Origin of the sequence: Streptomyces endocoffeicus (assembly GCF_016741935.1) — a bacterium.
In the GTDB taxonomy this organism is placed as follows: Bacteria; Actinomycetota; Actinomycetes; order Streptomycetales; family Streptomycetaceae; genus Streptomyces; species Streptomyces endocoffeicus.
The window spans coordinates 1-230686 of sequence record NZ_JAERRG010000004.1 but is presented as its reverse complement, the minus strand read 5'-3'; the positions used below and the strand labels follow the sequence as shown (position 1 = coordinate 230686).

At 71.5% G+C, this 230686-nt stretch carries 192 protein-coding genes, 5 tRNA genes, 3 pseudogenes and 2 riboswitches (1 of these 202 cut by a window edge); of the genes and pseudogenes, 141 read left to right on the top strand and 59 right to left on the bottom strand.

What is annotated here, in order from left to right:
- Window positions 1-532: the 5' end (the start) of a DUF6531 domain-containing protein gene (locus JK364_RS13585; RefSeq protein WP_201851061.1), read on the bottom strand. 4691 nt of this gene lie to the left of the window's left edge; the window shows 532 of its 5223 coding nt (coding positions 1-532); it begins with the start codon at window positions 530-532; the stop codon falls past the left edge of the window.
- 163 nt (window positions 533-695) lie between these two features.
- Window positions 696-1418 (bottom strand): DUF4386 domain-containing protein, encoded by a 723-nt coding sequence (locus JK364_RS13580; RefSeq protein WP_230991886.1) that lies wholly within the window; start codon window positions 1416-1418, stop codon window positions 696-698.
- An 88-nt stretch (window positions 1419-1506) separates the two neighbouring features.
- Here JK364_RS13580 and JK364_RS13575 point away from each other — a divergent pair, with 88 nt between their 5' ends.
- Window positions 1507-2055, top strand: coding sequence for a MarR family winged helix-turn-helix transcriptional regulator (locus tag JK364_RS13575; protein WP_201851059.1), 549 nt, complete (start codon window positions 1507-1509; stop codon window positions 2053-2055).
- A 33-nt stretch (window positions 2056-2088) separates the two neighbouring features.
- Here JK364_RS13575 and JK364_RS13570 read toward each other — a convergent pair whose 3' ends face one another.
- Complete coding sequence (locus tag JK364_RS13570) at window positions 2089-2730, bottom strand: TetR/AcrR family transcriptional regulator (RefSeq protein ID WP_201851057.1); 642 nt, start codon at window positions 2728-2730, stop codon at window positions 2089-2091.
- A 141-nt stretch (window positions 2731-2871) separates the two neighbouring features.
- On the opposite strand from JK364_RS13570, the gene mca reads away from it, so the two are divergent.
- A complete protein-coding gene (gene mca / locus JK364_RS13565; RefSeq protein WP_230991937.1) occupies window positions 2872-3777 on the top strand; it encodes a mycothiol conjugate amidase Mca in 906 nt (301 codons plus the stop codon).
- Here the strand turns inward: mca and JK364_RS13560 are convergent.
- Together JK364_RS13560 and JK364_RS13555 are read right to left on the bottom strand one after the other, a co-directional pair.
- Window positions 3734-4591, bottom strand: a complete 858-nt coding sequence (locus tag JK364_RS13560) for an RNA polymerase sigma-70 factor (RefSeq protein ID WP_201851054.1) — start codon at window positions 4589-4591, stop codon at window positions 3734-3736. The two genes, mca and JK364_RS13560, sit on opposite strands and share 44 nt — an antisense overlap.
- Window positions 4588-5145 (bottom strand): carboxymuconolactone decarboxylase family protein, encoded by a 558-nt coding sequence (locus JK364_RS13555; protein ID WP_201851052.1) that lies wholly within the window; start codon window positions 5143-5145, stop codon window positions 4588-4590. The genes JK364_RS13560 and JK364_RS13555 overlap by 4 nt, the downstream gene beginning before the upstream one ends.
- Window positions 5146-5385: 240 nt before the next feature.
- Between JK364_RS13555 and JK364_RS13550 the strand changes: the two genes are divergently transcribed.
- Window positions 5386-7518, top strand: coding sequence for an ATP-binding protein (locus JK364_RS13550; protein ID WP_201851050.1), 2133 nt, complete (start codon window positions 5386-5388; stop codon window positions 7516-7518).
- Here the strand turns inward: JK364_RS13550 and JK364_RS13545 are convergent.
- From JK364_RS13545 to gcvT, 5 genes are all read right to left on the bottom strand, one after another.
- Window positions 7436-9232: a hypothetical protein gene (locus JK364_RS13545; protein ID WP_201851048.1), complete on the bottom strand. Its 1797-nt coding sequence runs from the start codon at window positions 9230-9232 to the stop codon at window positions 7436-7438. The genes JK364_RS13550 and JK364_RS13545 overlap by 83 nt on opposite strands.
- A gap of 15 nt (window positions 9233-9247) precedes the next feature.
- A complete protein-coding gene (locus JK364_RS13540; protein WP_201851046.1) occupies window positions 9248-10630 on the bottom strand; it encodes an L-serine ammonia-lyase in 1383 nt (460 codons plus the stop codon).
- A gap of 170 nt (window positions 10631-10800) precedes the next feature.
- Window positions 10801-12066: a serine hydroxymethyltransferase gene (gene glyA, locus JK364_RS13535; RefSeq protein ID WP_201851045.1), complete on the bottom strand. Its 1266-nt coding sequence runs from the start codon at window positions 12064-12066 to the stop codon at window positions 10801-10803.
- Window positions 12067-12092: 26 nt separating this feature from the next.
- Window positions 12093-12473: a glycine cleavage system protein GcvH gene (gene gcvH / locus JK364_RS13530; RefSeq protein ID WP_201851044.1), complete on the bottom strand. Its 381-nt coding sequence runs from the start codon at window positions 12471-12473 to the stop codon at window positions 12093-12095.
- A 156-nt stretch (window positions 12474-12629) separates the two neighbouring features.
- The gene (gene gcvT / locus JK364_RS13525; protein WP_201851043.1) at window positions 12630-13757 is read right to left on the bottom strand and encodes a glycine cleavage system aminomethyltransferase GcvT; all 1128 of its coding nucleotides are present in this window, start codon (window positions 13755-13757) and stop codon (window positions 12630-12632) included.
- Window positions 13758-13927: 170 nt separating this feature from the next.
- Window positions 13928-14038, bottom strand: a riboswitch (glycine riboswitch).
- 163 nt (window positions 14039-14201) lie between these two features.
- On the opposite strand from gcvT, the gene JK364_RS13520 reads away from it, so the two are divergent.
- From JK364_RS13520 to JK364_RS13470, 11 genes are all read left to right on the top strand, one after another.
- The gene (locus tag JK364_RS13520) at window positions 14202-14906 is read left to right on the top strand and encodes an AAA family ATPase (RefSeq protein WP_372461947.1); all 705 of its coding nucleotides are present in this window, start codon (window positions 14202-14204) and stop codon (window positions 14904-14906) included.
- A gap of 201 nt (window positions 14907-15107) precedes the next feature.
- Complete coding sequence (locus tag JK364_RS13515; RefSeq protein ID WP_201851041.1) at window positions 15108-15929, top strand: enhanced serine sensitivity protein SseB; 822 nt, start codon at window positions 15108-15110, stop codon at window positions 15927-15929.
- A gap of 111 nt (window positions 15930-16040) precedes the next feature.
- Complete coding sequence (locus JK364_RS13510) at window positions 16041-16838, top strand: enhanced serine sensitivity protein SseB C-terminal domain-containing protein (protein ID WP_201851039.1); 798 nt, start codon at window positions 16041-16043, stop codon at window positions 16836-16838.
- Window positions 16839-17292: 454 nt separating this feature from the next.
- Window positions 17293-18297: an ABC transporter permease gene (locus JK364_RS13505; RefSeq protein WP_198278392.1), complete on the top strand. Its 1005-nt coding sequence runs from the start codon at window positions 17293-17295 to the stop codon at window positions 18295-18297.
- 131 nt (window positions 18298-18428) lie between these two features.
- A complete protein-coding gene (locus tag JK364_RS13500; RefSeq protein ID WP_201851037.1) occupies window positions 18429-20186 on the top strand; it encodes an ABC transporter substrate-binding protein in 1758 nt (585 codons plus the stop codon).
- A gap of 159 nt (window positions 20187-20345) precedes the next feature.
- The gene (locus JK364_RS13495) at window positions 20346-21320 is read left to right on the top strand and encodes an ABC transporter permease (RefSeq protein ID WP_230991884.1); all 975 of its coding nucleotides are present in this window, start codon (window positions 20346-20348) and stop codon (window positions 21318-21320) included.
- Window positions 21317-22459, top strand: a complete 1143-nt coding sequence (locus JK364_RS13490) for an ABC transporter ATP-binding protein (RefSeq protein WP_230991883.1) — start codon at window positions 21317-21319, stop codon at window positions 22457-22459. The genes JK364_RS13495 and JK364_RS13490 overlap by 4 nt, the downstream gene beginning before the upstream one ends.
- A 20-nt stretch (window positions 22460-22479) precedes the next feature.
- Complete coding sequence (locus JK364_RS13485; protein ID WP_201851033.1) at window positions 22480-23583, top strand: ABC transporter ATP-binding protein; 1104 nt, start codon at window positions 22480-22482, stop codon at window positions 23581-23583.
- 53 nt (window positions 23584-23636) lie between these two features.
- Window positions 23637-24296, top strand: coding sequence for a trimeric intracellular cation channel family protein (locus tag JK364_RS13480; RefSeq protein WP_201851031.1), 660 nt, complete (start codon window positions 23637-23639; stop codon window positions 24294-24296).
- A gap of 63 nt (window positions 24297-24359) precedes the next feature.
- Complete coding sequence (locus JK364_RS13475) at window positions 24360-24746, top strand: ArsR/SmtB family transcription factor (RefSeq protein ID WP_201851029.1); 387 nt, start codon at window positions 24360-24362, stop codon at window positions 24744-24746.
- Window positions 24743-25636, top strand: a complete 894-nt coding sequence (locus tag JK364_RS13470; RefSeq protein WP_201851027.1) for an SRPBCC family protein — start codon at window positions 24743-24745, stop codon at window positions 25634-25636. Before JK364_RS13475 ends, JK364_RS13470 begins: the two co-directional genes overlap by 4 nt.
- Before the next feature lie 190 nt (window positions 25637-25826).
- Here the strand turns inward: JK364_RS13470 and JK364_RS13465 are convergent, their stop codons facing one another.
- Window positions 25827-26687, bottom strand: a complete 861-nt coding sequence (locus JK364_RS13465) for an alpha/beta fold hydrolase (RefSeq protein ID WP_201851024.1) — start codon at window positions 26685-26687, stop codon at window positions 25827-25829.
- Window positions 26688-26834: 147 nt separating this feature from the next.
- Here JK364_RS13465 and JK364_RS13460 point away from each other — a divergent pair, with 147 nt between their 5' ends.
- Complete coding sequence (locus JK364_RS13460; protein WP_201851023.1) at window positions 26835-28004, top strand: cysteine desulfurase family protein; 1170 nt, start codon at window positions 26835-26837, stop codon at window positions 28002-28004.
- A gap of 207 nt (window positions 28005-28211) precedes the next feature.
- Window positions 28212-29648 carry a hypothetical protein gene (locus tag JK364_RS13455; protein ID WP_230991882.1) on the top strand — a complete coding sequence of 479 codons (1437 nt, stop codon included), beginning with the start codon at window positions 28212-28214 and terminating at the stop codon, window positions 29646-29648.
- A 1-nt stretch (window position 29649) separates the two neighbouring features.
- Here JK364_RS13455 and JK364_RS13450 read toward each other — a convergent pair whose 3' ends face one another.
- The gene (locus JK364_RS13450) at window positions 29650-30333 is read right to left on the bottom strand and encodes an N-acetylmuramoyl-L-alanine amidase (protein ID WP_201851022.1); all 684 of its coding nucleotides are present in this window, start codon (window positions 30331-30333) and stop codon (window positions 29650-29652) included.
- A gap of 257 nt (window positions 30334-30590) precedes the next feature.
- Here JK364_RS13450 and JK364_RS13445 point away from each other — a divergent pair, with 257 nt between their 5' ends.
- From JK364_RS13445 to JK364_RS13435, 3 genes are all read left to right on the top strand, one after another.
- Window positions 30591-31502, top strand: coding sequence for a TIGR03619 family F420-dependent LLM class oxidoreductase (locus tag JK364_RS13445; RefSeq protein ID WP_201851021.1), 912 nt, complete (start codon window positions 30591-30593; stop codon window positions 31500-31502).
- A gap of 70 nt (window positions 31503-31572) precedes the next feature.
- A complete protein-coding gene (mnmA, locus tag JK364_RS13440; RefSeq protein ID WP_201851020.1) occupies window positions 31573-32724 on the top strand; it encodes a tRNA 2-thiouridine(34) synthase MnmA in 1152 nt (383 codons plus the stop codon).
- A gap of 128 nt (window positions 32725-32852) precedes the next feature.
- The gene (locus JK364_RS13435; protein WP_230991880.1) at window positions 32853-34607 is read left to right on the top strand and encodes a glycine/sarcosine N-methyltransferase; all 1755 of its coding nucleotides are present in this window, start codon (window positions 32853-32855) and stop codon (window positions 34605-34607) included.
- A gap of 48 nt (window positions 34608-34655) precedes the next feature.
- Here the strand turns inward: JK364_RS13435 and JK364_RS13430 are convergent, their stop codons facing one another.
- Entirely contained in the window at window positions 34656-35402 is a 747-nt protein-coding gene (locus tag JK364_RS13430) for a Uma2 family endonuclease (protein WP_201851018.1), read from the bottom strand.
- 508 nt (window positions 35403-35910) lie between these two features.
- Here JK364_RS13430 and JK364_RS13425 point away from each other — a divergent pair.
- Entirely contained in the window at window positions 35911-36465 is a 555-nt protein-coding gene (locus tag JK364_RS13425; protein WP_230991879.1) for an SAM-dependent methyltransferase, read from the top strand.
- Window positions 36466-36567: 102 nt separating this feature from the next.
- Here JK364_RS13425 and JK364_RS13420 read toward each other — a convergent pair whose 3' ends face one another.
- Window positions 36568-37551, bottom strand: a complete 984-nt coding sequence (locus JK364_RS13420; RefSeq protein WP_201851016.1) for a helix-turn-helix domain-containing protein — start codon at window positions 37549-37551, stop codon at window positions 36568-36570.
- Window positions 37552-37650: 99 nt separating this feature from the next.
- Between JK364_RS13420 and JK364_RS13415 the strand changes: the two genes are divergently transcribed.
- Together JK364_RS13415 and JK364_RS13410 are read left to right on the top strand one after the other, a co-directional pair.
- A complete protein-coding gene (locus JK364_RS13415; RefSeq protein ID WP_201851014.1) occupies window positions 37651-38868 on the top strand; it encodes a glycosyltransferase in 1218 nt (405 codons plus the stop codon).
- Between the two features lie 386 nt (window positions 38869-39254).
- Window positions 39255-39782: an LOG family protein gene (locus tag JK364_RS13410; RefSeq protein WP_201851012.1), complete on the top strand. Its 528-nt coding sequence runs from the start codon at window positions 39255-39257 to the stop codon at window positions 39780-39782.
- 140 nt (window positions 39783-39922) lie between these two features.
- Here the strand turns inward: JK364_RS13410 and JK364_RS13405 are convergent, their stop codons facing one another.
- Together JK364_RS13405 and JK364_RS13400 are read right to left on the bottom strand one after the other, a co-directional pair.
- Window positions 39923-40120: a DUF397 domain-containing protein gene (locus JK364_RS13405; RefSeq protein WP_201851010.1), complete on the bottom strand. Its 198-nt coding sequence runs from the start codon at window positions 40118-40120 to the stop codon at window positions 39923-39925.
- 12 nt (window positions 40121-40132) lie between these two features.
- Window positions 40133-40987 carry a helix-turn-helix domain-containing protein gene (locus tag JK364_RS13400; RefSeq protein WP_201851008.1) on the bottom strand — a complete coding sequence of 285 codons (855 nt, stop codon included), beginning with the start codon at window positions 40985-40987 and terminating at the stop codon, window positions 40133-40135.
- 223 nt (window positions 40988-41210) lie between these two features.
- Here JK364_RS13400 and JK364_RS13395 point away from each other — a divergent pair, with 223 nt between their 5' ends.
- The 9 genes from JK364_RS13395 to gatB all read left to right on the top strand — a co-directional run bounded on the left by JK364_RS13395 (window position 41211) and on the right by gatB (window position 52159).
- Window positions 41211-41687, top strand: a complete 477-nt coding sequence (locus tag JK364_RS13395; protein ID WP_201851006.1) for an ATP-binding protein — start codon at window positions 41211-41213, stop codon at window positions 41685-41687.
- 175 nt (window positions 41688-41862) lie between these two features.
- Window positions 41863-42552, top strand: coding sequence for an SDR family oxidoreductase (locus JK364_RS13390; RefSeq protein ID WP_044569645.1), 690 nt, complete (start codon window positions 41863-41865; stop codon window positions 42550-42552).
- A 219-nt stretch (window positions 42553-42771) separates the two neighbouring features.
- Entirely contained in the window at window positions 42772-43725 is a 954-nt protein-coding gene (locus JK364_RS13385) for a methionine synthase (RefSeq protein WP_201851449.1), read from the top strand.
- A 15-nt stretch (window positions 43726-43740) separates the two neighbouring features.
- Entirely contained in the window at window positions 43741-46002 is a 2262-nt protein-coding gene (gene ligA / locus JK364_RS13380) for an NAD-dependent DNA ligase LigA (protein ID WP_201851004.1), read from the top strand.
- A 314-nt stretch (window positions 46003-46316) separates the two neighbouring features.
- Entirely contained in the window at window positions 46317-48425 is a 2109-nt protein-coding gene (locus JK364_RS13375) for a putative bifunctional diguanylate cyclase/phosphodiesterase (RefSeq protein ID WP_201851002.1), read from the top strand.
- A 181-nt stretch (window positions 48426-48606) separates the two neighbouring features.
- Window positions 48607-48903, top strand: a complete 297-nt coding sequence (gatC, locus tag JK364_RS13370) for an Asp-tRNA(Asn)/Glu-tRNA(Gln) amidotransferase subunit GatC (protein ID WP_020868242.1) — start codon at window positions 48607-48609, stop codon at window positions 48901-48903.
- Window positions 48904-48908: 5 nt separating this feature from the next.
- Complete coding sequence (gene gatA, locus JK364_RS13365; RefSeq protein WP_201851000.1) at window positions 48909-50402, top strand: Asp-tRNA(Asn)/Glu-tRNA(Gln) amidotransferase subunit GatA; 1494 nt, start codon at window positions 48909-48911, stop codon at window positions 50400-50402.
- Complete coding sequence (locus JK364_RS13360) at window positions 50399-50638, top strand: hypothetical protein (protein WP_201850997.1); 240 nt, start codon at window positions 50399-50401, stop codon at window positions 50636-50638. The genes gatA and JK364_RS13360 overlap by 4 nt, the downstream gene beginning before the upstream one ends.
- 15 nt (window positions 50639-50653) lie before the next feature.
- A complete protein-coding gene (gatB, locus tag JK364_RS13355; RefSeq protein ID WP_201850995.1) occupies window positions 50654-52159 on the top strand; it encodes an Asp-tRNA(Asn)/Glu-tRNA(Gln) amidotransferase subunit GatB in 1506 nt (501 codons plus the stop codon).
- 564 nt (window positions 52160-52723) lie between these two features.
- Here the strand turns inward: gatB and JK364_RS13350 are convergent.
- On the bottom strand, window positions 52724-54214 hold the full coding sequence (locus JK364_RS13350) for a M81 family metallopeptidase (protein ID WP_201850994.1): 1491 nt from the start codon (window positions 54212-54214) through the stop codon (window positions 52724-52726).
- Between the two features lie 128 nt (window positions 54215-54342).
- On the opposite strand from JK364_RS13350, the gene JK364_RS13345 reads away from it, so the two are divergent.
- From JK364_RS13345 to JK364_RS13335, 3 genes are all read left to right on the top strand, one after another.
- A complete protein-coding gene (locus tag JK364_RS13345) occupies window positions 54343-56712 on the top strand; it encodes an MMPL family transporter (protein ID WP_201850992.1) in 2370 nt (789 codons plus the stop codon).
- Window positions 56713-56862: 150 nt separating this feature from the next.
- Window positions 56863-57054 carry a hypothetical protein gene (locus JK364_RS13340; RefSeq protein ID WP_201850990.1) on the top strand — a complete coding sequence of 64 codons (192 nt, stop codon included), beginning with the start codon at window positions 56863-56865 and terminating at the stop codon, window positions 57052-57054.
- Between the two features lie 157 nt (window positions 57055-57211).
- Window positions 57212-60580, top strand: a complete 3369-nt coding sequence (locus JK364_RS13335; RefSeq protein WP_230991877.1) for a helix-turn-helix transcriptional regulator — start codon at window positions 57212-57214, stop codon at window positions 60578-60580.
- A gap of 123 nt (window positions 60581-60703) precedes the next feature.
- On the opposite strand, the gene JK364_RS13330 is transcribed toward JK364_RS13335, so the two are convergent.
- The 3 genes from JK364_RS13330 to JK364_RS13320 all read right to left on the bottom strand — a co-directional run bounded on the left by JK364_RS13330 (window position 60704) and on the right by JK364_RS13320 (window position 63338).
- Entirely contained in the window at window positions 60704-60871 is a 168-nt protein-coding gene (locus JK364_RS13330; protein WP_167396640.1) for a DUF6191 domain-containing protein, read from the bottom strand.
- A gap of 140 nt (window positions 60872-61011) precedes the next feature.
- On the bottom strand, window positions 61012-62205 hold the full coding sequence (locus JK364_RS13325) for a PQQ-dependent sugar dehydrogenase (protein WP_201850986.1): 1194 nt from the start codon (window positions 62203-62205) through the stop codon (window positions 61012-61014).
- Window positions 62206-62339: 134 nt separating this feature from the next.
- The gene (locus JK364_RS13320) at window positions 62340-63338 is read right to left on the bottom strand and encodes an aldo/keto reductase (RefSeq protein ID WP_201850984.1); all 999 of its coding nucleotides are present in this window, start codon (window positions 63336-63338) and stop codon (window positions 62340-62342) included.
- 75 nt (window positions 63339-63413) lie between these two features.
- Here JK364_RS13320 and JK364_RS13315 point away from each other — a divergent pair, with 75 nt between their 5' ends.
- The 8 genes from JK364_RS13315 (at window position 63414) to JK364_RS13280 (ending at window position 75878) form a co-directional block, all read left to right on the top strand.
- Window positions 63414-64412, top strand: a complete 999-nt coding sequence (locus JK364_RS13315; RefSeq protein ID WP_201850982.1) for a 2-hydroxyacid dehydrogenase — start codon at window positions 63414-63416, stop codon at window positions 64410-64412.
- Window positions 64413-64758: 346 nt separating this feature from the next.
- Window positions 64759-67677 carry a putative bifunctional diguanylate cyclase/phosphodiesterase gene (locus tag JK364_RS13310; RefSeq protein ID WP_201850980.1) on the top strand — a complete coding sequence of 973 codons (2919 nt, stop codon included), beginning with the start codon at window positions 64759-64761 and terminating at the stop codon, window positions 67675-67677.
- 228 nt (window positions 67678-67905) lie between these two features.
- Complete coding sequence (locus JK364_RS13305) at window positions 67906-69759, top strand: acetolactate synthase large subunit (protein ID WP_201850979.1); 1854 nt, start codon at window positions 67906-67908, stop codon at window positions 69757-69759.
- 33 nt (window positions 69760-69792) lie between these two features.
- Window positions 69793-70317 carry an acetolactate synthase small subunit gene (ilvN, locus tag JK364_RS13300; RefSeq protein ID WP_201850977.1) on the top strand — a complete coding sequence of 175 codons (525 nt, stop codon included), beginning with the start codon at window positions 69793-69795 and terminating at the stop codon, window positions 70315-70317.
- Window positions 70318-70455: 138 nt separating this feature from the next.
- Window positions 70456-71454, top strand: a complete 999-nt coding sequence (gene ilvC / locus JK364_RS13295; RefSeq protein WP_201850970.1) for a ketol-acid reductoisomerase — start codon at window positions 70456-70458, stop codon at window positions 71452-71454.
- A gap of 272 nt (window positions 71455-71726) precedes the next feature.
- Window positions 71727-73328 (top strand): phosphoglycerate dehydrogenase, encoded by a 1602-nt coding sequence (gene serA / locus JK364_RS13290; RefSeq protein ID WP_201850969.1) that lies wholly within the window; start codon window positions 71727-71729, stop codon window positions 73326-73328.
- A 217-nt stretch (window positions 73329-73545) separates the two neighbouring features.
- A complete protein-coding gene (locus tag JK364_RS13285) occupies window positions 73546-74331 on the top strand; it encodes a TetR/AcrR family transcriptional regulator (RefSeq protein ID WP_307841257.1) in 786 nt (261 codons plus the stop codon).
- 44 nt (window positions 74332-74375) lie between these two features.
- Complete coding sequence (locus JK364_RS13280) at window positions 74376-75878, top strand: MFS transporter (protein ID WP_201850965.1); 1503 nt, start codon at window positions 74376-74378, stop codon at window positions 75876-75878.
- A 79-nt stretch (window positions 75879-75957) separates the two neighbouring features.
- Here the strand turns inward: JK364_RS13280 and JK364_RS13275 are convergent, their stop codons facing one another.
- Complete coding sequence (locus JK364_RS13275; protein WP_201850963.1) at window positions 75958-76542, bottom strand: AhpC/TSA family protein; 585 nt, start codon at window positions 76540-76542, stop codon at window positions 75958-75960.
- Window positions 76543-76613: 71 nt separating this feature from the next.
- Between JK364_RS13275 and JK364_RS13270 the strand changes: the two genes are divergently transcribed.
- Window positions 76614-77228 carry a TetR/AcrR family transcriptional regulator gene (locus JK364_RS13270; protein ID WP_201850962.1) on the top strand — a complete coding sequence of 205 codons (615 nt, stop codon included), beginning with the start codon at window positions 76614-76616 and terminating at the stop codon, window positions 77226-77228.
- Between the two features lie 56 nt (window positions 77229-77284).
- Here the strand turns inward: JK364_RS13270 and JK364_RS13265 are convergent, their stop codons facing one another.
- Together JK364_RS13265 and JK364_RS13260 are read right to left on the bottom strand one after the other, a co-directional pair.
- Entirely contained in the window at window positions 77285-78241 is a 957-nt protein-coding gene (locus tag JK364_RS13265; RefSeq protein ID WP_201850960.1) for a glycoside hydrolase family 6 protein, read from the bottom strand.
- Window positions 78242-78443: 202 nt separating this feature from the next.
- Window positions 78444-80030 carry an MFS transporter gene (locus JK364_RS13260; RefSeq protein ID WP_201850958.1) on the bottom strand — a complete coding sequence of 529 codons (1587 nt, stop codon included), beginning with the start codon at window positions 80028-80030 and terminating at the stop codon, window positions 78444-78446.
- A gap of 122 nt (window positions 80031-80152) precedes the next feature.
- Here JK364_RS13260 and JK364_RS13255 point away from each other — a divergent pair, with 122 nt between their 5' ends.
- Window positions 80153-80785: a TetR/AcrR family transcriptional regulator gene (locus JK364_RS13255; RefSeq protein ID WP_201850956.1), complete on the top strand. Its 633-nt coding sequence runs from the start codon at window positions 80153-80155 to the stop codon at window positions 80783-80785.
- Between the two features lie 9 nt (window positions 80786-80794).
- Here JK364_RS13255 and JK364_RS13250 read toward each other — a convergent pair whose 3' ends face one another.
- A complete protein-coding gene (locus JK364_RS13250; RefSeq protein ID WP_201850954.1) occupies window positions 80795-82069 on the bottom strand; it encodes a PucR family transcriptional regulator in 1275 nt (424 codons plus the stop codon).
- Between the two features lie 164 nt (window positions 82070-82233).
- Between JK364_RS13250 and JK364_RS13245 the strand changes: the two genes are divergently transcribed.
- The 3 genes from JK364_RS13245 (at window position 82234) to JK364_RS56985 (ending at window position 85503) form a co-directional block, all read left to right on the top strand.
- Window positions 82234-83160, top strand: a complete 927-nt coding sequence (locus tag JK364_RS13245; protein ID WP_201850952.1) for a proline dehydrogenase family protein — start codon at window positions 82234-82236, stop codon at window positions 83158-83160.
- A gap of 66 nt (window positions 83161-83226) precedes the next feature.
- Window positions 83227-84858: an L-glutamate gamma-semialdehyde dehydrogenase gene (gene pruA / locus JK364_RS13240; protein WP_201850950.1), complete on the top strand. Its 1632-nt coding sequence runs from the start codon at window positions 83227-83229 to the stop codon at window positions 84856-84858.
- A gap of 522 nt (window positions 84859-85380) precedes the next feature.
- Window positions 85381-85503: a hypothetical protein gene (locus tag JK364_RS56985; protein WP_020868213.1), complete on the top strand. Its 123-nt coding sequence runs from the start codon at window positions 85381-85383 to the stop codon at window positions 85501-85503.
- A gap of 25 nt (window positions 85504-85528) precedes the next feature.
- Here JK364_RS56985 and JK364_RS13235 read toward each other — a convergent pair whose 3' ends face one another.
- On the bottom strand, window positions 85529-87109 hold the full coding sequence (locus JK364_RS13235) for a purple acid phosphatase family protein (protein ID WP_201850948.1): 1581 nt from the start codon (window positions 87107-87109) through the stop codon (window positions 85529-85531).
- A gap of 128 nt (window positions 87110-87237) precedes the next feature.
- Here JK364_RS13235 and JK364_RS13230 point away from each other — a divergent pair, with 128 nt between their 5' ends.
- The 5 genes from JK364_RS13230 (at window position 87238) to JK364_RS13210 (ending at window position 93716) form a co-directional block, all read left to right on the top strand.
- On the top strand, window positions 87238-88281 hold the full coding sequence (locus JK364_RS13230; RefSeq protein WP_201850946.1) for a 3-isopropylmalate dehydrogenase: 1044 nt from the start codon (window positions 87238-87240) through the stop codon (window positions 88279-88281).
- A 204-nt stretch (window positions 88282-88485) separates the two neighbouring features.
- Window positions 88486-89571 carry a branched-chain amino acid aminotransferase gene (locus JK364_RS13225; protein WP_201850944.1) on the top strand — a complete coding sequence of 362 codons (1086 nt, stop codon included), beginning with the start codon at window positions 88486-88488 and terminating at the stop codon, window positions 89569-89571.
- Window positions 89572-89907: 336 nt separating this feature from the next.
- Entirely contained in the window at window positions 89908-91506 is a 1599-nt protein-coding gene (gene cimA, locus JK364_RS13220) for a citramalate synthase (RefSeq protein WP_201850942.1), read from the top strand.
- 330 nt (window positions 91507-91836) lie between these two features.
- A complete protein-coding gene (locus JK364_RS13215) occupies window positions 91837-93420 on the top strand; it encodes an acyl-CoA carboxylase subunit beta (RefSeq protein WP_201850940.1) in 1584 nt (527 codons plus the stop codon).
- 56 nt (window positions 93421-93476) lie between these two features.
- Window positions 93477-93716, top strand: a complete 240-nt coding sequence (locus JK364_RS13210) for an acyl-CoA carboxylase subunit epsilon (protein WP_078956611.1) — start codon at window positions 93477-93479, stop codon at window positions 93714-93716.
- A gap of 149 nt (window positions 93717-93865) precedes the next feature.
- Here the strand turns inward: JK364_RS13210 and JK364_RS13205 are convergent, their stop codons facing one another.
- The 8 genes from JK364_RS13205 to JK364_RS13170 all read right to left on the bottom strand — a co-directional run bounded on the left by JK364_RS13205 (window position 93866) and on the right by JK364_RS13170 (window position 104324).
- Entirely contained in the window at window positions 93866-94444 is a 579-nt protein-coding gene (locus JK364_RS13205; protein ID WP_075200410.1) for a GTP-binding protein, read from the bottom strand.
- Window positions 94425-95087 (bottom strand): DUF742 domain-containing protein, encoded by a 663-nt coding sequence (locus JK364_RS13200; RefSeq protein WP_201850938.1) that lies wholly within the window; start codon window positions 95085-95087, stop codon window positions 94425-94427. The genes JK364_RS13205 and JK364_RS13200 overlap by 20 nt, the downstream gene beginning before the upstream one ends.
- An 82-nt stretch (window positions 95088-95169) precedes the next feature.
- Entirely contained in the window at window positions 95170-95583 is a 414-nt protein-coding gene (locus JK364_RS13195; protein WP_167442334.1) for a roadblock/LC7 domain-containing protein, read from the bottom strand.
- Between the two features lie 10 nt (window positions 95584-95593).
- Entirely contained in the window at window positions 95594-98632 is a 3039-nt protein-coding gene (locus JK364_RS13190) for a sensor histidine kinase (RefSeq protein ID WP_201850936.1), read from the bottom strand.
- Window positions 98633-98967: 335 nt separating this feature from the next.
- Entirely contained in the window at window positions 98968-99552 is a 585-nt protein-coding gene (locus JK364_RS13185; RefSeq protein ID WP_201850934.1) for a GTP-binding protein, read from the bottom strand.
- Window positions 99533-99943, bottom strand: coding sequence for a DUF742 domain-containing protein (locus JK364_RS13180; protein WP_014055140.1), 411 nt, complete (start codon window positions 99941-99943; stop codon window positions 99533-99535). The genes JK364_RS13185 and JK364_RS13180 overlap by 20 nt, the downstream gene beginning before the upstream one ends.
- Window positions 99944-100049: 106 nt before the next feature.
- Complete coding sequence (locus JK364_RS13175) at window positions 100050-100463, bottom strand: roadblock/LC7 domain-containing protein (RefSeq protein WP_167442334.1); 414 nt, start codon at window positions 100461-100463, stop codon at window positions 100050-100052.
- A 9-nt stretch (window positions 100464-100472) separates the two neighbouring features.
- Window positions 100473-104324, bottom strand: coding sequence for a sensor histidine kinase (locus JK364_RS13170; RefSeq protein WP_201850932.1), 3852 nt, complete (start codon window positions 104322-104324; stop codon window positions 100473-100475).
- Window positions 104325-104918: 594 nt separating this feature from the next.
- Here JK364_RS13170 and JK364_RS13165 point away from each other — a divergent pair.
- From JK364_RS13165 to JK364_RS13130, 8 genes are all read left to right on the top strand, one after another.
- A complete protein-coding gene (locus tag JK364_RS13165; protein WP_201851448.1) occupies window positions 104919-105134 on the top strand; it encodes a hypothetical protein in 216 nt (71 codons plus the stop codon).
- Window positions 105135-105252: 118 nt separating this feature from the next.
- Window positions 105253-106044, top strand: a complete 792-nt coding sequence (locus JK364_RS13160; RefSeq protein WP_201850930.1) for a fumarylacetoacetate hydrolase family protein — start codon at window positions 105253-105255, stop codon at window positions 106042-106044.
- On the top strand, window positions 106037-107524 hold the full coding sequence (gene gltX, locus JK364_RS13155; RefSeq protein ID WP_201850928.1) for a glutamate--tRNA ligase: 1488 nt from the start codon (window positions 106037-106039) through the stop codon (window positions 107522-107524). The genes JK364_RS13160 and gltX overlap by 8 nt, the downstream gene beginning before the upstream one ends.
- 167 nt (window positions 107525-107691) lie before the next feature.
- A tRNA-Gln gene (locus JK364_RS13150) sits at window positions 107692-107763 on the top strand.
- A 50-nt stretch (window positions 107764-107813) separates the two neighbouring features.
- A tRNA-Glu gene (locus JK364_RS13145) sits at window positions 107814-107886 on the top strand.
- A 43-nt stretch (window positions 107887-107929) separates the two neighbouring features.
- Window positions 107930-108002 (top strand) — tRNA-Glu (locus JK364_RS13140).
- Between the two features lie 13 nt (window positions 108003-108015).
- Window positions 108016-108087: transfer RNA gene (locus tag JK364_RS13135), tRNA-Gln, on the top strand.
- 22 nt (window positions 108088-108109) lie between these two features.
- A tRNA-Glu gene (locus JK364_RS13130) sits at window positions 108110-108185 on the top strand.
- 64 nt (window positions 108186-108249) lie between these two features.
- Here JK364_RS13130 and JK364_RS13125 read toward each other — a convergent pair.
- Window positions 108250-108891 (bottom strand): MerR family transcriptional regulator, encoded by a 642-nt coding sequence (locus JK364_RS13125; RefSeq protein ID WP_201850926.1) that lies wholly within the window; start codon window positions 108889-108891, stop codon window positions 108250-108252.
- Window positions 108892-108987: 96 nt separating this feature from the next.
- On the opposite strand from JK364_RS13125, the gene JK364_RS13120 reads away from it, so the two are divergent.
- The gene (locus tag JK364_RS13120) at window positions 108988-109479 is read left to right on the top strand and encodes a DUF4188 domain-containing protein (RefSeq protein WP_201850924.1); all 492 of its coding nucleotides are present in this window, start codon (window positions 108988-108990) and stop codon (window positions 109477-109479) included.
- Between the two features lie 21 nt (window positions 109480-109500).
- On the opposite strand, the gene ndgR is transcribed toward JK364_RS13120, so the two are convergent.
- The gene (gene ndgR / locus JK364_RS13115; RefSeq protein ID WP_030834082.1) at window positions 109501-110217 is read right to left on the bottom strand and encodes an IclR family transcriptional regulator NdgR; all 717 of its coding nucleotides are present in this window, start codon (window positions 110215-110217) and stop codon (window positions 109501-109503) included.
- 144 nt (window positions 110218-110361) lie between these two features.
- On the opposite strand from ndgR, the gene leuC reads away from it, so the two are divergent.
- From leuC to JK364_RS13095, 4 genes are all read left to right on the top strand, one after another.
- Window positions 110362-111792: a 3-isopropylmalate dehydratase large subunit gene (gene leuC, locus JK364_RS13110; protein WP_201850922.1), complete on the top strand. Its 1431-nt coding sequence runs from the start codon at window positions 110362-110364 to the stop codon at window positions 111790-111792.
- A gap of 6 nt (window positions 111793-111798) precedes the next feature.
- Complete coding sequence (gene leuD, locus JK364_RS13105; protein WP_201850920.1) at window positions 111799-112392, top strand: 3-isopropylmalate dehydratase small subunit; 594 nt, start codon at window positions 111799-111801, stop codon at window positions 112390-112392.
- A 124-nt stretch (window positions 112393-112516) separates the two neighbouring features.
- Entirely contained in the window at window positions 112517-112762 is a 246-nt protein-coding gene (locus tag JK364_RS13100) for an SCO5555 family protein (protein ID WP_037948543.1), read from the top strand.
- A gap of 125 nt (window positions 112763-112887) precedes the next feature.
- Window positions 112888-113466, top strand: a complete 579-nt coding sequence (locus tag JK364_RS13095) for an HU family DNA-binding protein (RefSeq protein WP_201850918.1) — start codon at window positions 112888-112890, stop codon at window positions 113464-113466.
- A gap of 382 nt (window positions 113467-113848) precedes the next feature.
- Here JK364_RS13095 and cofC read toward each other — a convergent pair.
- Window positions 113849-114463: pseudogene (gene cofC, locus JK364_RS13090) on the bottom strand (2-phospho-L-lactate guanylyltransferase); the annotation flags it as partial.
- Between the two features lie 171 nt (window positions 114464-114634).
- Here cofC and JK364_RS13085 point away from each other — a divergent pair.
- The 3 genes from JK364_RS13085 to JK364_RS13075 are packed head-to-tail and all read left to right on the top strand — an operon-like array spanning window position 114635 to window position 117598.
- On the top strand, window positions 114635-115393 hold the full coding sequence (locus tag JK364_RS13085) for a lysophospholipid acyltransferase family protein (protein WP_307841255.1): 759 nt from the start codon (window positions 114635-114637) through the stop codon (window positions 115391-115393).
- Entirely contained in the window at window positions 115390-116391 is a 1002-nt protein-coding gene (locus JK364_RS13080) for an NAD(P)H-dependent glycerol-3-phosphate dehydrogenase (protein WP_201850912.1), read from the top strand. Before JK364_RS13085 ends, JK364_RS13080 begins: the two co-directional genes overlap by 4 nt.
- 34 nt (window positions 116392-116425) lie before the next feature.
- Window positions 116426-117598: a D-alanine--D-alanine ligase family protein gene (locus JK364_RS13075; protein WP_201850910.1), complete on the top strand. Its 1173-nt coding sequence runs from the start codon at window positions 116426-116428 to the stop codon at window positions 117596-117598.
- A 68-nt stretch (window positions 117599-117666) separates the two neighbouring features.
- On the opposite strand, the gene JK364_RS13070 is transcribed toward JK364_RS13075, so the two are convergent.
- Entirely contained in the window at window positions 117667-118164 is a 498-nt protein-coding gene (locus JK364_RS13070) for a DUF3515 domain-containing protein (RefSeq protein ID WP_307841254.1), read from the bottom strand.
- 20 nt (window positions 118165-118184) lie between these two features.
- Entirely contained in the window at window positions 118185-118418 is a 234-nt protein-coding gene (locus tag JK364_RS13065; RefSeq protein ID WP_037948554.1) for an Lrp/AsnC family transcriptional regulator, read from the bottom strand.
- 136 nt (window positions 118419-118554) lie between these two features.
- On the opposite strand from JK364_RS13065, the gene JK364_RS13060 reads away from it, so the two are divergent.
- Together JK364_RS13060 and thiD are read left to right on the top strand one after the other, a co-directional pair.
- The gene (locus tag JK364_RS13060) at window positions 118555-119526 is read left to right on the top strand and encodes a thiamine-phosphate kinase (RefSeq protein WP_201850908.1); all 972 of its coding nucleotides are present in this window, start codon (window positions 118555-118557) and stop codon (window positions 119524-119526) included.
- A 92-nt stretch (window positions 119527-119618) separates the two neighbouring features.
- Window positions 119619-120458 carry a bifunctional hydroxymethylpyrimidine kinase/phosphomethylpyrimidine kinase gene (thiD, locus tag JK364_RS13055; RefSeq protein ID WP_201850906.1) on the top strand — a complete coding sequence of 280 codons (840 nt, stop codon included), beginning with the start codon at window positions 119619-119621 and terminating at the stop codon, window positions 120456-120458.
- A gap of 303 nt (window positions 120459-120761) precedes the next feature.
- Here the strand turns inward: thiD and rpmB are convergent.
- Window positions 120762-120872: pseudogene (gene rpmB / locus JK364_RS58475) on the bottom strand (50S ribosomal protein L28); the annotation flags it as partial.
- A 216-nt stretch (window positions 120873-121088) separates the two neighbouring features.
- On the opposite strand from rpmB, the gene JK364_RS13045 reads away from it, so the two are divergent.
- From JK364_RS13045 to mutM, 9 genes are all read left to right on the top strand, one after another.
- Window positions 121089-122888, top strand: a complete 1800-nt coding sequence (locus tag JK364_RS13045) for a DAK2 domain-containing protein (RefSeq protein ID WP_230991915.1) — start codon at window positions 121089-121091, stop codon at window positions 122886-122888.
- 152 nt (window positions 122889-123040) lie between these two features.
- Window positions 123041-125188 carry an ATP-dependent DNA helicase RecG gene (recG, locus tag JK364_RS13040; protein WP_230991914.1) on the top strand — a complete coding sequence of 716 codons (2148 nt, stop codon included), beginning with the start codon at window positions 123041-123043 and terminating at the stop codon, window positions 125186-125188.
- Window positions 125189-125315: 127 nt separating this feature from the next.
- The gene (gene rsmD, locus JK364_RS13035; RefSeq protein ID WP_191069095.1) at window positions 125316-125903 is read left to right on the top strand and encodes a 16S rRNA (guanine(966)-N(2))-methyltransferase RsmD; all 588 of its coding nucleotides are present in this window, start codon (window positions 125316-125318) and stop codon (window positions 125901-125903) included.
- Window positions 125900-126409 carry a pantetheine-phosphate adenylyltransferase gene (gene coaD / locus JK364_RS13030; RefSeq protein WP_198277455.1) on the top strand — a complete coding sequence of 170 codons (510 nt, stop codon included), beginning with the start codon at window positions 125900-125902 and terminating at the stop codon, window positions 126407-126409. The genes rsmD and coaD overlap by 4 nt, the downstream gene beginning before the upstream one ends.
- A gap of 107 nt (window positions 126410-126516) precedes the next feature.
- Complete coding sequence (locus JK364_RS13025; protein ID WP_201850900.1) at window positions 126517-127608, top strand: F0F1 ATP synthase subunit B family protein; 1092 nt, start codon at window positions 126517-126519, stop codon at window positions 127606-127608.
- A gap of 266 nt (window positions 127609-127874) precedes the next feature.
- Window positions 127875-128465, top strand: a complete 591-nt coding sequence (locus JK364_RS13020) for a YceD family protein (protein ID WP_201850898.1) — start codon at window positions 127875-127877, stop codon at window positions 128463-128465.
- A 2-nt stretch (window positions 128466-128467) separates the two neighbouring features.
- Window positions 128468-128641, top strand: a complete 174-nt coding sequence (rpmF, locus tag JK364_RS13015; RefSeq protein ID WP_037948573.1) for a 50S ribosomal protein L32 — start codon at window positions 128468-128470, stop codon at window positions 128639-128641.
- Window positions 128642-128660: 19 nt separating this feature from the next.
- Window positions 128661-129497: a ribonuclease III gene (rnc, locus tag JK364_RS13010; RefSeq protein ID WP_201850897.1), complete on the top strand. Its 837-nt coding sequence runs from the start codon at window positions 128661-128663 to the stop codon at window positions 129495-129497.
- 126 nt (window positions 129498-129623) lie between these two features.
- Window positions 129624-130559: a bifunctional DNA-formamidopyrimidine glycosylase/DNA-(apurinic or apyrimidinic site) lyase gene (gene mutM / locus JK364_RS13005; protein ID WP_201850895.1), complete on the top strand. Its 936-nt coding sequence runs from the start codon at window positions 129624-129626 to the stop codon at window positions 130557-130559.
- On the opposite strand, the gene JK364_RS13000 is transcribed toward mutM, so the two are convergent.
- Window positions 130472-130948 carry a winged helix-turn-helix transcriptional regulator gene (locus JK364_RS13000; protein WP_201850893.1) on the bottom strand — a complete coding sequence of 159 codons (477 nt, stop codon included), beginning with the start codon at window positions 130946-130948 and terminating at the stop codon, window positions 130472-130474. The two genes, mutM and JK364_RS13000, sit on opposite strands and share 88 nt — an antisense overlap.
- A gap of 162 nt (window positions 130949-131110) precedes the next feature.
- On the bottom strand, window positions 131111-132058 hold the full coding sequence (locus JK364_RS12995) for a CAP domain-containing protein (RefSeq protein ID WP_201850891.1): 948 nt from the start codon (window positions 132056-132058) through the stop codon (window positions 131111-131113).
- Between the two features lie 191 nt (window positions 132059-132249).
- Between JK364_RS12995 and JK364_RS12990 the strand changes: the two genes are divergently transcribed.
- The 4 genes from JK364_RS12990 to JK364_RS12975 all read left to right on the top strand — a co-directional run bounded on the left by JK364_RS12990 (window position 132250) and on the right by JK364_RS12975 (window position 139513).
- Window positions 132250-132531: an acylphosphatase gene (locus tag JK364_RS12990; protein WP_201850889.1), complete on the top strand. Its 282-nt coding sequence runs from the start codon at window positions 132250-132252 to the stop codon at window positions 132529-132531.
- A gap of 371 nt (window positions 132532-132902) precedes the next feature.
- Entirely contained in the window at window positions 132903-133109 is a 207-nt protein-coding gene (locus JK364_RS12985) for a hypothetical protein (RefSeq protein ID WP_020868169.1), read from the top strand.
- Between the two features lie 239 nt (window positions 133110-133348).
- Window positions 133349-137878 carry an AAA family ATPase gene (locus tag JK364_RS12980; RefSeq protein WP_201850887.1) on the top strand — a complete coding sequence of 1510 codons (4530 nt, stop codon included), beginning with the start codon at window positions 133349-133351 and terminating at the stop codon, window positions 137876-137878.
- A 216-nt stretch (window positions 137879-138094) separates the two neighbouring features.
- Window positions 138095-139513, top strand: coding sequence for a sugar porter family MFS transporter (locus JK364_RS12975; RefSeq protein WP_201850885.1), 1419 nt, complete (start codon window positions 138095-138097; stop codon window positions 139511-139513).
- A gap of 45 nt (window positions 139514-139558) precedes the next feature.
- On the opposite strand, the gene JK364_RS12970 is transcribed toward JK364_RS12975, so the two are convergent.
- A complete protein-coding gene (locus JK364_RS12970; RefSeq protein WP_201850877.1) occupies window positions 139559-140545 on the bottom strand; it encodes an LLM class flavin-dependent oxidoreductase in 987 nt (328 codons plus the stop codon).
- A gap of 217 nt (window positions 140546-140762) precedes the next feature.
- Between JK364_RS12970 and JK364_RS12965 the strand changes: the two genes are divergently transcribed.
- The 5 genes from JK364_RS12965 (at window position 140763) to ftsY (ending at window position 145669) form a co-directional block, all read left to right on the top strand.
- Window positions 140763-141173, top strand: coding sequence for a YqxI family protein (locus tag JK364_RS12965; protein WP_201850875.1), 411 nt, complete (start codon window positions 140763-140765; stop codon window positions 141171-141173).
- 131 nt (window positions 141174-141304) lie between these two features.
- On the top strand, window positions 141305-141616 hold the full coding sequence (locus JK364_RS12960; protein WP_201850872.1) for a hypothetical protein: 312 nt from the start codon (window positions 141305-141307) through the stop codon (window positions 141614-141616).
- Between the two features lies 1 nt (window position 141617).
- The gene (locus JK364_RS12955; RefSeq protein ID WP_230991875.1) at window positions 141618-143750 is read left to right on the top strand and encodes a sensor histidine kinase; all 2133 of its coding nucleotides are present in this window, start codon (window positions 141618-141620) and stop codon (window positions 143748-143750) included.
- 15 nt (window positions 143751-143765) lie between these two features.
- On the top strand, window positions 143766-144416 hold the full coding sequence (locus tag JK364_RS12950; protein WP_201850870.1) for a response regulator: 651 nt from the start codon (window positions 143766-143768) through the stop codon (window positions 144414-144416).
- 35 nt (window positions 144417-144451) lie between these two features.
- Window positions 144452-145669: a signal recognition particle-docking protein FtsY gene (gene ftsY / locus JK364_RS12945; protein ID WP_201850868.1), complete on the top strand. Its 1218-nt coding sequence runs from the start codon at window positions 144452-144454 to the stop codon at window positions 145667-145669.
- Window positions 145670-145780: 111 nt separating this feature from the next.
- On the opposite strand, the gene JK364_RS12940 is transcribed toward ftsY, so the two are convergent.
- Window positions 145781-146452: a bifunctional DNA primase/polymerase gene (locus tag JK364_RS12940; RefSeq protein WP_201850866.1), complete on the bottom strand. Its 672-nt coding sequence runs from the start codon at window positions 146450-146452 to the stop codon at window positions 145781-145783.
- Window positions 146453-146902: 450 nt separating this feature from the next.
- Here JK364_RS12940 and nsdA point away from each other — a divergent pair, with 450 nt between their 5' ends.
- The 5 genes from nsdA (at window position 146903) to ffh (ending at window position 154662) form a co-directional block, all read left to right on the top strand.
- On the top strand, window positions 146903-148417 hold the full coding sequence (gene nsdA, locus JK364_RS12935; protein ID WP_201850864.1) for a transcriptional repressor NsdA: 1515 nt from the start codon (window positions 146903-146905) through the stop codon (window positions 148415-148417).
- A 207-nt stretch (window positions 148418-148624) separates the two neighbouring features.
- Window positions 148625-149917 carry an ammonium transporter gene (locus JK364_RS12930; protein ID WP_201850862.1) on the top strand — a complete coding sequence of 431 codons (1293 nt, stop codon included), beginning with the start codon at window positions 148625-148627 and terminating at the stop codon, window positions 149915-149917.
- A complete protein-coding gene (locus tag JK364_RS12925; protein WP_014055184.1) occupies window positions 149914-150252 on the top strand; it encodes a P-II family nitrogen regulator in 339 nt (112 codons plus the stop codon). Before JK364_RS12930 ends, JK364_RS12925 begins: the two co-directional genes overlap by 4 nt.
- Window positions 150253-150292: 40 nt before the next feature.
- Window positions 150293-152866, top strand: coding sequence for a [protein-PII] uridylyltransferase (locus tag JK364_RS12920; RefSeq protein ID WP_201850861.1), 2574 nt, complete (start codon window positions 150293-150295; stop codon window positions 152864-152866).
- A 248-nt stretch (window positions 152867-153114) separates the two neighbouring features.
- Window positions 153115-154662 (top strand): signal recognition particle protein, encoded by a 1548-nt coding sequence (gene ffh, locus JK364_RS12915; RefSeq protein WP_201850860.1) that lies wholly within the window; start codon window positions 153115-153117, stop codon window positions 154660-154662.
- Window positions 154663-154767: 105 nt separating this feature from the next.
- Here ffh and JK364_RS12910 read toward each other — a convergent pair whose 3' ends face one another.
- Window positions 154768-155643, bottom strand: coding sequence for a methyltransferase domain-containing protein (locus JK364_RS12910; protein ID WP_201850859.1), 876 nt, complete (start codon window positions 155641-155643; stop codon window positions 154768-154770).
- A gap of 347 nt (window positions 155644-155990) precedes the next feature.
- On the opposite strand from JK364_RS12910, the gene proS reads away from it, so the two are divergent.
- The 18 genes from proS to JK364_RS12820 all read left to right on the top strand — a co-directional run bounded on the left by proS (window position 155991) and on the right by JK364_RS12820 (window position 170983).
- A complete protein-coding gene (gene proS / locus JK364_RS12905) occupies window positions 155991-157406 on the top strand; it encodes a proline--tRNA ligase (protein ID WP_201850858.1) in 1416 nt (471 codons plus the stop codon).
- 193 nt (window positions 157407-157599) lie between these two features.
- Window positions 157600-158193, top strand: coding sequence for a hypothetical protein (locus tag JK364_RS12900; RefSeq protein WP_201850856.1), 594 nt, complete (start codon window positions 157600-157602; stop codon window positions 158191-158193).
- Window positions 158194-158348: 155 nt separating this feature from the next.
- Window positions 158349-158792, top strand: a complete 444-nt coding sequence (gene rpsP / locus JK364_RS12895) for a 30S ribosomal protein S16 (RefSeq protein WP_020868150.1) — start codon at window positions 158349-158351, stop codon at window positions 158790-158792.
- 2 nt (window positions 158793-158794) lie between these two features.
- On the top strand, window positions 158795-159034 hold the full coding sequence (locus tag JK364_RS12890; protein WP_020868149.1) for an RNA-binding protein: 240 nt from the start codon (window positions 158795-158797) through the stop codon (window positions 159032-159034).
- Window positions 159035-159115: 81 nt separating this feature from the next.
- The gene (rimM, locus tag JK364_RS12885) at window positions 159116-159784 is read left to right on the top strand and encodes a ribosome maturation factor RimM (protein ID WP_201850854.1); all 669 of its coding nucleotides are present in this window, start codon (window positions 159116-159118) and stop codon (window positions 159782-159784) included.
- A complete protein-coding gene (trmD, locus tag JK364_RS12880; RefSeq protein ID WP_201850852.1) occupies window positions 159781-160659 on the top strand; it encodes a tRNA (guanosine(37)-N1)-methyltransferase TrmD in 879 nt (292 codons plus the stop codon). The genes rimM and trmD overlap by 4 nt, the downstream gene beginning before the upstream one ends.
- 132 nt (window positions 160660-160791) lie before the next feature.
- Entirely contained in the window at window positions 160792-161142 is a 351-nt protein-coding gene (gene rplS / locus JK364_RS12875; protein WP_201850850.1) for a 50S ribosomal protein L19, read from the top strand.
- Between the two features lie 83 nt (window positions 161143-161225).
- On the top strand, window positions 161226-162077 hold the full coding sequence (lepB, locus tag JK364_RS12870; RefSeq protein WP_201850848.1) for a signal peptidase I: 852 nt from the start codon (window positions 161226-161228) through the stop codon (window positions 162075-162077).
- A complete protein-coding gene (gene lepB, locus JK364_RS12865; RefSeq protein ID WP_201850846.1) occupies window positions 162070-163263 on the top strand; it encodes a signal peptidase I in 1194 nt (397 codons plus the stop codon). The genes lepB (JK364_RS12870) and lepB (JK364_RS12865) overlap by 8 nt, the downstream gene beginning before the upstream one ends.
- Before the next feature lie 82 nt (window positions 163264-163345).
- Window positions 163346-164143 (top strand): signal peptidase I, encoded by a 798-nt coding sequence (gene lepB / locus JK364_RS12860; RefSeq protein ID WP_201850844.1) that lies wholly within the window; start codon window positions 163346-163348, stop codon window positions 164141-164143.
- A gap of 96 nt (window positions 164144-164239) precedes the next feature.
- Window positions 164240-165010: a signal peptidase I gene (gene lepB / locus JK364_RS12855; protein WP_201850842.1), complete on the top strand. Its 771-nt coding sequence runs from the start codon at window positions 164240-164242 to the stop codon at window positions 165008-165010.
- Entirely contained in the window at window positions 165003-165533 is a 531-nt protein-coding gene (locus JK364_RS12850; protein WP_201850840.1) for an NUDIX hydrolase, read from the top strand. The genes lepB (JK364_RS12855) and JK364_RS12850 overlap by 8 nt, the downstream gene beginning before the upstream one ends.
- A 39-nt stretch (window positions 165534-165572) precedes the next feature.
- Window positions 165573-165881: a DUF2469 domain-containing protein gene (locus tag JK364_RS12845; RefSeq protein ID WP_009714730.1), complete on the top strand. Its 309-nt coding sequence runs from the start codon at window positions 165573-165575 to the stop codon at window positions 165879-165881.
- A 155-nt stretch (window positions 165882-166036) separates the two neighbouring features.
- Window positions 166037-166396 carry a YraN family protein gene (locus JK364_RS12840; protein ID WP_201850838.1) on the top strand — a complete coding sequence of 120 codons (360 nt, stop codon included), beginning with the start codon at window positions 166037-166039 and terminating at the stop codon, window positions 166394-166396.
- Window positions 166396-168018 carry a YifB family Mg chelatase-like AAA ATPase gene (locus JK364_RS12835; protein ID WP_201850836.1) on the top strand — a complete coding sequence of 541 codons (1623 nt, stop codon included), beginning with the start codon at window positions 166396-166398 and terminating at the stop codon, window positions 168016-168018. The genes JK364_RS12840 and JK364_RS12835 overlap by 1 nt, the downstream gene beginning before the upstream one ends.
- Window positions 168018-169388, top strand: coding sequence for a DNA-processing protein DprA (dprA, locus tag JK364_RS12830; RefSeq protein WP_230991874.1), 1371 nt, complete (start codon window positions 168018-168020; stop codon window positions 169386-169388). Before JK364_RS12835 ends, dprA begins: the two co-directional genes overlap by 1 nt.
- Window positions 169389-169516: 128 nt before the next feature.
- Complete coding sequence (gene whiG / locus JK364_RS12825) at window positions 169517-170350, top strand: RNA polymerase sigma factor WhiG (RefSeq protein WP_020868137.1); 834 nt, start codon at window positions 169517-169519, stop codon at window positions 170348-170350.
- A gap of 75 nt (window positions 170351-170425) precedes the next feature.
- Window positions 170426-170983 carry a TetR/AcrR family transcriptional regulator gene (locus JK364_RS12820; RefSeq protein ID WP_201851443.1) on the top strand — a complete coding sequence of 186 codons (558 nt, stop codon included), beginning with the start codon at window positions 170426-170428 and terminating at the stop codon, window positions 170981-170983.
- A gap of 371 nt (window positions 170984-171354) precedes the next feature.
- Here JK364_RS12820 and JK364_RS12815 read toward each other — a convergent pair.
- A pseudogene (locus tag JK364_RS12815) lies at window positions 171355-171921 on the bottom strand (peptidoglycan DD-metalloendopeptidase family protein); the annotation flags it as partial.
- 314 nt (window positions 171922-172235) lie between these two features.
- Here JK364_RS12815 and rpsB point away from each other — a divergent pair.
- The 9 genes from rpsB (at window position 172236) to JK364_RS12770 (ending at window position 182081) form a co-directional block, all read left to right on the top strand.
- Window positions 172236-173186 carry a 30S ribosomal protein S2 gene (gene rpsB, locus JK364_RS12810; RefSeq protein WP_201850834.1) on the top strand — a complete coding sequence of 317 codons (951 nt, stop codon included), beginning with the start codon at window positions 172236-172238 and terminating at the stop codon, window positions 173184-173186.
- A gap of 110 nt (window positions 173187-173296) precedes the next feature.
- Window positions 173297-174133, top strand: coding sequence for a translation elongation factor Ts (gene tsf, locus JK364_RS12805; RefSeq protein WP_201850833.1), 837 nt, complete (start codon window positions 173297-173299; stop codon window positions 174131-174133).
- Between the two features lie 155 nt (window positions 174134-174288).
- A complete protein-coding gene (gene pyrH, locus JK364_RS12800; RefSeq protein WP_201850831.1) occupies window positions 174289-175071 on the top strand; it encodes a UMP kinase in 783 nt (260 codons plus the stop codon).
- Between the two features lie 104 nt (window positions 175072-175175).
- A complete protein-coding gene (frr, locus tag JK364_RS12795; protein WP_030834259.1) occupies window positions 175176-175733 on the top strand; it encodes a ribosome recycling factor in 558 nt (185 codons plus the stop codon).
- Window positions 175733-176908 carry a phosphatidate cytidylyltransferase gene (locus JK364_RS12790; protein ID WP_201850829.1) on the top strand — a complete coding sequence of 392 codons (1176 nt, stop codon included), beginning with the start codon at window positions 175733-175735 and terminating at the stop codon, window positions 176906-176908. Before frr ends, JK364_RS12790 begins: the two co-directional genes overlap by 1 nt.
- Before the next feature lie 72 nt (window positions 176909-176980).
- On the top strand, window positions 176981-178087 hold the full coding sequence (gene rlmN, locus JK364_RS12785) for a dual-specificity RNA methyltransferase RlmN (protein ID WP_201850827.1): 1107 nt from the start codon (window positions 176981-176983) through the stop codon (window positions 178085-178087).
- A gap of 73 nt (window positions 178088-178160) precedes the next feature.
- Window positions 178161-178265, top strand: a riboswitch (TPP riboswitch).
- A complete protein-coding gene (locus tag JK364_RS12780) occupies window positions 178261-179334 on the top strand; it encodes a thiamine ABC transporter substrate-binding protein (RefSeq protein ID WP_201850825.1) in 1074 nt (357 codons plus the stop codon). Its footprint overlaps the riboswitch before it by 5 nt.
- Window positions 179335-179429: 95 nt before the next feature.
- Entirely contained in the window at window positions 179430-181043 is a 1614-nt protein-coding gene (locus tag JK364_RS12775) for an ABC transporter permease (RefSeq protein WP_201851441.1), read from the top strand.
- Window positions 181044-182081 (top strand): ABC transporter ATP-binding protein, encoded by a 1038-nt coding sequence (locus JK364_RS12770; RefSeq protein ID WP_201850823.1) that lies wholly within the window; start codon window positions 181044-181046, stop codon window positions 182079-182081.
- 64 nt (window positions 182082-182145) lie between these two features.
- On the opposite strand, the gene JK364_RS12765 is transcribed toward JK364_RS12770, so the two are convergent.
- The 5 genes from JK364_RS12765 to JK364_RS12745 all read right to left on the bottom strand — a co-directional run bounded on the left by JK364_RS12765 (window position 182146) and on the right by JK364_RS12745 (window position 188687).
- On the bottom strand, window positions 182146-183243 hold the full coding sequence (locus tag JK364_RS12765) for an LOG family protein (protein WP_201850822.1): 1098 nt from the start codon (window positions 183241-183243) through the stop codon (window positions 182146-182148).
- A gap of 105 nt (window positions 183244-183348) precedes the next feature.
- Window positions 183349-184605, bottom strand: a complete 1257-nt coding sequence (locus tag JK364_RS12760; RefSeq protein WP_201850820.1) for a hypothetical protein — start codon at window positions 184603-184605, stop codon at window positions 183349-183351.
- A complete protein-coding gene (locus JK364_RS12755) occupies window positions 184587-185312 on the bottom strand; it encodes an ABC transporter ATP-binding protein (protein WP_201850818.1) in 726 nt (241 codons plus the stop codon). Before JK364_RS12755 ends, JK364_RS12760 begins: the two co-directional genes overlap by 19 nt.
- A 169-nt stretch (window positions 185313-185481) precedes the next feature.
- Window positions 185482-187158, bottom strand: a complete 1677-nt coding sequence (locus JK364_RS12750; RefSeq protein WP_201850811.1) for a thiamine pyrophosphate-binding protein — start codon at window positions 187156-187158, stop codon at window positions 185482-185484.
- A gap of 53 nt (window positions 187159-187211) precedes the next feature.
- Window positions 187212-188687 (bottom strand): sodium:solute symporter family protein, encoded by a 1476-nt coding sequence (locus tag JK364_RS12745; RefSeq protein ID WP_201850809.1) that lies wholly within the window; start codon window positions 188685-188687, stop codon window positions 187212-187214.
- A 242-nt stretch (window positions 188688-188929) separates the two neighbouring features.
- Here JK364_RS12745 and JK364_RS12740 point away from each other — a divergent pair, with 242 nt between their 5' ends.
- Window positions 188930-190543, top strand: coding sequence for a PucR family transcriptional regulator (locus JK364_RS12740; RefSeq protein WP_201850807.1), 1614 nt, complete (start codon window positions 188930-188932; stop codon window positions 190541-190543).
- A 147-nt stretch (window positions 190544-190690) separates the two neighbouring features.
- Here the strand turns inward: JK364_RS12740 and JK364_RS12735 are convergent, their stop codons facing one another.
- Both JK364_RS12735 and JK364_RS12730 read right to left on the bottom strand, forming a co-directional pair.
- Complete coding sequence (locus tag JK364_RS12735; protein ID WP_201850805.1) at window positions 190691-192052, bottom strand: aspartate aminotransferase family protein; 1362 nt, start codon at window positions 192050-192052, stop codon at window positions 190691-190693.
- 2 nt (window positions 192053-192054) lie between these two features.
- Window positions 192055-192528, bottom strand: a complete 474-nt coding sequence (locus tag JK364_RS12730) for an Lrp/AsnC family transcriptional regulator (protein WP_020868121.1) — start codon at window positions 192526-192528, stop codon at window positions 192055-192057.
- 178 nt (window positions 192529-192706) lie between these two features.
- On the opposite strand from JK364_RS12730, the gene JK364_RS12725 reads away from it, so the two are divergent.
- The gene (locus tag JK364_RS12725) at window positions 192707-194158 is read left to right on the top strand and encodes a gamma-aminobutyraldehyde dehydrogenase (RefSeq protein WP_201850804.1); all 1452 of its coding nucleotides are present in this window, start codon (window positions 192707-192709) and stop codon (window positions 194156-194158) included.
- A 121-nt stretch (window positions 194159-194279) separates the two neighbouring features.
- On the opposite strand, the gene JK364_RS12720 is transcribed toward JK364_RS12725, so the two are convergent.
- Window positions 194280-194987, bottom strand: coding sequence for a glycerophosphodiester phosphodiesterase (locus JK364_RS12720; RefSeq protein WP_201850802.1), 708 nt, complete (start codon window positions 194985-194987; stop codon window positions 194280-194282).
- On the bottom strand, window positions 194984-196006 hold the full coding sequence (locus tag JK364_RS12715) for an adenosine deaminase (RefSeq protein ID WP_201850801.1): 1023 nt from the start codon (window positions 196004-196006) through the stop codon (window positions 194984-194986). Before JK364_RS12715 ends, JK364_RS12720 begins: the two co-directional genes overlap by 4 nt.
- Before the next feature lie 111 nt (window positions 196007-196117).
- On the opposite strand from JK364_RS12715, the gene JK364_RS12710 reads away from it, so the two are divergent.
- On the top strand, window positions 196118-197206 hold the full coding sequence (locus JK364_RS12710) for a DUF4190 domain-containing protein (protein ID WP_201850800.1): 1089 nt from the start codon (window positions 196118-196120) through the stop codon (window positions 197204-197206).
- Here JK364_RS12710 and ybiA read toward each other — a convergent pair.
- A complete protein-coding gene (gene ybiA, locus JK364_RS12705; protein ID WP_201850799.1) occupies window positions 197146-197802 on the bottom strand; it encodes a riboflavin biosynthesis intermediates N-glycosidase in 657 nt (218 codons plus the stop codon). The two genes, JK364_RS12710 and ybiA, sit on opposite strands and share 61 nt — an antisense overlap.
- 115 nt (window positions 197803-197917) lie before the next feature.
- Here ybiA and JK364_RS12700 point away from each other — a divergent pair, with 115 nt between their 5' ends.
- From JK364_RS12700 to JK364_RS12670, 7 genes are all read left to right on the top strand, one after another.
- Window positions 197918-198352: a DUF4190 domain-containing protein gene (locus tag JK364_RS12700; RefSeq protein ID WP_201850798.1), complete on the top strand. Its 435-nt coding sequence runs from the start codon at window positions 197918-197920 to the stop codon at window positions 198350-198352.
- 275 nt (window positions 198353-198627) lie between these two features.
- Window positions 198628-200148, top strand: coding sequence for a gamma-aminobutyraldehyde dehydrogenase (locus tag JK364_RS12695; protein ID WP_201850797.1), 1521 nt, complete (start codon window positions 198628-198630; stop codon window positions 200146-200148).
- A 93-nt stretch (window positions 200149-200241) separates the two neighbouring features.
- Window positions 200242-201489: a polyamine ABC transporter substrate-binding protein gene (locus JK364_RS12690; RefSeq protein ID WP_201850795.1), complete on the top strand. Its 1248-nt coding sequence runs from the start codon at window positions 200242-200244 to the stop codon at window positions 201487-201489.
- Window positions 201490-201510: 21 nt separating this feature from the next.
- Window positions 201511-202662, top strand: coding sequence for an ABC transporter ATP-binding protein (locus JK364_RS12685; RefSeq protein WP_201850793.1), 1152 nt, complete (start codon window positions 201511-201513; stop codon window positions 202660-202662).
- A complete protein-coding gene (locus tag JK364_RS12680; RefSeq protein WP_201850791.1) occupies window positions 202659-203615 on the top strand; it encodes an ABC transporter permease in 957 nt (318 codons plus the stop codon). The genes JK364_RS12685 and JK364_RS12680 overlap by 4 nt, the downstream gene beginning before the upstream one ends.
- Complete coding sequence (locus JK364_RS12675; protein ID WP_201850789.1) at window positions 203612-204409, top strand: ABC transporter permease; 798 nt, start codon at window positions 203612-203614, stop codon at window positions 204407-204409. Before JK364_RS12680 ends, JK364_RS12675 begins: the two co-directional genes overlap by 4 nt.
- Window positions 204410-204414: 5 nt before the next feature.
- Window positions 204415-205863, top strand: a complete 1449-nt coding sequence (locus JK364_RS12670) for an NAD(P)/FAD-dependent oxidoreductase (protein WP_201850787.1) — start codon at window positions 204415-204417, stop codon at window positions 205861-205863.
- A gap of 21 nt (window positions 205864-205884) precedes the next feature.
- On the opposite strand, the gene JK364_RS12665 is transcribed toward JK364_RS12670, so the two are convergent.
- On the bottom strand, window positions 205885-206823 hold the full coding sequence (locus JK364_RS12665; protein ID WP_201850785.1) for a phosphatase PAP2 family protein: 939 nt from the start codon (window positions 206821-206823) through the stop codon (window positions 205885-205887).
- Between the two features lie 102 nt (window positions 206824-206925).
- Window positions 206926-208275, bottom strand: a complete 1350-nt coding sequence (gene gabT / locus JK364_RS12660) for a 4-aminobutyrate--2-oxoglutarate transaminase (protein ID WP_201850783.1) — start codon at window positions 208273-208275, stop codon at window positions 206926-206928.
- Window positions 208276-208842: 567 nt separating this feature from the next.
- Between gabT and JK364_RS12655 the strand changes: the two genes are divergently transcribed.
- The 3 genes from JK364_RS12655 to JK364_RS12645 all read left to right on the top strand — a co-directional run bounded on the left by JK364_RS12655 (window position 208843) and on the right by JK364_RS12645 (window position 214626).
- Window positions 208843-210936 carry a type IV secretory system conjugative DNA transfer family protein gene (locus JK364_RS12655; protein WP_201850782.1) on the top strand — a complete coding sequence of 698 codons (2094 nt, stop codon included), beginning with the start codon at window positions 208843-208845 and terminating at the stop codon, window positions 210934-210936.
- 230 nt (window positions 210937-211166) lie between these two features.
- Window positions 211167-212918, top strand: coding sequence for a PucR family transcriptional regulator (locus JK364_RS12650; RefSeq protein WP_201850781.1), 1752 nt, complete (start codon window positions 211167-211169; stop codon window positions 212916-212918).
- A 247-nt stretch (window positions 212919-213165) separates the two neighbouring features.
- Window positions 213166-214626, top strand: a complete 1461-nt coding sequence (locus JK364_RS12645) for an aldehyde dehydrogenase family protein (protein WP_201850780.1) — start codon at window positions 213166-213168, stop codon at window positions 214624-214626.
- Between the two features lie 86 nt (window positions 214627-214712).
- On the opposite strand, the gene JK364_RS12640 is transcribed toward JK364_RS12645, so the two are convergent.
- Window positions 214713-217727, bottom strand: a complete 3015-nt coding sequence (locus tag JK364_RS12640) for a glycoside hydrolase family 3 C-terminal domain-containing protein (RefSeq protein ID WP_201850779.1) — start codon at window positions 217725-217727, stop codon at window positions 214713-214715.
- 257 nt (window positions 217728-217984) lie between these two features.
- Here JK364_RS12640 and JK364_RS12635 point away from each other — a divergent pair, with 257 nt between their 5' ends.
- The 5 genes from JK364_RS12635 to JK364_RS12615 all read left to right on the top strand — a co-directional run bounded on the left by JK364_RS12635 (window position 217985) and on the right by JK364_RS12615 (window position 224389).
- Complete coding sequence (locus JK364_RS12635; RefSeq protein WP_201850778.1) at window positions 217985-219667, top strand: extracellular solute-binding protein; 1683 nt, start codon at window positions 217985-217987, stop codon at window positions 219665-219667.
- Window positions 219667-220611 (top strand): ABC transporter permease, encoded by a 945-nt coding sequence (locus tag JK364_RS12630; RefSeq protein WP_230991873.1) that lies wholly within the window; start codon window positions 219667-219669, stop codon window positions 220609-220611. The genes JK364_RS12635 and JK364_RS12630 overlap by 1 nt, the downstream gene beginning before the upstream one ends.
- Window positions 220608-221567: a carbohydrate ABC transporter permease gene (locus tag JK364_RS12625; RefSeq protein ID WP_201850777.1), complete on the top strand. Its 960-nt coding sequence runs from the start codon at window positions 220608-220610 to the stop codon at window positions 221565-221567. Before JK364_RS12630 ends, JK364_RS12625 begins: the two co-directional genes overlap by 4 nt.
- A gap of 44 nt (window positions 221568-221611) precedes the next feature.
- Window positions 221612-223624: a beta-galactosidase gene (locus JK364_RS12620; protein WP_201850776.1), complete on the top strand. Its 2013-nt coding sequence runs from the start codon at window positions 221612-221614 to the stop codon at window positions 223622-223624.
- 63 nt (window positions 223625-223687) lie between these two features.
- Window positions 223688-224389: a glycoside hydrolase family 12 protein gene (locus JK364_RS12615; protein WP_201850774.1), complete on the top strand. Its 702-nt coding sequence runs from the start codon at window positions 223688-223690 to the stop codon at window positions 224387-224389.
- Window positions 224390-224453: 64 nt separating this feature from the next.
- Here the strand turns inward: JK364_RS12615 and JK364_RS12610 are convergent, their stop codons facing one another.
- The gene (locus JK364_RS12610; protein ID WP_201850772.1) at window positions 224454-225470 is read right to left on the bottom strand and encodes a LacI family DNA-binding transcriptional regulator; all 1017 of its coding nucleotides are present in this window, start codon (window positions 225468-225470) and stop codon (window positions 224454-224456) included.
- 311 nt (window positions 225471-225781) lie between these two features.
- Here JK364_RS12610 and JK364_RS12605 point away from each other — a divergent pair, with 311 nt between their 5' ends.
- The 3 genes from JK364_RS12605 (at window position 225782) to JK364_RS12595 (ending at window position 230439) form a co-directional block, all read left to right on the top strand.
- Complete coding sequence (locus JK364_RS12605) at window positions 225782-227767, top strand: acyl-CoA dehydrogenase family protein (protein ID WP_201850770.1); 1986 nt, start codon at window positions 225782-225784, stop codon at window positions 227765-227767.
- A gap of 111 nt (window positions 227768-227878) precedes the next feature.
- Entirely contained in the window at window positions 227879-229141 is a 1263-nt protein-coding gene (gene dxr, locus JK364_RS12600) for a 1-deoxy-D-xylulose-5-phosphate reductoisomerase (RefSeq protein ID WP_201850768.1), read from the top strand.
- Complete coding sequence (locus JK364_RS12595; protein ID WP_201850766.1) at window positions 229138-230439, top strand: M50 family metallopeptidase; 1302 nt, start codon at window positions 229138-229140, stop codon at window positions 230437-230439. The genes dxr and JK364_RS12595 overlap by 4 nt, the downstream gene beginning before the upstream one ends.
- Window positions 230440-230686 lie beyond the last annotated feature (247 nt).

Below are 230686 nucleotides of genomic sequence, written 5' to 3'. Positions count from 1 at the left end.
CGTAGGGGAGTACCGGCCCTCCGACCTCGACGGTGCCGGTCGGTGCGGGGAACCAGCTGCCGACGATCTGCCCGGGGCCGGGAACATACGGGTGGTCGATCAGCCCCTCCGCGATCTGCCAGCCGCCCTCATCCAGGGGAACGGCCTTACCGGCGGACTCGGCGTACATCAGAAGCTTTTCCAGCAGACCGAATCCGGCCCCGGCGGCCCCGCCCAGCACCACGAAGTCCGCCAGACCCCACTGCATCCGCCGGCGCAGCGCCCACCCCGCGACCAGGAGCGGCGCGATCTTGATCAGCTCCTCCACCACCGGAGCCGTCGTCCACGACACCTCGTCCATGACGCCCGACAGCGACGTCCCCCTCGCGGTGGCCAACTGCCGTGCCACCACGAGCTCCAGCACCATCGAGAGCACACCGCAGCCGTAAGCGCCCACCCCGAAGGCGAGCAGCACCGTCGGCCACCGCGCCGTCCGCACCGGCCAGGACAGCAACAACAGTTGCAGCACGGCCCATATCGACGTCGCAGCCATCCAGAACGCCACGCCCCGCGCCCCCCCTCAACGTTGCCAGTGATCCGTCACGCTAAGTCGAACAGCGGTCACGTACAAGGGACTTCATGGTCCTGTGGATAACCGGCGTGCGCTCTGTGGGTGTCCTCGGCGTGTCCGCGCGTCCGACGCTCACTGGTGACGCTCACTGATGCCGGGACGGGCGGGTACGGGGCAGCAGGAACGCGGCGATGACCAGCCAGATGAGCCCGCCGAAGCGGACGACCGGCAGCAGGTAGGCGAACGGGTCGGCGATCAGCGAGAGCAGGGAGACCATGCCCGCGGCGGCCAGCGCCAGCCCGGTCCAGGTCAGCGGGCGGGGCAGCAGGCGGGTCATCAGCCCGGTCACCGAGACGCCGGAGACGAGCATCGCGAATGTCACCGAGTAGGCGACACCGCCCGACAGGAACGACAGGTCGGCCAGCGCGCGGGCCAGGGCCGGATCGGCGTCCATGGGCAGACGGCCGCCGGCCCAGCCGAACAGCGCGCTGCCGCTCAGCGCCACGGCCGCCAGCACCCCGCCCACCAGCGTGATCGCCGAGCCCGGTGCGGTGATGCCCAGTGCTCGCAGCCGTCGGTAGAGCACCGCCGCCAGGAGCGCCAGTGGCGTGGCCGAGGCGAGGAGCAGGAGCGAACCCAGCTCGATGGTGGTGCCGTTGTCCCGGGCGTACCGCAGGACCTCCTCGCCGGAGGCGTCGGGGCGTGGGATCGAGCTGTTGACGACGACGTAGCTGATGGTCAGGACGGCGAACGCGAGCACGGGTGCCAGCAGCGGGGGTCCGCCCTGCGGGCGGCGGGTGGGGGTGTGCTCGCCGGGGGCGGTCCGGATGGAAGGGGTGGGGGACGTCCGGGGGGTCGTGCTGGGCATGGCTTCTCCTCCGTTGGTCGGTCGGGCAACCGATACAGAAGAGAATGATTACAAGATGAAACGATTGTCAAGCGAGTATGATGTCCGCATGGGAATGACCAACGAAGGTGAACGGCCACCGGGCCCGCCCCCGCCCCCGACCGGTGCCGCCTTCCTGCTCGCCCAGCTCGGCGCCCACGCCGCCGAGCTGTTCGCCGAACGCCTCGCCGAGCTGGATCTGACCCCGCCGCAGAGCGGCCTGCTCCGGCTGCTGGCCGACTCACCGGGCCGCAGCCAGCGCGAGCTCGCCGACGACCTGGGCATGCCGCCGAGCCGATTCGTCGCCTTCGCCGACGAACTGGAGGAGCGCGGGTTGATCGAGCGCCGCAGGAACCCTGCCGACCGGCGCCTGTACGAGGTCCATCTGACCGACGAGGGCGGGAAGTTGCTGGAAGGGCTGCGGAAGGTGGGCGCGGAGCACGAGTGCCGGCTGACCGATGGCCTATCGGGGCAGGAGCGGGATCAATTGACCGGCCTGCTGCGGCGGTTGGCGGACCGCCAAGGCCTCAGCCCCGGCGTTCACCCCGGCTTCCGCTCGATGCGCACCGAACGCACCGAACGCACCGGCCGCCGGGCAGGCCGCCGGAGCGGACGCTAGCTGAGCCGGTTCGGCCGGGCCCGCGGATCGACGTCAGCGCACCGCGTAGTCGCCCAAGGACGGCTCCAGCAGGTCGAAGACCTGCTCGGCCGATCGGGTTGCCGCGGTGGCGATTTCCTCGGTGGGGTGGCCTGCGCGGGTGAGGGCCTGGACGTGGTGGAACAGGGTGCGGTGGGCGGCGGTGAGGAGGGCGGCCGCGGCTCGGGGGGTGAGGTCGTCGGGGGTGGGGTCGTCGGGGGTGGCCGTGGTTTCGGCGGTGAGGACTTCGGCCAGGGCTTCCTCGCGTTGGTCGTGCAGTTCGCGGAGTCTCGCGGTGAGGGTGGGGCTGTCGGTGAGCATGCGGGCGAACTCCGGGCTGGAGAAGCCGGCGACGGGGTCGTGACGTTCGACCGCGGCCAGGTATGCGCGGCGCAGCGCGGTCAGGGCGGATTCCCCGGTCGGGCGGTCCGCGACGGTCCGGGCCAGGGCGGTGGTGATGGTCTCGTGGTAGTCGAGGGCCAGGTCTTCCTTGCGCGGGAAGTAGTTCGTGACCGTCATCTTGGCCACCTGGGCGGCCGTCGCGATCTCGGCGATGGTCACCGCCTCGAAGCCGCGCTCCATGAAGAGCCGGGTCGCGGTGTCGGAGATCATCTGGCGCGTCTGCCGCTTCTTCAGCTCACGCAGTCCTGCTGTCATGGCCCCATCCTCGCATGGGCGGTTCTAAGATTGTGGTTGACCTAAATTTGGGTTCGGGCTATTTTTCTATCCGTCCGTCACCACGGACCATCCCGATGTCACTACGGACCATCCCGAGGAGTGCGCTTGAACCTGCGGCTGATGAGCGTGCACGCCCACCCCGACGACGAGTCCAGCAAGGGCGCGGCCACGCTGGCCAAGTACGCCGCCGAGGGGGTGGAGGTGCTGGTGGTCACCTGCACCGGAGGGGAGCGTGGCGATGTGCTCAACCCCGCCATGGACCGGCCCGGTGTGCGGGAGAACCTCGCCGCGATCCGGCGGGACGAGATGGCGGAGGCCCGCCGGATCCTGGGGGTCCGGCAGCACTTTCTGGGGTTCGTCGACTCGGGGCTCCCGGGGCCGGGCGAGCCGCTGCCCGAGGGCTGTTTCGCGCTCGCACCGCTGGAGGAGGCGGCCGGGCGCCTGGTGGGGCTGATGCGGAGTTTCCGCCCGCATGTGGTCGTCACGTACGACGAGACCGGCGGCTATCCGCACCCGGATCACATCAGGACCCATGAGGTGACGGCCGCCGCCTTCGACGCGGTGGGGGAGGCCGGCCGCCATCCCGGGGCGGGTGTGCCCTGGCGGCCGTTGAAGCTGTACTACCAGGGCGGTTTGTCGCGGCCCTGGTTCCAGGCCATGCACGATGCCCTGATCGCGCGGGGCATGGACTCGGGCATGGGGGAGGTACTGGCCGAACTGCCCGAGGCGGGGTCCGGGTCCGGGCTGGAGATCACCACGCGGGTGCCGTGCGCGGAGTACTTCGCGACCAGGGACCGGGCGCTGCTCGCGCACGCCACGCAGATCGACCCGAACGCCGGGTTCATGCGTCACGATCGTGACGTTGAGCGGCAGGTCTGGCCCACTGAGGACTACCACCTGGCCCGGTCCCACGTCGTTGTCGACGTCGGCGTCGCGACTCCCGAGGACGACCTGTTCGCCGGGGTGCGGCGCCCCGAGCGGCCTACGGCGGCGGCAGGTGCCGCAGCTTCTCCGGGTTGCGGATGATGCGGATCTCGGTGATGCGCCCGCCCTCGACCTCCGCACAGGCGACCGTGTCCGGGCGGCCCGCGACCGTGAGCAGCAGTCCCGGCCGGCCGTTGACGTCCACCAGGTGCACCTGGGGGTCCTCCATCGGCTGGGCGATGACGGCGGCGAGGAAACGGGCGACCTTGTCCGCGCCCCGCTGCGGGCGGAGGGCGGCCTTCACCTTGCCGCCGCCGTCGCTCCACGCCGTCACATCGGGGGCGAGCAGCTCCATCATGCGGTTCAGATCGCCGCCGAGACACGCCGCCAGGAACTCCTCGGTGACGTGCCGCCGCACCTCCGCCGGGGCGTCGTAACGCGGTCGGCGGGCCCGGACATGGGCCCTGGCCCGGCTGCCCACCTGCCGTACGGCCGCCTCGCCGCGGTCCAGCATTCCGGCGATTTCCCGGAAGGAGAAGCCGAACACCTCCTTGAGCACGAAGACCGCCCGTTCCAGCGGCGACAGACTCTCCAGGACGACGAGCATGGCGAGCGAGACGGACTCGGCCAGCTCCACCTCCTCGCCGATGTCCGGCCGGGTGACCAGCGGCTCGGGCAGCCAGGGCCCGACGTACCGCTCGCGGGTGGCGGCGGCCGAGGTGAGCCGGTTGAGCGCGAGGTTGGTGACCGTACGGGCCAGATAGCCCGCCGGGTTCTGCACCGGCGTGGACACCTGACTGCAGCGCAGCCAGGCGTCCTGCACCACGTCCTCGGCATCGGCGACGGAGCCGAGCATGCGGTAGGCGATGCCGAACAGCATCCGCCGGTGCTCTTCGAAGGTGGTCGTGTCGATCACGCCCGCGACGGTACCTCGCAGGCGTCCGAGAAGCCCTGGCTGGTCAGGCCGAAGGCGCTGTTGACGCGCGAGCGGTAGTTCTCCAGGCCGACCATGGCGGTGAGTTCGACGAACGCCGCCTCACCCAGCCGCTCGATCAGGGCGGCCGCGAGCTCATCGGTCACGCGGGGCTCGGTCTCGGTCATCGCCTCGGCGTAGTCCAGGACGAGCAGCTCAAGATCGGTGAAGGCCTCCTGGTGGTCGCGCCACCGCGGCACCTTGGAGATCTTGTCCATCGGCAGCCCCAGGTTGTCGGCCTCCCAGTGGCCGAAGTCCATGCACCACGAACAGTTGATCCTGGCCGCCGCGGCCATGACCGCGAGGTGCTTGAGGCCCGGGTCGAGGCGGTTCCACTTGGCGGCGCCGCGCTCCTGCCGTACGTAGGTGAGCAGCACCCGCGGATTGTGGCCGACGGCCAGACCGGGGTCGAGCACCTTGCCGTAGGTGCGCCGGGAGTACCAGGCGCCGATGCGGTTGAGCAGGGTGCTGGGCGGGGTGAGCGGGATACGGGCCATGGCGGGTTCTCCATCGTGTCGTACCTGTGGTGGCAATGCTTCCGCAGGTACGACAGGGCGGCCCGCCGGAGTGTGACATCCGCCCGGCCGCTAGGGCCGATTCAGCACTCGATGACGTTCACCGCGCGCGCACCAGGCCGGCCGTGGACGAGGCCGCCGAGGCCGAATGGTTTTCCGGGGCGGGTACCGCGGGGATACAGTCCGGCCAGGGACCGGACCGGGACCAGGGGAGGGGCCGGTGTGATCGAGATCGTCACAGTGGGCGCGCTTACCGCATTCCTCGCGGCGGCGGGGAACGGCGCGGCCGGAGAAGTCGGCAAGCAGGTGCTCCTGTCGACGGGGGCGCTGGTGAGACGGACCCTGGGCCGGGAGACGCCGCTGCCGGCCACCGCGGAGGGGTGGGAGGCCCTGGCGCGCCAGATGCATCCGCGCCTGAGTGAAGACGGCCGACGATCCGGCGAGTGGGCCCTTCTGCTGCGGAGCCTGCCGGACGCGGCGGTGGCGCTGCGCCCCGTGGCGGGACTGCCGCCCGCCACGCGGGACTTCACCGACCGCGAGGCCGTCCTCAAGCGGCTGAAGCGGGAGGCGACCCGCGCCGCGGACGGGCGGCCACGGGTCGCGCTGCTGCACGGCCCGCCCGGCATCGGCACCAGCGCGGTGGCCCTGCACTGGGGCGCCGCCCAGATCGCGCGGTACCCCGACGGGCAGTTCTACGTCGACCTTCGCGACGCCGCCGGAGACCATGGCCCGGAACCGGCCGCCGTCCTGCTGCGCCTGCTGCGGCAGATGGGCGTCGAGCCCGAGCGGATTCCGCCGGCCGAGACGGGACGTGAACAGCTTTATCGGCGGTTGACGGCGGGCCGCAGGGCGTTGGTGGTGATCGACCACGCGTCCTCGGTCGCGCAGGTCCGCAACCTCATTCCGGCCACGCCGGAGGTGCTCTTGCTGGTGGTGGCATCGGGCCCGCCGTTCGCTCTGGAGGCGGAGCGCATCGCCGTCCCTCCGCTGAGCGAGCGGGACGGCTTAAGGATGCTGAGGAAGGTGGCCGGTCCCGAGAGGGTCGCGCGGGCCAAGCCGCGGATGCCCGTCCTGCTGGACACCTGCGCGGGCAACGCCTTCGCCCTGAAGGCGGCGGCGATGCGCCTGCTGACCGACGAACCGCCCTTCCCGGACCCGTCCGATGAGCCCCCGGGGCGCGATCCGGTGCACACCATGACGCAGGACGCGTGTCGCCGTCTCGGGCCCGGGACGGCGCGGCTGTGCCGACTGACCGCGCTGGGCGGCTGGCCCGCGATCGATGCCCGGCTGGCCTCGGACGCCGCCGCCGTCGCCGAGGAGGAGGCCGCCCGGATGCTCGCCGCGGCGGCGGACGCGCAGTTGGTGGAGTCGGTGGGGGACGGACGTTACCGCTTCCGGCCCGAGGTGCGCCGCCATCTGGCCGACGCCGCGGGCCCCGAGCACGGGATCCCGGAGTGCTTCGCGGCGGTGTCACGGGCGCTCGACGGCCTGCTGAATCGAGCGCTGCACGCCGCCCACGCCGCCCTGCCGCAGAGCTGGCGGACCGAGCCCGCACCCGAGCGGGGGACTCCGTACGGTGACGCGGCCGAGGGCATGGCGGCCCTGCTGGCCGAGGCCGGGAACCTGGTGCGGGCGGTCTCCGTGGCGGACGAGTACCAGCACACCGACACGGCGCTGCGAGTGGCCCGCGCGCTGTGGCCACTTCAGCTGAAGGCCGGACACTGGGACGAGGTGCTGCCCGCCCTGCGGATCGCGGCCCGGTGTGCCGACGAGCATCAGCCGCGTTCCCGTATGGCGGGCGCACTGCACTTCCAACTGGGCCACTGCCTGGGCGAGTTGGGACGGTGGGAAGAGGCCGATCACGCGGTGCGCGCGGCCGTCGCCTGCGAGCGCGCCGCGGGCCACTTACGGGGCGAGGCGTCGTCCGTGGAGTTCCTGGGCCTGCTGTGCTTGAACCGATGGCGGTACGAGGCGGCGTACGAGCGGTTCGTCGAGGCGGAGGGCGTCTACCGGCGGATCACCCCCGGCCAGGAGGGCGCGCAGGACCTTCCGCGTGCCCTCGCCTTGATCGGGCGTCACCAGGGACGCGCCCTGCGCGGCCTGGGGCAGCTGGCGCAGTCCCGCCTTCGCCTGGAGACCGCGCGGGACTTCTTCGCGGAGCGGGGAGAGGCGTACAACCAGGCCCGTACCCTCACGGACCTCGCCGAGACGCTGCACGACGCCGGTGAGGACTCCGAAGCCCTGACGAAGATCGCTGAGGCTGAGCGCCTGCTCAGGCCGGAAAGGGCGACTCCGCACCTGGGCTATCTGGCCCGTCTGCGGCTGCGCTGCGAGGCGGCCGAGCAGGCGGAGTAACGGGAGTCACCGTCACCGGGTGTACGCGGTCGGCCGCGTGCACCCGGAGCGTCGTCCCACCCGGCGCCACCGCACCGCCGCCCGCCAGCCACGCGTACAGCGCGGAGGCGTAGGCCGCCGGATCGGCATCCGCTTCCGGGCCCGCCGACAGCCGCAGCACGCCGTGATCCCGGCCACGCACGGCACAGCTGTGCGGGCCGGTCACATAGACGGCGAGCGAGCAGTGCGGATACCGGTGCAGCACCTCGGCGGTCCACTCCTCCGGGTCGCCCATGCGGGGGTCGTCCGGCTGCCCCTCACGGAAGATCACATCAGCCGGCGCCAGGCTGCTGGGGTCCCGGGTGTCCTCATGTACGGCGAGGTGCCTCTCGCCGACCGCGTCGTACGGGTGCCCCGTGGAGCGCTCGATCTCGATATCCGCTCCGCGGACGCGCGTCCGGACATCCAGGGGAGCCGTACGCGGTGGGGGCTCGTACGGCGGCAGCGGCAGCGGCTCCAACAGGGCGGGAGCCGCGGGCTCCGGCAGATCCATCAGCGTGTAGAAGAGCCTCCGCAGCAGTGCCGCCGACGCGCCTGGGGCCGAGCTGGTGAACTCCGCCGCACCGGCCACCGGGCGATGCCGCGCCAGCAGGTCCTCCAGCTGTCCGCGCAGCGGTCCGTACGGGTCGAGCCGAGGGGCTTCCCGGACGAACGTCGCGAGCGGCGCCTCCGGGTCCAGCCGGTCCTGTGTGGCGGACGCGAGCAGTACGGGGATGTCCAACGCCGCGGCGTAGTAGGACACCGCTCCGAAATCCCCCAGGACGACATCCGCCGCCAGCAGGGCCTGTCGCCATGCGTGCACGGGGTCGATCAAGGTCAGTCCGCTGCGGCGGGCCCGGTCCAGCCAGACGCGTATCTGCCCCGGGCCGTGCCCGTACCAGATGTTCGGATGCAGTACGGCCGCCAGCCGGTAGTCGTCAGCCGGCAGCTCGGAGGCGAGCCGGGGGAGCAGGCTCGGCAGGATGTCCTGGTCGCCGCCGGTTCCGAAGAAACCCTCGGGATTCCAGGTGGAGTTCAGTACGACGAGCCGCTGGCCCCGGCGCACGCCCAGGGCGCGGCGGAACCGCTCCCGGTGGGGACGCCCGGCCAGCATGCGGTCGAAGCAGGGGTCGCCGGCGAGTGCGGATACTCCTTCGGCTTCCGGGCACACCCGCCGCAACCGCTCCAGCTGCTCCGGGTGTGAGAGGACGAGGCCGTCCACGAGGGGCTTGCCGTCCGCCAGCAGCCACTCCGGCGACAGGCCGAATGTCGGTTCGTGGTTCGTGGTTCGCGGATCGCGGATCGCGGATCGCGGATCGCGCAATTTCTTAGTGTATCCCACTCCGTGCGACAAGATGGCCAATTTGCCTTTTATGTCCTGGAGTTGGCCGCCGAAGCTCGCGGCGATCGCCAGCGCGACCGGTGTTGCCAATGCCTGCTCCCAGGGCAGCACGGGCAGGCCCAACTCCGCGAACAACTCGCCGATTCCGGCCTGAAACGCGGATGACTCGGTCGAGGTGACCAGGAGTTGTACCCGGAAGTCGTCGTGGAACAGCGGCAGCACGTCCAGCAGCCGGCCGGCGGACGTGACGTTGTGCACCACCAGGAGTACCCGTCGGCTCGTCGCCCGGCTGGCCCAGCGTTCCGAGTCCTCCCCGACCGGCACCCGTATCGCCGGACCATCGGCCGATCCCACTCGCCGTCCCCTTCGTCAGCACTCGATGACGTTCACCGCGAGCCCGCCCCGCGCCGTCTCCTTGTACTTGACCTTCATATCCGCGCCCGTCTGCTTCATCGTCTTGATGACCTTGTCGAGCGAGACATGGTGGCGGCCGTCGCCGCGCAGGGCCATCCTCGCGGCGGTGACCGCCTTGACCGAGGCCATGCCGTTGCGCTCGATGCAGGGGATCTGGACCAGGCCGCCGACGGGGTCGCAGGTGAGGCCGAGGTTGTGCTCCATGCCGATCTCGGCGGCGTTCTCCACCTGCTCCGGGGAGCCGCCGAGGACCTCGGCGAGGCCGCCGGCGGCCATCGAGCAGGCGGAGCCGACCTCGCCCTGGCAGCCGACCTCGGCGCCGGAGATCGAGGCGTTCTCCTTGAAGAGCATGCCGATGGCGCCCGCGGCGAGGAGGAAGCGGATGACGCCGTCCTCGTCGGCGCCCGGGACGAACCGGGTGTAGTAGTGCAGGACGGCGGGGATGATGCCCGCCGCGCCGTTGGTGGGGGCGGTGACCACGCGGCCGCCCGCCGCGTTCTCCTCGTTGACCGCCATGGCGTAGAGGGTGATCCACTCCATGGCACGGGCGCCCGGGTCGCCCTCGGAGCGCAGGGCGCGGGCGGCGGTGGCGGCGCGGCGGCGGACCTTGAGGCCGCCGGGCAGGATGCCCTCCTGGGACATGCCGCGGGCCACGCACGCCTCCATGACCTGCCAGATCTCCAGCAGCCCGGTCCGGATCTCCTGCTCCGTGCGCCACGCCTTCTCGTTCTCCAGCATCAGGGCCGAGATGGACAGGCCCGTCTCCTGGGAGAGCCGCAGCAGCTCGTCGCCGGTGCGGAAGGGGTGGGTGAGGACGGTGTCGTCGAGCTTGATGCGGTCCTCGCCGACCGCGTCCTCGTCCACCACGAAGCCGCCGCCGACCGAGTAGTACGTCTTCTCCAGCAGCGGATGGCCCTCGGCGTCGTACGCGCACAGCGTCATGCCGTTGGCGTGGTACGGCAGCGAGCGGCGGCGGTGCAGGATCAGCTGGGCCGAGTCGTCGAAGTCGATCTCGTGGCCGGGGCCGATCTCGGCGCCGAGCAGCCGCAGCCGCTTGGTGGTGCGGATGCGCTCCACCTCGCCGTCGGCCGTATCGACGTCGACATCGCGCGGGGAATGGCCCTCCAGGCCCAGCAGCACGGCCTTCGGGGTGCCGTGGCCATGACCGGTGGCGCCCAGGGAGCCGAAGAGCTCGGCGCGGACGGACGCGGTGTGGGCCAGCAGGCCCTCGTTCTTCAGCCGGCGGACGAACATCCGCGCGGCCCGCATCGGGCCGACAGTGTGCGAACTGGACGGGCCGATGCCGATCGAGAAGAGGTCGAATACGGAAATGGCCACCGGGGGACTCCTTCGTCGGCACGCCGGGGGAAGCGTGTGCCCGCCGGGGAAGCGTGCGGGCCGTGCATGGGGTGGTGCGGGTGGTGCGTGGGTTGGTGCGGGTGGTGGGTGGCGGGGGCGCGCCAGGGCGGGCGCGCCCCCGGGTCCGCGTTACTCCGGGTTGCTCCGGCTTACTTGGGCAGGTGCGAGTACAGCGGGTGCTTGTCGGCCAGGGCGGTGACCCGTGCCTTCAGCGCCTCCGCGTCGTACGACGGCTTGAGCGTCTCCGCGATCACGTCGGCGACCTCGCGGAAGTCCTCCGCGGTGAAGCCGCGCGTGGCCAGCGCCGGGGTGCCGATCCGCAGACCCGAGGTGACCATCGGGGGCCGCGGGTCGTTCGGGATCGCGTTGCGGTTGACCGTGATGCCGACCTCGTGGAGCCGGTCCTCGGCCTGCCGCCCGTCCAGCTCGGAGTCGCGCAGATCGACCAGGACCAGATGGACGTCGGTGCCGCCGGAGAGGACGGCGACGCCCACCTCTCGGACATCGTCCTGGGTCAGGCGCTCGGCGAGGATCCTGGCGCCCTCCAGCGTGCGCTCCTGGCGCTCCTTGAACGCCGCGCTCGCCGCCACCTTGAAAGACACCGCCTTCGCCGCGACCACATGCTCCAGCGGACCGCCCTGCTGGCCCGGGAAGACCGCCGAGTTGATCTTCTTGGCCAGGTCGGCGGTGGAGAGGATCACGCCACCGCGCGGACCGCCCAGGGTCTTGTGGGTGGTGGTGGTCACCACATGGGCGTGCGGTACGGGCGAGGGGTGCAGCCCGGCCGCCACCAGGCCCGCGAAGTGGGCCATGTCGACCATCAGGTACGCGCCGACCTCGTCCGCGATCCGGCGGAAGGCGGCGAAGTCCAGCTGGCGCGGGTACGCCGACCAGCCCGCGATCACCAGCTTGGGGCGGTGCTCCTTGGCCAGCCGCTCGACCTCGTCCATGTCGACCAGACCGGTCTCGGCGTCCACGTGGTAGGGCACCACGTTGTAGAGCTTGCCGGAGAAGTTGATCTTCATGCCGTGGGTCAGATGGCCGCCGTGCGCCAGGTTCAGCCCCAGGATGGTGTCGCCGGGGGAGAGCAGGGCGAACATCGCGGCCGCGTTGGCCTGGGCGCCCGAGTGCGGCTGGACGTTCGCCGCCTCGGCGCCGAAGAGCTCCTTCACCCGGTCGATGGCGATCTGCTCGACCACGTCGACGTGCTCACAGCCGCCGTAGTAGCGGCGGCCGGGGTAGCCCTCGGCGTACTTGTTGGTCAGGACCGAGCCCTGGGCCTCCATGACCGCCGACGGAGCGAAGTTCTCCGAGGCGATCATCTCCAGGGTGGACTGCTGGCGGTGGAGTTCGGCGTCGACAGCAGCGGCGACGTCCGGGTCGAGCTCGTGCAGGGAGCTGTTCAGAAGCGACATCGAGGGTCCCGATCGAATAAGGAGGGTCAGTTTTCGGCGAAGGCGGTGTACTCGTCGGCGGAGAGCAGGTCCTCCGGCGCGCTCGTCACCCTCACCTTGAACAGCCAGCCGCCCTCGAAGGGGGCGGAATTCACCAGCGCCGGGTCGTTCACCACATCCTCGTTGATCTCGGTGACCTCACCGGAGACCGGCGTGTACAGGTCGCTGACCGACTTGGTGGACTCCAGCTCACCGCAGGTGTCACCGGCGGAGACCGTGGAGCCGACGTCCGGGAGCTGGACATAGACGACATCGCCGAGCGCGTTGGCCGCGAATTCGGTGATGCCGATCGTCGACACGCCGTCCTCGCCGGCGGCCGACAGCCACTCGTGCTCCTTGCTGTACCGCAGCTGCTGGGGGTTGCTCATGGTCCGATTCTCCTGGATACGGGGGAGTGCTTGGGAAACGGGTCTTAGCTGGTGGGATGCGGCGCCGAGGGACACGACGCCCAGGTGCCGGGGGGACGCGATGGGCCGGGGCCCCGCACGTGCGCGGAGAAGCTCAGCGCCTGCGCTCGGAGAAGCTCAGCGCTCGCGCTTGTAGAAGGGGAGCGCCACGACCTCGTACGGCTCCCGGGTACCGCGGATGTCCACGAAGACCCCCTCGGCGCCGGGCCCCGCGTACTCCGGGTCCACGTACGCCATCGCGATCGGCCTGCCCAGCGTCGGGGAGGGCGCGCCCGAGGTGACCCGGCCGATCGGTGAGCCGTCGGCGGCCACCACGGGGTAGCCGGCGCGCGGCACCCGGCGGCCTGAAGCGACCAGGCCGACCAGGGTGCGCGGGGTGACGGTGTCCGCCTGGCGGGACGCGGCCTCCAGGGCCTCGCGGCCGACGAAGCCGCCCGGCTTGTCGAACTTCACCACCCGGCCGAGCCCCGCGTCGAAGGGGGTGGTGTCGGTGGTCAGCTCGTTCCCGTACAGCGGCATGCCCGCCTCGAGACGCAGGGTGTCCCGGCAGGAAAGACCGCAGGGCACCAGGCCCACCGGGGCCCCCGCCTCGGTCAGCGCCTCCCAGACCCGCTCGGCGTCGTCCGGCGCCAGGAACAGCTCGAAGCCGTCCTCGCCCGTGTAGCCGGTGCGGGCGATCATGGCGGGGACGCCCGCGACGGTGCCCGGCAGCCCGGCGTAGTACTTCAGCCCGTCCAGGTCGGCGTCGGTCAGGCGCTTCAGGATCCCCGCGGACTCGGGCCCCTGGACGGCGAGCAGCGCGTAGGCGTCGCGGTCGTCCCTTACGGTCGCCTCGAAACCGCCGGCCCGCTCGGTCAGCGCGTCCAGCACCACCTGGGCGTTGGCGGCGTTGGCCACGACCAGGAACTCCTCGTCCCCGAGGCGGTAGACGATCAGGTCGTCCAGGATGCCGCCCTCGTCGTCGCAGATCATGGTGTAGCGGGCGCGGCCCACGGCGAGCGCGGACAGCCGGCCGACCAGGGCGTGGTCCAGGGCGTCCCCGACCCGAGGACCGATGAGAGAGATCTCACCCATGTGGGAGAGGTCGAAGAGCCCGGCGCGGGTGCGCACCGCGGTGTGCTCGTCGCGCTCGCTGCCGTAGCGCAGCGGCATGTCCCAGCCGGCGAAGTCGGTCATGGTGGCGCCGAGCGCGCGGTGCCGCGCGTCCAGCGCGGTACGGCGTGGGGTGGGCGGGGCGTCGGTCACGATTCAGGCTCCAGGGGTCGGGGTCGCGCCACGGCGAGGACGGACGGCAAGGACGCGTGCGTCCTCCCCATCTGTCATCGGAACCTGAGAGGTTCGCCGTGACGCCCGTAAGGGGCCCGACTTGCACCTTGGGTGGAGCCGCGCCCGCGCGGCCCGCTTTTCAGATCTGCCTCGTCCGCGCGGTATCGGGGCCTGAGAGATTCAAGGGAGGACTTGCTCCTTCGGCGCCCTGGACACCCGGCACGGATGCCGATGGCCAAGGACTCTCCCGCGCGGATTCAAGCGGCCGGTATGGAGTTGCGCGGACATCATCGCATGTATGGCCGAGAAGGGAAGCCCCGATCCGACCGGGTTCCGGCCGCCCGGTCAGGGGCAGCCTTGCCCGACATTACCTTTTCTTGACACTCTGCGGGTACGAGCAGCGTTGACCGACCTGGGAGGACGATCACGGTGCATGGGCAGGGAACGTACGCGACAACACAGAGGCTCCTGCCGGCGCGGCGTGGGCGCACCCCCTCCGGGTCGACGGCCCGCCCCGGTCGAAGAAGCGCGGTGCACGATTTGCGCGCCGGGGTGGAGGGTGGCGGCGCGGACCCGCGTGAGCTGCGCTTTCCGGCAGGGGATGTGCTGGTCGCATCCGGGCTGCCGGGCAGCGGCAAGAGCACGCTGATCAATCGGACGGTGCCGCTCCTGGACGAGACGGGCGCGGTCGTGATCAGGGTGGACTCGCAGAACACCCGTGAGATGTGGGAGCGCCGGCTGCCCGGCTGGCTGCCGTACGCGCTCTACCGCCCGCTGGTCCGGTACGCCCACTACGCCGGGCTGCGCCGGGCGCTGCGCTCGGGCGTGAGTGTCGTGGTGCACGACTGCGGCGCGCTGCCGTGGGTCCGCCGCTGGCTGGCCCGGGACGTGCGGCGCCGGGGCCGCAGCCTCCACATGGTGCTGCTGGACGTGGGCGCCACGGAGGCGCTGGAGGGCCAGTCCGCCCGCGGCCGCGGGGTCTCCGCCTACGCCTTCGGGCGGCATCTGCGCGCGATGCGGCGGCTGATCACCGGGATGGAGGAGGGGCGGCCGCCGCGGGGGTGCGCGTCGGCGGTGCTGCTGGACCGGCCGACCGCGAGCGCGCTGCGCTGCATCTCCTTCGAGTGATCTCGTTCGAGTGATCACGCCCCTCCCTCGAGTGGCCGGCGAGTGGCCGGAAATCGACCATCGACATCACACGGCGTGACGAGGGCGCGTCCGGGCGAGGTGGGGAAGTGCTGTGGAGATCGCCGCCGCCCCCTCCGGTCCCGGGCCGCCCAGCGGTTAGGGTGCTTTGGGCAGGTCGGACGAGATGGCGGTTGGACGAAGATGAGCTTCCCGGAGCAGTACGGAGTGGCCCCGGCGCACGGAGGGTTCCCGGACGGAGGGTTCCCGGACGGCGGGTATGCCGCGCATCCGGCGTTTCCCGGCAATGAGCTCGAAGAGGTGATGGCCGCCTCCGTCGACGTCCCGGGCGCCGGAGCGCGCATCGTCGAGACGCTCTCCCGCAGCCACCTATGGATTCCGCTGCCCAACGGCGGGGGCCCCGGCAGCCCGAGCCTCGATCTGCCCACGATGGAGATCGACGGCGGCGCGTATGTCCCGGTGTTCAGCTCCGAGCAGCAGTTCCTGCTGCTCGTCGGCTCCCATATGTCCTTCACCGTCGCCCCGGCCGTGGAGTTCGCCCGGGGGCTGCCGCCTCAGCTCGGCATCGCGGTGAACCCCGGTGGCGCGGTGGTCGTACCGCTGCCTCCGCCCGCCGTCCGGGAGTTGTGCCGCGCCGGGCGTACCGAGCTCGACGGCCCGGCCAACGGCGGCCGGGTGCGGCTCTTCGAACCGGACTGGCAGGACGAGCCGGTGGACTTCCTGGCCGCCGCCGGGATCGAGTTCGGCAAGGGCAGCGGGGTGCGGACCGCCCGGCGCGCCCTGGCCAGCGTCGAGGGCGACGAGCCGGCGCTCTTCGTCGGTGTGCAGCTCGACGAGCCCGGCCCCGAGGGGCAGGCGCGCGCGGTGGAGGCGCTGGGCCGCGCCCTCGGGTCGGTGCCGGTGCCGTGGAAGGTTCAACTGGTGCTGCTGGACGTGGCGCAGGGCGATCCGGTGGCCGACTGGATGCTGGGACGGGTGCGGCCGTTCTACGACCGTGACCTCTGACTCACCCCTGGGTCCGCTGCCGCGGCCCGTAAGCTGGTTTGATGACCAGGAGGGGTGCGAGCACGCTCCCCGGTGAGGTGTGGGCAAGGCGATGAGAAGGGGCGGACCCAGGTGAGCGCGGGCGCGGATTGGGGGGCGGCGGCCGGCCAGGTTGAGCGAGCGTTGCAGCAGGTCGCTCCCGGCCGGTACGACGCCTACGAGGCGCTGCTGCACGCCATCGGCGAGGGCCAGGTCTGGATGCTGCTGTGGCACGGCGCGCCCGGCTCGCCCGACGCCCAGTACGGGAACATGGACGTGGACGGCCTCGGTTACGCCCCGTGTGTGACCTCCGCGCAGGAACTGGCCGCAAGTGGCTGGAACCGCGCGCATGAGGTGGTCGACGGACGCCTCATCGCCGACTCGCTCTACCGCGACCGCTACGGCCTCTGGCTCAACCCCCACGCCCGCGGTGGCGGAGTGGGCATCCCGTGGCCGGATCTGCGCCGGATCGCGGGCGGTCTGGACCGGCTGCCCGCCGGGCCGCTGCGGCTGTCCGAGCCCGCCATCGACATCCCCCAGTTCTACGCCCTGTTGGGGCAGAACGCGCATCGCACCGCCGCGGTGCGGTCGTTGCGGCGCGTCTGGGTGCAGCCCGCGCTGGGCGCCCCGTACCTGGCGATCGGCCTGGATCTGTACGACACCGGCGCGGCGTCGGTGCAGTCGGTGCGGGTGATGATGGAGCAGTCGATCACCGCCGTGCCGGACGGGCTGCCGGTCTCCACGGTCGCGCTCTCGGACGAGTACGACCCCGTCGCCATGTGGATGCGGGCCAACGCCCGCCCCTTCTTCGACCGTGACGCCTATGGCGCCACGTCCGCCGCGCCGCCGTCGTACGGCTACGGCTACCCGCCACCGCGCCCCGCGTACTGAGCCACCGCGCCCCGCGTACTGAGCCGCCGCGCCCCGCGTACCGAGCCGCCGTGCTCCGCGTACCGAGCCGCCGCGTCCCACGTACTGAGCCACCGCGTTCCGCCGCGCACTGAGCCGCGCACCGATTGACGGGATTGCCCACCCGGCCTTCCGCCCCTATCGGGCCGAACACCCCATTACGGGCGGGAGGTTACTGCTGCGTTCTCGTGTCGCGACCGTCCGTATACCGGAGCGGTACTCCTCACATCACGGTTAGGCATCCATTGTCCAGGAGTACTGGCGGGTGATCACAAACGCGTTGAAGACTCCCGCTCCAAGGGGTGCGGTTCCTGCGTACGACCCCTTCCAGAAAGGTTCCGTACCAGAACGCGACTTTCACCCAGGTTGTGAACAAAGCCGCCACAGCGGCGAGTCGTGGGCCGGTCACCACCGGTCGAGAGGGGTCTCCACCACGATGACGGCACCATTGCACGGCACGAGCACGGACAGCGATCCGGTCGCGACTGCCGATGTAGCGGCGGATGTGGTCAAAGCGTCCGTCGAAGGCAGATCGCTGCGGCAGATCGCCTGGTCACGCCTGAAGCGGGACAAGCTCGCACTGGCGGGTGGCATCGTTGTCGTCTTCCTCGTGCTGGTGGCGATCTTCGCTCCGCTCATCGTGAGTCTGCTCGGGCATCCGCCCAATGAGTTCCACCAGGAGGAGATCGACCCGCTGTTCGGCACCCCGAAGGGATCCCTGGGCGGTATCAGCTCGGACTTCCTCTTCGGCGTGGAGCCGTCCAACGGCCGCGACGTCTTCAGCCGGGTCATCTACGGCGCCCGGATCTCGCTGCTGGTGGCCTTCCTCGCGGCGGTGGTCGCGGTGGTCCTCGGCACCATTTTCGGCATCATCGCCGGGTACTTCGGCGGCTGGGTGGACTCGCTGATCAGCCGGGTGATGGACATGCTGCTGGCCTTCCCGCAGCTGCTCTTCATCATCTCCCTGGTCTCGGTGCTCCCCAACGACCTGCTGGGACTGACCGGCAGCGGGGTGCGCATCGCGATCCTGGTCTCGGTCATCGGCTTCTTCGGCTGGCCGTACGTCGGCCGCATCGTGCGCGGCCAGACGCTGTCGCTGCGCGAGAAGGAGTACATCGAGGCCGCGCGGAGCCTGGGCGCCGGCCGGCGCTACATCCTCTTCCGCGAGCTGCTGCCCAACCTGGTGGCGCCGATCACCGTCTACACGACGCTGATGATCCCCACCAACATCCTCACCGAGGCCGCGCTCAGCTTCCTCGGCGCGGGCGTGAAGCCGCCCACCGCCTCCTGGGGGCAGATGCTCTCCAAGGCGGTCGGCACCTATGAGGACGACCCGATGTTCATGATCATCCCGGGTCTGGCGATCTTCGTCACGGTATTGGCCTTCAACCTCTTCGGCGACGGCGTCCGCGACGCACTGGATCCGAAGGGCACCCGATGACGGCGCGGCACACGGCCGCCCGGTCGTACTCGAACGCAATCAGCAGCCCCTGCCACATCCGGCAGACGGCTTCCCAAGGTATTCCGCGGCGCCATGCCCAGGACCGCTCTAACCCGGAGGTTGCAGCAACTATGAAACGTTCGTCGAGAAGCAGGCGGATCGCCGGAGCGGCGGCTGTCGTCGGCGCTCTCCTGGCCACCGCCGCTTGCGGTGGCGGTTCCGACGAAGAGGGCTCGGGTGCCGGGTTCAACGCCGCGGTGAAGGGTGTCGCAGCCAAGTCCGCCAAGAAGGGCGGCACCCTCAAGTTCGTCAACAAGCAGGAGTTCGACTCCCTCGACCCGCAGCGTCAGTACTACGGGTTCGCCTGGGACTTCTCCCGCTTCTACGCGCGCCAACTGATCTCCTACACGCCGAAGCCGGGCAATGCCGCGAACGAGCTGACCCCGGACCTCGCCACCTCCACCGGCAAGATCACCAACGGTGGTAAGACCTACACCTACACCCTGCGCGACGGGATCACCTGGGAGGATGGCTCCCCGATCACGTCCAAGGACGTCAAGTACGGCATCGAGCGCATCTGGGCCAAGGACGTCGTCTCCGGCGGCCCCGGCTATCTGCGCCAGGTCCTGGACCCCAAGGGCGAGTACAAGGGCCCGTACAAGGACAAGGCCAAGGACAAGCTGGGCCTGAAGGCGATCCAGACGCCGAACGACAAGACCATCGTCTTCAACCTCGCCAAGCCCAACGGTGACTTCGAGCAGATGCTCGCGATGCCGACCGGCTCCCCGGTGAAGGCGGACAAGGACACCGGCGCCAAGTACACCAACCGGCCGTTCTCCTCCGGTCCGTACAAGGTCCAGTCGTACGCCCCGGGCAAGAGCCTGTCGCTGGTCCGCAACCCCAACTGGAAGAAGGCGTCCGACCCGATCCGCCCGGCCCTGCCGGACAAGGTCTCGGTCACCTTCAACTCCAACCTCGAGGCGATCGACCGGCTGCTGATCAAGGGCGACTACGACGTCTTCCTCAGCGCCACGGGTATGACCCCCTCGGGCCGTAACGACGCCCTCAAGCACAACAAGGGCAACGTCGACAACATCGTCACCAGCTTCGTCCGGTACGTCGACTTCACCACCAAGGTCAAGCCGCTCGACAACATCCACTGCCGCAAGGCGGTCATCTACGGCACCGACTACAAGTCGCTCCAGACCACCCGCGGTGGCCCGCAGGCCGGTGGTGACATCGCCACCAACATGCTCCCCAAGAGCGTGAAGGGCGCGGACGACTACGACCCGTACGGCATCGTCAAGCGCGGTGGCAAGGCGGACCTGGCCAAGGCCAAGGACGAGCTCAAGCAGTGCGGCAAGGCGGGTGGCTTCTCCACCAGCATCGTGGCCCGCAGCGACCAGCCCGCCGAGGTCGACGCCGCCGAGGCGCTCCAGGCGTCGCTGAAGAAGGTCGGCATCAGCCTCAACGTGGAGCCGATCCAGGGCAGCACCTCCGCCAGCATCACCGGTTCGCCGGCGGTGATGAAGAAGCGCGGCTACGGCCTGTCCATGACCGGCTGGGGCCCCGACTTCCCGACCGGCCAGGGCTTCTCCCAGCCGCTGATCGACGGCCGCTTCATCGAGCAGACCGGTAACTACAACGTCTCCGAGACCAACAACGCGGAGATCAACAAGTACTTCGACGACGCGCTCAAGGAGACCGACCCCGGCAAGGCCGGCGCGATCTACCAGAAGATGAACCACAAGGTCAGCGACCTGGCCGTGCAGATGCCGTTCATCTACGAGAAGAACATCACCTGGCGCAGCTCGCGGCTGACGAACGCCTTCTCGTCGGCGGCCTACAACGGCCGCTACGACTACTCCCAGCTGGGCGTCGTCAAGTGACGGCCGGTCACCCGATCCGCCGCACACGTTAACCATCGCCGCACCGATAGGCCCGAAGGGCAGGTGATGGCCGCGGGCGGTGGCCCGTGATACCCCTCGACCGGGGTATCACGGGCCACCCCCGGGCCGCGCACAGTGCTTGCTTATCTCATCCGGCGCTTGTTCGCCGTCGTCGTGATGCTGTTGGTCGTCACCCTTACGACCTTCGCCATCTTCTTCGTGATCCCGAAGTGGGCCGGTGCCGATCCCGCGCTGCTGTTCGTCGGCAAGCAGGCCGACCCCGCGGCCATCGAGGGCATCCGCCAGAAGCTCAGCCTCGGTGATCCGGTCCTGGTGCAGTTCTGGCACTTCGTCCAGGGCCTGTTCGCCGGCCGGGACTACGCCAACGGCACGGACGTCACCCACTGCCCGGCGCCCTGCTTCGGCTACTCCTTCCGCACCGAGCAGGCGGTGTGGCCGCAGCTCACCGACGCCATGCCGGTCACCCTCTCGCTCGCCGCGGGCGCCTGTCTGCTGTGGCTGGTGGGCGGTATCACCACCGGTGTCGTCTCCGCGCTGCGCCGGGGCACCCTGTGGGACCGCTCGGCGATGACGGTCGCGCTGGCCGGTGTCTCGCTGCCGATCTACTTCACCGGTCTGCTCTCGCTGGCGATCTTCAGTTACTCGCTGAAGTGGGTCAACGTGGACTACAAGGGGTTCGGCGACGATCCGGCGATGTGGTTCGAGAGCCTGATCCTCCCGTGGATCACGCTCGCCTTCCTCTACGCGGCGATGTACGCCCGGCTCACCCGGGCCACCATGCTGGAGATCATGGGCGAGGACTACATCCGCACCGCCCGCGCCAAGGGTCTGCGGGAGCGGGTGGTCATCGGCCGGCACGCGATGCGCTCGACCTGGACCCCGGTCCTCACCCTGCTCGGCCTCGACCTGGGCGCGCTGCTGGGCGGCGCGGTCCTCACCGAGACCACCTACAACCTGCCCGGCCTCGGGCGGCTCGCGGTGAACGCGATCACCGAGAAGGACCTGCCGGTCATCCTCGGCGTCACCCTGATCGCGGCCGTCTTCATCGTGGTCGCCAACCTCGTCGTGGACCTCCTGTACGCCGTCATCGACCCGCGAGTGAGGCTCGGATGACCGACCTGACCAAGCCCTCCGGACAGCCCGGGAACGGCGATCTGCCGGCCACCGGGACCGCCGCCGTGGGCGAGGTGGCCGCGGCGGGCTCGCCCGCCCCCACCGCCTTCCTCGAGGTGCGCGATCTGCACGTCCACTTCCCGACCGACGACGGTCTGGTGAAGTCCGTGGACGGGCTCAGCTTCCGGCTGGAGAAGGGGAAGACGCTCGGCATCGTCGGCGAGTCCGGCTCCGGCAAGTCCGTCACCTCGCTCGGCATCATGGGGCTGCACACCGCGGGCCAGTACGGCCGCCGCAAGGCGCGGATCTCCGGTGAGATCTGGCTCAACGGCCAGGAACTGCTGGGCGCCGACCCCGACGAGGTGCGCAAGCTGCGCGGCCGCGAGATGTCGATGATCTTCCAGGATCCGCTGTCCGCGCTGCACCCGTACTACACCATCGGCCGCCAGATCATCGAGGCGTACCGGGTGCACCACGAGGTCACCAAGGACGTGGCCCGCAAGCGCGCGATCGAGCTGCTGGACCGCGTCGGCATCCCGCAGCCCGACAAGCGGGTGGACAGCTATCCGCACGAGTTCTCCGGCGGGATGCGCCAGCGCGCCATGATCGCGATGGCGCTGGTCAACAACCCCGAGCTGCTGATCGCCGACGAGCCGACCACCGCCCTGGACGTCACCGTCCAGGCGCAGATCCTCGACCTCATCCGGGATCTGCAGAAGGAGTTCGGCTCCGCGGTCATCATCATCACCCATGACCTGGGCGTGGTCGCCGAGCTCGCCGACGATCTGCTGGTGATGTACGGCGGCCGCTGTGTCGAGCGCGGCCCGGCCGACAAGGTCTTCTACGAGCCCCAGCACCCGTACACCTGGGGGCTGCTGGGCTCGATGCCCCGTATCGACCGCGACCAGACCGAGCGGCTCATCCCGGTCAAGGGCTCCCCGCCCAGCCTCATCAACGTGCCGTCCGGCTGCGCCTTCCACCCGCGCTGCCCGTACGCCGATGTGCCGAAGGACAACATCACCCGCACCGAGCGGCCGGAGCTCACCGAGGCCGGGGGCGGCGGGCACTTCTCCGCGTGCCATATGACGCAGGAGGAGCGCACCCGGATCTGGACCGAAGAGATTGCGCCGAAGCTGTGACCGACACGAAGGATCCGAAGATGACGGTCCCGGAGAAGGCGACGACGTCGCCCGAGCCCCTGCTCAAGGTGTCGGGTCTGGTCAAGCACTTCCCCCTCAAGAAGGGGCTGCTCCAGCGGCAGTCCGGTGCGGTCCAGGCGGTCGACGGGCTCGACTTCGACGTCCGGCCGGGGGAGACCCTGGGCGTGGTGGGCGAGTCGGGCTGCGGCAAGTCCACCATGGGGCGGCTGGTCACCCGGCTGCTCGAACCCACCTCGGGCAAGATCGAGTTCGAGGGCAAGGACATCACGCATCTCAACACCGCCCAGATGCGGCCGATGCGGCGTGACGTCCAGATGATCTTCCAGGACCCGTACTCCTCGCTGAACCCCCGGCACACCGTCGGCGCGATCGTCAGCGCGCCCTTCCGGCTCCAGGGCGTCACCCCCGAGGGCGGGGTCAAGGCGGAGGTCCAGCGGCTGCTGGAGCTGGTCGGGCTCAACCCCGAGCACTACAACCGCTATCCGCACGAGTTCTCCGGCGGTCAGCGGCAGCGCATCGGCATCGCCCGCGCGCTGGCCCTCAAGCCCAAGCTGGTCGTGGCCGACGAGCCGGTCTCGGCGCTGGACGTGTCGATCCAGGCGCAGGTGGTCAACCTGCTGGACGACCTCCAGGACGAGCTGGGCCTGACGTATGTGATCATCGCGCACGACCTGTCGGTCATCCGCCATGTGTCGGACCGGATCGCGGTGATGTACCTGGGGAAGATCGTCGAGCTGGCGGACCGCAAGGACCTCTACGAGCGCCCCATGCACCCGTACACCAAGGCGCTGCTGTCCGCGGTGCCGGTGCCGGACCCCAGGCGGCGCGCCAAGCGCGAGCGGATCCTGCTCAAGGGCGATGTGCCCTCGCCGATCGCCCCGCCGTCCGGCTGCCGCTTCCACACCCGGTGCTGGAAGGCGACCGAGGTGTGCAAGAGCCAGGAGCCGCCGCTGGTGGCGCTGGCCACCGGCCACCAGGTGGCCTGCCACCACCCGGAGTCCGTGTCCGATGTGGAGCTACCGGCGGGTGGCTCCGGCCAGGCGCCGCGGGAGAACCCCGGTGCCGAGTCGGCACAGAAGGTGACGAAGAAGACCGACAGCTGAGACGGGACGGGGCCCGGACGGGGGCCGTGGGCGTCCGCGGATAACAATGGCGGGTGCCCACCGAACTGTTCACCCCGTCCGTCCAGCACGCCCTGGAAGTCGCCGGGATCTTCGTCTTCGCGATATCCGGCGCCCTGCTCGCCGTCCGGAAGAACTTCGATGTCTTCGGCATGGCGGTGCTCGCCGAGGTCACCGCGCTGGGTGGCGGTGTCTTCCGCGACCTGGTGATCGGCGCGGTGCCGCCCATCGCCTTCACCGACCTCGGCTACTTCTTCACCCCGCTCGTGGCCACCGCCCTCGTCTTCTTCCTCCACCCCGAGGTCGAGCGGATCACGGCGTCCGTGGGGGTCTTCGACGCGGCCGGGCTGGGGCTGTTCTGCGTCGAGGGCACGATGAAGGCCCATGACTTCGGGCTCGGCCTCACCTCGTCCGTCACCCTCGGCATGGCCACGGCGGTCGGCGGCGGTGTGCTCCGCGACCTCCTCGCCCATGAGGTGCCCTCACTGCTGCGCTGGGACCGGGACCTGTACGCCGTCCCGGCCATCGTCGGCTCCTCGATAGCGGCCCTGCTGCTCCATTACGACGCCCTTACGGCGGCCACGAGCGCGCTCGCGGCCGCCGTGGCGTTCGTGGTGCGGCTGGCGGCGATGCGGTGCGGCTGGCGGGCGCCGAGGGCGTGGAACCGGCGCAGTACGGCGACGGAGGAGCCCTGAGGCGGGCTCGTTCCGCGCTTTCATTCCCTTGCGGTTATATAGCCGGGACGTTATGTTGAGGTCATGGCCATACCGTTCGATGTGCTCGCGGAGCCGAGCCGACGGCAGATCCTGGACCTCCTGCTGGAGCGGCCCCGCCTGGTCGGTGAGCTGACCGAGCGCCTGGGGCTCACCCAGCCGGGCACCTCCAAGCACCTGCGGGTGCTGCGCGAGGCCGGTCTGGTCCGGGTCCGCCGGGACGCCCAGCGCCGCTGGTACGAGCTCTGCCCGGAGCCGCTCGCCGAGGTGGACGCCTGGCTGGCGCCGTACCGTCGGCTGTGGACCGGCCGTCTCGACGCGCTCGAACGACACCTGGACACGATGCCGGAGCTCCCCGAGGCGACCGGCGCACCCGGGCCACTCGGCACACGCGACGCACCCCCCGACCCACCCGACGGAGAAGCGCCATGAAAGACACCCTCGCCCAGTCCGACGGCGGCCGCTCGGCCCTGCGCCTCGAGCGCCGGCTCGCCCATCCCCCGGAGAAGGTCTGGCGGGCGCTCACCGAGCCCGCCCAGCTCGCCCACTGGTTCCCCTCGGAGGTCCAGGTCGAGCTCGAGGTCGGGGGCAGGATGGGCTTCGTCTTCCCCGGGCGCGAGGGCCCGGACATGGACGGCGTCGTCACCGAGCTCGACCCGCCCCATGTCTTCGCCTTCACCTGGGGCGAGGACGAGCTCCGCTGGGAGCTGCGCCCCGAGGGCGACGGCTCCGTGCTGACCCTCACCCACACCTTCGGCGACCGCTTCGGCGCGGCCAGCTTCGCCTCCGGCTGGCACGCCTGCATCACGGGGCTCGCCGCCCTGCTCGGCGGCGAGGAGGTCGCCCGCGGCGACATGGCCGAACTGCACGAGCAGTACGTCGAGGCGTTCGGGCTCGCCGAGGGCACGGTGGAGACCACCGAGGACGGCGGCTGGCGGCTGCGCTTCGAGCGCCAGCTGGTCCGCCCCGCCGAGACGGCGTGGCGGGCGCTGACCGGCCCGGCCACCGACACCACCGCCGACACCACCGCCGAACCGACGGCCGGGGCGCCGGTCCCCTCGGGCTTCCGCACGGACGCGGTCCCGGCGGGCCCGATCACCGAGGCGCGCCCGCCCCGGGTGCTCACCTACGACTGGCAGCGCGGCGGCCACCCCGCCGGAACGGTCCGCTGGGAACTCACCGAAGGCACCGGCCACGGCGCCCGCCTCATCCTCACCCAAACGGGCCCGGCGGCCGCCGACGCGGAACGCACCGAAGCCCAAAAGGCCTGGCGCCACCACATCGCCCGCTTGGCGGCCGAACTCCTCCGGATGGGCGCCTGAACCGCGAGCCCGCCCGGCGCCAACGCTCAGCCCGCATTCCGGCCCACCTGGCGCTTGGGGACCCAATCCAGCCCCTCCGGCGATTGAGGAGCGGGGGTCCGGGGGCGGAGCCCCCGAAGCGGGGGCTGGGGGCGCAGCCCCCAGTTTCGGGAAGGGGCGGGGTGGGGGAGCAACCGCCGTAGGCGCCCCCTCAGCCCTCGCCGAGGAACCCGCTGAGCGCAACGCCCAACTCCGCGGGCGCATCCTCCTGCACCAGATGCCCCGCCCCCTCGATCAGCCGAAGCCGCGCCCCCGGAATCCGAGCGGCCAGCTCATGCGCATGTGCCACCGGAATCCACGCATCCGCCGTGCCCCAGCACACCAGCACCGGAGGCTCAACCTCCCCATACCGGCCCTCGATCTCATCGATGAACCGCTGATCGTTCTGCGCGATCTGCCGGTAGAACGCGGGCTGTCCCGACTCACCGCACCACGGCTCGACAAGCCGCTCCCACACCGCCGGGTGCAGCCCCGGCCCGCCCGTCGACCCGATGTACTCCCGCACCAGCGCCCGGTGCGGCGCCGGTGGAAGCTGCTCGAAGACCTCGGCGTGACCGCCGAACAGCTGATAGGTGGCGGAGCCGAAGGGCGGAAGGGCCACCGGATCGACCAGCGCCAGCCGCCGGTACCTCGCCCCGTGCAGCAGATGCGCGCGCAGGGCGACGCAGCCGCCGAAGTCATGGGCGACGACGGCCGGCTCCGCCCCCTCCCCGGTCAGCCCCCACTCCTCGAGCAGCTCACCGAAGACCCGGCCCTGGGCGGCCAGCGAGACGTCCTGGCCGGCCCGCTTCTCGGAGGCCCCGTAGCCCGGCATGTCCCAGACGAACACCCGGTACCGGTCGGCCAGCCCGCGGGCGAAGCCTCGCCATACGTACGACGAGAACGGTGTGCCGTGCAGCAGCACGACCGGCGGCGCGTCCGGCGCGCCGAACTCGGCCCAGCGGACCTCGCCGGAGGAGCTGAGGTAGCTGCGGTCCAGTTTCCATTCGGTCTTCCACTCAGTGCCCGTCATGAGTAAAACCGTAGACACTCCTTACCGTCGCTGTCGAGGGGTTACCGCGAGACGATCCGCGGAGGCGGCGCGAAAAGCCCCTGCGCGAACCACACCCCCACGCACCTGGTACGCACCCCCACAACGCCTCGTAGAATCGAGGCCACCATGGTTTACCTCGACCACGCCGCCACCACTCCGATGCTCCCGGAGGCGGTGCAGGCGATGACCGCCCAGCTCGCCGTCACGGGCAACGCCTCCTCGCTGCACGCCGCCGGCCGGCGTGCCCGCCGTACCGTCGAGGAGTCGCGCGAATCCCTTGCCGCCTCGCTGGGCGCCCGCCCGAGCGAGGTCGTCTTCACCGCAGGAGGTACCGAGGCCGACAACCTCGCGGTCAAGGGGCTCTACTGGTCCCGCAGGGACGCCGATCCGGCCCGCGTCCGGCTGCTCGCCAGCCCCGTGGAGCACCACGCCGTGCTCGACGCGGTCGACTGGCTCGCCGAGCACGAGGGCGCGCGGGTCGAATGGCTGCCGGTCGACTCCCTCGGGCGGGTCCACCCCGAGGCGCTGCGCGAGGCGATCGCCCGCGATCCCTCGGATGTCGCCCTCGCCACCGTCATGTGGGCCAACAACGAGATCGGCACCGTCCAGCCGGTCCGTGAACTCGCCGCCACCGCCGCCGAATTCGGCGTTCCGCTGCATGCCGACGCGGTGCAGGCGTTCGGTCAGGTCGAGGTCGACTTCGCCGCCTCGGGGCTGGCCGCGATGACCGTGAGCGGCCACAAGATAGGCGGCCCGTACGGCATCGGCGCGCTGCTGCTCGGCCGTGAGCACACCCCCGTGCCCGTGCTGCACGGCGGCGGCCAGGAGCGCCAGGTGCGCTCCGGGACGCTCGACACCCCGGCCATCGCCGCCTTCGCCGTGGCCGGTGCGCATGCCACCGAGCACCGCGAGGAGTTCGCCCGCGAGATCGGCGCCCTGCGCGACGCGCTGATCACCGCCGTCCGTACCGCCGTGCCCGACGCGGTCCTCGGCGGCGACCCCGACCCGGCGGGCCGGCTCCCCGCCAATGCCCACTTCTCCTTCCCCGGCTGCGAGGGCGATTCGCTGCTTCTGCTGCTGGACGCGCAGGGCATCGAATGCTCGACGGGCTCGGCCTGCACGGCCGGTGTCGCGCAGCCCAGCCATGTGGTCCTGGCCACCGGCAGCGACCCCGAGCTGGCCCGGGGCACCCTGCGCTTCTCGTTCGGCCACACCTCGACCAAGGCCGATGTGGAGGCCGTCGCGGAGGCGATCGGCCCGGCGGTGGAACGGGCGCGCGGGGCGGGGCTCAGCTGACGGCCCCGCCGACGGCCCTCGCCCGGACCGCCTCATCATAACCACGGAATTCGAATTGTTCCGGCGGCCATTTCACATAACCTACGGAACACCGGTCTCCGCTTGAAATGGCGGAGAGCCGTGGGAAAGGATTTGCCCGTCAACGAGACCTGTCATGCGCGGGAAAGCGCACAGGTTTTCTTCACGGGGAAATCCAGGAGTTCATCGATGTCGCAGCCTTCGCTGCCGCCGCACCACCAGCCGTCGCACCAGCCCCCGCAGCCGCGGGGGGTGCGGCGGCCGCCGTCGCGGGGGTGGCGCTCCAAGCCCGCCCTGAAGCTCATCGCGGGCGGGGTCCTCGCGGCCGCCCTGGTGAGCGGCTGCGGGTCCGGGGATGACGACGGCGGGGACGGGGGGTCGTCGTCCAAGGGCGCCCAGGCGAAGACGCTGGGCAAGGTCGCCATGCCGAAGGTCGGCAAGGAGGCCAACACCATGGGCACCTGGGTGACCGACTCGGCCTTTGTGAAGGGCGACGTCAACAAGATCGTCGGCTACTCGCTCGACGGCGCCAAGTCCAAGTGGCAGATTCCGCTCGGCGGACAGCTCTGCTGGGCCTCACCGCATATGACCAAGGACGGTCTGACCGCGATCCTGTTCCGGGACGGCGCGGGCGAGGACGCGCTGTGCACCAAGGTCGGGCTGGTCGACCTGAAGAAGGGCAAGCTGGTCTGGCAGAAGGAGGGGTCGGACAGCGAGGGCAACGCCGGGGTGCAGTTCGACGAGGTCACCATCGGCGGTGGCACCGTGGCCGCGGGCGGCACCGGCGGCGGGGGAGCCTGGTCGCTCGACGGCAAGCCGCTGTGGAAGCCCGCGTACCTCGCGGACTGTGACGACGACGGCTACGCGGGCGGCGAGGACAAGATCGTCGCGATTCGCGGCTGCGACAGCAGCGAGAACTCCAGCGAAAAGCGGCTGGAGGTCCAGACGGTCGATCCCAAGACCCGCGACGTGCTCTCCTCCTACAAGCTGGACGAGAAGGTCGAGTACGCGCATGTGATCTCCACCGCGCCGCTCGTCGTGGCCGTCGACACCGGCGACTCGGACGCCGGAACCGGCACCACGGACATCCTGACCATCGACGACAGCGGCAAGCAGGGCAAGCTGCTCAGCACCATCGACGTCCTGGCCAAGGGGTACCAGCCCAACTGCCCGGCCACGAGCGTGGAGGGCTGCACCGAACTCGCCCTCGACAAGGCGAGCAGCACCCTCTACCTCTCCTCGGAGGTGGACGTGGACCACGGCGGCCCGGGGGACCGGATCTCCGGCCTGAACCTGAAGACCGGTAAGGAGACCGGGAAGACGAAGATGGCGGAGAGCCGGTCGCTGATCCCCGTCCAGACCGATGACGACGGCTCCCTGATCGCCTATCTGGGCTCCATGTACAGCGAGGCCGGCGGGGTCGTGCGCGTCGATCCCAAGACCTTCGCGATGGAGACGCTCCAGACCCACCCGGACGACATGAAGGACGTCGAGTCCGACATGGACACCTACGGGGACTGCACCATGATCTACACCGGCAAGAAGCTCTACATCGGCGACAGCAAGGCGAGCAGGCCCACCAGCGACAGCGCGGCCCGTCCGCTCGCCATCGTCTTCGGAGCCTGAGTCAGGTCCGTCGCTTCGCCGCCGGTGTCACGCGCACCGCTCGCACCAGCCGTATGTAGCGGTCCCAGTCCCAGTGGCGGCCGGGGTCGGTGTGATCGGTGCCCGGCACCTCCACATGGCCGACGATGTGCTCACGGTCCCGGGGGATGTCGTACCGCTCGCAGATCGACGCGGTCAGCCGTGCCGAGGCGCGGTACATCGCGTCCGTGAAGGAGCTCGGCTCGCTCACGAACCCCTCGTGCTCGATGCCGATACTGCGCTCGTTGTACGAGCGGTTGCCCGCGTGGAACGCCACGTCCAGCTCCCGGACCAGCTGCGCGACATGCCCGTCGCGGCGCACCACATAGTGCGCCGCGGCGCGGTGTCCGGGGTCCCGGAAGACCCGCACCGCGTCGGCGAAGCTGCCCTGGACCACATGGATCACCACCCGGTCGATGGTGTAGTCGTCCGGGCGGTCCGCCCGCCGCCAGTTCGCGCCCGAGGCCGCGATCCACTCCGCGCCCGGCTGGTCGACCGCCCCCGCCTCGCGGGGCTTGTCGATCCCGGGCAGCCGCCACCACATCCGGGCCAGCTCGTCCCGCGCGGCATAGGCCCCGACACCCGCCCCGAGACCGGCCGCCGAGCCGCCGATCAGGAGGGTGCGCCTGCTGACGCGGCGTCCACCGCCGGTCGTGGTCTCGCTCACGGAACGCTCAACGCGCGGGGGAGTGCGTCGGGTTCCGGCCGCGGGGATCATGGCGAGAACCCTTCGCTCCGGACGGTGGCCCTCTGGCCGTCCGGGTAGATGAACGTTGAACTGTCTCTGGGGCCCCGCGCCTCCCGTACTTCCCGGTGGCTCTCCGTACCGTGGAGTGCGTCCGCCGGAATGCATCCGCCCCGAATGTGTCCGCCCGGAACGTATCCGCCGGAATGTGTCCATCCGCTCGACGAGGAGCTGACGGTATGCGCATCGGATTCGCCCTTCCCCAGTTCGGTCCGCTCGCCCACCACCCCGAGGCCATCGCGCGGTTCGCGCGCCAGGCCGAGGAGCTCGGCGCGGACAGCCTGTGGGTCGGGGACCGCCTGCTCGCCCCGGTCGACCCGATCGTCGGCTACGCGGGCACCGATGTGATCCCGCCCGAATTCCGCGCCGCGCTGGACCCCTTCGCCGTGCTGGCCACCGCCGCCGCGGCCACCGAGCGGATCGAGCTCGGCACCGATGTCATCAACGCCCCCTGGTATCCGCCCGCGCTGCTCGCCCGCACCCTCACCACCATCGATGTGCTGAGCGCGGGCAGGCTGCTGGTCGGGCTCGGCACCGGCTGGTCGCCCGAGGAGTACGAGGCGGTGGACGTCCCCATGGCCGAGCGCGGCCGGCGCCTCGACGAATGCCTCGACGCCCTGGACGCCTGGTGGACCCGGAACCCGGTCGAGTACCGCGGGGACCACTGGACCGTGCCCGCCTCCCACGTGGACCTCAAACCGGCCTCGCGCCCCCGCCCGCCCGTCTACCTCGCCGCCTTCGCGCCCGCGGCCATGCGCCGGGTGGCCCGGCGCGCCGACGGCTGGCTGCCCATCGCGGTCGTCCCCGCCGCGTCCGGAGCGCCCGACCCCGTCGCCGACCTCGCCGAGCGGCTGCCCGGGGTGCGGGAAGCGGTCGAGCGGGAGGGCCGGGACCCGGCGGCATTCGACGCGATCCTGCGGGTCAACCCGAGCGCCGACGCCTCCGTGGACGACATCGCGACGACCCTGGTCCGGGCCGAGCGGGAGGCGGGCATCCAGCACGCCTTCGTCGATCTGATCTACCTCGGCAAGGACGCCGACCAGGCCCTGGACCTCGTCCAGCGGGTGCTGGAGCGGGCGCGGGCGAGCTGAGCGGGGCGGCGGCCGGCCGCCCCATACCCATTTAGCCGTCGCGCATGCGGCGACTTATGCTGGCCGGGTTATGACTGACTTCCCCGGTGCGCCCACAGGTCCCCGCGACGGCCGTCGGCTGCGCGTCCTCGCCGCCATGTCCGGCGGTGTGGACTCCGCGGTCGCCGCCGCGCGGGCGGCCGAGGCGGGCCACGATGTGACCGGCGTCCATCTCGCGCTCTCCGCCAACCCGCAGTCGTTCCGCACCGGCGCCCGTGGCTGTTGCACCATCGAGGACTCGCGGGACGCCCGGCGGGCCGCCGATGTGATCGGGATCCCCTTCTACGTGTGGGACCTCGCCGAGCGCTTCCGTGAGGACGTGGTCGAGGACTTCATCGCCGAGTACGAGGCGGGCCGCACCCCCAATCCGTGTCTGCGCTGCAACGAGAAGATCAAGTTCGCCGCGCTGCTGGACAAGGCGCTCGCCCTCGGCTTCGACGCCGTCTGCACCGGGCACTACGCCACGGTCGTGGAGCGCGCGGACGGCTCGCGCGAGCTGCACCGGGCCAGCGACATGGCCAAGGACCAGTCCTATGTCCTCGGCGTGCTCGACGAGCGCCAGCTCGCCCACGCGATGTTCCCCCTCGGCGACACCCTGACCACCAAGGACGAGATCCGCGCGGAGGCGGAGCGGCGGGACCTGGCCGTGGCCAAGAAGCCCGACAGCCATGACATCTGCTTCATCGCCGACGGCGACACCCAGGGCTTCCTGGCCCGGCACCTCGGCACGGCCGAGGGCGACATCGTCGACGAGGGCGGGCGCAGGCTGGGCACCCACGAGGGCGCGTACGGCTTCACCATCGGCCAGCGCAAGGGGCTGCGCATCGGCCATCCGGCGCCCGACGGCAAGCCGCGCTATGTCCTGGACATCTCCCCGGTGGACAACACGGTCACGGTCGGCCCCGTCGAGGCCCTGGACGTGACCGCCCTCACCGCCATCAAACCGCGCTGGTGCGGGGCCCCTCCGGTGGGTCCGGGCAGGTACACCGCCCAGTTGCGCGCACATGGCGGGGAAACCGAGGTGATGGCCGAGCGGATCGGGGAAAGCGAGCTGCGGGTGACCTTCACCGAGCCGGTGCGGGGCGTGGCGCCGGGGCAGGCGATCGTGCTCTACGACGGCACCCGGGTGGTCGGCTCCGCGACCATCGCCGCGACCGAGCGGGCCCGGGCGGTCGCCTCGTAGACCCCTGGTCCCCAGGTGGATATCCGCTTTTGGTGAGAAAGAAGCCGAAAGTCAGGATTGGGTGGTTGATCTCCGTTTGGCGCGATCAGTTTTTCTTAAATTAACGTGCGTCCGGTCATTCCGGTGGCATGCGTCACGTGAATCTGGGAATGCGCCCCGCGGACACGGGTGCCGTGGTCCGCTGTCTCAGCACCGGAGGTTCCGTTATTTCTGCGCAACCTGTACAGAAATTTGGCGACAATCCAGTTGATGTCAGGGACACTGATCACTACACAGAGGAGTACGTACCCAGCTTCGTAGAAAAGTGGGACTCGCTGATCGATTGGGACCGGAGGGCGGAGAGCGAGGGTACGTTCTTCATCGACCTGCTGCGCGAGCGCGGCGTCAAGAAGGTCCTGGACGTGGCCACCGGGACCGGCTTCCACTCGGTCCGGCTGCTCGAGGCCGGATTCGAGGCCGTGAGCGCCGACGGCAGTGCCGAGATGCTCGCCCAGGCATTCTCCAACGGGCTCAAGCACGGTGACCACATCCTCCGCGTCGTCCAGGCCGACTGGCGCTGGCTCAACCGCGACGCCCACGGCGAGTACGACGCCATCGTCTGCCTCGGGAACTCCTTCACGCATCTGTTCTCCGAGCGTGACCGGCGCAAGGCGCTCGCGGAGTTCTACGCCATGCTCAAGCATGACGGAATCCTGATCCTGGACCACCGGAACTACGACGCGATCCTTGATCGCGGCTACAGCAGCAAGCATGTGTACTACTACTGCGGAGAAGACGTCGCCGTCGAACCGGAGTACGTGGACGAGGGGCTGGTGCGCATGCGCTACAGCTTCCCCGACGAATCCGTCTACCACCTCAACATGTTTCCGCTGCGCAAGGACTACACGCGCAGGCTGATGGAGGAGGTCGGCTTCCAGCGGATCGAGACCTACGGCGACTTCCAGCACACCTACCGGGCGGAGCGGCCGGACTTCTTCATCCACGTCGCGGAGAAGGAATACCGCACGACGGAGGAGCCGGTCGGCCCGATCGGTTCGGTCACGGCGGACGGGGAGTACTCGGGAGCCGTGGGCACCGCCCGCGACTACTACAACTCCGCGGACGCCGACGCCTTCTACTGGAGCGTCTGGGGCGGCGAGGACATCCACATCGGCATCTACGACCGGCCCGACGAGCCGATCGCCGAGGCCAGCAGGCGCACCGTGGCCCGGATGGCCGGGCAGCTCGACCTGACGGAGTCCTCCGTCGTCCTCGACCTCGGAGCGGGCTTCGGCGGCTCGGCGCGCTATCTGGCCGAGACGTACGGCTGCCGCGTCATGGCGCTCAACCTCAGCGAGGTGGAGAACGAGCGGCATCGCGCGCTGAACGCCGAGCGCGGGCTGACCGAGGCCATCGAGGTGATGGACGGCTCCTTCGAGTCCATCCCGCTGCCGGACGACAGCGTCGACGTCGTCTGGTCCCAGGACGCGTTCCTGCACAGCGGCAACCGCGCCCGCCCCCTGGAGGAGGCCGCCCGCGTACTGCGCCCCGGCGGTCACCTCATCTTCACCGACCCCATGGCGGCCGACGGCTGCCCCGCCGAAACCCTCCGCCCCATCCTGGACCGCATCCATCTGGAGACCATGGGGTCGCCCGAGTTCTACCGCCACGAACTGGCGCGGCTCGGCTTCATCGAGGTCGGCGGCGGCTTCCAGGAGCACCGCGAGCATCTGATCACCCACTACGCCCGGGTGCTGGAGGAAACCCGGCGGCAGGAGGCGGACGGCCTGACGGAGCAGGTCAGCGCCGACTACCTCACCCATATGAAGAAGGGGCTGACCAACTGGGTCGAGGGCGGTAGCAACCGCCATGTGACCTGGGGCATCTTCCACTTCACCCGCTAACCGCCGCCATGCGTCCGGGAGCGGGCCCGCCCCGCTCCCGGACGCCCTTCAGTAGGTGTAGAGCGCCGTGGTGTCGAGCGTCGCGCCGAACGGATCACCGATCGGTACCGGGTCACCGAAGTCGGTCTCCAACGACGCGCGGTAGTGATCACCGCTGGGGAGCGAGTGGAGCAGGCACCTTCCCTTGATGGGGTCGACGATCAGGTAGTACGGGATTCCGGCAATGGCGTACTTCTTGACCTTCTTCTCGGTGTCGTTCTCGGGGTTGGACTCCGAGACGACCTCGCCCACGAGGATGATCTCGTCGGCGGGGAACTGCTTCAGTCGCGTGCCCCGGTGGGAGGGATCGACGACGGAGATGTCCGGCCTGAGCAGCGTCGTACCGTGCCACCCGTCGTAAACGGTGTCGACCTCGGTCATGACGCACCACTTGGACACAAGCTGGGCTCCGATGGTCATGACCATCTGCCCATGAGGGCTGGTAACCACGGTGCTGACGTATACCTCTCCATCGATCATCTCGGCCTTGTAGTCCGGGAATGCCGCGTCGAACTCCTCAAAGCGCCGCATCTGTTCCGTCTGCACTGGGCTCTCCATCTGCGCCGTCATGGTGTGCCCTCCCCTCGTGATCCTGGCTTCTGCCAGGGTAGCTGTGCGTATCCGCCCCCGCACACAGTCAGCGCGGTCGCTCACCGACTCGTCGCTGGTCGGCGGAACCTGCACCGCGGCACGCATACGAGCTGCCCGTTCCGGTTTTCTCGTTGCCCGAAGGGGGTCGTCGGGTATAGGCGTCATGCTTTACCACTCCCTCGTGGTTGGTGTGTGGGTTCACGCTCGGTCATGCGGTAAGCGGCGCGGCGGCCCCCGCCGGGCCCCGGCAGCCACGACGGCGCCCCGGGCGGAAGGCGCGGTCGTAGCCGTCGCGGTTCCGGAGCGGGGCCGGCCACCGGCCGGGCGCCGCGATGCCGACGGTCACCGCGCTGCCCGCGCGCCGAGCGGCTTGTTCCAAGGCACGGCCGACCGGGCCGACATCTTCGTGAGATTGTCGCGGCGAATGTAACCCGCACATTGGCACATTCGCCCCGAAGTCACCCGTTGGGATGAGAAGTTGGGTGATCGGGTGGGAGCCTGCTGCCGGGGTTCTTTGGCAGGCCCCCGCCCCACCGGTGGTCGGACCTTCGGCGCCCGGCTCCTGTCTCTCCGGCATCCGGCGATGAGTCCGTCACGGGCGGCGGCGTACGCTGCGGGCCCTCTCGGGCAACGGCGCCGCTCCGCGCGGCTCGCCGAGGCGCCGCACGACGCGATGCGCACGACGGAGGAGCCGGTCGGCCCGATCGGTTCGGTCACGGCGGACGGGGAGTACTCGGGAGCCGTGGGCACCGCCCGCGACTACTACAACTCCGCGGACGCCGACGCCTTCTACTGGAGCGTCTGGGGCGGCGAGGACATCCACATCGGCATCTACGACCGGCCCGACGAGCCGATCGCCGAGGCCAGCAGGCGCACCGTGGCCCGGATGGCCGGGCAGCTCGACCTGACGGAGTCCTCCGTCGTCCTCGACCTCGGAGCGGGCTTCGGCGGCTCGGCGCGCTATCTGGCCGAGACGTACGGCTGCCGCGTCATGGCGCTCAACCTCAGCGAGGTGGAGAACGAGCGGCATCGCGCGCTGAACGCCGAGCGCGGGCTGACCGAGGCCATCGAGGTGATGGACGGCTCCTTCGAGTCCATCCCGCTGCCGGACGACAGCGTCGACGTCGTCTGGTCCCAGGACGCGTTCCTGCACAGCGGCAACCGCGCCCGCCCCCTGGAGGAGGCCGCCCCCTGGAGGAAACCTGGCGCCAGGAGGCGGACGGCCTGACGGACCAGGTCAGCGCCGACTACCTCACCCATATGAAGAAGGGGCAGAGCAACTGGGTCGAGGGCGGTAGTAACCGCCATGTGACCTGGGGCATCTCCCACTTCACCCGCTGATCCCGCGCCGGGTGTGACCCCGCCGGGTGTTCGCGCTCAGCGGGAGGCCCGCGACCTGGTGGTGCAGGGCGGCGAGTGGTGCCGCGAGGTGCCCCTGGCCGGAGGTCGCGGATGGCGGAGGGGTCTCGCCGGTGATGGCGAGGGCCTGTCGCCAGTAGCGCAGCGAGAACGAACCGGCGCGCGTTCCCCGGCGGAACCGGGCGCGCAGCCGCGCCCGGAACGCCGGTGTGTCGTCATGGCCGCCGATGCGGGCGTAGGCGCGTACGAAGTGGTCGAGCGCTTGGGCGCGCAGGTCCGGGCGGCCGGAGACCAGAGCCTCGCCCGCCAGCCCGTAGGCGTCCAGGAGACCGGCGTAGAACGACGCGACGTCGCCCACCTGGTGGGGCTGGGGTTGGCGGCGCCGGTCCTCGGCGGTGGCCACGGCGTGGAGTTCGGCGTAGGCGAGGACGTTCGCGGTGGTCGGGGCGGCCGGTGGCGCGGGCACCGCCCCGTCGATGACGGCCTGGGCCAGCCGGTGCGGCAGGTCCGCCGGAAGCGCCCAGTGCCAGTACCGCACCAGCCGGTCGTGGGCGTCGTCCGGGCTGCCCACCCCGGCGAGCAGGGCGAGGCGGCGCGGCCGCTCCGGCCCGGGGCAGTCGTCCAGCGCGCGGAACACCTCCCGGCGCCAGGTCGCCTCGCGCAACTGCTCCTGGACCGCGTCCAGTTCGCGGGTGACGAGTTCGGCCAGTGAGCGTTCCCCCGCCATGACCGCGGCGATCGCGGCGATCGGAGTGCCGAGCGCACGCAGGCGCTGGATCTGCCGGAGCCGGGGCAGCGCGTCCGCGGCGTATCTGCGATGGCCGCCCGGGCTGCGCCCGCACTCGGGCAGCAGCCCGATGTCCGAGTAGTAGCGGATGGTCTTCACCGGCAGTCCGGTACGCGTGGCCAACTCGCCGATGCCCACCGTGTTCCCGCCTCGTGTGCCGCCGGTCACAGCCGCTTGAACCTCCACCGCGCAGGAGCCCTTAGCGTCCGTGGCGAACGCCGTCGTCCGAGTATGCGCCGGGCGGCACTCGCCGAGGAGGGTCAGCACATGCGGATTCTGATCGTGGCCGCCGGTTCGCGCGGGGACGTCGCCCCGTACACGGGCCTGGGGCGGCGCCTGCTGGAGGCCGGTCATGAGGTGACCGTGGCCGCGCACCCGCCCTTCGCCGGGCTCCTCGACGGATGCGGCCTGGACCACCGGCCGCTGCCCGGCGATCCACGGGAGTTGATCCGCGCCAGGGCGCGGGCGGCCTCGTGGGAGGAGGCACGGGCGGCGATGGCGGCGTTCCTGGACCGGCTCGCCGACGGGGTGGCGGCGGCGGTGGCGGACGGGGCCGACCTGGTGCTCACCGCGTTCGGCCCGGCGGCGCTCAGCCGGGCGGCCGGTGAGGCGTCGGGCGCCCCCGTCATCGGCACCTTCCTCGCACCGGTCTGTGCCACAAGGGAGTTCCCGCCGGCCGGTGCGACGGGCACCGAGGACCTCGGGCCGGACGGCAATCTGGCGGCGGGGCAGCGGCTGCTGGCGGACGCCGGAGCGCTCCAGGCGGACGCCGTGGCGGGGCTGCGCACCCGGCTCGGGCTGCCGCCCGCCACCTCGCGGACGACGGGAGCGGACCTCCGGCCCGTCTTCCACGGCTTCAGCCCGCTGGTCGTACCGCGTCCGGCGGACTGGCCGTCCGGGGTCGAGGTCGCGGGCTACTGGTGGCCCGCCCGGCCCCGGGACTGGCGGCCCACGGCCGAGCTGGCCGACTTCCTCCAGGCCGGTCCGCCGCCGGTGTTCATCGGGTTCGGCAGCATGGCGCCGGGCGAGGGCGAGCGGCTGGGCGAGCTGGTGACGGCGGCGGTGGCCCGGACGGGGGTACGTGCGGTGGTGCAGGCGGGATGGGCCGGGCTGACGGCGACCGGGGACGACGTCCTGGCGATCGGCGACGTCCCGCACGACTGGCTGTTCCCGCGCACCGCCGCCGTCGTCCACCACGCCGGGGCGGGCACCACGGCGGCCGGACTGCGCGCCGGGGTCCCCGCGGTGCCGGTGCCCGCCATGGCCGACCAGCCGTTCTGGGCAGCGCGCCTCCACCAACTCGGCGTCGCGCCCCGGCCGCTGCCGCTCGACACGCTCACCGCCGAATCCCTCGCCGCGGCGATCACGACCTGCCTGACCGAACCCGCCCCCCGCCGCCGGGCGGCCGAGCTCGCCGGCGCGATCGGCGCGGAGGACGGCGCCGCGGCGGTGCTGACCCACATCGGCGTGGTGGGCAGGGGGTAAGGCCGGGCGCGGCGACAGGGCGTCCAGGGGGCCCGGCGGGTCTTGACGCCTGCGGCGGGCTGCTCCCCGCCCCGCCCCTCCCCGAAACTGGGGCCCTGCCCCAGACCCCGAAACCGGGGCGGGGCTCTGCCCCGAGCCCCGAAACGGGTTCTGCCCCAGACTCCGAAACGGGCCTTGCCCCAGACCCTGGAATCCGGGCTCCGCCCCTTCCCGCCGCATCGGTATGCGGCTGCGCCGCGTGGCAGGGGCTTGGCCCCCGGGCCACGGGGTCCAGGGGCGGAGCCCCTGGTTACGGGAAGGGGTGGGGAGGGGAAAGATCCGCCGCACGGCGCGACCCGTGGCGCGAGGCAGCGAGGGTGTCCGACCCGGCTCGTAAAGTGATGCGCATGAATATCTGCGTCTTCTGCTCCGCCGCCGACCTCGACGACCGTTACACCGCCCCCGCCCGCGAATTCGCCGAGCTGATCGGCAAGGGCGGGCACACGCTGGTCTGGGGCGGGTCCGACGTCGGGCTGATGAAGGTGATGGCGGACGGGGTGCAGGAGCACGGGGGGCGGCTGGTCGGGATCTCGGTGGAGTTCCTCGCCGCCAAGGCCCGGGAGAACGCCGACGAGATGGTGATCGCCAAGGACCTCGCCGAGCGCAAGGCGCAGCTGCTCGCCCGCGCCGACGCCGTCGTGATCATGGTCGGCGGTACCGGGACGCTGGACGAGGCCACCGAGATCCTGGAGCTGAAGAAGCACGGACTGCACATCAAGCCGGTAGTGCTGCTCAACGCGGCGGGGTTCTACGACGGCCTGAAGCAGCAGTTCCAGCGGATGGAGGAGGAGGGGTTCCTGCCCCGGCCGCTGAGCGAGCTGGTCTTCTTCGCGGAGAACGGGGCGGAGGCCATGACGTATCTGGAGTCCGTCTGACGCGGGTACCGCTGGAGGCATGCATCCGCGGCATCGCGCTCACCGCGCGGTGCCCGGGTACTGCCTGCGGGTATCTGGGGGTGCCAGGGATATCCGGTGCGTAGGCCGGTCTGACCGTCGCACACTCCGGCAGCCACGTGTCAGTTCGGCAACCGGTCAAAGTGCCCGCGCTTGACGCCGCAGATGAACGTGCGGAGCGCGACCCTGTCGGTATGGAGAACGGCGCCGGGTTCCAAACTCTCCCGGATGGCTATGCCACTGTCGTCGGCGGCGACCTCTATGCAGTTGTTGCCGCCGCCGCCGCAGAAGGACGACCGCTGCCAGGTGTGCTCGTGCACTGACGGCTCCTCTCACATCTCACGGGCGATGGAGCGGATGAGCTTCTGCGACTCGTCGGCGGGAAGCGCGGACCCCTCCATCAGGTCCAGCAGTGCACGATAGTTGGCGATTGGAGTGGGGGAGTCAACGAAGTGGGGGCCGTACGCCGAGTCCAGTTGAACCGTGTCGAGTTGAGGGACGGCCCCCTCTGCGTAGAGGACGGACTGTCCGGCGCCGTGAAAGCTGCCCGCGCTGAACGGAATGACCAGCAGTGTGATGTTGTCGCGGCTGGCAGAGTCGGCCAGGTACTCAAGCTGCGACCGAGCCACTTCTGGCCCGCCGAACTGCATGCGCAGCGCCGCCTCGTGGATGATGCCAACGTACGGGGTGGGATGCTCTCGGTCGAAGATGCCTTGACGGGCAAGACGGTGCGCGACGCGTAGCTCAATCTCCAGACGCGGCAGTTTGGGGACCACGAGATCGAAGAGTGCCCGTGCATGATCTTCGGTCTGCAACAGTCCCGGAAGGTGCACCGTCTGTGCCGTACGGATGCGTGTGGCGTAGTTCTCGATCTCGGAGATGTCCAGGAACCCGTCCGGTAGCTTTCCCTTGTATTCCTGCCACCAGTGGTCGTTCCGACGGCTTCCTGTCATCGATGCCAACGCACTGACGAGTGCTTCATCGGCGCATCCGTAATTGCAAGCCAGTTGGCGGACCCGTTCTTCGCTCAGTCTCGTCCGCGCCGCCTCCACGTTGGAGATCATTGTCCGGTCGGCGCCGAGCATGGCGGCGGCTTGCTGGATGGAGATCCCTGCCTGTTCGCGCATGCGTCGGAGTTCTGTCGCGAGGCGGCGCTGACCGCAAGTCGGAGCGCTTCTTGGTGACATGGGACCTCTTTCTGTTACGCGGCGTCAGTCTGGCAGGGGTGCCAAGAGGCGGTCTAGTGAGCCAAGCACGGATTCACTCATTCGTGTTTGTCGACTCATAAGTTACTCACGATGCTCTACGTTTGTGAGGCAAGCCACCCGCTTCTCGCTCCAACGAGCGGGTGGCGGCGACCACGAACACACCCTCGTACCGCGATCGAAAACCCCGCACCGGAGGTGCCGCGTGACCCCGTTTCCGCCGCCGCTGCTGTTCACCGAGCCCTGGGAGTACGAACTCCGCTTCCCCCGTGACCCGCGCGGCCCGGGGATCGTCCGGGCTACTCTGCGCGCCGTGCTGACCGCGCACGGCCTGCGTGAACTCATCGAGCGGGCCGCGTTGTTAACGTCCGAGCTGACCACCAACTCCGTCCGCTACTCCGACAACTGGGCCTCCGTGCGCCTGCTCTGGATGCACCCCGTCCTCCGGATCAGCGTCACGGACACCAACCCCGAACTGCCCGAGCCACTGAAGCCGTCGGCGGAGTCGGTGTCGACCGAGTTGGAGAAGGGGCGCGGCCTGTTCATGCTTGACGTCCTCGCCGACCGCTGGGGCGGCTGTGCCATCGGAGAAGAGCCGTTCGGCCTCGGCGGCAAGACGCTGTGGTTCGAGTTGTCCTGCGGCGGGCCGCCGCCGGCACCGGTTCCGGCCCTCGCCGCCTGATCCTCCGGAGCGCCGGACTCCCGCGCCACACCACCCTGGCCCCGTTACAGTGAGCGCCGCGCCCGTTACAGGATGGGAGCGCCCGGCGGGAAGTCCGCGCGGGTTTCTGGCATGGGATCGCGCCAAGCCCGGACCGTCGGCGGGGCGCGTCCGTCGGTGAGGCAAGCTGGGGAGCATGGGAACGCATCTGATCACTGGGGCAGGCTCGGGCATCGGCGCGGCGGTCACCGAGCGGCTGGCCGAGCGCGGCGACGAGCTGTGGCTGCTCGCGCGGGACGCCGGGCGGGCGAAGGAGCTGGCGGAGCGGTTCCCGGGGGTGCGGACGGTCGTCGGCGACCTGGCCGACCCGGACCGGCTGTCCTGGGCGCTGGGCCATCAGACGCTGCCCGACCGGCTGGACTCGCTGCTGCACATCGCCGGAGTGGTCGATCTGGGCGAGGTCGGGGAGCTGACCCCGAAGGCGTGGAACCGCCAGCTCGCCGCCAACCTCGTGGCGCCCGCCGAGCTGACCCGGCTGCTGCTGCCGCAGCTGCGGCTCGCCCAGGGGCATGTCGTCTTCGTCAACTCCGGCGCCGGGCTGCGCGCCAACGCCCAGTGGGCCGCGTACGCCGCCAGCAAGCACGGGCTCAAGGCGCTGGCCGACGCGCTGCGCTGGGAGGAGAGCGGCAACGGCGTCCGGGTGACCACGGTCTACCCGGGGCGCACGGCCACCCCGATGCAGGTGAAGGTGCACCAGCAGGAGGGCAAGGAGTACGACGCGGAGCGCTGGATCGCGCCCGAGACCGTGGCGACGACCATCCTGACCGCGCTCGACCTGCCGCACGACGCCGAGATCACCGACCTCCAGATCCGCCCACGAGGCTGAGCCATCTCGGCGGCGGCGGGGGCTGCGGTTCGGAGGCGCCCCGCAGGGGCGCGAGGAACGGCGCGCTCAGCCACAACGGCGCCGCAGATGACCGATCGCATCTCGGGGCACCCCGGAATCTCGGGCCACCCCAGCGGACCGCTTACCCTTTCGCTGGTGAGCGAGAAGACCACAACCCACCACCCATGGCCCCGCGGAGCGGCAAGCGGCGTCGGATCGATGCCGGGCGGCGACGCGCGGGAGGCCGCGAAGACCGTCACCGGCTCGCTGGAGGCACTGCCGTACCTTCCGGAGCTGCCCGCGCGCGGGCCCGGCGCGGACATGATCGGGCGCACCGCCGGAATGCTGATCGAGCTGTACGCGCATGTCGAGCCCAGCGGCTGGCGGATCAGTGACCGGCCGGGCCGGGACACCCGGCGGGCCCGCTCCTGGCTGGGCGAGGACCTGGACGCGCTGGAGGAGTTCACCCAGGGGCATCGGGGCGCGCTCAAGGTGTCGGCCGTCGGGCCCTGGACCCTGGCCGCCTCCCTCGAACTGCGCGGCGGCGAGGCCGCGCTGAGCGACCCGGGCGCCTGCCGGGACCTCACGGCCTCGCTCGCCGAGGGCGTGCGCGCCCATCTGGCGGAGGTGCGCCGCCGGGTGCCGGGCGCCGAGGTGGTGCTCCAGCTCGACGAGCCGTCGCTGACGTCGGTGCTGCGCGGGAGCGTCCGTACGGCGAGCGGCTACCGCACCCACGGGGCCGTGGACCGGGGCGTGGTCGAGGGCGCGCTGCGGACCCTGGTGGAGGCGGCCGACGGGCCGGTGGTGGTGCACTCGTGCGCGCCGGCCGTGCCGTTCGGGCTGCTGCGGCGCGCGGGCGTCGCGGGGATCTCCTTCGATCTGTCGCTGCTCACGGAGGGTGAGGAGGAAGCGATCGGAGAAGCCGTGGAAGGCGGTACGGCGCTCCTCATCGGCGCGGTACCCGGCACCGACACCCCATTGTCGGACCCTGCCGGTAGCGTCAGGGGTGTCAGGACGCTGTGGCGCAGGCTGGGGCTGGCACCGGCGACTCTCGCGGAGTCGGTGGTGATCACCCCGTCGTGCGGGCTCGCGGGCGCCTCGCCCGGGTACGCCCGCGCCGCGCTGGCCCATTGCGTCCGGGCGGCGAGATCGCTCGCGGACAACCCTGAGTAACGGGAGGACGACACGGTGGCCGGCGAACAGCAGTCGAAGGTCCCCGCCGAGGTGCGGGAGAGGCACGCCAGGCTCGCTGAGCAGATCGAGGAGCACCGCTTCCGGTACTACGTGAAGGACGCGCCGGTCGTCAGTGACGCCGAGTTCGACAAGCTCATGCGCGAGCTGGAGGCGCTGGAGGAGGGGCATCCCACGCTCCGTACGCCGGATTCGCCGACCCAGAAGGTCGCGGGGGCGTACGAGGCTGCTTTTGCCGGCACGGCGTTCTCCGAGGTCGAGCACCGCGAGCGGATGCTCAGCCTGGACAACGCCTTCGACGACGAGGAGCTGGCCGGCTGGGCGGACCGCATCGCCAAGGAGCTGGGCAGCGGCTCGTACCACTTCCTGTGCGAGCTGAAGGTGGACGGCCTCGCGGTCAACCTCACCTATGAGCAGGGGCGGCTGACCCGAGCCGCGACCCGTGGCGACGGCCGCACCGGCGAGGACATCACGCCCAATGTGCGGACGATCGCCAAGATCCCCAACCGGCTGACGGGCGACCGCGTTCCGGCGCTGGTGGAGGTGCGCGGCGAGGTCTTCCTGCCCCGTGAGCGGTTCGAGGAGCTGAACGCCGGGCTGGTGGAGGCGGGCAAGCCGCCCTTCGCCAACCCCCGGAACGCGGCGGCGGGTTCGCTGCGCCAGAAGGACCCGAAGATCACCGCGTCCCGGCCGCTGGACATGGTGGTGCACGGCATCGGGGCGCGCGAGGGCTTCGACATCGACCGGCTTTCGCAGGCGTACGAGCTGCTGCACGAGTGGGGGCTGCCCACCGCCGCCCACTTCTCGGTGGTGGACTCGATCGAGGGCGTGCGCGAGTACATCGCGTACTACGGCGAGAGCGAGCACCGGCACTCGGTGGAGCACGAGATCGACGGCGCGGTCGTCAAGCTGGACGAGATCCCGCTGCAGGGGCGGCTGGGCTCCACCTCGCGGGCGCCGCGCTGGGCGATCGCCTGGAAGTTCCCGCCCGAGGAGGTCAACACCAAGCTGGTGGACATCCGGGTGGGCGTGGGGCGCACGGGGCGGGTGACGCCTTATGCGGTGGTCGAGCCGATCACCGTCGCGGGCTCGGAGGTCGAATTCGCGACGCTGCACAACCAGGATGTGGTCAAGGCCAAAGGCGTGCTGATCGGTGACACCGTGGTGCTGCGCAAAGCGGGCGATGTCATTCCGGAAATCCTGGGCCCGGTCGTCGATCTGCGGGACGGCAGCGAGCGGGAATTCGTGATGCCGGCCACCTGCCCCGAGTGCGATACGCCGCTCCAGCCCGCCAAGGAGGGCGATGTCGATCTGCGGTGTCCCAACAGCCGGTCCTGCCCGGCGCAGCTGCGCGAGCGGATTTTCTATCTCGCCGGGCGGAAATCCCTGGACATCGAGAACCTCGGCTATGTCGCCGCGGCCGCCCTCACCCAGCCACTGGAACCCGCCGAACCGCCGCTGAAGGACGAGGGCGATCTGTTCGACCTGAAGATCGAACAACTGCTGCCCATTCGGTCGTATGTACTGGACCCGGACAGCGGACTGCCCAAGCGTGATCCGGAGACCGGTGAGGAGAAGGTCGTCACCTTCTTCGCCACCCAGAAGGGCGAGGCGAAGAAGAACGCCCTGGCGATGCTGGCCAATATCGAGGCGGCCAAGGAGCGCCCGCTGGCCCGGATCATCACCGGCCTTTCGATCCGTCATGTCGGCCCCGTGGCCGCCACCGCGCTGGCCCGGGAATTCCGTTCGCTGGACCGGATCGCCGAGGCGGACGAGGAGGAGCTGGCGGCCGTGGAGGGCGTCGGGCCCACCATCGCCGCCTCGCTCAAGGAGTGGTTCGCGGTCGACTGGCACCGCGAGATCCTCGAGAAATGGCGGCGCGCCGGGGTCCGGATGGAGGAGGAGGGCGGCGAGGACGAAGGCCCCCGTCCGCTGGCGGGCCTCACCGTCGTCGTCACCGGAACGCTGCAGTCGTACACCCGGGATGGGGCCAAGGAGGCGCTGCAGAGCCGTGGTGCCAAAGTCACCGGATCGGTTTCGAAAAAGACCGATTTCGTGGTAGTCGGCGACAATCCGGGCTCGAAGTACGACAAGGCCATGCAAGTGAAGGTTCCCGTGCTCGACGAGGACGGATTTGGCGTCCTGCTCGAACGGGGTCCCGACGCGGCGAGAGAGGTCGCGTTGACGCCCCCGGAAGAGTCCGGGGAAGAGCCCGGGGAACAGTCCGGGGAAGAGCCCGGGGAAGAGTCCGCGGAGTAGCACGGACGGCCGGTGGAGCGGCGGTTGGAGTAGCCACTGGGTAGCCACTGGAGTAGCCGCTCCACCCATCCGGCGCAGTGCTCCGGCCATCTTGTCCGCTCAATGGGTCCAAACCTGGCCGGATTACGACTGGGAGCACTTCCCGGGTGCAGTCGGCGGGCATCACCCTTACAGCGCATAGCAGAAGGTCATGGATCGTCGGGCGGCATTCGGGGAACCGTCGCCGATCGCTGCCCGTCTTCCCCTTCTGCCGCCTACTGTTGAGGTGTGCGCCCGCCGTGGCGCTGGCACCGCCGGCTGTGAGAGGGACGGGTATGAAACCGACCGAAAGCGCCGCCCCGGCGTCGCGGCTGCGCCGGGCGGTGCTGCCCGCGCTGCCGGCCGCCGCGGTCGCCATGGCGGCTTTCGCACTCGGTATCGGAGTGTTCCGAGTGCTCGACGCGGGCAATGCGCTCTTTCCCGACGGAACCGTGGGCTGGTCGCTCGCCGTGCTCACCGGAATCATCGTCGGCCATCTGGTCGCCCTCGGCCGTGACCGCTGGTGGGGCGGCACCGGCTCCGGGGCCGCGTTAACCCTGGCGGCGCTGCTGCTCTACGGCTGGATTCCGGCCGTGCTGGTCAGCCTCGCCGTGGTCGTCCTGGTCGGCGCCGCCCGCCGGCACCGATGGCGGCAGGCCGCCCTGCACGGCGCGGTCGACATCCTCGGCGTGGGCGCGGCCGCCCTCACCCTCGCCGCCTTCGGCACCACCCCCTCCGTCGAACACCCCTGGCGCACCGACACCTGGCAGGTGTCCGCCATCCCCCAGACGGCCCTGGCCGCCTTCGTCTATCTCGCGGTGACCCGCGCCCTGCTGTGGTGCTTCCTCGCCCCGCCCGGCGCCGGACTGCCCACCGTCGCCCGCACCGCCCTCTTCCGGCAGGCCCTCGTCGGCATCGCGCTCCTCGGCATCGCCCCGCTCATCGTGGTCGTCGCCGGGGACACCCCGCTGCTGCTCCCGCTGTTCGCCGTGCCGCTGATCGCCCTGGACTCCACGCTGTGGATCGCCCGGGTCCGCGCCGAGGAGCAGCTGCGCGACCCGCTCACCGGGCTGCCCAACCGCCAGTGGCTGCTGGAGCGCACCTGGACCGCGCTGGACGAGGCCGAGCGGGCCGGCACCCGGACCGCGCTGGTGCTGCTGGACCTCGACCGCTTCCGTTCGGTCAACGACACCCTGGGCCATCTGGCCGGTGACCGGCTGCTGCTCCAGATCGCCGAGCGGCTGCGGGTCGCCCTGCCGCGCGGGGCGGAGGTGGCCCGGCTCGGCGGCGACGAGTTCGCGGTGCTGCTGCCCACCACCGACTCGCTCACCAGCGCTCAGCGCAGCGCCCGCGTCCTCGTCGGCGACCTCGGCTCCCCGCTCGACCTGGACGGGCTGACGCTGGTACTCGAGGCCAGCGCGGGCGTCGCCGTCTACCCCGACCACGCCCTGGACGCCGAGGGGCTGCTGCGCCGCGCCGATGTCGCGATGTACCAGGCCAAGCGGGACCGCAGCGGAGTCGAGCTGTACGAGGCGCGGCGGGACGGCAACACCCCCGACCGGCTCGGTCTGCTCGGCGATCTGCGGCGCGCCCTGGACGCGGGCGACGTCGAGCTGCACTACCAGCCCAAGGTCGGCTTCGACGGGCATGTGGCGGGCCTGGAGGCCCTGGTGCGCTGGGTGCACCCGGACCGGGGGAGGGTGCCGCCGGACGAGTTCATCTCCATGGCCGAGAGCTCGGGGCTGATGCCCCGGCTGACCGAGTACGTCCTGGAGACGGCCCTGGGCCAGGTCGCGCGGTGGCGCGCCGACGGCCTCGAGGTGCCCGTCGCCGTCAACGTCTCGCCGCGCGATGTCCACACCCCCGGCTTCGCGGGCGCGGTCGCCGGGCGGCTGGCCCGGCACGGGGTCCCGGCGGGCGCCCTGCAGCTGGAGATAACCGAGCACGTCCTGCTGGAGGACCCGCAGCGGGCCGCCGATACCCTGGCCGGGCTCACCGGGCACGGGGTGAAGATGTCGCTCGACGACTTCGGGACGGGGTATTCGTCGCTGGTCCATCTGCGGCGGCTGCCGGTGAGCGAGCTCAAGATCGACCGCTCCTTCGTGGCCCGGCTGGCCGTGGACAACGAGGACGCGGAGATCGTCCGCTGTACGGTCGACCTCGCCCACTCGCTGGGCCTGCTCGTGGTCGCGGAGGGCGTCGAGGACGACGAGACCTGGGAGCGGCTGCGGGATCTGGGCTGCGACGCGGTCCAGGGCTGGCTGGTGGCCGCGGCGATGCCGCCGGACGAGATGACGGCGTGGCTGCGGGCGCGGGGTGAGGGCGGCTGGCACCGCGAGACGGCGGAGCCGTCGAGTAAGGAAGCCACTCCTGCGGACGAGGACGCGGATCAGCCGGTGACGTAGGCGGTTGTGGGCAATCGTTCCGCGGGGCGGAACGGGTGGGCACAACCGGGCCACCGGGCCGCACCCGGCGATGAGACCTCAGGGGGCACACCGCTGGTGCGCCAAAGCCTTTCGCGCGGGGTGCGGCGGGAGCCATAGGATTGGGGCCGAAACACTCCACACACACCCTGAGGATCGCTGCATGCCTGGCATCACGCGCGAGGAGGTCGCCCACCTCGCCCGGCTGGCGCGTCTGGAGCTGAAGGCCGAAGAGCTAGACCACTTCGCCGGACAGCTCGACGACATCATCGGCGCGGTCGCCCGCGTCTCCGAGGTCGCCGACCAAGACGTTCCGCCGACCTCTCACCCGCTGCCGCTGACCAACGTCATGCGCCCGGACGAGGTCCGTCCGTCCCTGACCCCGCAGCAGGCGCTGGCCTGCGCCCCGGCCCAGGAGCAGCAGCGTTTCAAGGTGCCGCAGATCCTGGGGGAGGAGTGACCACCGTGACCGACCTGACCAGGCTCACCGCGGCCGAGATCGCCGCCAGGATCGCCTCCGGCGCGGTCACCGCCGTCGAGGTGACCGAGGCGCACCTGGCCCGTATCGAGGCCGTCGACGAGAAGGTGCACGCCTTCCTGCACGTGGACCGCGAGGGGGCGCTCGCCCAGGCGCGCGCCGTCGACGCGAAGCGGGAGCGCGGCGAGGAGCTGGGCCCGCTGGCCGGTGTTCCGCTCGCGCTCAAGGACATCTTCACCACCAAGGGGATCCCGACCACGGTCGGTTCCAAGATCCTCGACGGGTGGATCCCGCCGTACGACGCGACCGTCACCCAGCGGCTGCGGGACGCGGACGTGATCGTCCTCGGCAAGACCAACATGGACGAGTTCGCCATGGGGTCCTCGACCGAGAACAGCGCCTTCGGCCACACCGGCAACCCCTGGGACCTCACCCGGGTCCCCGGCGGCTCCGGCGGCGGCTCCTCCGCCTCGCTGGCCTCCTTCCAGGCCCCGCTCGCCATCGGCACCGACACCGGCGGCTCGATCCGCCAGCCGGCCGCCGTCACCGGCACGGTCGGGGTCAAGCCGACGTACGGCGGGGTCTCCCGCTACGGCATGGTGGCGTTCTCGTCCTCGCTCGACCAGGGCGGCCCCTGCGCCCGCACCGTGCTGGACGCGGCGCTGCTGCACGAGGTCATCGCCGGACACGACCCGATGGACTCGACCTCCATCGACGAGCCGGTCCCGGCCGTCGTCGAGGCCGCCCGCAACGGAAGCGTGCGGGGCATGCGGATCGGCGTCGTCAAGGAGTTCGCGGGCGAGGGCTACCAGGCCGGCGTCATGCAGCGCTTCAACGAGTCGGTGGAGCTGCTGCGGGAGCTGGGCGCCGAGATCGAGGAGATCTCCTGCCCGTCCTTCGACAAGGCGCTGGCCGCGTACTACCTGATCGCGCCGTCCGAGTGCTCGTCCAACCTGGCCCGCTTCGACGCCATGCGCTACGGCCTGCGGGTGGGCGACGACGGCACCAAGTCCGCCGAGGACGTCACCGCGCTCACCCGTGCGGAGGGCTTCGGCGCGGAGGTCAAGCGCCGGATCATGCTCGGCACCTACGCGCTCAGCTCCGGCTACTACGACGCGTACTACGGCTCCGCGCAGAAGGTCCGCACGCTGATCAAGCGCGACTTCGAGAAGGCGTTCGAGCGGGTCGACGTGCTGATCTCGCCGACCACCCCGACCACCGCCTTCCCGATCGGCGAGCGCGCCGATGACCCGATGGCGATGTATCTGGCCGACCTCTGCACGATTCCCACCAACCTCGCGGGGAACGCGGCCATGTCACTGCCCTGCGGTCTGGCACCGGAGGACGGTCTGCCGGTCGGACTGCAGATCATCGCCCCCGCCATGGCCGACGACCGGCTCTACAAGGTCGGTGCCGCGGTCGAGGCCGTGCTCATCGACAAGTGGGGCCACCCGCTGATCGAGGAGGCACCGTCCCTATGAGTGCGATCAAGAAGGCGAAGGGCTTCAAGAAGTCCAGGCCCGGCACCTACCTGTCCATCGCGACCTCGCTGTTCGGCGCGGTCAGTGTGGCGAAGCAGGTCAAGAAGGCCCGATTCGAGAACGACAGGCTGCAGCTGGCCGACGCGGTGGTCTCGGCCGCCGCCATCGTCACCGGCGTCGCCCTGCTCATCCGCGAGCTCAAGCGCATGGGCGACGACGACGTCCTCGCGGACTGAGAGGTTAGTTTTTCCGTGACCGTCACTGAACTGGTGTCGTACGAGGACGCCCTCGCCACCTATGACCCCGTGATGGGGCTCGAGGTGCACGTCGAGCTCGGCACCAAGACCAAGATGTTCTGCGGGTGCTCCACGGCGCTGGGCGCCGAGCCCAATACGCAGACCTGCCCCACCTGCCTCGGCCTGCCCGGCTCGCTCCCGGTGGTCAACGCCACCGGCGTCGAGTCCGCCATCAAGATCGGACTCGCGCTCAACTGCGAGATCGCCGAATGGTGCCGCTTCGCCCGGAAGAACTACTTCTATCCGGACATGCCGAAGAACTTCCAGACGTCGCAGTACGACGAGCCGATCGCCTTCAACGGCTATCTGGACGTCGACGTCGACGGTGAGGTCTTCCGCGTCGAGATCGAGCGCGCCCATATGGAGGAGGACACCGGCAAGTCCACCCATGTGGGTGGCGCGACCGGCCGCATCCACGGCGCCCAGCACTCCCTCCTGGACTACAACCGGGCCGGGATCCCGCTGATCGAGATCGTCACCAAGCCGATCGTCGGCGCCGGGGAGAAGGCCCCGGAGGTCGCCAAGGCGTATGTGACCGAGCTGCGTGAGCTCATCAAGGCGCTCGGGGTCTCCGAGGCGCGCATGGAGATGGGCCAGATGCGCTGCGATGTGAACCTGTCGCTGCGCCCGCAGGGCGTCGAGAAGTTCGGCACCCGCTCCGAGACCAAGAACGTCAACTCGCTGCGGTCGGTCGAGCGCGCGGTCCGCTTCGAGGTCCAGCGCCATGCCGCGGTGCTGAACGACGGCGGCACGATCATCCAGGAGACCCGCCACTTCCACGAGGAGGACGGCTCCACGACCTCCGGCCGGGTCAAGGAGGAGGCCGAGGACTACCGCTACTTCCCCGAGCCCGATCTGGTGCCGGTCGCCCCGGCCCGGACATGGGTGGAGGAGCTGCGCGGCGGGCTTCCGGAGCTGCCGCGGGTGCGCCGCAACCGGCTGCGCGAGGACTGGGGCCTGTCCCGGCACGAGATGCAGTCGGTGCTCAACGCGGGCGCGATCGACCTGATCACGGCCACGATGGACGAGGGCGCCCCGGCCGACCAGGCCCGTAAGTGGTGGATGGGCGAGCTGGCCCGCCGTGCCAACGAGGACGGCGTGGAGCTCACCGCGCTGCCGATCACCCCGGCGCAGGTCGCCCGGGTGTGCGCGCTGGTCAAGGAGGGTTCGCTCAACGACAAGCTGGCCCGCCAGACCATCGAGGGCGTCCTCGCGGGCGAGGGCGACCCGGACCAGGTCGTCACCGAGCGCGGGCTGAAGGTCGTCTCGGACGAGGGTGCGCTGGGCACCGCCGTGGACGAGGCGATCGCGGCCAACGCGGCCATCGCCGACAAGATCCGCGGCGGCAAGGTCGCGGCGGCGGGTGCGCTGGTCGGCGCGGTCATGAAGGCCACGCGAGGCCAGGCGGACGCGGCGCGGGTGCGCGAGCTGATCCTGGAGAAGCTGGGCGTCGAGGGCTGACCGGCTAGGCGTACGTCCCTGTGTGACGGCGGCGGGTCGCGCGAGAGCGCGTCCCGCCGCCGTCGTATGCGCTCCTACGGGTGCCCGGCGGCTTCGTTCCCCTCCCCTCCCCGCCCCTTCCCGCGGCGTCGATATGCGGCTCCGCCGCGTGGCAGGGGCTTCCGCCCCTGGACCCCGGGGTCTGGGGCGAGGTCCCGCCGTCCAGCCCCTCCAGGGGGCACCTCCCAGCGGTAGCTGGGGGAGATTGAGGAGCGGGGTCTGGGGCGAGGTCCCGCCTTCCAGCCCCTCCGGCGTTTGAGGAGCGGGGTCTGGGGCGGAGCCCCAGTTGTGGGAAGGGGCGGGGAGGGGAACAGCCCGCCGCAGGCGCCAAGGCCCGCCGGACACTCCTGAGCGGCCTCGCCGAAGTCCGGTGCGGTTCGGCCGCGCCCCGAAGGGGCGCGGGGCCGTGTCGATGTGCGGCTCCGCCGCGGCTGTGTCGACATGCGGCTCCGCCGCGTGGGCGCGACCAGCCACGACGCGGCCGCGGATGAACGACCGCACCTCGCACCACTCCCCGCGGAGCGCTCAGAGCAGCAGCGGCTCCAGATGCGGCACCTCGAACCCCTCGTCGTCGAAGGGGTACAGCGGCCGTACGAGGCGCCGGTGGCCCAGGCGCGCCAGATCCTGGTCGACCCCGCCGGGGGTGAGCGCGAGCCGCCAGTCCGCCGCCAGGGCGTACAGCTCGGGCTCCAGATAGCCGATCTTGACGACGACGAGGTCATAGCCGCGCGGGTCCAGCTCGCCGAAGTCGGCCAGGGTGTGGAACGGCTTGCGGCGGCTGACCAGGATCGCCGTGACGCCCCCGCACCGTACCGCCGCGAGATCCCCGCCGACCGGGTCGTCCCGGCGCAGGGCGACCACCTCGCCGGTCAGCTCGCAGGGCGCGGCGTGGTCCGCCGTCCCCCGGCTGATCCCGCCGCCGACGGACAGCCGGACCGTCGCGCCCGGCCCGGCGGCGAAGCACTCCGCGACCGCCGCCGGATCGGTGATCCCGGGGTGCAGGGCGGTGGCGCGGCCGGCGGCCAGGTCCTCGTTGGCCAGCAGCCGCCCGAGCATATAGGCGAGGTCCCCGGCGCCCCCGGCCGTGGGATTGTCGCCGGAGTCGCTGATCAGGAAGGGGCGGGCGGAGGAGGCGACGGCCTCGGCGACGCACTCGTCGGCGCCGCCGGTGGGGCCGACGAAGGCGAAGTCGCGGCGCATCTCCCAGTACTCGCGGGCCAGGGAGCGGGTCTGCTCGACGGCGAGCACGGGGTCGTCGCCGGTCACCACCACGGCCGCCCGGCAGCGCGGCTCGTCGGCCCAGGCGTAGCCCACCCAGATCGCCGCGTCCACGACACCGTCCATCGCCTCCACGGCGGCCAGCCGCCCGTACAGCGACTTGGCGGGCTCCAGCCGGGTGCTGGTGCGCTCCCCGGGCAGCAGCACCGGGATCTGCACCCAGGCCAGATGCGGGCGGCCCCGGCCGGAGGCCAGGCGCTCCACCAGCTTGCGGGCGGCGCGCTCGCGGGTCTCCCAGGCGTCCTCGTGCGGGGCGAGCCGGTGGGCGGTGATCAGATCGAGCCGGCCGGCGAAGCGGCGGGAGACATTGCCGTGGAGGTCCATGGCGGCGGAGATCAGCGCGTCGGGCCCGATCGCCTCCCGTACGGCCTCGGTGAGATCGCCCTCGGCGTCCTCCAGGCCCACCACGCTCATCGCGCCGTGGATGTCGTAGACCAGCCCGTCGAGCGGACCGGCCCGCCGCAGCCGCTCGATCAGCTCGCCCTTGATCCGGTCGTAGGTCCCGCGCTCGACGGGACCGCCGGGGAGCGAGACGGCGTGGAGCAGGGGCACCCACTCGGCGCGCCCGGCCAGCTCGCCGTCCGGCCGGGTCCAGGCGTAGCGGTCCAGCAGCTCGGCGCCGCGGGTGATGCGGAAGTCGCCGTAGGCCGCGCGGTGCGGGCTGAAGGTGCTGGACTCGATGTGCATACCGCCGATGCCGATACGCGGGCGGCGGCCTCCGGACGCGGCAGGATTCATGCTCTCCGACTTCCCCCTCCCGTATGTGGTGAAGCCCACAAAGGGGACAAAGGATCTTTTCTGCCTGGCAGAGTGCCAGGTCACAACCACATCACGGCGCCCCCCGGCGCACGACCCGGAAAGCAGCCATGGCCGCACTCGCCCGCTGGTGTCTCAGGCGCCGCGCCATCGTCATCGTGCTGTGGCTGGCCGCCTTCGCCGGGGTCGCCGCGGCGGCGGCCGTGACGGGTTCGGCGTACTCCAACGACTACGACATCCCGGGCACCGACTCCTCCAAGGTCTCCGCCCTGATGGAGCGGCGGCTGCCGGACCGGGCGGGGGACAGCGACACCGTCGTCTGGCACACCGCGGACGGCGCGGGCACCGTACGCGCACCAGGGGTCGAGCGGCGGATGACGGCGGCGCTGCGGCGGGTGGCGGACCTGCCCGGCGTCGCCTCCGTGACCGGCCCGTACGGCGCCGTCTCGGCGACCGGTCCGTACGGCGCCGGAGACACCGGCCGGTTGGGCGGATCCGGCGGGCTCGGCGAAGCCGGTGACAACAGCCGGATCAGCGCCGACGGGCACACCGCCTACGCCACCATCGTCTTCCGTGAACCCGCCGCCGACCTGGGCGAGGCGGAGGTGCGCCGGGTGCTCGACACGGTGCGCTCCGCCGCCTCCGGGGCCAAGGGCCTTCAGGTCGAGATGGGCGGAGCGGGCGCCGGGCTCACCGAGCGGACCGGGCCCGCCCATCTGAGCGAGGCCATCGGGGTCGCCGTGGCCGCCGTGGTGCTCTTCCTCGCCTTCGGCTCGCTCGCGGCGACGCTGCTGCCGATCGCCACCGCGCTCATCGGCGTCGGCACCGCGTACGCGGCCATCGGGCTGCTCGGCCACGCCATGACGATCGCCGACTTCGCGCCCATGCTCGGCATGCTGATCGGCCTCGGCGTGGGGATCGACTACGCGCTGTTCATCGTCACCCGGCACCGTAAGGGGCTGCGGCGGGGGCTGTCGGTCGAACAGGCCGCCCAGCGCGCGGTGGCCACCTCGGGGCGCGCGGTGGTCTTCGCGGGCGCGACCGTCTGTCTCGCGCTCCTCGGCATGCTCGTCCTGCGGCTGTCCTTCCTCAACGGGGTGGCGGTCGCGGCGGCGCTCACCGTCGCCCTTACGGTCGCCGCCTCGCTCACCCTGCTGCCCGCGCTGCTCGGCCTGATCGGCATGCGGGCCCTGAGCCGGAGAGAGCGCGGACGGCTGGCCGAGCGGGGTCCGGAGGCCGCGGCGTCCCAGGGCCTGTGCGCCCGCTGGGCGCTCTACGTCGAGCGCCGCCCCAAACTCCTCGGGGCGGTCGCGGCCGCCCTCATCGCGGTGCTCGCCCTCCCCACCTTCTCGCTCCACCTGGGCACCTCGGACCAGGGCAACGGCTCCTCGGCCTCGACCACGCGACGGGCCTACGACCTGCTGGCCGAGGGGTTCGGACCAGGTTTCAACGGCCCGTTGACGCTGATAGGCAGCATCGACGGGGCCGACGACCGTATGGCCTTCACCCAACTGCCCGAGACCCTGCGCACCATCCACGGGGTGGCCTCGGTGAGCGCCGCGGACCTGGGCGGAGGCGGCGACACCGGTGTCATCACGGTCGTCCCCACGACGGCACCGCAGTCCCGGGACACCTCCGACCTCGTCGGACGGCTGCGCGCCGAGGTGCTGCCCCGGGCCGAGGAGGGCAGCTCGCTGCGGGTCTACGTGGGCGGGCTGACCGCGGGCTACGACGACTTCGCCGCGGTGATCGTGAGCAAGCTGCCGCTGTTCGTGGGGGTGGTGGTGGCGCTGGGATGTGTGCTGTTGCTGCTCGCGTTCCGCAGCATCGGCATCCCGATCAAGGCGGCGGTCATGAATGTGGCCGCCGTCGCGTCGTCCTTCGGCGTGGTGGTCGCGATCTTCCAATGGGGCTGGGGGAGCGAACTGCTGGGGCTGGGCAGGGCGGGCCCGATCGAGCCCTTCCTGCCGGTGATCATGGTGTCGGTGCTCTTCGGGCTCTCCATGGACTACCAGGTCTTCCTGGTCAGCCGGATGTACGAGGAGTGGCGGCGCACCCGCGACAACCGCACCGCGGTCCGGGTGGGGCTCGCCGAGACCAGCCGGGTCATCAACTCCGCGGCCGTCATCATGATCGCGGTCTTCTCGGCATTCGTGCTCAGCGGCGACCGGATCATCGCGATGTTCGGCATCGGACTGGCGGCCGCGGTCGCCCTGGACGCCTTCGTCCTCCGTACGCTCCTGGTGCCCGCGCTGATGCATCTGCTCGGGGGCGCCAACTGGTGGCTGCCGGGCTGGCTGGAGCGGCTGCTGCCGAGGATCAGCATCGAGGCGGAGGGTGACGGCGAGGGGAGCGCCCAGGGCGATGGCGGGAGTCCGCCGTCCGGACCGGTGGCGGTGACCGTGCCACTGCCGGGGCAGCCCGCGGAGGGTGCGGAGGGCGCGGCGCGGGCCGGTACGGCACGGTCGCCGGTGCCCTAAGGCCCCTCCTCGGGCCTTCTCAGCCGGGTGGGCGGGGCGCCTAAGGCTCTGGCCCAAGCGAAGATCGGGCAGCCTCCCGATGTGCCGGGCCCTCCTGGGCGACGAGAGTGGACGCGTTCCACGAAACCACTCGTCACCAGGGAGAACGCCATGCTGCACCATGAGTTGTACCGGATCCGCGAGGCCGAGCTGCTGCGGGAGGCCGCCACCCACCGGCTGGCCCGGGAGGCGGCGGAGGGGCCCGGCGGCCGGTCGGCCGGGCGGGAGAGGGGAGGGTGGCTGATGCCGGTCCGGCGGTGGCGCGGCGACCGCTCACCACGGTCGTACCGCACGGTGGCCTGACGGCGGCCGGGCCGTGCCGCTGGTCATGGGGGCCGGGGCGGGAGCCGGGGCTGGGAGCGCCAAAGCTGTGGCCGCCGGAGCGGCGGAATCCGGAGCGGTGGAATCCGGGGCGGTGGGGGCCGGAAAAGCCGGTGCCGCGGTGTCGGTGCCCTGTGCGATGCTCGACGACGTGTACACCACGTCCGTCAGCCCGGTGTTCATCGGCCGCGCCCAGGAGTTGGCGACCCTCGAGGACGCGCTCGCCCGCGCCACCGCGGGCGAGCCGCAGGTGCTGCTGGTGGGGGGAGAGGCGGGGGTCGGCAAGACCCGCCTCATCGACGAGTTCCTGGCCTCGGCCGTGGCCGCGGGGGCGGTCGCCGCGGTCGGCGGCTGTGTGGAAATCGGCGCCGACGGGCTGCCGTTCGCGCCCGTGTCCACCGTGCTGCGCTCACTGCGCCGCAAGCTGGGCGCCGAGCTGGACCGGGCCGCCGCCGGGCAGGAGGGCGAACTGGCCCGGCTGCTGCCCGAACTGGGCGAGACCTCCCGCGCGTCCCACGACGGGGACGGCCGGGCCCGGCTGTTCGAGCTCACCATCCGGCTGCTGGAGCGGCTGGCCGCCGAGCGCACCCTTGTCGTCGCCATCGAGGATCTGCACTGGGCCGACCGCTCCACCCGCGAGCTGCTCGGCTATCTCTTCCGCTCGCTGCTCAGCGCCCGGCTGCTGGTCGTGGCCACCTATCGCTCCGACGACATCCACCGCCGCCATCCCCTGCGCCCGTTCCTCGCCGAGGTGGACCGGATGCGCGAGGTGCGGCGCATCGAGCTGTCCCGCTTCACCCGCGGCGAGGTGCACGCCCAGCTGACCGGGATCAACGGGGCCGCGCCGGAGCGCGACCTGGTCGACCGGATCTTCAAGCGCAGCGACGGCAACGCCTTCTTCGTGGAGGAGATCGCCCGCTCCCTCAACGAGGGCTGCGCCACCGGGCTCAGCGAATCGCTGCGCGATCTGCTGCTGGTGCGGGTCGAGGCGCTGCCCGAGGAGGCCCAAGGAGTGGTGCGGATCCTCGCCGAGGGCGGCTCCTCGGTGGAGTACGAACTGCTGCGCGCGGTCGCCCGGCTGGGCGAGGACGAGCTGATCGACGCGCTGCGGGCCGCCGTCGGGGCGAACATCCTGCGCCCCACTGCCGACGACAGCGGCTACCGCTTCCGGCATTCGCTGGTGCGCGAGGCGGTGCGTGACGATCTGCTGCCAGGGGAGCGCTCCCGGCTCAACCGGCGCTTCGCGGAGGCCCTGGAGGCCGAGCCCGCGCTGGTACGGGCCGATGAGCGGGCCGCCCGGCTGGCCAGCTACTGGTACCACGCGCACGACCCCGCCAAGGCCCTGCCCGCCGTGCTCCAGGCGTCCGTCGCGGCACGGCGGCGGTACGCCCACGCGGAGCAGCTGCGGCTGCTGGAGCGGGCCATGGAGCTGTGGGAGGACGCCCCCAAGGAGATACGGCGGGCGCAGCGGCCCATGGACTACGCGGAGGTGTACCCCGCCTGCGGCTGTGAGGACCAGCCGCTGCGCCATCTCGATCTGCTCGCCGAGGTGGTGGTGGCCGCGCACATGTCCGGGCAGCGGGAGCGGGCGCTGGCCGTCAGCAAGCGGGCCCTGCGGACCCTGAGCCGCGGCGGTGACGACCCGCTGCGGGCCGCCTGGTTCTGGACCCAACAGGGCAAACTGCTGGAGGGCCTGGCCCGCGGTGACGGCTGGGAGGAGCTGAGCCGGGCCCAGGAGCTGGTGCGCGGGCTGCCGCCGTCCCCCGTGCACGCCGAGGTCATGGCGCAGGTGGCGGGCTGGACGATGACCCACCGGCCAGGTGCCGAGGGCCTGGCCGCCGCCGAACGGGCGGTGGAGCTGGCCCGGCTGGTCGGCGCCGAGAGCACGGAGCTGAACGCCCGCCTGACGCTGGGCTACTTCACCGGTGACTCCGGCGACATCGAGCGCGGCCTGGCCGAGATGCGCGAGGTCTGCGAGCGGGCCCTGGACCTCGATGACATCAGCGTCCTGGGGCGCTGCTATGTCAATCTCGCCTCGGCGCTGGAGGGGGTCGGCCGGTCGGCCGAGGCGGTGGAGACCGCCGAGGAGGGCGCCCGGATCCTGGACCGGGTCGGCCTGGTGGACTCCCGGGCCTGGGTCTACGGGAATCTGGCCGAGTCGCTGTTCTCCCTGGGCCGCTGGGACGAGGCGGAGGCGGCGGCCCTGAAGACCCGGCGGCTCGCCCTCGGCACCAAGCCGCGCGGCACCGCCGCCAACCGGCTCGCCCAGCTGGCGCTGGCGCGCGGGGAGTGGGACACGGCGGAGCGCGAGCTGGCCGCCGCCCGGGAGCACTACGGCGCCCACAACACCGAACCGCAGTACACCCTCCAGATCGCGGGGCACGCCATCGAACTCGCAGCGGCCCGTGGCCGGATCCTGGAGGTCCGGGCCCTGCTGGACCAGGCCGTGGAGGCCGGTTTCCCGCCCGGGATGCAGCGCTATGCCTGGCGGTTGCTGTACACGGCCGCCGCGGCCGAGTCGGCCGCGCGCGGACTGCCCACGGCCGAGCCGGGCCGGGGCGCGGCGTTGGCCCGCCTCCGGGTGGCGGTGAAGCGGGTGTCGCAGCCCGTGCCGGTGTGGCGGGCCCACGCGGCGATGGTCCAGGCCGAACTGGCGCGCGCCGAGGGCCGGGACCGGCCCGACCTCTGGGCCGAGGCCACGGCAGCCTTCGCCGCGCTGGACCGCCCCCATCCGCTGGCCCGCGCCCGCCACCGCTGGGCGGAAGCGCTGCTCACCCCAGGCCAGGGCGCCCCCGGCGCGGGTGCCTCCGGCCAGGGTGCCCTCGATCAGGGCGCCCCGGGCCAAGGTGCCCTCGGTCAGGGTGTCTCCGGTCAGGGTGCCCCCGGCCGGGGTGCCTCCGGTCAGAGCGCCCCGGGCCAAGGCGCCCTCGGTCAGGGTGCCCCCGGCCGAGGTGCCTCCGGTCAGGGCGCCCCCGGCCAAGGTGTCTTGGGCCAGCGCGCCCCCGGTCAGGGCGCCCACGGCCAGAGCGCCCCGGTCCAGGCCGATCGTGACCACGCCGCCGAACTGCTCGCCCAGGCGCATGCCGTGGCCGACCGGCTGGGCGCCCGTCCGCTGCGCGAGGAGATCGAGCTGCTGGCCCGGCGCGCCCGGCTGCCCCTGGCGTCCGCCGCGACCCGCGCCGCGCTCGACGCGTCCCCGGGCCGCACCCCCGCGCTGCCCCCGGCCCCGGGCTCCCCGGCCCCGGCCGCCGAGCCCACAGAACCCGTCGATCCGGCCGAGGAGCTGGGGCTGACACCACGGGAGCGGGATGTGCTGCGGCTGGTCGCCGACGGGCGCAGCAACCGCCAGATCGCCGAGGAGCTCTTCATCTCCCCCAAGACGGCCAGCGTCCATGTCTCCAACATCCTGGCCAAGCTGGGCGTCTCGGGCCGGGCCGAGGCGGCCGCCGTGGCCCACCGACTGCGCCTGGTGGACGGCCTGGCCGACGGCGCGGCGGCGGCCCGCTGACGCTGTGCGCGGTGCGCACCGGCAGCACACCGGGGCGCGGAAGGACGCCGGGGCGTGGCAGCACACCGGGGCTGACAGGACGCGCGATACGCCGACCGCCCGCAGGGTCAGTCCCGTCCCGAGTCAGTCCCCTTCGCGGGGACGGATCACCACTCGCCCGGAGTCCAGGTCTATAGGGCCCTTCCCCGGGTCGCTGCTGCGCGTCTCGTCGAGCGTGAACTCCAGCCGGTTGCGCTCTTCCTCGGTGTGCTTGCGGCCGGGCGCGAACAGTTCCTCGATGAGGTTGAACATGACGACCCCCGTAGGCGTGCGACTGCTGCCAGTGTAGGCAGACCCGTCACAGAACGGGCACTCCACACCATGTCGGCCGAACTCAACACCACGACCAGCCGATTCGCCCTCCCCTCAATCTCCCCTCAGCGGATCTCCCCTCAGCGGATCTCCAGCCGCAGGATCCGGTCGTCCTCCCGACCCGGCTTACCACGCCCATCCGTATTGCTCGTGGTCAGCCACAGCCCCCCGTCGTCCGCCGCCACCACGCTGCGCAGCCGTCCGTACTTCCCGTCCAGGAACGACTGTGGCTTCGCCACCGCCTCGTCGCCCTTGAGTGGAATGCGCCACAGCCGCTCACCGCGCAGCCCCGCCATCCAGATCGAGCCCTTGGCGAAGGCGATTCCGCTCGGCGAGGCGTCCTTGGGCTTCCACTGCTCGAGCGGATCGGCGAAGCCCTTCTTCCCGGCCTTGCCCTCGGCCTCCGGCCAGCCGTAGTTCTTGCCCGGCTCGATCAGATTGAGCTCGTCCCAGGTGTCCTGGCCGAACTCGGAGGCCCACAGCCGCTTGTCCGCATCCCAGGCCAGGCCCTGCACATTGCGGTGACCCGGGGAGTAGACGACCGACTGGGCGTCCGGATTGCGGGGCGCGGGCTCGCCGTCCGGGGTCATCCGCAGGATCTTGCCGCCGAAGGAGTCCATGTCCTGGGCGAGCCCGCGGTCACCGCTCTCGCCCGTGCCCGCGTAGAGCATCTTGTCCGGGCCGAAGGCGATACGGCCCCCGTTGTGGATCGCGCCCTTGGGGATGCCCTTGAAGATCGTGTCCGGGGCGCCGAGCTGATCGCCGGCGGGGCGCTTGTCGTCGTACACCATCCGGACGATGCGGTTGTCCGAATCGGTGGTGAAGTACGCGTAGACCATATGGTCCGCGCCGAAGTCGGAGGAGACCGCCAGCCCCAGCAGCCCGCCCTCACCGGCGGCGGAGACGCCCGGGACGGACCCCAGCTCGGTCTTCTTCCCCGAGTCCGCCGAGACCTTGAAGATCTTCCCGGTGTCCCGCGAGGAGACCAGCAGATCCCCGCCGGGGAGCGGCGCGAGCCCCCAGGGGGAGTCCAGCTTCGTGGTGAGCGTGCGCTCCACCTTCACCGAGCCCTTCGCGGGCGCCGCGGACTCCGTCGGCGAGGGCGCGCCCGGAGAGGAGCCACCGGCGCCCGGCTTCGCGGGCGCGGACGACCGGCCGTCCGGTCTGGTGATGCTGTCGCCGTCGGACGAGCAGCCCGCCATGAGCACCACGGCGGCAGCGGCGGCGAGAACGGAGGTGACGCGAGGACGTCGCACGGTCGGGTTCCTCTCCATGGGCACGTGTGCCGCGGCACGGCACTGATTCTTATACACCGCGGACCCGCGCCGGGTTCCCATCCCCGAATCGGGCCCGGACCAGGGCCGAACGCCCACCGGCGGCCCGCGCCGGGCGGCCGGGCGCGACGCGCTCAGTCCCACGACCCCCGCGCCGGCGGCAGCTCCGCGATCTCCGCGAGGTCCTCGGGCGAGAGCGGCAGACCGGCCGCCGCGCAGTTCTCCGCCGCCCACCGCTCCCGCTTCGTCCCCGGCACCGGCACCACATGCGGCCCCTGCGCCAGCAGCCAGGCCAGGGCCACCTGCGCCGGGGTCACTCCGTCCCCGTGCCGCTGGGCGACCCGTCGCAGACCGGCCACGATCGGCTGGTTCGCGGCCATCATCTCCGCCGTGAACCGCGGATGCCGGGCCCGCATGTCGTCCGGCTCGAAGCCCTGCCCCGGGGTGAGCGTTCCGCTCAGGAAGCCGTTGCCCAGCGGCATCGCCGCCAGGAAGCCCACTCCGCGCGAGGCACACCACGGCACCAGCGCCTCCAGCGCGTCGGGCGACCACACCGACAGCTCCGCCTGCACACAGCTGACCGGAAAGACCTGCTGGACCCGCTCCAGTTGGCGCACCGTGGCGTCGTGCATCCCGGCGCCCGCCCTCCGCTGTGCCCGCGCGCCCACGGCGCACAGCCCGAGCGCCCGCACCTTCCCGGCCGCGACCAGCTCCGCCATCGCACCCCAGGTCTCCTCTATGGGGACCTCCGGGTCGGCCCGGTGCAGCTGGTAGAGGTCGATCACATCGGTCTGGAGCCGGCGCAGCGAGGCGTCGCAGGCCCGCTTCACATAGCCGGGCCGCCCGTTGGCCACGATGTGCTGGTCGCCCACCAGCAGTCCGCATTTGGTGGACACGAAGGCGTCCGCCCGCCGCTCCTTGAGCACCCGCCCCACCAGCAGCTCATTGGTGAAGGGGCCGTACATGTCGGCGGTGTCCAGCAGGCTCGCCCCCGAGTCGAGCGCGGTGTGCACGGTGCGCACCGAGTGCTCGCCACTGCGCTGCGAAGCGGTGTACGCCCAGCTCATCGGCATGCATCCAAGGCCGATGGCCCCCACTTCAAGCGCCGCCGCGCCGATTCTCCTGCGCTCCACCTGGCCTGACCCCTCCCGTTCCTCGGACCCCAAACTAACCTCTGCCAACGGCCGGTGATCGCATAGCCTCCTGGCATGAGTGCAGATCACAGCGATACGTTCCGCCACCACGATTCGACTCACGGTTCATCCGAAGCGCGTGACCTGGTGTGGCTGCCCATCCCGCCCGAGGAGATGGACGGCCTCCCCGACACCCTCGAATACGCCCACTGGGACGGCGGCGAGGACTTCCCCACCGACCCGGCGCGCTGCGCGTTCTACTGCGTCCCCTACATGAAGCCGCCGCAGGTGTGCACCCGTCCGCTGCCCGACATGACCAACCTGCGGGTGGTGCAGACCCTGACCGCCGGGATAGACCACATCAGGCCCGCGCTGGCCGGTCTCGCGCCCGGGGTGCGGCTGTGCAACGCGCGCGGGGTGCACGACGCGAGCACCGCCGAGCTCGCCCTCACCCTCATCCTGGCCTCGCTGCGTGGTATCCCCGACTTCGTCCGGGGCCAGGACGCCGAGGAGTGGCGCTCCGGGTTCCGTCCCGCGCTCGCCGACAAGTCCGTACTGATCGTCGGCTACGGGGCCATCGGCAGCGCGATCGAGGATCGGCTTGTGCCCTTCGAGTGCGAGCGGGTGGCGCGCGTCGCGCGCTCCCCGCGCACGACCGAGCGCGGCCCGGTGCATCCGATCGACGAATTGCCCCGACTGCTTCCGGAAGCCGATGTGGTGGTGCTGGTGACCCCGCTCACCGAGGCCACCCGCGGTCTGGCCGGGGCGGAATTCCTGTCGCGGATGAAGGACGGGGCGCTGTTGGTGAACGTCTCCCGTGGTGGGGTCGTGGACACCAAGGCCCTGCTCATGGAGTTGGAGTCGGGCCGGCTGCGGGCCGCGCTCGATGTGACCGACCCCGAACCACTGCCCGCCGGGCATCCGCTGTGGCACGCTCCAGGGGTGCTCATCTCCCCGCATGTGGGCGGCCCCACGTCGGCCTTCCTCCCGCGCGCCAAGCGGCTGTTGAGGGATCAGCTGCATCGTTACGCGCGCGGCGAGTCGCTGGCACATCTCGTCGCCACGACGGGGTAGACATGCCTCTGGCACCACATACAGGCACCGATTGACTCCCCTCCGTATATACAACGCCCTAGTCGGTTACGGTCCGTAGATGGCCTATGTCCCTGAGTGACCACTCTGGTGTATCGTCCCGACCGGGGGCTGCGCCACTGACCTGACGGCGTCAGCGATGGACCGGAACTCGAGGGGGGCGACGGGCGATGTATGGCCGATGGACCGACAACCCGACGCAGCTCAGGCGTCGACCGCGACACTTCCGCGCAGCCGCGCGGTTCTCCAACTCGACGAGGCCCGCGGGGATACCGCTTCCGGGGGCCCCGAGGCGTCAGTGGTCCGCCACGCAGTGGATGGCAGTCCAGTGAGCGCCACGGGAGCGGTGCTCGCCCGGCCGTCGGTCTCCGGCGGCGGGGCCGGGCTGTTGCCGCAAGTGGTCCTCGCCCTGGTCTGCGGCGGTTACGCGGCGGGGGCGATCGTCGGCTGGGGATCGTCCCAACTGGCCCTCGTCATGGGTGACTTCGGGCTGAGCGCCGCCGCGTTCGCCGCCGCGGCCTCCTGTCTGTGGCACGGCCGCCGGCATGCCGGGCGGCTGCGCCCGGCATGGCTGCTGTTCGCCGCCTCCTCGGCCATGGCCGGGCTGGGGAACGCCGTCTGGGGCTGGTACGAGGTGGTGCTCGGCCGCCCCGTGCCGACCCCCTCGGTCGCCGACTTCTGCTTCCTGCTCTTCGCGCCGCCCGCCATCGTCGGGATGCTGGTGCTCGCCAAGCGCCCCACGAGCCGGGCCCGGTGGATCTGTCTGGGTCTTGACGCCTGGCTGATCGCCGGATCGCTGGTCACGCTCTCCTGGAGCCTCGCGCTCGCCCACACCGGGGAGTTCGGCGCGGACGGCGCCTCCGTGGCCCGCGGCGCCCTGTCGCTCGCCTATCCGCTGCTGGACATCGTGCTGGTGAGCATGGTGATCGTGCTCCACTTCCGGCGCTCCTCCGGCAACCGCTCCGCGATCAACACCGCGATCGCCGCCTTCGCGCTCACCGTGCTGTGCGACGCGCTGTTCACCTCGCCGCTGCTGCGGGAGCACTACCGCTCCGGGCAGATACTCGACGCCGGGTGGTTCGCCGGTTCCGCGCTGCTGGCGTACGCACCCTGGGTGGCCCGCCGCGAGGCCGCCCAGAACCCGCCGCCGGCGCGCCGCTCCCCGCAGCAGAGCGTGGTCCCCATCGCGGGCTCGCTCGCCGCACTCGCGCCCTATCTCGCCGCAGCCGTCTGCACCTTGGGGGTCCTGTTCAACGTGATGGACGGCCGGCCGATCGACGGGGTGGTGCTCTTCACCGCCTGCGCGGTCGTGCTCGCGCTCGTCGTCCGACAGGCGATCATGCTGATGGACAACATCAGGCTCACCCAGGAACTCGCCCAGAAGGAGAACCACTTCCGCTCCCTGGTGCAGAGCTCAAGCGATGTGATCATGATCGCCGCGCCCACCGGAATCCTGCGCTACGTCAGCCCGGCCGCCTCCGGGGTCTACGGCCGCGACGCGGACGAGATGATCGGCTCCGAGCTGGCCTCCCTCATCCACCCCGAGGACCTCGGCTCCGTGGTCCACGAGGTCCGCCGGTTCCTGGCCGCCGCACCGGGCGAGGAGCCCACCACGCGCATCGAATGCCGCTTCCGCTCCGGCTCCGGCGACTGGCTCAACGTGGAGTCCACGATCAACCGCCACCACGGCGGGCTGATCTTCAACAGCCGCGATGTCACCGAGCGGGTCCGGCTCCAGGCCCAGCTCCAGCACAACGCCGAGCACGACCCGCTCACCGATCTGCCCAACCGCGCCCTGTTCACCCGGCGGGTCGCGCACGCCGTCGCCGGCCGCCGCCGTACGGACGCCGGCACCGCGGTGCTCTTCATCGACCTCGACGGCTTCAAGGCGGTCAACGACACCGTCGGCCACCACGCCGGGGACGAGCTGCTGGTCCAGGCCGCCCGCCGGCTCCAGGAGTCCGTGCGGTCCGGGTCCGGCGACTGCGCGGCCCGGCTCGGGGGCGATGAGTTCGCCGCCCTCATCCTCGGCGACGGCGAGGGGGACGCGGGCACCCGCGAGCAGCGCATCATGGAGATCGCCGACCGGCTGCGGCTCCGGCTCTCCCAGCCCTACCGGGTCGAGGGCGGCACCGAGGTCCGCGTGGCCGCCAGCATCGGCGTCGCCTTCGCCGAGCCCGGCACCAGCCCCGGCGCCCTGATGCGCAACGCCGACCTGGCGATGTACCGCGCCAAGGCCGCGGGCAAGAACCGCGTCGAGCTGTACGCACCACAGATGCAGGCCGAGGTGGCGCGGCGCGCCGAGGTCGCCACCAGACTGCGCGCCGCCCTGCACGACGGGGAGTTCGTGCTGCTGCACCAGCCCGTCGTCGAGCTGGCCGGCGGCCGGATCACCGCGGTCGCGGCGCAGGCCCGCTGGCGCTCGGCCCAGGGCATCCTGTTCACCCCCGCCGAGTTCCTCCGGGTCGCCGACAACGGCCGGGGGAGCGGCGAGGACACCGCCCGCACCGCCGAGCTGTCCCGCTGGATGCTGGAGGCGGCCGTCGAGCAGGCCGCCCAGCGGCGCCGTGACGGCCATCCGGTCCCGGTCTGCGTACGGCTGCCCGCGAGCCGGCTGGTGGACAAGTCGATGCCGCCCAAGGCCGTGGAGACCCTGCTGACCCGCCACGGTCTGCCGTCCGGCGCGCTGATCCTGGAGCTGACCGACAGCGATCCACGGGTGCCGCTGGACGAGCTCGAGCACCGCCTCGGCGCACTGCGCCGCCTGGGGGTGCGGATCGCCCTCGACGGCTTCGGCAGCGGCTATGCCGCGATCAGGGCGCTCCGCAGGCTTCCCATCGATGTGCTGAAACTGGACCCCGGACTGGTCGAGGGAGTGGTCGAGTCCTCACGGCTGCACAAGATCACCGCAGGGCTGCTGAGGATCGCCGGCGATCTCGGGATGCAGTCCATCGCAGAGGGGGTGGAGTTGCCCGAGCAGATTGTCACCCTGCGCGGTATGGGATGCACCCACGCCCAGGGGGCGGCCTTCAGCGGGCCGCTGGACGAGCACCGGCTGCGCCGGGCGCTGCTGCGCGGCGGCTATCCGGTGCCGCGCCCGGAGCCCCCGCTGCTGGTCGGCGGCGCCCTGCCGATCCGGCACGGCGGTCATGGCGGGCACGGCGGCTCCCACGGCCCGCGCCGTACGGAGCCGCACACCCACCCGCCGACCCGCTCAAATACTGAGACGCCCGTCCCACCCACTTGACACCCGATGTGCGCCGGGGGGAGGGTCGGAGCCATGCGCACCCGAATTCTCGTACTTGGACAGCGCGTCGGCTGAGCAGGGCCCATCGAAGCCCTGCGGACCCTCACCGGCGCGCTCCCCTCGCTTGCCCTACGGCACGAGGGGTTTTTTGTTGCACCGGCAGGGCCCGGTGCACCGCCCCGCCCCCTCCCTCCCGCACCGAACCTCATCTTCGAGAAGAGAATGCCGATGACCGAGCAGGCCCCCGGGTCCCATCACCCCCAGCCTCGGCCCCGTAGCGGCGGACCGCAGTCCGCCCCCGTCGAGCACGTCACGGGCGCGCAGTCCCTCATCCGTTCCCTCGAGGAAGTGGGTGCCGACACCGTCTTCGGCATCCCCGGTGGCACGATCCTCCCCGCCTACGACCCGATGATGGACTCCTCGAAGGTCCGGCACGTGCTCGTCCGCCATGAGCAGGGCGCGGGCCACGCCGCCACCGGCTACGCCCAGGCCACCGGCAAGGTCGGCGTCTGCATGGCCACCTCGGGCCCCGGTGCCACCAACCTGGTCACCCCCATCGGCGACGCCCATATGGACTCGGTCCCGATCGTCGCGATCACCGGCCAGGTGGCGTCCAAGGCCATCGGTACGGACGCCTTCCAGGAGGCGGACATCTGCGGCATCACCATGCCGATCACCAAGCACAACTTCCTGGTCACCAAGGCCGAGGACATCCCCCGCACGATCGCCGAGGCGTTCCACATCGCCTCCACCGGCCGCCCCGGCCCGGTCCTGGTCGACATCCCCAAGGACGTGCTCCAGGCGCGGACCACCTTCTCCTGGCCGCCGCAGACCGATCTGCCCGGCTACCACCCGGTCACCAAGCCGCATGCCAAGCAGATCCGCGAGGCCGCCCGCCTGATCACCCAGGCCGAGCGCCCGGTGCTGTACGTCGGCGGCGGTGTGATCAAGGCCCGGGCCACCGCCGAGCTGAAGGTGCTGGCCGAGCTGACCGGCGCCCCGGTCACCACCACCCTGATGGCGCTGGGCTCCTTCCCCGACAGCCACCACCTCCACCTGGGCATGCCGGGCATGCACGGCACCGTCGCCGCCGTGACCGCGCTGCAGAAGGCCGATCTGATCGTGGCGCTCGGCGCCCGCTTCGACGACCGCGTCACCGGCAAGCTGGACTCCTTCGCCCCGTACGCCAAGATCGTTCATGCGGACATCGACCCGGCCGAGATCGGCAAGAACCGCGTCGCCGACGTGCCGATCGTCGGGGACGCCCGCGAGGTCATCGCGGACCTGGTCGTCGCCGTCCAGGCCGAGCAGGACGCGGGCCGCGCCGGTGACTACAGCGGCTGGTGGGAGGACCTGAACCGGTGGCGGGAGACCTACCCGCTCGGCTACGACCAGCCCGCCGACGGCAGCCTCTCCCCGCAGCAGGTCATCCAGCGGATCGGGCAGCTGGCCCCGGAGGGCACGATCTTCGCCGCGGGCGTCGGCCAGCACCAGATGTGGGCCGCCCACTTCATCGACTACGAGGCCCCCGCGACCTGGCTGAACTCCGGCGGCGCCGGGACGATGGGCTACGCCGTCCCGGCCGCCATGGGCGCCAAGGCCGGCGCCGGCGAGGGCCGTACGGTCTGGGCGATCGACGGTGACGGCTGCTTCCAGATGACCAACCAGGAGCTGGTCACCTGCGCGCTGAACAACATCCCGATCAAGGTCGCGATCATCAACAACGGCGCGCTGGGCATGGTCCGCCAGTGGCAGACCCTCTTCTACAACCAGCGCTACTCCAACACGGTCCTGCACTCCGGCCCCGACGCCCCCGCGCAAGCGAGCATGGGCACCCGCGTCCCCGACTTCGTGAAGCTCTCCGAGGCCATGGGCTGCGTCGGACTGCGCTGCGAGGACCCGGCCGACCTCGACGCCGTGATCGAGAAGGCCAACGCGATCAACGACCGCCCGGTGGTCGTGGACTTCATCGTCCATGAGGACGCCATGGTCTGGCCGATGGTCGCGGCCGGCACCTCCAACGACGAGATCCTGGCGGCGCGCGACACCCGCCCGGACTTCGGCGACGGCGCGGACGACTGAGACCAGGACCGAGAGAGAGAAGAGACCGAGCCCATGTCCAAGCACACGCTCTCCGTCCTGGTGGAGAACACCCCCGGCATCCTGGCCCGGATCGCCGCCCTGTTCTCCCGCCGCGGCTTCAATATCGACTCGCTGGCCGTCGGCGTCACCGAGCACCCCGACATCTCCCGGATCACCATCGTGGTCAATGTCGAGGAGCTGCCGCTGGAGCAGGTCACCAAGCAGCTCAACAAGCTGGTCAACGTGTTGAAGATCGTCGAGCTGGAGGACGGCCAGGCGGTCCAGCGGGAGCTCGTCCTGGTCAAGGTCCGCGCCGACAACGAGACCCGCTCCCAGATCGTCGAGATCGTCCAGCTGTTCCGCGCCAAGACCGTGGACGTCTGCCCGGAGGCCGTGACGATCGAGGCCACCGGCAGCAGCGACAAGCTCGAGGCCATGCTCAAGATGCTGGAACCGTACGGCATCAAGGAGCTGGTCCAGTCCGGCACCATCGCCATAGGGCGCGGCGCCCGCTCCATCACCGACCGGAGCCTGCGCGCGCTCGACCGGTCCGCCTGACCCCCGCCCCGCCCGACCAGCGGAGCCACGGTCCGGCGCCACCCGCGCGCCGGACCGTATGGCGAGACCCCGAAACCTTCACCCGCCCGCCCGTCATACGGTGGGAAGCACAACCCCACACGCTAGGAGATTTCCGAAGTGGCCGAGCTGTTCTACGACGACGACGCCGACCTGTCCATCATCCAGGGCCGTAAGGTCGCAATCCTCGGCTACGGCAGCCAGGGCCACGCCCACGCGCTGTCGCTGCGCGACTCGGGCGTCGATGTCCGGGTCGGCCTGCACGAGGGCTCCAAGTCCAAGGCCAAGGCCGAGGAGCAGGGGCTGCGTGTGGTCACCCCGGCCGAGGCGTCCGCCGAGGCCGACGTGATCATGATCCTGGTCCCGGACCCGATCCAGGCCAAGGTCTACGAGGAGTCCGTGAAGGGCAACCTGAAGGACGGCGACGCGCTGTTCTTCGGGCACGGTCTCAACATCCGGTTCGACTTCATCAAGCCCCCGGCCAACGTGGACGTCTGCATGGTCGCCCCCAAGGGCCCGGGCCACCTGGTCCGCCGCCAGTACGAGGAGGGGCGCGGCGTGCCGTGTATCGCGGCCGTCGAGCAGGACGCCACCGGGAACGCCTTCGAGCTGTCCCTGTCCTACGCCAAGGGCATCGGCGGCACCCGCGCCGGCGTCATCAAGACCACCTTCACCGAGGAGACCGAGACCGACCTCTTCGGTGAGCAGGCGGTGCTGTGCGGCGGCACCTCGGCGCTGGTCAAGGCCGGGTTCGAGACCCTGGTCGAGGCCGGCTACCAGCCGGAGATCGCGTACTTCGAGTGCCTCCACGAGCTCAAGCTGATCGTGGACCTCATGTACGAGGGCGGCCTGGAGAAGATGCGCTGGTCGATCTCCGAGACCGCCGAGTGGGGCGACTACGTCTCCGGTCCGCGGATCATCAACGAGTCCACCAAGGCCGAGATGAAGAAGATCCTCGGCGAGATCCAGGACGGCACCTTCGCCAAGAACTGGATGGCGGAGTACAACGCCGGCCTGCCGAAGTACAACGAGCTGAAGAAGGCCGACGAGAACCACCTGCTGGAGACCACGGGCAAGGAGCTGCGCAAGCTCATGAGCTGGGTCGACGAAGAGGCGTAACCGCGCCTGGTGGCGCGGAGGCCGTGCCCCGGGTGCGGCGGGGGTCCACCGGACCCCCGCCGCACCCGGTTCGCGCTTTGTCCATCGCGCACCACCACGTGCGGGTGATCCTGCCGCAACGGCACATGACGAAGGCCCGACCGCCACTACACTCATCAACAGCAAGCGCGTCAGGCTCACAGCGTCGTGCGTCTCCCACGCGGCTGACCCCTTCACCGCCAGCGGCCGTCGGGACGGCCGTCCGCTGAGGACTAGTGAGGACTGAAGACCACGTGAGCACTGCTTCCACTGGTAAGCCCGTCGTACTCATCGCCGAAGAGCTCTCTCCGGCGACCGTCGAGGCCCTGGGCCCGGACTTCGAGATCCGGAGCTGCAACGGGGCGGACCGAGCCCAGCTCCTTCCCGCCATCGCCGATGTGGACGCGATCCTCGTCCGCAGCGCGACCAAGGTCGACGCCGAGGCCATCGCCGCCGCGAAGAAGCTGAAGGTGGTCGCCCGCGCGGGCGTCGGCCTGGACAATGTGGACGTCTCGTCCGCCACCAAGGCCGGCGTCATGGTCGTCAACGCGCCGACGTCCAACATCGTCACCGCCGCCGAGCTCGCCTGTGGTCTGCTGGTGGCCACGGCCCGGAACATCCCGCAGGCCAATGCCGCGCTGAAGAACGGCGAGTGGAAGCGCAGCAAGTACACCGGTGTGGAGCTGAGCGAGAAGACCCTCGGCGTGGTCGGCCTCGGCCGGATCGGCGTCCTGGTGGCCCAGCGGATGTCCGCCTTCGGTATGAAGGTCGTCGCGTACGACCCGTATGTGCAGCCCGCGCGGGCCGCGCAGATGGGTGTGAAGCTGCTCTCGATGGACGAGCTGCTCGAGGTCTCCGACTTCATCACGGTCCACCTCCCCAGGACCCCCGAGACGGTCGGCCTGATCGGTGACGAGGCGCTGCACAAGGTCAAGCCGGAGGTCCGGATCGTGAACGCCGCGCGCGGCGGGATCGTGGACGAGGTGGCGCTGGCCGCCGCCCTCAAGGAGGGCCGGGTGGCCGGGGCCGGGCTGGACGTCTTCTCGCAGGAGCCGTGCACCGAGTCCCCGCTGTTCGAGTTCGACAATGTGGTGGTCACCCCGCATCTGGGCGCCTCCACCGGTGAGGCCCAGGAGAAGGCGGGCATCGCGGTCGCCCGCTCGGTGCGGCTGGCGCTGGCCGGCGAGCTGGTCCCGGACGCGGTGAACGTCCAGGGCGGCGTCATCGCCGAGGACGTACGCCCCGGGCTGCCGCTGGCCGAGAAGCTGGGGCGGATCTTCACCGCGCTGGCGGGCGAGGTCGCGGTCCGCCTCGATGTCGAGGTGTACGGCGAGATCACCCAGCACGACGTCAAGGTGCTGGAGCTGTCGGCGCTCAAGGGCGTCTTCGAGGACATCGTCGACGAGACCGTCTCGTATGTGAACGCACCGCTGTTCGCGCAGGAGCGCGGGGTCGAGGTGCGGCTGACCACCAGCTCGGAGTCGAGCGAGCACCGCAATGTGGTGACCGTGCGCGGCACCCTGTCGGGCGGTGAGGAGGTCTCGATCTCCGGCACGCTGGCCGGTCCCAAGCACCAGCAGAAGATCGTCGCGGTGGGGGATTACGACGTGGATCTGGCGCTCGCCGACCACATGGCCTTCCTCCGCTACACCGACCGCCCGGGTGTGGTCGGCACGCTCGGCCGCATCCTGGGCGAGGCGGGGATCAACATCGCGGGGATGCAGGTCTCGCGGGCCACGGCGGGCGGTGCCGCGCTGGTGGCGCTCACGGTGGACGACACCATTCCGCAGCCCGTGCTCACCGAGATCGCCGAGGAGATCGGCGCCACCTCGGCCCGCTCGGTCAATCTGGTCTGAGCCGCTCAAGGCATCACCCACCTGGGCCCGGTCCCCGCTTCGGCGGGGGCCGGGCCCAGGTCTTTGTGTTTCTGCGGCGGCAAGGCGCGCCGGAGGGGTTCCGAATCTTTTTCATCGCGTGTTGAATAATGGTGTTGGGCTCGCTACGCTCGCAGCTATGTGGAGAGAATTTCTCCACATAGCTGTAGGTATGTGCCGTGCTGTCCAGGAGAGCCCCGTGTCCGCAGACGCTGAGACCGACGCCGACGCCCTTGCCGACGTCCCGTCGCCCCCCATGCGCGCCGACGCGCGGCGCAACCGGGAGCAGATCCTGCGCGCCGCCCGCGAGGTCTTCGCCGATCAGGGGCCGGATGCCCCGCTGGATGAGATAGCCCGGCGCGCCGGGGTCGGCATCGCGACCCTCTACCGGCGGTTTCCGCACCGTGCCGATCTCCACCGAGGGGTCGCCATCGAGGTGCTGACCGCGCTGGTCGAGGCCGCGAGCCGGGCCGCCGCCGAGGAGGGCGACCCCTGTCTCGCGCTGCGCCGCTTTATGCACGCCGCCCTCGATCTCAAGATCGGCTCGGTGATGCCCGCGCTGCTGGGCCGGTTCACCGTGGACGAGATCCTCGACAGCGTTCCCGGCGACGCCGTCGACCTGATCGACGCGATGCTCCTGCGCGCCCAGGCCCAGGGGCTGGTCCGGAGTGATGTCGTCTTCGGCGACATCACGCTGATGGTCATCCGGCTGACCCGGCCGCTGCCCGGCGGCGGCCGGTTCGCCCCCGATGACGCCTTCGCCCATCGCCAACTGGATGTCTACATCGACGGGTTGCGCCCCACCGGCTCCCCGCGCCCCATCACCCCGCTCGGCGGCCCGGCCGTCGACGCGGAGGCGTTCAAGCGCATCCGGGAGCGAGTGATCGGCGACGCCTACGAGGCCTACGAGGCCCACGACGCGCGTGACGCTCGCGACGCGCGTGACGCCCGAGGCGCCCGCGAGACCTACCCCGACCCCGCCTGACCTCCCTCTCCGCTCGCCTTCCGCAAGACCAGAAAGGCATCGTCATGTCCCAGCCCTCACAGGCACCGCCGCAAGCCAACCCCCGCCGCTGGCTCGCCCTCGTCTTCATCGGCCTGGCCCAGCTGATGATCGTCCTCGACATCACCATCGTGAACATCGCCCTGCCGTCGGCCCAGAAGGACCTCGGCATCTCCGACGGCGACCGGCAGTGGGTCATCACCGCCTACACCCTGGCGTTCGGCAGTCTGCTGCTGCTCGGCGGCCGGATCGCGGACTACACCGGCCGTAAGCGCACCTTCCTCATCGGCCTGCTGGGGTTCGCCGGGGCCTCCGCGCTCGGGGGCGCCGCCTCCGGTTTCGAGACGCTGCTCGCGGCCCGCGCCCTGCAGGGCGCCTTCGCCGCGCTGCTCGCCCCCTCGGCGCTGTCGCTGCTCGCGGTGAACTTCACCGAGCCCCGTGAGCGCGCCAAGGCGTTCGGCATCTTCGGCGCGATCGCGGCGGGCGGCGGTGCGATCGGGCTGGTCGTCGGCGGACTGCTGACCGAGTACCTCGATTGGCGCTGGTGCCTGTACGTCAATGTGCCGATCGCCGTCGTCGCCGCCATCAGCTGGTCCGTGCTGCCCACCGACACCCGCGCCGAGGGCCGCGCCCGGTTCGACATCCCCGGGGTGGTGCTGGCGGTGTGCGGGCTGGTGGCCGTGGTCTACGGATGCAGCGAGGCCGAGTCCGAGGGCTGGGACTCCCGGCTGGTGACCGGGCTGCTGATCCTGGGCGCGGTGCTGCTCATCGCCTTCGTCATGGTGGAGCGGAGCGTGGCACGGCCGCTGCTGCCGCCGAGGGTCGTGGGGGACCGCACCCGTGGCAGCGCCTATCTGGCGGTCGGCCTCTCGGTGGTCGGCATGTTCGCGATGTTCCTCTTCCTGACGTACTACATGCAGCTCGTGAAGGGGTACTCGGCCCTGCTCACCGGGGTGGCGTTCCTGCCGATGACCGGGGCGGTGCTGATCGGCGCGGGCGGCGTCGCCTCCCGCCTCATCCCCAAGGTGCCGCCGCGGCTGCTGGTGGCACCCGGTCTGCTGATCGCGGCCACCGGTGTCGCCCTGCTGGTGCCCCTGGACGTCGACAGCTCGTACGCGGCGGGGGTGCTGCCCGCCGAACTCCTGGTCGGCTTCGGCATGGGCCTGGTGATGGCGCCCTCGATGAACTACGCGACCCACGGTGTGGGGGCGGGGGACGCGGGCGTCGCCTCCGCCACCGTCAACACCGCTCAGCAGATCGGCGGTTCGATCGGCACGGCGATGCTCAACACCATCGCCACCAGCGCGACCTCCGACTACATGGCCTCGCACGCCCGGCAGATGACACCGCAGACCGCCAAGGCCACCGCCAAGGCCGGTCTGGTCGAGGGCTTCTCGCACGCCTTCGTCGTCTCGTCCTCGATCCTCGTAGGCGCCGCGGTGGTCGTGGCCCTGCTGATGAACACCCCACGCCCGGTACGCGAACCGGGCGCCAAAGGCGCCGCGCCGCTGCCCGCGCACATGGGCTGACCTCGCCCCGCGCCCCGGAGGCCCTTCGCTCCACCGCCGGAGCGGAGGGCCTCCGGCCGCGGTGGGTCAGGGGGGTGGGTCAGGGAGTGGGGTCGGGGCGCGGCGCGCGGGCGGCCAGCTCCAGCAGCTCATCCACCGACCACTGGTCATAGGCGTGCTCGCCGTGCTTGGCGGCGATGACACGGCCGTCCCCGCCGATGCCGTCCCCGAGGATCAGGAAGTCCGCGGGCAGTCCGAGTCGGCCCCCGGGCTGGCTGGGCTCGGGGAGCCTCTCCCGGCCGCGGAGGACCGCCCACGCGCCGGTGACCAGCGCCCACCCGATCGGCCCCCAGGCGCGCGGGCTGAGCAGGGCCCTGCGCGCCTGCTCCACCCCGAACTCCCGGTACAGCCGCTTCCGGGGGTCCGCGATGACGGCGAACGGCAGGTCGTCCGTGTGCTTCCGCAGTTCCTCGGCGGGGGAGTGGAAGACCACCACCTCCCGGATTCCGGTCGCCTCGATCTCCTGGTGGCGCCGCACGATCGACCGCAGATGGAGATTGCAGACGGGGCATCCGGCGAAGCGCCGGAACTGGAGGTGGATCAGCCGGCCGGAGTCGGGCACGGCGACGGCCGGTCCGGTCACCGGGGTGAGGGTACGGGCGGAGACGACGGAACCGGGCTCCATGGGAGCCCCCTTTCGTAAGCGTACGGCATACGCCTACCAGCGTAGGCGTATGCCGTACGCTGTCAACCGCCATGCCACGACCCCGCTCCCTCACCCCCGATCAACTGGCCTCGGCCGCCCTCGCCGTCCTCGACCGCGAGGGGCTCGCCGGGCTCTCGATGCGCGCGGTCGCCAAGGAACTCGGGATGAGCACGATGGGGCTCTACCGCTATGTGGACGACCGCGAGGAGCTCGAAGGGCTGGTGGTCGAGCGCGTCCTCGGCGCCGTCGACACCACGCCGCCCGACCCCGGAGCTCCATGGGACGAACGGCTCCGGACCATGGTCGGCCGGCTGCGCGACACGGTCGGCGCCCACCCCGCGGTCCTCCCGCTGACCCTCACCCACCGGCACCGTTCCCCCAGCTCACTGCGGTGGGCGGAGACGGCGCTCGCGATCCTCACCGAGGCGGGCCTGGACGGGGAACGCCGGGTCCTCGCGCTGCGCGCCCTGCTCGGCTATGTGATCGGGGCGATCCAGCTCGAACACCTGGGACCGCTGTCCGGCGCGGGCACGGTCACGATCTCCGAGCTGCCGTCCGACGAGTTCCCGTACATGGCCGACACGGCACGACAGGCGCGGAGCGTGGGGGTGGAGCGGGAGTTCTTCGGCGGGCTGGAGGTGTTCCTGCGCGGGCTGGGCGCCTAGCCGGGTCGCGTCAACGCCGGGGCCGCCGCTCACCTGTGACCCGTGGCCGTGTCCGCTCAGCCCGCCAGCTCGTACGCGTAGTCCGGTGCGAAGGTGCCCGCCGGGCCCGCGCAGCCGTCGACTTCGCCCGGGGGCTTGACCCAGAGGTAGGCGTCGATGGCCGGGTCGCCGGTGTTCGCCGTGGGGTTTTCGCCGACCTTGCGGCCGTGGGGATCGCACCAGGCGTTGTCGGGGGCGGGGCCGTTGCCGTTGCGGCTGGTGTCGATGACGGCGGTGAGCCCGGAGGAGGTGCCGAGCTGGGTGAGCACGCTCTTGGCGAAGGCCACCTCGTCGGCGGTGCGGCGGAAGTTGGAGACATTGCTGTAGATGCCGTCGCCGCTGGTCAGCACCCCGGCCGAGCGGAGCCGTGAGGCCTGGACGGCGGCGCTGTTCCAGGCGGAGTGCCCGGCGTCGAAGTACACCCGGGCGTTGGGGTTCGCGCTGTGGATGGCGGTGGCGGCGCGGGCGAGTGAGGCGTAGCGGCCGCTCAGCTCGGTGGGCGAGAGGCAGCTGATGAGCGCGATCGAGTCGGGTTCGAGGATGATGACGGCGGGCCCGCTGCCCAGCCCGGCGGCGAAGCCGCGCACCCATGTGTCGTAGCTCGCGAGGTCGGGCGCGCCGCCCGCGGAGGCCCCGCCGCAGTCGCGGTTGGGGATCTGATACGCCACCAGGACCGGGGTCTGGCCCTTGGCGGAGGCGGCGGAGGTGACCTTGCGGACGTCCTCGGTGACGGTGGCGGGGGAGTACCGGGAGAACCACACGGCCTGGGGCTGACTGGCGATCCGCGAGGCGATGCGCTGCTGTCGGGAGTCGCCCGGATTGGCGGCGACCCACTTGTTGACGAGCGAGTCCGGGTTGTTGAAGAACCGGGTGTCGCCGGGCAGTTCGCCCGCGACGGCCTGCGGTGTGTAGGCCGCGCCGATCAGGAAGGCGGCGGCGAGCCCGGCTGCCGCTAACGCTCTGGTGATGCGCACGGTGCGTCACTCCTCTCGCGTGGGGTGGCTGCTCAGACCTCTGGCCGCCGTATCCGGCCGCCGTCCTCTGGTTGCCGCCGGGCGGGGAATGGTTGCCGTCGTGTTCGAGGAAATGCGTACGTGTGCCGTCAACTCGCCTCGTCCGTAACGCCTGTTGGGGACCCCGCCGCAGTGGGGTCCCCAACAGGCGTTACGCCACGGCTCAGCGACTCGGCACCGCCTCGTCTACGCCGGCCGAGGGTGCGCCCTCGGCCGCCGGCCCGGCGTCCTCCGCCCCGGCCCGGCGCAGTGTCACCAGGGCCAGGATCGCGCCCGCCACCAGGACCATCGCCCCGGCCCCGCACGCGATCCGCATCCCGTGGGTGAACGCCTCGCGCGCCGCGTCCAGCAGGTGTTCACCGGCTCGTCCCTTCAGCGAACCCGCCACCGCGGCGGCCGCGCCCAGCGTCTCGCGTACCTGGTCGAGTGCGTCGGCGGGCAGTCCGGCGCCCAGCGAGTCCTTGACATCGCTCCGGTAGACGGCGGTGCCGACGCTGCCGAGCACCGCCATGCCCATCGCCCCGCCGAACTCCTGGCCCGTCTCCAGCAGCGCGGCCGCCGAACCCGCCCGCTTCGGCGGGACGGTGCCGATCGCCAGGTCGGTGACCAGCGACATCACCGCGACGATCCCGCTGGCCAGGACGGCGGCGCCGATCAGTACGGTCCACAGCGCGTCCGTACCGGCCAGGGCCAGAATTCCGTAGCCGATGGCCGCGGTCGCGAAGCCCGCGCCGATCACATACGCCCGGTTGGCGCCGCGCTGGACCGCCGCGGCCGCCACCGGCCCGGCGATGCCGACGCAGACGGACGGGGCCAGGCTCCACAGCGCCGCCTCCAACGCGCCCTTGCCGAGCACCGACTGCAGATACTGGGTGGTGAAGTAGGCCGAGCCCATCATGGCGAAGGTGGCCAGCGCGTTGAGCGCGATCGACGGGCCGAAGCCGCGGTGGTGGAACAGCTCCGGGCTGATCATCGCGTCGCGCCGGGTGCGTTGGCGCCGTACGAAGACGGCGCCGATGGCGAGACCGGCCACGATGGACAGCACCGGGACCAGGCCGACGCCGTTGTCGGCGGCGATCTTCTTCAGTCCGTAGATCACCGGGAGCACGGCGGCCATCGACAGCGGCACGCTCGGCAGGTCGAACGGGCCGGGCGCGGGGTCCTTGAACTCCGGCACCAGGAGCGGCACCAGTGCCAGCAGCAGCACCATCGCCGGGACGTTGATCAGGAAGACCGAGCCCCACCAGAAGTGCTCGATCATCACCCCGCTCAGCACCGAGCCCAGCGCGATACCGCCCGCCATGGCCGACGACCAGATCGCGATCGCCTTGGTCCGCTGCCTCTCGTCCAGGAAGAGGTTGCGGACCAGCGCCATCGTCGAGGGCATGAGCGTGGCGCCGCCGATTCCGAGCACCGCCCGTGCGGCGATGAGCATCTCGGCGCTCCGCGCGTACGCCGCCGCGACGGACGCGGCGCCGAAGGCCGCGGCCCCGAACAGCAGCAGCTTCCGCCGTCCGAAGCGGTCGCCCAGCGCTCCCATGGTGATGAGCAGCCCGGCGAGGGCGAAGGCGTAGATGTCGAAGATCCACAGCTGCTGGGTGGAACTGGGGTGCAGTTCCCGGCTGATGGCCGGCACCGCGAAGTACAGCACCGACACATCCATGGAGACCAGGAGGAGCGGAAGCATCAGGACCACGAAGGCGGTCCATTCCCTGCGTCCGGCGCGCGGGCCGGTGGAAGTCGAGGTCATGACGGCGACTATACGAGCGTCTTAAACAAGCGTCTAGTACGTCTGTGTAAAACGATCGTGTGAGACATTCGTCTAGTACATCCGTCTAGGACGGTCGTATGGGATCGGGATACCCTGGCGCCATGGGACATCGAGAGGATCTGCTGGCCGGGGCCAAGCGCTGTCTTGAGGAGAAGGGGTGGTCCCGTACGACGGCGCGGGACATCGTGGCCGCCTCGGGCGCCAACCTGGCCTCCATCGGCTACCACTACGGCTCGAAGGACGCCCTGATGCGGGAGGCGCTCTTCGCCTCCATGGGCGACTGGGCCGATGACGTCCAGCGGTCCCTCGAGGCGGACGCCCCGGCGGGCGAGGGCCCGGACACCGGGCTGCGGGAGCGGTTCGAGGCCCGGTGGACCCGGGTGCTCGAGCTGTTCGACAAGCACCAGGCGGTGTGGCGCTCCCAGTTGGAGGCCATCCTCCAGGTCCAGAATGATCCCGAGCTGCGCGCCGCCTTCGGCCGGGCCCAACCGGAGGGGCGCCAGGGGCTGGTGGGGCTGATCCACGGCATCGACGAACGCGATGTGGACGAGGAGACCTCCCGGGTCATGGGCTCGTTCTATATGACGCTCGTGAGCGGGATGGTCGTCCAGATGGCCATCGACCCCGACCTCATGCCCAGCGCCCATGACCTCGTCGAGGCGATGCGCCGGATCGTCGGCGACGCCCCCGCGGCCCCGGACGCCTCCGCGGCCCCGGACGCCCCCACCCGCTGACCCGCGGGCTCAGCGCCCCGGCGGGCCGAGACGCGCGGCCTTCAGCGTCATATGGAGCAGCAGCCGGTCCTCGCCCGCGTCCAGGTCGAGACCGGTCAGCTGCCGCACCCGCGAGAGCCGGTAGTACAGCGTCTGCCGGTGGATGCCCAGCCGCTGGGCGGTGCGCCCGGCCTGGCCAGCACAGTCGAGGAAGGTCTCGGCGGTGCGGGCGAGTTCGGCGTGCGCGGGCTCCAGCAGCGGTCGTACGGCGGCGTCGGGCGGCAGCGCGGGCAGGGCGGCCAGCAGTCGGTACGGGCCGATGGCGGACCACTCCGCGACCGGGCCCAGATGGGTGTCGGCGTGCGCCGCCCGCGCGGCGGCCAGCGCCTCCTGCCAGGCGGCGGGCAGGTCCTCCAGCCCGCGCCGGGGAGCGCTGACCCCGGCGGCGGCCCTGGGCGCCGGTCCCCCGGGGCCCCTGCCGCCCGCCGTGGCCCGGGGCGAGCGCAGCAGCTGCTCGGCCGTCGCACGGGCCGGGTCCAGGGCGGAGGCCGCGCGCAGCCGGACCAGCGCCGCCAGCCCCGCCCCGGGCGCCCCGGACACCCCGGGCGCCCCGGCCGCCGCGTCCCCCAGCAGCGCGCACGCGGCCACGATGCCCGGCAGATGGGGGAGGCCCGGGTGGTCCGCGTCCTCGCCGGTCCCCGGCGTCCACGGCACCACCGCCACCAGCGCCAGCGGCCCGTCCGCCGCTCCGCGCAGCGCGGCCCGCAGCCCGGAGCGGGCGGCGTCCCGCCCGGCCGGCGGCCCGGTCAGCGCGTCCCGCAGCAGCTCACCGAGCTCCTCCCCGGCCCGCGCCTCGGCCGCCAGCAGCGCCCCGATCCGGTCCGCGGTCTCCATCGCGCGGACCAGCCGGGGGTCCCGCGCGCCCGCCGGGCCGCCGAGCTCCAGATCGGCGAGATGGCCGTCGTCCAGCAGCCAGACATAGCCGTGCACCACCCCGCGGTGCCGGACGGGCAGACAGATGCGGCCCATGAAGACCCCGGCCGCCGGGTCGGGCGGGATCCGCAGCGGCGCCTGCGCCCGGGCGATCCCGAACGCCTCGAACCAGGCCCGCACCGCCGCCGTCGAGCGGCGCTGGAGGATCGAGCGGGTGCGCACCGGGTCCAGCGCGGGCTCCTCTGTGCCATCGCTGTCCTCGCTCTCCTGGGCGCCGAAGGCGATCAGTGCGAAGTCGCGGTTCTCCAGGGTCGCGGGTGCCCGGAGCACCGCCGTGATCTCGTCCACCAGCTGCTGGTAGTCGTCGCGCATGGGTCCCGCCTCTTCCCGCTTTCGCCCTCCACATTCTCATACAGATGTCTGAGATCCCGGCCACGGATGCGTGACAGCTGTCGATGGTCCGGAATCCGCGCCATCCTTAAGTTTCACGGTGAGTTGCCGTTGCCGTTCATCGGCCGTCATCGTGGAGGTGCCCCGTGCTGGGACCCGTGCTGCTCGCCGCTTCGCGCAGTGCCGCCATCCGCCGTATCGTCTCGGCCGCGCCGGTCACCCGCCCCATGGTGGACCGCTTCGTCGCCGGGGAACGGCTGGCCGAGTCCCTGGGGGCGGTGCGCTCGCTGACCGCCCGCGGCCTGGACGTCACCCTGGACCATCTGGGCGAGGACGTGACCGACCGGTCCGAGGCGCTGCGCAGCCGGGACGCCTATCTGGCGCTGACCGAGGCGCTGGCCACCGAGGGGCTTGCCGGGCACGCGGAGATGTCCGTGAAACTCTCCGCCTTCGGCCAGGCGCTGCCCGGGGGCCACGATCTGGCGCTGGCCAATGTGACCCCGGTCGTGGAGGCCGCCGCCGCGGCGGGCACGACGGTCACCCTCGACATGGAGGACCACACCACGGTGGACTCCACCCTCGCCATCCTCGGCGAGCTGCGCACCCGCTTCCCGCAGACCGGCGCGGTCCTCCAGTCCTATCTCTTCCGGACCGAGGACGACTGCCGGGCGCTGGCCGGGGAAGGCTCCCGGGTGCGGCTGGTGAAAGGCGCGTACGACGAGCCGGCGAGCGTCGCCTTCCAGGACAAGCGCGAGGTGGACCGCTCGTACGTGCGCTGTCTGAAGATCCTGATGGCCGGTGAGGGCTATCCCATGATCGGCTCGCACGATCCGCGCATGGTCGCCATCGCCCAGGACCTGGCGCACCGCCTCGGGCGCAAGCTGGACGAGTACGAGTTCCAGATGCTGTACGGGATCCGCGTGGCCGAGCAGGACCGGCTGGTGGCGGAAGGTCACCGTATGCGGGTTTACGTCCCGTATGGCACAGACTGGTATGGGTACTTCATGCGCCGCCTCGCGGAGCGTCCCGCCAACCTCACATTCTTCCTGCGCTCGCTGGTCGGCCGCCGCTGACCGCTCTCGGGACCGCAGACCTCGAAACCCCCGACGCCCCCGACGATCGAAGGAGACAAGGCCATCATGGACGCCGTCACCCAGGTCCCCGTGCCGGTGAACGAGCCGGTGCACACCTACGCCCCCGGCACCCCGGAGCGCGCCCGCCTCGAGACCAAGCTCAAGGAGCTCGGCGAGAACCCCATCGACCTGCCGATGACCATCGGCGGCCAGAAGCGGATGGGAGCGGGGGAGCGCTTCGACGTCGTCCAGCCGCACAAGCACTCCGCCCGCCTGGGCACCTACGGCAACGCCACCCAGCGGGACGCGCAGGACGCGATCGACGCCGCCCTGGCCGCGGCCCCGGCGTGGCGCGCGCTCAGCTTCGACGACCGCGCCGCGGTCATCCTCAAGGCCGCCGATCTGCTCTCCGGCCCCTGGCGGGAGACGCTCGCCGCGTCCACCATGCTGGGCCAGTCGAAGACCGCGCAGCAGGCGGAGATCGACACCCCCTGTGAGCTGATCGACTTCTGGCGGTTCAACGTCCACTTCGCCCGCCAGATCCTGGCCGAGCAGCCGGTGACCAACTCGCCCGGGGTCTGGAACCGCACCGACCACCGGCCGCTGGAGGGGTTCGTCTACGCGATCACCCCCTTCAACTTCACCGCCATCGCGGGCAACCTCCCGACCGCCCCCGCCCTGATGGGCAATGTGGTGGTCTGGAAGCCGTCCCCGACCCAGACGCACGCCGCCGTGCTGCTGATGGAGGTGCTGGAGGAGGCCGGGCTGCCCAAGGGCGTGATCAACCTGGTCACGGGCGACGGCAAGGAGGTCTCCGAGGTGGCGCTGGCCCACCCGGACCTCGCGGGCATCCACTTCACCGGTTCGACCCGCACCTTCCAGTACCTGTGGAAGACGGTCGGCAACAACATCGAGAACTACAAGACCTATCCGCGGCTGGTCGGCGAGACCGGCGGCAAGGACTTCATCGTCGCCCACCCCTCCGCCGACCCGGCGGTGCTGAAGACGGCGATGACCCGCGGCGCCTTCGAGTTCCAGGGCCAGAAGTGCTCCGCGGCCTCCCGCGCCTATGTGCCGCGCTCCCTGTGGGAGAACGGCCTCAGGGAGGAGTTCGCCACCGAGGTCAACGGGCTGACCATGGGCGATGTGGCCGACCTCGACAACTTCATGGGCGCGGTCATCGACGAGCGCGCCTTCGCCAAGAACAAGGCGGCGATCGACCGGGCGAAGTCCGACCCGACGGTCGAGGTCGTCGCGGGCGGCTCCTACGACGACAGCGAGGGCTGGTTCGTCCGCCCGACGGTGCTGGTCTCCACCGACCCGGAGAACGAGATCTTCAAGGACGAGTACTTCGGCCCGATCCTCGGGGTGCACGTCTACGAGGACGAGGAGTACGACGCGATGCTCCAGCAGATGGAGTCGGCCGCCCCGTACGGGCTGACCGGCGCCGTCATCGCCCAGGACCGCGCGGCGGCGGCCGCCGCCGGTGAGGCGCTGCGCTTCGCGGCCGGCAACTTCTACATCAACGACAAACCGACCGGTGCCGTCGTCGGCCAGCAGCCCTTCGGCGGCGGCCGCGCGTCCGGCACCAATGACAAGGCGGGTGCCAAGCAGAACCTGATGCGCTGGACCTCCACCCGGTCCATCAAGGAGACCCTGGTCCCGCCGACCGACTACCGCTACCCGCATATGGGCTGACCCTCGAGCCCGGCGACCCGCGCCCCCGGACCGCGCTGAAGTGGTCCGGGGGCGCGGTGCTGTCCGGGGGCGCGTCGGGGGAAATCTGTGGACGCCCGATACGCGGCGGTGCTAGCGTCAAGCAGTCAAGTAGGCACTATTTACCGCAGTTTACGTGGGTAACCAGGCGCGGGATCGCCCACGGACTTGCGATCGACCGCCGTTGGTCGAGGTCGGACGGGGGTCGGCCTCGATCATCGGCGTGACTCCGAGATGATCACCCTGGGTCAGTGGCCGATATCGCGCTGTTCGCGTCTCAGATATTAGGACGTCCGACTAATTGTGCAGACACTGACGCTCGGCTGCCTTATTTTTGTGGAAGCCGAACGTCTCGCTGCATCCAGCGATGGCGGCCGAGGCCGGTGCATATCGCGCAGGTGACCCCTGCCGCACCCAGGCCCCCGCCTCTTCCGGCAGCCACCTTCTCGGGGAGCTTTCCTTCCTCCCGGGCGTTCACCGGGGTTCAGCAGAGGAGATGTGATCATGGCCGAGACGACTGTCCGCAGGATCCGCCGCAAGACCGACAACACCGACCGCAAGAAGGCGGCCGCCGCGCTCCAGCGCGCCCTCGACCGCCGGGACAACGGCGGCGCGACCGGTCACTGACGCCGGGCCCGGGTGAGACCTCGCATCACTGACGCCGGGGCCGGGTGACCTCGAAGCGGTCGACCCGCTCGCCCGACTCCGCCAGGGCCGTGACCGTGAGCCTGGGGCGGGGGCCCGGCTCCACCTCCACCGCGAGGAACGAGAAGCCGGTGTAGCGGACCCGGGACCAGTCGGCGCTGTCCCGGTTCTTCTCGCCGTCCTTGGTCCAGTGGTAGGTCTTCACCTCGTCGAGGTCCTTGACGTGCCCCTCGTAGCTGTCGGGCACCGGGAACTCGTAGAGCTTCGCGCCCGCTCCGCCCGCCGTCACATAGACGATCCCGTCGCGCACCGCGTCGGCGCTTCCCTCCACCGGGACCCGGCGGGCGACCTTGCCGCCCCGGAGGGCGTCGGTCCGCTCGTAGACGTGGTTGTGGCCGTTGATGACCAGGTCCACCTGGTGCCTGTCGAACAGCGGCACCCATGCGTCGCGCACCCCGCCGTCCGAGGCGTGGGCGCTGGTGGTGGAGTAGGCGCAGTGGTGGAAGAAGACCACCAGGAAGTCGATGCCGGGCCGCTTGCGCAGCTGCCCCAGCTCCCGGTCCAGCCAGCGGGTCTGCGCCCCGTCCGTGTACCCCTTGTTGGCCGGCATCTCGTACGACACGTCATTGGCGTCCAGGGCGACCACGCCCACGTTCCCGTAGACGAACGAGTAGACCCCGGGCGCCTTGCGCGGGTCCGGGCCGTTCCCGGGCAGCGACCAGCGGGCCAGCTGGCCGCCGTAGCCGTCGGGGGAGTACCACGCCTCCATGTCGTGGTTGCCGGTGGTCACCATCCACGGCACGCTCGCCGCGACCGAGTCGGTCTGGGCGAGGAAGGAGTCCCAGACCCGGGCGTCGTAGAGGTCGGTCTTCTTTCCGTGGCCGGTGGTGTCCGCGTAGCACAGATCTCCGGCATGCAGATGGAACGACGGGTTCTGGCCGAGGATCAACTGGTCGTTGGCGAGCGCGTCATAGCTCACCCCCTGGTCCCCGAAGGCGGTGAAGACGAACTTCCCGGGCCGGTCCGGCGCGGTGCGGAAGGTGCCCACGGACGCGAAGTGACGCGGCTCGGCCGGATCGCGGTCCGCGTGCCCGACGCCGTAGTAGTAGGTGACCCCGGGGCGCAGGCCGTCCACGGCGGCGTGCAGATAGAACTGGTCGACCGCGGGCAGCTGGTCGCTCAGCGACGGGGTGCGCAGATGGCGCACCTCGGCCTCGACCTTGCGGGTGAGCTCCAACGGGCTGGTGCCGATCCGCACATACGGCTTGCGCACCGCGAACGGCACCTGCCAGGAGATCCGCATCTGGGTCCGCGGATCGGCGCCGAAGGCCAGATGGCGGCCGAAGGGGGCGACCAGCGCGCCGTCCACCGTGGCGGCCCCCGGCTTCGGGCCCGCGGCCGGCGCCGGCTTGGTGTCGGCGGCGCACGCCGCGCCCAGCAGCCCCGTGCCCGCGACCGCCCCCGCCGTGGCGGCGCCCCCGCGCAGCACCCGGCGGCGGGAGAGCCGGGCCCGCAGATACTCGTGCTGCTCCGCCATGGTCATCCGCTGGGCGAGCCGCTCCGGTACGCCGAACCGTGGTGTGTCCATGGACCGGAATGTCCCCCGAGCGGTCAACAGCGCGCCATACAGGGGGTGAACGAGTGATTGCCGCTGGGCGGCCGTCCGAATGGTGGAACGTCTATGTCAATCCATGGGACGAGCGGTAGGGTCCCGGTATGTCTCGCAGCATTCGCCTCGCAGTGATCCCCGGTGACGGTATCGGCCAGGAAGTCGTGGCCCAGGGCCTTAAGGTCCTCTCCGCCGCCCTTCCGCAGGACGTGAAGCTGGAGACCCGGAGTTATGACCTCGGCGCCCAGCGCTGGCACGCCACCGGCGACACCCTGCCGGACGCGGAGCTGGAGTCGCTGAAGGACCACGACGCGATCCTGCTCGGTGCCATCGGCGACCCCTCGGTGCCCTCGGGCGTGCTCGAGCGCGGGCTGCTGCTCAAGCTGCGCTTCGCCTTCGACCACTACGTCAACCTGCGTCCGTCGAAGCTCTTCCCGAACACCGCGAGCCCGCTGGCCGGCCGCCCCGACATCGACTTCGTGGTCGTCCGCGAGGGCACCGAGGGCCCGTACGTGGGCAACGGCGGCTCGATGCGCACCGGCACCCCGGACGAGGTCGCTACCGAGGTCAGCCTGAACACCGCCCACGGGGTCGAGCGCGTGGTCCGGGACGCCTACGAGCGCGCAGCCGCCCGGCCGCGCAAGAAGCTGACCCTCGTGCACAAGAACAACGTCCTGGTGCACGCCGGCCACCTGTGGAAGAACATCTTCGACCGGGTCGGCCAGGAGTACCCCGAGGTCACCACCGACTATCTGCACGTCGACGCCGCGACGATCTTCTTCGTCACCCAGCCGGAGCGGTTCGACGTGATCGTCACCGACAACCTTTTCGGTGACATCCTCACCGACCTCGCCGCCGCCGTCACCGGCGGCATCGGACTCGCCGCGAGTGGCAACATCAACCCCTCCGGCGCCTTCCCGTCGATGTTCGAGCCGGTCCACGGCTCCGCGCCGGACATCGCGGGCACCGGCAAGGCCGACCCGACGGCGACCGTCCTGTCGGTGGCCCTGCTGCTGTCGCACCTCGGCTACGGGGACGAGGCGGCCCGTATCGAGACCGCCGTCGCTTCGGACCTCGCCGAGCGGGACGCGGCCGCGCCGCGCACCACCGACGAGATCGGCGACGCGCTCGCCGCCCGAGTATCCGGCTGACCCCAGCCTGTGCCGGTGCGCGGCTGGGTGCGACCATCGACCTTGGGCCGCGCGTTGCACAACGCTCACTTCCCCCGGCCTCACCTAGGAGATAATCCCCGGTGAGGCCGCTGTGTGAAGAAGAGCTTGGACGTCCTAGTACCGCTTGCGGGCAGGATGGTGTGAGCGCGGTCCGCCACAATCGAAGGTGAAGGACTACCTGCCATGACGACGTCCACGATCGAGCTCAAGCCCTCCTCCCACCCCCTTCCCGCCGCCGAGCGGGAGAAGATTCTGGCCAACCCCGGATTCGGCCGCCACTTCACCGATCACATGGTGACGGTCAAGTGGACGGAGGGCCGTGGCTGGCACGAGGCCGAGCTCGTGCCGTACGCCCCGCTCTCGCTCGACCCGGCGAACATGACGCTGCACTACGCGCAGACGATCTTCGAGGGGCTCAAGGCGTACCGCCGGCCCGACGGCACCGTGGCCACGTTCCGCCCCGACCAGAACGCCGAGCGGTTCCAGACGTCCGCGCGCCGCATGGGCATGCCGGAGCTCCCCGTCGAGATCTTCATCGCGGCGTGTGACGCGCTGGTCACCCAGGACAAGGCGTGGGTGCCGGGCCACGGGGAGCAGTCCCTGTACCTGCGGCCCTTCATGTTCGCCACCGAGGTCGGGCTCGGTGTCCGGCCCGCGAACGAATTCCTCTTCGTGGTGATCGCCTCCCCGGCCGGGGCCTACTTCCCCGGCGGTGTGCAGCCGGTCTCGGTCTGGCTCTCGGAGGAGTACGTCCGCGCGGCGCCCGGCGGCACCGGCGCGGCCAAGACGGGCGGCAACTACGCGGCCTCCCTCGTCGCCCAGGCGCAGGCCGCCGAGCAGGGCTGTGACCAGGTGGTCTGGCTGGACGCGATCGAGCGCCGCTGGATCGAGGAGATGGGCGGGATGAACCTGTACTTCGTGTACGGGAACCGCATCGTGACCCCCGAGCTGTCCGGTTCGCTGCTGCCGGGGATCACCCGCGCCTCGCTGCTGGAGATCGCCGCCGACCTCGGCTACGAGGTCACCGAGGGCCGGATCTCCGTCGACGACTGGCGCGAGGGCAACGCCGACGGGACCCTCACCGAGGTCTTCGCCTGCGGTACGGCGGCCGTGATCACCCCGGTCGGCTCGGTCAAGTCCGCCCGGGCGAACTGGACGGTGGCCGACGGCGAGCCGGGCGAGGTGACGATGCGGCTGCGCAAGGCGCTGCTGGACATCCAGACCGGTGCCGCCCCGGACCCGCATGGCTGGATGCACCCCCTGGGCTGAACCCCCTGGGCCGACCTGCGGGCGTCACCTCGTTGACACCGGAGGTTCGCATCCTGAGACGGATGGGAGCGCGGGGGCGGAATGTGCCAGACTGCCTCCGTGCTCTCGTTCGTCATGATTATTGGCAGCAGGCGCGCCGGTCCGCAGTGACCGCCCGTACGACCCGGTACAGGCGGCCACCGTGCCCCAGACCCGCGCGCAGACCTCTCGCACCCGCGAGGGGTCTTTTCGTTTTCCGGACCATCCCGCCGGAGGCGAAGCGTGAGGGATCATAGGAGGGCGCGGAACCGGATATTCCGGTAGACCGAGATCCATCCGACAGGAGCCAGACCAACCATGAAGGATCTGCCCGACGACGGCTTCCATGTCTTCGACACCACCCTGCGCGACGGAGCGCAGCGCGAGGGCATCAACCTCACGGTCGCGGACAAGCTGACCATCGCCCGTCACCTGGACGATTTCGGCGTGGGCTTCATCGAGGGCGGCTGGCCCGGCGCCAACCCGCGCGACACGGAGTTCTTCGCCCGGGCCCGCGCCGAGATCGACTTCAAACACGCCCAGCTGGTGGCGTTCGGCGCCACCCGCAAGGCGGGGGTGCGCGCCGAGGACGACGCCCAGGTCAAGGCGCTGCTGGAGTCCGGGGCACCGGTGATCACCCTGGTGGCGAAGTCCCACGACCGCCATGTGGAGCTGGCCCTGCGGACCACGCTCGAGGAGAACCTCGCGATGGTCCGGGAGACCGTCGCCTATCTGCGGTCCCAGGGCCGCCGGGTCTTCCTTGACTGCGAGCACTTCTTCGACGGCTACCGGGCCAACGCCGGCTACGCCAAGCAGGTCGTCTCCGCCGCCCACGAGGCGGGCGCCGAGGTGGTGATCCTCTGCGACACCAACGGCGGCATGCTCCCCGGCCAGATCGACGCGGTGGTCCGCACCGTGCTGGCCGACACCGGGGCGCGGCTGGGCATCCACGCCCAGGACGACACCGGCTGCGCGGTCGCCAACACCCTCGCCGCCGTGGACGCGGGCGCCACCCACGTCCAGTGCACGGCCAACGGCTACGGCGAGCGGGTGGGCAACGCCAACCTCTTCCCGGTCGTCGCGGCCCTGGAGCTCAAGTACGGCCGCCGGGTGCTGCCGGAGGGCGCCCTGGAGGAGATGACCCGGATCTCGCACGCGATCGCCGAGGTCGTCAATCTGACACCCTCCACTCACCAGCCCTATGTGGGTGTTTCCGCCTTCGCCCACAAGGCCGGACTGCACGCCTCCGCGATCAAGGTCGACCCGGACCTGTACCAGCACATCGACCCCGAGCGGGTCGGCAACACCATGCGGATGCTCGTCTCCGACATGGCCGGACGGGCGTCGATCGAGCTCAAGGGCAGGGAACTGGGCATCGACCTCGGCGGCGACCGGGCGCTGGTGGGCCGGATCGTGCAGCGGGTCAAGGAGCGGGAGCTCGAGGGCTACACCTACGAGGCCGCCGACGCCTCCTTCGAGCTGCTGCTGCGCCAGGAGGTCGAGGGCCGTCCCCGCCGCTTCTTCCGCGTCGAGTCCTGGCGGGCGATCGTCGAGGACCGCCCGGACGGCACCCACGCCAACGAGGCCACCGTGAAGCTGTGGGCCAAGGGCGAGCGCATCGTCGCCACGGCGGAGGGCAACGGCCCGGTCAACGCGCTGGACCGGGCGCTGCGGGTGGGTCTTGAGCGGATCTACCCGCAGCTGGCGACGATGGAGCTGGTGGACTACAAGGTCCGCATCCTGGAAGGCAAGCACGGCACCGAGTCCACGACCCGGGTGCTGGTCTCCACCGCGGACGGCCAGGGGGAGTGGTCGACCGTGGGCGTCGGGGAGAACGTGATCGCCGCGTCCTGGCAGGCGCTGGACGACGCCTACGCCTACGGGCTGCTGCGGGCCGGAGTGGACCCGCAGGAGTGACACCGGCCGATAGTGCGGATATGCGGATGGTGCGGCTCCGGCGGCCGCCGGAGTAGGGTGCGGGGAGCGGAGCGCGGCCGACGTGCTCCGTTGCCCGATCCGGCCGCACGGCCGCTCCGGCGGACGGCGCCCATCCGGGTGGTCGCGTCCGCCCCCCGCACCGTCACGGCCTGGAGGTTTGTGGGGTGCCGACAGGGCCGATAGTCCTTTAGGACACCAGGTAGTGGGAAAGCCGCTGTCCAGTTCTGTTCCGCCTGCCCACCAAAACGCCCCTGACGTTGTAGGGAATTGACATGCGTTTCCGGGGGTCCGGGAACGTACCGTCAATGCATGACCAATCTCGAAGGTGCGCCTGCTGAGGCGAGTGACGTTCGCGGGCGCGTCGCCGAGCTGCACGCGATTCGCGAGCAGGCTCGGCGCGGCCCGAGCGAGCGGGCGACCGAGGCTCAGAAGGCCAAGGGGAAGCTGACGGCTCGCGAGCGGATCGATCTGCTGCTTGACGAGGGGTCCTTCAACGAAGTGGAGCCGCTGCGGCGGCATCGTGCGACCGGGTTCGGGCTCGAGGCCAAGAAGCCTTACACCGACGGTGTCGTCACCGGCTGGGGGACCGTCCACGGACGGACGGTGTTCGTCTACGCACACGACTTCAGGATCTTCGGCGGGGCGCTGGGGGAGGCCCACGCCACCAAGATCCACAAGATCATGGACATGGCCATCTCGGCCGGGGCGCCGCTGGTGTCCCTCAACGACGGCGCCGGTGCCCGTATCCAGGAGGGCGTCTCGGCGCTCGCCGGTTACGGCGGCATCTTCCAGCGGAACACCAAGGCGTCCGGTGTCATCCCCCAGATCAGCGTGATGCTCGGCCCGTGCGCGGGCGGCGCGGCGTACTCCCCGGCGCTGACGGACTTCGTCTTCATGGTCCGGGAGACCTCGCAGATGTTCATCACCGGACCCGATGTGGTCCAGGCGGTGACGGGCGAGAAGGTCAGCCAGAACGGACTGGGCGGCGCCGATGTGCACGCCGAGACCTCGGGTGTGTGCCACTTCGCCTACGACGACGAGGAGACCTGCCTCGAGGAGGTCCGCTACCTCCTGTCGCTGCTGCCGCAGAACAACCGCGAGAACCCGCCGACCGTCGAGTCCGACGACCCGGCCTCCCGGCGCGGCGACTCGCTGCTGGACCTCGTCCCGGCCGACGGCAACCGGCCGTACGACATGCGCAAGGTCATCGAGGAGATCGTCGACGACGGCGAGTACCTCGAGGTCCACGAGCGCTGGGCGACCAACATCATCTGCGCGCTGACCCGGCTCGACGGCCAGGTGGTCGGCATCATCGCCAACCAGCCGCAGTCGCTGGCCGGGGTGCTGGACATCGAGGCGTCGGAGAAGTCCGCGCGCTTCATCCAGATGTGCGACGCCTTCAACATCCCGCTGATCACCTTCCTCGATGTGCCCGGCTTCCTGCCCGGTGTGGACCAGGAGCACGGCGGGATCATCCGGCACGGCGCCAAGATGCTGTACGCGTACTGCAACGCCACCGTGCCGCGGATCTCCGTCATCCTGCGCAAGGCGTACGGCGGCGCCTACATCGTGATGGACTCCCAGTCCATCGGGGCCGACCTGACCTACGCCTGGCCGACCAACGAGATCGCGGTGATGGGTGCCGAGGGCGCCGCCAACGTGATCTTCCGCCGTCAGATCGCCGGGGCCGACGACCCCGAGGCCATGCGCGCCCGCATGGTCAAGGAGTACAAGTCCGAGCTGATGCACCCGTACTACGCGGCCGAGCGGGGGCTGGTCGACGATGTGATCGACCCGTCCGAAACCCGTGAGGTCCTCATCCGGTCCCTGGCGATGCTGCGCGACAAGCACGCCGACCTGCCGTCCCGCAAGCACGGCAACCCGCCGCAGTAACCCCGCACGTTCATGACCTCGCGCGGGACCCGCGCGACAAGGGAGACGAGAAAACCGTGAGCACACCCAGCGATATCGCCGATCCCGCCGCCGCGGCGGCGGCCACCCTGGTCCGGGTCGAGAAGGGTCACGCCGACGCCGAGGAGCTGGCCGCGGTCACCGCGGTGCTGCTCGCCCGCGCGGCCGCCGGCACTCACCGGGCCGCCGGCTCCACCCGCCCGAGCCGCAGCGCCGCCCGCTGGCGCCGTCTGGAGCGCCGCCCGGCGTTCAGCGCGCCGCACAGCTGGCAGGGCTGAGCGCCCACCGGCGCCGCCGTGCCCGGACGGCCGCACACCGCCCGGACACCTGAGCGGGCCCGCTGAACCTGGCAAGGCCCGCTGAAACGCACAAATCCCCTGTTCTCCTTCGGAGAGCAGGGGATTTTGGCTTCCGCCGTCGGCCTCGGCTAGCGCAGCCGGGCCATCAGGGCGTGCTCGACCAGGGTGATCAGCGCGCTCTTGGCCTCGCTGCGGTGGCGGGCGTCGGTGGTGATGATCGGCGCGTCGGGGCCGATCTGCAGGGCCTCGCGGACCTCTTCGGGGTTGTAGGGCTGGTGCCCGTCGAAGCCGTTGAGGGCGATGACGAACGGCAGCCCGGAGTTCTCGAAGTAGTCGACCGCCGGGAAGCAGTCGGCGAGGCGGCGGGTGTCCACCAGGACGACCGCGCCGATGGCACCGCGGACCAGGTCGTCCCACATGAACCAGAACCGGTCCTGGCCGGGCGTGCCGAACAGATACAGGATCAGGTCCTGGTCCAGCGTGATGCGGCCGAAGTCCATGGCCACCGTGGTGGTGGTCTTGTCCGGCGCGTGGGTGAGATCGTCGATCCCCGCCGAGGCGGAGGTCATCACGGCTTCGGTGCGCAGCGGGTTGATCTCCGAGACCGCGCCGACGAACGTGGTCTTGCCCACGCCGAAGCCGCCCGCCACCACGATTTTCGCGGAGGTGGTGGAGCGGGCTGCACCGCTAGAGCTTGCGAAGTCCACTGAGCACCCTTTCGAGCAGTGTCACGTCAGGCTGACCGCCGGCGGTCTCGTCGCCGCCGGGCTGATGGATCGCGACGAGCCCCGCCTCGGCCAGGTCGGCTACGAGGATGCGGGCTACGCCGAGAGGAATGGTGAGCAGTGCGGAGATCTCGGCGACCGACTTGATCTCGCGGCACAGGTGGCAGATCCGCTGGTGCTCGGGCAGTTGGCCCTGGAGCTGAGCGGGGTCGGCCGTGGTGTGTACCAGCGCCTCGATGGCGAGCTGGTACCGGGGCCGGGTCCGGCCCCCAGTCATGGCGTACGGGCGCACCAGAGGGTTATGAGTACCGCCCGCGGGGGAGGAAGGTTCCGGGGCGGGGCGCTGAGGCGGCTGTACGGGCTCGATACGGGGCGCGGGCGGCGCGTCGTACCAGGACCCCTCCGACGGCCCGGGAGGCGCGTAGGAGGGCGTGTACGGCTGTTGCTGGTGCCGCTGCGGCTCCCGTCGCGGGGGCTGCTGCTCCCGCTGGGGCTCCGGCTGCTGTGGAGAGCGGGCCTGGCGGCTGGGTGTGGAGGGGAAGTTGTAGCGCTTCACTGGGCCCTCTCCGCGCTGCTCGGACGGCTGCCCGTGGGCGTACGGATATCCGCTAGGGGGCGTTGCCACGTGTCCTCCTCCAACTCGCCTGTCTTGCCGGTCGCGCCACCGCACCCTATGGCGCGGTGGCGCGAAACGCACTCCATGTTTGCTAGTTGAGAAGACTGCCCTGCAATTCCGCGCGGAGATCCGGGGTGAGGACGTTGCCCGCGCGATCGACCAGCAGGGCCATCTCGTAGCCGACGAGGCCGATGTCGCAGTCGGGGTGTGCGAGCACGGCGAGGGAGGATCCGTCGGAGATCGACATGATGAAGAGGAAGCCTCGTTCCATTTCGACGACGGTCTGGTTGACCACGCCGCCTTCGAAGATGCGGGAGGCTCCGGAGGTGAGCGAGGTCAGGCCGGAGGCCACCGCCGCCAGTTGATCGGCTCGGTCACGGGGGAAGCCTTCGGACATCGCCAGAAGGAGTCCGTCGGCGGAGACCACCACCGTGTGGGACACCCCGGGGGTGTTGTCCACGAAGTTGGTGATCAACCAGTTCAGGTTCTGCGCCGCCTGGCTCATCGGGCTCACACTAACGCTCCTGATCGTAGGTGCTGCCGGGGCCGAAGCCCTGTTGGTCATGCTGGTCACGCCCGGAGGTCCCGGATCCCGCGTTGCGCCCCCGCTGGACGCCGCGGCGCAGATTGCTCAGCCTGCCGCGGACGTCCTCCGGGGCGCGGGAGACCTGGGGGCCGCTCTGTCCGGTCGGCTCCGCGGCGCCCTCGACCAGATTGGCCTTGGGCACCCGGCGGGGCAGGCCGGACGATGTGACCCCGCCGGCCTTCGGCTCGCGCAGCCGCTCGGCACGGTGCCAGCGCTGGTCGTTCTCCGACTGCCACGGGACACCGTCCTCCTGCTGCTGGGGAGCCTGATAGGGCCGCTCCGGCGCCACGGGCGCCGTCGGGTCCCCGATCATCCCCTGCGCCCCTGTCTCCTCGGACGGCTGCCACTGCTTGTCACGACGCGGAAGCCCGGCGTCGGTCATCGAGTGGATTCCGCTCGGGGAAGGGCCCGGACGGTGGAACTCTACGCGGTCCCGAGAAACTTCGGGAGCGCTGGGTCCTGATTCCGCTTCGGTCCCGAACTGCGACGCGTAGGGCATCTCGAAAGATCCGGAATCGCCCCACTCTCCCTGCTGAGAGGGTGAGTTGTAGCCGATGTACGGCTGCTGTTCGGATTCCGTTTGAGTTGTGTAATCCGCTTCCGGTTGCGTAAAGGCGGAATTCTGGTAACCGGACTGCGCCAACGGGTCGGAAGCGGCCTGGTCATGCCGCGGATCCTGCTCGGGCGGGGTGGCCCCCATTCCGCTGTACTGGCCCAGGAACTGGTTCTGCCCCTGGTCCCGCTCGTAGGCGGAGTCGTCGAAGCCCAGCTCGGCGGCGGTGCGCGAGGACAGCTCGGCCACGTCCTCGTAGACGGGCGCGGGCTGCGGCTCGGGGACGATCCGGGAGACCGTGAAGTCGTCCTGGGGCAGCTCCTCGCCGCCACCGCCGTGAGTGATCGCCTCGGGCAGCATCACCAGCGAGGTGGTGCCCGCCAGCTCCCCGGAGGGGCGCAGCTGGACCCGGATGCCGTGCCGGTCGGCGAGGCGGCCGACCACGAACAGGCCCATCCGCTGGGACACCGAGGCGTCCACCGTCGGCGGATTGGCCAGCTTGTGGTTGATGTCGGCGAAGTCCTCGGCGGTCAGGCCGATGCCCTTGTCGTGGATCTCCACCACCACCCGGCCGTCGGGCAGCCGGGTCGAGGTGACCCGCACCTTGGTGTGCGGGGAGGAGAAGGTGGTGGCGTTCTCCAGCAGCTCGGCCAGGAGGTGCACCAGGTCGGTCACCGCGGTGCCGTGGATCTCGCTCTCGGAGATCCCGGCCAGCTCGATCCGCTCGTAGGACTCCACCTCCGAGGAGGCGGCCCGCAACACGTCGATCAGCGGCACCGGCTGGTTCCAGCGCCGGCCGGGCTCCTCGCCCGCGAGGATCAGGAGGTTCTCGCCGTTGCGCCGCATACGGGTGGCCAGGTGGTCCAGCCGGAAGAGGTGCTCCAGCTGGTCCGGATCGGCCTCCCGGTTCTCCAGTTCGGAGATCAGGGTCAGCTGCCGCTCGATCAGTCCCTGGTTGCGACTGGAAAGGTTGGTGAAGATCGCGTTGACGCCGCCGCGGAGCATCGCCTGCTCGGCCGCGAGCCGGATCGCCTCGCGGTGCACCTGGTCGAAGGCGCGGGCCACCTCGCCGATCTCGTCCCGGGTGTTGATCGGTATCGAGCTGACCCGGGTGTCCACCCGTCCGGGGTCGGTGCGGGAGAGCTGGCCGACCACCGCCGGCAGCCGGTTCTCGGCGACGTCGAAGGCGGCGTTGCGCAGTTGCCGCATCGAATGGCTCATCGAGCGGGCCATCCGGGCGGCCACGAAGAAGGCGGCGAGGAGCGCCAGCACCACGATCGCGCCGTTCACGATCGCATCGCGCCGGGCGTCCGAGGAGATCTGCGCCGCCTCGTCCACGGCCTTGTTCACCAGGGTCTGCTCGACGTCCCGGTAGGCGTTGAACTTGATCGTGGAGGCGTTGAACCAGGCGTCCGGGGTGATCCCCTGGGCGGCCAGCGCGGAGGGACTGGCACCGCTGCCCATGGCCTTGAGCATCGTGTCCATGCCGGGCGGTGCCACGAACTTCTTCCCGCCCGCCTCGGCCTTCCGTTTCGCCTCGGCGATTTGCGTCTGCGCACGCTTCTCCGCCGCCGTGAGGGTGTCCTCGAGCCGGGTCACGTCCTGCGGGGTACCGGCGGCCTCGAACTCCCCGAGCGCGATGCCCTCGAGGTAGACGTACGAGGTGAAGGCGGTGAGCTGGGTCTTGCGGTCGGTCGCGGACGGGCCGGGCTTCACCAGCAGATGGGTGCCGATGGAGCGCTGCAGCGACTCCGCGCCCTTGGCCAGGGATACCGCGTAGACGGTACGGCCGTATGACGTGATATTGCCGGTGCCCAGGCCCAGTTCATTGGCGAACTCGGTCAGCCCGTGCTCGACGGTGACATAGCCCTCTTCGGTCTTCACCCCGCCGAGGCGGTCGGTGTAGGCGTTCCGGCGCAGGGCGGCCAGCTGCGGTTCGCTGGCTCTGAACGCTTTGAGGCGGCGTTTCAAGGGGGGCGTCTGCGGCATGTCGGCGACGGCCTTGTCGAAATCCTTCTTCGCCGCGTCGCTGGCGGCCCGGGCCTTGGACACCGTGGCCTCGTTGGTGCCGCTGAGCAACGGTCCCGCGGTCAGGTCGCGCTCGTTGACCAGGGCGTGGGCGTAGGTGGTGGCGGCCCGGACGACCTGGGCGGTGCGCTCGGCGTCCCGCGCCTCGTTCCAGGTGGAGACCGATGAGGCGACCTGGAAGCCACCGAAGACCAGGGCGACGAGCACGGGGATGAGCAGGATCGCGTACAGCCGGCCGCGCACCCGCCAGTTCCGAGGGGAGATCCGGCCACCACTGGGTGCGGGTGGCTCCACTGCCTCGGCGGGCGACGCCGCTGTGCCTGTACGCGGCGGCGGGGTGAAGTTCCCTCGCGCCTCTTGCGCGGGGTCCGGCTTGCTTCGCCTCACTCGACCAACAACCTCTCGGCATCGGCACCTGATTCGTGCCGTTCCCAGCTGAGCCCTGACTGCCCAGTTCAGCGAATTCCAGCACGCCGCACTGGTGCTTTCCAAACAGTGCGCAAAGCGCTCAGTGCGTTGTCTGGACCAGAGAAAAAAGGGGCGTTACGGCTAAGACATGTCGAATAACGAACTATTTGAGTGCGCACCGGAGCCGCGCGATCGCGCTCCGTGTCGAGAGCCGGTGCATATCTCTGTCGAAACGTTATGAAGGACGAGCGGGCCGTGTCGTTCGACACAGCCCGCCGTACCTCGGAATTCCGACAACTTCCGGCCGGCGGCCCCTACTTGAGTCGGGCCATCAGCGCATGCTCGACCAGCGTGATGAGCGCGCTCTTCGCCTCGCTGCGATGGCGCGCGTCGGTGGTGATGATGGGAGTGTCCGGGCCGATCTGCAGGGCCTCGCGGACCTCTTCGGGGTTGTAGGGCTGCTGGCCTTCGAAGCCGTTGAGGGCGATGACGAAGGGCAGTCCGGAGTTCTCGAAGTAGTCGACGGCGGGGAAGCAGTCGGCCAGCCGGCGGGTGTCCACCAGGACCACGGCCCCGATCGCGCCGCGCACCAGGTCGTCCCACATGAACCAGAAGCGGTCCTGACCGGGCGTGCCGAACAGGTAAAGGATCAGGTCGTCGTCGAGCGTGATGCGGCCGAAGTCCATCGCCACGGTCGTCGTGGTCTTGTCCTGGACGTGACTCAGATCGTCGATCCCCGCCGAGGCCGAGGTCATCACGGCTTCGGTGCGCAGCGGGTTGATCTCCGAGACCGCGCCGACGAACGTGGTCTTGCCCACGCCGAAGCCGCCCGCCACCACGATCTTCGCCGAGGTGGTCGCGCGGGAGGGGGGAGCGCCGCTAGAGCTTGCGAAGTCCACTGAGCACCCTTTCGAGCAGTGTCACATCCGGAGTGCCGCCCGCTTCCGAACCGCCCCCGGGCTGGTGGATCGCCACCATGCCGGCCTCCGCCAGGTCCGCCACCAGGATGCGTGCCACACCAAGGGGGATGTTCAGCAGCGCCGAGACCTCGGCGACCGACTTGACCTCCTGGCACAGGTGGCAGATCCGCTGGTGCTCGGGAAGGAGCCCCTGCAGATGCACGGGGTCGGCCGTCGTGCTGACCAGCGCCTCGATGGCGAGCTGGTAGCGGGGCCGGGTCCGGCCACCGGTCATGGCATAGGGGCGCACCAATGGCTGGTCGCCTTCACCCCCGTACGGCGATTGGTGATGGCCGCCGTACGGGCCGGGCGAGGCGGGGGGCGGGGTCATGGATCCTCCGGTCGGACAACAAGGTGACGGTGGTGCCGTCGGTCGGTGCCGGTGGGGGGCCGCCCGGCGGTATGGCCGGGCGGGCGGGCGTCGGATGGTCGTTGGATCAGTTCAACAGGCTGCCCTGGAGCTCGGCACGCAGGTCCGGGGTGAGGACGTTGCCCGCGCGATCGACCAGCAGGGCCATCTCGTAGCCGACGAGGCCGATGTCGCAGTCGGGGTGTGCGAGCACGGCGAGGGAGGATCCGTCGGAGATCGACATGATGAAGAGGAAGCCTCGTTCCATTTCGACGACGGTCTGGTTGACCACGCCGCCTTCGAAGATGCGGGAGGCTCCGGAGGTGAGCGAGGTCAGGCCGGAGGCCACCGCCGCCAGTTGATCGGCTCGGTCACGGGGGAAGCCTTCGGACATCGCCAGAAGGAGTCCGTCGGCGGAGACCACCACCGTGTGGGACACCCCGGGGGTGTTGTCCACGAAGTTGGTGATCAACCAGTTCAGATTCTGCGCCGCCTGGCTCATCGGGCTCAACTAACGCTCCTGCTGGTAAGTCGGGCCAATGCCGCGATCATGGTTGTCGTCGAGTCCGGTACCGGCCCGGCGACCCTGCTGGATCCCACGGCGGAGGTTGGTCAGCCTTCCGCGTACATCATCGGGCGCGCGAGACACCTGCGGCCCAGTCCGTTCGGGCTGCTGCGGCTGCTGGTGTGCGGCGCCTTCCACGAGATTTGCGCGCGGCACCCGCCGTGGCAACCCGGACGACGTGATACCGCCCGCCGCGGGTTCGCGGATCTGCTCGGCGCGGCGCCAGCGCTCGTCGTTGTGGGGCGACGTACGCCAGTGGGAACCCGTGCTCCGGCCATTGAGACCGGCGCCGCCCGGGCCCGCCGCGGCGCCCGATCCGGCGAAGTCCCCCGGGCCCTGGGACGCCGGCTGCGGCTCGCGGGGCGAGGGGGGCGGTACGGCAGAGGCGGGCCGGCCGGGGGTGGGCTCGGGCGCGGAGGGCGCGGACGGGAACGACCGGCCCCCGTCCCGCGGGCCCGAGTTGCCGGGGTCCACGACCTGGTGCTGCCAGGTCGACTCGATGGTGTCGAAGATCGGGGTACGGCCGTCGCCGGGACCGGCGGCGGGCGGCAGCGGGTCGTTCGTGCGCCGGTCGGACTCGCCCTGGGACTCCGGGGGCAGCGCGTACCCGCCGGTGCCGCTCATGTCCGGGCGGGGGAATTCGCCGGTGTCGCCGGGGCCGCCCATGTTCGGGCGGGGGAACTCACCGGTGTCGCCGGGGCCGCCCATGTTCGGACGCGGGAACTCGCCCGTGTCACCCGGGCCGCGGCCGCCGCGCGGGGCGGCGTCCTCGAACCGGGGCTGGGCGTACTCACCGGTGTCGCCGGGGCCCTGGCCGAGGTCCGGACGGGCGAACTCTCCGGTGTCGCCCGGACCGCGGCCGTAGTCGGGGCGGTTGAACTGGCCGGTGTCGGACAGCCCCTGCCCGGCCTGCGGCCCGTTGGGCGCGCGGCGCGGCTCGAACATGCTGGGGCCGTCGGTCAGCTGCGGCAGCTCGCCGGTGTCGCCGGGGCCGCGGTTGCCGAACGGATCGCGCCGCTCCGACGGACCGCCGAGCTCCGGACGGGCGAACTGGCCGGTGGACTCGTACTCCTCGTGCCCGCGCGGGGTGTCCCCGGCGTCGCGCGGCGCGCCCGGCCAGTCGTCCTCGCCGGACGCGCGGCGCGCGCCCCAGCTGGTGCCGGGCTGCGTGGGGGCCGGAAGCTCGGGCGCGGGGCCGCGGGTGGGCAGCTGCGGGCGGCCGCCCTGGTCGCCCCCGTCGGCGCGGGCCGGGGCACCGGTCGGCGGGGCGACGGTCGGGTTCTCGCTGCGGGTCGGCAGCGGGGGACGACCGGAGGGGGCGCCGGGGCCGCCCTGCTGACCGCCGGGACCGGAGGGGGCGTTGGTCCGGGGTCCGGGAGGCCGTCCGCCCTCGAAGAAGTTGGTGCCGCCGGACGGGGCGCCGCCCGAGGGGCCCGCACCCGCGCCGACCGGCCGGGTCGGCAGTCCGCTGCCGCCGCCGTTGCCCGGCAGCGCGGCGCGTGAACCGGAGCCCGGGACCTGGCGCCGCGAGGGCGCCGAGCCGAGCAGTCCCGCGCCGCCGCCCTGGGCACCGCCGTTGCCGGCGCCCGGTCCGCCCTGGCCCGCCTGGCCGCCGGCGGCCTGCGGGGCCGGCTTCCGACCGCCCTGGGCGACATCGACCGGCAGCATGACCAGCGCCGTCGTACCGCCCGAGTCGGACGGCCGGAGCTGGATGCGGATGCCGTGGCGCAGCGAGAGGCGGCCGACCACGAACAGGCCCATGCGCCGGGAGACCGACACATCGACGGTGGGCGGGGAGGCCAGCCGCTCGTTGATCGCCGCCAGGTCCTCGGGCGAGAGCCCGATACCGGTGTCGTGGATCTCGACCAGCACCCGCCCGTCGGGCAGCGCGTGACCGGTGACCTTGACCTTGGTCTGCGGCGAGGAGAAGGAGGTGGCGTTCTCCAGCAGCTCGGCGAGCAGGTGGACGAGGTCGTTGACGACCCGGCCGGCGACCTCGGTCGCGGGGACCGAGCTGAGCTCGATGCGCTCGTACTGCTCCACCTCGGAGGCGGCCGCGCGGAGCACGTCCACCAGCGGCACCGGGCGGGTCCACCGGCGGCCCGGCTCCTCGCCCGCGAGGACCAGGAGGTTCTCGCCGTTACGGCGCATACGGGTGGCGAGGTGGTCCAGCTTGAACAGCGAGGAGAGCTGGTCCGGGTCGGCCTCGCGGCTCTCCAGCTCGGAGATGAGCGAGAGCTGGCGCTGGATGAGGCCCTGGCTGCGGCGCGAGAGGTTGGTGAACATCGCGTTGACGTTGCCCCGCAGCAGCGCCTGCTCGGCGGCGAGCCGGACCGCCTCGCGGTGCACGTCGTCGAAGGCCGTGGCCACTTTTCCGATCTCGTCCCGGCTGTGCACGCCGACGGACTCGACGGAGGTGTCCACATCCTGCGGGTCGGACTCGGAGAGCTGCTTGACCAGTTCGGGCAGCCGCTTCTGGGAGACCTCCTGCGCGGTGTCCTGGAGGCGGCGCAGCGAGCGGACCATGGAGCGGGCGACGACGAAGGCGCCGACCAGGGAGACGCCGAGGACCAGCAGGATCAGCGCACCGTTGATGATCGCGTCCTGCTGGGCGGAGTCGCGGAGCTCACGGGCCTTCTGCTGCATCTCGCTGAGCAGCGTCTGCTCGATCTTGCCCATCTCTTCGATCTTGATACTGTCCTGGTCGTACCAGTCAAGATCGGTCCGCTTCTCCGCCTTGAGCCCCTCGGGGTCGCGCACCGCGCGGTCGGCGTACATGGTCGCCGCCTTGATGTCCGGGCGGCTGTCCAGCGGTTCGAGCAGGTCCTCGGAGTTGCCCTGGCGGATCTGCTTGAAGCGGCCGAGCGCCTCGTTCTCCTTGTCCACCGCGGTCCTGGCGAAGCGGCGGTCGTTGGCGGAGAAGTCGGCGCCCTTGGGGTCGGCGAGAGCGGCGCTGATGAGCGCGCGCTGGATGGAGGCGTACTCCTTCGCGGAGGAGAAGGTGGCGAGCGCGCGGGTGTTGTTGATCATCGCGCGGTTGCTGGTCGCCTGCGCCATGTCCTGGGAGAGCGACAGCAACGAGTTGATCAGCTCGTTGTAGTTCTGGACCGTCAGCGAGTAGTACTGGCTGTTGTCGTAGGCCGTGTCCCGGACCTCGTTGATCTTGCCGAGCTGACGGTCGATGTTGACGAGCGTGGACTGCACACCGGCCAGCGACTGGTCACCGGGGTCGATCTGGTGGGTGGCCTCGCGGAACGCCGCGATCGAGCGGTTGGTGTCCTCGCGGGTGGAGACGACCCGGTCGTCCTTGTCGTTGCCCTTGCCCGCCAGCGGACCGGCCGACTTGTCGCGCTCCTCCTGGAGCGCGCTGGCCAGCTGGGTGGCCTGCTGCGTCATCTCGGTGAGCAGCTTCATCTGGTCCAGCTGCTGGATGTTGTCCAGCGAGCCCTCGATGCGCAGCGCCCCCAGCGTGGTCGCGGCGACCACCGGGAGCGCGAGCAGGGAGACCAGTCGGGTGCTGATGCGCCAGTTGCGCAGGGCCATGCGACTGCCGGGCCCGGTGGGGCCGGAGGGCTTCGCCTTGACCGGCGGCTCCGTGGCATCTCCGCCGCCACCACCGCCGCTGGGCGCACTGATCCGGGTAGCGCTCTGCGCACCGGCGTCGGGGCTCTGATCGCCCAGCGTCCTGCCGTTGCTCACCTGGGCGCGCTGGGGCGTGGCGCCGCGGTCGGCCGCGCCGCGCGGCTCCGGGTCCGCCGAAGCTTCCCCTCGGCCCTGGCGGGCCTGGGGAGCCCCCATACCATCCCTCTTGAAACGTCCCTGCACTAGCGTCGCAACCTCTGGACCAGGCGCCCCACCGGCTTGAGCGGCGGAGCGGTGTCGAGTCGTGGGGGACCGCGATCCCCCCTGTCGGTCGTGAGTGACCGGCGCGCATCCTTTCGTGTCGAGAAGAGGCGCCCCCGCCGCTCGGCGCCTCTGATCGTTGCGCCCCCGTGCGCGCCGGTGATTCCCGCGGCGGTCCCGGGAATTCCAGCACAGTGCCGGATGCTGCAACAAGGGCAATGGATAAGGCTGTGATGCGCGTGACGCTCAGTGCGGACTTTATTACGGGACGTAGAAAGCCATGTCGGCGATAGCGGACTTTCGGGTACGAATCGAATCGCGCGACCTGGTGTCCGGCTAGCGATGATCAAGAGCGGAACGTCAGGTTCAGGTAGGCGATGTCCGTTTAGCGCGATTAGGTAACTGTCTTCTATGTCGCATTTGCCTGATCGTTCGTGAGCAATATCACATGCTGGCGGCGACTTTTCCTGCGAATCCATGGGCAAGGCCGCCTCTAGCCTGACGCTTTACACGGCCGGAACGAACGACAAGAGCGAGGCGTACACCCCAGTGAAGACGACGATGATGTTCCACTCCATAGCCAACCCGCGGCGCACCACCCTGGCCCATGTCAAGGACGTCCAAGAGCTCAAGGACGCCAAGGACATCGCCGAGGAGGTCGAGGACACCGGCGCGCCCGAGGAGCGGCCGGAGCACCGCGTCGATCTGCCCAACCGGACCGCGAACCCCAAGCGCACCGTGCTGACCGAGACCCCGGGCAACTGACCCCCGGGGCCGTGGTGGGCGCCACCACCCCGGCAGGCGGGACGGCGGCGCGCGGGACGCGGAGCGATAGCCTGGGGCGTCAGTCTCCAGCGAGTTCAGTCAGGAGCCAGGGCTTCCCGTGCGCATCGCCAGATTCTCCATCGACGGCAACGTCGCCTTCGGCGTGGTGGAGGGCGAACCGTCCGATCCGGACGGCCCCGTCATCGACATCATCAAGGGTCACCCCTTCGCCGAATTCGAGCGCTCGGGCCAGAAGGTCCCCCTGAGCAAGGTCCGGCTGCTGCCGCCCGTCCTGCCGAACAAGGTCGTCGGAATCGGGCGCAACTACGCCGAGCACGCGGCGGAGCTGGGCAACGAGGTCCCCGACGTCCCGGTCGTCTTCTTCAAGCCGTCCACCTCCGTGGTCGGCCCCGGCGACCCCGTCGCGTACCCCTCCTTCTCCTCCGAGGTGCACTACGAGGCCGAGCTGGCCGTGGTCATCGGACGGATGTGCCGTGAGGTTCCGCGCGACCGCGTCCAGGACGTCATCCTCGGCTACACCTGCGGCAACGACATCACGGCCCGGGACGCCCAGCGGCGCGAGAAGCAGTGGGCGCGGGCCAAGGGCTTCGATGCCTCCTGCCCGCTGGGCCCCTGGGTGGAGACCGATATCGACCTGACGCGCGCCGGCGACCTCGGCATCATGTGCACCGTCAACGGTGAGCAGCGTCAGCTCGGCCGTACGAGCGAGATGGTGCGCCCGATCGAGGACCTGATCGTGCACATCACCGAGGCGATGACGCTGCTCCCCGGCGACGTCGTGCTCACCGGCACCCCGGCGGGCGTCGGCCCGCTCTCCGTCGGCGACGAGGTCGCCGTCACCATCGAAGGCATCGGCACTCTCACCAACAAGGTGATCAAGCGTGGCTAGCGCATCCTCCTCCGCCCCCGTGCGGGTTCGTTTCTGTCCCTCGCCGACCGGCAACCCCCATGTCGGCCTGGTCCGCACGGCCCTGTTCAACTGGGCCTACGCCCGTCACCACGGCGGCACCCTGGTGTTCCGCATCGAGGACACCGACGCCGCGCGCGACTCCGAGGAGTCCTACACCCAGCTGCTGGACGCCATGCGCTGGCTGGGCTTCGACTGGGACGAGGGCCCCGAGGCCGGCGGTCCGCACGCGCCCTACCGTCAGTCGCAGCGGATGGACCTCTACCGCGAGGTCGCGGAGAAGCTGCTGGAGGCGGGCCGCGCCTACCGCTGCTACTGCACCGCCGAGGAGCTGGAGGAGCGCCGCGAGGCGGCCCGCAAGGCCGGCCGGCCCTCCGGCTACGACGGGAAGTGCCGCACCCTGACCGCCGAGCAGATCGCCGGGTACGAGGCCGAGGGGCGCGCCTCGATCGTGCGCTTCCGGATGCCGGACGAGCCGATCACCTTCACCGACCTGGTGCGCGGTGAGCTGACCTTCGCCCCTGAGAACGTCACGGACTACGGGATCGTGCGGGCCAACGGCGCACCCCTCTACACGCTGGTCAACCCCGTCGACGACGCGCTGATGGAGATCACGCACGTACTGCGCGGCGAGGACCTGCTCTCCTCCACTCCGCGGCAGATCGCGCTCTACCGCGCGCTCGCCGAGATCGGTGTGGGCGGCGGCACGGTGCCCGCCTTCGGCCACCTCCCGTATGTCATGGGCGAGGGCAACAAGAAGCTCTCCAAGCGCGATCCGCAGGCCTCGCTGAACCTCTACCGGGAGCGCGGCTTCCTCCCCGAGGGGTTGCTCAACTACCTCTCCCTGCTGGGCTGGTCGCTCTCCGCCGACCGGGACGTCTTCTCGCTGGAGGAGATGGTCGAGGCGTTCGACATCTCGGCGGTGAACGCCAACCCGGCGCGCTTCGACCTCAAGAAGGCCGAGGCGATCAACGCGGACCACATCCGGCTGCTGGATGTGAAGGCGTTCATCGAGGCGTGCGAGCCCTGGCTGAAGGCCCCGCACGCGCCGTGGGCCCCGGAGGCCTTCGACGCGGCCGCCTTCGAGGCGCTGGCCCCGCTGGCCCAGACCCGGCTGACGGTCCTGTCCGACATCACGGCGAACGTGGACTTCCTCTTCCTCGACCAGCCGGTGGCGGACGAGGCGTCCTGGGCCAAGGCGATGAAGCCGGGCGCGGACGCGCTCCTGGCCTCGGTCCGCACCCGGCTCGCCGAGGCGGACTGGGACGCCGAGACCCTGAAGGCCGCGGTCCTCGCGGCAGGTGAGGAGCACGGCCTGAAGCTGGGCAAGGCCCAGGCGCCACTGCGCGTCGCGGTCACCGGGCGCACGGTCGGGCTGCCGCTGTTCGAGTCCCTGGAGGTCCTGGGCCGTGAGCGCACGCTGGCCCGGGTCGACGCGGCGCTGGCGAAGCTGGCCGGGTAGGTGCGTGAGGCGCCGCTCGCGCCCGTGAGGCGGCGCCACTCGCGGTGATACCCGTTTTGGTGGGCCGTCCACCATCGGGTAATGTTCTTCCTGCGCCGGACGGGCCGCCGAGAGGTCGGACCGGAGGCGCAAACCAAACAAAACCCCTTACGGGGGTGGCGTTTTGGTGGGGTATGGTGTAATTGGCAGCACGAGTGATTCTGGTTCACTTAGTCTAGGTTCGAGTCCTGGTACCCCAGCAAGAGATCTCCCGGATGTCCGGTGGGTCTCTTGATCAAAGCAGGACCAAGCCCCCGTTGTGTAGCGGCCTAGCACGCTGCCCTCTCAAGGCAGTAGCGCCGGTTCGAATCCGGTCGGGGGTACGGATCTCTTCGCGAGTCTCTTCGCGAGATGGAGATCGCTAGGGCCCCCGTTGTGTAGCGGCCTAGCACGCCGCCCTCTCAAGGCGGTAGCGCCGGTTCGAATCCGGTCGGGGGTACTGGTCTATACCATGGGCTATGGTGTAATTGGCAGCACGAGTGATTCTGGTTCATTTAGTCTAGGTTCGAGTCCTGGTAGCCCAGCGCAGCACCTGTGCTGATTCAGGCCCCCGTTGTGTAGCGGCCTAGCACGCCGCCCTCTCAAGGCGGTAGCGCCGGTTCGAATCCGGTCGGGGGTACCAGCGAAAAGCCCTCCGCGTCAGCGGGGGGCTTTTTCGTGTCCAGGTCGTTTCCCCCGGCCCCTGATCACTCCTCGAAGCGACGGCCGGATTCCTCGGTTTGTGCGAGCCGCCGCAGGCTGAGCAGCACCGGTTCATAGAGCACCGTCAGGGCCACCACCGCCTCGACCCGCTCCGGCGGGGTGTCGTAGGTCTCCACCAGGTCCAGGTCGGCGACGGCCAGTTCGCCCGCCAGCCGGGCGTGCACCAGCAGATGCTCGGTGTCATGGGGGTACCCCAGGCGGTCCAGGGAGGCCACGGCCGCCACCAGCATCCGGTAGGCGGGGGAGGTGTCGCCCAGCTCCTGGCCGTAGGACCAGCCCATCCGCCCCAGCACGGTGTCCACCTGCGCACGGGCGCGCGCCGCGTGCGGATCGTCCTCGTCGGGCTCGGGGCCGTGCGGCAGTGCCCAGATCGCGGCTCCCATCCGGGTGTTCTGGCTGAGCGACTCGTCCTCGGCGGCCGCCAGCACCTCGCGTGCCGTGGCCACCGGCATCCGGCCGACCTGGATCAGCGAGCGCACCAGCCGCAGTCTGCGCAGATGCTCCTCGCCGTACTCGGCCTGGGTGGCGGTGATCCGCTCTCCCGGCGGCAGCAGCCGCTCGCGCAGGTAGTACTTGATCGTCGCGGTGGGCACTCCGCTGCGCTCGCTGAGCTCCGCCAGTCGCATCCCTGTTGCACCTTCCGTTGGAGAGTGGCACTATCTAAGAACTGGATAGCGCCGCTATCCAAGTCTATCCCGTACGTGGGGAACGAGGGGATCACCATGGGTACCGAGCTGCTGGCCGGCCGTATGACCGCCGAGGCCGAGGGGGAGGTCACCGTCTTCCTGATCGGTATGCGCATCAACCGCTTCCGTGCGCTGCGGAGCTGGCTGCCGGTCTTCCGGGCGATGCCACGGATGCTCCGCGAGCTGTCGCGGGACGGGGAGAGCGGGATGCTGGGCTATCAGGTGCTGTTCGGCGCGCCGCGGGTGCTGTACGTGGTCCAGTACTGGGACTCGCACGAGCGGCTGCTGGAGTACTCGGTGGCCCAGGACAAGGAGCACCGTCCCGCCTGGGCGGCGTTCAACCGCAGGCTGCGGGAGGGCAAGGGCAAGGTCGGCTTCTGGCACGAGACCTATGTCGTACCGGCCGGGGCGCACGAGGCGGTCTACATCAACATGCCGGCGTTCGGTCTGGGTCAGGCCTCCGGAGTCGTCCCGGTCGGCCGCCGCGGGGACCGTGCGGCCGACCGGCTGAGCTTGAACAAGGCGTAGCAGGGCGCCGTAAGGCGCTCATCAGTTGCCCCGGCGGAGGGCGTCCGTCAGGCGGGCCGCCGCGTCGATGACCGCCTGGGCGTGCATGCGGCCCGGGTGGCGGGTCAGCCGCTCGATCGGTCCGGAGACCGAGACGGCGGCGACCACGCGGTTGGACGGGCCGCGTACGGGTGCGGAGACGGACGCCACGCCGGGCTCCCGCTCGCCGATCGACTGGGCCCAGCCCCGCCGCCGTACGCCCGACAGGGCCGTGGCGGTGAAGCGGGCCCCCTGGAGTCCGCGGTGCAGCCGCTCGGGCTCTTCCCAGGCCATCAGCACCTGGGCGGCCGAGCCGGCCTTCATGGGGAGTGTGGAGCCGACCGGCACGGTGTCCCGCAGTCCGGACAGCCGCTCGGCCGCGGCGACACAGATGCGCATGTCTCCCTGGCGCCGGTAGAGCTGCGCGCTCTCGCCGGTCACGTCCCGGAGATGGGTGAGTACGGGCCCGGCCGTGGCGAGCAGCCGGTCCTCGCCCGCGGCCGCCGCCAGCTCGGCCAGGCGGGGGCCCAGAATGAAGCGCCCCTGCATGTCACGTGCCACCATCCGGTGGTGCTCGAGTGCCACCGCCAGCCGGTGCGCCGTCGGGCGGGCGAGGCCGGTCGCCCCGACCAGCCCGGCGAGGGTGGCCGGACCGGACTCAAGGGCGCTCAGAACCAGAGCCGCCTTGTCGAGAACGCCGACACCGCTAGTGTTGTCCATGGGACGATACTCGCGTCTCACACTGTGAAACGCAAGTTCAATTTCCCGGGATACCCCCCACCCTGTAAATGGCGGGCCCGCGGACCAGGGCACGCTCTCGACTCGAGTTTTGGGCCGGCACTGGCGCCGGTCGGAGGGAATGCGATGGGACGGACACTCGCGGAGAAGGTCTGGGACGACCATGTCGTCCGGCGCGCCGAAGGCGAGCCTGACCTGCTCTTCATCGATCTGCATCTGCTGCACGAGGTGACCAGCCCGCAGGCGTTCGACGGCCTGCGCAAGGCCGGCCGCACGGTCCGTCGTACCGATCTCACCCTCGCGACCGAGGACCACAACACCCCCACCCTCGACATCGACAAGCCGATCGCGGACCCCGTCTCCCGCGCCCAGTTGGAGACGCTGCGCAAGAACTGCGCGGAGTTCGGTGTCCGGCTGCACCCGCTCGGCGATGTCGAGCAGGGCGTCGTCCACGTGGTGGGACCGCAGCTGGGACTGACCCAGCCGGGGACGACCGTGGTCTGCGGTGACAGCCACACCTCGACCCACGGCGCCTTCGGCGCGCTCGCGTTCGGCATCGGCACCAGCCAGGTCGAGCATGTGCTGGCCACCCAGACGCTGCCGCTCGCGCCGTTCAAGACCATGGCGATCACCGTCGAGGGTGAGCTGCCCGAGAGCGTCACCGCCAAGGACCTGATCCTGGCGATCATCGCGAAGATCGGCACCGGCGGCGGCCAGGGCTATGTGATCGAGTACCGCGGCTCCGCCATCGAGAAGCTCTCGATGGAGGCCCGGATGACCGTGTGCAACATGTCCATCGAGGCGGGCGCCCGCGCGGGCATGATCGCCCCGGACGAGACGACCTTCGCCTATCTGGAGGGCCGCCCGCACGCCCCCCAGGGCGCCGACTGGGACGCCGCCGTCGCGTACTGGCGCACCCTGCGCGGCGACGACGACGCCGCCTTCGACCGTGAGGTCGTCATCGACGCCTCCGAACTCGCCCCGTTCGTCACCTGGGGCACCAACCCCGGCCAGGGCGCGCCGCTGTCGGAGTCGGTACCGGACCCGGCCTCCTTCGAGGACGCCAGCGAGAGCTACGCCGCCGAGAAGGCCCTGGAGTACATGGGTCTGACGGCCGGTCAGCCGCTGCGCGACATCAAGGTGGACACGGTCTTCGTCGGCTCCTGCACCAACGGGCGGATCGAGGACCTGCGCTCCGCCGCCTCGGTGCTGTCCGGCCGTGCGGTGGCCGACGGCGTACGGATGTTGGTGGTCCCCGGCTCGGTGCGGGTCGCCCTCCAGGCCGTCGAGGAGGGGCTGGACAAGGTGTTCACCGCCGCGGGGGCCGAATGGCGGCACGCGGGCTGCTCGATGTGCCTGGGCATGAACCCCGACCAGCTCGCCCCCGGGGAGCGGTCGGCGTCCACGTCCAACCGCAACTTCGAGGGCCGGCAGGGCAAGGGAGGCCGGACCCACCTGGTCTCGCCGCAGGTCGCCGCCGCCACCGCGGTGCTGGGCCATCTGGCCTCGCCCGCCGACCTGTCCGACGCCGCCGTATCGACTCCCGTGGGGGCCTGAGCAGTCATGGAAGCATTCACCACGCACACCGGCCGGGCCGTCCCGCTGCGCCGCAGCAACGTGGACACGGACCAGATCATCCCGGCGCACTGGCTCAAGAAGGTCACCCGCGACGGCTTCGAGGACGGCCTCTTCGAGGCGTGGCGCAAGGACCCGGAGTTCGTGCTCAACAAGGCCGAGCACAAGGGTGGAACGGTTCTGGTGGCCGGTCCCGACTTCGGCACCGGCTCCTCGCGCGAGCACGCGGTGTGGGCGCTGCAGAACTACGGCTTCAAGGCCGTCATCTCCCCCCGCTTCGCCGACATCTTCCGGGGCAACTCGCTCAAGAACGGGCTGCTGACCGTCGTCCTGCCGCAGGAGACCGTGGACCGGCTGTGGAAGCTGGTCGAGGCGGACCCCACCGCGGAGGTCACCGTGGACCTCGTCGAGCGCCAGGTCCGGGCCGAGGGCATCACGGCTGATTTTGAGCTTGACGAGAATGCCCGGTGGCGACTCCTGGAGGGCCTGGACGACATCAGTCTCACCCTCAGGGAGGAGGACTCGATCGCCTCGTACGAGGCGCGTCGCCCCTCCTACAAGCCCAGCACCGTGGAGGTCTGACCCCCCGGTTCTCCCTGTGCAGAGCGGGTTTGGCAAGATGCGCCGCCGGTCCTCGGACCGGCGGCGCATCGGCATGTTGAGGCCCCGTGAAGCGACAACTCGCCTCAGATGGCACAATCAGTGCATGGAACGCGACGGCCAACTCGAGCTCTACGGCATCGTCGCCGACCGGCTCAAGGAAGCGCACGCAAAGGTGCGCGCACTGCAAGTCCCGGAGGGCGTACGGATGGCGCTGTCCCGGAAGCTGCTGGTCATGACCTCAGCGGCGAAACACGATCTCGCAGACGCGGCAACGCGTCTGGAGCGGTTCATGAACGACCTCGACGAGGGGCGTTTCCCCGAAGATCCCGACACCGACGGAAGTCCGTGACGATCGAGTGCGTTGCGGCACAAGGGTGATTAGCCCGTTTCGTGTTTGATTTGCGGTATATATCTGCCTAACGTGCGAAAAGGCTTGAACACATTGATTCTGGCAATGCCTCCGAAGGGGAAGACGTGAACAAGGCGCAGCTCGTAGAAGCGATTGCCGACAAGGTCGGCGGCCGTCAGCAGGCCGCCGATGCCGTAGACGCCGTCCTGGACGCCATCGTCCGGGCGGTCGTCACCGGGGAGCGAGTTTCGGTCACTGGATTCGGTTCGTTCGAGAAGGTGGAGCGGCCCGCCCGGTACGCCCGTAACCCGCAGACCGGGGAGCGCGTGCGGGTCAAGAAGACCTCGGTGCCCCGCTTCCGCCCCGGTCAGGGCTTCAAGGATCTGGTGAGCGGCTCCAAGAAGCTCCCGCGCGGCGGCGAGGTCGCCGTGAAGAAGGCCCCCAAGGGCAGCCTCCAGGTGGCGGCGAAGAAGGCCGCGGCCAAGAAGGCGACCGCCAAGAAGGCTCCTGCGAAGAAGGCACCCGCCGCGAAGAAGGCCGCCGCCGCCAAGAAGGCGCCGGCCAAGGCGGCGGCGAAGAAGACCACCGCCAAGAAGGCCGCGGCCAAGAAGGCACCCGCCAAGGCCGCGGCGAAGAAGGCCCCGGCGCGCAAGACGAGCGCCCGCAAGACCACCGCGAAGAAGACCACCGCCAGGAAGCGCTAGCCGGCGGCGCTCAGGCGCCCCACCGCATCCGCGCCGGGCCGGGCTCCCCGAGGGAGCCCGGCCCGCGGTGTTTGTCGGCGCCCGGTGTCGCAGGGGTTCGCGCCCAGAACCTCCGTGGCGCTCGGAATCTCCGTGGCGCTCGGATTTCTCCGCCGGGCGCGGAGCCGCGCGGCGCTCAGAAGGTCTGCAGCGTGACGAAGACGACCCGGCGCTGCTCGCCCTCGCCCGCCACCTCGATCCGCACCCGCTGCCCCGGGCGCAGCATCCGCAGCCCCCCGGCGTCGAAGGCCGCGGTGTCGAACGGCAGCGGGGTGCCGTCGTCCAGCAGCACGCTGCCGGCGCGGGTCTCGGGGTCGTACGTATAGGCGGTTCCCTGCATGTCCGCCAGCCTAGCCCTGGTGTGGGAGCCCACGCCCAGGGCCACCGCCGCGCGCAGATCCCCGGCCGTGTCCACGTCGCGCCGTACCGAGTCCACCCCCGCCAGCTCGATCTCCCGCGCCCCCGACGCCCGGTGCCGGTCCCGTGACGGGCCCCCGAAGGCGGGCGCCAGCTCGGCGCCGGGCGCCGCCGAGAGCAGTGTGGTGCCCACCCCCGCGGCGTCTGCCAGGAAGGCGCGTGAGAAGTCGGCGGCGGCCTCGAGCACCAGGTCGAGCTCCACCGTCCGCAGCGCCGGGAGATCGGCGTTGAGCGCCGCCACGGCGGCCCCGGGGCGCTCCTCGCGGACCGCGCGGGCGCCGTGCGCCAGCGCCGCGTTCAGTCCGAGCCCCGGGGAGTCGGGCAGGATCCGGGCGCCGAGGGCCGACAGCTCACGTCCGGCGAGCGGGTCGTCGGTGACGACGGTCACCTCCCGCACCCACCGGCTCGCCAGCGCCGCGCCCACCGTGTCCTGGGCGAACGCGAGGGCGAGCGAGGCACGCGGACCGTCCCCCGCGGCGTCGGAGAGCCTGGTCTTGGCCCGTGCCAGGGGCTTCAGCGGCACCACGAGGGTCCAGGTCACAGGGGCTCCGTTTCTTCCCACGGGCCTCATTCTGACCTGCTGCCCGGCTCGCCGGAGACGTGCGGGGTTACGGTGTTCTCGACAGACGGGGTGCCTGGAGCGACACTTGTGCGGCTGCCGGGGACGACAGCAAGCCAGCAGGTCAGCAGGGTCCAAGAGAGGATGTTCCGAGTGTCCGGCCGCAGAATCGGCTTCTGGTACCGCATGGCAGCGGTCTTGTGCAAACCCCCGCTGGTGGTTCTGTTCAAGCGGGACTGGCACGGAATGGAGCACATTCCCGCCGACGGTGGATTTATCACCGCGATCAACCACAACTCGTATCTCGACCCGCTCTCCTACGCGCACTTCCAGTACAACACCGGAAGGGTGCCGCGCTTCCTCGCCAAGGCCGCCCTCTTCCGAGGCGGCTTCGTGGGCACCATGCTCCGCGGCACCGGCCAGATCCCCGTCTACCGCGAGTCCACCGACGCCGCCAACGCCTTCCGGTCCGCCGTGGACGCCATCAACAAGGGGGAGTGCGTGGCCTTCTACCCCGAGGGCACCCTCACCCGCGACCCGGACATGTGGCCCATGCGCGGGAAGACCGGCGCCGCGCGGGTCGCGCTGCTCACCAAGGCGCCGGTCATCCCCGTCGCCCAGTGGGGCGCCAACGAGGCCGTGCCGCCCTACGCCAAGGAGAAGCGGGTCCGCCTCTTCCCCCGTAAGACGCTCAAGGTGCACGCCGGCCCGCCGGTGGACCTGTCCGAGTTCTACGGCCAGGAGCCCACCGCGGAGGTCCTCAGGGCGGCCACCGACACCATCATGGACGCCGTCACCGAGCTCCTCTCCGAGGTTCGCGGCGAACCGGCGCCCGTTCAGAGGCACGACCGGCCCACCCGGTCCGGCACCGACGGCCCGCCGCTCCCGCTGGCCGATGAGGAGAGCAAGTGACGCGCTGCGCCGTCTTCGGCACCGGCTCCTGGGGCACCGCCTTCGCGATGGTGCTCGCCGACGCGGGGTGCGAGGTGACGCTGTGGGGGCGCCGGCCCGGGGTCGTCGAGGCCATCAACACCGGCCACGGCAATCCCGACTACTTCCCCGGGGTGCGGCTCCCCGACGGCGTGCGGGCCACCACCGACCCGGCCGAGGCCGCGGCCGGCGCGGAGTTCACCGTCTTCTCCGTGCCCTCCCAGACGCTGCGCGGCAACCTCTCCGAGTGGGCCCCGCTGCTCGCCGCCGACACCGTGCTGGTCTCCCTGATGAAGGGCGTCGAACTCGGCACGGCCAAGCGGATGAGCGAGGTCGTCCAGGAGGTCGCCAAGGCGCCCGCGGAGCGCGTCGCGGTGCTCACCGGGCCCAACCTCGCCAAGGAGATCGCCGCCCGGCAGCCCGCCGCCTCCGTGGTGGCCTGCCCCGACGAGAGCGTGGCCCGCCGCCTCCAGACCGCCTGCCACACCGCGTACTTCCGCCCGTACACCAACACCGACGTGGTCGGCTGCGAGCTGGGCGGCGCGGTGAAGAACGTCATCGCGCTGGCCGTGGGCATCGCCGACGGCATGGGGCTCGGCGACAACACCAAGGCGTCGCTCATCACCCGCGGCCTCGCCGAAACGACCCGGCTGGGCCTGGCGATGGGCGCCGACGCGCACACCTTCGCGGGCCTGGCGGGCATGGGCGACCTCGTCGCCACCTGCTCCTCCCCGCTCTCCCGCAACCACACCTTCGGCACCAACCTGGGCCGCGGGATGACACTGGAGGAGACCATCGCGGTCACCAAGCAGACCGCGGAGGGTGTCAAGTCGTGCGAGTCGGTGCTGGATCTCGCCCGCCGCCATGACGTCGACATGCCCATCACCGAGACCGTCGTCGAGATCGTGCACGACGGCAAACAGCCCCTTGTCGCACTCAAAGAGCTGATGTCCCGCAGCGCCAAGGCCGAGCGGCACTGACGCCACGCGGACCGCAAGGTAACCTCAACGCGATATGAGCAGCCAGACCCCTTCCCCACGCCCTGTCCCGGCTTCCTCCGGAGGCGAGCGGCGGAAGCCGCGCGTCGCCGTCGTCTTCGGCGGCCGCAGCTCCGAGCACGCCATCTCGGTGGTCACCGCCGGTGCCGTGCTGCGCGCCATCGACCGCGAGAAGTACGACGTGCTGCCGATCGGCATCACCACGGACGGCCGTTGGGCGCTGACCGCCGACGAGCCCGAGCGGATGGCCATCGCCAACCGCGAGCTGCCCAGCGTCGAACGGCTCGCCGAGTCCAGCGAGGGCTCGGTCGTCCTCCCGGTCGACCCGGGGAACCGCGAGGTCGTCTACAGCGAGCCGGGGGCGGTGCCCAAGGCACTGGGCGACGTCGACGTCGTCTTCCCCATGCTGCACGGCCCGTACGGCGAGGACGGCACCCTCCAGGGGCTGCTGGAGCTCTCCGGGGTGCCGTACGTGGGCGCCGGGGTGCTCGCCTCCGCCGTGGGCATGGACAAGGAGTACATGAAGCGGGTGTTCGTCTCCTTCGGGCTGCCCGTCGGCCCGTACGAGGTGATCCGCCCCCGGGCCTGGGAGCGGGAACCCGCCGCCGCCCGCCAGAGGATCGTGGAGTTCGCCGAGGAGCACGGCTGGCCGCTCTTCGTGAAGCCCGCGCGCGCCGGCTCGTCCTTCGGCATCAGCAAGGTCGAGGGCCCGGATGACCTGGACGCGGCCGTCGAGGAGGCCAGGCGCCACGATCCGAAGGTCATCGTGGAGGCGCTGCTGCGCGGCCGCGAGATCGAGTGCGGGGTGCTGGAGTACGAGGACGGGCCGCGCGCCAGCGTGCCCGCCGAGATCCCGCCGGTCTCCTCCCACGCCTTCTACGACTTCGAGGCGAAGTACATCGACGCGGCGGACGGCATCGTGCCCGCGCCGCTCACCGAGGAGCAGACCCGCCGGGTCCAGGAGCTCGCGGTGGCCGCCTTCGAGGCGGCGTCCTGCGAGGGGCTGGTCCGGGCCGACTTCTTCCTGCTGGACAGCGGCGAGTTCGTGATCAACGAGATCAACACCATGCCCGGCTTCACCCCGATCTCGATGTACCCGCGCATGTGGCAGGAGAGCGGCGTGAGCTACCCCGAGCTGGTGGACCGGCTGCTGGAGGCCGCGCTGCGCCGCGCGACGGGGCTGCGCTAGCCGGACGGCCGTACCAGTCGCACGGGGCCGTGCTAGCCGGACGGCCGTGCCAGTCGCACGGGGCGGTGCTAGGCCACGCCCTTCGGGACCGTCTTCTCGACGGCGCGGGCGAGATCCACCAGGGGGTTGATCTCGGGGGAGTACTTCTTGGGCACGGTCACCTCGACATAGGCCCGGCGCAGTACGGTGGTGAAGCGGTAGCCGTCGTCGCGCTTCTCCGGGAGCCACTCGACGCCGTCCACCTCGGCCGAATCGGTCTTGGAGCCCATCGCCTCCGGCCGGGGGACCCCGCAGCGCAGCTGCACGGCGGGGTCTCCCCACACGGCCGTGTAGTCCGAGGCGGGCTCGGCGGTGCCCCGCTTCAGCCCGTTCACGGCATCGGGCAGTTCCTTGTGCAGCGCCCGGCATATCGCGGCCGCCTGTGGGGCCGGTGTGGGAACCGCGAGAGCCTCGGTGTCGTCGGAATCCCCGGTGGAGGAGCAACCGGCTACCGGCACCAGGGCCAGGGCCACCGCGGCGGACAGCGGGACGAGCCGTCGGGCGAGACTACGGTGTGCGGAATTCACCGGCCGATCATACGGGGGAGCTAGAGATGAACGACCGGGCAGGTCAGGGTACGGGTGATCCCTTCCACCTGCTGGACTTTCGCGACCACCATGCGGCCGAGCTCATCGACCGTGTCGGCCTGGGCCCGCACGATCACGTCGTAGGGGCCCGTCACGTCCTCCGCCTGTATCACCCCGGGGAGCTTGGCGATGACGTCGGCCACGGTCGAGGCCCTGCCGACCTCGGTCTGGATCAGGATGTACGCCTGTACCACGGAACCTCCAGGGCGGCTACGAGGATCATGTGGGGAGAAGGGACGCCACGGTACCGCGTCGCCATGCGGCGCGGGGAGACCCGCGCGGGGAGCGCGGCGCGGCGGAAAGTGGTCACGAGCACGAAGGGGCGATGGGATGAAGGGCACCGTGGGCGAGTTGGGGGAGTTCGGGCTCATCAGAGAGCTCACCTCCCGGCTCACCACCACCCCGGCGGTGAGGTTGGGGCCCGGTGACGATGCCGCGGTCGTGGCCGCGCCCGACCGGAGGGTCGTGGCCAGTACGGACATCCTGCTGGAAGGCAGGCACTTCCGCCGGGACTGGTCCACCGCCTATGACGTCGGCCGTAAGGCCGCGGCCCAGAACCTGGCCGACATCGCGGCCATGGGCGCCGTGCCGACGGCCCTGCTGCTCGGCCTGGTGGTCCCCGCCGATCTGCCGGTGACCTGGCCGGCCGAGCTGATGGACGGCATCCGGGACGAATGCCAGGTCGCGGGCGCGGCCGTGGTGGGCGGTGACGTCGTGCGCGGGGACACCATCACCGTCGCCATCACCGCGCTGGGCGATCTGCGCAACCACGAGCCGGTCACCCGATCCGGTGCCCAGCCCGGCGACGTTGTCGCCGTCACCGGCTGGCTGGGCTGGTCGGCGGCCGGACACGCGGTGCTCTCGCGCGGCTTCCGCTCGCCGCGGGCCTTCGTCGAGGCGCACCGGCGGCCGGAGCCGCCGTACCACGCCGGTCCCGCCGCCGCCGGGCTGGGCGCCACCGCGATGACCGATGTGAGCGACGGGCTGGTGGCCGACCTCGGGCATATCGCGGAGGCCAGCAAGGTCCGCATCGATCTGCGCTCGGCGGACATCGACATCCCCTCGCAGATGTCGGACATCGGGCAGGCGGTGGGCGTCGATCCGCTCCAGTGGGTGCTCAGCGGGGGAGAGGACCACGCGATCGTGGCCACCTTCCCGCCCGACGCCAAGCTGCCGGCCCGCTGGAAGGTGATCGGCGAGGTGCTCAACCCCTCGGCGCTGCCTCAGGTGACGGTGGACGGAGCCCCGTGGGCACACGGGGGCTGGGACCACTTCGGCGGCGACGGTAAGAACGCCGAGTGACGGTGACGCGTGAACGTGAGGGGGCCGGGCGACCGTAAGGGCGGCCTGGGGGACGTCCGGGGGTGCCGGGGGCGCCGAGTAGATTCGGTGCCATGGCTCTACCTCCCCGCGTCCCCCGTCCCGCCCATGACGGCTCGGCGCCCGTGCGCGTCCTCACCGTCGCCGGATCGGACTCCGGCGGCGGTGCGGGCATCCAGGCCGACCTGAAGACCATGCTGGCCCTGGGCGCCCACGGCATGAGCGTGATCACAGCGGTGACGGCGCAGAACTCCCTGGGCGTCCAGGGCGCCTGGGAACTGCCCGCCGAGGCCGTACGGGCCCAGTTCCGCAGCGTGGCCGACGACATCGGCGTCCAGGCGGTCAAGACCGGCATGCTGGCGACCGCCGAACTGGTCGAGACCGTCGCCGCGCTGCTCGCGGACCTCACCGCGCCGGTGGTCGTCGATCCGGTCGGCGTCTCCAAGCACGGTGACCCGCTGCTGGCCGCCGAGGCGCTCGACGCCGTCCGCACGAAGCTGCTGCCGACCGCGACCGTCGCCACGCCCAACCTGGACGAGGTGGCCCAGCTCACCGGCGTCCGCGTGGAGTCGGAGGACGACCAGCGGCGGGCGGCCGGGGCGGTGCTCGGCCACGGCCCGCGGTGGGCGCTGATCAAGGGTGGCCATCTGCCCGGCGGCGACGCGGTGGATCTGCTCACCGACGGCACCGAGGAGCACTGGCTGCGGGCGCCGCGCCACGACAACCGCCATACGCACGGCACGGGGTGCACCCTGGCCGCGGCCATCGCCACGTATCTGGCGGGCGGATACGAGGTCCCCGAGGCCGTCACGGCGGCCAAGGACTACGTCACGGGCGCCATCGCGGCGGGCTTCCCCCTGGGCACGGGCATCGGCCCGGTCGACCACGGGTGGCTGCGGGAGGGGACTGGCTGAGGGGTGCTTGGTTCTTCCGGCGAGTGAGCCGAAGGGGCGCGTCGCTGTCGTAAGGGAGTCGCGCGCAGGGAGCGAGGAACGAGCGACCGAGCACGTCGACCGTCGACAGCGACTTTTGCGCCCCGGAGGCGAACCGAGCCCCAAAACAAGGGGCCGGTCCACACCAATGGTGGACCGGCCTGGGCGTACCGGTTCCCGCTTGCGCGGGGAGGCCATGCGACTAGACGACTAGCGCGAAACCTTGCCGGCCTTGATGCACGAGGTGCAGACGTTGAGCCGCTTCGGGGTACGACCGACCACAGCGCGCACCGTCTGGATGTTGGGGTTCCAACGACGGCGGGTGCGGCGGTGCGAGTGCGAGATGTTGTTGCCGAAGCCCGGCCCCTTGCCGCAGACGTCGCAGTTGGCAGCCACGGGTTACTCCAAAGACGGGTCGCCCTCGCTTCCCGCGAGGAGACAGGACACTGAACGGATGCCCCGGACGTTGCCTGGATCGTGGAGGATCGGCGGCGCCTGGGGGGAATGGCCCGATTCGCATCGGGCAACCGGAGCAGCATACAACGGCCACTCCCGTACAACGAAACTATCATGGCTGCCCCGGCACCCGCCGAGGGCGGCGGCTACCCTGCGATGACGCGATGCCCACCCCGCCCCAGCAGCCTCCGAGGAGGACCTTTCGTGCCGCACACGCTCGATGCCGATGCGGTACGGACCTGGTGCGGGCTCGCCCTCGACGCGCTGGGCCGGGCCCGTGCGGACATCGACGCGATCAACGTCTATCCGGTCGCGGACGGGGACACCGGCACCAATCTGTATCTGACCGTCGAGTCCGCCGCCCGGGCCGTCGACGCCGCCTTCGACGGCCACGCGACCTCGGCCGCGGTGTCCCGCCCCACCCTCGCCGATGTGGTGCGCGCCATGGCCCATGGCGCGCTGATCGGCGCGCGGGGCAACTCCGGCACGATCCTGGCGCAGCTGCTGCGCGGTATGGCGGACGTCCTGGCCGACGGCACGCCGGACGGGAACCCGGGCGCGGGCGAGGCGGACGGGCTGCGGCGGGCGCTGCGGCGCGCGGTCGACCTCGCCTACCTGGCCGTCGCGCACCCCGTCGAAGGCACCGTCCTTACGGTCGCCGTGGCCGCCGCGGAGAGCGCGGAGGGCGCCACGGGCGGCGTCGCCACGGTGGCCCGCGCCGCGTACGAGGGCGCCCGTGCGGCGCTCCAGGCCACCCCCGGCCAGCTCGACGTCCTCGCCCGTGCGGGGGTGGTCGACGCGGGCGGCTACGGCCTGGTGACGGTCCTGGGCGGGCTCGCCCAGGCCCTGTCGGGCGAGGCCCCCGCGGCGCTCGCACCGGCCCGCCCCGGCCATGACGCCCTCGCAGCCGCCGGGACGGGCGGGCAGGACCTGGCGGGCTGCTCCACCGACGGGGCCCCGGACGGCGGGCCCGCCTTCGAGGTGATCTATCTCCTGGAGGCCGACGACTCGGCCGTGACCGCCCTGAGGGAGCGGCTGGACGCCCTCGGTGACTCCCTGGTGGTCGTCGGCGGTGACGGCCTGTGGAATGTCCACGTCCATGTGGACGACGCGGGGGCGGCCGTGGAGGCGGGCATCCAGGCCGGGCGCCCGTACCGCATCCGGATCAGCCACTTCGACGGCGCCGCCGTCGGTAAGGCGGGCTCGGACGGTCCGGACCGGCCGGGCCAGGCCATCGTCCTGCCGGATCAGTCCGGCGCCCAGGGCCCCACGGGCGGCCCGCGCACCGAGCGCGCGCCCCGTGCCGTGGTCGCCGTCGTCCCCGGTGACGGGCTGGCCGCGCTGTGCGCCGAGGCGGGCGCGACCGCGGTCGCCACCCGCCCCGGGGAGCCGCCCGCCAGTGGTGAGCTGGTGGACGCGGTCCGCCGGGCCCACGCCCGGGAGGTCGTGCTGCTGCCGAACGACACCGAGCTGCACCACATGGCGGCCGCGGCCGCGGCCCAGGCCCGCGCCGAGGGCGTACGGGCCGCGGTGATCCCCACCCGCTCCGCCGTCCAGGGCATCGCCGCGCTCGCCGTCCATGAACCCGGCCGCAGTTTCGACGAGGACGTGGTCGCCATGACCTCGGCCGCGGGCGCCACCCGGTACGCGGAACTGGCCGTCGCCGAGCGCCAGTCCTGGACCATGGCCGGGGTGTGCCAGGCCGGGGACGTCCTGGGCATGATCGACGGCGATGTGGCGGTGATCGGCTCGGAGCTGGCCGCGACCGCCGAGACGGTGCTGGACCGGATGCTGGCGTCGGGCGGTGAGATGGTCACGCTGGTACTCGGCGCGGACCTTCCGGACGAGGTCGCCGAGCGGCTGGAGCGGCATGTGCGGGAGGGGCACTTCGCCGTCGACACGGTCGTCTACCGCGGCGGTCAGCCCACCGCGCCGCTGATCATAGGCATCGAATGAGCCCGGCCGCGCGGAGCGGCCCCCGCTGAACCACCCCGGTGGAATCACCCCGCTCGTCATCCCCGATTGTCACCCCCGTGGTGTGCAATGGACGGGTGCCCGTGCTGGATGAACCCCTGAAGAAGGTCCTGGGCGGCAACACCGCGAAGGTGATGGCCGACCATCTCGACCTGCACACCGTCGGCGACCTGCTGCACCACTACCCGCGGCGGTACGCGGAGCGCGGTGAGCTGACCCGGCTGTCCGACCTGCCCCTGGAGGAGCATGTGACCGTGGTGGCGCAGGTCGCCGACGCCCGGGTGCACACGTTCAACGGCGGCCGGGGCCGGCGGCTGGAGGTCACCATCACCGACGGCAGCGGCCGTCTCCAGCTGGTCTTCTTCGGCAAGGGCGTCCACAAGCCGCGTACGGAGCTCCAGCCCGGCACCCGCGCGATGTTCGCCGGGAAGGTCTCGGTCTTCAACCGCAAGCGGCAGCTGGCCCACCCCGAGTTCAAGGCGCTGGGCGCGGGGAGCGGCACGGAGGCCGTGGAGGCGTTCGCCAATCAGCTGCTGCCGCTGTACCCGGCGTGCAAGCAGATGGAGTCCTGGCAGATCCAGCAGGCCGTCGACACCGTGCTCGGCCCGGCCGGCCATGAGGAGTCCGCGCTGGCCGGGCTGATCGACCCGCTGCCCGAGAGCCTGCGCGAGGGCCGTGGGCTGGCCACGCTCCCCGAGGCGCTGCGCAAGATCCACCGGCCGGGCACCAAGGCCGATATCGCCACCGCCCGGGACCGGCTGAAGTGGGACGAGGCATTCGTCCTTCAGGTGGCGCTCGCCCGGCGGCGGCGGGCCGACGCCCAGCTGCCCGCGGCGCCCCGCAAGCCCGCCCCGGACGGGCTGCTGACCGCCTTCGACGCCCGGCTGCCGTTCACCCTCACCGAGGGCCAGCGCCAGGTCAGCGAGGAGATCTTCGCCGACCTCGCCACCGACCACCCCATGCACCGGCTGCTCCAGGGCGAGGTCGGCTCGGGCAAGACCATGGTCGCGCTGCGCGCGATGCTCGGCGTCGTGGACGCCGGGGGACAGGCGGCGATGCTCGCGCCCACCGAGGTGCTCGCCCAGCAGCACCACCGCTCCATCACCGAGATGATGGGCGAGCTGGCCGAGGGAGGTCTGCTCGGCGGGGCCGAGCGGGGCACCAAGGTGGTGCTGCTCACCGGCTCCATGGGCGCCGCGGCCCGCCGTCAGGCGCTGCTGGACCTGGTCACCGGCGAGGCCGGGATCGTGATCGGCACCCATGCCCTGATCGAGGACAAGGTCCAGTTCCACGATCTGGGGCTGGTGGTCGTGGACGAGCAGCACCGCTTCGGGGTCGAGCAGCGCGACGCCCTGCGCTCCAAGGGCAAGCAGCCCCCGCATCTGCTGGTGATGACGGCCACCCCGATCCCGCGCACCGTGGCCATGACCGTCTTCGGCGACCTGGAGACCTCCGTCCTGGACCAGCTGCCCTCGGGCCGTTCCCCGATCGCCTCCCATGTGGTGCCCGCGAAGGACAAGCCCCACTTCCTGGCCCGCGCCTGGGAGCGGGTGCGCGAGGAGGTGGCCGCCGGCCACCAGGGCTATGTGGTGTGCCCGCGGATCGGGGACGAGGAGGACGAGTCCAAGGCGGCGAAGGAGAAGAGCCCCGAGGACGAGGCCGAGAAGCGCCCGCCGCTGGCCGTCGTCGACATCGCCGAGCAGCTCGTGAAGGGCCCGCTGAGTGATCTGCGGGTGGAGGTGCTGCACGGGCGGATGCAGCCCGAGGCCAAGGACGAGGTGATGCGCCGCTTCGCCGCGGGCGAGGTGGACGTCCTGGTCGCCACGACCGTCATCGAGGTCGGTGTGAACGTCCCCAACGCCACCGCCATGGTGATCATGGACGCCGACCGGTTCGGCGTCTCCCAGCTGCACCAGCTGCGCGGCCGTGTCGGCCGGGGCTCGGCCGCCGGGCTGTGTCTGCTGGTGACCGACATGCCCGAGGGCAGCCCCGCCCGGTCGCGGCTGGGCGCGGTCGCGGCCACGCTCGACGGCTTCGAGCTGTCCCGGATCGACCTCGAGCAGCGCCGGGAGGGCGATGTGCTCGGCCAGGCCCAGTCCGGGGTCCGCTCCTCGCTGCGGGTGCTCGCCGTCATCGACGACGAGGAGGTCATCGCGGCGGCCCGGGAGGAGGCGGCCGCGATCGTCGCCGCCGACCCGGAGCTGGCCGGATACCCGCAGTTGCGCACCGCGCTGGACGCCCTGCTGGACAAGGAGCGCGCGGAGTTCCTCGACAAGGGCTGAGCCCCGCGAAAGGAGCGCACCCGGCCACCGCCGGTCCCCGTACGCCATATCGTGGAGGTGCGGCGGCCCCGCCCGGACGGGCACCCGGCGCCGCTGCCCCGACCACCGCGAAGGACGGCCCCCACCCATGACCCGCGTGATCGCCGGAGCGGCCGGCGGCCGCCGCCTGGCCGTGCCGCCGGGAAACGGCACCCGACCCACCTCGGACCGGGCGCGCGAGGGCCTGTTCTCCACCTGGGAGTCGCTGCTCGGCTCGCTGGACGGGGCCCGCGTCCTGGACCTGTACGGCGGCTCGGGCGCGGTCGGCCTGGAGGCGCTGTCCCGCGGCGCCGCCCACACGCTGCTGGTCGAGTCCGACCCGCGGGCGGCCCGCACGATCCGCCAGAACGTCCGCACCCTCGGTCTGCCCGGCGCGGAGCTGCGCACCGGCAAGGCCGAACAGACCATCACCGGACAGGCCCCCGACACCGGCCCGTACGACGTCGTTTTCCTGGATCCGCCCTACGCGGTCACCGACGGCCAACTCCGGGAGATACTCCTCACACTCCTGGGGAAGGGCTGGCTCGCGCCCGGTGCGCTGGCCACCGTTGAGCGGAGCACACGAGGTGGGGAGTTCGTGTGGCCTGCCGGATTCGAGGGGCTCAGGGCCCGTCGCTACGGCGAGGGCACGCTTTGGTACGGTCGCGCCGCCTCGACGTGCGAGAACGCGTCATGACCGGACCCGAGAGCGAGGAACTCCCGTTGCGCCGCGCAGTCTGTCCGGGGTCGTTCGACCCCGTCACCAATGGACACCTCGACATCATCGCCCGTGCCTCCAAGCTCTATGACGTCGTGCACGTCGCCGTGATGATCAACAAGTCGAAGCAGGGCCTGTTCACGGTGGACGAGCGGATCGATCTCCTCCGCCAGACCACGGAGGAGTACGGAAACGTCAAGGTGGAGGCGTTCCACGGCCTCCTGGTGGACTTCTGCAAGCAGCGGGACATCCCCGCGATCGTCAAGGGTCTGCGGGCCGTCAGCGACTTCGACTACGAGTTGCAGATGGCCCAGATGAACAACGGCCTCTCCGGAGTGGAGACGCTGTTCGTGCCCACCAACCCCACCTACAGCTTCCTCTCCTCCAGCCTGGTCAAGGAGGTCGCGGCCTGGGGCGGCGACGTGTCCCACCTGGTGCCCCCGTTGGTCCTGGAGGCGCTCGCCGAGCGGCTCGGCCGGAAGTAGCGGCTGACGGGGCGTCAGCGGCTGTCCGGGAGGCGCCCGCTGGCCGTACAGTCGTGCCGTTCGTGTCCCGTACCCATCCGCATCCAGACAGTCTGCGAGCACCCACAGTGGACGTGCAGAAGAAGCTCGACGAGATCGTCGGTACCGTCGGCGGCGCCCGGTCCATGCCCATGTCGGCCTCGTGCGTGATCAACCGCGCCGAGCTGCTCGCCATGCTCGAAGAGGTGCGCGCGGCACTCCCGGACTCCCTGGCCCACGCCCAGGAGCTGATCGGCGGCCGGGACCAGATGGTGGCGGAGGCCCGCGAGGAGGCCGGGCGGATCATCGAGTCCGCGCATGCCCAGGGCGCCTCGCTGATCTCGGACACGGAGATGGTGCGGAAGTCCCAGGAGGAGGCCGACCGGATCCTCACCGAGGCCCGCCGGGAGGCCGAGGAGATCCGCGTCGAGGCCGACGACTACGTGGACAGCAAGCTGGCCAACTTCGAGGTCGTGCTCACCAAGACCATCGGCTCGGTCGACCGCGGCCGGGAGAAGCTGCTCGGCCGCGCCCCCGGCGCCGAGGACGGCCTCGGGCAGCCCGACGAGGGTCCGGAGCGCAGCGCCGACCCTGCCACCCTGCGGCACCGCGCGGACGAGTACGTGGACACCAAGCTGGGGGCCGTCTCGGCGGTCCTCGCCAAGACCCTGGAGGCGGTCGGCCGGGGCCGCCAGAAGCTGCTGGGGGCCCGGCCCGCCGATGAGCTCGGCGCCCATATGGCGGCCCAGGACGAGGCCGGCATGGCTCTGCGGACCACCGACGACGACTATCTGGCGGACCTGGCCCAGTCCCAGGCGGACCTCGTCCAGCCCGTCGCCTTGCCCGACCAGGCGGCCGCCGACGCCGCGTACTACGCCGCCACCGCGAGCTATCAGCAGCAGGACGCGTACGGCTACCAGCAGGCGTACGTACAGCAGGACCCGTACGCCGCGCAGGGCGGCTATCAGCAGGACGCCTATGGCTGGCAGCAGCAGGCCCAGGCCCAGGGCTACGATCCGAACGCGGCCTATGTGCCCCAGCAGCCCCAGCAGCAGCCTCAGCAGCTGCCCCAGCACCATCAGCATCAGCAGCAGCCGGGTGCCGCGCTCGACGAGACCAGCCTGTTCGACACGAGCATGATCGACCTCGATCAGCTCCGCCAGTACGAGCAGGGACGCTGAGCGCTCTGCGGGAAGTGCCGCGATGCGTCGTCGGCCGACTGCGGCGCCGTCGTGGCTGGTCGCGCAGTTCCCCGCGCCCCTTCGGGCGCGAGAGTCCCTTCCCCACCGGGCGGATTGGGTCTACGGCGGCCCGTCCAGTATCCTGGCTCTTCGGTCGCGCGTACGTCCGCGATCTCGGCTGCCCGTTTCGTAGTGGATCGGGTGGCCCGCCGCAGCGTAGAAAGCAGGAAGCCCTGAACGCCCGCCTCGACCACCGTGCCCCTCTCGTGTTCGACACGCGCGAGCTGGGCCGTCGTCCTGGTGCGCTCAAAAGGGTCTCCCGCTCCGTGGTGGCGCCCAAGGGCCTCGGTATCGAGGTCATCGGGGTGCGGGAGGGCACGACGATCGAGCTGGACCTCCGCCTGGAGTCGGTCATGGAAGGGGTGCTTGTCACAGGCACCGCCCGTGCGCCGCTCACGGGGGAGTGCGTAAGGTGTCTGGAGTCGCTGGAGCGAGAGCTCGAAGTGGACTTCCAGGAGATGTACTCCTACCCCGACGCCGACGACCGGAGCCGCGAAGCGGATACCGGCGACGACGCCGAGGAGGAGGACATGCTCTTCCTCGAGGCCGACCTGTTCGACCTCGAGCCCGTGCTGCGTGACGCGGTGGTGCTCGCACTGCCGCTGCAGCCGGTGTGCCGGGACGACTGCCCGGGTCTGTGCGCCGATTGCGGCGCCCGGCTCGCGGACGACCCCGGCCACCACCACGAGTCCGCCGACATCCGTTGGGCGGCACTGCAGGGACTCGCCGAGACCATGAGGGACGGCGAGAAGGAAAACGCACCCCGCGAGCGCGGGGATGACTCACAGGAGAAGTAGCCGTGGCTGTTCCGAAGCGGAAGATGTCGCGCAGCAACACGCGCCACCGCCGGTCGCAGTGGAAGGCTGCGGTCCCCAACCTGGTGGCGTGCGAGCGCTGCCACGAGCCGAAGCAGCAGCACATCGCGTGCCCGAGCTGCGGCACCTACAACCGCCGCCAGGTCCTCGAGGTCTGATCGGCGGGTGACAGGCTCTATGTCAGACGCCACCACGCCCCCGCGCAAGCGCGGTGAAGCGGCCCAGGCGGACACGGCCTCGTCTCACACGATCCTGGAAGGGCGGCTCGGGTACCAGCTCGAGTCCGCCCTTCTGGTGCGTGCGCTGACCCATCGCTCCTTCGCGTACGAGAACGGCGGGCTGCCCACCAACGAGCGGCTGGAATTCCTCGGGGATTCGGTGCTCGGCCTGGTGGTCACCGACACGCTGTACCGCATCCACCCCGACCTGCCCGAGGGCCAGCTGGCCAAGCTGCGGGCCGCGGTGGTGAACTCGCGCGCGCTCGCGGAAGTGGGTCGCGGCCTCGACCTCGGTGCTTTCATCCGGCTCGGCCGGGGTGAAGAGGGCACCGGTGGCAGGGACAAGGCTTCCATCCTCGCCGACACTCTTGAAGCGGTGATCGGCGCGGTCTATCTCGACCGGGGGCTCGACGCCGCCGCGGAGCTGGTCCACCGGCTCTTCGACCCGCTGATCGAGAAGTCCTCGAACCTCGGCGCCGGCCTGGACTGGAAGACCAGCCTCCAGGAGCTGACCGCCACCGAGGGCCTCGGAGTTCCGGAGTACCTGGTCTCCGAGACCGGTCCCGACCACGAGAAGACCTTCACGGCTGCTGCCCGCGTCGGTGGTGTCGCGTACGGCACCGGCACCGGCCGCAGCAAGAAGGAAGCCGAGCAGCAGGCGGCCGAGGCCGCCTGGCGCGCCATCCGCGCGGCTGCCGACGAGGCCCAGGCGAAGGCCAAGGCGGCCGACGCCGGAACCGCGGGCACGGCGGCGGACGGCGGAGCCGCCGCCGACACGGCCTCCCCGGCACGCTGATCGGCCTTCCCCGACCCGCACCGTCCATCACGTCCGTAACGCCCCTCACCGCCCCCGCGGCGGACGGCCCGCCCGGGCCGTTCCGCCCGGGGGCGGTGAGGGCTCGAAGGCTTGAGGAGGCCCCCGTTGCCCGAGCTGCCCGAGGTCGAGGTGGTCCGCCGCGGACTGGAGCGCTGGGTCAGCGGCCGTACGGTCGCCGAGGTCCAGGTGCTGCACCCCCGCGCGGTCCGCCGCCACCTCGGCGGCGCGGAGGACTTCGCGGCCCGCCTCAGGGGCCGCCGCGCCGGGACCGTCCGCCGCCGCGGCAAGTATCTGTGGCTGCCGTTCGACGACGACGCGGCCGCCGAGTCCGTCCTGGCCCATCTCGGGATGAGCGGGCAGCTGCTGGTCCAGCCGGCCGAGGCTCCCGACGAGAAGCATCTGCGCATCCGGGTCCGCTTCGCCGACGACGCGGGCACCGAGCTGCGCTTCGTCGACCAGCGCACCTTCGGCGGGCTCTCGCTGCACGACACCGTCCCCGGCGACCTGGAGGGGCTGCCGGACGTCATCGCGCACATCGCCCGCGACCCGCTGGACCCCGCCTTCGACGAGGCCGCCTTCCACACCGCGCTGCGCCGCCGCCGCACCACGATCAAGCGCGCGCTGCTGGACCAGTCGCTGATCAGCGGTGTCGGCAACATCTATGCCGACGAGGCGCTGTGGCGCGCCCGGCTGCACTACGACCGGCCCACGGCCACCCTCACCCGGCCGCGCGCCGCCGAACTCCTCGACCATGTGCGCGAGGTGATGACCGCCGCGCTGGCCGTCGGCGGCACCAGCTTCGACAGCCTCTATGTGAACGTGAACGGCGAGTCGGGGTATTTCGAGCGCTCCCTGGACGCCTACGGCCGGGAGGACGAGCCCTGCCGCCGCTGCGGCACCGCGATGCGCCGCCGCCCGTGGATGAACCGCTCCAGCTACTTCTGCCCGCGCTGTCAGCGCCCGCCGCGCCCGGCCACCACGGGCCGTCCGGCGTCCCGCGCGGCCGCCGCCTCGCCGCTCCCGACGCGCGTGGTGTCGTAGCGCTCCTGGGCCGTGAGCACCTCGGGCATCCGGTCCTCGACCAGATGGATCAGGGCCAGCAGCCGCTCGGCGACCGCGCTGCCCAGCGGGGTCAGCCGGTAGTCCACCCGGGGCGGGTTGGTCGGCTGCGCCTCTCGGTGCACCAGACCGTCGCGCTCCAGCGCGTGCAGCGTCTGGGACAGCATCTTCTCGCTGACGCCGTCGACCCGCCGCCGCAGCTCGTTGAAGCGGAAGGTGCTGTCGTGGAGCGCGCCCAGGATGAGGCCGCCCCATTTGCCGGTGACATGCTCCAGCGTGCCGCGTGAGGGGCAGGCGCGGGCGAACACGTCGAAGGCCAGGTTCTCCGCGTCCACCGTGGTGGACGCCCCGCCAGTGCGTTCACTGTCCATACCCACACCATACGCGCACTCAGCGCTGACTCCAGGGTCGCGCTTTCGGCTGGTGAGTGTGCTGCTCGTAGGGGCATGTGAAAGCCCGGGGCGCTTTCGTACGCCCCGGGCTTTCACACATGGCCGGATGCGGAGCCCCGTACGGGGCTTCCGCTCAGCGGCTCAGTAGCCGAAGTCCTGGGTCCACCAGGGGCCGCCGTCGCCGAAGTGCGCACCGACGCCCAGTCGCTTGAACGAGCAGTTGAGGATGTTGGCGCGGTGACCGGAGCTGTTCATCCAGGAGTCCATCACGGACTGTGCGTCCGACTGGCCGCGGGCGATGTTCTCCCCGCCCAGGTCCAGGATGCCCGCGCCCTCGGCGCGCTCCCAGGGGCTGTCGCCGTCCGGGTTGATGTGGTCGAAGAACTGGCGCAGGGACATGTCCTCGCTGAAGTCCTCGGCCAGCTGGGCGAGTTTGGAGTCGGCCGTCACGGGGTCGCAGCCGACCTTCTTGCGCTCTTTGTTGACGAGGGTGAGGACTTCGGCCTCCGAGGCGGTCTCGGGGCCGGCCGACTCCGCCGGGGGTTCGGGCGCGGTCGGCTCCGTCGAAGGCTTCTGTGACGGCTTGCCGTGCCCGCCGCCGTTCGCGCCGCCCTTGCCGTTGCTGTTGTCGCTTCCCTTGCCCTTGCCGTTTCCGCCGGGCCGGTCGTTCCCGGCGGGCTGGGAGGGCGCCGGCTGCTCCGGCGGGGTGGTGGAGGGCGTCTGAGAGGGCGTGGAGGGGGTCTTGGAGGGAGTTGTGGAGGGTGCGTGAGGCCGGTCGTCACCACGGCTGGGCGGCACCGTGCTGCGATCGGTGGGGGCCGCGGACTGCGAGCCCTGTGTCTCCAGGCCGGTGTCCGAGGGACCACCGCCCGCCTGGACCTGTCCGGCGGAGTCATTGCCCCCGCCCAGTTCGTAGCCGTTCGGACCGAGTCCGGAGGCCATCGCCACGGCGCCGACCGCGACAGCGGCGGACACGCCCAACAGTCCGGTCCGGACCGGAGCGAGGGGGCTCCGGTGCGGTCCCCGGTGGCGGCCTGCGGCGGCCACCTGCGCCGGGGTACCGGGGGCAGATCGTCGATGGCGGCCCATCTCCTGCCTTCCTTGTGTGCTCGGCGTCAAAAGTCGCTCGAAATGTGTCACTCGTGTGCGCGAGCCATGTATCACTCGTGTGGGTGAGTCCTGTTGAGCCGGGACTGTACGCCATTCGGGCCCCAACGCGCCTGCCCACTGGGCAATTCGATGGTTTAGCGGCTGCTCGGACGGGGGGTTAGCGTGCGCATATGAACGAAAGAGTCCGCCTCACCGTGTGGGTCCGCGGCCGGGTCCAGGGCGTCGGCTTCCGCTGGTACACCCGGGCCAACGCGTTGCGCATCGGGGGCCTCGTCGGCTTTGCGTCCAACCTCGCCGACGGGCGGGTGCAGGTGGTGGCGGAGGGCCCGCGTGCGGAATGCGAACAGCTGCTCGAATGGCTCCGGGATGGCGACACGCCCGGGAAAGTCGAGGGAATCACCGAGATCTGGGACACACCGCGCGGCGGCTACGACGCCTTCGAGATCCGTTGATCAACTCACCGGAGCACCCTCCGCGGCCCCCCTCTGACCACGCCTTCCCTGCGCACGGTGAGCAGAAATCGGCTGATGGTTGCCAACGGGGCCGCGCCGTGGAAGGCTGCGGAGTCACGAAAGATCCCCGACCGCGATGGGTCATCTGGAGAGGGGCGGGAGCGTCCGCCGCCAGTGTGCTCTCGGCCCCTGCGGGCCCGTCGGCGTGTGATCGTGTTGACCCTCAAACCAATTGGTGAGACGCTGGAAGCCCCGCGCACCTTAACTGTTTGCCGCGCAGCACGGTAGTAATTCGGCAGGCAGCGCGGGTGCAAATTCCCTCACGACCCACACCGCTTCGGTCGGTCACTCAGTGTGGAGGACCATCCATCATGGCAAAGGCGCTTCTCGGTTACGTCGGCGGTTCCGACCCCCGAGTCCTCGCCGAGATGCGACGGCTTCAGCAGCGCGTCCAGGACCTTGAATCCGAGATCGTCCGGATTCAGGCCGAGAACGACGCGCTGTCCGCCGCCGCTCGTCACGGCGACTCGCTGCTCGAAAGCTTCGACGTATCCCAGGCGGAGCCTGCGCTCGCCTGACCCAGCCCCAGGGCCGGTCGGGCTGCATCGTCAGCCGCTTGAGAATCTTCAAGGGACGCTTCGGCGTCCCTTCGTCGTATCCCCAGTGTGCTTCCGAGCCACCCTTACCGACTGATGTGCCCCTCTCTTCCAGCGGTGAAACCGATCATTGCTGAAACGGAGAAATAGCCGGGACGGGTGCGCCGCGCCACCGTCACGGGACGGTGCCGGAGGAAGTGCGGCGGGTAGAGTCCAAAGGCGTGCATCTCAAGAGCCTGACCCTGCGAGGGTTCAAATCCTTCGCCTCCGCCACGACGCTCCGGTTCGAACCGGGCATCACCTGCGTCGTCGGCCCCAATGGCTCGGGCAAGTCCAATGTCGTGGACGCCCTTTCCTGGGTCATGGGCGAACAGGGTGCCAAATCCCTGCGCGGCGGCAAGATGGAGGACGTCATCTTCGCCGGGACCACCGGCCGTCCCCCGCTCGGCCGCGCCGAGGTCTCGCTCACCATCGACAACGCCGATGGCGCGCTGCCCATCGACTACGCCGAAGTCACCATCACGCGCATCATGTTCCGCAACGGCGGCAGCGAATACCAGCTCAACGGGGACACCTGCCGACTGCTGGACATCCAGGAACTGCTCTCCGACTCCGGCATCGGCCGTGAGATGCACGTCATCGTCGGGCAGGGCCAGCTCGACGGGGTGCTGCACGCCGACCCGACCGGCCGCCGCGCCTTCATCGAGGAGGCCGCGGGCGTCCTCAAGCACCGCAAGCGCAAGGAGAAGGCGCTGCGGAAGCTGGACGCGATGCAGGCCAACCTCGCCCGCGTCCAGGACCTCACCGACGAGCTGCGCCGCCAGCTCAAGCCGCTCGGCCGGCAGGCCGCGGTGGCCCGGCGGGCCGCCGTCATCCAGGCCGATCTGCGCGACGCCCGGCTGCGGCTGCTCGCCGACGACCTGGTGATCCTGCGCGAGGCGCTGCGCGCCGAGGTCGCCGACGAGGCCGAGCTCAAGCGGCGCAAGGAGGCCGCCGAGACCGAGCTGCGCACCGCGCAGCAGCGCGAGGCGGCGCTGGAGGAGCAGGTGCGGCGGCTCGCGCCCCGGCTCCGGGACGCCCAGCAGACCTGGTACGAGCTCTCGCAGCTCGCCGAGCGGGTGCGCGGCACGATCAGCCTGGCGGACGCCCGGGTCAAGAGCGCCACCTCCGCCCCCGGAGAGGAGCGGCGCGGCCGCGACCCCGAGGACATGGAGCGCGAGGCGGCCCGCATCCGGGAGCAGGAGGCCGAGCTGGAGGCCGCCCTGGAGGCGGCGAGCCGGGCGCTGGACGACACCGTGGAGCACCGGGCCGAGCTCGAGCGGAGCCTGGCCGAGGAGGAGCGCCGGCTCAAGGACGTGGCCCGCGCCATCGCCGACCGCCGCGAAGGGCTCGCCCGGCTCCAGGGCCAGGTGAACGCCGCCCGCGGCCGGGCCGGTTCGGCCCGCGCCGAGATCGAGCGGCTGGCCGCGTCCCGCGACGAGGCACAGACCCGAGCGGTCGCCGCACAGGAGGAGTACGAGCAGCTCAAGGCGGAGGTCGACGGACTCGACGCGGATGACGCGGAATTGGCGGAGCGCCACGAGGCCGCGAAGCGCGAGCTCGCCGAGGCGGAGGCCGCGCTGAGCGCGGCCCGCGAGGCGGCGACGGCCGCCGAACGCGAGCGCGCCGCGACCTCCGCCCGGCATGACGCCCTCGCCCTCGGCTTGCGCCGTAAGGACGGTACGGGCGCCCTTATGGCCGCCGCCGACCGCCTCGGCGGACTCCTGGGCCCCGCCGCCGAACTCCTCACCGTGACCCCGGGCTTCGAGGTCCCGGTCGCCACGGCCCTGGGCGCCGCCGCCGACGCGATCGCCGTCAGCGGCCCCCACGCGGCAGCCGAGGCGATCCGCCTCCTGCGCGCCGACGACGCCGGCCGCGCCGCCCTGCTGCTGACGACGCCGGACGCGGATGGGGAGGAGCCCTCGTCGGCCAACCTCGCGGAGCCCTCGTCGGCCGTCCTCGCGGAGCCCTCGTCCACCGCCCTGGCGGAGTCCCCGTCCGCCGCCTCGGACCCAGGCAGCTCCGGCGCGCCCGCGCCGGGCGGCGCCCACGTGCCGGGCACGCGCGCCGAGGGGGCCGCGCCGAGCGGGCCGGGCCAGGGGGCCGTGCCGCGATCGGCGGCCACCCCGGCGGCGTCCGGCGCCTTCGTTCCCCCGTTCGAGCCGGGCGCGGCGCCGGACGCGGACGCCGAAACGCCCACGGCCGGGGCCGGTTTCCCGGCTGCCGCGCCCACGCCGGAGGGCTCCCCCGAGACGGCTGACGGCGCCGCCGCCGTGCCGGGCACGCGGTCCCCGGACGGTCCGGTGACCGGGTCCTCCGGCTCCGATGAGGGCTCTTGGCCGGGTGGCGCGCCGGAGCCCGGCGGTCCGGGCGCGCCGCAGGCAGCCGCCGATGGTGCGGGGGTGTCTCCCGACGTGGCGGGCGGCGCCGCCGCCGTGCCCGGCACGCGGGTGCCGGGTGCCGATCCCGGGCGCCGGGATGACCCCACGGCCGTGCCCGGTTCACCGGCTGCCGCGCCGGACGGCTGGGTGGGCGACTCCACCGAGACGGCTGACAGCGCTGCCGCCGTGCCGGGCACGCGGGTGCCGGGTGCCGACTCCGCGCGCCGGGACGATACGGACGCCGCGCGCCGGGGCGATACGGGTGCCGCGAGCGCGTCCGCAGGGCCCGGCGCCGACCGGCCCGTGGTGCCCGGTACGCGGCCGGAGGCGTCCGGGGACGAGGGCAGTGATGTTCGTACGGCGTCCGACGGCGCCCCAAGCGCTTCGGCGCCCGGTGCCGCGGTCGTTGCCGCTGCTGGGTCGTCCATGTCGGGCGTCTCCGCGCGGGTGCCGCAGCCCGCCGGGGGAGAGGCGGCCGTACCAGGGACAGCGCCCGGGGACGAGCGGAGCGGTAAGGCGGCCGTCGAAGTGTTGCCGCGGGTGGCGGATCTGGTGGCCGGGCCGGTCGCGCTGCTGCCCGCCGTAAGGCGGTTGCTCGACGGGATGGTGGTGGTCGAGAGCCTGGAGGAGGCCGAGGAACTCCTCACGCGGCGGCCGGAGTTGACGGCCGTGACCGCCGAGGGCGATCTGCTCGGGGCGCACTTCGCACAGGGCGGGTCCGCCGGGGCGCCCACGCTGCTGGAGGTGCAGGCGTCCGTCGACGAGGCCGCGGCGGAGCTCGAGCGGCTCGCCGTACGGTGCGAGCAGCTGGCCGGGGCGCAGCGCGCGGCGCAGGAGCGGCGGGCCGAGTGCCTGGCGCTCGTGGAGGAGCTCGCGGGCCGCCGGAGCGCGGCGGACCGGGAGAAGTCGCGGGTCGCGCAGTCGCTGGGCCGGTTGGCCGGGCAGGCGCGCGGGGCGGCCGGGGAGGCCGAGCGGAGCACCGCGGCGGTCGCCAGGGCCGAGGAGGCGTTGGAGCGGGCGACCGGGGAGGCCGAGGAGCTCGCCGAGCGGCTGGCCGTGGCGGAGGAGGAGCCGGGCGAGGAGGAGCCCGACACCTCCGTACGCGACCGGCTGGCGGCCGACGGCGCCAACGCCCGGCAGACCGAGATGGAGGCGCGGCTCCAGGTCCGTACGCATGAGGAGCGCGTCAAGGGGCTCGCGGGGCGGGCCGACGCGCTCGACCGGGGCGCGCGCGCCGAGCGCGAGGCCCGGGCGCGCGCCGAGGAACGGCGCGCCCGGCTGCGCCATGAGGCCGAGGTGGCCTCGGCCGTGGCGTCCGGCGCCCGCCAGTTGCTGGCGCATGTCGAGGTGTCGCTGGTACGGGCCGGGCAGGAGCGGGACGCGGCGGAGCGCGCCAAGGCCGAGCGCGAGCGGGAGCTGGACGCCGCCCGCGGCCAGGGGCGTGATCTCAAGAGCGAGCTGGACAAGCTGACCGACTCGGTGCACCGCGGCGAGGTGCTGGGCGCCGAGAAGCGGATGCGGATCGAGCAGCTGGAGACCAAGGCGCTGGAGGAGCTGGGCGTCGAACCGGCCGGGCTGATCGCCGAATACGGCCCCGACCAGCTCGTCCCGCCGTCCCCGCCCGCCGAGGGCGAGGTGCTGCCGGAGGATCCGGAGCATCCGCGCAACCAGCCGGTGCGGTACGTCAGAGCGCAGCAGGAGAAGCGGCTGAAGGCCGCGGAGCGCGCGTACCAGCAGCTCGGCAAGGTCAATCCGCTGGCGCTCGAGGAGTTCGCGGCGCTGGAGGAGCGGCATCAGTTCCTGAGCGAGCAGTTGGAGGACCTCAAGAAGACCCGGGCGGATCTCCTCCAGGTGGTCAAGGAGGTCGATGAGCGGGTCGAGCAGGTCTTCACGGAGGCGTACCGGGACACCGCGCGCGAGTTCGAGGGCGTCTTCTCGCGGCTGTTCCCGGGCGGGGAGGGGCGGCTGGTGCTGACCGACCCCGAGAACATGCTGACCACGGGCGTGGACGTGGAGGCCCGGCCGCCGGGCAAGAAGGTCAAGCGGCTGTCGCTGCTCTCGGGCGGTGAGCGCTCGCTGACCGCCGTGGCCCTGCTGGTGTCGATCTTCAAGGCGCGGCCGAGCCCGTTCTATGTGATGGACGAGGTCGAGGCGGCGCTCGACGACACCAATCTGCAGCGGCTGATCCGGATCATGCAGGAGCTCCAGGAGGCTTCCCAGCTGATCGTGATCACCCACCAGAAGCGGACGATGGAGGTCGCCGACGCGCTGTACGGCGTCTCCATGCAGGGTGACGGCGTCTCGAAGGTCATCAGCCAGCGCTTGCGGTGACCGATTCAATACTTGAAGTCAAGACTTGCTCCCGCGTGGCGGCGTGCTGGAGCGATTTCTTCGTCACACCCTATTGACTTCGAAACTTGAAGGAATAGTCTCTGCAACGTTGCTTTTACCTTCAAGTGGTGGTCGACGCCTCAGGAGCCTCCGCTGGAAGGGTCAGCCGTCCCCCCACGTCCGGCGCCGTTGCCGGGCGGGCGTCAGGAGTTCACGTTGTCCACCACCGTGCAGGCAGAGGGAGCCGAGGGCCGCAAGGCCCAGCCGGACCACCTCGGCCATGTCATCTTCATCACCGCAGCCGCCGCGATGGGCGGCTTTCTCTTCGGCTACGACAGCTCGGTGATCAACGGAGCGGTCGAAGCCATCCGCGGCAAGTACGACATCGGCTCCGCGGCCCTCGCCCAGGTCGTGGCCATCGCCCTGATCGGCTCGGCCATCGGCGCCGCCACCGCGGGCCGGATAGCCGACCGGATCGGCCGGATCCGTGTCATGCAGATCGCCGCCGCCCTCTTCACGATCAGCGCGGTCGGCTCGGCGCTGCCCTTCTCGCTGTGGGACCTGGCCTTCTGGCGGGTGCTCGGCGGCGTCGGCATCGGCATGGCCTCGGTGATCGGCCCGGCCTACATCGCCGAGGTCGCCCCGCCCGCCTACCGCGGCCGGCTCGCCTCCTTCCAGCAGGCCGCGATCGTCGTCGGCATCGCCATCTCCCAGCTCGTCAACTGGGGCATCCTCAACATGGCCGACGGCGACCAGCGCGGGCAGATCGCCGGCCTGGAGGCATGGCAGTGGATGCTCGGCGTCATGGTCGTCCCCGCCGTCCTCTACGGGCTGCTGTCCTTCGCCATCCCCGAGTCGCCCCGCTTCCTGATCTCCGTCGGCCGCACCGCCCAGGCCAAGCAGGTCCTGGCGGAGGTCGAGGGCAAGACCGTGGACCTCGATGTGCGGGTCGCCGAGATCGACCGGGCCATGCGCGGTGAGGAGAAGTCGACCTTCAAGGACCTCCTCGGCGGCCGGTTCGGTCTGCTGCCCATCGTCTGGATCGGCGTCGGGCTCTCGGTCTTCCAGCAGCTCGTCGGCATCAACGTGGCGTTCTACTACTCCTCGACGCTGTGGCAGTCCGTCGGCGTCGACCCGAGCAGCTCGTTCTTCTACTCCTTCACCACGTCGATCATCAACATCCTCGGCACCGTGATCGCGATGATCTTCGTCGACCGGGTCGGCCGCAAGCCGCTCGCGCTCATCGGCTCCGTGGGCATGGCCGTCTCCCTGTCCCTGGTGGCCTGGGCCTTCTCGGCGCACCTGGTGGACGGCAAGCTGCCGCACGCGGAGGGTGTCCTGGCGCTGATCGCGGCCCACTCCTTCGTGCTCTTCTTCGCCCTCTCGTGGGGTGTGGTGGTCTGGGTCCTGCTCGGCGAGATGTTCCCGAACAAGATCCGCGCCGCCGCCCTCGGTGTCGCCGCCTCCGCCCAGTGGATCGCCAACTGGGCCATCACCGCCAGCTTCCCGAGCCTGTCGGACTGGAACCTGTCGGGTACGTACATCATGTACACGGCCTTCGCCCTGCTCTCGATCCCGTTCATCCTCAAGTGGGTGCCGGAGACCAAGGGCAAGGCGTTGGAGGAGATGGGCTGAATCCCCCCCGCCGCCCACTCCTCGCACAAGGAGAACTGCCCCGCCTCAGTCCTTGAGGCGGGGCAGCACTCGTTCCGCCAACAGCCGCAGGGACCGCCAGCCCTCCTCGACCGGCATCCCGCCGCACAGCGGATGGAGCACCAGACTCGCCATCTCGCCGCCCTCCTCCGCCAGTGCCACGCACTCCTCCGGCGTGACGATGCGGTAGACGCCCTCACGGCGCAGCGCCGCCACGTCCTCGGCCCGTGAACGCACCGCCGAGCGCACCGTGCCCTGCTGCCAGGAGGCATACCTGCGCGCCTCGTACAGCAGATGGGTGCCGTACTCCTCCCAGGCCCGGTCCGGGTCCTCGGACAGATGCAGCAGCGGGGTGGCCGCCGGGGGCATCAGACACCAGCCCTCGGTGCCGTACTCCTCCCGTCGCGCGTGGTAGTACGCCTCCAGTTCCGGCAGATGCGCGCTCGGGAAGAACGGCAGGCCGAGGCGGGCCGCGCGGCGGGCCGCCGCCTGGGAACTGCCGCCGATCAGCAGCGGCGGATGCGGCCGGGTGTACGGGCGCGGGGTGATCCGGACGGTGCGGCCCCGGTGCTCGAAGGGTTCGCCCGTCCAGGCCGCGAGCAGCGTCTCCAGCGCCTCGTCCTGCAGCGCGCCGCGCCGTTTCCAGTCCGTGCCCAGGGCCGCGTACTCCTCCGGCCGGTAGCCGATCCCCGCCACCGTGATCAGCCGCCCGCCACTGGCCAGATCCAGCACGGCGAGGTCCTCGGCGAGCCGCAGCGGGTCGTACAGCGGCGCGATCAGCGCCGATACGGTGACGGTGATCCGGCGGGTGGCGCCCAGCAGCGTGCCCGCGAAGGCCAGCGGGGCGGGCAGCCAGTTGTCGGGGGACCCGTGGTGCTCCTCGGTCTGGAGGGTGGAGACACCCCGCTCATCGGCGAAGGCCGCCATCTCCAGCGCGGCGCGGTACCGCTCGGACAGGCCGCGCGGGGTCGCGTCGGGATCGACGAGGTTGAGGCGTACGACCGTGACGGGCATGCGGATGCCCTCCTTCGTCATGGGACTTCGTCATGGGACGCGGCAGCCGGACCGTAGCTGACGGACCGTCAAATAACCACCGTCATGGCCCGTTCGGCCCACCGCACGGGCACGGCCGGGGCGGATGACTCATGTGCCTGGGACGCGGGGCGGCCGATGGTGAGGGTCGGCCCGCCCCATGGGCCACAGCCCGCACACACCAACTGAGGAGGGGCGCGTGACGATCAGCACGGGGGAATCGCTCATCACCGCGGCCGACATCGACGATCTCATCACCCGGGTCCGGCAGACCGCCGGCGACCCCGGGCCCCTGGAAACCGCCAAGGCTCTGCTCTTCTCCGGCGGTACCACCCGCACCGGCCCCGGCCCCGAGGCGGCGCGGCTCATCCGGCAGCGGCTGCTGGTGACCGCCCTCCGCCACGGGGGCGCGCTGCTGGCCAGGCTGCTCAGCCGGCTCAGCCCCCGCGAGACCGCCATGGTGCGCCGCTACGCCCACCGGCTCGCGAACTTCCTCGACACGCTGGAGGTCTGGGCGGCGCGGCCCATCATGCTCGCCCTGATGCGCTTCGGACTGCCTTACGGAGAGGCGGAGACGATCGCGGTGGCCGTACTACTGCTCGTGGGGTGAGCACCGGAGACCGGTGCCGCCGATGGAAACGGGGGTGCTAGGAGGTCACCGGTTCGGGTGGGCCGGGGCATCCGCGCACTTCACGGCCGCGGTGGCGGGTAGTGCTCGGGCGAGACACAAGGAGAACGACCATGCGCCCTACCCGAATCCGCACGGCGATCGCCCTCGGCCTGAGCGCCGGGGCCGTCATGTGGACCGCGGCCTCCTCCCCCGCCACCGCCTCCTCCCATGCCGTCACGTCCGCCGACACCGACTGGTGGGAGGCGGGGCACTACGACACCACCGCGGCCTGCAAGCGCGCGGGCAAGGCCGGTGTCGAACGGCACAAGTGGGCCGAGTACAAGTGCCGCCCCGGCCGCAACGACAACTACGTCACGCTGTGGGCCAGAGGCGGCGGCTCCGGCGCCGCGAGTGCCCGGACCACCGGGCCGGCCGCCGGTTGAGATGCGACAGGCCGCACTGCCGAAGGACCGTGCCGTGTGCGCCGCGGGCGGGGTATCGGCGCTGATCGTGGTGGTCCTGGCCGGATGGGTGGCCGGGCTGCTGCGGGTCAACGACGAGTGGCTCGCGCTCGCCTACCCCGACCCCCGGGGCGCCACCGTGCTGACCAGGGTCGCCGTGGGCGTCCCGGTGCTGGGCGTCGGCGTGCTGCTGCTCGCCGAGCGCTCGGCCCGGCGCTACGGCGGCGTCCTGCTGGTGGCCGGCGGCCTGTGGCTGCTGCCCTCGGCCGCCGCCGGACTGCTGGGCCTGGCCGACCTGGGCACCACGGGCGCCGTGCTGTCCCTGCTGCTCGCCGCCGCCAAGATGGCCTGCCGCCCGCTGACCGTACTGCTGCTGCCGCTGTGGCTGTTCCCCCGGGGCGGGCGCCGGCGGTGGCAGTGGTGGGTGATCAGCCTGGGCGCGTCCGGCTACTGGCTGGGGTACGCGGGGCTGTGGCTGATCAGCGAGCCCCGGGTGGGCTCCGTGGCCAACCCGGCGTTCTCCACCGCGAGCGGCCAGTGGGCCTTCGACCACCTCGACGCCTACGCCGAGGCCGAACCCTGGGTGCTGCGCAGCGTCGCCGCGGCCGTGACCGCCGCCCTGTGCTGCCGCGCCGCCCTCTCGCGCGGCGCCGAGCGGCGCGACTGGGCGCTGCTGGCCGCCGCCTACCCCGCCTGCGTCTCGCTCCTGCTGTCCCAGTGGGGCGAGGGCGTGCCCACGATCGTGGCCCGTACGGTCGGCAGCGCCGTATGGGCCGCCGCGATCTGCCTTGGCGTCGCCCGCACCGGCATATGGCGGCTGGACCGCTCCACCAGCCACCGCCTCGCCCGCGCCTTCGTGCTCACCTCGCTGGCCGCCGTGGTGGTGTGCGCGGTCGTCGCCGTCCAGGCCGGGCTCCCCTCCGTACGCAGCGGGGCCACCACCATCACCGCCGGCTGCGCCCTGGTGCTGGGCTGGGGGCTGCGGCCCAGCGCCCGCAAGCTCACCCTCTGCGTCGAGCGCGCCTTCTACGGGCCCCGGGCCCGCCCGCACGAGGCCGTGAGCGCCCTCGCCGTACGGCTCCAACAGGCCCCGCACCCCGGCGAGGTGCCCCAGCAGATCTGCCGCAGCGCCGTGGAGGACCTCGGCGTCTCGGGCGCCGCCGTCAGCGTCGACACCCGCGCCGGGCCCCGGCGGCTGGCCTCCGCGGGGGCCCCGCTGACCGGCGCGGTCCAGACGTTCCTGCTGCGTCACCACGGCCGCACCGTCGGCCGGTTGGAGGTCTCCCGCGACGGCTCCGGCACCCCGGCCGAACGCGACAGCGGACTGCTCTCCCTCCTCGCCGACCAGGCCGCCCCCGCGCTCGCCGCGCTGCGCCTGGCCGAGGAGGCCCAGGCCGCCCGCGAGCGCTTGGTGCTCGCCCGCGAACAGGAGCGCCGCCGGCTGCGCCGGGAGATCCACGACGGACTCGGCCCCCAACTGGCCGCCGTAAGGCTGCGTCTGGACATCGCCCAGACCTCCTGCCCGCCCGGCCACCCCGCCACCCCGCAGCTGTGCGAGGCCGCCGAGACGCTCGCCGAGGCCCTGGTCGAGGTGCGGCGGATCACCGCGGGCCTGGCCCCGGCCGCGCTGGCAGAGCGCGGGCTGGCCGGTGCGGTCCGCGATCTGGCGCACCGGCTGGGCGTGGACGGCCTGCGGGTCGGCGTGGCCAGCCTCCCCGCCGCGCTGCCCCCGCTGTCGCCCGGCGTGGAGACGGCCGCGTACCGGATCGCGGCGGAGTCGCTGACCAACGCCGTACGGCACGCCCGGGCACGCCAGGTGAGCGTCGAGCTGACCGCGGGCCCGGACACCCTCGAGGTCAAGGTCACCGACGACGGCAGCGGCCTGCGCGAGACCGCGGTGCCCGGCGTCGGCCTCGCCTCGGTCACCGAACGGGCCGAGGAGATCGGCGGCTCCTGCTCGGTGACCGGATCGGCGACCGGCACGGTGGTCCACGCGGTACTGCCCCTCGCGGGCCCGGGCGAACACGGCAACCCGGAGGAGCACCGGAAGCCCACGGGCCACGAGGCCTGCCGGGCCCTGCTCAAGACCAGTAGATCGATGAGCCGGGCGCCGTAAGGCTAAGGAGGGACTGTGGCTCAGTGGAGGGTGTTGCTGGTGGACGATCACCCCCTCTTCCGGGAGGGTCTGGCCGCCGCTGTCAATCTCGATGACGCGTTCACCGTCGTCGGCCAGGCGGCCTGCGCGGACGGGGCGATGGCCGAGGCCGTGCGCACCGGCCCGGATCTGGTGATGATGGATCTCGCGCTGCCGGGCCGGTCCGGGCTGGAGGCGACCCGGCGGATCCTGTGCGATCACCCCGAGATCCGGGTGCTGGTCATGACGATGTCGGAGGACGACGACAGTCTGCTGGCCGCCCTGCGCGCCGGGGCCCGTGGCTATCTCCTCAAGGGCGCGGGCCGGGACGAGATCCTGCGGGCCCTGCACACCGTGGCGCGCGGCGGCGCGGTCTTCAGCCCGCGGATGGCCGAGCGGCTCGGGGTGCTGGTCGGCGCCTCGGGCTCGGCGTCCGCGAAGGAGGCGTTCCCGACGCTGACCGCCCGGGAGCTGGAGGTGCTGGATCTGCTCGCGGCCGGGCTCGGCTATCGCCAGATCGCCCAGCGGCTGGTGGTGACGGACAAGACGGTGCGCAATCACGTCGGATCGATCTTCGCCAAGCTTCAGGTGCGGGACCGTGCCCAGGCGATTGTGCGCGCCCGGCAGGCCGGGCTGGGAGGCGAATGACTCGCTCCCCCTCGTGGCTGATACTGGGGGGCGTTATGGAATACCTCATCCTTGCCGTAGTCATCGCTGTGGTCGCGGTCGCCGCGATCAGCGGGCTCGTGATCAGCGGCCGCAAGAAGAAGCGGCTGCCCCCGCCCCCGCCGAGCAGCCCCACCGTCACCGCGCCGCCCGCCGAGCCGCACGTCGGCGAGGAGGCCGAAACCCCGCGTGAGGAACCACGCAGAACCATCGAGGAGGTGGATCTTCCGGGCGCCGAGGCCCAGGCCGCGACGGCGGAGGCGCCCGCGCCCGAGGTCCCGCCGATCGAGGTGCCGGAGCCTTCGGCCGGCCGACTGGTCCGGCTGCGCGCCCGGCTGTCCCGCTCCCAGAACACTCTGGGCAAGGGGCTGCTGACGCTGCTGTCCCGGGAGCACCTCGACGACGAGACCTGGGAGGAGGTCGAGGACACGCTGCTGACCGCGGACGTCGGTGTGGCGCCGACGCAGGAGCTGGTCGAGCGGTTGCGGGAGCGTGTGAAGGTGCTCGGCACCCGTACGCCCGACGAGCTGCGCGGTCTGCTGCGCGAGGAGCTGCTGCACCTCATCGGCACCGACGCCGACCGTTCGGTGCACACCGAGAGCGGTGTGGGCGCGAACGGTGGGGAGAAGCCGGGCGTCGTCATGGTCGTCGGCGTCAATGGCACCGGTAAGACGACCACGACCGGCAAGCTGGCCCGGGTGCTCGTGGCCGACGGCAAGTCGGTGGTGCTCGGCGCGGCCGACACCTTCCGCGCGGCCGCCGCCGATCAGCTGCAGACCTGGGGCGAGCGGGTCGGTGCCCGTACGGTCCGGGGCCCGGAGGCCGGCGATCCGGCGTCGGTCGCCTTCGACGCGGTGAAGGAGGGCATCGCCGAGAGCGCGGATGTCGTCCTGATCGACACCGCCGGGCGGCTGCACACCAAGACCGGTCTGATGGACGAGCTGGGCAAGGTCAAGCGGGTCGTGGAGAAGCACGGCGCGGTGGACGAGGTGCTGCTGGTCCTGGACGCCACGACCGGGCAGAACGGCTTGGTGCAGGCGCGGGTGTTCGCGGAGGTGGTGGACATCACCGGCATCGTGCTGACCAAGCTGGACGGCACCGCCAAGGGCGGCATCGTGGTGGCGGTCCAGCGTGAGCTGAACGTTCCGGTCAAGCTGGTGGGCCTGGGCGAGGGCGCGGACGATCTCGCGCCGTTCGAGCCGGAGGCGTTCGTCGACGCGCTGATCGGCGGCTGAGGCCGGTGATGGGGGGATTACCCGTATCGCGCCGGACGGGCCGGGGGTGAACTCCCGGCCCGTCCGGCGTTCGCACGCGAGGGGCGAGTGCACGCGAGGGGCGAGCCGCCTTCAGCCCCCGGCCCGATGACTCAAATAGGCCAGGGTCCCCAGGACCAGCCGGGCGTGCGGCGGGCGGCCCGCGGTGTCGAGGGTCGGCGGGCGCAGCCAGCGGACCGGTCCGAGGCCGCCGAGGTCCGAGGGCGGGGCGGTGATGTGGTCGCCCGCGCCCAGGCAGCGCAGATCGAGACCGGCGTCGTCCCACCCCATGCGGTACAGCAGCTCGGGGAGTTCGGCGGCGGCGCCGGGGGCGACGAAGAACTGGGCGCGCCCGTGCGGGGTGGCGGCCACCGGGCCGAGGGGCAGGCCCATCCGCTCCAGCCGGACCAGCGCGTGTCCGCCCGCGTACTCCGAGACCTCCAGGACGTCGAACGAGCGGCCCGCGGGCAGCAGTACGGCCGCCCCGGGGACCCGCTCCCACGCGGCCGCGGCGGCGTCCAGCGTGGCGCCCGCCGGGACGCCGGGGGCGAAGGCGAGCGGATGCGCCCCGGGGGAGGGACAGCCCCGGTCACCGCATGAACATTCGTTTCTGCCGCCCCCCGAGCCCCGTGCCGCCCGCGCGCCCGGCACCACGTCCCAGCCCCACAGACCGGTGTACTCCGCCACCGTCGTGGACTCGGACGTACGGCCGCGGCGCCGTGAGCCGGACCGCATGTCCCGGATGCCGCCGATCGTGAAGCCCATGCCCCCTCCAACGGGTCCCGCTCTCGATGGTTACGAGCCGGAGCGTCACGATGACGCTCCGTCGCCGATGAGGTGCGGCGGTGTGCGCTCCGATGTGACGGAGGTGGTGAGACGCGACCCGCGCGCCCCCACGTGCACCCCTTCACCTGTTCCCGTCGCCTCGGTGTCAAGTGAATCGTGGGAAACGGCAACCGGGTTCATTCGAAGGGGTGGCGAATGGTGGCGTTTTCGGGAACCGCCTCGCCGGAGGCGTGATCGTAGGATTACTTTCAGTGCACAGTCCCTGGAAATGGCGCTCGCTCGAATGCGAGCTGACGACGGGCGGAGTACGGATCGGTACATGCCACTGGCATGAGGCGGTTCCCCGTCCGGACGGTTGATGCGCCGCATCCCGGGGACAACTGACCGTGACAGAAGGCATTCTGGTGGCGGTTCGGGAAGATTCGTGGGATGGGGGCGTTCCGGGTGGGCGACGGCGGCGGCGGTGCTGGGAAGCGCCCCAATGCGCAATTGGGGTCGTGGTTCGTGCGCAGCGGCTGGTCGAAGGGGGAGCTGGCGCGCCAAGTCAACCGCAGAGCGCGGCAGTTAGGTGCCCACCACATCAGCACGGACACCTCGCGGGTGCGCCGCTGGCTGGACGGCGAGCAGCCCCGCGAGCCGATTCCGCAGATCCTCTCCGAGCTGTTCTCCGAGCGCTTCGGCTGTGTGGTCGGCATCGAGGACCTCGGGCTGCGTGCCGTCCACCGGTCACCGTCCGTGTCCGGGGTGGACCTTCCCTGGGCCGGGCCCGAAACCGTCGCGCTGATCGGTGAGTTCTCCCGCAGCGATCTGATGCTGGCCCGCCGCGGCTTCCTCGGCACCTCGCTCTCGCTGTCCGCGGGCCCCGCCCTCATCGAGCCCATGCAGCGCTGGCTGGTGCCCTCGACGGGCGGACAGCCCGGCGGCGCCCGGGCGGCCGACGGCGGTCGCGCGCGCCGGGTCTCCCGGCTCTCCGTGCCCGAGCTGGAGCTGCTGGAGTCCACCATCGTGATGTTCCGCGCCTGGGACGCCCAGTGCGGGGGCGGGCTGCGCCGCAAGGCGGTGGTCGGCCAGTTGCACGAGGTCACCGACCTGCTCCAGGAGCCGCATCCGGACGCGGTCTCCCGGCGGCTGTTCAAGGTCGCGGGCGAGCTCGCCCAGCTGGCCGGGTGGATGAGCTACGACATCGGGCTCCAGCCCACCGCGCAGAAGTACTTCGTGCTCGCCCTCCACGCCGCCAAGGAGTCCGGCGACCGCCCCCTCGGTTCGTATGTCCTCTCCAGCATGAGCCGCCAGATGATCCACGTCGGGCGGCCCGACGACGCGCTGGAGCTGATCCACCTCGCGCAGTACGGCAGCCGGGAGAACGCCACGCCGCGCACCCAGGCCATGCTGTATGCGATGGAGGCCCGCGCCTACGCCAATATGGGCCAGCCCAGCAAGTGCCACCGGGCCGTGAAGATGGCCGAGGACACCTTCGCCGAATCCGCCGGGGGCGACGGCGACCCGGACTGGATCCGCTTCTTCTCCGAGGCGGAGCTCAACGCGGAGAACGCCCACTCCTACCGCGATCTCGCCTATGTGGCCGGTCGCAGCCCCACCTACGCCAAGATGGCCGACCCGGTGATGCGCAAGGCCGTGCAGCTCTTCGGCCAGGAGACCGAGAACCAGTCCGGCCCCCAGCGTTCGTATGCGCTCAACCTGATCGGCATGGCCACCGTCCACCTCCTCCAGAAGGAGCCCGAGCAGGCCGCCGCGGTCACCCGCGAGGCGCTGCCGCTCGCCAAGCGGGTGCGCTCGGAGCGGGTCAACAACCGGCTGCGCAAGACCGTGGACACGGCGCTGCGCCAGTTCGGCGACGTGCCGGAGGTCACCGATCTCAGTGAGCGGCTGGCCACCCTGATGCCCGACAACCCCGAGACGACGGGTCCCGGCCAGGCCGTCTGAGCGGCCCCGGCGATGATCGCGACACCGTAACGGACGGCTCCGGCCCGCCCACCGCGGTTCACCGCCACGTAACACTCCCGCGTCCTTCGTCACTGCGGTGAAACATCGGGCGGCATCGGCTGAAACGGCGCTGCGCCAACCTCGAGGCGCATACCGGCCCACCGATGTCCTGCCCGCACGGGCCGTCGCTTCGAGGAGACGTCCACATTGAATGGCGCAAATACAGCGTTCGTCTTGATCAGCGCCGCGCTCGTGATGCTGATGACCCCCGGCCTGTCCTTCTTCTACGGCGGCATGGTGCGGGTGAAGAGCGCCCTGAACATGCTGATGATGTCCTTCATCTCGCTCGGCGTCGTCTCGCTGCTGTGGGTGCTGTTCGGCTACTCGCTCACCTTCGGCGATGACGTCGGCGGCGGGCTGCTGGGCAATCTCGACCACATCGGCTTCAAGGGCATCGAGCCGACCTCGCTGTGGGGCGAGAAGCCGGACGCGATCCCGGTCCTGGCCTTCGCGCTCTTCCAGCTGATGTTCGCGGTGATCACCCCCGCGCTGATCAGCGGAGCCGTCGCCGACCGCGTCAAGTTCGGCGCCTGGACGCTCTTCATCACCCTGTGGTCCACGGTCGTCTACTTCCCGGTCGCGCACTGGGTCTGGCAGGCCGACGGCTGGCTGTTCAAGAGGGAGGTCATCGACTTCGCGGGCGGCACGGCGGTGCACATCAACGCGGGCGCCGCGGGCCTCGCCGTGGCCCTGGTGCTCGGCAAGCGCATCGGCTTCAAGAAGGACCCGATGCGCCCGCACAACCTGCCGCTGGTGATGCTCGGCTCCGGTCTGCTGTGGTTCGGCTGGTTCGGCTTCAACGCCGGTTCCGCCCTCGCCGCCAACGGGACCGCCGCCAACATGGCCTTCAACACCCAGATCGCCACCGGCGTCGCCATGCTCGGCTGGCTCGCCTACGAGCGCATCCGGCACGGCGCGTTCACCACCCTGGGCGCCGCCTCCGGCGCGGTCGCGGGCCTGGTCGCCATCACCCCCTCCGGCGCGGCGGTCAACGCCTGGGGCGCCATCGTGATCGGCCTGGTGGCCGGTGTCGTCTGCTCCTGGGCCGTCAGCCTCAAGTACAAGCTGGGCTACGACGACTCGCTCGACGTGGTCGGAGTGCACCTGATCGGCGGTCTCATCGGCACCCTCCTGGTCGGCGTCCTCGCCACCGACGGCGTCGGCGGCATGACCCAGTTGGGCAAGCAGGCCCTCGGCGCCTTCACGGTGCTGTTCTACTCCTTCGCCGTCTCCTGGATCCTGGCCAAGCTCATCCACGTCACCATCGGCTTCCGGGCCAGTGAGGACGACGAGCTCGGCGGCGTCGACCAGGCGTTCCACGCCGAGACCGCCTACGACTTCAGCGCGGTCGGCGGGTCCCCCCGTAGTACGGTGCCCGCCGCGGGCCAGGCCGGCGCGTCCGCGCCGCAGAAGCCGCACAACAAGAAGGTGGACGCGTGAAGCTCATCACCGCAGTAGTGAAGCCGCACCGGCTCGACGAGATCAAGGAAGCGCTGCAGGCGTTCGGCGTCCAGGGTCTGACCGTCACCGAGGCCAGCGGCTACGGCCGTCAGCGCGGCCACACCGAGGTCTACCGGGGCGCGGAGTACACCGTCGACCTGGTGCCCAAGGTGCGCATAGAGGTGCTGGTCGAGGACGAGGACGCCGACGACCTCGTCGACGTCGTGGTCAAGGCCGCCCGCACCGGAAAGATCGGGGACGGCAAGGTCTGGAGCGTCCCCGTCGAGACCGCGGTCCGCGTCCGCACCGGGGAGCGCGGCCCGGACGCCCTCTGACCCCTCCGGACCACCAGTGGCACGCGGACAGGGAGCCGAGTTGACGGACAGCCTCGAGACCACGACCCACACCACCGACTCGGGGCCCGGCGGCTACGCGGCGGCGCGGCTGCGACTCCTCCAGGAGGAGTCGCGGTCCGGGCCACCGCGCCGCACCGCCCTGGCCGAACTCACCGACCAGTGGCTGGCCGCCCTGCTCACCGGTGGTGCGGAGACCGCCGGGATCGCCCGGGGCGTCGCCCTGGTGGCCGTCGGCGGCTACGGACGCGGCGAACTCTCCCCGCGCAGCGACCTCGATGTACTGCTGCTGCACGACGGCTCCGCGGACCGTTCGGCCCTCGCCGCGCTCGCCGACCACATCTGGTATCCCGTCTGGGACATGGGCCTCGCCCTCGACCACTCCGTGCGCACCCCCGACGAGGCCCGCGGGACCGCCGCCGAGGATCTGAAGGTCCAGCTCGGCCTGCTCGACGCCCGCCACATCGCGGGTGACGCCGCGCTCACCGCCGATCTGCGCACCACCGTCCTCGGCGACTGGCGCGCCCAGGCCCCGCGGCGGCTGCCCGAGCTCCACGCGCTGTGCCAGGAGCGCGCCGAACGCCACGGAGAGCTGCAGTTCCTCCTCGAACCCGATCTGAAGGAGGCCCGCGGCGGGCTCCGCGACGCCACCGCGCTGCGCGCCATCGCCGCCTCCTGGCTCGCCGACGCCCCCCGCGAGGGCCTCGACGACGCGCGGCGGCGGCTGCTGGACGCCCGTGACGCGCTCCACCTGTCGACCGGCCGCGCCACCGAGCGCCTCGCCCTCCAGGAGCAGGACCAGGTCGCGGGCGCCCTCGGGCTGCTGGACGCCGACGCCCTGCTGCGCCAGATCTACGAATCCGCCCGGATCATCTCCTACGCCTCCGATGTCACCTGGCGCGAGGTCGAACGGGTGCTGCGCGCCCGCTCGGCCGCCCGGCCGCGGTTGCGTGCCCTCCTGGGCGGCCGCGGCGGGCGTGGAAGCGCCGGAAGCGGCGCGGACGCGGGGGAGCGCAGTCCGCTCGCCGAGGGCGTGGTGGAGCAGGACGGCGAGGTGGTGCTGGCCCGCGCCGCGCGCCCCGACCGCGACCCCGTGCTCCCCCTGCGGGCCGCCGCGGCCGCCGCCCAGGCCGGACTGCCGCTGTCCCTGCACGCCGTACGGCGGCTGACCGCCGCCGCCCGGCCGCTGCCCGTGCCGTGGCCGCCCGAGGCCAGGGAGCAGCTGATCACACTGCTGGGCGCGGGCGAGTCCACCGTCGGAGTGTGGGAGGCCCTCGAGGCCGAGGGGCTGATCACCCGGCTGCTGCCGGACTGGGAGCGGGTGCGCTGCCGACCGCAGCGCAACCCCGTCCACCGCTGGACCGTGGACCGGCACCTGGTCGAGACCGCGGTCCGGGCCAGCGCCCTCAGCCGCCGGGTCGGCCGCCCCGATCTGCTGCTGGTCGCCGCGCTGCTGCACGACATCGGCAAGGGCTGGCCCGGCGACCACTCGGTGGCCGGGGAGACCATCGCCCGCGATGTCGCCGCCCGCATCGGCTTCGACCGCGCGGACGTCGCGGTCCTCGCCACCCTCGTACGCCACCATCTGCTGCTCGTCGAGACCGCCACCCGCCGCGACCTGGACGACCCGGCCACGGTGCGCTCGGTCGCCGAGGCCGTCGGCAGCGCCACCACCCTGGAACTGCTGCACGCCCTCACCGAGGCCGACGCCCTCGCCACCGGCCCCGCGGCCTGGAGCGCCTGGCGCGGCTCCCTCGTCGCCGACCTGGTCAAACGGGTCTCGGCGGTGCTCGCGGGCGAACCGGCGGACGACCTGTCCACCCCGCAGCACACCACGGCCGAACAGGAACGCCTCGCGGTCGAGGCATGGCGCACCGGCGGCCCGGTGCTGGCCCTGCACGCACGCTCCGAGGCGCTGCCGCCCGGCGAAACGGGCCTCCTTACGGACGTCACCGAAGGGCCGCCGGAGGAGGGGCCTACCGGCCCCGAGCCGATCGGCGTGGAACTCCTCATCGCCGTCCCCGACCAGCCCGGCGTCCTCGCCACGGCGGCCGGCGTCCTGGCCCTGCACCGCCTTACGGTGCGCGCGGCGGACCTGCGCGCCGTCGAACTGCCGTCCGAGCTGGACGCGGCGGGCGCGGCGGGCGGGGTGCTGCTGCTGAGCTGGCGGGTGGCGGCCGAGTACGGCTCGCTGCCCCAGGCCGCCCGGCTCCGGAACGACCTGCTCCGCGCCCTGGACGGCTCGCTCGACATCGTCGCCCGCCTGGCCGAGCGCGAGGCCGCCTACCGCAAGTACCCCCGCCGCCGCGGGGTGCACGCCCCACCACCCCGGGTCACAGTCGCCCCCGGCAGCTCCCAGCTCGCCACCGTGATCGAGGTCCGCGCCCAGGACGCCCCCGGCCTGCTGCACCGCATCGGCCGCGCCCTGGAACACGCCGGCGTCGCGGTCCGCAGCGCCCACGTCTCCACCCTCGGCGCCAACGCGGTGGACGCGTTCTATGTCACAGACGACTCCGGCGCCCCCCTGAAACCCATGCACGCGGCCGAGGTGGCCCAGCAAGTCGAGCGCGCGCTGACCAGCCCACCCGGCGCTTGAGGGCATGATTGAGCTCCTCCGGGGTGTGAGGAGCGGCATCCCAGCCCCTCCGGTGTTCGGGGAGCATCTCAGCCCCTCCGGCGTTTGAGGAGCGGGGTCCGGGGCGGAGCCCCGGCGGGGGAACGGGGGCGGAGCCCCCGGAACCAGGATCGCGCCGCAAACCCGGGGGCAGACCGTTCGCGCAATGGGCGGATACCCTTGGAGGCCGACCACCGACCCGACATCCGACCGAAGGATTCGCGACCACCGTGTTCGATACCCTCTCCGATCGCCTCGCAGCGACTTTCAAGAACCTCCGGGGCAAGGGACGCCTCAGCGAGGCGGACATCGACGCCACGGCACGCGAGATCCGGATCGCCCTGCTCGAAGCCGACGTGGCGCTGCCCGTCGTCCGGGCGTTCATCAAGCAGATCAAGGAGCGCAGCCTCGGCGCGGAGGTCTCCCAGGCGCTCAACCCCGCCCAGCAGGTCATCAAGATCGTCAATGAGGAGCTCGTCGGCATCCTCGGCGGCGAGGCCCGGCGCCTCCGCTTCGCCAAGCAGCCGCCGACCGTGATCATGCTCGCGGGTCTGCAGGGCGCCGGTAAGACCACGCTCGCCGGAAAGCTCGGCCGCTGGCTGAACGGTCAGGGCCACACCCCGCTGCTCGTCGCCTGTGACCTCCAGCGCCCCAACGCGGTCAACCAGCTCTCGGTGGTCGCGGAGCGGGCCGGTGTGGCCGTCTTCGCCCCCGAGCCGGGCAACGGCGTCGGCGACCCGGTGAAGGTGGCGCAGGACTCGATCGAGTTCGCCCGTACCAAGCAGCACGACGTCGTGATCGTCGACACCGCGGGCCGCCTCGGCATCGACGAGGAGCTGATGCGGCAGGCGGCCGACATCCGCGACGCGGTCCGCCCGGACGAGGTCCTCTTCGTCGTCGACGCGATGATCGGCCAGGACGCGGTGAACACCGCGGAGGCGTTCCGCGACGGCGTCGGCTTCGACGGTGTGGTGCTCTCCAAGCTGGACGGCGACGCGCGCGGCGGTGCCGCGCTGTCCATCGCGCATGTCACCGGCCGCCAGATCATGTTCGCCTCCAACGGCGAGAAGCTGGACGACTTCGACGCGTTCCACCCGGACCGTATGGCGTCCCGCATCCTCGGCATGGGCGACATGCTCAGCCTGATCGAGAAGGCCGAGCAGACCTTCAGCCAGCAAGAGGCCGAGAAGATGGCGGCCAAGCTGGCGAAGGGCCCCAAGGAGTTCACGCTCGACGACTTCCTGGCGCAGATGGAGCAGGTCCGCAAGATGGGCTCCATCTCCAAGCTGCTCGGCATGCTGCCGGGCATGGGCCAGATGAAGGACCAGATCAACAACCTGGACGAGCGGGATGTGGACCGCACCGCGGCCATCATCAAGTCGATGACCCCTGGCGAGCGCCAGGACCCGACGATCATCAACGGCTCGCGCCGCGCCCGTATCGCGCGCGGTTCCGGCGTCGAGGTGAGCGCGGTCAAGAACCTGGTGGAGCGGTTCTTCGACGCACGCAAGATGATGTCGAAGATGGCCCAGGGCGGCATGCCGGGGATGCCCGGGATGCCGGGCATGCCAGGCATGGGCGGCGCCAACAAGCGCAAGGGCAAGCAGCAGAAGAAGGCCAAGGGCAAGCAGCGCTCGGGCAACCCCATGAAGCGCAAGGCCGACGAGCAGGCCGCCGCGGCACGCCGCGAGCAGGGCGGCGCGTTCGGGCTGCCCAACGGCGACCAGGGCGGTCAGGACTTCGAACTCCCCGACGAGTTCAAGAAGTTCATGGGCTGAGCCGCCCCGGCTCCCGAGCCGCCCCGGCTCCCGAGCCGCCCCCGTACGAGCGAACCGTAAGGCCCCTGCGCACACCGCGTCAGGGGCCTTACGCGATGGCCCGGTTCAGACGCGGCAGATCAGATAGCGGAAGACGTTCGGCATCCACACTGTGCCGTCCGCCCGCTGATGCGGGTGCAGCGCCTCGGTGATCTCCTTACGGACCTGGGTCGGATCCGTGGCCCGCTCCGCCGCGTCGAACAGCCCCGTCGACAGCAGCCCGCGCACCGCGCTGTCCATGTCGGCGTACCCGAACGGGCAGGCCACCCGGCCAGAGCCGTCCGGCCGCAGACCCGCCCGCGCGGCCAGCTCCTCCAGGTCGTCCCGGCCGCAGAGCCGCCAGCGCGCGGGGGAACACATGGGGTCGGCGAGCCGGGCGCCCACCCGCAGCACCCCGGAGGTGGCGCAGCGCTCCGGCGGACCCCATCCGGCGAGCACCACGGCCCCGCCGCGCTCTGTGCGGGCCGCGGCGGCCGCGAGCGTGGACGCGGCGGCGGACACCGTCGCACCGGGGCTTCCCGCGCCCAGGGCGGACAGCGGCTCGAAGGCGGTCACCACCGTGAACGCCGCGTCCGCCGCGGCCTCCCGCACGCAGGGGCTCTCCGGGCCGCCGAGACCCAGCCGGGCGGGCCGCGCCCGGTCGCCCGGCGTGCCCGCGGCGGTCAGCCGATCCCGCGCGAGGTCCAGGCGCCGCTCGTCCGTGTCCACCCCGCAGACCGCGGCGCCGCGCGCGGCCGCGATGAGGAGGGCGAGCCCGGAGCCGCAGCCCAGGCCCAGCAGACGCGTTCCGGCGCCGACGTCCAGCCGTTCGTACACGGCCTCGTACAGCGGGACCAGCATCCGCTCCTGGATCTCCGCCCAGTCGCGGGTGCGGGCGTGCGCGTCCGTCGTCCACGACGAGGCGGGGCGCGGGCGGTGCCGCCGTACGAGCGTAGATGTCATCGAAAGGGCCCCAATCAGCGAAGAGCAGTGCCGTCGTCAGATTCGGTGTCACATCCCCCGTTGTGCGTTTCCCCCGTTGTGCGTTGTGACGTCCCACCCCCAAATGCCAGGGAACTCCGCATCCGTCCCCGCGTCCAGAGGTTTCACGGCCGTGCTTGCGTGCCCCCTTTGTGCGCCCCCGCACACCTGTGCGTACGCCTCGCTCCCCGAACCGCCCCCCTGACCTCCGCCGGGCCACCGGACGGCCGCAGGGGTGGCGCGGGCGTGGCGCGGGCGGTGGCCGGCAGTGATCGGCTCGTTTTATTCCGATTCACGGTTCGGTACCCCCGGGCCGTACGATCGGCGCCATGGCTAAGGCTCCCGTGCTCACCCCCCAGGCGGAGGACTTCCCCCGCTGGTACCAGGACGTGATCAACAAGGCCGAACTGGCCGACAACGGGCCGGTGCGCGGCACGATGGTGATCCGACCGTACGGGTACGGGCTGTGGGAGCGGATGCAGCAGGACATGGACGCTCGCATCAAGGCGGTCGGCGTCCAGAACGCGTACTTCCCGCTCTTCATCCCGCAGTCGTATCTGGCCAAGGAGGCCGATCACGTCGAGGGGTTCGCGCCGGAGCTCGCGGTCGTCACCCATGGCGGCGGTAAGGAGCTCGAGGAGCCGGTCGTCGTCCGGCCCACCTCCGAGACGATCGTCAACGAGTACTTCTCCAAGTGGGTGCAGAGCTACCGCGATCTGCCGCTGCTGATCAACCAGTGGGCCAATGTGGTGCGCTGGGAGCTGCGGCCGCGGCTGTTCCTGCGGACGACCGAGTTCCTGTGGCAGGAGGGCCACACCGCGCACGCGTCGTACGAGGACGCCCGGGCCTTCGCCGCCCGGATCCACCGCGAGGTCTACGCCCGGTTCATGGAAGACGTCCTGGCGATGGACGTGGTCCTGGGCCGCAAGACCGCCCGGGAGCGGTTCGCCGGCGCCCTCAACACCCTCACCCTCGAAGGGATGATGGGTGACGGCAAGGCGCTCCAGCTGGGCACCAGCCATGAGCTCGGCCAGAACTTCGCCCGGGCCTTCCACACCAGCTATCTGTCCAAGGACGGCGAGCAGGAACTGGTCTGGCAGACCTCCTGGGGCAGCACGACCCGGATGGTCGGCGCGCTGGTGATGATGCACGGTGACGACAACGGTCTGCGGATCCCGCCGAGGCTGGCCCCGATCCAGGTCGTGGTGCTGGCGATCAAGGGCGATGACGCGGTGCTCGCCAAGGTCCGCGAGATCGGCGAGCTGCTCACCGCGGCGGGCGTGCGGGTCCACGTCGACGACCGTACGGACACCCCCTTCGGCCGACGCGCGGTCGACTGGGAGCTCAAGGGCGTGCCGGTCCGGGTCGAGGTCGGCCCGCGCGACCTGGAGGGCGGCACCGCGATGGTGGTCAGGCGGATCCCCGGCGGCAAGGAGCCGGTGCGCGCCGAGCTGCTGCCGGAGCTGCTGCCCAAGGTCCTGGAGGAGGACCAGGCGCTGCTGCTGCGACAGGCCCGTGAGCGCCGTAAGGCGCGCACCACGGACGTGACGACCTTGGGGGAGGCCGCCGAGGCCGCGGCCGCGGGCGGCTGGGCCCGCATCCGGTGGGCGGACCTGGGGCCGGAGGGCGAGGCGGCGCTCGCCGAGCGGTCCGTGTCCGTGCGCTGTCTGGTCACCGAGGACGGGGCGGTGCCGGACGCCGACGACGCCCCCGGTAACGTCGCGTTCGTCGCGAGAGCCTACTGACGTCGCCCGAACTGACGTCGCGAGGGCCTACTGAACCGGTACGTACCGGCTTGGTGCGCGGTGCGTGGCTCATCCATACATTTACGCACCCGCCCCTCGTCGTCGTACATCACCGTGAACTGACTGGTACGTGCAAATTATTTGGGATGCCCCGGAATCGGAACACCGGACCGGTCCCGCTCGTTAGCACGACGTGAGCACGACACCACCTGTTCTCGCCGCAGAGCTGGCGCAGGCGTGGGCCGATATTCAACGGCACCACCCCGAGCTGCCAGATCTCGCCGCGCCCGAATCGCTGATCGGAGAATCGTCGTCCGCATGTGGCGCCGAGCTCTCCTTCGAACGGCTGCTGCATGAGGCAGTGCATGGGATCGCCGCTGCCCGCGGTGTCCGTGACACCTCACGCGCCGGCCGCTACCACAACCGCCGGTTCCTGGCGATCGCCGAGGAGCTGGGGCTCGACCACCCCGAGGAGCCGCATCCCAGCAGCGGCTTCTCGCTGGTCACCCTCAGCCCCGAGGCGAGAAAGCGGTACCGGACGACGATCGAACGCCTCCAGCGCGCGCTCAAGGCGCACACCGTGGCGACCACCGCCGAGACCTCCCGCACCTTCCGCGGGCCCGCCGCGCGCCACGGCTCGTCCGGTGGCGGGGTCCGGGTCAAGGCGGTGTGCGACTGCGGGCGCAATGTCCGCGTCGTCCCATCGGTGCTGGCCCAGGCGCCGATCATGTGCGGTGGATGCGGGAAGCCGTTCCGCATTCCGGAGCCGGTGGCCGCGGTCGGCTGACCTGTCACGGTGTGGCACAATGGTTCGCTGTACTCGACAGTCGACCAGGACCCCTCTCTCCTCCGGCTGACGCGTCCATCGGGCACTCGGGTACCGCAACCCCACGCGGCACGTCGCAGTGCTCAACCACGTCAAGACCAGGAGACACCACTTCCGTGGCAGTCAAGATCAAGCTGAAGCGTCTGGGCAAGATCCGGTCGCCCCACTACCGCATCGTCATCGCCGACTCCCGCACCCGCCGTGACGGCCGGGCGATCGAGGAGATCGGTCTGTACCACCCGGTGCAGAACCCGTCGCGCATCGAGGTGGACTCGGAGCGTGTGCAGCACTGGCTGAAGGTCGGCGCGCAGCCGACCGAGCCGGTGCTGGCCATCCTGAAGGTCACCGGCGACTGGCAGAAGTTCAAGGGTCTGCCCGCCCCGGCTCCGATGAAGGTCGCCGAGCCGAAGGCCGACAAGCGCGCGCTGTTCGAGGCGGCCGCCAAGGACGCCGGTGACGAGCCGAAGGGTGAGGCGATCACTCCGAAGGCGAAGAAGGCCGACAAGAAGTCGGACGAGGCGGCCGGGTCCGCCGAGTCCACCGCGTCGACTGAGGCCTGAGGATGCTCGAGGAGGCCCTCGAGCACCTGGTGAAGGGCATCGTCGACAACCCCGACGAGGTGCAGGTGGCCTCGCGCAACCTGCGGCGCGGGCGGGTGCTGGAGGTCCGGGTGCACCCCGATGACCTCGGCAAGGTGATCGGCCGTAACGGCCGCACCGCACGCGCCCTGCGCACCGTCGTGGGCGCCATCGGCGGCCGTGGGATCCGCGTCGACCTCGTCGACGTCGATCAGGTCCGCTGAGGCGATCAAGAAGAGCACCGGCACGGGCCGGGGAGGGCTTTGGGCCGTCCCCGGCCCGTGTGTGTGAAGGGACATCGCATCGTGCAGTTGGTTGTCGCCCGGATCGGCCGTGCCCATGGCATCAAGGGCGAGGTCACCGTCGAGGTGCGGACGGACGAGCCGGAGCTGCGGCTCGGCCCGGGCGCCGTGCTGGCCACCGAGCCCGCCTCGGCCGGGCCGCTGACCATCGAGTCCGGCCGGGTGCACAGCGGTCGGCTGCTGCTGCGCTTCGAGGGCGTACGCGACCGCACCGCCGCGGAGGCGCTGCGCAACATCCTGCTGATCGCGGAGGTCGATCCGGAGGAACTCCCCGAGGATCCCGAGGAGTTCTACGACCATCAGCTGATCGACCTCGATGTGGTCACCATGGACGGCACGGAGGTCGGACGGATCTCCGAGATCTCCCATCTGCCGTACCAGGACCTGCTGGTCGTGAAGCGCCCCGACGGGAGTGAGGCGATGATCCCGTTCGTCTCCGAGGTCGTGCCGGAGATCGATCTGGAGGCGCAGCGCGCCGTGATCGACCCGCCGCCGGGCCTGCTCGACGAGGCCGAGGCGGAGATCGCGGGCAGCCGTAAGGACGAGATCGCGGGCAGCCGTAAGGACGAGACCGCGGGCAACGGTAAGGGCGCGGTCGCGGACAGCGGTGAGACCGCGGGCGACGACGGTAAGGGCGACACCGCGGGCCGCCGTGAGGATGAGCCGTCATGAGGCTCGATGTCGTCACGATCTTCCCCGAGTACCTGGAGCCGCTGAACGTCTCGCTGGTCGGCAAGGCCCGCGCCCGCGGCCGGCTCGACGTGCGGGTCCACGATCTGCGCGCCTGGACGCACGACCGGCACAACACGGTCGACGACACCCCGTACGGCGGCGGCCCCGGCATGGTGATGAAGCCCGAGCCCTGGGGCGAGGCGCTTGATTCGATCATGGCGTCGGGCGAGGCCGAGGGGCTGGTCAAGCCCACGCTGATCGTGCCGACCCCGAGCGGCCGCGCGTTCACCCAGGCCCTCGCCGTCGAGCTCGCCGAGCGCCCCTGGCTGGTCTTCGCGCCCGCCCGCTACGAGGGCATCGACCGCCGGGTGATCGAGGAGTACGGCGAGCGGCTGGAGGTCCACGAGGTCTCGATCGGCGACTACGTCCTGGCCGGCGGCGAGGCCGCGGTGCTGGTGATCACCGAGGCGGTGGCCCGGCTGCTGCCGGGCGTGCTGGGCAATGCCGAGTCGCACCGCGACGACTCCTTCGCCCCCGGCACGATGGCCGACCTCCTGGAGGGGCCCGTCTACACCAAGCCCCCGGAGTGGCGCGGCCGCGCCATCCCGGAGGTGCTGATCAGCGGCCACCACGGCAGGGTCGCCCGCTGGCGCCGGGACGAGGCGTTCCGCCGCACCAGCGAGAACCGCCCCGATCTGATCGAGCGCTGCGACCCGGCGACGCTCGACAAGCACGACCGCGCGCTCCTGGCCGAGCTGGGCTGGGAGGAGCTGCCCGGGACCGGCGGGGCGACTGGTGGGGCGACCGGCGGGGCGACCGGTGGGGCGACCGGTGGGGCCCGATTTGGGCGGCCGGACCGGGCCGTGGAAGAATAGGCCGCTGCCGTACGTCCGGGTGTGCGCCCCTGCCACAGGGGGACCGACGCCCACCCGATGAGGGCGGCACTCCGAATCATCATCCGAAATGCCGCTGATGACCTGTGGCATCAGCGAGGAAAGCAGACGATCATGTCCCACCTGCTCGACACCGTCGACTCCGCGTCGCTGCGCAGCGACATCCCGACCTTCCGCCCCGGCGACACGGTCAACGTCCACGTCCGCGTCATCGAGGGCAACCGCTCCCGTGTCCAGCAGTTCAAGGGCGTCGTCATCCGCCGCCAGGGCTCCGGTGTCCGCGAGACCTTCACCGTCCGCAAGGTGAGCTTTAGCGTCGGCGTGGAGCGCACCTTCCCGGTGCACACTCCGATCGTCGAGAAGATCGAGGTCGTCACCCGCGGTGATGTGCGCCGGGCGAAGCTGTACTACCTGCGCGACCTCCGCGGCAAGGCCGCCAAGATCAAGGAGAAGCGCGACAGCTGAGCTCGCGGCTGAATCGCGACGATTTTGCGCGACTACTGAGCTACCGCCGGATCATCGGGCCGGGCCGGATAGGCTCTGGCCCGATGAACACCGAAGGACAGCTCGCGGAGCGCGACCGCTCCTCGGGCTCCGAAAAGGAGCGCGAGGAGCGGTCGCGCTCTTCGCATGCCTCCGCGCGGGCCGGGGAGCCCCCGTCCGCCGGGCGGCTGCCGCGCGGGCCGGCCTGGGGCCGGCTGACCGGCGGCGGGCGGTGGCGGCGGGCGGCGCTGCTCGCGACCGCCTGTGCCGCCTTCGTGCTGCTGGTGAGCGGCTTTGTGCTGCAGCCGTTCCTGATCCCCAGCGGTTCCATGGAGAGCACCCTCCGCCCCGGGGACCGGGTGCTTGTGAACAAGCTCGCCTACCGTTTCGGGGACGATCCGCGCCGCGGCGACGTTGTCGTGTTCGACGGAGCCGGTTCCTTCGGCGAGGAGGAGCCGTCCGGGAATCCGGTGACGGGTCTGCTGCGCAAGGCGGCCGCGGCGGTCGGGCTGGCCGAACCGGCCGAGTCCGACTACGTCAAGCGCGTGGTGGGCATCGGTGGTGACCGGGTCACCTGCTGCGACGAGCGGGGGAGGATCGAGGTGAACGGTCAGCCGGTGGACGAGGACTATCTGCACCCCGGGGACAGCCCCTCGCGGGTGCGCTTCGACATCGTCGTGCCCGAAGGACGGCTGTGGGTGATGGGCGACCACCGCGACGCCTCCCGGGACTCGCGCGACTATCTGGGCGCCCCGGGCGGGGGCACGGTCCCCGTCGACAAGGTGATCGGCCGCGCCGAATGGATCGGCTGGCCGTTCGGCCGCTGGTCCGGCGTACCCCGGACGGACGCCTTCACGAGCGTGCCCGCGGCGCCCGGCCGCATACCGTCCGCTGCCGCCGGTGGTGCCCATGGGTAAGCGTGGGCGTCCTCGTGCCAGGGCGCACCAGGCCGCTCCGCCCGCCGGCGTCGACCTGGGCACTCCCCGTCCGCCGGGCGAGCGCCGGGTGGGCGGCCGCGCGGAGCGGCGCAAGATCCAGCGCCGCATCAAGCGCAGGCGGCGCCGTTCGGCCGTCAAGGAGATACCGATCCTGGTGGGCGTGGCGCTGGTGATCGCGCTCGTCCTGAAGACCTTCCTGGTGCAGGCGTTCGTCATTCCGTCCGGCTCGATGGAGCAGACCATCCGGATCGGCGACCGGGTGCTGGTGGACAAGTTCACCCCGTGGTTCGGCTCGAAGCCGGAGCGCGGTGATGTGGTGGTGTTCAAGGACCCCGGGGGGTGGCTGGACGACGAGCGGAAGCCGCCCAAGGACGACCCGCCGGTCATCAAGCAGGGCAAGGAGTTCCTGACCTTCATCGGGCTGCTGCCGTCCTCCGACGAGCAGGACCTGATCAAGCGGGTGGTCGCGGTGGGCGGCGACACGGTGGAGTGCTGTGATACGAACGGTAAGGTCACCGTCAACGGGACGCCGCTGAACGAACCGTATCTGCATCCGGGCAATCCGCCGTCGCAGAAGCAGTTCAAGGTGACGGTCCCTCAGGGGCGGATGTTCGTGATGGGTGATCACCGATCCAACTCGGCGGACTCCCGGGTCCATCTGGACGAGCCGTACCAGGGCACGGTGCCGGACAACATGGTGGTCGGCCGCGCCGTGGTGATCGCTTGGCCGTTCGGGCACATGCGGCGGCTCGAGGAACCGGGCACCTACGCCTCGGTGAAGGACGCGCCGAGTGGGGCGACACAGGCCGAGGGCTCGGCACATAGGCTGTCCCCCATGGATCAGCAAGGAATGGTCCAGCTCCCGACCCCTGCGGAACTCCCGCTCGTTATGGGAGTGGTGATCCTGCGCCGTTCGTGGGGCAGGCGGCAGTCAGTCGTGAGGAGTGGATGTGGGGGATTTGGCGGTCGGCGCACGATCCGGTCACGAAGAGCCCGAGAGGCAGCCCGGGACGGGGGCGGAGCACCTCACGGACGGGGCGGACGAGGCGCCCGAAGCCGGTGCACCCACGAACGGGGCGGCTGCCGCGGCCAGGGCGTCGGAACCGCACGGAGCCGATGGCGGGCCGGAACCCTCCGATCCCCAGGACGGTCCCGGCGCGGCTGATCCGTCCGATCCCGGGGACGGGGCGTCGAAGCCGGGCCCCGGGACGCCCGGCGGACCCGGGAGGCTCGGCAGGCCCAAGAAGGTGCGCTCCTTCTGGAAGGAGCTGCCGATCCTGGTCGTCATCGCGCTGGCTCTGGCGCTGCTGATCAAAACCTTCCTGGTGCAGGCGTTCTCGATCCCGTCCGACTCGATGCAGGACACCCTGCAGCGGGGCGACCGGGTGCTGGTGGACAAGCTCACCCCGTGGTTCGGCTCCGAGCCGGAGCGCGGCGAGGTGGTCGTCTTCCACGACCCGGGCGGCTGGCTCGGCGAGTCGCAGACCAAGAGCTCCGGCCCGGTCGCCGAGGGCATCCAGAAGGCGCTCAGCTTCATCGGGCTGATGCCGTCGGCTGAGGAGAAGGACCTGATCAAGCGGGTCATCGCGGTTGGCGGGGACACCGTCTCCTGCAAGCGCGGCGGCAAGGTGATGGTCAACGGCAAGCCGCTGGACGAGCCGTACATCTTCCCCGGGAACACCCCCTGCGACGAGAAGCCGTTCGGCCCGATCAAGGTGCCCGACGGCCGGATCTGGGTGATGGGCGACCACCGACAGGACTCGCTGGACTCCCGCTACCACCAGAACCTGAACGACGGCACGGTCTCGGTGGACGATGTCGTAGGGCGCGCGATCGTCATCGCCTGGCCGATCAACCGCTGGACGACCCTGTCGGTGCCGAGCACCTTCGACCAGCCGGGTCTGAGCGCGGCCGCCGCGGTGGCCCCCTCGGCCCTGGGGTTCGCGGGTGCGCTGCCGATCGTGCTGTGGCGCCGCCGCCGACTGATCGCCAAGGTCCGTACGGAGGCCGAGAACCGGCCGGAGCGGTTGACCGCCGACTGCTGACGGGGCCCGTACCGCCGGGTAAGGTGCGGTTCCGTGTGCCCCGGGGCACACGGAACCTGATCTTCTACGTCTGTTGCGTACGGCGGGAGCACTGGAATGAGCGGAGCCCAAGGGGTGGGGGGCGGCAAGCCGCGGCGCACGCCCGGCAGCGTGCTGTCCGGGCTGGCGGTGGCCGTCGGCTGTGTGCTGTTCCTCGGCGGCTTCGTCTGGGGCGCGCTGCTCTACAAGCCGTACACGGTCCCCACCGACTCCATGACGCCGACGATCGGCAAGGGCGCCCGGGTGCTGGCGGAGCGGGTCGACGGCGGCGATGTGCGCCGCGGCGATGTGGTGGTCTTCCGCGACCAGGTGTGGGGCGACCTGCCGATGGTGAAGCGGGTCATCGGGGTCGGCGGCGACCGGATCGAGTGCTGTGACAAGCAGGGCCGGCTGCGGGTGAACGGCAAGGTCCTCGAGGAACCGTATCTGCGCTCGGGGGAGCAGGCGTCCGCCTCGGTCTTCTCCACCACCGTGCCCAAGAACCGGCTGTTCCTGATGGGCGACCATCGCAGCGACTCCCTGGACTCGCGGGTGCACCTCACCGACGAGGCGGGCGGCGCCGTGGAGCGCGGCGCGGTGGACGCCCGGGTGGACGCCACCGCCTGGCCACTGGGGTCCTGGGGGACCGTGGGGCGGCCCGATGCCTTCAAGGCGCTGCCGGGCGGGATCTCGCAGCCGGGGCCGCTGGGGCCGATCCTGATCGCGGTCATCGTGGGCGCGGTGCTGATCCTGGCGGGCGCGGCCCATGGGCCGATCGCCCGGCGCAGGGCGGGCGGCGGCGCACGGCGGGACCAGGCGGCGAAGGGGAAGGTGACCGCCAGTGGCTGAGGGGCCCGGCGGAGCCGGGCGGACCGGCACGGACGAGCGGCGGCTGCGGAAGGTCGCCCGGGTGGTGCTGCTGGACCCGCAGGACCGGATCCTGCTGCTGCACGGCTTCGAGCCGGACGATCCCTCGTCCACCTGGTGGTTCACCCCGGGTGGCGGCCTGGAGGGCGAGGAGAGCCGCGAGGAGGCCGCGCTGCGGGAGCTCGCGGAGGAGACCGGGATCACCGATGTGCGGCTCGGCCCGCTGCTGTGGCGGCGGATCTGCTCCTTCCCGTTCGCCGGGCGGCGCTGGGACCAGGACGAGTGGTACTACCTGTGTCGTACCCAACAGACCCCGGCGCGGGCCGGCGGCGGACTGACGGAGCTGGAGCGGCGGAGCGTGGCCGGTCTGCGCTGGTGGACGGCGGATGAGCTGGCCACGGCCACCGAGCCGGTGTACCCGACACGGCTGGCGGAGCTGTTGCGTACGCTGCTCGTCGAGGGACCCCCGAGTGCACCGGTGATCCTGGAGACTGAGCGCGTCTGACGCACAATGGGGGGACGCACGGCTGAAGGGGAACATGCCATGAGCGCCGAGGACCTCGAAAAGTACGAGACCGAGATGGAGCTGAAGCTCTACCGGGAGTACCGCGATGTCGTCGGTCTGTTCAAATATGTGATCGAGACCGAGCGCCGCTTCTACCTCACCAACGACTACGAGATGCAGGTGCACTCGGTCCAGGGTGAGGTCTTCTTCGAGGTGTCGATGGCCGACGCCTGGGTCTGGGACATGTATCGCCCGGCCCGTTTTGTGAAGCAGGTGCGGGTTCTCACGTTCAAGGACGTGAATATCGAGGAGCTGAACAAGAGCGACCTCGATCTGCCGGGCGGCTGACTGCACCTTCCGGGCGGCTGACCACACCTTCGGGTGGCTGACTCAACCTTCCGGGTGGCTGAGTTTTCCACAGCCGGACGGCTGTCCACAGGAATGCTCCAAGATCCCTGAGCGGGGCGCGGGGGAGTCACAGTCGGTGCCGGAGGTGGTGCCGAATGAACGCCCGAGGAGCGCTGGGCCGCTACGGCGAGGATGTGGCGGTCCGCACATTGGCGGAAGCCGGGATGACCGTCCTGGAGCGCAATTGGCGATGCCGGGACGGCGAGATCGACATCGTCGCGCTCGACGCCGGAGCGCTGGTGGTGTGCGAGGTCAAGACGCGCCGCGAGGGTGGTTACGAGCATCCGATGGCGGCCGTCGGACCGGACAAGACCGAGCGGCTGCGGTGGCTGGCGGAGCGCTGGCTCGAGCGGCACGGCGGCCCGCCGCCGGGCGGGGTGCGGATCGATGTGGTGGGGGTGGTGCTGCCCCGCCGGGGCGCGCCCGTGGTCGAGCATGTGCGAGGGGTGGCCTGATGGGGTTCGCCCGCACCTGCTCGGTGGCGCTGGTCGGGGTCGAGGGCGTGGTGGTGGAGGTCCAGGCCGATCTGGAGCCGGGAGTGGCCGCCTTCACCCTCGTCGGGCTGCCCGACAAGAGCCTGGTGGAGAGCCGGGACCGGGTCCGCGCGGCCGTGGTCAATTCCGGCGGTGAATGGCCGCAGAAGAAGCTCACGGTCGGGCTCAGCCCGGCATCCGTCCCCAAGGGCGGCAGCGGTTTCGACCTGGCCGTGGCCTGTGCGGTGCTCGGCGCGGCCGAGCGCGTGGACCCACGTGAGATCGCCGATCTGATGATGATCGGGGAGCTGGGGCTGGACGGCCGGGTGCGGCCGGTCCGCGGGGTGCTGCCCGCCGTGCTCGCCGCCTCCGAGGCGGGCTACCGCCAGGTCGTGGTCCCCGAGCAGACGGCGGCGGAGGCGGCCCTGGTGCCGGGCGTCTCGGTGCTGGGCGTGCGGAGCCTGCGCCAGCTGATCGCGGTGCTGACGGACGAGCCGGTGCCCGAGGAGGAGGAGCCCCAGGAACTGGGCCGCCCCGATCCGATGCTGGCGGGGCTCACCGTGCCCGGCGCCGGTATGGGCACCGGTGTCGCCGCGGTGCCCGGGGCCGGCGCGGGGCGGCCCGATCTGGCCGAGGTAGCGGGGCAGCGGGCCGCGCGCACCGCTCTGGAGGTCGCGGCCGCGGGCGGGCACCACCTCTTCCTGAACGGCCCTCCGGGCGCCGGGAAGACCATGCTGGCCGAGCGGCTGCCCGGACTGCTGCCGCCGCTCACCCAGCAGGAGGCCCTGGAGGTCACCGCGGTCCACTCGGTCGCCGGGGTCCTCCCGCCGGGGCAGCCCCTGGTGGAGACCCCGCCGTACTGCGCCCCGCATCACTCGGCGACCATGGCCGCGCTCGTCGGCGGGGGCAACGGCCTGCCCCGACCCGGCGCGGTCTCGCTCGCCCACCGCGGACTGCTCTTCCTGGACGAAGCTCCCGAGTTCAGCGGGAAGGCGCTGGACGCCCTGCGGCAGCCCCTGGAGTCGGGGCATGTGGTGGTCGCCCGGTCCGCCGGGATGATGCGGATGCCGGCGCGCTTCCTGCTGATTCTGGCGGCCAACCCCTGCCCTTGCGGGCGCCACGGTCTGGTGGGCGACGTCTGCGAGTGCTCGCCCGCCACGGTCCGCCGCTATCAGGCACGGCTGTCCGGACCGCTGCTGGACCGGGTGGACCTGCGGGTCCGCGTCGAGGCGGTGAGCCGGACCGAGCTCACGGGGGCGCGTGCCGGGGCGGAGAGCAGCGCGTCCGTCGCGGCCCGGGTCCGGGAGGCCCGGGAGCGGTCCGCCGCCCGGCTCCACGGCACCCCCTGGCGGCTGAACAGTGAGGTGCCGGGCCATGAGCTGCGCACCCGCTGGCAGCCGTCCCCCGGTGCGCTGCGCGAGGCCGAGCGCGATATGGAGCGCGGGCTGCTCACCGCCCGGGGCCTCGACCGGGTGCTGAGGGTCGCCTGGACCGTCGCCGACCTGGCCGGGCACGACCGGCCCATGGCACCGGACATCGCCCAGGCGCTGCAGCTGCGCACCGGGATCAACCGCGGGGTGCCGGTCGCGGCGGGGGAGTGCTGATGTCGGTTCCTCCGGCGGGTCGCGGCGGCGCCGTTCCCGCGCTGTTCTCCGAGCCCGGGCAGGGGCAGCGCGGCTGGGACGAGGGACAGGGGCTGGCCGAGCGGCCGGGCGCCTGCGACGAAGGGCAGGGGCTCCCCGAGCGGCCTGTGACCCCGGACGAGGGGCAGGAGCTCGCTGAGCGGCGGGGCGTTCCGGACGAGGAGCGGCTGGCGCGGGCGGCGCTCACCCGGCTCGTGGAGCCCGGGGACGAGACCGTGGGGCGCTGGCTGCGCCGTATGGGGCCGATGGCGCTGTGGCGGGCGCTCACCGGGAAGGGCAAGCCCCCGCCCGGGGCCACCGGGGAGCGGCTGGCCGGATGTGCCCTCCGGGCGGCCGGGGTGGACCCGGTCGGCGACCTCGCGCTGATCGCCCGGTGTGGCGGACGGTTCATCTGCCCCGGGGATCTGGACTGGCCCGGTCAGCTCGACGATCTCGGTGACGCTCGCCCGGTCGGGTTATGGGTGCGCGGCCGGGCCGACTTGCGGATGTGGGCGCTGCGCTCGGTCGCCGTGGTGGGCGCGCGGGCCTGCAGCGACTACGGCGCGCATGTCGCGGCGTCCCTCGGCACAGGGCTTGCCGAGCGGGGCTGGGTGGTCGTCTCCGGGGCGGCCCACGGCGTGGACGGCGCGGCTCACCGAGGGGCGCTCGCCGCGGGCGGGGCCACCATCGCGGTGCTCGCCTCCGGTGTGGACGTCCCCTATCCGCGAGCGCACGCCGAGTTGATCGAGCGCATCGCGGAACAGGGCCTGGTGCTGGCCGAGTTGCCACCCGGAGCGCATCCGACGCGCCCCAGATTCGTGCTCCGCAACCGGGTCATCGCCGCCCTCACCCGCGGCACGGTCGTGGTCGAGGCCCAGTATCGCAGCGGATCGCTGGTCACCGCGCGCCGGGCACAACAGCTCGGGCGATCCACCATGGGGGTGCCCGGACCGGTGACCAGCGGGCTCTCGACCGGGGTGCATGAACTGCTGCGTGGCGAGGCCGTTCTGGTCACCGACGCCGCCGAAGTGGCCGAACTCATCGGCGGCATCGGAGACCTTGCCCCGGAGCGGCGTGGGCCGCTGGTCGAGCGGGACCTGCTCGATCCCGTGACGGCACGGGTGCTGGAAGCGTTGTCGGCACGGGGCGGCAACCACCTGCGGGATGTGGCCCGGGAATCCGGGACCGGCTGCGACGAGGCCCTGGGCCGGCTCCACGAACTGCTCGCCCTGGGCTTTGTCGAACGTCATGGCGATCGATGGGAGTTGGTCCCGCCCGTGCGCCGGACCGACGGTGCACGGCGAGGCGATCCCCCGAATCGGGGCAATCGGGTGAAAGGGTTGAGGCGATGACCGTATCCGCACACCGCCGAGCCGACGCCCTTCGCATACCGCGACGCCTTAGTCACGCTACGCTCACAAGTTTCCGGCGGAAGCGTACGTCCTCACCCATGTCATGGCAGAACGGCTCAAGGCGACGAATGCCCCAGCACATCTCCGGGTCTGACAGCGCGGCGCCGCCCGCGGCCCGCGGCGCGGTGCACCCTGCCGCGCCCTCATCGCTCGACGAGCTGTGGCGGTCGTACAAGACCACGGGCGACGGCCGGCTGCGGGAGCAGCTGATCCTGCACTACTCACCGCTGGTGAAATATGTGGCCGGCCGGGTCAGCGTCGGGCTGCCCTCCAATGTCGAGCAGGCGGACTTCGTCTCGTCCGGGGTCTTCGGACTCATCGACGCCATCGAGAAGTTCGACCCTGAGCGCGCGATCAAGTTCGAGACCTACGCGATCACCCGGATCCGCGGCGCGATGATCGATGAGCTGCGGGCGTTGGACTGGATCCCGCGGTCGGTCCGGCAGAAGGCCCGGGCCGTGGAGCGGGCGTACGCCACCCTGGAGGCCCAGCTGCGCCGCACCCCCTCGGAGGCCGAGGTGGCCACCGAGATGAGCATCAGCCTCGAGGAACTGCACGGCGTCTTCAGCCAGTTGTCGCTCGCCAATGTGGTCGCCCTGGAGGAACTGCTGCATGTCGGTGGCGAGGGCGGTGACCGGCTCAGCCTCATGGACACCCTCGAGGACACCGCCGCGGACAACCCCGTCGAGGTGGCCGAGGACCGGGAGCTGCGCCGACTGCTCGCCCGGGCGATCAACACCCTCCCGGAGCGGGAGAAGACCGTGGTCACGCTCTACTACTACGAAGGCCTCACGCTCGCCGAGATCGGCCAGGTGCTCGGCGTCACCGAGAGCCGGGTCAGCCAGATCCACACCAAGTCGGTGCTCCAGCTGCGGGCGAAACTCGCCGATGTCGGGCGCTGAATCGTCCCTCCGGCATCGCCCTCGGGGCGGCCTCTTCCGTAGAGTGGCCGGGTGCCCAGGATTCGAGCGGCCTCAGTGGCCGAGCACCGGACGATGCAGCGCGCGGCCCTGCTGGAGGCCGCCCGCACCCTGCTGTCCGAGGGCGGCACGGAGGCGCTGACCTTCCCCGCCCTCGCCGAGCGCACGGGACTCGCACGGTCCTCCGTCTATGAGTACTTCCGCTCCCGCGCCGCCGTGGTCGAGGAGCTGTGCGCCGTGGACTTCCCGGTCTGGGCCGCCGAGGTCGAGACCGCGATGGAGCGGGCAGAGGGGGCCGAGGCGAAGATCGAGGCGTATGTCCGCCGTCAGCTCGCGCTCGTCGGCGACCGTCGGCACCGCGCGGTGGTGGCGATCTCCGCCGGTGAGCTGGACGCGGGCGCCCGGGAGAAGATCCGGGCCGCCCACGGCGGGCTGATCGCCATGGTGGTCGAGGCCCTCGCGACCCTCGGGCATGAGCAGCCCCGGCTCTCGGCCGTGCTCCTCCAGGGTGTCGTGGACGCCGCGGTCCGGCGCATCGAGCTCGGCGCGGCCGAGGACCCCGAGCGGATCACCGAGGCGGCCGTCGCCATGGCCCTGCGCGGCGTCCGGGGCTGACCCCCGGTCCTTTCACTGCCCTCGTGGGCGCGCACGGGGCGCGACCCGGACGGCCGGGCGGCCGGGCGGCCACCTGGATCGACCCGGGCGACCTGGACTGACCCTGGCGACCCGGGTGACCTGGACTGACCCGGGCGACCCAGCCGGATCCGGGCCCAGAGGGATGCCGCCACCAGTGCCGCGGCCGTCGGCAGCCGGGTGTCCCCGGCGGGGGAGGCGAGCGCGGAGAGCGTGGGCGCGTCGCGCACCCCGAATACCGGGAGCAGACGGGACGGCCCGCCCCGCAGCATCGACGGCGGCAGCAGCGACAGGGGATCGAGATAGCGGTCCGCGCGCCGCAGCCCCCAGTGCAGACAGCCTGACCGGCAGTGGAAGGGGCCCGGCGCCACCACGCCGACCACCTGCCCGGCGGTCACCCGCTCCCCCTTGGCCACCGTGGCGCGCACCGGTTCGTAGGTGGTGCGCAGGGGAGGGGAGCCGGTCCCGGACACCTCGATCACCAGCACACCACGGCCCGCGACCGGGCCCGCGAAGCTCACCCGCCCCGGGCCCGCCGCCCGGACCCGCTCGCCCGGACGCGCCGCGAGGTCGACCCCGCGGTGCCCCGCCACCCACGGCGCCGGAGGCGGCCGCCAGCCCCGCAGCACGGCAGGCCGCACCGCGCCCGGCGCACCGTCGACCGGCCACGACCGTCCCCCACCCGGCCTCGACTGTCCTCCGCCCGGCCACGACCGTCCCTCGCCCGGCTTCGGCTGTCCCCCGCCCGCCCTTGTCCCCGGCTCCGGCGCCGCGCGCGAAGCAGGCGCGGCGCGCGGATCCGCCGCCGCGGCCCGTGCCGCCGAAAGAGGTAACACCGGAAGAGAGGCCGTCGGCACCGACAGCACCGGCAACACAAGAATCACCAGGGCAAGAGCCCACCCCACCACAAGCCTTCGCATGCCCCCCACGATGGCCGGGCGACCCGAAACGGGTGGATCATGGACGGAATCGGGGGACTACTCACGGGTTGTGGATAACGCCGTCACCCCGCACCGTACCCGTCCCGTACACTTCTTATGGCGATCCGGGTCACCGGATCGACTTCGCACGCCCCGCCACCGGTGCTCCGATCGCGCATCGGTCAGCTCGGTGGCCGCGCCCCTCGGTCCTCGGACGACCCCCGAAAGGGCCCCGTCCGTGGCAGGCGCGCCGGGACGTCAGGAGCGGCGGCCGCCCGGCCGCCGTGGAACCGAGTACCTCAAGGAGTACGGCCATGGCCGTCGTCACGATGCGGGAGCTGCTGGAGAGCGGCGTCCACTTCGGGCACCAGACCCGCCGCTGGAACCCGAAGATGAAGCGCTTCATCTTCACCGAGCGCAACGGCATCTACATCATCGACCTGCTCCAGTCGCTGTCGTACATCGACCGCGCCTACGAGTTCGTCAAGGAGACCGTCGCCCACGGCGGCTCCATCATGTTCGTCGGCACCAAGAAGCAGGCGCAGGAGGCCATCGCCGAGCAGGCGACCCGCGTCGGCATGCCGTACGTCAACCAGCGCTGGCTGGGCGGCATGCTCACCAACTTCTCGACCGTCTACAAGCGCCTGCAGCGCCTGAAGGAGCTCGAGCAGATCGACTTCGAGGATGTGGCCGCCTCCGGCCTCACCAAGAAGGAGCTCCTGGTCCTCTCTCGCGAGAAGGCCAAGCTGGAGAAGACCCTCGGCGGTATCCGCGAGATGCAGAAGGTGCCGAGCGCCGTCTGGATCGTGGACACCAAGAAGGAGCACATCGCCGTCGGTGAGGCGCGCAAGCTCCGGATCCCGGTCGTCGCGATCCTCGACACCAACTGCGACCCGGACGAGGTCGACTACAAGATCCCGGGCAACGACGACGCGATCCGCTCCGTCACCCTGCTCACCCGGGTGATCGCCGACGCCGTCGCCGAGGGCCTCATCGCCCGTTCCGGTGTCGCCACCGGTGATGAGAAGGCCGACAAGGCCGCGGGCGAGCCGCTCGCCGAGTGGGAGCGCGACCTGCTCGAGGGCGAGAAGAAGGCCGACGACGCCGAGGCCAAGCCGGCCGAGGACGCCGCGGACAAGCCCGCCGAGGACGCCGCCGCGCCCGCCGAGGCGGCCGCGGACAAGCCTGCCGAGGACGCCAAGCCTGCCGAGGACGCCAAGCCCGCCGAGGACGTCACGCCCGCCGCGGGCACCGAGCAGGGCTGACCACTCAGACGTCACTCAGACGGTGTATGACGGCGGGGGACGGTGCCAGTGGCGCCGCCCCCGCCGTTCACCCGTAGAGCTTTCGACTTTCGAGAAGAGATTTACAGATCATGGCGAACTTCACCGCCGCTGACGTCAAGAAGCTCCGTGAGCTGACCGGCGCCGGCATGATGGACTGCAAGAAGGCGCTGGACGAGGCCGAGGGCATCGTCGACAAGGCCGTCGAGATCCTGCGCGTCAAGGGCCAGAAGGGCGTGGCCAAGCGGGAGGGCCGCAGCGCCGAGAACGGTGCCGTCGTCTCCCTCATCGCGGACGACAAGTCCTCCGGCGTGCTGGTCGAGCTGAAGTGCGAGACCGACTTCGTGGCCAAGGGCGACAAGTTCGTGGTCGTCGCCGACGCCATCGCCGCCCACGTCGCCAAGACCTCCCCGGCCGACCTGGAGGCCCTGCTGGCCTCCGAGATCGAGGCGGGCAAGACCGTTCAGGCGTTCGTCGACGAGGCCAACGCGACCCTCGGCGAGAAGATCGTCCTGGACCGCTTCGCGCAGTTCTCCGGTGGCTTCGTCGCGGCGTACATGCACCGCACCAGCCCGGACCTGCCGCCGCAGGTCGGCGTCCTGGTCGAGCTGGACAAGGAAGACGCCACGGTCGCCAAGGACGTCGCGCAGCACATCGCCGCCTTCGCCCCGAAGTTCCTCACCCGCGACGAGATCCCGGCCGAGACGGTCGAGAACGAGCGCCGGGTCGCCGAGGCCACCGCCCGCGAGGAGGGCAAGCCCGAGGGCGCCCTGCCGAAGATCGTCGAGGGTCGCGTCACCGGCTTCTTCAAGGAGAACGTGCTGGTGGACCAGCCGTTCGCCAAGGACAACAAGAAGTCCGTCCAGAAGATCCTGGACGAGGCCGGTGTCTCGCTCAAGCACTTCGCCCGTTTCCGCGTCGGCGTCTGAGCCGAGCAGCGAATGACCGGCGACCCCGATAGGGTCGTAGGCAGCCAACCGTCGACCGGTCGGCCGCAGATGTGACGAGGAGGCCATTGCCGCAGAGGTCGTAACAGGACCCGTCCGGCAGTGGCCTTCTTCGTATGTGCACGAGGAGATCTCCAATGAATCACGGCGCGGACGCCAAACAGGCCGCCGATGACAAGAAGGCGCACGGCGCGGCCCCACACGGTCGCTTCATGCTGAAGCTGTCCGGCGAGGCGTTCGCCGGAGGCGGGGGACTCGGTGTCGATCCCGATGTCGTGCACGCCATCGCCCGCGAGGTCGCTGCCGTGGTCAGGGACGGTGCCGAGATCGCCATCGTCATCGGCGGCGGTAACTTCTTCCGCGGTGCGGAGCTGCAGCAGCGCGGTATGGACCGGGCCCGCTCGGACTACATGGGCATGCTCGGAACCGTCATGAACTGTCTCGCCCTCCAGGACTTCCTGGAAAAGGAGGGCATCGACTCCCGCGTCCAGACCGCCATCACCATGGGCCAGGTCGCGGAGCCGTACATTCCGCTGCGTGCGGTGCGCCATCTCGAGAAGGGGCGTGTGGTCATCTTCGGCGCGGGTATGGGTATGCCGTACTTCTCCACGGACACCACCGCGGCCCAGCGAGCGCTGGAGATCGACGCGCAGGCCCTGCTGATGGGCAAGAACGGCGTGGACGGGGTCTATGACTCCGACCCCGCCCGCAACCCCGACGCGGTGAAGTTCGACGCCCTGGAGTACGGCGAGGTGATCACCCGGGACCTCAAGGTCGCCGACGCCACCGCGATCACCCTCTGCCGGGACAACAAGTTGCCCATCCTCGTCTTCGAGCTCCTGGCCGAAGGAAATATCGCGCGTGCGGTGAAGGGTGAGAAGATCGGCACGCTGGTGAGCGACCAGGGCTCCCGGGCCTGACGGCTCGAACGGGGGATGGACAACGGCCTGCCGGTCGGACACCGTGCAGGAGAAGACGCACGCAGGGGCGAGGCTCTGCTTACTGATAACACCAGGAGCAAGTGGTGATCGAAGAGATCCTCCTCGAGGCCGAGGAGAAGATGGAGAAAGCCGTTGTGGTCGCCAAGGAGGACTTCGCCGCGATCCGCACCGGGCGTGCGCACCCGGCGATGTTCAACAAGATCGTGGCGGACTACTACGGTGCGCTGACGCCGATCAATCAGCTGGCGTCGTTCTCGGTGCCGGAGCCGCGGATGGCCGTGGTCACGCCGTTCGACAAGACCGCGCTCCGCAACATCGAGCAGGCGATCCGGGACTCCGACCTGGGCGTCAACCCGAGCAATGACGGCAACATCATCCGTGTGGTGTTCCCCGAGCTCACCGAGCAGCGCCGTAAGGAGTTCATCAAGGTCGCCAAGGGCAAGGGCGAGGACGCGAAGATCTCGATCCGCAGCGTCCGCCGCAAGGCCAAGGAGTCCATCGACAAGCTGATCAAGGACGGCGAGGTCGGCGAGGACGAGGGGCGCCGCGCGGAGAAGGAGCTCGACGACACCACGGCGAAGTATGTCGCGCAGGTGGATGAGCTGCTCAAGCACAAGGAAGCCGAGCTGCTCGAGGTCTGATGAACGACTCTTCCTGGGGGGCCCCACCAAGCGCCGGACTCCGGGGACCGGGCGGTCAGGGCACCTCCCCCGGCTATGGCTGGGAGGTGCCCACTTCTTCGGCGGGTCCCGCGCACGAGGTGGGTGAGGCGGCGCAGACTCGCCCCATGCCCACCGTGCCCCACGCAGGCGGCGACTCCGGCGAGGCCGCCGACCGTGACCGGGGGGCCGCTCGGCTGAGCGGCCCCCTCTTCCGCGACGAGCGGGAGCCGCAGCCCGGCCCCCGGCAGCCCGCCGGGCGCCGGCCGACGCCCCCCGACCCCGCGCCCGACCCGGCCTCCGCCGACGGCGCGCGCGGCGCCGGAGCCGGGCAGGGCAAGAAGAGCGCGGGCCGGAATCTGCGCGCCGCGATAGGGGTGGGCATCGGCCTCGGTGTGATCATCTTGGCCTCGCTCTTCATCTACAAGCCCGTGTTCGTCGGCGTGGTGGCGGTCGCGGTGGTGGTCGGGCTCTGGGAGCTGACCTCGCGGCTGACCGAGCGCAAGGACATCCGGGTCCCCCTGGTGCCGCTCGCCGTCGGCGGGGTCGCCATGGTCGTCGCCGGCTATGTGCGCGGCGCCCAGGGCGCGGTGGTGGCGGTCGCCCTTACGGCGCTCGCGGTGCTGGTCTGGCGGATGACCGAGCCGCCCGACAACTACCTCAGGGATGTCACGGCGGGCGTCTTCGCCGCCTTCTACGTGCCGTTTCTGGCCACTTTCGTGGCGCTCATGCTCGACACCGACGACGGCCCGTGGCGGGTCCTGACCTTCCTGCTGCTGACCGTGGTCAGCGACACGGGTGCGTACGCGGTGGGCTGGCGCTTCGGCAAGCATCCGCTGGCCCCCCGCATCAGCCCCGGCAAGACCCGCGAGGGGCTGCTGGGCGCGGTGGCCTTCGCGATGGTCGCGGGCGCCCTGTGCATGCAGTACCTCATCGACGACGGCGTCTGGTGGCAGGGCCTGCTGCTCGGCCTCGCCGCCGCGGTCAGCGCGACCCTCGGCGACCTCGGCGAGTCCATGATCAAGCGCGATCTCGGCATCAAGGACATGGGCAAGCTGCTGCCCGGCCATGGCGGGATCATGGACCGGCTCGACTCGCTGCTGCCCACCGCCCCGGTGGTGTGGCTGCTGCTGGTGATCTTCGTGGGCGGCGGCTGACCACGCCCGCCCACGGGCCCCGCGCCACTCCCGGCGCGGGGCCCTTCGTACGTCTGCAACACTGGGAAAATCATGCCTAAGCCCGGAGAACTCACCTTCGTCGCGCCGCGTGGGGCCAAGAAGCCCCCGCGGCATCTTGCCGACCTCACGCCCGCCGAGCGCCGGGAGGCCGTCGCCGCCCTCGGGGAGAAGCCCTTCCGGGCAGGTCAGGTGTCGCGTCACTACTTCGTGCGCTATGCCGACGACCCCGCTCAATGGACCGACATTCCGGCCGCCGCGCGCGAGAAGCTGGCCGCCGGGCTGCTGCCGGATCTGATGAGCGTGGTGCGGCACATCAGCTGTGACGACGACACCACGCGCAAGACGCTGTGGCGGCTGTTCGACGGCACGCTCGTGGAGTCCGTTCTGATGCGTTACCCGGACCGGGTCACCATGTGCATCAGCTCACAGGCGGGCTGCGGGATGAACTGCCCGTTCTGCGCCACCGGGCAGGCGGGACTGGACCGCAATCTGTCCACCGCCGAGATCGTGCACCAGATCGTCGACGGGATGCGGGCCCTCCGGGACGGGGAGATCCCCGGCGGCCCGGCCCGGCTGTCCAACATCGTCTTCATGGGCATGGGCGAACCGCTGGCCAACTACAACCGTGTCGTCGGCGCCATCCGTCGGCTCACCGACCCCGAGCCCGACGGCCTGGGCCTCTCGCAGCGCGGTATCACCGTCTCCACCGTCGGCCTCGTCCCGGCGATGCTGCGGTTCGCCGACGAGGGCTTCAAGTGCCGCCTCGCGGTGTCGCTGCACGCGCCCGACGACGAGCTGCGCGACACCCTCGTGCCGGTCAACACCCGCTGGAAGGTGCGCGAGGTCCTGGACGCCGCGTGGGAGTACGCGGAGAAGTCCGGCCGCCGGATCTCCATCGAGTACGCGCTGATCAAGGACATCAACGACCAGGCATGGCGCGCCGATCTGCTCGGCCGGCTACTCAAGAGCCACCGGGTGCATGTGAACCTCATCCCGCTCAACCCGACGCCCGGCTCCAAGTGGACGGCGTCCCGGCCCGAGGACGAGAAGGCGTTCGTGGCGGCCCTGGAGGCCCATGGGGTGCCCGTGACCGTCCGGGACACCCGGGGCCAGGAGATCGACGGGGCCTGCGGCCAGCTGGCGGCTTCGGAGCGCTGAGCACCGGCTGATACGGTGCCTGGGCATCGTTGCATCATGTGATCGTCATAGAAGTGCACATCCGTACAAGTGAACATTCCGACAGGGGAGCGCTCAGAGCGCTGAGAGTGCGGCACGGCCGCAGACCCTCGGACCTGATCCGGGTCATACCGGCGTAGGGAGTCAGCATCACCATGAACAGCCAGCTTCGGCGTGCCATCTCGGCCGCCCTCCTCGGCTCACTGGCCCTGAGCGCGCTCGTCGGCTGCGGCGAGGACGCCAAGAGCGGCTCGGAATCCAAGACGGTCACCCTGGTCACGCATGACTCGTTCGCGGCCTCCAAGGCGGTCCTCAAGGAGTTCACCAAGGAGACCGGCTACAAGGTGCGCGTGCAGGCCGGGGGCGACGCCGGAGCCGCCGTCAACCAGGCGATCCTGTCCAAGGGCCACCCCCAGGGCGATGTGTTCTTCGGCGTCGACAACACCCTCCTCTCCCGCGCGCTCGACAACGACCTGTTCACCCCCTACCCGGCGAAGGGGCTCGACAAGGTCCCGGCGGCCCTTCAGCTCGACCGGGCCGAGCACCGCGTCACCCCCGTCGACTTCGGCGACATCTGCGTCAACTACGACCGGAAGTACTTCTCCGACAAGAAGCTGACGCCGCCCCGGACGCTGGACGATCTGACCAAGCCCGCCTACAAGAACCTCCTCGTCACCGAGAACGCCGCCACCTCGTCCCCCGGTCTCGGCTTCCTCCTCGCCACGGCCGCGAAGTACGGCGACGACGGCTGGAAGGGCTACTGGAAGAAGCTGCGGGCCAATGGCGTCGAGGTCGTCGACGGCTGGGAGCAGGCGTATTACGACCGGTTCTCCGGCTCGGCCGGCGGCGGCAAGGGCGACCGGCCGCTCGTCGTCTCCTACGCCTCCAGCCCGCCCGCCGAGGTGGCCGACGCCAAGAGCAAGCCCGCGAAGGCCCCCACCGGGGTCGCGACGGGCACCTGCTTCCGGCAGGTGGAGTTCGCCGGACTGCTGAACGGCGCGGGCAACACCAAGGGCGGCAAGGCGCTGCTGGACTTCCTGCTGAGCAAGCGGTTCCAGGAGGACGTCCCGCTGAACATGTACGTCAACCCGGCGCGCGAGGACGCCAAGCTGCCGGAGCTGTTCACCCGATACGGGGTCAGGATCGCCGACTCGGCCACCCTGGCTCCGCAGAAGATCGCCAAGAACCGTGAGCCGTGGGTCAAGACATGGTCCTCGCTGGTCCTGTAGAGCCCCGCGAGAACCGTAAGAAGGCCGACGGCCACCGTAAGGCCGATAGGGGCGAGGGCGGAGGCCGTCGCGCGATCGCCCTCCGGATCGCCCTGATGGCGGTGCCGCTCGCCTTCTTCGCGGTCTTCTTCGCCTATCCCGTGGCCGCCATCGTCACCCGGGGACTGCGCGCCGACGGGCGGTGGCGGTTCGGCCGGATCGCCGAGGTGGTGACCGATCCGGCGACGCTGGACGTCCTGTGGTTCACCTGCTGGCAGGCGGTCGCGTCGACCGCCCTCACGCTCGCGGTGGCGCTGCCCGGCGCCTATGTCTTCGCCCGCTTCGACTTTCCCGGCAAGGGGCTGCTGCGGGCCGTGGTGACCGTGCCGTTCGTCCTGCCGACCGTGGTCGCCGGATCGGCCTTCCTGGCACTGCTCGGCCGGGGCGGGCTGCTGGACGAGCTGTGGGGGGTGCGGCTGGACACCTCCGTCTGGGCGATCCTCCTGGCCCATGTCTTCTTCAACTACGCGGTCGTCGTCAGGACCGTGGGCGGGCTGTGGGCCCAGCTCGACCCGCGCCAGGAGGAGGCCGCGCGGGTGCTCGGCGCGAGCCGGCTGTCGGCCTGGCGCCGGGTGACGCTGCCCGCGCTGGCCCCCGCCGTGGCCGCGGCAGCGCTGATGGTGTTCCTGTTCACCTTCACTTCCTTCGGCGTGATCCAGATCCTGGGTGGCCCCCGCTACGCCACCCTGGAGGTGGCGATCTACCGCGAGACCGCGCAGCTGCTCGACCTCCCCACGGCCGCGGTGCTGACCCTCGTCCAGTTCGCCGCTGTCGCGGCCGTATTGGCCCTGCACGCGTGGACCGTAAGGCGCCGGGAGAGCGCCCTGCGGCTCGTCGACCCGGGCCGCACCGCGCGCCGCCCGAGGGGCCCGGCCCAGTGGGCGCTGCTGTGGGGCGTGCTGGCGGTGGTCGCGCTGCTGATCGTGACGCCGCTCGCGGTGCTGGTGGAGCGCTCGCTGAACGGACCGGACGGCTACGGATTCACCTACTACGAGGCGCTGCGGTCGGCCGCCGACAGCGGGGGCACCTTCTTCGTGGCTCCCATGGAGGCCGTCGGGAACTCCCTGTGGTACGCGGCGGTCGCCACCGTCTTCGCCCTCGTCGTGGGCGGTCTCGCCGCCGCGGCGCTCACCCGTAAGGCGGGCATGCTGGTACGGGGCTTCGACGCGCTGCTGATGCTGCCGCTGGGCACCTCGGCCGTCACCGTGGGGTTCGGGTTCCTGATCGCCCTGGACGAGCCCCCGCTGGATCTGCGCGCCTCCTGGATCCTGGTGCCGCTCGCCCAGGCCCTGGTGGGCGTGCCCTTCGTCGTACGGACCATGCTGCCGGTGCTGCGGGCGGTGGACCACCGGCTCCGGGAGGCGGCGGCCGTGCTCGGGGCGTCCCCGTGGCGGGTCTGGCGGGAGGTGGACCTGCCGCTGGTCGGGCGGGCCGTGGCGGTCGCGGCGGGTTTCGCGTTCGCCGTCTCCCTGGGCGAGTTCGGGGCGACCGTCTTCATCGCGCGCCCCGACCATCCGACCCTCCCGGTGGCCATCGCCCGCTTCCTGGGCCGGGCCGGTCAGCTCACCTACGGGCAGGCGATGGCCCTGAGCACGATCCTGATGCTGGTCTGCGCCGGATCGCTGCTGGCGCTCGAGCGCATCCGCACCGACCGTTCCGGAGAGTTCTGAATGACCCTGCTGCGACTGGACGAGGTGACCGTAAGGTTCGGCCGGCGCGACGCGCTGGACGCCGTGGACCTGGAGGTCGCCGAGCACGAGACGGTCTGTGTGCTGGGGCCGAGCGGAAGCGGTAAGTCCACCATGCTGCGTGTGGTGGCCGGGCTGCAGCGCCCCGACGCCGGCCGGGTGTGGCTCGCCGGACGCGACCAGAGCGGGGTGCCCACGCACCGGCGCGGCGTGGGGCTGATGTTCCAGGACCACCAGCTGTTCCCGCAGCGGGACGTGGGCGGCAACGTCGCCTTCGGGCTGCGGATGCGCAAGGTGGGCCGTGCGGAGGTGGACCGCCGGGTCGCCGAACTGCTGGAGCTCGTGGGACTGCCGGGCGCCCAGCGCCGCCCCGTCGACTCGCTCTCCGGCGGTGAGCAGCAGCGGGTGGCGCTCGCCCGCGCGCTGGCCCCGCGGCCCAAGCTGCTGATGCTGGACGAGCCGCTGGGCCAGCTCGACCGGGGGCTGCGGGAGCGTCTGGTGGTGGAGCTGCGCGAGCTCTTCGAACGGCTGGGCACCACCGTCCTCGCGGTCACCCACGACCAGGGGGAGGCGTTCGCGCTCGCGGACCGGGTGGTGGTGATGGAGAACGGCCGGATCGCCCAGACCGGCACCCCGCTGGAGGTGTGGCAGCGGCCCGCCACCGAGTTCGTCGCCCGCTTCCTCGGCTTCGACAATGTGGTCGAGGCGATCGTGCACGGTGAGGTCGCCGACACCGTATGGGGCAAGCTGCCCGTGCCGCCCGGCTCCCGGCCGGGCCCCGGCAGGCTGCTGGTCCGCCCTGCCGGGGTACGGCTGACGGACCCGGAGGAGGGGCTGGCGTGCACTGTGGTGGCGCGCACCTTCCGCGGCGACCATGTGACGCTCATCCTGCGGCTGTCGGACCCGGCCGCGCCGCATCTTGAGGCGTCCTGCGGCCTGCGGGACGCCCCGGAGGCGGGGGCCCGGGCCGGGGCGGTCATCGACCCGGCCGACGTGGTGCTCCTGGACCCCGAGCCCTGACGCCAGGGCCCCTTGCCTCCGCTGGAACGCCTCCCCCGGTACCCGGCGCTTCCTTGACGCCGGTTCAGCCCAGCATCGACAGCAGCGCCTCGGGCGCCTCGTCCACCGAGTCCACCAGAGCGATACGGGCCTTCATGGACCGTCCCTCCGCGAGCGCTTCGAGCAGTGGCCAGGCCGGCAGCCGCCGGGTCCAGTGATCCCGGTCCACCAGCACCATCGGGGTCGGCTCACCGCGCGACTCGTAGTAGTTCGGCGTCGCGTTGTCGAAGATCTCCTGGACGGTCCCGGCGGCGCCGGGCAGGAAGACCACGCCCGCGGTCGAGCGCGCCAGCAGTCCGTCCTCGCGGGTGGCGTTGGCGAAGTACTTGGCGATGTGCGAGGCGAACGCGTTCGGCGGCTCATGGCCGTAGAACCAGGTGGGGATGCCGACCGAGGCCCCGCCGTCCGGCCAGCGCTCGCGCACCGTGAAGGCGGCCTCGGCCCAGGCCCCGATGGACGGACGGAAGGAGGGTGTCCTGCCGAGCAGTTCGAGTGCCTCGTCCAGCGCCGCGTCCTCGTGCGGGGCCGCGTAGGCGCCGAGGTTCGCGGCCTCCATCGCGCCCGGTCCGCCGCCCGTCGCGACCGTGAGACCGGTCCGCGCCAGGGCCCGGCCGAGCCGTGCGGCGCCCGCGAATCCGTCGGAGCCGCGTGCCAGCGCGTGGCCGCCCATGACGCCCACCACCCGCGTCCCGACGAGGAATTCGTCGAGCGCGTCGGAGACCGCGTCGTCGTGGATGGAGCGCAGCATCGAGGCGAAGATGTCGCCGTCGGTCTTGGTCCGCTGGAACCAGGCGTAGCCGAGCGCGTCCGGCGTCCGCGCGTAACCGTGTTCGGTGAGGCCTTCGAAGAGCTCCGCGGGGGAGTAGAGGGTGCCGCGGTACGGATCGAACGGCAGATCCGGCACCGGCGGGAACACCAGCGCGCCCCCGGCCCGGACCTTCGCCGCCGCCTCGGTCTCCATCGGGCAGCCGAGGAAGACGGACTCGCTGGTGTCGGTGGAGAGGAGCGCGGCCGTACGGCCTGTCAGGTCCACGGACTGGACCCGGAACCCGGCCAGGGTGCCGCGGGCGACGACCTGGTCGAACTCCTCGATGGACTCTATTTCCCGGTCTGGTTCCTGCACGCCGACATGCTAATCACACCGGAGGTGGGGGGCTGTGGATTAGGGCAATCGTGACCGGGCCGCTTCGCCGCACAATCCAGGCATGAACACCGACACCCGGGATTTTCAGCGGTGGAACGGCATCGCCGTGAGATGCGCCACCATCCACACCAGCGGCACCAGGAGCGCCAGCAGGGCCGTCGCGCGCAGCGCGGCCGCCCCGCGGAGCAGCCTGGCCGGGGCGCCGAGGCGGACCAGGGCGGCCGTCGTGCGCTCGCGCGCGCTCCTCGCTTCCACGACCGCGGTCAGGGTCGTGGCAGCGGCGCACAGCGTGACCAGGGCCGCGCCCAGACCGGTGAGCGGGCCGAAGGCATGGGCGCCGGACGGCCCGGAGGCCCTTCCGTACAGTTCGAGGACGGTGAATCCGGCGGTGGCCAGGGCGCACAGCGCGCCGATCGGACGTCCGATCAGCCCGGCCTCCTGCTGGAGCATGCGCCCGGCCAGCAGCCGCAGCACGCCAGGCCGCCCGACGGCCAGCAGCCTGCCGCACAGATGGGTGAGGCCGGGCCCGGCCAGCACCAGCCCGAGCGCCGCCAGAGCCCAGCCGCCCACCACACCGGGCGGGTTGCCGCCGAGCCGGCCCGGCACGGCGAGCAGGGCGTCGGGGAGCGGGGGTGCGTTACCGCTCGCGTACGCCTGCAGGGCGAGTCCGGCCGCGGTCAGGGCGATGCCCCAGGGAAGTCCGGAGGTGGCCTGGTGGGGCCGGGGCGCGACCGGCCCCGTCACAACGGTGGGCCGGGCCGGGACCGCCGGGCGGCGGGCGCCCCGTGGTCCGCGGACCGGCTGGTGGACCGCCCTCGGCTGCCGGGGCCACAGCCCGGCCGCGCACGCCGCGCCCACCACCACGGGGACGACGGCGAGCAGCGTGACCGTACCGGCCAAGGGCAGCGGCCGGCCGCCGCCGAGCTGCCGGCCGGCCGCCCCGCTTCCGGCCCAGTCCAGCCAGGAGTCGCCGAGATCGCCGCGCAGATGCAGGAAGACCAGCAGCGCCAGCACACCGCCGAGCGCACAGGCGGCCGCCATCGAGACCGCCGCGAGCAGCGCCGCACGGGCCGGGCCGACTCCGGCCGCCGCGAAACCGGGGCCGGGGCCGGTGCTGGGGTCGGCGCGGCCCACGACGATGCCCAGCTGGACGGTCGCGGCCAGCGGTACGAGGCACCACAGCAGCCGCCCCACCGCTCCCTGCGAGTCGTCCGGATGGGCCGAGGCGAACCCGAGGGCGCTCAGCAGCAGAAAGCTCGCGCCCGCCGCCGCGACGGTGACGAGGGACCGCCGCAGCAGCACGGACGGGCGGGCGCCGCGGGCTAGGCGGAGGCTGAGCACGCGGCCCTGCCTTCCGCCTCGGAGGGGTCCGAGCCCACCCGGCGCCCGTCGAGCAGGGCGACGGTGTGGTCGGCGAGGGTGGCCACCTCCTGGTCGTGCGTCGCGAGGACCACGGTGATGCCGTGGGAGCGGGCCGCCGAGGTGAGGGTGCGCAGCACCTGGGCGCGGTCGGCCCGGTGCAGCGGGGCGGTGGGCTCGTCGGCGAAGAGCACGCTGGGCCCGGCGGCCAGCGCGCGGGCGAGCGCGACCCGCTGGCGCTGCGACTGCAGCAGTGCGGCGGGCCGTGCCCGGGCGCACTCGCCGATGTCGAGCCGGTCCAGCCACTCGCACGCGGCGCTCTTCGCGGCGCGCCGCCCGGTGCCGCGCAGCATCAGGGCGAGCGCGGCGTTCTCCCAGGCGGTGAGCTCGGGGACGAGCTGGGGTTCGGTGCCGATCCAGCCGAAGTGCTCGCGCCGCAGCCGTTCGAGGCCGAGCGGAGGGAGGGAGTGCACGGGGACGCCCTTGAACCACACCTCCCCGCTGTCCGGGACGAGTTGGCCCGCCAGACAGGCGAGGAGGGTGGTCTTGCCACAGCCGCGCGGGCCGGTGACGGCGACGATCTCACCCTTCCGGGCGCCGAGGGAGGCCCCGATGAGGGCGGGCGAGCCGCCGTAGGCGTACGACACGGTGCGTGCCGCGAGCATCTCGTCGTCCGGCGGAGCCACCATCCCGAGCACCTCGCCTTACCTGCGACCGTCTCATTCCCCCGGTTGGGTGAACGAGCGCGGAGCCAATGGGTCACTGGCACGGTAAGGACTCGGGTGGGGGCCCGCGTCCAGGCTCGGCGCGGGTGGCGCCCATTTCCTCCGATCAGCCCTGATCGGGGTCGGGCTCCGATCAGCGCTGATCGGGACCGGGGTCGCCGTCGGGGCCGCTGTCGGCGAGCCGGTCGAGGTGGGTGGGCGCGAACATCCGCAGCAGCGCGGGCAGTACCACGACCGACGGCCCGGGGGCCGCGAGGGCGCCGGCGAGGTCCGCGCGCAGCCGCTCGGGTGTGGTACGGACCGCCGGGACGCCGAACGACTCGGCCAGCGCGACGAAGTCCGGGCGGGACAGTTCGGTGGCGGTCGCCTCGCCGAACGTGTCCGTCATGTACTCGCGCAGGATGCCGTAGCCGCCGTCGTCCACGATCAGCCAGGTGATGGGGAGTTGATACTGATGGGCGGTCGCGAGTTCGGCGATCGAGTACATGGCGCCGCCGTCGCCCGACACGGCCAGCACCGGTCGCCCGCGGTCCGCGGCGGCGGCCCCGAGGGCGGCCGGGAAGCCGTAGCCGAGGCCGCCCGCGCCCTGCGCCGAGTGCAGGGCGCCCGCTCGCGGATCGAAGGCGGACCAGGCCCAGTAGGCGAGGATCGTCATGTCCCAGAAGCTGGGGGAGTCATCGGGGAGCGCGTCCCGCACCGCGTCCAGCACCCGCCGCTCCAGCTCCAGGCCCTGCGCGTCGATCCGCTCCCGCACCCGGGTGAGCAGCCCGGCCGCGGCCTTGGCCGCCGTGCCCGGCGGGCGGGGCGTGACGGCCTCGGCGAGGGCGGCCAGCGCCTCGCGGGCGTCGGCGTGGATGCCGAGCGCCGGATGGTTGGACTCCAGCTTGCCGAGGTCTGCCTCGATCTGTACGAGACGGCCTCGCGGGCGGAACGTGTGGTAGTTGGAGGAGAGTTCACCGAGTCCGGAGCCGACGACCAGCAGGACGTCGGCGTCCTCCAGGAACTCGGTGGTGTGCGCGTCCTCCAGCCAGGACTGGAGCGAGAGCGGGTGATCCCATGGAAACGCGCCCTTGCCGCCGAAGGTCGTGGCCACGGGTGCGTCCAGCGCCTCGGCCAGCGCCCGCAGCTCCTGCCGCGCCCCGGCGCGCACCACCCCGCCCCCGGCCAGGATCACCGGACGCTCGGCGGCGTTCAGCAGCCTCGTGGCCTCCGCCGTCAGCTCGGGCCGGGGCGGCAGCGGCCGGGGCTCGGCCCGCAGGGAGGTCACCGGCGGCACGGAGACCGGTGCGAGCAGCACGTCCTGCGGGATCTCCAGCCACACCGGCCCGGCGGGGGCCTCCAGCGCGGACGCCCAGGCGGCGGCGACCGCGGAGGGGATCTGGGAGGCGGTGCGGACCGTGTGGACGGACTTCACGACGTCGCGGAACGACGCCTTCTGGTCGACGAGTTCATGGAGGTAGCCCTTGCGCCCGCCGCCGAGCCCCGCCGTCGGCACCTGGCTGCCGATGGCGAGGACGGGTGCGGACGCCGCCGCCGACTCCTGCAGCGCGGCGAGCGTCATGAGCGCCCCCGGCCCGGTGGACACCAGCAGCGGCGCGACCGTGCCGGTGACACGCGCGAAGGCGTCGGCGGCGAATCCGGCGTTGTTCTCCACCCGCAGCCCCACATAGGTGAGCCCGGACCGCCGCAGCGCGTCGAACGCCCCGAGAGCGTGCTGTCCGGGAAGCCCGAACACGGTGCTCGCCCCGAGCGCGGTGAGGGACTCCACGACGAGATCGCCGCCGTGACGCGCGCGCTGTGCGGTGGGCATGGGTTGGTGCCTTTCTGACGATGTGTATCGAAGAGAGCGAGCGTGATGCCGTGTCAGGCGCCCGCGGTGGCCGGACTGGTGGTCTCCGAGGCGGGGGCGGCGGGCTCACCGGCCAGCCGTTGCCGCCAGACGTCGAGGATCGCCGCGTCCGTCGGCTTGGTGGCGAGGCTGACCGCCACATACGCCACCAGCGAGGCCAGCAGCCCGAAGTAGATGGGCTCGTTGGCGAGGATGCCCTTCCACCCCATCAGCGCGATGACCGTAAGGCCACCGACACCGACCGAGGCCAGTGCGCCCGCGCCCGTGCCGCGCTTCCACAGCAGCCCGCCCAGGATCGGCATCAGCAACCCGCCGACCAGCATGTTGTAGGCGACGGTCAGCGCCTCGACGACATTGTTGAGCGCCACGGATATGCCGATCACGGCGACGCCCATGATGAGGATGAAGACGCGGTTGCCGCCGATCTCGTCATGGGAGGCGCCGGCCGTACGGAGCGTACGGCCGCGCAGCCGGGCCCAGATGTCGTTGTTGGCCACCGTCGCGCAGGCGATCAGCGCGCCCGAGGAGGTGGACATCACCGCGGACAGCGCGGCGGCCAGCACCAGCCCCTTCACGCCCACCGGGAGCGCGTCCTTGACGATGGTCGCGAACGCGTCGTCCGGGGCGCCCAGCTTGGGGTACAGCACCCTGGCCGCCGTGCCGATGATCGCGCCCGCGACCGCGTAGGCCAGGCAGTACGTACCGGCCGCGGTGCCGCCGAGGCGGGCGACCCGGTCATCGCGGGCGGTGAAGACCCGCTGCCAGATGTCCTGGCCGATCAGCATGCCGAAGGAGTAGATCAGCACATAGGTGAAGATGGTCTGGCCGCCGATGCCCATGGGGGAGAAGTAGCCGTGGGGGAGTTCGGCCTTCATCGCGTCGAAGCCGCCCGCCTTCACCACCGCGATCGGCAGCAGCAGGAGCAGCACGCCCACCGTCTTGACCACGAACTGCACCATGTCGGTGAGGGTGATCGACCACATGCCGCCGAGCGTCGAGTAACAGACCACGATCGCCCCGCCGAGCACGATGGCGACGACCCGGTCCAGCCCGAAGATCACATCGAAGATGGTGGCGTAGGCGATGGTCGAGGTGACCGCCAGCATCAGGGTGTAGCCCCACATCACGATGCCCGAGATCAGCCCGGAGGTGCCGCCGTAGCGCAGGTCCAGCATCTGGCTGACCGTGTAGACCTTGAGCCGGGCGATGCGCGCCGAGAAGAAGACCGACAGCGCCAGCAGCCCGAGGCCGATGGCGATGACCATCCAGGCGCCGGAGAGCCCGTACTGATAGCCGAGGCCGACGCCGCCGATGGTGGACGCGCCGCCGAGCACGATCGCGGCCATCGTCCCGGAGTACATCAGCGGCCCCAGCCGCCGCCCCGCGACCAGGAAGTCGCTGGTGGAACTGGTGCGGCGCATCCCCCACCAGCCGAGCGCGAGCATGCCCGCGAGATAGACGACGATCACGGTGTAGTCGACAGCGGTCATGGCGGTGCTCCTCGGTCCGGCGGGGGTCGGCTGGCGGTCGGGAGGCCGGGGCGTCGGGCGGGCGGAGACGCACGGGATCGGGGAGGTCCTGGCGGTCCGCGGGGATCGAGCCCCGGGGGAGTGTGGGGAATGTGGGGAGTGACGGAGACCCTAGGTGTCGCCGAAGCGTCCGGGAAGTGTACGTTTCCTCCACTCCCGATCCCCGGGATGTACGAACCATCCCCTCACGAGGTCCCGCCGTGATGAACGACCGCGTCCCCCCGACGGCCCCCGTCCCGCTCTCCACCCTCCTTCGCCACCCCGCGCTGGGCTTGCGGCAGGTCGCGGGCGGGCACGAGACGGACACCCCCGTGTACTTCGTCCACACCAGCGAGATGGAGGACCCCGTCCCGTATCTGCTCGGCGGGGAGCTGCTGCTCAGCGCTGGGGTGCACTGCCCGGAAGCGGCGGGCGCGGGCACCTACTGGGACCGCTATGTGGCCCGTACGGTCCAGGCGGGCGCGGCGGCGCTCGGCTTCGGTATCGCGCCGGTGCACGACACGGTGCCCCGCGCGCTGGCCGAGGCGTGCGACCGGCACGGGCTGCCGTTGGTGGAGGTGCCCCGGCAGACGACCTTCACGGCCGTGGCGAGCGCCGTATGGGACGCGATGGCCGAGCGCCGCCACCATGAGCTGCGGAGCCTCACCGAGGCACAGCAGTCACTGGCTACGGCCGCGGCGCGCCCGCACCCCGTACCGGCCGTGCTGCGCCAGCTCGGCCAGCACCTCGGGGCCTGGACGGTGCTCTACGGGCCGACCGGCCCGGACGCCCCGGACGGCGCGGAACTGGCGGCCGCCGGGCCGCGGCCGCCGCGCGAGGCCCGTAAGGCCCTCGGCGCGCTCGCGGCGCGGCTGCGCTCGGGCCCGTCCTCGGCGGCGGGCAGGGCGACCGGCGCGGCCGGTGAGGAGCTGCTGCTGACCGCGTACGGGCTGGGCGGCCCGGCGGGGCCGGAGGACCGGCTCGCGCTCGGCGTCTGCGCCCCCCGGCGGGACGGGGCGGACGGGGCGATCGTGGGGGTGGCCGTGGTGCTGCTGTCGCTGCTGACGGCCCGTCGGGTGGTCGGGGCCGAGGCGGAGCGCACATCGGCGCTGGTGCGGCTGATGCTCGGCGCCGAACCGGCGCGGGTGTCGGGGCTGCTGAGTCCCTCGCCGGGACAGCCGGCGGCGCCGGGGCAGCCAGGACAGCCGGGGCAGCCGGGGACGCCGGGGCAGCCCGGACAGCCGGGGACGTCCCCCGAGCCCTCGGAGGACGGCGGGCTGTGGACCGTGGTGCACGGGCGGCGGCGCGGCCGTGGCCGGGATGACGGGCTGCTGGCCACGGCGGCGCTCGCGGCCGGGCTCGGAACGCCGCTGGTCGACCTCGACGGGGACGCGCTGAGCGCCCTCGTCCCGGGCGAGGGGGAGGTACGGGCGCAGCCCGGCTGGACCCTCGGCGTCGGGGCGCCCGTACCGGCCGCTGACCTGACGCGCGGCGGCGCCGACGCCGCCCGTGCGCTGCGGCGGGCGGTCGCCGAACGGGTACCGCTGGTGCGGGACGGCCCGGCCCGCGCCGGCGGGTTCGGCTCGCTGGTGGACCCGGCCGAGGCGGGGGCGCACGGCCGGGCCCTGCTCGCGCCGATCGAGGGCGCCCCCGCGCTGCTGGAGACGCTGCGGGTCTGGCTGTCGCTGCACGGCAGCTGGGACCGTACGGCGGTGGCGCTGGAGGTCCACCGCAATACGGTCCGTCAGCGGATCGCCCGCGCCGGGGCCCTGCTGGATGTGGACCTGGGCGACGCGGACGTCCGTATGGAGCTGTGGTTCGCCCTCAAGTGGGCGTAACACACGTGGCCTTGAGCTGCCGAGGCAGCCGAGCGTGACACACGTGGCCTTGAGCTGCCGGGGCAGCCGGGCGTGACGCACGTGGCCTTCAGCTGCCGAGGCAGCCGGGCGTGACGACACACGTGGCCTTGAGCTGCCGGGGCAGCCTCAGAGCTTGGTCCACGCCTCCGTCAGCACCGTCCGCAGCACCTGCTCGATCTCGTCGAACACCGCCTGGTCGGCGATCAGTGGCGGGGCCAGCTGGACGACCGGGTCGCCGCGGTCGTCGGCCCGGCAGTACAGGCCGTTCTCGAACAGCGCCTTGGAGAGGAAGCCGTAGAGGATCCGCTCGGTCTCCTCCTCGTCGAAGGACTCCTTGGTGGCCTTGTCCTTCACCAGCTCGATGCCGTAGAAGAAACCATTCCCCCGGACATCGCCGACGATCGGCAGATCGTGCAGCCGCTCCAGCGTGGAGCGGAACGCGGTCTCGTTGTCCAGCACATGCTGGTTGAGTCCCTCGCGCTCGAAGATGTCGAAGTTGGCCAGGGCCACCGCGGCCGAGACCGGATGGCCGCCGAAGGTGTAGCCGTGCAGGAAGGTGTTGTCGCCCTCGTAGAAGGGCTCGGCGAGCCGGTCGGAGACGATGCACGCGCCGATCGGGGAGTAGCCGGAGGTCATCCCCTTGGCGCAGGTGATCATGTCCGGGACGTAGCCGAACTTGTCGCAGGCGAACATCGTGCCCACCCGCCCGAAGGCGCAGATGACCTCGTCCGAGACGAGCAGCACGTCATGGCGGTCGCAGATCTCGCGGACCCGCTGGAAGTACCCGGGCGGCGGCGGGAAGCAGCCGCCCGCGTTCTGCACCGGCTCCAGGAAGACCGCGGCCACGGTATCCGCGCCCTCGAAGAGGATCTGCTGCTCGATCTGGTCGGCGGCCCAGCGGCCGAACGCCTCGGGGTCGTCACCGAAGATCGGGGCGCGGTAGATATTGGTGTTCGGGACCTTGTGGGCGCCGGGGACCAGCGGTTCGAAGGGGGCCTTGAGCCCCGGCAGACCGGTGATCGACAGGGCGCCCTGCGGGGTGCCGTGGTAGGCCACCGCCCGGGATATGACCTTGTACTTGGTGGGCTTGCCGGTCAGTTTGAAGTACTGCTTGGCCAGCTTCCACGCGGTCTCGACGGCCTCGCCGCCGCCGGTGGTGAAGAAGACCTTGTTCAGGTCGCCGGGCGCGTAGCCCGCGATCCGCTCGGCGAGCTCGACGGCCTTGGGGTGGGCGTAGCTCCACACCGGGAAGAAGGCGAGCTCCTGGGCCTGCTTGTAGGCCGTCTCCGCGAGCTCGATCCGGCCGTGGCCCGCGTTGACCACGAACAGGCCGGCCAGGCCGTCGATGTACCGCTTGCCCTTGTCGTCGTAGATGTACGTGCCCTCACCGCGCACGATCGTCGGCACGGGGGAGTTCTCGTACGACGACATGCGGGTGAAGTGCATCCACAGGTGGTCGTACGCCGTCTTGGAGAGGTCGGCGCTCATTGCTATCTCGTTCCCCAGGTATAGGTCTGCTTCCGGAGCTTGAGGTAGACGAAGCTCTCGGTGGAGCGCACACCGGGCAGCGTGCGGATCCGCTTGTTGATCATTTCGAGGAGGTGATCGTCGTCCTCGCAGACGATTTCGATCAGGAGATCGAAGGAGCCCGCGGTGACGACCACGTACTCGACCTCGTCCATGGCGGTCAGCGCGTCCGCGACCGGGTCGAGATCGCCCTCGACGTTGATGCCGACCATCGCCTGCCGCCGGAACCCCACGGTGAGAGGATCGGTGACGGCGACGATTTGCATCACGCCCTGGTCGAGCAGCTTCTGTACACGCTGCCGTACGGCGGCCTCGGAGAGCCCGACGGCCTTTCCGATGGCGGCGTACGGCCGGCGACCGTCCTCCTGGAGCTGCTCGATGATCGCCAGGGACACGGAGTCGAGGGTCGGCGTGCCGTTCTTGTCAGGTGTGGCCACGACCCTCACTGTGCACGAGCCTCGCCCGTGTCGCAACCCTCCTGCGATGAAATTCGTCGTTCAGGGACCCAGAAAACACTGATTCCGTCGTTCTGGTGTGGCGGGTATGTTGAAAACGCAGCACCGGCGACTACTGTGGGTGTCTCACCCATCGGACAGCTGACAGGAGGGGTGGCACGTGACCACCGAACTGCGTCGTCTGCGCAATTACATCGACGGTGAGTTCCGGGACGCCGCGGACGGGCGGACCACGGAGGTGGTCAACCCGGCCACGGGCGAGCCCTACGCCACCGCGCCGCTGTCGGGCGCCGCGGACGTGGACGCGGCGATGGCCGCCGCCGAGGCCGCCTTCCCGGCCTGGCGCGACCTGGTGCCCGGCGAGCGGCAGAAGGCCCTGCTCAAGATCGCCGACGCCTTCGAGGCGCGGGCGGAGGAACTGATCGCCACCGAGTCCGAGAACACCGGCAAGCCGATCGGTCTCACGCGGGATGAGGAGATCCCGCCGATGATCGACCAGATCCGCTTCTTCGCGGGCGCGGCCCGGATGCTGGAGGGCCGCTCGGCCGGTGAGTACATGGAGGGGCTCACCTCGATCATCCGGCGCGAGCCGGTCGGGGTGTGCGCCCAGGTCGCACCGTGGAACTACCCGATGATGATGGCCGTATGGAAGTTCGCCCCGGCGCTGGCGGCGGGCAATACGGTCGTCATCAAGCCCTCGGACACCACGCCCGCCTCCACCGTGCTGTTCGCCGAGATCATCGGCGGGGTGCTGGCGGAACTGGGCCATCCGCAGGGCGTCTTCAACGTGATCTGCGGCGACCGCGAGACCGGCCGGCTGATGGTCGAGCACTCCGTGCCCGCCATGGCGTCCATCACCGGTTCGGTGCGGGCCGGCAAGCAGGTCGCCGAGAGCGCCTCGAAGGACATCAAGCGGGTGCACCTGGAGCTCGGCGGCAAGGCCCCCGTCGTGGTCTTCGAGGACACCGACATCCCCAAGGCGGTCGAGGACATCTCGGTCGCGGGCTTCTTCAACGCGGGCCAGGACTGCACGGCCGCCACCCGGGTGCTGGTCCATGAGTCGATCCACGACGAGTTCGTGAGCGCGCTCGCCAAGGCCGCCGCCGAGACCAAGACCGGTGCGCCGGACGACGAGGACGTGCTGTACGGCCCGTTGAACAACGCCAACCAGCTGGCCCAGGTCACCGGCTTCATCGACCGGCTCCCCGCGCACGCCAAGGTCGAGGCGGGTGGCCACCGGGTCGGCGAGAAGGGCTTCTTCTACGCGCCCACCGTGGTCTCCGGGCTCAAGCAGGACGACGAGATCATCCAGAACGAGGTCTTCGGCCCGGTCATCACCGTGCAGACCTTCTCGGACGAGGAGCAGGCCGTCTCCTACGCCAACGGCGTGGAGTACGCGCTGGCCTCGTCGGTGTGGACCAAGGACCACGCCCGCGCGATGCGGATGTCCAAGGCCCTCGACTTCGGCTGCGTCTGGATCAACACCCACATCCCGCTGGTGGCCGAGATGCCGCACGGCGGCTTCAAGAAGTCCGGCTACGGCAAGGACCTGTCCGCGTACGGCTTCGAGGACTACACCCGCATCAAGCACGTCATGACGTCGCTGGGCTGATGCGGGGCTGACGCGGGGCCGACTCCCGCGCGGGGCGGGCCGATGTCCGCCCCGGGCGGGGTGGTTCTCGTGCGGCGCGGGCCGATTCCCGCGCCCGGCTTGTCACTCGGTCATGGCGGGGTCATCTGTCATGACCGAGGGGGGACATCCGGACCAGGGCCGCCAGGGCGGCGACGCGGTTGGTGGTGATCGCGTCGACGCCCGCCCGCAGCAGCCGGGACATCGACCGGCGGGTGTCGGCGGTCCAGGCGGAGACCAGCAGCCCGTCGGCGTGATGGCGGGCGACCAGCTCGCGGGAGACCAGTCCGAAGCGGTAGTTGAGCCACCGCGGGCGCAGCGCGGCCAGCAGCGCCGGACGCGGCGGGGCCAGCGTGGTCCAGGTCAGCGCGATCTCGGCGTCCGGGTCCGCGCGGCGCACGGCGTGCAGGGCCGCCAGGGCGCCGCAGTAGTACACCCGGTCGGCCGCCCCGCTCTCCCGCACCTCGGCGACGGCGGCGGGCGCGGCCGACGCGTCCGGCAGGTCGATCAGCAGCCGGGTGGAGCCGGTGCGGGCGAGGGCCTCGCGCAGGGTCGGCACGCCCCCGCCGGTCAGCTGCCGCACCTCGTCGGCGGTCAGCCCGGACAGCGGCCGGTCCTCGCCCCACAGCCGCCTCAGCGTGGCGTCGTGGAGCAGCACCGGCACACCGTCCCGGGTCAGCCGTACGTCGATCTCGACCGCGCCCGCCCCCGCGCGCACCGCGGAGCGGAGCGAGGGCAGGGTGTTCTCACGGCACACATAGGGGTCGCCGCGGTGGCCGACCGGGACGCATTCCGCCCCCGCCGGTCTCATCGGCCCGCGACCACCGTGTAGGCGTCGATCTCCGCCGAGAGCCGCGCCTTGCCCTCGGCGTCCAGGAAGGACGCCTCGACCGCGTTCTTGGCGAGGGCCGCGACGCCCGCCGCGTCCAGATCCAGCAGCTGGGCCGCGACCTGGTACTCGGTGTTGAGGTCGGTGCCGAACATCGGCGGGTCGTCGCTGTTGATCGTGACCAGCACCCCGGCGTCGACCATCTGCTTCAGGGGGTGCTCGGCGAGCGTGGCGACGGCGCGGGTGGCGATGTTGGAGGTCGGGCAGACCTCCAGCGGAATGCGGTGCTCCGCGAGATGGGCGAGCAGCTTCGGGTCCTGGGCGGCGCTGGTGCCATGGCCGATGCGCTCCGCCCGCAATTCGATCAGGGCGTCCCAGATCGTCTGCGGCCCGGTGGTCTCGCCCGCGTGCGGCACGCTGCGCAGCCCGGCGGCGATGGCCCGGTCGAAGTACGGCTTGAACTGGGGGCGCGGCACCCCTATCTCCGGACCGCCGAGACCGAAGCCGACCAGCCCCTCGGGGTTCAGCTCACAGGCGATCCGGGTGGTCTCCTCGGCGGCCTCGAGACCGGCCTCGCCGGGGATGTCGAAGCACCAGCGCAGCACCGTGCCGAAATCCGACTCGGCGGCCTTACGGGCGTCCTCGATCGCCTCGACGAAGGCGGTGTCCGGGATGCCGCGCCGGGTCGAGCTGTACGGCGTGACGGTCAGCTCGGCGTAGCGGATGTTCTGCCGGGCCATGTCGCGGGCGATCTCGTAGGTCAGCAGCCGGACGTCCTCGGCGTCGCGGATCAGGTCCACCACGGAGAGATAGATCTCGATGAAGTGCGCGAAGTCCCGGAAGACGAAGTACTCGGCGAGGGCCTCGGGATCGGTGGGCACCTTGGAGTCGGGGTGACGGGCGGCCAGTTCGGCCACGATGCGCGGCGAGGCGGATCCCACGTGGTGCACATGGAGCTCCGCCTTGGGCAGCCCGGCGATGAAGGTGGTCAGATCGGTCAACAAAACCTCCGGGAGACGCCCGCCGGCGGCGGGTTCCGGTCATCGTATTGTGTGGCGCCGACGGCCTCGCCACAGGCCGTAGCATGGGCGGACGTCTTTGTGGGGAGCTCCATGGCCGACCAGCACGACCCGTCCGAGCCGCAGGATGAGCGGCGGCCATCCGGACTGCCGAGGCAGCCCGAGCCGCTCGACCGCGACCCCTGGGCTCCGCCGGCGCGGCGGGTCGCGATGGACAAGGCCGCTGGGGAGACGGGCGCGGCGGACAACGCGGTGGGCGTGGGCGTGGTGGACAACGCGGACGACACGGGTGTGGCGGACAACGCGGTGGGCGTGGGCGAGCAGAACATACCCGCTCCCCGGCCCCCGGCGCCCCCCGCTCCCCGGCCCAGGGTGGCCGAGCAGCCTACCCTCACCTCCCAACCCGCCATGCCGGGCCCGACGCCCCCGCCCCCGCCTCCTCCGCCGCCCCCGCCGAGCGCCACGCGGCCACGGGGCCCGGTGACCCCGCCGGGCGCGGTGCCCCCACCGCCGCTCGCGCCGACCGGCCCGGGTACGCCCAGCGCCTACCCGGCCGGACCGTACGGCCCCGCGGGCTACGCGCCGACCGGATACGGCCAGAGCGGGTACGCCCAGCCGAACGGATACGCCCAGCCCGGGTACGCCCAGCCCGGCTACGGGCAGCAGGCGCCGTACGAGCAGTCCCCGTACGGCGGGGCGCAGGGCCAGGGGCATCCTGGCTACGCCTACCCGGGCACGGGTTACCCCGGCACCGCTCACCCCGGCACGGTTTACCCCGACTCCGGCTACCCCGGCGCCGCCTACCCCGGAGGGGCGTACGGCCAGGGCTGGCCGGGCGGGACGTATGTGCCGAACAACGGCCACGGCACGGCCGCCCTGGTGCTCGGCATCATCGGCCTGGTGCTCTTCGCGAGCATCGTGCTCGGCATCGTCCTCGGTGTGCTCGCGATCATCTTCGGGGTGCTCGGCCGCTCCAGGGCGGCGAGCGGCGAGGCGACCAACGGCGGCTCCGCGCTGGCCGGGGTGATCCTCGGGGTGATCGCCGTGGTGGCGAGCATCGTCATGATCTTCGTCTACATAGCCGCCGAGGACGACGATTCGGGCAGCGATGACGACCCGGGCTATGCCAGGGTCTCGGCCCCGGCGGTGCTCCCGCCGCCGCTCGCCGATATCAGCCGCTGACGCGCCTCCATCAGCGCGAACCCCAGCAGATTGAGCCCCCGCCAGCGGGCCGGGTCCGCCGCCCGCTCGTCGTCCGCCGCCAGCCCGATGCCCCACACCCGGTCCACCGGACTGGCCTCCACCAATACTCGCGACCCGGTGCCCAGCAGATAGTCGCGCAGCTCGGGGTGGTGACCGAACTTGTGCACACTGCCCTCCACCACGAGCCCGAGGCGATGGCGCCGCCAGGTCTCCTCGTCGAAGCCGCGCACCGCGCGGCCCGCGTCCTTGGCCTGCTTGGGGTGGGAGGCGCCGAGCGCCAGGCGCTCGGCCTCCGCGTCACCGAACAGTCGCGCCTTGCCCGCCATCATCCAGTGCTCTGCCGTCGCGTAGCCGACCCCGTCCACGGTGAACGGCGACGGCCACCACTGGCTGAAGCACCCCGAACCCACGCTTCCGTCCGGCCTGGGCCGATGCCCCCAGAACCACACGTACTTCAGGCGCTCACCGCGCGCCGCCCGCTCGACCAGCTCCTCGACCGACCGAGGGCCCCCGTCCGCCGAAACCGGGGGGCTCCCCTCCGCCGAAACCGAATCCCCCACCCCGTTCGTCTTCATGCCCAGGATTCTCGCACCCGCCACCGACAGCCCCGCCGACCTGCGCACTTGAGCTGTCCAGGCATGAGTCCTGCCCATAACATTGCCGGACGTTAACCAGGAGGGGAGACCGACGATGTCCAGCAACACACCCGGCCCACAGCAGGGACCGTACGACCCACAGGCCAATCCCTACGCCGCGCCCCCGCCGCCGGCGCAGCCCCCGGCCCAGCAGCCGCAGTACCCCGGGGCCGGCTACCCCGCCGCGCCGCCCATCTACCCGGGGGCGGCCGGGATGCCGATGCAGCTGAGCAATGGCATGGGCACGGCCGCGCTGGTCTGCGGCATCGTCGGTCTGGTCTGCGGGATCACCTACTTCCTGTGGGTCTTCGCGGTCATCCTCGGCATCCTGGCGATCATCTTCGGCGCCGTCGGCAAGGGGAAGGTCAGCCGCGGCGAGGCGAACAACGGGGGCTCGGCCACCGCCGGTCTGGTCTGCGGCATCATCGGCATGGTCCTCCCGGCGATCTACCTCGCCGCGCTGGACGCCGCCGTCGACTCCGTCTTCTAGACGGCGTTCGGTCCGGGGCCCCGCCGGACCCCGGACCGCGGTCCCCACCGGCGCCCCAGCCGGCCGTCCGGGCCGGCTGCTCAAACCGTCGTCCGGACCGGCGTTCGGCTCGGAAACGGTGATGCCGGACCCACTCCGATCACTGAATCCGTCGCGAAACCAAAAAGCAACAACGGAATCCCTTGTTGAAGCGCTGCTCCTCTGTCAGGATCGGCCATCAATTCCGGTTGTAGCTACGCCGTGCCCCTATGGGCGGATCGGCGGAGGAGAGCGCGATGGATCAGCGGTTCGACGTGACGGAGCGATTCGCCGACGGTGCCCAGTACATCGCGGGCCGTCTGGGCGAGGGCGGCTCCGAGGGCACACACGCGGTCGTCGACCCGGCCACCGGCGAGCAGGTGTTCAGCTACCGGCTCGCCGGTGCGGCCGATGTCGACGCCGCCGTGGCCGCCGCCGAGGCCGCCTTCCCCGAGTGGGCGGGCGCCACCCCCGGCGAGCGGTCCGACGCGATGCACCGCTTCGCCGCGGCGCTCACCGAGCGGGCGGACGACCTCGCCCACGCCGAGTCGCTGCAGTGCGGGAAGCCCATCAAGCTCAGCACCGAGTTCGATGTGCCCGGCTCCATCGACAACACCGCCTTCTTCGCGGGCGCCGCCCGCCACCTGGAGGGCAAGGCCGCCGGCGAGTACAGCGGCGACCACACCTCGTACATCCGCCGTGAGCCCATTGGTGTCATCGGTTCCATCGCCCCCTGGAACTACCCCCTCCAGATGGCGGCGTGGAAGGTCCTCCCGGCCATCGCCGCGGGCAACACCATCGTGCTGAAGCCCGCCGAGCTGACGCCCCTGACCTCGCTGATGTTCGCCCAGGCGGCCACGGAGGCGGGCCTCCCGGACGGCGTCGTCAACGTGGTGAGCGGCACCGGCCGCGAGGCGGGCGAGCGCCTGGTCTCCCACCCCGGCGTGGCGATGACCTCCTTCACCGGCTCCACGGCGGTCGGCAAGCGGGTCGCGGAGCTCGCCACGGCCACCGTCAAGCGGATCCATCTCGAACTCGGCGGTAAGGCGCCCTTCGTCGTCTTCGACGACGCGGACCTGGCGGCCGCCGCGCACGGCGCCGTCGCGGGCGCGCTGATCAACACCGGCCAGGACTGCACCGCGGCCACCCGGGCGTATGTGCAGCGCCCGCTCTACGACGCGTTCGTCGCCGCCGTCGCCGATCTCATGGCGACCGTAAGGCTGGGCGATCCCTTCGATCCGCACACCGACCTCGGCCCGCTGATCTCCCATGCCCAGCGCGACCGCGTGGCGGGCTTCGTGGAGCGGGCCCGCGGCTACGCCACCGTCGTCACCGGCGGCGAGGCCCCGGGCGGCGACCTCGCCAAGGGCGCCTACTACCGGCCCACCCTCATCACCGGGGCGCCCCAGGACAGCGCGATCGTCCAGTCCGAGATCTTCGGCCCAGTCCTGGTCGTCCTCCCCTTCGACAGCGACGACGAGGGCATCGCGCTCGCCAACGACACCCCTTACGGTCTCGCCGCCTCCGCCTGGAGCCGCGATGTCTACCGTACGGGCCGCGCGTCCCGCGAGATCCGGGCCGGCTGCGTCTGGATCAACGACCACATCCCGATCATCAGCGAGATGCCGCACGGCGGGGTGCGGGCATCAGGCTTCGGCAAGGACATGTCTGCGTACTCCTTCGAGGAGTACACGCAGGTCAAGCATGTGATGTTCGACAACACCGCGGTGGTCCGCAAGGACTGGCACCGCACGGTCTTCGGGGACCGGCAGACCTGACCGACAGACCTGACCGTCAGACCTGAATGTGCGGCCACCTCCGCGTGGCCTCGGCCGGCCGCCACCGGCCGACACCCTCGAAAGGCACAGCTTATGGAAGCACGGCACGGGCCCGAGAGCCTGTCCCCACCGCAGATCGCCGCGATGCGGCGGTCCATGACCAGCGGCCGTATGGCGCTCACCCGCCGCTCCCTGCTGCGTGCGGGAGGCGCCGGGGCGGTCGCCGTCGGCGGGCTCGGGGCGCTCGGCGGCTGCGGTATCCCGCCCGCGGGGCGCACGGAGGCGGACAACGCCTCCGACGACCACTCGGCCGAGGAGAAGCGGCTCGCCTTCTCCAACTGGACCGAGTACATGGACACCGGCAAGGGCGGCCGCCATCCGACCCTGGACGCGTTCCAGCGCCGTACCGGCATCAAGGTCAAGTACACCGAGGACATCAACGACAACGTCGAGTTCTTCGGCAAGATCAAGCCGCAGCTCGCGGCGGGCCAGGACACCGGCCGCGACCTCATCTGCGTCACCGACTGGCTGGCCGCCCGGATGATCCGGCTGGGCTGGATCCAGCCGCTGGACCCGGCCCAACTGCCCCATGCCTACACCAACCTGGCGAAACCTTTTCGCACTCCGGACTGGGACCCGGGCCGCGCCCACTCCTACCCGTGGACCGGCATCCCCGCCGTCATCGCGTACAACAAGAAGGCCACCGGCGGCCGTAAGGTCACCTCGGTCTCGCAGCTGCTGGACGACCCCAAGCTCAAGGGCCGGGTCGGGCTGCTGACCGAGATGCGCGACACCGTCGGGCTGACCCTCCTGGACATGGGCAAGAACCCGGAGACGGTCACCGCCGACGACTACGACGCCGCGATCGCCCGCCTCCAGAAGGCGTCCGACCGGGGCCAGGTCCGCCGCTTCACCGGCAACGACTACACCGGCGACCTCACCAAGGGCGACATCGCCGCCTGTATGGCCTGGGCCGGGGATCTGATCCAGCTCCAGTCGGACAACCCCGAGATCGAGTTCGCCATCCCCGACGCCGGCTATATGACGGCCACGGACAACCTCCTGGTCCCCAGCAAGGCGCGCCACAAGAGGAACGCCGAACGGCTCATCGACTACTTCTACGAGCCCAAGGTCGCCGCGAAGATCGCCGCCTACATCAACTACGTCTGCCCGGTCGACGGGGTGCGCGAGGAGCTCGCGAAGATCGACAAGGCGCTGGCGGACAATCCGCTGATCCTCCCGGACGAGGAGATGGCCGCCAAGTCCCACTCCTTCCGCTCGCTCTCCAGCAAGGAAGAGGCGGCCTTCGAGGACAAGTTCGCCAAGCTCACCGGCGCCTGACAAGCGAGGAAGCGCACCCCCATGACCCAGCCCACCTCCGGCGGCGACGTCCGTCTCACCGGGATCAGCAAGACCTACGGGTCCTTCACCGCCGTCCACCCGCTCGATCTGCACATACCCGCCGGCTCCTTCTTCGCCCTGCTCGGCGCCTCCGGCTGCGGCAAGACCACCACCCTGCGCATGATCGCGGGCCTGGAGGACCCCACCACCGGGACCGTCCAACTGGCCGGTGAGGACATCACCGTCCTCCCGCCCCACAAGCGGCCCGTCAACACGGTCTTCCAGAGCTACGCCCTCTTCCCGCACCTCGACATCTTCGAGAACGTCGCCTTCGGACTGCGCCGGCGCGGCGTCAAATCGGTGAAGAAGCAGGTCGAGGAGATGCTGGAGCTGGTCCAGCTCGGTGACTTCGCGCGCCGCAAACCGCAGCAGCTCTCCGGCGGCCAGCAGCAGCGCGTCGCCGTCGCCCGCGCCCTGATCAACCACCCCAGGGTGCTGCTGCTCGACGAGCCGCTGGGCGCGCTCGACCTCAAGCTGCGCCGCCAGATGCAGCTGGAGCTCAAGCGCATCCAGACCGAGGTCGGCATCACCTTCATCCATGTCACCCACGACCAGGAGGAGGCCATGACCATGGCCGACACGGTCGCGGTGATGAACGGCGGCCGGGTCGAGCAGCTCGGCGCCCCCGCCGAGCTCTACGAGAACCCCGGCACCACCTTCGTCGCCAACTTCCTCGGCACCTCCAACCTCATCGAGGCCGAGATCACCGACAAGAGCGGCGGCGACCTCGTCCTCTCCGCCGCCGGCGGCAAGCTCGCCCTGCCCGCCGACCGCTGTGGCGCGCCCGTCCGCACGGGTGGGAAACTGCTGGTGGGGGTGCGTCCCGAGAAGATCACCCTGGCCCATGCCGAGGACGCCGGGAGCGTCCCCGAGGGGCGCAACCGGATCACCGGGCGGATCGTCGACTCCAGCTTCATCGGCGTCTCCACCCAGTACCTCATCACCACCCCGGACTGCCCCGAGATCACCGTCTACGAGCAGAACATCGAGCGCGACGCCCGGCTCGTCCCCGGCGCCGAGGTCGTACTGCACTGGAACCCCGCCCACACCTTCGGCCTCGACGCGGCCCAGGACATCGACGCCGGTACGGAGCTGGACGAGGAGGCCCCATGAGCATTACGGCCACTCCCGACGCCGCGCCGGACGACGGGCCCGCGCCGGACGCCGGGCCGGTGCGGAAGCCACCCCTCCGCAAGCCCGCCGTCCGCAAGCGGCTGGTGCCCTACTGGCTGCTGCTCCCCGGCATCCTCTGGCTGCTGATCTTCTTCGCCGCGCCGCTGATCTACCAGGCGTCGACCTCCGTCCAGACCGGCTCCCTCGAAGCGGGCTTCAAGGTCACCTGGCACTTCCAGACCTACTGGGACGCGCTCACCGAGTACTACCCGCACTTCCTGCGGTCGGTGCTCTACGCCGCCACCGCCACCGCGCTGTGTCTGCTGCTCGGCTATCCGCTCGCGTACCTCATCGCCTTCCGGGCGGGCCGCTGGCGCAATCTGGTGATGATCCTGGTCATCGCGCCGTTCTTCACCAGCTTCCTGATCCGCACCCTCGCCTGGAAGACGATCCTGGCCGACAGCGGCCCGGTGGTGGGCGCGCTCAACTCGCTGCACATCCTGGACGTCACCAGCTATCTGGGGATCACCGAGGGGCAGCGGGTGCTGGCCACCCCGCTCGCGGTGGTCTGCGGGCTGACGTACAACTTCCTGCCCTTCATGATCCTTCCGCTCTACACCTCCCTGGAGCGCATCGACCCCCGGCTCCACGAGGCCGCCGGGGACCTGTACGCCCGCCCCATCACCATCTTCCGGAAGGTGACCTTCCCGCTGTCGATGCCGGGCGTCGTCGCGGGCACGCTGCTCACCTTCATCCCCGCCGCGGGCGACTACATCAACGCCGAACTGCTGGGCTCCACCGACCAGAAGATGATCGGCAACGTCATCCAGTCGCAGTTCCTGCGGGTGCTGGACTATCCGACGGCGGCGGCGCTGTCCTTCATCCTCATGGCGGCCATCCTCACGATGGTCACCGTCTACATCCGCAAGTCCGGGACGGAGGACCTGGTGTGACGGCCCTGACGCGCTGGATACGGCGGAACCTGGTGATCATCGCGGGGCTCGGCACCCTCGCGTATCTGATCCTGCCCAACGTCGTCGTCCTGGTCTTCTCCTTCAACAAGCCCAACGGCCGGTTCAACTACGAATGGCAGCGGTTCTCCACCGACGCCTGGACCGATCCGTGCGGCGTCGCCGACCTGTGCGGCTCGCTCTCGCTCAGCCTGAAGATCGCGGTATGGGCGACGATCGGCGCGACCGTCCTCGGCACGATGATCTCCTTCGCACTGGCCCGCTACCGCTTCCGGGCCCGCCCCGCGGTCAACAGCCTGATCTTCCTGCCGATGGCGATGCCCGAGGTCGTGATGGCCGCCTCGCTGGCCACCCTCTTCCTCAACATGGGCGTGGACTTCGGCTTCTGGACGATCCTCATCGCCCACATCATGTTCTGCCTGAGCTTCGTGGTGACGGCCGTCAAGGCGCGGGTGATGTCCATGGACCCCCGGCTGGAGCAGGCCGCCCAGGACCTCTACGCCTCCCCGGCGCAGACCTTCCTGCGGGTCACCCTGCCGATCGCCGCGCCGGGTATCGCCGCGGGCGCGCTGCTGTCCTTCGCCCTCTCCTTCGACGACTTCATCATCACCAACTTCAACGCAGGCTCGACCGTGACCTTCCCCATGTTCGTCTGGGGATCCGCACAGCGCGGCACACCCGTGCAGATCAATGTGATCGGAACAGCGATGTTCGCCGTCGCGGTGCTGTGCGTTCTCGTCGGCCAACTGGCCGGCACCCGCCGCAAGAGGAGCTGAAAAACATGGCTACGGACGCCATGACCCGCTCGTCCGGGGACGACGACGTCCCCACCCCGTCCGCACTCACGGCACTGGCCGGTACCGCGTACCGGCCGTACTGGCTGGACGACCCCGGCAGGCCCGGTCCCCGCCCCGCCCTCGTCGGGGAGGAGCAGTGCGATCTGCTCGTCGTCGGCGGCGGCTACAGCGGACTGTGGACCGCCCTGATCGCCAAGGAGCGCGACCCCGGCCGCGAGGTGGTCCTGGTCGAGGGCCAGGAGATCGGCTGGGCCGCCTCCGGGCGCAACGGCGGCTTCTGCGCCGCCTCCCTCACCCACGGGCTCGGCAACGGCGCCGCCCGCTGGCCCGATGAGCTGGCCGAACTCGAGCGGCTCGGCCACCACAACCTCGACGCCATCGAGTCCGCCGTCGAGCGCTACGGCATCGACTGCGACTTCGAGCGCACCGGCGAGATCGATGTGGCCACCGAGCCGTACCAGGTGGCGGAGTTGCGCGAGGCCACCCAGCTGGCGGCCGAACTCGGCGTCGGCGAGCAGGAGTTCCTCGACCGCGACGCGGTGCGCGCCGAGGTCGACTCGCCCACCTTCCTGGCCGGGCTGTGGGACCGCCGCGGCGTCGCCATGCTGCACCCCGCCAAGCTCGCCTGGGGCCTGGCGCGGGCCTGCGCCGAGCTGGGCGTACGGATCTACGAACACACCCCGGCCGAACGGCTGGCGAGCGACGGGGCGGGGATGGCCGTCCGCACCCCGTACGGCCGGGTCCGCGCCCGCCAGGTGGCGCTCGCCACCAACGCCTTCCCCGCGCTGGTGCGCCGCCTCCGCCCGTACATCGCCCCGGTCTACGATCACGCGCTGATGACCGAGCCGCTTAACCAGGAGCAGCTCGACGCGATCGGCTGGCGGGGCAGGCAGGGACTCAGCGACACCGCCAACCACTTCCACTACTTCCGGCTCACCGCCGACCGGCGCATCCTGTGGGGTGGCTACGACATCGTCTACCGCTACGGCGGCCGGGTGCGCGCCGAATACGACCACCACCCCGCCACCTACCGCACCCTCGCCCAGCACTTCTTCCGCTGCTTCCCGCAGCTGGAGGGCGTGCGCTTCAGCCACGCGTGGGGCGGCGCCATCGACACCTGCTCGCGCTTCTCCGCGTTCTTCGGCAGCGCGCACGGGGGGAGGGTGGCGTACGCGCTCGGCTATACGGGCCTGGGCGTCGGGGCGACCCGGTTCGGCGCCGAGGTGATGCTCGATCTGCTCGCCGGTGAGCGCACCGAGCGCACCCGCCTGGAGATGGTCCGCAGCAAGCCTTTGCCCTTCCCGCCGGAGCCGGTGCGGTGGGCGGGGATCGGCATCACCCAGTGGTCCATGACCCGGGCCGACGAGAACGGTGGGCGCCGCAATCTGTGGCTGAAGGCGATGGACAAGGTGGGGCTGGGGTTCGACAGCTGAGGGCGGAGCCCCGCGCCGTGGTCACCCCGGGTCGCTCGGCGCGGCCCGGGGTGACCACGGTTTCCCCGGGCCGGGACCGGACCCCCGGCCGCTGTGGCTCAATCGGCCGACCCTGAGCACCGTCCACAGCAGCAGGCCGGACAGACACCAGCTTGCGACGGTGTCCAGCGGCCAGTGGTAGCCGCGCCGGACCAGCCCGGCGGCCACGGCGAGGTTGAGCACGGCGAAGGCCACCAGGAGGGGCCGCCGGAGCCGCGGGCACAGCAGAGGGTGGAGCAGCAGCGCCGCCGCGCCGTAGGCGACGGCGGCCGTCGCGGCATGGCCGGAGGGGAAGAATCCGGTCTCGTCCGCCAGCGGGCCGGGCGGGCCGGGACGGTCGATCAGTGCCTTGAACGGAACCACCAGCGCCGGAACCGCCGCCATCGCCACCGCGGCGGCCAGCGGCGGCAGCCACCAGCGCGGCGCTTCCGCGCGCCGGGCGCACCATGCCGCCCAGCCGAGGGCGACGGCCAGGACGGGGACCGCCACCGCCGTATTGCCGAGGTCGGCGAGGAACTCGGCGACGGGGGAGGGGAGCGCCGAGCCGGCGATCGCGCGGCCGAGCCGTTCGTCGTAGGTGCGCAGGGGGCCGTGGGCGGCGATCTGCCAGGTGCACAGCGCGAGCAGCGCGATCAGTGCGAGGGGCGTGAGGAGCGCGAGGGGCGTGAGAAAGGGCGCCCGTGGCGCGGAAGGGGAGTGAACAGTCGGCGGCCCCGGAACAGGGGGGGTGGTTCCGGGGCCGCCGTGGCGATCGGTGTGCCGCGCGCCCCGGGGGGTTTGGGGCGGGCGGCCGTCCGATCGGTGAGGAGATCCGGAGCCGGAGGCTCCAGTGGTGTGCGCGAGGGCACAGCCGGGTCGGGGCTGGGGAAGCACCGGCCAGGCATCGCCCGCAGTCCCCTGCGAGCGGGGTGTTTCTCTCATCTGCAATGACCGTACGGCAGCGAAGCCCCGCCGGACAGACCGATCACCCACCTGTCATCGGCCCCGCACATCTTCTTCACGCCACCCATGGATCACTCACGGTCACAGCTCGGCGAAGGCGCTCTCGAGGACGTCGAGACCCTCGTTCAGAAGGTCCTCGCCGATCACCAGCGGCGGCAGGAAACGCAGCACATTGCCGTAGGTTCCGCAGGTCAGCACCAGCAGGCCGGCCGAGTGGCACGCCTTGGCGACGGCGGCGGTGACCTCGGGGTCGGGGTCCTTGGTGCCGGCCTTCACGAGTTCGATGGCGATCATGGCGCCGCGGCCGCGGAGGTCGCCGATGATGTCGTACTTCTCCCGCATCGCGGCGAGGCGGCCCTTCATGACCTCCTCGATGCGCTTGGCCCTGGCGTTGAGGTCCAGCTCGCGCATCGTCTCGATCGCGCCGAGCGCCGCCGCGCACGCCACCGGGTTTCCGCCGTAGGTGCCGCCGAGACCGCCGGAGTGCGCCGCGTCCATGATCTCCGCGCGGCCGGTGACGGCGGCCAGCGGCAGACCGCCCGCGATGCCCTTGGCGGTGGTGATCAGGTCCGGGACGATGCCCTCGTCCTCACAGGCGAACCACTGGCCGGTGCGGCAGAAGCCGGACTGGATCTCGTCCGCGACGAAGACGATGCCGTGGGACTTGGCGAACTCCGCGATCCTGGGCAGGAAGCCCTTGGCGGGCTCGATGAAGCCGCCCTCGCCGAGGATCGGCTCGATGATGATCGCGGCCACGTTCTCCGCCCCGATCTGCTTGCTGATCATGTCGATGGCCTGGGCCGCGGCCTCCTCGGCGCAGTTCTCCGGACCGGTCAGCCAGCGGTAGGGGTAGGCGAGCGGAACGCGGTACACCTCGGGCGCGAAGGGGCCGAAGCCGTGCTTGTACGGCATGTTCTTGGCGGTGAGCGCCATGGTGAGGTTGGTCCGGCCGTGGTAGCCGTGGTCGAAGACGACGACCGCCTGGCGCTTGGTGTACGAACGGGCGATCTTCACCGCGTTCTCCACCGCCTCGGCGCCCGAGTTGAACAGCGCCGACTTCTTGGCGTGGTCGCCGGGCGTGAGCCGGGCCAGCTCCTCGCAGACCTCCACATAGCCCTCGTACGGCGTGACCATGAAACAGGTGTGCGTGAAGTCCGCCAGCTGCGCGGACGCCCGGCGCACGACGGCCTCCGCGGAGGAGCCGACGGAGGTCACGGCGATACCGGAACCGAAGTCGATCAGCGAGTTGCCGTCCACGTCCTCGATCACACCGCCGCCCGCGCGCACGGTGAAGACCGGCAGCACACTCCCCACCCCACTGGCGACCGCCGCGTTCTTACGGGCGAGCAGCTCCCGCGACTTCGGGCCGGGAATGGCGGTGACGACGCGACGCTCCTGGGGGAGGGCCGGGCCTCCGGACAGTTCGGTCATGACGGGCTCCAGGGGAAAGAACAGGGGTTTTAGTCGCAGGCTATGGGCGTGGCGAGGGATGAGGCATGTTCCGTTCGGGAGCACTGCGCGTGTTTCCTTGTCCGCGGCGGCCATAGCCCGACGGCAGCCTTACGGATCGCGTGAGTGAGACGGGCCCGCCCGGGTCGCTGAACTCCCCGCGCGGGAACACTAGATTGAGCGATGGCGCGAAAGCCGAGGAACAGCCGGTCAGGGGGCAAGGGGCAGCACATGGACACCGAGGGCACGTTCGACCCACGCAGCACACGCCACAACCCGCCCCCACCCCCACCCCCGCAATCCCCGCCTTCGGCAGCCTCAGGAGTCCGGCCGCAGCCGCCGCGCGCGCCGGAGTACCCGCCTGCGTCGGCGGAGGAGCCCGCCACGCCCCGGTCTGCGGCAGACGGGTCCTCCTCACAGGGTTCGGGCGGACCGTGGCACCCGAACGGCACGGACACCCCTCCTCCGGAGACCGCCCCGTCACAAGCCGCCTGGCCGCCCGTCGATGCTCCCGGATCGGCATCGAGGAACCCGGTCGCCCCGCCGCCCATGCCGCCGACCGCGCCCCCGGCGTCCCCCGGCGTCCCTCCGGCGCCGGCCCCTGGCGTCCCCCCTGTCTCCGGGCCCGCCGCCCGCCCGTCCTTCGTCACCTGGCTGCGCGCCCCGCGGTCCGAGGCGGCGCCGGGGGTGTGGACGTACGAGCACAAGCCGAAGGCGCCGGAGGAGCCGGACCGGATTCCAGGGCGGCGGCTGCTCAGCGGGGCCTTGGTCGCTCTCCTCTGCGGCTGGCTGGTCTGGTCGCTGCTCTGGAACGGATACCTGGGCGGCTACTGGCTGTGGCCCATGTATCTGCTGACCCCGGACTCGTGGTACGAGCGCGGAGGCAACACACAGGCGGGCTGGTGGTCCCAGCGCATCTACATCGGCATTGTTCTCGCCGTCCTCGCCGTGATCTTCGGGCGCGTCGGCCACTGGCCCGAGGTCTGGCGTCGTTATGTCGCGCCCCTCTTCCGGCGGGCCTGGGATGAGCCCGCTCCTGAGGCGGTGGCCGCGGGGCGGCCGGAGGGGGATCCGGTGGAGTGGCCGCAGTTGCGGGCCGCGGGGGGGCACAGTGCGGCTGATCGGTTGGCGGCGGACGCGCGGGCGGGGGCGATGAATGACGTCGACCACGCCCGGATCGACCGCGCCTGGCAGTCCGTGCGCGCGGGGAGGAATTCGCTCGCCTCGTTCACCGACACCGTGCTGCGCCACGGCGCCGCCTCCTACGGCCATCCGTCCGGGGCGCGGGATCTGCCGGCCCGGACCGCGCGGCATGATCTCCTCGCCCATCAGGTCCGCCTCGGCACCGCCGCCGAGGATTCCCGCAATCCTTACCAGCACCGCGGCGTCGGTCTTGCCCTTGATCCCGAGGTGCTCGGCACCTCGCTGCTGGCCGTCGGGCCGCCCGGTTCGGGGAAGACGGGGCGGGTGGTGCGGCCCGTCGTGGAGTCGCTGTGTCTGCAGGCGCTCGCCGGGCAGGTCGCCGTCGTGGCGGTCGGGGCGGCGGGGGCCGGGCTCGGGGCGGATGAGGCGTTCGACGTCGTCGTGAAGATCGGCCGGCCCGACTCCGGCTACGACCTCGACCTCTACGGCGGCACCACCGACCCCGACGAGGCCGCGGGCATCCTCGCCGAGGCCCTGATCGGCGACATGGCCGCCTCGCTGCCGGGCGGGGACAGCCGGCGCGCCGCCACCGCGCTGGCCCAGCTGCTCGGCCCCTACCGTGCCGCCCACGGCCGCTTCCCCTCCGTCCCGGATCTGCGGGAGCTGCTGGACGGTTCCAAGACGGCCGTCAACGCGCTGCGTGAGGCGCTGGACGAGGCGGGGGAGCGGGCGCAGGCCCGCGAGCTGGAGGCGCGGGTCCGGCAGTCGGGCGCGCCCGGGGACGTGGGCGCGCTGCTCGCGGACCGGATCGCGCTGCTGGACCGGCCCGCGTTCGCCGATTTCTTCGACACCACGGGCGACCGCCGCCCGTTCTCCCTCCGCGCCCTCGAACACCCCCTCCGGGTCCGTATCGACCTGCCCGAGCGGGGCCACGCGGAGGCGTCGCGGATGCTCGCGCGGCTGGTTCTGGCGCAGTTCACCGAGTGCGCCGTGGGCCGCGCCGACCGTTCGCTGTTCGCCTGCCTGGTCCTCGATGACGCCTCGCACACCGTCACGCCCGAGGCCCTGCGCGGTATCCAGCGGCTCCGTTCCGCCCACGCGGGCGCCGTGCTCACCCTCCGCACCCTCGACGACGTGCCCGAGTCGCTGCGCAGCGCGCTGCTCGGCGCGGTCGGCTGCCGGATGGCCTGTGCCGGGGTGACGACCTGGGACGGGGCGCGGTTCGCCGAGGTGTGGGGGACGGAGTGGGTCGAGACCCGGGACGTCACCGACCGGCAGATCATCGCCGAGGAGCCGCTGACCAAGGTGCTGCACTTCATCCGTAAGGTCGCCACCGGCAAGGCGGTGACCACCCAGTCGGTGACCGTACGGACGGTGGAGCGCGAGCGCTGGTCCGCCTCGGAGCTGGCCCATGCGGTTCCCCCGGGGCATGCGGTGCTGTCGGTGACCTCCGTAAGGGGCGAGGGCGGGCCGCCGGTGCTGGTGGATCTGCGCGGGTGATCGGCCGCCGTTCCGGCCGGTCCTCAGTCATCGGTTGCTCGGCCCGGGTGGCCCCGGTAGCCCCCGCTCAAGGCGGGCCGGGGCAACCGGAACCGCAGCCTCACGGCCATACCCATGGCGAAATCAGGCCGTCAATTCCGCGTTTTCCTCCATTGAGGCAGAATCGGCAGTAGCCGTTCATACGGGGCGGTGAAGTCGTCGCAAGCCGTCGCATTCGCTTCGAAGGTGCCATGCCTCCCACGCTCGCCTCACTCGTCCGCCACCCCGGTCTCAAGCTGTCCGTCCTCGCGGGCGAGGACCGGCTGGAGACGCCCGTGCGCTGGGCGCATGTCAGCGAGCTGGCCGACCCCGTGCCCTATATGGACGGCGGCGAGCTGCTCCTGATCACCGCGATGCAGATCGAGGCCGATGACCCGGAGGAGATGAGCCGCTATGTGCGGCGGCTGGTGGGCGCGGGCGTGGTCGGGCTCGGCTTCGCGCTCGGCGTCAACTACGCCGAGGTGCCGCCCGCGCTCGCCACGGCGGCCAAGGAGGAGGGGCTGCCGCTGCTCGGCGTGCCTCGCCGTACCCCCTTCATCGCGATCAGCAAGGCCGTCTCCGCGGCGATAGCCGCCGACCAGTACCGGGCCGTGACGGCCGGGTTCGAGGCGCAGCGCGAGCTGACCCGTGCCGCCATCGGCGCCGAGGGGCCCACCGCGCTGCTCGGCCGGCTCGCCGCCCACGTCGACGGCTGGGCCGCGCTCTACGACGTCTCCGGCGCCGTGGTCGCCGCCGCACCGGACTGGGCCGCCCGCCGCGCCGCCCGGCTCACCGCCGACGTCGAGCGGCTGCGCTCCCGTCCCGGCCCGGCGAGCATCGTGGTCGGCGGGGGCTGCGGGCCGGCCGGGGCCACGGGCGCGGAACCGGCCGAGGACACGGCCGTCGCCGACCGGGTCGAGCTCCAGTCGCTGGGCACGGGGCGCCGTATGCGTGGTGTGCTCGCCGTCGGTACGGCCGCGCCGCTGGGCACCGCCGAGCGCTACGCCGTGCACTCCGCGGTCGCGCTGCTGACCCTGACCACCGAGCGTTCCCGCGCCCTCCAGGAGGCCGAGCAGCGGCTCGGCGCCGCCGTGCTGCGGATGCTGCTCGCGGGTGAGCCCGACCACGCGCGGGCGGTCGCCGGGCGGCTGTACGGCGGGCTGCTCGACGCGCCGTTCCGGATGCTGGTCGCCGAGGTGCCGTCCGGTGCTACGGCCCAGCAGACCCATCTGGCGCCCTCGGCCGCGGACGACGCCCCCGCGGAACGCCCCACGGAAACCACCACCACGGCCGCGGGTGAAGCCGAGGCGGCCGACCCCCTCGGCACCCTCATCGACACCATGGAGGCGGCCGCGGCCCGTATCGGCGAGTCGGTGCTGGTCGTGCCCGACGGCGAGCGGCTCATCGTGCTGGCCCCCGACGGCGGGGCGGCGGTCGCGGCGTGCGCCGAGCACGCCCGGGCCGTCGAGGCCCGCCGGGGTACGAAGGCCCGCCCCCGCGACCGCGCCGCGGTCGCCGCGCCCCGCGGCGACGAACTCGTCATCGGGCTGTCCGCCCCCGCGGGCCCCATCGCCGCCGCGGCCGCCTACCGCCAGGCGGAGCAGGCGCTGTCGGTGGCGCGCCGCCGCGGCCGGATGCTGGTCGAGCACGAGCAGGTCGCGGCGGGTTCCGTACTGCCCCTGCTCGCCGACGACGCCGTCCGGGCGTTCGCCGACGGCATGCTGCGCGCCCTGCACGAGCACGACGCCACCGGCCGGGGCGATCTGGTCGCCTCGCTGCGCGCCTGGCTCTCCCGGCACGGCCAGTGGGACGCGGCCGCCGCCGACCTCGGCGTCCACCGGCACACCCTGCGCTACCGGATGCGCCGCGTCGAGGAGATCCTGGGCCGCTCCCTGGACGATCCGGACGTCCGCATGGAGCTGTGGCTGGCCCTCAAGGCCACGGCCCCGGGCACCTCGGCCTGAAGCGCCCGCCGCCGCCCCCGAGCCGCCGCCCCGGGCCGCCGCTTCCCGATCGCGGTCACCGCTTCCCGTCCACCGACCACAACCTCATCCACCGACCACAACCCCCTCCTCCCGATCCCTCCCCATTCCGGCACGCCATTGCGTAGCGCCCGCGCGTCCGACTGCTACGCCTCGGACAAACGCCGAGCAGGCGGGGCGCGCCTACGGTGGGAGGAGAGACACCACTTCAGAAGGGTCGGGATCCGCTGTGCCAGACACACACGAAGCTGTCACCCACGCGTTCTGGCTCGCCGGCCGTAAGGCGACGGGCGAGAGCACGCTCGAGGTCACCTCGCCCTGGGACGGCCGCCGCGTCGGCGTGGTGAGCGTTCCCACCGATGCGCAGATCGAGGAGGCCGTCGCCGCGGCCGACGCGGTGCGTGAGGAGTTCGCCGCGACCCCCGCGCACGTCCGGGCCGCCGCGCTGGACCATGTGTCGCGCCGTCTCGCCGAGCGCGGCGAGGAGATCGCCCGGCTGATCTCGGACGAGAACGGCAAGCCGATCAAGTGGGCGCGCGGCGAGGTGGGCCGCGCCGTGTCCGTCTTCCGGCTCGCGTCCGAGGAGGCCCGCCGGTTCAACAGCGGGGACGCCCAGCGGCTGGACACCGACGCCGGTGGCACCGGGCGGCTCGCGCTGACCCGCCGCTTCCCGCGCGGCACCGTCCTCGGCATCGCGCCGTTCAACTTCCCGCTGAACCTCAGCGCCCACAAGGTCGCCCCGGCGATCGCCGTCGGCACGCCGATCATCCTCAAGCCGGCGCCCGCGACCCCGCTGTCCGCGCTGATCCTCGGCGAGCTGCTGGCCGAGACCGAGCTCCCGGCGGGCTCCTGGAGCGTCCTTACGGTGCCCAACGACCGGATGCCCGCGCTGGTCCAGGACGAGCGGCTGCCGGTCATCTCCTTCACCGGTTCGGAGAAGGTCGGCTACGCGATCAAGGAGTCGGTGCCGCTCAAGCACTGCACCCTGGAACTCGGTGGCAACGGTGCCGCGGTCGTCCTGTCGGACTACGCCGCCGAGGCCGACCTCGACTGGGCGGCCACCCGCATCGGCACCTTCTCCAACTACCAGGGCGGACAGTCCTGCATCTCCGTGCAGCGGGTGATCGCGGACGCGTCCGTCTACGAGGAGCTCGTGCCGAAGATCGTCGCGGCCGTCGAGGCGCAGGCCACCGGCGACCCGACCGAGGACGCCACCGATGTCGGCCCGCTGATCAGCGAGGACGCCGCCAAGCGCGTCGAGTCCTGGGTCGACGAGGCCGTCCGGGCCGGTGCGAAGCTGCTCACCGGCGGCAAGCGCGAGGGCTCGAGCTACGCCCCGACCGTGCTCGCGGACGTCCCCGCGGACGTCACCCTCTCCTGCGAGGAGATCTTCGGACCGGTGCTCACCCTGCACAAGGTGGCGGACGAGGACGAGGCGTTCGCGGCCGTCAACGACTCCAAGTACGGCCTGCAGGCGGGCGTCTTCACCCGCGAGGTGCGGACCGCCTTCCGCGCCCACCGCGCGCTGGAGGTCGGCGGCGTGATCATCGGCGATGTGCCCTCGTACCGCGCTGACCAGATGCCCTACGGCGGCGCCAAGCGGTCCGGCGTCGGCCGCGAGGGCGTGCGGTACGCGATGGAGGACTACACCTACGAGCGGGTCATGGTCCTCACCGGCCTCGACCTCTGATCCACCCACCGCCGGGCCCCGCCGCGCGGTGGGGCCCGGCGTATGCGGAACGCATGGGGTTGACCCGTCCCGGCCACTCCGGACCCTCAACCGGAGAAGCCGAGACGGGCCAGTCTCAGACCGCCGCCGCGCAGCGTGATGTGCAGGTCCTGCACGCCGGTCGGCGGCGTGGGCAGGGCGGCGCGGACCGTGGTGTAGACGTAGCGGCCGCCGGTGGGCGGGACGGCGGCGGTGACCAGGGTGGTGCCGTCGGCGAGGTGCGCCTCGACCATCGCGCCGTCCCCCGCAACCGTCCCGCCAACCCTCGCGCCGTCCCCCGCGACTGTCCCGTCAACCGTCGTGCCGTCCCCCGCAACCGTTCCGCCAACCGTCACTCCGTCCCCCGCCTCGGCGGAGTCGTACGCGGCCTCGACCGTCATCGACATCGCCCCCGCGCCGAAGTCGCAGCCGCGGAAGAGCAGCCGGCCGACCGCGCCGTCACGGCAGGCCACCGCGTCCCCGCGGACCTTGGCGCGGTCCACCAGCACGATCCCGTCCGCCGCGTCGTAGTCCGCGGCCTCCAGACCGCGCCGCAGCACCGGGCGCGGTGCGGGCGGCGGGCCCTCGACGGTCACGGTGGCGGTGGCGCGGAGGTCCGCGCTGGACGCGCCCGCGTGGATCTCGTACGTCCCCGGGTCGACGGTCCAGCGGCCGTGCGCCACGTCCCAGAAGCCCAGCGCGTCCTCGACCGGCACGGTGAAGAACAGCCGCGCCCGCTCGCCCCGGCGCAGCCGCACCCTGCGGTGGGCGATGAGCCGCCGGTGCGGCAGCGGGACCCGTGACCCCGGCGCGCTCGCGTAGATCTGCACGACCTCCTCGCCGTCGCACGGACCGGAGTTGGTGACCTCGCACTCCACGGTCAGCCCCGCCTCCCGCCGCACGGACAGCTCGCCGTAGCCGAAGGCGGTGTACGACAGGCCGTGCCCGAAGGGGAAGAGCGGGGCGCCGTCGAAGTACAGATAGGTGGCGCGCGAGGCGATGATGTCGTAGTCGAGCGGATCGGGCAGCTCGTGGTCGGAGGCGTACCAGGTCTGCGGCAGCCGCCCCGCCGGTGAGACGTCCCCGAACAGCACCCGGGCCAGCGCCGGGCCCGCCGCCTGGCCGCCGTGGGCCGTCCACAGCAGCGCGGGCAGCGCGTCGGCCGCCTCCGCGACCGCGTACGGATAGCTCGAGGTCAGCACCAGCGCGGTCCGCGGATTGGCGGCGTGGGCCGCGCGCCACAGCCGCCGCTGCCGGTCGGGCAGGGCGAGGGTGGTGCGGTCCTCGGTCTCCCGGCCGCCGATGTGCGGGTCGTTGCCCGCCACGACCACCACGGCGTCCGCCCGCGCGGCGGCGCGGGCCACCGCGTCCTCGCCGCACTCGACGACCACCAGCCGGAAGACGGTCCCGGTCCCCTCCTCGCCGCCGCCGCGTTCGGCAACCTTCAGCGCGCCCGCGGCGACACAGACGTAGCCACCCGTCCCCAGGTGCCTGAGGAGGTGTCCGTCGGGGTGCGCTTCGAGCGTGAACGTCTCCTGGACCACCCAGCCGCCGGGCTGCTCCGCCGCCGCGCGGACGAAGCCGTCCTCGGCCACGGTCAGCCAGCGGCCGGAGGGCGCGCGCAGGGTGAGCACCCCGCCGCCCCAGTCGGCCAGGTACAGATCGGTGGGGGTGTCGCCGATGGTCAGCGGCGGCAGATCGGTACGGCCCGCCGTATGCGCGGGGTTGAGCGAGCCCGCCGCCTCCGCGGGACCCTCGTCCTCGGCCGCCGCGTCCGGCACCCGCACCCAGCCGGCCGCCGTGCGCAGCCGTACGGTGTCCAGGCCGTCCGCGAACACCACCCGGTCCGCGCCGAGCCGCTCGGCCAGCGCCTCGCGCGGCGAACCGCGGCGGATCAGACTGCCGCTGTACCAGTCCAGCTTGCACTCGTCGGCGAGCGGACCGACGACCGCGAGGGTGCGGACGGCGCTCTCGGAGAGGGGCAGCAGACCGTCGTTGGTGAGCAGGACGACGGCCTGTTCGGCGGCCTCCAGGGCGAGCGCGCGATGGGCCGGGGTGTCGAAGGCACCGTCGGATGCCTCTGGTTGCCCGCCGGGCCCGTCGAACTCGCCCAGCGCACACCGCATCCCCAGCAGCCGCCGCACCGCCGTGTCGACCGTGGACACGTCGATCAGCCCGCGTGCCAGCGCGCCCCGGACCCGCGCGATCGTCTTCGACGCGTCCTGGTCGTGGTCGGTGAAGCTGTCCACACCCGCGCGCAGGGCCGCGGCGACGGCCTCCTCATGGGTGTCGAAGTAGTGCTCGGAGTCGACCAGATTGGACGGCGCGCCCGCGTCGGAGCAGACCACCAGCTCCTGGTCGGTCCAGGTGCGCAGGTGCTCGCGCAGATACGGGGAGACGTGGTTGGGCCGCCCGTTGACCAGGTTGTACGCGGGCATCACCCCGGCCACCGCACCCGCCCGCACCGCCCCGCGGAAGGCCGCCAGATCGTATTCGTGGAGCACCCGCGGCCGCACCGAGGAGGAGGTGGTGTCCCGGTCGGTCTCGTTGTTGTGGGCCAGCCAGTGCTTGAGGACCGGCGCGGTGCGCCAACGGTCCGGGTGATCGCCGCGCAGCCCGCGGGTGTAGGCCGTGGCCAGGGCCGAGGTGAGGTACGGATCCTCGGCGTACCCCTCCTCGTTGCGGCCCCAGCGCGGATCGCGCAGCAGGTTCACCGTCGGCGACCACACATTGAGGCCCACCCTCGGATCGCGTGCGCGCATGGCCCGTGCCTCGCGGCCGACCGCCTCGCCGACGCGCCGCACCAGCTCCGGGTTCCAGGTCGCGCCGAGCCCCACGGCCTGGGGGAAGACGGTCGCCGGGCCCATCCAGGCGACGCCGTGCAGCGCCTCCTGCCCGGTGCGGAAGGGCGCGAGGCCGAGCCGCTCCACTCCGGGTGCGTACTGGTGGAGCATCGCGATCCGCTCATCCGGTGTGAGCCGGGCCAGCAGATCCTCGACGCGGGTACGCACCGGCAGCCGTGGATCGCGGAAGGGCGGATCGCGAAAGGGCGGACGCGTGATCAGATCACCGTCATCGCTCACGGATACGGCCCCTCTTCTCCGGTTCCCGATGTCGAATCGACGTCGATTCGAAGCGCTTCGATGCTGGGTGCACCATGCCCGCCCTGTCAAGGCTCCACGGAAGCGCGACCCACCGGCACCTTGCGCCACCACTCTTGCGCGGCCCCACCCCCCGTCTTAATCTCAGCGCATATCGAAGCGCTTCGACCAATCTTCGATCAATCTCGGCCAATTCGACCATCAGTCGTACGGCGGGCACGCCACGAAGGGTTGACGCAATGCCGAACTCCCAGGCTTCGGCCTCCACTTCCCCTCCCAGCCGGAGAACCTTCCTGGCCTCCACGGCGGTTGCCGCGGCGGCTGTCGCGGGAGGGGTTCCGCTGCTCACCGGCTGCTCCACCGAGGAGGGCTCCGGCAAGGGCGGCACCACCTCGGGCAAGGAGCTGAAGAACCTGCTGCCGACCTATGTGGCCTCGAAGGTGGCGGCCCCGGACATCCCCAGCGTCAACGGCTCCAGCCCCGGCTACACCAAGGCCCCGCCCGCCGCCGAACTGGTCGCCTCCGTGAAGGGCAAGCCCGGCCACGGCGGCGGCTACACGATGTTCGAACCCCTCTGGGGCACCCCGCCGCCCAAGAACAACGCCTACTACAAGGCGGTCAACGACGCGCTCGGCGCCACGGTCAAGCTCCAGCCGCAGGACGGCAACACCTACGGCGAGAAGCTCGGCGCCGTCCTCGCCTCCGGAGACATCGCCGATATCGTGATGATTCCGCTCTGGGAGATGGGCGGGCGAATCCATGGCGCGGTCAGCGCCAAATTCGCCGATCTGGGCCCGTATCTCTCCGGTGACCAGGTCAAGAAATATCCGAACCTCGCCGCCATTCCCACCGCCGCCTGGCAGATGTCCGTCTTCGGCGGCAAGCTCCGCGGGCTGCCGATGCCCTCCCGTCCGCTGACAAGCGTCATTCCGTACTACCGCGAGGACATCTTCTCCAAGGAGGGCTATCACGTCCCCAGGAGCCCGGCGGAATTCCTCGCCCTGGCCAAGGAGATCACCCGGCCCAAGAGCAAGGTATGGGCCTGCGACGACATGTGGTGGTCGGCGCAGCGGTTCTTCGGCTGCCCCGGGGAGAAGCCGTACTACTGGACCGAGAAGAACGGCAAGCTGGTCCACAAGGTCGAGACCGAGAACTACCTCGAGGCCCTCGAATGGTGCCGCAAGCTCTTCGCCGGGGGCTATGTCCACCCCGACGCGGTCGCGGGCAAGGCCAATGACGCGCTGACCCGCTTCACCTCCGGGCAGACCCTCCTCTACAACGACGGCGACGCCAAGTGGTACGGCGCCACCTTCGAACAGGCCGGTCCCAACCCCGAATTCAAGATTCAAGGAATGGACTGGTTCGGCCCCGACGGCGGTGACCCGGTCATCTATCTCGACCCGCCCGCCCAGATCTGGTCCTTCCTCAACAAGAACCTCTCCAAGGATCAGATCGAGGAAATCCTCGCCCTCGCGAACTTCATCGCCGCGCCCTTCGGCACCAAGGAGCAGCGCCTCATCGACTACGGCGTCGAAGGCGTGCACCACGACATGAAGAAGGGCGTACCGGTCAAGAACGCCACAGGAGTCCGTGACGTCCAGGACACCTACCGCTTCATCGTCTCCCCGCAGGCGAGCGTCGCCTATCCGGACTTCCCGCGGATGGTCGAGGACTACTGCGGCTGGATGCGGCGGATGTGCGAGTTCGCCAGGAAACCGCTCTTCTACGGAATGCAGATCCAGGAGCCCAATCGGTACGCCTCGCTCTACACGCCGTTCGAGGACCTCGCCAAGGACGTCACCCGCGGCCGTAAGTCGATCAAGGACGCCCAGCGGGCCATCAGCGACTGGCGCAGCGGCGGCGGCGACCGGCTCCGCGACTGGTATGCGGGGCTCCTCGACGAGAACGGCGGCGGCGCCTGATGGCCCAGCGGGGCCCCGGCACCCCGACCGCCCGCACCGGCTGGTGGCACCGGCTGCGCCGCGACCGCACCCTGCTGCTGATGGTCGCCCCCGCCGTCGGCCTGCTCCTGCTCTTCACGTACGTCCCGCTGCTCTGGACCACGGTCGCCTTCAAGGACTACGACCCGTTCACGTCGGGGCTGTGGACCAGCCCCTGGGTCGGCCTCGACAACTTCACCCTCCTCTTCGAGGACAGCCGCTTCTGGGACGCCTTCGCCAACACCCTCTCCATCACCTTCATCCAGCTGGTGCTGTTCTTCCCGGTGCCCATCGCGCTGGCGCTGCTGCTCAACAGCGTGCTCAGCGACAAGGTCCGCGGCCTGGTGCAGTCGATCCTGTACCTGCCGCACTTCTTCTCCTGGGTGCTGGTGATCACGATCTTCCAGCAGATGCTCGGCGGCGCCGGACTGCTCGCCCAGCAGCTGCGCGCCCACGGCCACGAGGGCTTCGACCTGATGACCGACCCGGGCGTCTTCAAATTCCTGATCACCGCCCAGCTGGTGTGGAAGGACGCGGGCTGGGGCGTGATCGTCTTCCTGGCCGCGCTCTCCGCCGTCAACCAGGACCTCTACGAGGCCGCGGCCGTGGACGGCGCGAACCGCCGGCGCCGGATGTGGCACGTCACGCTGCCCGCGCTGCGCCCCGTGGTCGCCCTGCTGCTGGTGCTGCGCGTCGGCGACTCGCTGACCGTCGGCTTCGAGCAGATCCTGCTCCAGCGCGACGCGGTGGGGCCCGGCGCCTCGGAGGTCTTCGACACCTATGTGTGGTGGGTCGGCATCGCCAACACCGACTACGGGATCGCCGCCGCGGGCGGTCTGATCAAGGGCGCCTTCAGCCTGGTGCTGGTGCTGATCGCCAACAAAGTCGCCCATATGCTCGGCGAGCAGGGGGTTTACCGGAAATGACCGTGACCGAGCGGACCGCGGCCCCGACCGGGCCCGCTGCCCCGCCCCCGCCCCCGCGTCGGCGGCGCGACGAGCGGCGCCCGGTGTGGGAGGAGGAGCCCGGCAGGGTCGGCCAGGGGCTCAAGGGGGCCACCCTGGCCGGGGTGTGTCTGGCGATCCTCGGCCCGCTGTGGGTGGTGATCGTCACCAGCCTCTCCGACCAGAGGACCATCACCGACGCCGGGGGACTGGTGATCGTCCCCAGGACGATCACCTTCCGGGCCTACACCGAGCTGCTGAGCGGCGGCACGGTGACCCGGGCCACGCTCGTCAGCCTCGCGCTCACCGCCGTGGGCACCGTGATCAGCACCGTCGTCTCGGTCCTGTGCGCCTACGGCCTGTCCCGCCCGGGGTCCTTCCTGCACCGGCCGATCCTGCTGGTGCTGCTGGTCACCATGTTCTTCAACGCCGGTCTCATCCCCACGTATCTGCTGGTCACCGGCGTCGGCCTGGAGGGCAGCTACTGGTCGATGATCCTGCCCGGGGCCGTCTCGGTCTTCAATGTCCTGGTGCTGCGGGCGTTCTTCCAGAACATCGCGCCCGAGCTGATCGACAGCGCCCGGATCGACGGCGCGGGGGACTGGCGGATCCTGTTCCGCATCGTGCTGCCGCTGTCGAAGGCCGTGATCGCCGTGGTCTCGCTCTTCTACGCGGTCGGCTACTGGAGCCAGTGGTTCAACGCCATGCTCTACCTCAACGATCAGGACAAGTGGCCGCTGCAGATGATCCTGCGCCAGCTGGTGATCAAGCAGCAGGCGCCCCAGGGCATGTCCCAGATGATCTCCACCCAGCAGATCCCCGGACTGGCCGTGCAGATGGCCGTCATGGTGCTCGCCCTGATCCCGGTCGCGGTGCTCTACCCCTTCGTCCAGAAGCACTTCACCAAGGGCATGCTCACCGGCGCCGTCAAGGGCTGACGCCGGTCGCCCCCGTACCCAGCCGACCCGAGACGGGAGCCGGTATGCCCGACCTGAACGACGCCACCCGCGGCCGCGTCCTCTACGGCGGCGACTACAACCCCGAGCAGTGGCCCGAGAGCGTCTGGCACGACGACATCCGGCTGATGCGCCGGGCGGGCGTCACCACCGTCACCGTCGGCGTCTTCTCCTGGGCCCGGCTCGAACCCCGCCCCGGCGCACGGGACTTCGACTGGCTGGACCGGGTCCTGGACCTGCTCCACGAGGGCGGGATCGAGGTGTGCCTGGCCTCCCCGACCGCCTCCCCGCCGCCCTGGATGGGCTCCCGCCATCCCGAGACCCTGCCGCGCGACGAGAACGGCGCGGTCGTCTGGTACGGCGCACGGAACCAGTTCTGCGCCTCGTCCCCCGTCTACCGCGACCACGCCCTGCGCATCACCGAGGACCTGGCGGACCGCTACGGCGGCCATCCGGCCCTGCGGATGTGGCACGTCGGCAACGAGTACGGCACCCACTGCTGGTGCGACGAGACCGCCCGGCACTTCCGCCGCTGGCTGCGCACGCGGTACGGCGATCTGGACGCCCTCAACGAGGCGTGGGGGACGGCCTTCTGGAGCCAGCGCTACGACTCCTGGGAGGAGGTCATCCCGCCGCGCCGCGCCCAGTACCTGATCAACCCCGGTCAGGCGCTGGACTTCCGCCGCTTCACCAGCGACGCCCTGCTGGAGTGCTTCACCGCCGAACGCGACGCACTGGCCGCCCGCACTCCGCACATCCCCGTGACCACCAACTTCATGCCGCTGTTCATCGGCCAGGACGGCTGGGCGTGGGCGGCGGAGGAGGACGTGGTCTCGGTCGACCTCTACCCCGACCCCAAGGACCCGCACGCGGCCGCCTACGGCGCGCTGGTCCAGGACCTGACCCGCTCCCAGGCGGGCGGCCCCTGGGTCCTCATGGAGCAGGCCGCGGGGCCGGTCAACTGGCGCGGCGTCAACCACCCCAAGCCGCACGGGCTGATGCGGCTGTGGTCCCTCCAGGCCGTCGCGCGCGGCGCCGACGCGGTCTGCTTCTTCCAGTGGCGGCAGTCCCGGCAGGGCGGCGAGAAGTTCCACTCCGGGATGGTCCCGCACGCCGGTGAGCACAGCCACACCTTCGCCCGGGTGCGCGAACTCGGCGCCGAGCTGCGCGAACTGGCCCCGGTCGTGGGCACGGACGTCCCCGCGCGGGCCGCGATACTGCACGACTGGCACTCCTGGTGGGCCACCGTCCAGGACGGCCGCCCCTCCTCCCTGGTCTCCTACGAGCGACTGCTGCGCGCCTGGCACCAGGCCCTGTGGGAGCGGAACCTCACCACCGACTTCGCCCATCCGCACGCCGACCTCACCGACTACGCCCTCGTCGCCGTCCCCCAGCTGTATCTGCTCACCGACGAGGCGCTGGACAACCTCGCGGCGTACGTACGCGGCGGCGGGACCCTCGTCTGCGGCTTCTTCACCGGAGTCGCCGACGAGGACGACCGGGTGCGCCCCGGCGGGGTGGACCGCCGCCTCCGCGGGCTCCTGGGCATCCGTACGGTCCACGAGTGGTGGCCGCTGGACGAGGACGAGACGCTCACCGCCGAGGGCGCCTGGCTGGGCGCGTTCCACGACACCCTCTGGTCCGAGGACCTGGAGCCGTCCACCGCCGAACCGGTCGCCCGGATCAAGGGCGGTGAACTCGACGGCCGCCCCGCCGTCACCCGCAACCCCTACGGCACCGGCACCGCCTGGTACGTCTCCACCCTCCCCGAACCCGCCGCCCTGCGTGCCCTGCTCGGCCGCGCCGCCGAGGAGGCGGGGCTGGCACCCGCGCTGCCCGGCCTCCCCGAGGGCGTCGAGGCGGTGCGGCGCGGCCCGTATCTCTTCCTGCTCAACCACGGCCGCACCCCGGCGGTCGTCCCCCTCCCGTCCGCTCCGTCCGCGCGGACGGATCTGCTCACCGGGCGCGCGCACCACACCAGCGTCCGGCTGGACCGCTTCGCGGTCGTGGTCCTGGCTCCGCCCGAATCCCTTACCTGAAGCTCGGCCCGAATCCCGCACCTGAAGCTCAGCCCGAATCCCTCATCCGAAAGGGAAGGTCCCGTGCAACGAGCCGCTCGAACACTCTTCCTGACCCCGCTGATCGCGTTACTCGCGCTGATCGGCTTCGCCGCCGCTCCCGCCCAGGCCGCCACCTGGTCCTCCTCGGACCAGTGGGGCACCTGGTCCAACGGCGGCTACACCCTCTACAACAACATCTGGGGCTCCGGCGCCGGAGCCCAGACCATCTGGGCCAACTCTTACAGCGACTGGGGAGTGTGGGCCAACCACCCGAACACCGGCGGCATCAAGTCCTACCCCAACGCCAAGAAGGTCGTCGGCAGGAAGATCAGCGCCATCTCCACGCTGACCAGCACCTACAACGTCACCGTGCCGTCCTCGGGCGCGTACAACACCTCGTACGACATCTGGGACTCCAACTACGACTACGAGATCATGCTGTGGGTCAACAAGACCGGCCCGGTCGGCCCGCTCGGCACCGCCCAGGGCAATGTCACCCTCGGCGGCCACACCTGGAGCGTCTACAAGGGCAGCAACGGGGCCAATGAGGTCTTCTCGTTCATCCGCACCGCGAACTCCACCTCCGGCTCCGTGGACATCAAGCCCATCGTGAACTGGATCAAGAACACCAAGGGCTGGTTCGGCGATGTGACCATCGGCGACGTCCAGTTCGGCTATGAGATCACCTCCTCGGCCGGCGGTCTGGACTTCCGCACCAACAGCTTCGGAGTGAGCGCGAGCTGACCCCCGCGTACCGCCGCCGCCCGGCCACCCGGCGGCGGTACGCCATCGGCCCGGCGAGATCGCGTCAGGACGTGCCGGGCGCCGGGCCCGAGCTGGCCCGTACGGTCAGCTCCGGGGCGAGCAGGGTCACCTGCTCCTCGGGGGCGCCGCCCGCCAGCTTCGCCACCGCCAGTTCCACGGCGCGCCGTCCCATCTCCTGCGCGGGGATGGCCACCGAGGTGAGCCGCACCGACGCCTGGGTGGCCACCTGCTCGGGGCATATGGCGACCACCGAGACGTCCTCGGGCACCGCGCGCCCCTGCCGGCGCAACAGGCTGAGCAGCGGATCGATGGCCGCCTCGTTCTGCACCACGAAGCCGGTGGTGCCGGGCCGCTCGTCGAAGATCCGGGAGAGGGTGCCGTCCATGGACTCGTAGCTGCCCTCGCACGGCCGGTGCAGCAGCCGCACCCCCAGCCCGGCGGCGCGGCGGCGCAGCCCCTCCAGGGTCCGCTCGGCGAAGCCGGTGTGGCGCTCATAGACGGCCGGGGCCTCGCCCACGACGGCGATCTCCCGGTGGCCGAGGTCCGCCAGATGCTCGGCGCACAGCGCACCGGTGGCGGTGAAGTCCAGATCGACGCAGGTCAGGCCGACGGTGTCGGCGGGCAGCCCGATCAGCACGGTGGGCTGGCGGGCGGCGTGCAGCAGCGGCAGCCGCTCGTCCTCCAGCTCCACATCCATCACGATCATGGCGTCGGCGAGCCCGCTGCCGGTCACCCGGCGCACCGCCGTCGGGCCCTCCTCGCCGGTGAGCAGCAGGACGTCATAGCCGTGGGAGCGGGCGGTGGTGGCGACCGCGATGGCGATCTCCATCATCACCGGCACATACATGTCCGTCCGCAGTGGCACCATGAGCGCCAGGATGTTGGAGCGGCTGCTGGCCAGGGCGCGGGCTCCGGCGTTGGGGTGGTAGCCGAGCTCCTTGATGCTGTGCTCGACGCGCTCGCGGGTGGGAGCGGAGATGGACCGCTTGCCGCTGAGGACGTAGCTCACCGTGCTGGCGGAGACTCCGGCGTGGCGGGCGACCTCGGCGAGGGTGACCATGCGGGGGACTCCATCCGGGGGATCGTCAGTGAAGCGCTTCGACGCATGGCCGAGACTCTTCCATCTGGTCATGCGGATTGACCCTAAACCCGCAGCACAAGGGCTGTCCAGAGGCCATCGAAGCGTTATCGAAGCGCTTCAACTCGACATTTATCTCCCTCGGTACCCCCGCCGGGTCCGCCGCCGCGGAGATCCTTCCCGAACCCCCGGATCCCGGCCTCCTCCCGCTTTGCCGTCCCGTCGGACCGGAGGCACACTGGCAGCGGTACGTGCCGGTAATGTCACGAGATCGTCGCGGCAAGGGAGCACCGATGACCGCATCCTCCGTCAGGCCGGTGTCCGAGCGTGAAGCGCGCCAGGTCGCCGAGGCCGCACGCGAACAGCTATGGCACAAGCCCAGCTTCGCCAAGGAGCTCTTCCTCGGCCGCTTCCGACTCGATCTGATCCATCCCCACCCCGCCCCCGCCCCGGACGACGTCCGCCGAGGTGAGACCTTCCTCGCCAAGCTCCAGGAGTTCTGCGAGACGCGGGTCGACGCCGCCCGTATCGAGCGCGAGGCGCAGATCCCCGACGAGACCATCAAGGGGCTCAAGGAGCTCGGCGCGCTCGGGATGAAGATCGACACCAAGTACGGAGGGCTCGGCCTCACCCAGGTCTACTACAACAAGGCCCTCGCCCTGGCCGGCTCCGTCAGCCCGGCGATCGGCGCCCTGCTCTCCGCCCACCAGTCCATCGGCGTACCGCAGCCGCTGAAGCTCTTCGGCACCCAGGAGCAGAAGGACCGCTTCCTGCCGCGCTGCGCCCGCACCGACATCTCGGCCTTCCTGCTCACCGAGCCGGACGTGGGCTCCGACCCGGCCCGCCTCGCCACCACCGCCGTGCCCGACGGCGACGACTACCTGCTGGACGGCGTCAAGCTGTGGACCACCAACGGCGTGGTCGCCGATCTGCTGGTGGTGATGGCCCGGGTGCCGCGCTCCGAGGGCCGCAAGGGCGGCATCACCGCCTTCGTCGTCGAGACCGCCGCCGAGGGCGTCACCGTGGAGAACCGCAACGCCTTCATGGGGCTGCGCGGTCTGGAGAACGGCGTCACCCGCCTCCACCGGGTCCGCGTCCCCGCCGCCAACCGGATCGGCCCCGAGGGCGCCGGCCTCAAGATCGCGCTGACCACGCTCAACACCGGACGGCTGTCGCTGCCCGCGATGTGCGCGGGCGCCGGGAAGTGGTGTCTGAAAATCGCCCGCGAATGGTCCGCCGCCCGTGAGCAGTGGGGCAAGCCCATCGCCGAGCACGAGGCCGTCGGCGCCAAGATCTCCTTCATCGCGGCGACCACCTTCGCCCTGGAGGCCGTCATCGACCTCGCCTCCCAGATGGCCGACGAGGACCGCAACGACATCCGCATCGAGGCGGCGCTCGCCAAGCTCTACGGCAGCGAGATGGCCTGGCTGATGGCCGACGAACTGGTCCAGATCCGCGGCGGCCGGGGCTATGAGACCGCGGCCTCGCTGGCCGCCCGCGGGGAGCGGGCCGTCCCCGCCGAGCAGATGCTCCGCGATCTGCGCATCAACCGGATCTTCGAGGGCTCGACCGAGATCATGCATCTCCTCATCGCCCGCGAGGCCGTGGACGCCCATCTGTCGGTGGCGGGCGACCTCATCGACCCCGACAAGTCCCTCCAGGACAAGGGCAAGGCGGCCGCCAAGGCCGGTGGCTTCTACGCCCGCTGGCTGCCCGGCCTGCTCACCGGCCCCGGCCAACTGCCCCGCGCCTACCCGGAGTTCCGCCCGCCCGTCGCCCACCGCCACCCTCAACGGAAGCGCTCCGCGCAGCCCCTTGTCTCCGGCCACCCGGACCTCTCCCCGCATCTGCGCTATGTGGAGCGCTCGGCGCGCAAGCTGGCCCGCTCCACGTTCTACGCCATGTCCCGCTGGCAGGGCCGGATGGAGACCAAGCAGGGCTTCCTCAGCCGGATCGTCGATATCGGCGCGGAGCTGTTCGCGATGAGCGCGGCCTGCGTACGGGCCGAGATGCTGCGCTCCCGCGGCGACCACGGCGTCGCCGCCTACCAGTTGGCCGACGCGTTCTGCCGGCAGGCCAGGATCCGCGCCGAGGAGCTCTTCGGACGGCTGTGGACCAACACCGACGAACTCGACCGCAAGGTGGTCTCCGGGGTGCTCTCCGGCACGTACGAGTGGCTCGAGCACGGCGTGATCGACCCCAGCGGCGACGGCCCCTGGATCGCCGACGCCACCCCCGGCCCGACCGCCAGGCGGAACGTCCACCGGCCCATCCACTGAGGAGCCGCCGAGAGGCCGCCGGAGCACGTGCCGACGGGCCCCCGGGATCCGCGATCACCGGATCCCGGGGCTTGTCACCGAGCCGTCATCCCTTGCCCCCACAATGGGGGGATGACGGATTCCCTGGCTGACCCGCATCTGCGCGTTCCGGCGGCCACCGCCGCGGCGAGCGTGCGCGACATCGTGATCCTGGGCTCCACAGGTTCGATCGGCACCCAGGCCATCGACGTGGTGCTGCGCAATCCCGGCCGCTTCCGCGTGACCGGCCTGTCCGCCGCCGGGGGCCGGGCCGGGCTCCTCGCCGAGCAGGCCCACCGGCTGCGGGTGGACAGGGTCGCGGTCGCCCGGCCGGAGGCGGTGGCCGAGGTGCGCCAGGCGCTGAGCGCGCTCTACGGCGCCGGTGAGCCGCTCCCCGAGATCCTGGCGGGGCCCGACGCGGCCACCGAGCTCGCCCGCTCCCAGTGCCACACCGTGCTCAACGGCATCACCGGCTCCATCGGCCTGGCACCCACCCTGGCCGCCCTGGAGGCGGGCCGGGTGCTGGCGCTGGCCAACAAGGAATCGCTCATCGTCGGCGGCCCCCTGGTCAAGGCCGTGGCCAAACCCGGGCAGATCGTCCCCGTCGACTCCGAGCACTCCGCGCTCTTCCAGGCGCTGCTCGGCGGCGCCCGCGAGGAGGTCCGCAAGCTGGTGGTCACCGCCTCCGGCGGTCCGTTCCGCGGCCGGACCAAGCGGGAGCTGGCCTCGGTCACCCCGGAGCAGGCGCTGGCCCACCCCACCTGGGACATGGGCCCGGTGGTCACGATCAACTCCGCGACCCTCGTCAACAAGGGCCTGGAGGTCATCGAGGCCCACCTGCTCTACGACATTCCCTTCGAGCGGATTGAGGTGGTGGTCCACCCTCAGTCGTATATCCACTCGATGGTTGAATTCACCGATGGCTCGACGCTCGCCCAGGCGAGCCCGCCCGATATGCGGATGCCCATCGCGCTCGGCCTCGGCTGGCCCGAGCGGGTGCCGGACGCCGCGCCCGGCTGCGACTGGACCAAGGCCCACACCTGGGAGTTCTTCCCCCTGGACACCGAGGCGTTCCCCTCCGTCGGCCTCGCCCGCCACGTCGGCGACCTCGGCGGCACCGCCCCGGCCGTCTTCAACGCGGCGAACGAGGAGTGCGTGGACGCCTTCCTTGACGGAAAGCTGCCGTTCAACGGAATCGTCGATACGGTCGCGGAGGTGGTGTCCGAGCACGGCACCCCGGCCGAGGGAACCCGGCTCACCGTCGCGGACGTCCTCGAGGCCGAGACATGGGCCCGCGCCCGCGCAACGGAACTGGCCGCCAGAGCGGCGAAGGCGACCCCGGAGGCTCGCGCATGACGACACTGATGACGGTCCTCGGCATAGTGGTGTTCGCCGTCGGCCTGCTGATCTCCATCGCCTGGCATGAGCTCGGCCACCTCTCCACGGCCAAGCTCTTCGGCATCCGGGTGCCCCAGTACATGGTCGGCTTCGGGCCGACCATCTTCTCCCGGAAGAAGGGCGAGACCGAGTACGGCGTCAAGGCGGTTCCGTTCGGCGGCTATATCCGCATGATCGGGATGTTCCCGCCGGGCGACGACGGAAAGATCGCCGCGCGCTCCACCTCACCGTGGCGCGGCATGATCGAGGACGCCCGGTCGGCCGCCTTCGAGGAGCTCCAGCCCGGTGACGACAAGCGCCTGTTCTACACGCGCAAGCCGTGGAAGCGCGTGATCGTCATGTTCGCCGGGCCCTTCATGAACCTGATCCTCGCGGTGGTGATCTTCCTCGGGGTGATGATGAGCTTCGGCGTCAACACCCAGACCACCAATGTGGGCACGGTCTCCCAGTGCGTGGTCGCGGCCTCGGCCTCCACCGACAAGTGCCCCAAGGGCGCCAAGGACTCCCCGGCCAAGGCCGCCGGTCTGCAGCCCCGGGACAAGATCGTCGCCTTCAACGGCCGCCCCACCCCGGACTGGGGCGCCCTCCAGCAGGACATCCGCGAGACCACCGGCCCCGCCACGATCACCGTCGAGCGGGACGGCGTCCGCAAGACCCTGCACGCCAACCTCATAGAGAACCAGGTCGCCAAGTCCGACGGGAACGGCGGCTATGTCGAGGGCCAGTTCGTCACCGCCGGCTTCCTCGGCTTCACCCCGGCCAACGGAGTGGTCCAGCAGTCCTTCGGGCAGTCCGTGGACCGTATGGGCAACATGGTCGAGGACGGCATCGACTCGATGATCGCCCTGCCCTCCAAGGTCCCGGACCTGTGGAACGCGGCCTTCGGGGACGGCGAGCGCAAGGCGGACTCCCCGATGGGCGTCGTGGGCGCGGCCCGGGTCGGCGGCGAGGTCGCCAGCCTCGACATCCCGCCCTCTCAGCGGATCGCGACCATGCTCTTCCTGGTGGCCGGGTTCAACCTCTCGCTGTTCCTGTTCAACATGCTGCCGCTGCTGCCGCTGGACGGCGGTCACATCGCGGGCGCGCTGTGGGAGTCCATCCGGCGCCACACCGCCCGGCTGGTCCGGCGGCCCGACCCCGGACCGTTCGATGTGGCGAAGATGATGCCGGTCGCCTATGTGATCGCCGGAGTTTTCATCTGCTTCACGCTGCTCGTCCTGGTGGCGGACGTCGTGAACCCCGTGAAAATCTCCTGATGACGCGAGATGTCCTGAAGTTCACCTTTGGGTGGACTTCAGGAGCGCGGTGTGCTGAGGCCATGGCCGGTGCCGTAATCTCGGAGATCGGAGTCCGCTGATCTCCTGCCACGCACACACCTTGGGGTTACGAACCAGATGACTGCGATTTCGCTAGGAATGCCGTCCGTACCGGCCAAGCTCGCCGAGCGCAGGGTCAGCCGGAAGATCCAGGTCGGATCGGTCGCCGTGGGCGGCGACGCGCCGA

Bases quoted from the DNA above. Each gene is read 5' to 3' on its own strand.
- rlmN (WP_201850827.1), top strand. From the start codon at position 176,981: ATGCCTAAGCCCGGAGAACTCACCTTCGTCGCGCCGCGTGGGGCCAAG.
- JK364_RS12960 (WP_201850872.1), top strand. From the start codon at position 141,305: ATGCGCCCTACCCGAATCCGCACGGCGATCGCCCTCGGCCTGAGCGCC.
- whiG (WP_020868137.1), top strand. From the start codon at position 169,517: ATGCCCCAGCACATCTCCGGGTCTGACAGCGCGGCGCCGCCCGCGGCC.
- JK364_RS13275 (WP_201850963.1), bottom strand. From the start codon at position 76,542: ATGGAGCCCGGTTCCGTCGTCTCCGCCCGTACCCTCACCCCGGTGACC.
- gabT (WP_201850783.1), bottom strand. From the start codon at position 208,275: ATGACCGAACTGTCCGGAGGCCCGGCCCTCCCCCAGGAGCGTCGCGTC.
- JK364_RS13120 (WP_201850924.1), top strand. From the start codon at position 108,988: ATGGGTACCGAGCTGCTGGCCGGCCGTATGACCGCCGAGGCCGAGGGG.
- JK364_RS13485 (WP_201851033.1), top strand. From the start codon at position 22,480: ATGACGGTCCCGGAGAAGGCGACGACGTCGCCCGAGCCCCTGCTCAAG.
- JK364_RS13325 (WP_201850986.1), bottom strand. From the start codon at position 62,205: ATGGAGAGGAACCCGACCGTGCGACGTCCTCGCGTCACCTCCGTTCTC.
- gcvH (WP_201851044.1), bottom strand. From the start codon at position 12,473: ATGAGCAACCCCCAGCAGCTGCGGTACAGCAAGGAGCACGAGTGGCTG.
- JK364_RS13100 (WP_037948543.1), top strand. From the start codon at position 112,517: ATGGAACGCGACGGCCAACTCGAGCTCTACGGCATCGTCGCCGACCGG.
- JK364_RS12990 (WP_201850889.1), top strand. From the start codon at position 132,250: ATGAACGAAAGAGTCCGCCTCACCGTGTGGGTCCGCGGCCGGGTCCAG.
- JK364_RS12770 (WP_201850823.1), top strand. From the start codon at position 181,044: ATGACCCTGCTGCGACTGGACGAGGTGACCGTAAGGTTCGGCCGGCGC.
- JK364_RS13555 (WP_201851052.1), bottom strand. From the start codon at position 5,145: ATGGCCCGTATCCCGCTCACCCCGCCCAGCACCCTGCTCAACCGCATC.
- proS (WP_201850858.1), top strand. From the start codon at position 155,991: ATGGCTAAGGCTCCCGTGCTCACCCCCCAGGCGGAGGACTTCCCCCGC.
- JK364_RS13195 (WP_167442334.1), bottom strand. From the start codon at position 95,583: ATGAGCCAGGCGGCGCAGAACCTGAACTGGTTGATCACCAACTTCGTG.
- JK364_RS12745 (WP_201850809.1), bottom strand. From the start codon at position 188,687: ATGACCGCTGTCGACTACACCGTGATCGTCGTCTATCTCGCGGGCATG.
- JK364_RS12910 (WP_201850859.1), bottom strand. From the start codon at position 155,643: ATGACATCTACGCTCGTACGGCGGCACCGCCCGCGCCCCGCCTCGTCG.
- JK364_RS12750 (WP_201850811.1), bottom strand. From the start codon at position 187,158: ATGCCCACCGCACAGCGCGCGCGTCACGGCGGCGATCTCGTCGTGGAG.
- pyrH (WP_201850831.1), top strand. From the start codon at position 174,289: ATGAATCACGGCGCGGACGCCAAACAGGCCGCCGATGACAAGAAGGCG.
- JK364_RS13580 (WP_230991886.1), bottom strand. From the start codon at position 1,418: ATGCCCAGCACGACCCCCCGGACGTCCCCCACCCCTTCCATCCGGACC.
- JK364_RS12720 (WP_201850802.1), bottom strand. From the start codon at position 194,987: ATGAGACCGGCGGGGGCGGAATGCGTCCCGGTCGGCCACCGCGGCGAC.
- JK364_RS12985 (WP_020868169.1), top strand. From the start codon at position 132,903: ATGGCAAAGGCGCTTCTCGGTTACGTCGGCGGTTCCGACCCCCGAGTC.
- JK364_RS13445 (WP_201851021.1), top strand. From the start codon at position 30,591: ATGCGCATCGGATTCGCCCTTCCCCAGTTCGGTCCGCTCGCCCACCAC.
- glyA (WP_201851045.1), bottom strand. From the start codon at position 12,066: ATGTCGCTTCTGAACAGCTCCCTGCACGAGCTCGACCCGGACGTCGCC.
- JK364_RS13390 (WP_044569645.1), top strand. From the start codon at position 41,863: ATGGGAACGCATCTGATCACTGGGGCAGGCTCGGGCATCGGCGCGGCG.
- JK364_RS12755 (WP_201850818.1), bottom strand. From the start codon at position 185,312: ATGGTGGCTCCGCCGGACGACGAGATGCTCGCGGCACGCACCGTGTCG.
- rplS (WP_201850850.1), top strand. From the start codon at position 160,792: ATGTCCCACCTGCTCGACACCGTCGACTCCGCGTCGCTGCGCAGCGAC.
- JK364_RS13460 (WP_201851023.1), top strand. From the start codon at position 26,835: ATGGTTTACCTCGACCACGCCGCCACCACTCCGATGCTCCCGGAGGCG.
- JK364_RS13570 (WP_201851057.1), bottom strand. From the start codon at position 2,730: ATGACAGCAGGACTGCGTGAGCTGAAGAAGCGGCAGACGCGCCAGATG.
- leuC (WP_201850922.1), top strand. From the start codon at position 110,362: ATGGGACGGACACTCGCGGAGAAGGTCTGGGACGACCATGTCGTCCGG.
- JK364_RS13435 (WP_230991880.1), top strand. From the start codon at position 32,853: ATGCGTCACGTGAATCTGGGAATGCGCCCCGCGGACACGGGTGCCGTG.
- ilvN (WP_201850977.1), top strand. From the start codon at position 69,793: ATGTCCAAGCACACGCTCTCCGTCCTGGTGGAGAACACCCCCGGCATC.
- JK364_RS12735 (WP_201850805.1), bottom strand. From the start codon at position 192,052: ATGAGCGCCGACCTCTCCAAGACGGCGTACGACCACCTGTGGATGCAC.
- JK364_RS13475 (WP_201851029.1), top strand. From the start codon at position 24,360: ATGGCCATACCGTTCGATGTGCTCGCGGAGCCGAGCCGACGGCAGATC.
- JK364_RS13400 (WP_201851008.1), bottom strand. From the start codon at position 40,987: ATGTCACCAAGAAGCGCTCCGACTTGCGGTCAGCGCCGCCTCGCGACA.
- JK364_RS12845 (WP_009714730.1), top strand. From the start codon at position 165,573: ATGAGCGCCGAGGACCTCGAAAAGTACGAGACCGAGATGGAGCTGAAG.
- dprA (WP_230991874.1), top strand. From the start codon at position 168,018: ATGTCGGTTCCTCCGGCGGGTCGCGGCGGCGCCGTTCCCGCGCTGTTC.
- JK364_RS13515 (WP_201851041.1), top strand. From the start codon at position 15,108: ATGAGCTTCCCGGAGCAGTACGGAGTGGCCCCGGCGCACGGAGGGTTC.
- JK364_RS12610 (WP_201850772.1), bottom strand. From the start codon at position 225,470: ATGGTCACCCTCGCCGAGGTCGCCCGCCACGCCGGAGTCTCCGCCAGC.
- JK364_RS13045 (WP_230991915.1), top strand. From the start codon at position 121,089: ATGACGCGATGCCCACCCCGCCCCAGCAGCCTCCGAGGAGGACCTTTC.
- JK364_RS12620 (WP_201850776.1), top strand. From the start codon at position 221,612: ATGCCCGACCTGAACGACGCCACCCGCGGCCGCGTCCTCTACGGCGGC.
- rnc (WP_201850897.1), top strand. From the start codon at position 128,661: ATGTCAGACGCCACCACGCCCCCGCGCAAGCGCGGTGAAGCGGCCCAG.
- cimA (WP_201850942.1), top strand. From the start codon at position 89,908: ATGAAGGATCTGCCCGACGACGGCTTCCATGTCTTCGACACCACCCTG.
- JK364_RS13410 (WP_201851012.1), top strand. From the start codon at position 39,255: ATGAATATCTGCGTCTTCTGCTCCGCCGCCGACCTCGACGACCGTTAC.
- JK364_RS13415 (WP_201851014.1), top strand. From the start codon at position 37,651: ATGCGGATTCTGATCGTGGCCGCCGGTTCGCGCGGGGACGTCGCCCCG.
- JK364_RS12710 (WP_201850800.1), top strand. From the start codon at position 196,118: ATGGCCGACCAGCACGACCCGTCCGAGCCGCAGGATGAGCGGCGGCCA.
- JK364_RS12635 (WP_201850778.1), top strand. From the start codon at position 217,985: ATGCCGAACTCCCAGGCTTCGGCCTCCACTTCCCCTCCCAGCCGGAGA.
- dxr (WP_201850768.1), top strand. From the start codon at position 227,879: ATGACGGATTCCCTGGCTGACCCGCATCTGCGCGTTCCGGCGGCCACC.
- trmD (WP_201850852.1), top strand. From the start codon at position 159,781: ATGAGGCTCGATGTCGTCACGATCTTCCCCGAGTACCTGGAGCCGCTG.
- gatC (WP_020868242.1), top strand. From the start codon at position 48,607: ATGCCTGGCATCACGCGCGAGGAGGTCGCCCACCTCGCCCGGCTGGCG.
- JK364_RS12670 (WP_201850787.1), top strand. From the start codon at position 204,415: ATGGCTACGGACGCCATGACCCGCTCGTCCGGGGACGACGACGTCCCC.
- JK364_RS12665 (WP_201850785.1), bottom strand. From the start codon at position 206,823: ATGAGAGAAACACCCCGCTCGCAGGGGACTGCGGGCGATGCCTGGCCG.
- JK364_RS13280 (WP_201850965.1), top strand. From the start codon at position 74,376: ATGTCCCAGCCCTCACAGGCACCGCCGCAAGCCAACCCCCGCCGCTGG.
- JK364_RS12695 (WP_201850797.1), top strand. From the start codon at position 198,628: ATGGATCAGCGGTTCGACGTGACGGAGCGATTCGCCGACGGTGCCCAG.
- JK364_RS13215 (WP_201850940.1), top strand. From the start codon at position 91,837: ATGACCAATCTCGAAGGTGCGCCTGCTGAGGCGAGTGACGTTCGCGGG.
- JK364_RS13455 (WP_230991882.1), top strand. From the start codon at position 28,212: ATGTCGCAGCCTTCGCTGCCGCCGCACCACCAGCCGTCGCACCAGCCC.
- JK364_RS13075 (WP_201850910.1), top strand. From the start codon at position 116,426: ATGAGCAGCCAGACCCCTTCCCCACGCCCTGTCCCGGCTTCCTCCGGA.
- coaD (WP_198277455.1), top strand. From the start codon at position 125,900: ATGACCGGACCCGAGAGCGAGGAACTCCCGTTGCGCCGCGCAGTCTGT.
- JK364_RS13305 (WP_201850979.1), top strand. From the start codon at position 67,906: ATGACCGAGCAGGCCCCCGGGTCCCATCACCCCCAGCCTCGGCCCCGT.
- JK364_RS13235 (WP_201850948.1), bottom strand. From the start codon at position 87,109: ATGGACACACCACGGTTCGGCGTACCGGAGCGGCTCGCCCAGCGGATG.
- JK364_RS13060 (WP_201850908.1), top strand. From the start codon at position 118,555: ATGAAGGGCACCGTGGGCGAGTTGGGGGAGTTCGGGCTCATCAGAGAG.
- JK364_RS12655 (WP_201850782.1), top strand. From the start codon at position 208,843: ATGCCGCCGACCGCGCCCCCGGCGTCCCCCGGCGTCCCTCCGGCGCCG.
- lepB (WP_201850842.1), top strand. From the start codon at position 164,240: ATGAGCGGAGCCCAAGGGGTGGGGGGCGGCAAGCCGCGGCGCACGCCC.
- JK364_RS12835 (WP_201850836.1), top strand. From the start codon at position 166,396: ATGGGGTTCGCCCGCACCTGCTCGGTGGCGCTGGTCGGGGTCGAGGGC.
- JK364_RS12995 (WP_201850891.1), bottom strand. From the start codon at position 132,058: ATGGGCCGCCATCGACGATCTGCCCCCGGTACCCCGGCGCAGGTGGCC.
- leuD (WP_201850920.1), top strand. From the start codon at position 111,799: ATGGAAGCATTCACCACGCACACCGGCCGGGCCGTCCCGCTGCGCCGC.
- JK364_RS12605 (WP_201850770.1), top strand. From the start codon at position 225,782: ATGACCGCATCCTCCGTCAGGCCGGTGTCCGAGCGTGAAGCGCGCCAG.
- JK364_RS13315 (WP_201850982.1), top strand. From the start codon at position 63,414: ATGAGTGCAGATCACAGCGATACGTTCCGCCACCACGATTCGACTCAC.
- JK364_RS12775 (WP_201851441.1), top strand. From the start codon at position 179,430: ATGGCGGTGCCGCTCGCCTTCTTCGCGGTCTTCTTCGCCTATCCCGTG.
- mnmA (WP_201851020.1), top strand. From the start codon at position 31,573: ATGACTGACTTCCCCGGTGCGCCCACAGGTCCCCGCGACGGCCGTCGG.
- JK364_RS13500 (WP_201851037.1), top strand. From the start codon at position 18,429: ATGAAACGTTCGTCGAGAAGCAGGCGGATCGCCGGAGCGGCGGCTGTC.
- JK364_RS56985 (WP_020868213.1), top strand. From the start codon at position 85,381: ATGGCCGAGACGACTGTCCGCAGGATCCGCCGCAAGACCGACAACACC.
- JK364_RS12630 (WP_230991873.1), top strand. From the start codon at position 219,667: ATGGCCCAGCGGGGCCCCGGCACCCCGACCGCCCGCACCGGCTGGTGG.
- JK364_RS13175 (WP_167442334.1), bottom strand. From the start codon at position 100,463: ATGAGCCAGGCGGCGCAGAATCTGAACTGGTTGATCACCAACTTCGTG.
- JK364_RS13350 (WP_201850994.1), bottom strand. From the start codon at position 54,214: ATGAATCCTGCCGCGTCCGGAGGCCGCCGCCCGCGTATCGGCATCGGC.
- JK364_RS13270 (WP_201850962.1), top strand. From the start codon at position 76,614: ATGCCACGACCCCGCTCCCTCACCCCCGATCAACTGGCCTCGGCCGCC.
- JK364_RS13345 (WP_201850992.1), top strand. From the start codon at position 54,343: ATGGCCGCACTCGCCCGCTGGTGTCTCAGGCGCCGCGCCATCGTCATC.
- JK364_RS13125 (WP_201850926.1), bottom strand. From the start codon at position 108,891: ATGCGACTGGCGGAGCTCAGCGAGCGCAGCGGAGTGCCCACCGCGACG.
- recG (WP_230991914.1), top strand. From the start codon at position 123,041: ATGGCCGACCATCTCGACCTGCACACCGTCGGCGACCTGCTGCACCAC.
- ybiA (WP_201850799.1), bottom strand. From the start codon at position 197,802: ATGAAGACGAACGGGGTGGGGGATTCGGTTTCGGCGGAGGGGAGCCCC.
- JK364_RS12625 (WP_201850777.1), top strand. From the start codon at position 220,608: ATGACCGTGACCGAGCGGACCGCGGCCCCGACCGGGCCCGCTGCCCCG.
- JK364_RS13230 (WP_201850946.1), top strand. From the start codon at position 87,238: ATGTCTCGCAGCATTCGCCTCGCAGTGATCCCCGGTGACGGTATCGGC.
- mca (WP_230991937.1), top strand. From the start codon at position 2,872: ATGAGCGTGCACGCCCACCCCGACGACGAGTCCAGCAAGGGCGCGGCC.
- JK364_RS12740 (WP_201850807.1), top strand. From the start codon at position 188,930: ATGAACGACCGCGTCCCCCCGACGGCCCCCGTCCCGCTCTCCACCCTC.
- nsdA (WP_201850864.1), top strand. From the start codon at position 146,903: ATGGGGGCGTTCCGGGTGGGCGACGGCGGCGGCGGTGCTGGGAAGCGC.
- tsf (WP_201850833.1), top strand. From the start codon at position 173,297: ATGGCGAACTTCACCGCCGCTGACGTCAAGAAGCTCCGTGAGCTGACC.
- JK364_RS13225 (WP_201850944.1), top strand. From the start codon at position 88,486: ATGACGACGTCCACGATCGAGCTCAAGCCCTCCTCCCACCCCCTTCCC.
- JK364_RS13385 (WP_201851449.1), top strand. From the start codon at position 42,772: ATGCCGGGCGGCGACGCGCGGGAGGCCGCGAAGACCGTCACCGGCTCG.
- JK364_RS12690 (WP_201850795.1), top strand. From the start codon at position 200,242: ATGGAAGCACGGCACGGGCCCGAGAGCCTGTCCCCACCGCAGATCGCC.
- thiD (WP_201850906.1), top strand. From the start codon at position 119,619: ATGGCTCTACCTCCCCGCGTCCCCCGTCCCGCCCATGACGGCTCGGCG.
- JK364_RS13360 (WP_201850997.1), top strand. From the start codon at position 50,399: ATGAGTGCGATCAAGAAGGCGAAGGGCTTCAAGAAGTCCAGGCCCGGC.
- ftsY (WP_201850868.1), top strand. From the start codon at position 144,452: ATGGAATACCTCATCCTTGCCGTAGTCATCGCTGTGGTCGCGGTCGCC.
- JK364_RS13255 (WP_201850956.1), top strand. From the start codon at position 80,153: ATGGGACATCGAGAGGATCTGCTGGCCGGGGCCAAGCGCTGTCTTGAG.
- JK364_RS13465 (WP_201851024.1), bottom strand. From the start codon at position 26,687: ATGACGGGCACTGAGTGGAAGACCGAATGGAAACTGGACCGCAGCTAC.
- JK364_RS12890 (WP_020868149.1), top strand. From the start codon at position 158,795: ATGCTCGAGGAGGCCCTCGAGCACCTGGTGAAGGGCATCGTCGACAAC.
- JK364_RS13425 (WP_230991879.1), top strand. From the start codon at position 35,911: ATGCGCACGACGGAGGAGCCGGTCGGCCCGATCGGTTCGGTCACGGCG.
- JK364_RS12700 (WP_201850798.1), top strand. From the start codon at position 197,918: ATGTCCAGCAACACACCCGGCCCACAGCAGGGACCGTACGACCCACAG.
- JK364_RS12940 (WP_201850866.1), bottom strand. From the start codon at position 146,452: ATGGGCTTCACGATCGGCGGCATCCGGGACATGCGGTCCGGCTCACGG.
- JK364_RS13000 (WP_201850893.1), bottom strand. From the start codon at position 130,948: ATGGACAGTGAACGCACTGGCGGGGCGTCCACCACGGTGGACGCGGAG.
- pruA (WP_201850950.1), top strand. From the start codon at position 83,227: ATGGACGCCGTCACCCAGGTCCCCGTGCCGGTGAACGAGCCGGTGCAC.
- lepB (WP_201850848.1), top strand. From the start codon at position 161,226: ATGAACACCGAAGGACAGCTCGCGGAGCGCGACCGCTCCTCGGGCTCC.
- JK364_RS13335 (WP_230991877.1), top strand. From the start codon at position 57,212: ATGCTCGACGACGTGTACACCACGTCCGTCAGCCCGGTGTTCATCGGC.
- JK364_RS12650 (WP_201850781.1), top strand. From the start codon at position 211,167: ATGCCTCCCACGCTCGCCTCACTCGTCCGCCACCCCGGTCTCAAGCTG.
- JK364_RS13575 (WP_201851059.1), top strand. From the start codon at position 1,507: ATGGGAATGACCAACGAAGGTGAACGGCCACCGGGCCCGCCCCCGCCC.
- JK364_RS13470 (WP_201851027.1), top strand. From the start codon at position 24,743: ATGAAAGACACCCTCGCCCAGTCCGACGGCGGCCGCTCGGCCCTGCGC.
- JK364_RS13430 (WP_201851018.1), bottom strand. From the start codon at position 35,402: ATGACGCCTATACCCGACGACCCCCTTCGGGCAACGAGAAAACCGGAA.
- ndgR (WP_030834082.1), bottom strand. From the start codon at position 110,217: ATGGACAACACTAGCGGTGTCGGCGTTCTCGACAAGGCGGCTCTGGTT.
- JK364_RS12685 (WP_201850793.1), top strand. From the start codon at position 201,511: ATGACCCAGCCCACCTCCGGCGGCGACGTCCGTCTCACCGGGATCAGC.
- JK364_RS12790 (WP_201850829.1), top strand. From the start codon at position 175,733: ATGAACGACTCTTCCTGGGGGGCCCCACCAAGCGCCGGACTCCGGGGA.
- JK364_RS12780 (WP_201850825.1), top strand. From the start codon at position 178,261: ATGAACAGCCAGCTTCGGCGTGCCATCTCGGCCGCCCTCCTCGGCTCA.
- JK364_RS12840 (WP_201850838.1), top strand. From the start codon at position 166,037: ATGAACGCCCGAGGAGCGCTGGGCCGCTACGGCGAGGATGTGGCGGTC.
- JK364_RS13170 (WP_201850932.1), bottom strand. From the start codon at position 104,324: ATGGGGGCTCCCCAGGCCCGCCAGGGCCGAGGGGAAGCTTCGGCGGAC.
- JK364_RS12680 (WP_201850791.1), top strand. From the start codon at position 202,659: ATGAGCATTACGGCCACTCCCGACGCCGCGCCGGACGACGGGCCCGCG.
- rpsB (WP_201850834.1), top strand. From the start codon at position 172,236: ATGGCCGTCGTCACGATGCGGGAGCTGCTGGAGAGCGGCGTCCACTTC.
- JK364_RS13490 (WP_230991883.1), top strand. From the start codon at position 21,317: ATGACCGACCTGACCAAGCCCTCCGGACAGCCCGGGAACGGCGATCTG.
- JK364_RS12955 (WP_230991875.1), top strand. From the start codon at position 141,618: ATGCGACAGGCCGCACTGCCGAAGGACCGTGCCGTGTGCGCCGCGGGC.
- JK364_RS13260 (WP_201850958.1), bottom strand. From the start codon at position 80,030: ATGACCTCGACTTCCACCGGCCCGCGCGCCGGACGCAGGGAATGGACC.
- JK364_RS13330 (WP_167396640.1), bottom strand. From the start codon at position 60,871: ATGTTCAACCTCATCGAGGAACTGTTCGCGCCCGGCCGCAAGCACACC.
- JK364_RS12970 (WP_201850877.1), bottom strand. From the start codon at position 140,545: ATGCCCGTCACGGTCGTACGCCTCAACCTCGTCGATCCCGACGCGACC.
- lepB (WP_201850846.1), top strand. From the start codon at position 162,070: ATGGGTAAGCGTGGGCGTCCTCGTGCCAGGGCGCACCAGGCCGCTCCG.
- JK364_RS13340 (WP_201850990.1), top strand. From the start codon at position 56,863: ATGCTGCACCATGAGTTGTACCGGATCCGCGAGGCCGAGCTGCTGCGG.
- JK364_RS12595 (WP_201850766.1), top strand. From the start codon at position 229,138: ATGACGACACTGATGACGGTCCTCGGCATAGTGGTGTTCGCCGTCGGC.
- JK364_RS13250 (WP_201850954.1), bottom strand. From the start codon at position 82,069: ATGCGCGACGACTACCAGCAGCTGGTGGACGAGATCACGGCGGTGCTC.
- JK364_RS13375 (WP_201851002.1), top strand. From the start codon at position 46,317: ATGAAACCGACCGAAAGCGCCGCCCCGGCGTCGCGGCTGCGCCGGGCG.
- JK364_RS13505 (WP_198278392.1), top strand. From the start codon at position 17,293: ATGACGGCACCATTGCACGGCACGAGCACGGACAGCGATCCGGTCGCG.
- JK364_RS13180 (WP_014055140.1), bottom strand. From the start codon at position 99,943: ATGACCCCGCCCCCCGCCTCGCCCGGCCCGTACGGCGGCCATCACCAA.
- rsmD (WP_191069095.1), top strand. From the start codon at position 125,316: ATGACCCGCGTGATCGCCGGAGCGGCCGGCGGCCGCCGCCTGGCCGTG.